At 37.2% G+C, this 191815-nt stretch carries 172 protein-coding genes, 1 other RNA gene and 3 pseudogenes (2 of these 176 cut by a window edge); 122 read left to right on the forward strand and 54 right to left on the reverse strand.

All coding sequences use genetic code 11. The features are described from left to right. Positions 1 to 182 carry the final stretch of a 3-hydroxyacyl-ACP dehydratase FabZ family protein gene (locus P3T75_RS06250; RefSeq protein WP_206902708.1) on the forward strand. 253 nt of this gene lie to the left of the window's left edge, so 182 of the gene's 435 nt are visible here — the last part of the coding sequence; its start codon lies off the left edge, out of view; it ends in the stop codon at positions 180 to 182. A 63-nt stretch (positions 183 to 245) separates the two neighbouring features. On the opposite strand, the gene P3T75_RS06255 is transcribed toward P3T75_RS06250, so the two are convergent. After that, positions 246 to 986 carry a peptidylprolyl isomerase gene (locus P3T75_RS06255; protein ID WP_206902709.1) on the reverse strand — a complete coding sequence of 247 codons (741 nt, stop codon included), beginning with the start codon at positions 984 to 986 and terminating at the stop codon, positions 246 to 248. 175 nt (positions 987 to 1161) lie between these two features. Between P3T75_RS06255 and P3T75_RS06260 the strand changes: the two genes are divergently transcribed. From P3T75_RS06260 to pcp, 17 genes are all read left to right on the forward strand, one after another. Then, entirely contained in the window at positions 1162 to 2253 is a 1092-nt protein-coding gene (locus tag P3T75_RS06260) for a DUF871 domain-containing protein (RefSeq protein ID WP_282462491.1), read from the forward strand. Positions 2254 to 2457: 204 nt separating this feature from the next. Beyond that, complete coding sequence (locus tag P3T75_RS06265) at positions 2458 to 3078, forward strand: NUDIX hydrolase N-terminal domain-containing protein (RefSeq protein WP_282462492.1); 621 nt, start codon at positions 2458 to 2460, stop codon at positions 3076 to 3078. Between the two features lie 20 nt (positions 3079 to 3098). Further along, positions 3099 to 4034 carry an alpha/beta hydrolase gene (locus P3T75_RS06270; protein WP_282462493.1) on the forward strand — a complete coding sequence of 312 codons (936 nt, stop codon included), beginning with the start codon at positions 3099 to 3101 and terminating at the stop codon, positions 4032 to 4034. 91 nt (positions 4035 to 4125) lie between these two features. Next, positions 4126 to 5439, forward strand: a complete 1314-nt coding sequence (gene obgE / locus P3T75_RS06275; RefSeq protein ID WP_282462494.1) for a GTPase ObgE — start codon at positions 4126 to 4128, stop codon at positions 5437 to 5439. Between the two features lie 177 nt (positions 5440 to 5616). After that, positions 5617 to 6189 carry a DUF1269 domain-containing protein gene (locus P3T75_RS06280; protein ID WP_206902713.1) on the forward strand — a complete coding sequence of 191 codons (573 nt, stop codon included), beginning with the start codon at positions 5617 to 5619 and terminating at the stop codon, positions 6187 to 6189. 84 nt (positions 6190 to 6273) lie between these two features. Continuing rightward, a complete protein-coding gene (rnz, locus tag P3T75_RS06285) occupies positions 6274 to 7212 on the forward strand; it encodes a ribonuclease Z (protein ID WP_282462495.1) in 939 nt (312 codons plus the stop codon). 5 nt (positions 7213 to 7217) lie between these two features. Then, entirely contained in the window at positions 7218 to 8009 is a 792-nt protein-coding gene (locus P3T75_RS06290; RefSeq protein WP_282462573.1) for an SDR family NAD(P)-dependent oxidoreductase, read from the forward strand. Between the two features lie 358 nt (positions 8010 to 8367). Then, the gene (recJ, locus tag P3T75_RS06295) at positions 8368 to 10656 is read left to right on the forward strand and encodes a single-stranded-DNA-specific exonuclease RecJ (RefSeq protein WP_407649835.1); all 2289 of its coding nucleotides are present in this window, start codon (positions 8368 to 8370) and stop codon (positions 10654 to 10656) included. Positions 10657 to 10667: 11 nt separating this feature from the next. Next, positions 10668 to 11180, forward strand: a complete 513-nt coding sequence (locus P3T75_RS06300) for an adenine phosphoribosyltransferase (protein WP_206902717.1) — start codon at positions 10668 to 10670, stop codon at positions 11178 to 11180. Between the two features lie 541 nt (positions 11181 to 11721). Beyond that, positions 11722 to 12624: an oxygen-dependent tRNA uridine(34) hydroxylase TrhO gene (trhO, locus tag P3T75_RS06305; RefSeq protein WP_282462497.1), complete on the forward strand. Its 903-nt coding sequence runs from the start codon at positions 11722 to 11724 to the stop codon at positions 12622 to 12624. Between the two features lie 217 nt (positions 12625 to 12841). Further along, positions 12842 to 14005: a radical SAM family heme chaperone HemW gene (gene hemW / locus P3T75_RS06310; RefSeq protein WP_282462498.1), complete on the forward strand. Its 1164-nt coding sequence runs from the start codon at positions 12842 to 12844 to the stop codon at positions 14003 to 14005. A 167-nt stretch (positions 14006 to 14172) separates the two neighbouring features. Next, positions 14173 to 15213 (forward strand): heat-inducible transcriptional repressor HrcA, encoded by a 1041-nt coding sequence (hrcA, locus tag P3T75_RS06315; RefSeq protein ID WP_206902720.1) that lies wholly within the window; start codon positions 14173 to 14175, stop codon positions 15211 to 15213. A gap of 33 nt (positions 15214 to 15246) precedes the next feature. Beyond that, on the forward strand, positions 15247 to 15810 hold the full coding sequence (gene grpE / locus P3T75_RS06320; protein WP_282462499.1) for a nucleotide exchange factor GrpE: 564 nt from the start codon (positions 15247 to 15249) through the stop codon (positions 15808 to 15810). A gap of 43 nt (positions 15811 to 15853) precedes the next feature. Further along, complete coding sequence (dnaK, locus tag P3T75_RS06325; RefSeq protein ID WP_230710760.1) at positions 15854 to 17683, forward strand: molecular chaperone DnaK; 1830 nt, start codon at positions 15854 to 15856, stop codon at positions 17681 to 17683. A 144-nt stretch (positions 17684 to 17827) separates the two neighbouring features. Beyond that, on the forward strand, positions 17828 to 18997 hold the full coding sequence (dnaJ, locus tag P3T75_RS06330; RefSeq protein WP_206902723.1) for a molecular chaperone DnaJ: 1170 nt from the start codon (positions 17828 to 17830) through the stop codon (positions 18995 to 18997). Between the two features lie 255 nt (positions 18998 to 19252). Beyond that, a complete protein-coding gene (locus P3T75_RS06335; protein WP_282462500.1) occupies positions 19253 to 20317 on the forward strand; it encodes an iron-containing alcohol dehydrogenase in 1065 nt (354 codons plus the stop codon). Positions 20318 to 20332: 15 nt separating this feature from the next. After that, positions 20333 to 20977 (forward strand): pyroglutamyl-peptidase I, encoded by a 645-nt coding sequence (gene pcp / locus P3T75_RS06340; RefSeq protein ID WP_282462501.1) that lies wholly within the window; start codon positions 20333 to 20335, stop codon positions 20975 to 20977. Between the two features lie 252 nt (positions 20978 to 21229). Here pcp and P3T75_RS06345 read toward each other — a convergent pair whose 3' ends face one another. Both P3T75_RS06345 and P3T75_RS06350 read right to left on the reverse strand, forming a co-directional pair. After that, the gene (locus P3T75_RS06345; RefSeq protein WP_206902726.1) at positions 21230 to 21967 is read right to left on the reverse strand and encodes an amino acid ABC transporter ATP-binding protein; all 738 of its coding nucleotides are present in this window, start codon (positions 21965 to 21967) and stop codon (positions 21230 to 21232) included. A gap of 1 nt (position 21968) precedes the next feature. Further along, on the reverse strand, positions 21969 to 24119 hold the full coding sequence (locus P3T75_RS06350) for an amino acid ABC transporter substrate-binding protein/permease (RefSeq protein ID WP_206902727.1): 2151 nt from the start codon (positions 24117 to 24119) through the stop codon (positions 21969 to 21971). Positions 24120 to 24481: 362 nt separating this feature from the next. On the opposite strand from P3T75_RS06350, the gene uvrB reads away from it, so the two are divergent. The 7 genes from uvrB to whiA all read left to right on the forward strand — a co-directional run bounded on the left by uvrB (position 24482) and on the right by whiA (position 34704). Next, entirely contained in the window at positions 24482 to 26476 is a 1995-nt protein-coding gene (uvrB, locus tag P3T75_RS06355) for an excinuclease ABC subunit UvrB (RefSeq protein ID WP_206902728.1), read from the forward strand. Positions 26477 to 26529: 53 nt separating this feature from the next. Then, positions 26530 to 29349, forward strand: a complete 2820-nt coding sequence (uvrA, locus tag P3T75_RS06360; protein ID WP_206902729.1) for an excinuclease ABC subunit UvrA — start codon at positions 26530 to 26532, stop codon at positions 29347 to 29349. 184 nt (positions 29350 to 29533) lie between these two features. Beyond that, positions 29534 to 30745 (forward strand): carboxylate--amine ligase, encoded by a 1212-nt coding sequence (locus tag P3T75_RS06365; RefSeq protein WP_282462574.1) that lies wholly within the window; start codon positions 29534 to 29536, stop codon positions 30743 to 30745. Between the two features lie 5 nt (positions 30746 to 30750). Next, positions 30751 to 31461: an amino acid racemase gene (locus P3T75_RS06370; protein WP_206902730.1), complete on the forward strand. Its 711-nt coding sequence runs from the start codon at positions 30751 to 30753 to the stop codon at positions 31459 to 31461. Positions 31462 to 31849: 388 nt separating this feature from the next. Continuing rightward, positions 31850 to 32734 (forward strand): RNase adapter RapZ, encoded by an 885-nt coding sequence (gene rapZ / locus P3T75_RS06375; RefSeq protein ID WP_206902731.1) that lies wholly within the window; start codon positions 31850 to 31852, stop codon positions 32732 to 32734. Next, complete coding sequence (locus tag P3T75_RS06380) at positions 32731 to 33717, forward strand: gluconeogenesis factor YvcK family protein (RefSeq protein WP_206902732.1); 987 nt, start codon at positions 32731 to 32733, stop codon at positions 33715 to 33717. The genes rapZ and P3T75_RS06380 overlap by 4 nt, the downstream gene beginning before the upstream one ends. Positions 33718 to 33768: 51 nt before the next feature. Further along, entirely contained in the window at positions 33769 to 34704 is a 936-nt protein-coding gene (whiA, locus tag P3T75_RS06385) for a DNA-binding protein WhiA (protein ID WP_206902733.1), read from the forward strand. Positions 34705 to 34847: 143 nt separating this feature from the next. Here whiA and P3T75_RS06390 read toward each other — a convergent pair whose 3' ends face one another. Continuing rightward, positions 34848 to 35366 carry a thioredoxin domain-containing protein gene (locus P3T75_RS06390; RefSeq protein WP_230710768.1) on the reverse strand — a complete coding sequence of 173 codons (519 nt, stop codon included), beginning with the start codon at positions 35364 to 35366 and terminating at the stop codon, positions 34848 to 34850. A gap of 204 nt (positions 35367 to 35570) precedes the next feature. Between P3T75_RS06390 and cdaA the strand changes: the two genes are divergently transcribed. The 3 genes from cdaA to glmM are packed head-to-tail and all read left to right on the forward strand — an operon-like array spanning position 35571 to position 38929. Next, positions 35571 to 36455, forward strand: a complete 885-nt coding sequence (gene cdaA / locus P3T75_RS06395) for a diadenylate cyclase CdaA (RefSeq protein WP_206902735.1) — start codon at positions 35571 to 35573, stop codon at positions 36453 to 36455. Next, the gene (locus P3T75_RS06400; RefSeq protein WP_282462502.1) at positions 36452 to 37540 is read left to right on the forward strand and encodes a CdaR family protein; all 1089 of its coding nucleotides are present in this window, start codon (positions 36452 to 36454) and stop codon (positions 37538 to 37540) included. The genes cdaA and P3T75_RS06400 overlap by 4 nt, the downstream gene beginning before the upstream one ends. A gap of 33 nt (positions 37541 to 37573) precedes the next feature. After that, entirely contained in the window at positions 37574 to 38929 is a 1356-nt protein-coding gene (gene glmM / locus P3T75_RS06405; protein ID WP_282462503.1) for a phosphoglucosamine mutase, read from the forward strand. A gap of 69 nt (positions 38930 to 38998) precedes the next feature. Here the strand turns inward: glmM and P3T75_RS06410 are convergent, their stop codons facing one another. Together P3T75_RS06410 and glmS are read right to left on the reverse strand one after the other, a co-directional pair. After that, positions 38999 to 40195: an amidohydrolase family protein gene (locus P3T75_RS06410; protein ID WP_282462504.1), complete on the reverse strand. Its 1197-nt coding sequence runs from the start codon at positions 40193 to 40195 to the stop codon at positions 38999 to 39001. Positions 40196 to 40364: 169 nt separating this feature from the next. Next, on the reverse strand, positions 40365 to 42170 hold the full coding sequence (gene glmS, locus P3T75_RS06415; protein ID WP_282462505.1) for a glutamine--fructose-6-phosphate transaminase (isomerizing): 1806 nt from the start codon (positions 42168 to 42170) through the stop codon (positions 40365 to 40367). Positions 42171 to 42568: 398 nt separating this feature from the next. Between glmS and P3T75_RS06420 the strand changes: the two genes are divergently transcribed. From P3T75_RS06420 to yihA, 7 genes are all read left to right on the forward strand, one after another. Further along, positions 42569 to 42859: a hypothetical protein gene (locus P3T75_RS06420; protein ID WP_206902740.1), complete on the forward strand. Its 291-nt coding sequence runs from the start codon at positions 42569 to 42571 to the stop codon at positions 42857 to 42859. Between the two features lie 24 nt (positions 42860 to 42883). Beyond that, the gene (sppA, locus tag P3T75_RS06425; protein ID WP_282462506.1) at positions 42884 to 43915 is read left to right on the forward strand and encodes a signal peptide peptidase SppA; all 1032 of its coding nucleotides are present in this window, start codon (positions 42884 to 42886) and stop codon (positions 43913 to 43915) included. Between the two features lies 1 nt (position 43916). Continuing rightward, positions 43917 to 44510, forward strand: coding sequence for an RDD family protein (locus P3T75_RS06430; RefSeq protein WP_206902742.1), 594 nt, complete (start codon positions 43917 to 43919; stop codon positions 44508 to 44510). Positions 44511 to 44533: 23 nt separating this feature from the next. Next, complete coding sequence (locus P3T75_RS06435; RefSeq protein ID WP_282462507.1) at positions 44534 to 45481, forward strand: hypothetical protein; 948 nt, start codon at positions 44534 to 44536, stop codon at positions 45479 to 45481. A 117-nt stretch (positions 45482 to 45598) separates the two neighbouring features. Then, positions 45599 to 46882 carry a trigger factor gene (gene tig, locus P3T75_RS06440; RefSeq protein ID WP_206902744.1) on the forward strand — a complete coding sequence of 428 codons (1284 nt, stop codon included), beginning with the start codon at positions 45599 to 45601 and terminating at the stop codon, positions 46880 to 46882. Positions 46883 to 47107: 225 nt separating this feature from the next. Beyond that, positions 47108 to 48346, forward strand: a complete 1239-nt coding sequence (clpX, locus tag P3T75_RS06445; protein WP_282462508.1) for an ATP-dependent Clp protease ATP-binding subunit ClpX — start codon at positions 47108 to 47110, stop codon at positions 48344 to 48346. A 62-nt stretch (positions 48347 to 48408) separates the two neighbouring features. After that, complete coding sequence (yihA, locus tag P3T75_RS06450) at positions 48409 to 48993, forward strand: ribosome biogenesis GTP-binding protein YihA/YsxC (protein ID WP_282462509.1); 585 nt, start codon at positions 48409 to 48411, stop codon at positions 48991 to 48993. A gap of 7 nt (positions 48994 to 49000) precedes the next feature. On the opposite strand, the gene P3T75_RS06455 is transcribed toward yihA, so the two are convergent. Further along, complete coding sequence (locus P3T75_RS06455) at positions 49001 to 49162, reverse strand: SPJ_0845 family protein (protein WP_206902747.1); 162 nt, start codon at positions 49160 to 49162, stop codon at positions 49001 to 49003. A 129-nt stretch (positions 49163 to 49291) separates the two neighbouring features. On the opposite strand from P3T75_RS06455, the gene P3T75_RS06460 reads away from it, so the two are divergent. After that, on the forward strand, positions 49292 to 50623 hold the full coding sequence (locus P3T75_RS06460; protein ID WP_282462510.1) for a hypothetical protein: 1332 nt from the start codon (positions 49292 to 49294) through the stop codon (positions 50621 to 50623). An 11-nt stretch (positions 50624 to 50634) separates the two neighbouring features. Next, entirely contained in the window at positions 50635 to 50832 is a 198-nt protein-coding gene (locus tag P3T75_RS06465; protein ID WP_206902749.1) for a hypothetical protein, read from the forward strand. Positions 50833 to 50918: 86 nt separating this feature from the next. Here P3T75_RS06465 and P3T75_RS06470 read toward each other — a convergent pair whose 3' ends face one another. From P3T75_RS06470 to P3T75_RS06480, 3 genes are read right to left on the reverse strand one after another with little or no spacing between them, the layout of a single operon-like run. Further along, positions 50919 to 52838 carry a PTS fructose transporter subunit IIABC gene (locus P3T75_RS06470; RefSeq protein WP_206902750.1) on the reverse strand — a complete coding sequence of 640 codons (1920 nt, stop codon included), beginning with the start codon at positions 52836 to 52838 and terminating at the stop codon, positions 50919 to 50921. Positions 52839 to 52884: 46 nt separating this feature from the next. Next, a complete protein-coding gene (pfkB, locus tag P3T75_RS06475) occupies positions 52885 to 53802 on the reverse strand; it encodes a 1-phosphofructokinase (RefSeq protein WP_282462511.1) in 918 nt (305 codons plus the stop codon). Further along, entirely contained in the window at positions 53799 to 54554 is a 756-nt protein-coding gene (locus tag P3T75_RS06480) for a DeoR/GlpR family DNA-binding transcription regulator (protein ID WP_282462512.1), read from the reverse strand. The genes pfkB and P3T75_RS06480 overlap by 4 nt, the downstream gene beginning before the upstream one ends. A 185-nt stretch (positions 54555 to 54739) precedes the next feature. Here P3T75_RS06480 and P3T75_RS06485 point away from each other — a divergent pair. Further along, a pseudogene (locus P3T75_RS06485) lies at positions 54740 to 56206 on the forward strand (alpha-amylase). 17 nt (positions 56207 to 56223) lie between these two features. After that, entirely contained in the window at positions 56224 to 58527 is a 2304-nt protein-coding gene (locus P3T75_RS06490) for a hypothetical protein (RefSeq protein WP_282462513.1), read from the forward strand. A gap of 55 nt (positions 58528 to 58582) precedes the next feature. Here the strand turns inward: P3T75_RS06490 and P3T75_RS06495 are convergent, their stop codons facing one another. Then, the gene (locus P3T75_RS06495) at positions 58583 to 60109 is read right to left on the reverse strand and encodes a ClC family H(+)/Cl(-) exchange transporter (protein WP_282462575.1); all 1527 of its coding nucleotides are present in this window, start codon (positions 60107 to 60109) and stop codon (positions 58583 to 58585) included. A 270-nt stretch (positions 60110 to 60379) separates the two neighbouring features. Here P3T75_RS06495 and pcrA point away from each other — a divergent pair, with 270 nt between their 5' ends. The 13 genes from pcrA (at position 60380) to P3T75_RS06560 (ending at position 78285) form a co-directional block, all read left to right on the forward strand. After that, positions 60380 to 62593 carry a DNA helicase PcrA gene (gene pcrA / locus P3T75_RS06500; RefSeq protein WP_206902878.1) on the forward strand — a complete coding sequence of 738 codons (2214 nt, stop codon included), beginning with the start codon at positions 60380 to 60382 and terminating at the stop codon, positions 62591 to 62593. 22 nt (positions 62594 to 62615) lie between these two features. Further along, positions 62616 to 64643, forward strand: coding sequence for an NAD-dependent DNA ligase LigA (gene ligA / locus P3T75_RS06505; RefSeq protein WP_230710797.1), 2028 nt, complete (start codon positions 62616 to 62618; stop codon positions 64641 to 64643). After that, the gene (locus tag P3T75_RS06510; protein WP_206902756.1) at positions 64633 to 65730 is read left to right on the forward strand and encodes a CamS family sex pheromone protein; all 1098 of its coding nucleotides are present in this window, start codon (positions 64633 to 64635) and stop codon (positions 65728 to 65730) included. The genes ligA and P3T75_RS06510 overlap by 11 nt, the downstream gene beginning before the upstream one ends. A gap of 96 nt (positions 65731 to 65826) precedes the next feature. Then, positions 65827 to 66132: an Asp-tRNA(Asn)/Glu-tRNA(Gln) amidotransferase subunit GatC gene (gene gatC / locus P3T75_RS06515; protein WP_206902757.1), complete on the forward strand. Its 306-nt coding sequence runs from the start codon at positions 65827 to 65829 to the stop codon at positions 66130 to 66132. Next, positions 66132 to 67601 carry an Asp-tRNA(Asn)/Glu-tRNA(Gln) amidotransferase subunit GatA gene (gatA, locus tag P3T75_RS06520; protein WP_206902758.1) on the forward strand — a complete coding sequence of 490 codons (1470 nt, stop codon included), beginning with the start codon at positions 66132 to 66134 and terminating at the stop codon, positions 67599 to 67601. The genes gatC and gatA overlap by 1 nt, the downstream gene beginning before the upstream one ends. Then, a complete protein-coding gene (gene gatB, locus P3T75_RS06525) occupies positions 67601 to 69031 on the forward strand; it encodes an Asp-tRNA(Asn)/Glu-tRNA(Gln) amidotransferase subunit GatB (RefSeq protein ID WP_206902759.1) in 1431 nt (476 codons plus the stop codon). Before gatA ends, gatB begins: the two co-directional genes overlap by 1 nt. Positions 69032 to 69038: 7 nt before the next feature. Beyond that, positions 69039 to 70091 carry a diacylglycerol kinase gene (locus P3T75_RS06530; protein ID WP_206902760.1) on the forward strand — a complete coding sequence of 351 codons (1053 nt, stop codon included), beginning with the start codon at positions 69039 to 69041 and terminating at the stop codon, positions 70089 to 70091. A gap of 145 nt (positions 70092 to 70236) precedes the next feature. Continuing rightward, positions 70237 to 71616 carry a 23S rRNA (uracil(1939)-C(5))-methyltransferase RlmD gene (gene rlmD, locus P3T75_RS06535; RefSeq protein WP_282462514.1) on the forward strand — a complete coding sequence of 460 codons (1380 nt, stop codon included), beginning with the start codon at positions 70237 to 70239 and terminating at the stop codon, positions 71614 to 71616. Positions 71617 to 72332: 716 nt separating this feature from the next. After that, positions 72333 to 73142: a bifunctional hydroxymethylpyrimidine kinase/phosphomethylpyrimidine kinase gene (gene thiD / locus P3T75_RS06540; protein WP_282462515.1), complete on the forward strand. Its 810-nt coding sequence runs from the start codon at positions 72333 to 72335 to the stop codon at positions 73140 to 73142. 319 nt (positions 73143 to 73461) lie between these two features. Further along, entirely contained in the window at positions 73462 to 75114 is a 1653-nt protein-coding gene (gene alsS, locus P3T75_RS06545; protein WP_282462516.1) for an acetolactate synthase AlsS, read from the forward strand. A gap of 86 nt (positions 75115 to 75200) precedes the next feature. Continuing rightward, complete coding sequence (budA, locus tag P3T75_RS06550) at positions 75201 to 75914, forward strand: acetolactate decarboxylase (protein WP_282462517.1); 714 nt, start codon at positions 75201 to 75203, stop codon at positions 75912 to 75914. A 416-nt stretch (positions 75915 to 76330) separates the two neighbouring features. Continuing rightward, positions 76331 to 77014: an ABC transporter ATP-binding protein gene (locus tag P3T75_RS06555; RefSeq protein ID WP_206902765.1), complete on the forward strand. Its 684-nt coding sequence runs from the start codon at positions 76331 to 76333 to the stop codon at positions 77012 to 77014. Next, a complete protein-coding gene (locus P3T75_RS06560) occupies positions 77011 to 78285 on the forward strand; it encodes an ABC transporter permease (protein ID WP_282462518.1) in 1275 nt (424 codons plus the stop codon). Before P3T75_RS06555 ends, P3T75_RS06560 begins: the two co-directional genes overlap by 4 nt. A gap of 161 nt (positions 78286 to 78446) precedes the next feature. Here P3T75_RS06560 and P3T75_RS06565 read toward each other — a convergent pair whose 3' ends face one another. The 4 genes from P3T75_RS06565 to P3T75_RS06580 all read right to left on the reverse strand — a co-directional run bounded on the left by P3T75_RS06565 (position 78447) and on the right by P3T75_RS06580 (position 82115). Further along, positions 78447 to 79445: a metallophosphoesterase gene (locus P3T75_RS06565; protein ID WP_282462519.1), complete on the reverse strand. Its 999-nt coding sequence runs from the start codon at positions 79443 to 79445 to the stop codon at positions 78447 to 78449. Then, a complete protein-coding gene (locus P3T75_RS06570) occupies positions 79430 to 79762 on the reverse strand; it encodes a hypothetical protein (RefSeq protein WP_282462520.1) in 333 nt (110 codons plus the stop codon). The genes P3T75_RS06565 and P3T75_RS06570 overlap by 16 nt, the downstream gene beginning before the upstream one ends. 146 nt (positions 79763 to 79908) lie before the next feature. After that, positions 79909 to 81033 carry an aminotransferase gene (locus P3T75_RS06575; RefSeq protein WP_282462521.1) on the reverse strand — a complete coding sequence of 375 codons (1125 nt, stop codon included), beginning with the start codon at positions 81031 to 81033 and terminating at the stop codon, positions 79909 to 79911. A 47-nt stretch (positions 81034 to 81080) separates the two neighbouring features. After that, the gene (locus P3T75_RS06580) at positions 81081 to 82115 is read right to left on the reverse strand and encodes an ornithine cyclodeaminase family protein (RefSeq protein ID WP_282462522.1); all 1035 of its coding nucleotides are present in this window, start codon (positions 82113 to 82115) and stop codon (positions 81081 to 81083) included. Positions 82116 to 82254: 139 nt separating this feature from the next. Here P3T75_RS06580 and P3T75_RS06585 point away from each other — a divergent pair, with 139 nt between their 5' ends. The 3 genes from P3T75_RS06585 to P3T75_RS06595 all read left to right on the forward strand — a co-directional run bounded on the left by P3T75_RS06585 (position 82255) and on the right by P3T75_RS06595 (position 84794). Beyond that, positions 82255 to 83337: a helix-turn-helix domain-containing protein gene (locus P3T75_RS06585; RefSeq protein WP_282462523.1), complete on the forward strand. Its 1083-nt coding sequence runs from the start codon at positions 82255 to 82257 to the stop codon at positions 83335 to 83337. Between the two features lie 47 nt (positions 83338 to 83384). Continuing rightward, on the forward strand, positions 83385 to 84527 hold the full coding sequence (locus P3T75_RS06590) for an aminotransferase class I/II-fold pyridoxal phosphate-dependent enzyme (protein ID WP_282462576.1): 1143 nt from the start codon (positions 83385 to 83387) through the stop codon (positions 84525 to 84527). A gap of 138 nt (positions 84528 to 84665) precedes the next feature. After that, positions 84666 to 84794: a hypothetical protein gene (locus P3T75_RS06595; protein ID WP_277988635.1), complete on the forward strand. Its 129-nt coding sequence runs from the start codon at positions 84666 to 84668 to the stop codon at positions 84792 to 84794. Between the two features lie 599 nt (positions 84795 to 85393). Here the strand turns inward: P3T75_RS06595 and P3T75_RS06600 are convergent. From P3T75_RS06600 to lexA, 5 genes are all read right to left on the reverse strand, one after another. Further along, positions 85394 to 86176, reverse strand: a complete 783-nt coding sequence (locus tag P3T75_RS06600; protein WP_282462524.1) for an alpha/beta hydrolase — start codon at positions 86174 to 86176, stop codon at positions 85394 to 85396. A gap of 11 nt (positions 86177 to 86187) precedes the next feature. Continuing rightward, entirely contained in the window at positions 86188 to 86553 is a 366-nt protein-coding gene (locus tag P3T75_RS06605) for a hypothetical protein (RefSeq protein ID WP_230710817.1), read from the reverse strand. A gap of 19 nt (positions 86554 to 86572) precedes the next feature. After that, a complete protein-coding gene (locus tag P3T75_RS06610) occupies positions 86573 to 87193 on the reverse strand; it encodes a hydrolase (protein ID WP_282462525.1) in 621 nt (206 codons plus the stop codon). Between the two features lie 309 nt (positions 87194 to 87502). Then, positions 87503 to 87715, reverse strand: a complete 213-nt coding sequence (locus tag P3T75_RS06615) for a hypothetical protein (RefSeq protein WP_230710821.1) — start codon at positions 87713 to 87715, stop codon at positions 87503 to 87505. Positions 87716 to 87834: 119 nt separating this feature from the next. After that, positions 87835 to 88455, reverse strand: a complete 621-nt coding sequence (gene lexA / locus P3T75_RS06620; RefSeq protein WP_206902775.1) for a transcriptional repressor LexA — start codon at positions 88453 to 88455, stop codon at positions 87835 to 87837. Between the two features lie 169 nt (positions 88456 to 88624). On the opposite strand from lexA, the gene P3T75_RS06625 reads away from it, so the two are divergent. The 8 genes from P3T75_RS06625 (at position 88625) to nth (ending at position 95701) form a co-directional block, all read left to right on the forward strand. Next, on the forward strand, positions 88625 to 88867 hold the full coding sequence (locus tag P3T75_RS06625) for a DUF896 family protein (RefSeq protein WP_206902776.1): 243 nt from the start codon (positions 88625 to 88627) through the stop codon (positions 88865 to 88867). A gap of 88 nt (positions 88868 to 88955) precedes the next feature. Beyond that, positions 88956 to 90950 carry a transketolase gene (gene tkt / locus P3T75_RS06630; RefSeq protein WP_282462526.1) on the forward strand — a complete coding sequence of 665 codons (1995 nt, stop codon included), beginning with the start codon at positions 88956 to 88958 and terminating at the stop codon, positions 90948 to 90950. A gap of 246 nt (positions 90951 to 91196) precedes the next feature. Next, positions 91197 to 92087, forward strand: a complete 891-nt coding sequence (locus P3T75_RS06635) for a glucosaminidase domain-containing protein (protein WP_282462527.1) — start codon at positions 91197 to 91199, stop codon at positions 92085 to 92087. Positions 92088 to 92274: 187 nt separating this feature from the next. Then, positions 92275 to 93207, forward strand: coding sequence for a cysteine synthase A (gene cysK, locus P3T75_RS06640; RefSeq protein WP_282462528.1), 933 nt, complete (start codon positions 92275 to 92277; stop codon positions 93205 to 93207). Positions 93208 to 93418: 211 nt separating this feature from the next. Continuing rightward, positions 93419 to 93862 carry a Fur family transcriptional regulator gene (locus P3T75_RS06645; protein ID WP_206902780.1) on the forward strand — a complete coding sequence of 148 codons (444 nt, stop codon included), beginning with the start codon at positions 93419 to 93421 and terminating at the stop codon, positions 93860 to 93862. Continuing rightward, positions 93859 to 94236, forward strand: a complete 378-nt coding sequence (locus P3T75_RS06650) for a RidA family protein (protein ID WP_230710830.1) — start codon at positions 93859 to 93861, stop codon at positions 94234 to 94236. Before P3T75_RS06645 ends, P3T75_RS06650 begins: the two co-directional genes overlap by 4 nt. Positions 94237 to 94353: 117 nt before the next feature. Then, positions 94354 to 95046, forward strand: a complete 693-nt coding sequence (locus P3T75_RS06655) for a DnaD domain-containing protein (protein WP_282462529.1) — start codon at positions 94354 to 94356, stop codon at positions 95044 to 95046. Positions 95047 to 95050: 4 nt separating this feature from the next. Next, entirely contained in the window at positions 95051 to 95701 is a 651-nt protein-coding gene (gene nth, locus P3T75_RS06660) for an endonuclease III (RefSeq protein ID WP_206902783.1), read from the forward strand. Positions 95702 to 95758: 57 nt separating this feature from the next. Here nth and P3T75_RS06665 read toward each other — a convergent pair whose 3' ends face one another. Together P3T75_RS06665 and recU are read right to left on the reverse strand one after the other, a co-directional pair. Beyond that, positions 95759 to 98050 carry a PBP1A family penicillin-binding protein gene (locus P3T75_RS06665; protein ID WP_230710837.1) on the reverse strand — a complete coding sequence of 764 codons (2292 nt, stop codon included), beginning with the start codon at positions 98048 to 98050 and terminating at the stop codon, positions 95759 to 95761. After that, on the reverse strand, positions 98040 to 98675 hold the full coding sequence (recU, locus tag P3T75_RS06670; protein ID WP_206902785.1) for a Holliday junction resolvase RecU: 636 nt from the start codon (positions 98673 to 98675) through the stop codon (positions 98040 to 98042). Before recU ends, P3T75_RS06665 begins: the two co-directional genes overlap by 11 nt. 62 nt (positions 98676 to 98737) lie before the next feature. Between recU and P3T75_RS06675 the strand changes: the two genes are divergently transcribed. The 8 genes from P3T75_RS06675 (at position 98738) to P3T75_RS06710 (ending at position 104647) form a co-directional block, all read left to right on the forward strand. Then, complete coding sequence (locus tag P3T75_RS06675) at positions 98738 to 99280, forward strand: DUF1273 domain-containing protein (protein ID WP_282462530.1); 543 nt, start codon at positions 98738 to 98740, stop codon at positions 99278 to 99280. A gap of 76 nt (positions 99281 to 99356) precedes the next feature. Beyond that, a complete protein-coding gene (gene gpsB / locus P3T75_RS06680; RefSeq protein WP_206902787.1) occupies positions 99357 to 99788 on the forward strand; it encodes a cell division regulator GpsB in 432 nt (143 codons plus the stop codon). Positions 99789 to 99807: 19 nt separating this feature from the next. Continuing rightward, positions 99808 to 100172: RNase P RNA component class B (gene rnpB / locus P3T75_RS06685), an RNA gene on the forward strand. Between the two features lie 148 nt (positions 100173 to 100320). Then, entirely contained in the window at positions 100321 to 101484 is a 1164-nt protein-coding gene (locus P3T75_RS06690) for a THUMP domain-containing class I SAM-dependent RNA methyltransferase (RefSeq protein WP_282462531.1), read from the forward strand. Next, positions 101481 to 102980, forward strand: coding sequence for a carboxypeptidase M32 (locus P3T75_RS06695; RefSeq protein ID WP_282462532.1), 1500 nt, complete (start codon positions 101481 to 101483; stop codon positions 102978 to 102980). Before P3T75_RS06690 ends, P3T75_RS06695 begins: the two co-directional genes overlap by 4 nt. Positions 102981 to 103212: 232 nt before the next feature. After that, entirely contained in the window at positions 103213 to 103869 is a 657-nt protein-coding gene (locus P3T75_RS06700) for an HD domain-containing protein (protein ID WP_282462533.1), read from the forward strand. Between the two features lie 187 nt (positions 103870 to 104056). Then, entirely contained in the window at positions 104057 to 104410 is a 354-nt protein-coding gene (locus P3T75_RS06705; protein ID WP_230710845.1) for a hypothetical protein, read from the forward strand. Positions 104411 to 104422: 12 nt separating this feature from the next. Beyond that, positions 104423 to 104647, forward strand: coding sequence for a hypothetical protein (locus P3T75_RS06710; RefSeq protein WP_206902791.1), 225 nt, complete (start codon positions 104423 to 104425; stop codon positions 104645 to 104647). Between the two features lie 102 nt (positions 104648 to 104749). Here P3T75_RS06710 and P3T75_RS06715 read toward each other — a convergent pair whose 3' ends face one another. Continuing rightward, the gene (locus P3T75_RS06715; protein ID WP_282462534.1) at positions 104750 to 105070 is read right to left on the reverse strand and encodes a hypothetical protein; all 321 of its coding nucleotides are present in this window, start codon (positions 105068 to 105070) and stop codon (positions 104750 to 104752) included. A gap of 87 nt (positions 105071 to 105157) precedes the next feature. On the opposite strand from P3T75_RS06715, the gene P3T75_RS06720 reads away from it, so the two are divergent. Together P3T75_RS06720 and P3T75_RS06725 are read left to right on the forward strand one after the other, a co-directional pair. Beyond that, on the forward strand, positions 105158 to 106309 hold the full coding sequence (locus P3T75_RS06720; protein ID WP_230710847.1) for a VanZ family protein: 1152 nt from the start codon (positions 105158 to 105160) through the stop codon (positions 106307 to 106309). Positions 106310 to 106366: 57 nt separating this feature from the next. Then, positions 106367 to 107716, forward strand: a complete 1350-nt coding sequence (locus P3T75_RS06725; RefSeq protein ID WP_206902794.1) for a DEAD/DEAH box helicase — start codon at positions 106367 to 106369, stop codon at positions 107714 to 107716. 138 nt (positions 107717 to 107854) lie between these two features. Here the strand turns inward: P3T75_RS06725 and P3T75_RS06730 are convergent, their stop codons facing one another. Beyond that, on the reverse strand, positions 107855 to 108214 hold the full coding sequence (locus tag P3T75_RS06730; RefSeq protein WP_328517240.1) for a GNAT family N-acetyltransferase: 360 nt from the start codon (positions 108212 to 108214) through the stop codon (positions 107855 to 107857). A 197-nt stretch (positions 108215 to 108411) separates the two neighbouring features. Between P3T75_RS06730 and P3T75_RS06735 the strand changes: the two genes are divergently transcribed. The 4 genes from P3T75_RS06735 (at position 108412) to cls (ending at position 115270) form a co-directional block, all read left to right on the forward strand. Beyond that, positions 108412 to 109467, forward strand: coding sequence for a DUF7278 family profilin-like fold-containing protein (locus tag P3T75_RS06735; RefSeq protein ID WP_230710857.1), 1056 nt, complete (start codon positions 108412 to 108414; stop codon positions 109465 to 109467). A gap of 275 nt (positions 109468 to 109742) precedes the next feature. After that, a complete protein-coding gene (gene alaS, locus P3T75_RS06740) occupies positions 109743 to 112385 on the forward strand; it encodes an alanine--tRNA ligase (RefSeq protein ID WP_282462577.1) in 2643 nt (880 codons plus the stop codon). Positions 112386 to 112625: 240 nt separating this feature from the next. Next, positions 112626 to 113771 carry a cation diffusion facilitator family transporter gene (locus tag P3T75_RS06745; protein ID WP_282462535.1) on the forward strand — a complete coding sequence of 382 codons (1146 nt, stop codon included), beginning with the start codon at positions 112626 to 112628 and terminating at the stop codon, positions 113769 to 113771. A 32-nt stretch (positions 113772 to 113803) separates the two neighbouring features. Beyond that, complete coding sequence (gene cls, locus P3T75_RS06750) at positions 113804 to 115270, forward strand: cardiolipin synthase (RefSeq protein WP_230710863.1); 1467 nt, start codon at positions 113804 to 113806, stop codon at positions 115268 to 115270. Between the two features lie 156 nt (positions 115271 to 115426). Here the strand turns inward: cls and P3T75_RS06755 are convergent, their stop codons facing one another. After that, the gene (locus tag P3T75_RS06755; RefSeq protein ID WP_206902799.1) at positions 115427 to 115831 is read right to left on the reverse strand and encodes a ribonuclease HI family protein; all 405 of its coding nucleotides are present in this window, start codon (positions 115829 to 115831) and stop codon (positions 115427 to 115429) included. A 67-nt stretch (positions 115832 to 115898) separates the two neighbouring features. On the opposite strand from P3T75_RS06755, the gene P3T75_RS06760 reads away from it, so the two are divergent. The 16 genes from P3T75_RS06760 (at position 115899) to P3T75_RS06835 (ending at position 131302) form a co-directional block, all read left to right on the forward strand. Continuing rightward, complete coding sequence (locus tag P3T75_RS06760) at positions 115899 to 116321, forward strand: EbsA family protein (protein ID WP_206902800.1); 423 nt, start codon at positions 115899 to 115901, stop codon at positions 116319 to 116321. A gap of 20 nt (positions 116322 to 116341) precedes the next feature. Further along, the gene (locus P3T75_RS06765; protein ID WP_206902801.1) at positions 116342 to 117031 is read left to right on the forward strand and encodes a CBS domain-containing protein; all 690 of its coding nucleotides are present in this window, start codon (positions 116342 to 116344) and stop codon (positions 117029 to 117031) included. A 15-nt stretch (positions 117032 to 117046) separates the two neighbouring features. Beyond that, positions 117047 to 117508 carry a signal peptidase II gene (gene lspA, locus P3T75_RS06770; protein ID WP_282462536.1) on the forward strand — a complete coding sequence of 154 codons (462 nt, stop codon included), beginning with the start codon at positions 117047 to 117049 and terminating at the stop codon, positions 117506 to 117508. Beyond that, positions 117505 to 118410, forward strand: coding sequence for an RluA family pseudouridine synthase (locus P3T75_RS06775; RefSeq protein ID WP_282462537.1), 906 nt, complete (start codon positions 117505 to 117507; stop codon positions 118408 to 118410). The genes lspA and P3T75_RS06775 overlap by 4 nt, the downstream gene beginning before the upstream one ends. Before the next feature lie 238 nt (positions 118411 to 118648). After that, positions 118649 to 119185: a bifunctional pyr operon transcriptional regulator/uracil phosphoribosyltransferase PyrR gene (gene pyrR / locus P3T75_RS06780; protein WP_206902804.1), complete on the forward strand. Its 537-nt coding sequence runs from the start codon at positions 118649 to 118651 to the stop codon at positions 119183 to 119185. A gap of 32 nt (positions 119186 to 119217) precedes the next feature. Beyond that, the gene (locus P3T75_RS06785) at positions 119218 to 120144 is read left to right on the forward strand and encodes an aspartate carbamoyltransferase catalytic subunit (RefSeq protein ID WP_206902805.1); all 927 of its coding nucleotides are present in this window, start codon (positions 119218 to 119220) and stop codon (positions 120142 to 120144) included. 91 nt (positions 120145 to 120235) lie between these two features. Beyond that, a complete protein-coding gene (locus P3T75_RS06790; protein WP_282462538.1) occupies positions 120236 to 121516 on the forward strand; it encodes a dihydroorotase in 1281 nt (426 codons plus the stop codon). Between the two features lie 2 nt (positions 121517 to 121518). Continuing rightward, on the forward strand, positions 121519 to 122616 hold the full coding sequence (locus P3T75_RS06795; protein WP_206902807.1) for a carbamoyl phosphate synthase small subunit: 1098 nt from the start codon (positions 121519 to 121521) through the stop codon (positions 122614 to 122616). Continuing rightward, positions 122594 to 125776, forward strand: coding sequence for a carbamoyl-phosphate synthase large subunit (gene carB, locus P3T75_RS06800; protein ID WP_282462539.1), 3183 nt, complete (start codon positions 122594 to 122596; stop codon positions 125774 to 125776). The genes P3T75_RS06795 and carB overlap by 23 nt, the downstream gene beginning before the upstream one ends. Before the next feature lie 128 nt (positions 125777 to 125904). Continuing rightward, a complete protein-coding gene (locus P3T75_RS06805; protein WP_282462540.1) occupies positions 125905 to 126681 on the forward strand; it encodes a dihydroorotate dehydrogenase electron transfer subunit in 777 nt (258 codons plus the stop codon). After that, the gene (locus P3T75_RS06810; RefSeq protein ID WP_206902810.1) at positions 126678 to 127604 is read left to right on the forward strand and encodes a dihydroorotate dehydrogenase; all 927 of its coding nucleotides are present in this window, start codon (positions 126678 to 126680) and stop codon (positions 127602 to 127604) included. The genes P3T75_RS06805 and P3T75_RS06810 overlap by 4 nt, the downstream gene beginning before the upstream one ends. A 3-nt stretch (positions 127605 to 127607) precedes the next feature. Continuing rightward, a complete protein-coding gene (gene pyrF / locus P3T75_RS06815) occupies positions 127608 to 128330 on the forward strand; it encodes an orotidine-5'-phosphate decarboxylase (RefSeq protein WP_206902811.1) in 723 nt (240 codons plus the stop codon). Then, positions 128323 to 128958, forward strand: a complete 636-nt coding sequence (pyrE, locus tag P3T75_RS06820; RefSeq protein ID WP_206902882.1) for an orotate phosphoribosyltransferase — start codon at positions 128323 to 128325, stop codon at positions 128956 to 128958. Before pyrF ends, pyrE begins: the two co-directional genes overlap by 8 nt. Before the next feature lie 275 nt (positions 128959 to 129233). Beyond that, a complete protein-coding gene (locus P3T75_RS06825; RefSeq protein WP_282462541.1) occupies positions 129234 to 129776 on the forward strand; it encodes a sigma-70 family RNA polymerase sigma factor in 543 nt (180 codons plus the stop codon). Then, positions 129773 to 130588 (forward strand): PH domain-containing protein, encoded by an 816-nt coding sequence (locus P3T75_RS06830; protein WP_206902813.1) that lies wholly within the window; start codon positions 129773 to 129775, stop codon positions 130586 to 130588. Before P3T75_RS06825 ends, P3T75_RS06830 begins: the two co-directional genes overlap by 4 nt. Positions 130589 to 130606: 18 nt before the next feature. Beyond that, positions 130607 to 131302 carry a carbonic anhydrase family protein gene (locus tag P3T75_RS06835; RefSeq protein WP_282462542.1) on the forward strand — a complete coding sequence of 232 codons (696 nt, stop codon included), beginning with the start codon at positions 130607 to 130609 and terminating at the stop codon, positions 131300 to 131302. 49 nt (positions 131303 to 131351) lie between these two features. Here P3T75_RS06835 and efbA read toward each other — a convergent pair whose 3' ends face one another. Both efbA and P3T75_RS06845 read right to left on the reverse strand, forming a co-directional pair. Beyond that, positions 131352 to 133052, reverse strand: a complete 1701-nt coding sequence (gene efbA, locus P3T75_RS06840; protein ID WP_282462543.1) for a fibronectin-binding protein EfbA — start codon at positions 133050 to 133052, stop codon at positions 131352 to 131354. 108 nt (positions 133053 to 133160) lie between these two features. After that, on the reverse strand, positions 133161 to 133559 hold the full coding sequence (locus tag P3T75_RS06845) for a DUF1622 domain-containing protein (RefSeq protein ID WP_206902815.1): 399 nt from the start codon (positions 133557 to 133559) through the stop codon (positions 133161 to 133163). Positions 133560 to 133925: 366 nt separating this feature from the next. Between P3T75_RS06845 and P3T75_RS06850 the strand changes: the two genes are divergently transcribed. From P3T75_RS06850 to P3T75_RS06940, 18 genes and pseudogenes are all read left to right on the forward strand, one after another. Then, positions 133926 to 134501: a hypothetical protein gene (locus P3T75_RS06850; RefSeq protein WP_282462544.1), complete on the forward strand. Its 576-nt coding sequence runs from the start codon at positions 133926 to 133928 to the stop codon at positions 134499 to 134501. Positions 134502 to 134846: 345 nt separating this feature from the next. Then, on the forward strand, positions 134847 to 135881 hold the full coding sequence (trpX, locus tag P3T75_RS06855; RefSeq protein ID WP_282462578.1) for a tryptophan ABC transporter substrate-binding protein: 1035 nt from the start codon (positions 134847 to 134849) through the stop codon (positions 135879 to 135881). 4 nt (positions 135882 to 135885) lie between these two features. After that, positions 135886 to 136767 carry an ABC transporter permease gene (locus P3T75_RS06860; RefSeq protein ID WP_282462545.1) on the forward strand — a complete coding sequence of 294 codons (882 nt, stop codon included), beginning with the start codon at positions 135886 to 135888 and terminating at the stop codon, positions 136765 to 136767. 3 nt (positions 136768 to 136770) lie between these two features. Further along, complete coding sequence (locus P3T75_RS06865) at positions 136771 to 137535, forward strand: ABC transporter ATP-binding protein (RefSeq protein WP_282462546.1); 765 nt, start codon at positions 136771 to 136773, stop codon at positions 137533 to 137535. A gap of 384 nt (positions 137536 to 137919) precedes the next feature. Next, the gene (gene aroE / locus P3T75_RS06870; RefSeq protein WP_206902820.1) at positions 137920 to 138783 is read left to right on the forward strand and encodes a shikimate dehydrogenase; all 864 of its coding nucleotides are present in this window, start codon (positions 137920 to 137922) and stop codon (positions 138781 to 138783) included. Positions 138784 to 138797: 14 nt separating this feature from the next. Further along, positions 138798 to 139823 (forward strand): 3-deoxy-7-phosphoheptulonate synthase, encoded by a 1026-nt coding sequence (aroF, locus tag P3T75_RS06875; RefSeq protein WP_282462547.1) that lies wholly within the window; start codon positions 138798 to 138800, stop codon positions 139821 to 139823. Between the two features lie 2 nt (positions 139824 to 139825). Continuing rightward, entirely contained in the window at positions 139826 to 140890 is a 1065-nt protein-coding gene (gene aroB / locus P3T75_RS06880) for a 3-dehydroquinate synthase (protein WP_282461177.1), read from the forward strand. Then, positions 140890 to 142056 (forward strand): chorismate synthase, encoded by a 1167-nt coding sequence (gene aroC, locus P3T75_RS06885; RefSeq protein ID WP_282462579.1) that lies wholly within the window; start codon positions 140890 to 140892, stop codon positions 142054 to 142056. Before aroB ends, aroC begins: the two co-directional genes overlap by 1 nt. Positions 142057 to 142068: 12 nt before the next feature. Continuing rightward, positions 142069 to 143160, forward strand: coding sequence for a prephenate dehydrogenase (locus tag P3T75_RS06890; RefSeq protein WP_282461178.1), 1092 nt, complete (start codon positions 142069 to 142071; stop codon positions 143158 to 143160). Between the two features lie 20 nt (positions 143161 to 143180). Further along, the gene (gene aroA, locus P3T75_RS06895; RefSeq protein WP_282461179.1) at positions 143181 to 144470 is read left to right on the forward strand and encodes a 3-phosphoshikimate 1-carboxyvinyltransferase; all 1290 of its coding nucleotides are present in this window, start codon (positions 143181 to 143183) and stop codon (positions 144468 to 144470) included. Then, on the forward strand, positions 144463 to 144972 hold the full coding sequence (locus tag P3T75_RS06900; RefSeq protein ID WP_282461180.1) for a shikimate kinase: 510 nt from the start codon (positions 144463 to 144465) through the stop codon (positions 144970 to 144972). Before aroA ends, P3T75_RS06900 begins: the two co-directional genes overlap by 8 nt. Continuing rightward, positions 144969 to 145793 carry a prephenate dehydratase gene (pheA, locus tag P3T75_RS06905; RefSeq protein WP_282461181.1) on the forward strand — a complete coding sequence of 275 codons (825 nt, stop codon included), beginning with the start codon at positions 144969 to 144971 and terminating at the stop codon, positions 145791 to 145793. Before P3T75_RS06900 ends, pheA begins: the two co-directional genes overlap by 4 nt. A gap of 111 nt (positions 145794 to 145904) precedes the next feature. After that, positions 145905 to 147132 (forward strand): annotated as a pseudogene (locus tag P3T75_RS06915) (LCP family protein). Between the two features lie 185 nt (positions 147133 to 147317). After that, on the forward strand, positions 147318 to 148166 hold the full coding sequence (locus tag P3T75_RS06920; protein WP_282461183.1) for a DegV family protein: 849 nt from the start codon (positions 147318 to 147320) through the stop codon (positions 148164 to 148166). 306 nt (positions 148167 to 148472) lie between these two features. Next, the gene (locus P3T75_RS06925) at positions 148473 to 148952 is read left to right on the forward strand and encodes a DUF6530 family protein (protein WP_206902830.1); all 480 of its coding nucleotides are present in this window, start codon (positions 148473 to 148475) and stop codon (positions 148950 to 148952) included. An 18-nt stretch (positions 148953 to 148970) separates the two neighbouring features. Next, positions 148971 to 151229, forward strand: a complete 2259-nt coding sequence (locus P3T75_RS06930) for an AAA family ATPase (RefSeq protein ID WP_282461184.1) — start codon at positions 148971 to 148973, stop codon at positions 151227 to 151229. Positions 151230 to 151434: 205 nt separating this feature from the next. Then, positions 151435 to 153177, forward strand: a complete 1743-nt coding sequence (locus tag P3T75_RS06935; protein WP_206902831.1) for an ABC transporter ATP-binding protein — start codon at positions 151435 to 151437, stop codon at positions 153175 to 153177. Next, on the forward strand, positions 153170 to 155044 hold the full coding sequence (locus tag P3T75_RS06940) for an ABC transporter ATP-binding protein (RefSeq protein WP_230710929.1): 1875 nt from the start codon (positions 153170 to 153172) through the stop codon (positions 155042 to 155044). The genes P3T75_RS06935 and P3T75_RS06940 overlap by 8 nt, the downstream gene beginning before the upstream one ends. A 113-nt stretch (positions 155045 to 155157) precedes the next feature. Here P3T75_RS06940 and P3T75_RS06945 read toward each other — a convergent pair whose 3' ends face one another. Then, positions 155158 to 155709 carry a TIGR01440 family protein gene (locus P3T75_RS06945; RefSeq protein ID WP_282462580.1) on the reverse strand — a complete coding sequence of 184 codons (552 nt, stop codon included), beginning with the start codon at positions 155707 to 155709 and terminating at the stop codon, positions 155158 to 155160. A gap of 113 nt (positions 155710 to 155822) precedes the next feature. On the opposite strand from P3T75_RS06945, the gene P3T75_RS06950 reads away from it, so the two are divergent. From P3T75_RS06950 to P3T75_RS06985, 8 genes are all read left to right on the forward strand, one after another. Further along, on the forward strand, positions 155823 to 156047 hold the full coding sequence (locus P3T75_RS06950) for a hypothetical protein (RefSeq protein ID WP_206902833.1): 225 nt from the start codon (positions 155823 to 155825) through the stop codon (positions 156045 to 156047). Positions 156048 to 156175: 128 nt separating this feature from the next. Then, positions 156176 to 157699 (forward strand): ABC-F family ATP-binding cassette domain-containing protein, encoded by a 1524-nt coding sequence (locus tag P3T75_RS06955; protein WP_282461185.1) that lies wholly within the window; start codon positions 156176 to 156178, stop codon positions 157697 to 157699. A 228-nt stretch (positions 157700 to 157927) separates the two neighbouring features. Then, positions 157928 to 158491: a GNAT family N-acetyltransferase gene (locus P3T75_RS06960; RefSeq protein WP_282461186.1), complete on the forward strand. Its 564-nt coding sequence runs from the start codon at positions 157928 to 157930 to the stop codon at positions 158489 to 158491. A gap of 4 nt (positions 158492 to 158495) precedes the next feature. Next, on the forward strand, positions 158496 to 158993 hold the full coding sequence (locus tag P3T75_RS06965; protein ID WP_282461187.1) for an AAA family ATPase: 498 nt from the start codon (positions 158496 to 158498) through the stop codon (positions 158991 to 158993). Between the two features lie 207 nt (positions 158994 to 159200). Then, positions 159201 to 159875, forward strand: a complete 675-nt coding sequence (locus tag P3T75_RS06970; protein ID WP_282461188.1) for a zeta toxin family protein — start codon at positions 159201 to 159203, stop codon at positions 159873 to 159875. After that, positions 159868 to 160035, forward strand: a complete 168-nt coding sequence (locus tag P3T75_RS06975; RefSeq protein WP_282461189.1) for a hypothetical protein — start codon at positions 159868 to 159870, stop codon at positions 160033 to 160035. Before P3T75_RS06970 ends, P3T75_RS06975 begins: the two co-directional genes overlap by 8 nt. A 360-nt stretch (positions 160036 to 160395) precedes the next feature. Then, a complete protein-coding gene (locus tag P3T75_RS06980; RefSeq protein ID WP_230710940.1) occupies positions 160396 to 161121 on the forward strand; it encodes a DUF3781 domain-containing protein in 726 nt (241 codons plus the stop codon). Positions 161122 to 161341: 220 nt separating this feature from the next. Next, entirely contained in the window at positions 161342 to 162805 is a 1464-nt protein-coding gene (locus P3T75_RS06985) for an APC family permease (RefSeq protein WP_230710943.1), read from the forward strand. A 46-nt stretch (positions 162806 to 162851) separates the two neighbouring features. Here P3T75_RS06985 and P3T75_RS06990 read toward each other — a convergent pair whose 3' ends face one another. From P3T75_RS06990 to P3T75_RS07040, 11 genes and pseudogenes are all read right to left on the reverse strand, one after another. Then, the gene (locus P3T75_RS06990) at positions 162852 to 163340 is read right to left on the reverse strand and encodes a prolyl-tRNA synthetase associated domain-containing protein (protein WP_282461190.1); all 489 of its coding nucleotides are present in this window, start codon (positions 163338 to 163340) and stop codon (positions 162852 to 162854) included. A 1179-nt stretch (positions 163341 to 164519) separates the two neighbouring features. Further along, positions 164520 to 165016 (reverse strand): annotated as a pseudogene (locus P3T75_RS06995) (ECF transporter S component). Between the two features lie 21 nt (positions 165017 to 165037). Then, entirely contained in the window at positions 165038 to 165844 is an 807-nt protein-coding gene (locus P3T75_RS07000; RefSeq protein ID WP_282461191.1) for a hydroxymethylpyrimidine/phosphomethylpyrimidine kinase, read from the reverse strand. Between the two features lie 337 nt (positions 165845 to 166181). Continuing rightward, positions 166182 to 167300, reverse strand: coding sequence for an AI-2E family transporter (locus P3T75_RS07005; protein ID WP_230710962.1), 1119 nt, complete (start codon positions 167298 to 167300; stop codon positions 166182 to 166184). Between the two features lie 183 nt (positions 167301 to 167483). Further along, positions 167484 to 167927 carry a GNAT family N-acetyltransferase gene (locus P3T75_RS07010; protein ID WP_282461192.1) on the reverse strand — a complete coding sequence of 148 codons (444 nt, stop codon included), beginning with the start codon at positions 167925 to 167927 and terminating at the stop codon, positions 167484 to 167486. 122 nt (positions 167928 to 168049) lie between these two features. After that, positions 168050 to 169822, reverse strand: coding sequence for a metal ABC transporter permease subunit (locus P3T75_RS07015; protein ID WP_282461193.1), 1773 nt, complete (start codon positions 169820 to 169822; stop codon positions 168050 to 168052). After that, entirely contained in the window at positions 169819 to 170538 is a 720-nt protein-coding gene (locus P3T75_RS07020; protein ID WP_206902852.1) for a metal ABC transporter ATP-binding protein, read from the reverse strand. Before P3T75_RS07020 ends, P3T75_RS07015 begins: the two co-directional genes overlap by 4 nt. 316 nt (positions 170539 to 170854) lie before the next feature. Next, entirely contained in the window at positions 170855 to 171718 is an 864-nt protein-coding gene (locus P3T75_RS07025) for a sce7725 family protein (protein WP_282461194.1), read from the reverse strand. Positions 171719 to 171720: 2 nt separating this feature from the next. After that, a complete protein-coding gene (locus P3T75_RS07030; RefSeq protein ID WP_206902854.1) occupies positions 171721 to 172389 on the reverse strand; it encodes a hypothetical protein in 669 nt (222 codons plus the stop codon). A 111-nt stretch (positions 172390 to 172500) separates the two neighbouring features. Then, positions 172501 to 172851, reverse strand: a complete 351-nt coding sequence (locus tag P3T75_RS07035) for a hypothetical protein (protein WP_282461195.1) — start codon at positions 172849 to 172851, stop codon at positions 172501 to 172503. 4 nt (positions 172852 to 172855) lie between these two features. Next, entirely contained in the window at positions 172856 to 173500 is a 645-nt protein-coding gene (locus P3T75_RS07040; protein WP_282461196.1) for an endonuclease III domain-containing protein, read from the reverse strand. A 71-nt stretch (positions 173501 to 173571) separates the two neighbouring features. Here P3T75_RS07040 and P3T75_RS07045 point away from each other — a divergent pair, with 71 nt between their 5' ends. Next, positions 173572 to 174138, forward strand: coding sequence for an SOS response-associated peptidase (locus P3T75_RS07045; protein ID WP_230710974.1), 567 nt, complete (start codon positions 173572 to 173574; stop codon positions 174136 to 174138). Positions 174139 to 174200: 62 nt separating this feature from the next. Here the strand turns inward: P3T75_RS07045 and P3T75_RS07050 are convergent, their stop codons facing one another. The 12 genes from P3T75_RS07050 to ahpC all read right to left on the reverse strand — a co-directional run bounded on the left by P3T75_RS07050 (position 174201) and on the right by ahpC (position 186892). Then, a complete protein-coding gene (locus P3T75_RS07050) occupies positions 174201 to 175553 on the reverse strand; it encodes a TrkH family potassium uptake protein (RefSeq protein WP_282461197.1) in 1353 nt (450 codons plus the stop codon). A gap of 140 nt (positions 175554 to 175693) precedes the next feature. After that, positions 175694 to 176329, reverse strand: a complete 636-nt coding sequence (locus tag P3T75_RS07055; protein ID WP_206902858.1) for a V-type ATP synthase subunit D — start codon at positions 176327 to 176329, stop codon at positions 175694 to 175696. 5 nt (positions 176330 to 176334) lie between these two features. Next, positions 176335 to 177711, reverse strand: coding sequence for a V-type ATP synthase subunit B (locus P3T75_RS07060; RefSeq protein WP_206902859.1), 1377 nt, complete (start codon positions 177709 to 177711; stop codon positions 176335 to 176337). After that, on the reverse strand, positions 177704 to 179485 hold the full coding sequence (locus tag P3T75_RS07065) for a V-type ATP synthase subunit A (RefSeq protein WP_206902860.1): 1782 nt from the start codon (positions 179483 to 179485) through the stop codon (positions 177704 to 177706). Before P3T75_RS07065 ends, P3T75_RS07060 begins: the two co-directional genes overlap by 8 nt. 14 nt (positions 179486 to 179499) lie before the next feature. Next, on the reverse strand, positions 179500 to 179811 hold the full coding sequence (locus P3T75_RS07070; protein ID WP_206902861.1) for a V-type ATP synthase subunit F: 312 nt from the start codon (positions 179809 to 179811) through the stop codon (positions 179500 to 179502). Next, positions 179801 to 180793 (reverse strand): V-type ATPase subunit, encoded by a 993-nt coding sequence (locus P3T75_RS07075; protein ID WP_282461198.1) that lies wholly within the window; start codon positions 180791 to 180793, stop codon positions 179801 to 179803. Before P3T75_RS07075 ends, P3T75_RS07070 begins: the two co-directional genes overlap by 11 nt. Before the next feature lie 49 nt (positions 180794 to 180842). Continuing rightward, positions 180843 to 181439, reverse strand: coding sequence for a hypothetical protein (locus tag P3T75_RS07080; RefSeq protein ID WP_282461199.1), 597 nt, complete (start codon positions 181437 to 181439; stop codon positions 180843 to 180845). Positions 181440 to 181466: 27 nt separating this feature from the next. Next, the gene (locus P3T75_RS07085; RefSeq protein ID WP_206902864.1) at positions 181467 to 181937 is read right to left on the reverse strand and encodes a V-type ATP synthase subunit K; all 471 of its coding nucleotides are present in this window, start codon (positions 181935 to 181937) and stop codon (positions 181467 to 181469) included. Continuing rightward, complete coding sequence (locus P3T75_RS07090) at positions 181934 to 183910, reverse strand: V-type ATP synthase subunit I (RefSeq protein WP_282461200.1); 1977 nt, start codon at positions 183908 to 183910, stop codon at positions 181934 to 181936. Before P3T75_RS07090 ends, P3T75_RS07085 begins: the two co-directional genes overlap by 4 nt. Continuing rightward, positions 183900 to 184220 carry a hypothetical protein gene (locus P3T75_RS07095; protein ID WP_282461201.1) on the reverse strand — a complete coding sequence of 107 codons (321 nt, stop codon included), beginning with the start codon at positions 184218 to 184220 and terminating at the stop codon, positions 183900 to 183902. The genes P3T75_RS07090 and P3T75_RS07095 overlap by 11 nt, the downstream gene beginning before the upstream one ends. Before the next feature lie 451 nt (positions 184221 to 184671). Further along, positions 184672 to 186156: an alkyl hydroperoxide reductase subunit F gene (ahpF, locus tag P3T75_RS07100; protein ID WP_282462581.1), complete on the reverse strand. Its 1485-nt coding sequence runs from the start codon at positions 186154 to 186156 to the stop codon at positions 184672 to 184674. A 172-nt stretch (positions 186157 to 186328) separates the two neighbouring features. Continuing rightward, on the reverse strand, positions 186329 to 186892 hold the full coding sequence (ahpC, locus tag P3T75_RS07105) for an alkyl hydroperoxide reductase subunit C (RefSeq protein WP_282461202.1): 564 nt from the start codon (positions 186890 to 186892) through the stop codon (positions 186329 to 186331). Positions 186893 to 187130: 238 nt separating this feature from the next. Here ahpC and P3T75_RS07110 point away from each other — a divergent pair, with 238 nt between their 5' ends. Further along, positions 187131 to 187406, forward strand: coding sequence for a hypothetical protein (locus P3T75_RS07110; protein ID WP_206902869.1), 276 nt, complete (start codon positions 187131 to 187133; stop codon positions 187404 to 187406). 220 nt (positions 187407 to 187626) lie between these two features. Here the strand turns inward: P3T75_RS07110 and P3T75_RS07115 are convergent, their stop codons facing one another. Then, the gene (locus P3T75_RS07115; protein ID WP_282461203.1) at positions 187627 to 188265 is read right to left on the reverse strand and encodes a thermonuclease family protein; all 639 of its coding nucleotides are present in this window, start codon (positions 188263 to 188265) and stop codon (positions 187627 to 187629) included. A gap of 278 nt (positions 188266 to 188543) precedes the next feature. Between P3T75_RS07115 and P3T75_RS07120 the strand changes: the two genes are divergently transcribed. Next, complete coding sequence (locus P3T75_RS07120; protein ID WP_282461204.1) at positions 188544 to 189884, forward strand: amino acid permease; 1341 nt, start codon at positions 188544 to 188546, stop codon at positions 189882 to 189884. Between the two features lie 79 nt (positions 189885 to 189963). Here the strand turns inward: P3T75_RS07120 and P3T75_RS07125 are convergent, their stop codons facing one another. Further along, positions 189964 to 190956: a hypothetical protein gene (locus P3T75_RS07125; RefSeq protein ID WP_282461205.1), complete on the reverse strand. Its 993-nt coding sequence runs from the start codon at positions 190954 to 190956 to the stop codon at positions 189964 to 189966. Continuing rightward, positions 190949 to 191815 carry the 3' portion of a viral A-type inclusion protein gene (locus P3T75_RS07130; RefSeq protein WP_282461206.1) on the reverse strand. Its footprint extends 3 nt past the window's final position, so the window shows 867 of its 870 coding nt (coding positions 4-870); its start codon lies beyond the right edge, outside the window; it ends in the stop codon at positions 190949 to 190951. Before P3T75_RS07130 ends, P3T75_RS07125 begins: the two co-directional genes overlap by 8 nt.

Below are 191815 nucleotides of genomic sequence, written 5' to 3' on the forward strand. Positions count from 1 at the left end.
CTTATATTGGCGGGATTAATGCAGCTCATTTTTACGATTTAGTTCGACCAGGTAGTACCTTACAATTGCGTTTTGCAATTACAAAAATGAAAGGAAACGTCGGGACTGCCGATGCAAAAGCGACAGTAGCGGGTAAAAAAGTTGCCGAATGTGTCTTCACGTTTATTGTAGGTGCAAAATAAAAAAAGAATAACTTTTCATTAAGAAAAAGGATGTGACAAAAATTTATGTCACATCCTTTTTTTCTATTTTGTTTTAGCTTCTTGTAAGATTTTAATTGTTTTGATTTTTACCGGGGATTCGGGTTTGTCATTACTGTCAGTTTTTACTGCGGCAATTTTATCAACCACGTCCATCCCTTCAATAACTTGACCAAATACAGTGTAACTACCATCTAAAGAAGGGTAACCGCCTTTTTTATAAGCATCGATAATTTTATTTGGAATCCAATCTTTTAAAAGACCATCACTCATATCGTCTTTATTTTGGACGATATAAAACTGACTGCCAATGCTATTAGGTTGTTGGGATTGGGCCATCGCTAGTGCCCCGCGAATATGATACAGCTGATTAGAAGGTTCTGCTCCAAAACCTTTACCCCAAATACTTTCACCGCCAGTGCCGTCGCCTTTAGGATCACCACCTTGAATCATGAAATCATTAATCACACGATGGAAAGTTAAGCCGTCATAATAACCTTTTTTAGCATGCGTCATGAAATTTTCTACCGCTTTTGGTGCGATCTCTGGAAACAGTTTGATTTTGATATTTCCCTTATCTGTTTGCAGCTCAACGAGGTCTTCGTTATCTTTGACTTTAGCGTCTAGTTGAGGTAAGTCCAATTTATTAACATCAACTTTTTCAGAAGTTTCACTAGTCTTATCTGAACTGGAACTAGAAGAGGTTGGACTGTTATTTGTACAACCTGCAATGACGAGCAGCGCAGAAAATAAAACTGCTGTCCCTAAAATACGTTTTTTAATCATGTGTGTAGCTCCTTTTATCTATGATAGTTAAAGAATAACAAATAAAAAAATGTTTGACCAGTCGTGGTTGGCTTTTAAATAGTGAATTGCAAAGGTAAAGGTGTAGACCAATTGGAGCGTTTTTGTTATAATGTAAGAGCATTCAAAAATGTAAACCTCAAGGAGGAAATTAGTAATGGGAAAATTAGGTATTTCAGTTTATCCAGAACGTTCAACATTTGAAAAGGACAAGACATATTTAGATTTGGCTCATAAATATGGGTTTAAACGGGTCTTTACTAGTCTTTTAGAAATTGATGGCGATAAAGAAAAAGTTTTAGCTGGGTTTAAAAAAGTAGTTGATTATGCTAATAGTTTGGAAATGGAAGTCATGGTAGATATTAATCCAGACCTTTTTGAACAATTAGGTATTTCATATGATGATCTTTCTTTTTTTGATGAAATGGGAGCTTATGGCGTTCGTTTAGATCTTGGTTTTACTGGGGCAGAAGAAGCCAAAATGACGCGAAATCCTTATGGTATTAAAATTGAAATTAATATGAGTCAAGGAACAAATTATGTCGATAATATTATGAGCTATTCTCCTAACACCAATAACTTATTAGGTTCTCATAACTTTTATCCTCATCGTTATTCTGGCTTGAGTTATGATCACTTTGTCTTTTGTTCGAAAAAATTCCGTAAATACAATTTAAATACGATGGCATTTGTGAACTCTCATGAGGCGACTTTTGGACCGTGGCCAACCCAAGATGGTCTATGTACTCTAGAAGATCACCGTGATTTAGAGATAGCTACCCAAGTTAAGCACTTCATGTTGACAGGGCTGATTGACGATATCTCAGTAGGAAATGCCTATGCCTCAGAAGCAGAGTTAAAAGCAATGTCTGAAGCTTTCTTTTCTGAATATCCTAGCTTAAAAGTCGACCCTGCTAAGGACATAACAGCAGACGAACGTATTTGTTTGTTTGATAATTTGCACAGTTATCGTGGCGATCGTTCAGAATACATCTTGCGTTCAACGATGACGCGGGTGTATTACAAAGACAAACCATTTCCAGCTCATAATACACATGATATGACGCGGGGCGATGTTTTGATCGATAATGTTGGTTACGGACAGTATAAAGGCGAAACGCAAATTGCATTAAAAGAGATGAAAAATGACGGCCGGGTGAACGTTGTCGGGCGCATCAGTGATGATGAACTTTTCTTGCTGAATTTCTTAAAACCTTGGTCAAGTTTTAAATTAATTGAAAATAAATAATTGAACTACCCAGTTGTGTCATTTCCTTCGTTAAACACAAAGAACTAAAAATTCTTTTTGTTTAACGAGAATACTAACTGGGTATTTTTTTTGCTGATCTTTAATCACGTAAGCTGACTTTTTAATATTTCCCATAATTTTTCTCTTTTGATGTCATATGTCTAAAGGGTTTTTTGGTATAATAATAAAGTTGGAGGTGGGTAGATGAAAAATCAGCTGGCACTTTTATTAAATGAACTACAAGGGATTGGACAATCGGGCAAAACATATGGCCGGGATGTCTTTGACCAAGAACGCTATGATCAACTGTTGATAGTGACGGAAAAATTAATGAATTTGTTAACCGATTGGAATGAAAAACAGATTCAACATTATCTTTATACAGATGATGGGTATGCTACGCCTAAAGTAGATATTCGCGGTGTTGTTTTTGTTGAAGATAAACTTTTATTAGTAAAAGAAAAAAGCGATAATAGCTGGACGCTTCCCGGCGGTTGGGGAGACATCGGCTATTCTCCGTTTGAAATTGCTGCAAAAGAAATTTTGGAAGAAGCCGGGATTTTAGTTAAACCTTTGCAATTAATCGCCGTGAAAGATAAAGCAAAACATCAGTATCCCGCAAGTTTGACCTATGTCTACAAGTTTTTTATCTATTGCGAGGCGTTAGAGACAACGATTAGATCAGGGCTGGAAACGACAGCTGTCGGTTTTTTTACTCAAGCAGAATGTGAGCAACTAAACTTATCTTTAGCGCGGACTTCAAAAGAAGATATTAGCGCGGCTTTTACTTACCACCGACATCCGGAAAACGCAGTTTGCGATTAATTTGTAAGTGAGGAATAGAAGTGAAAAAAGTATGGATTACAATTGGTATTGTTTTGCTATTATTAGCAGGTGGCCTTGTTTTTGCTGGCAATTATTTTTATAACTATGCATTTGTACCATCAGAAAAAGATTTTTTAGCTGATGATAACGACGCCCAAGCTGCTGCAGATAACAAACCTACTGATACGGCTTTAACGTGGTTTAAAGGTAATACGAGAAAAAATTGGTATATAACTAGCGAAGATGGCTTAAAGTTGCGGGGTATTTATTTACCCGCCTCTAAAAAAAGCGATAAAACAGCCATTATAGCCCATGGTTACATGGGGGATGCAGAATCTATGTACCAATTTGCTGACATGTATCACAGGCTGGGCTATAACGTTTTAGTACCTGATGCAAGAGGACATGGTAAAAGCCAAGGAGATTATATTGGTTTTGGTTGGCCAGAACGCAAGGACTATGTCAAATGGATTCACGAGGTTTTGAGCCAAAATGGTTCTAAGGAAAATATTATTTTACATGGTGTCAGTATGGGGGCGGCAACCGTCATGATGACCTCCGGTGAAAAATTACCAACGAATGTCAAAGCTATTATAGAAGATTGTGGGTATTCTAGCATTCAAGCGGAGTTAATTTATCAATATCACCAACTGTTTGATTTGCCAACATTTCCAATTATTCCGGTCACCAATTTAGTGACGCGACTTCGCGCTGGTTTTTTCTTTACTGATGGCGACGTAACCAAACAACTGGCAAAAAATAAAACGCCGATGTTGTTTATCCACGGTTCTGCCGATAAATTCGTACCATTTACCATGTTGGATAAAGTTTACAATGCGACTAATGTGCCAAAAGAAAAATGGGTAGTAGATGGCGCAGCACATGCCCAAAGTTTTAATAAAGATCCAAAACGTTATGAAGAAAAAGTTAAGAGCTTTTTAAGTCGTTATGAATAAAATGGTTTAATTTTAAAATCATAGACAAATGAGCGTTAGGTCGTTACAATAATGAAGACTTAATTTATGGGAATAGAATGGAGGACAAAACATGTCCATGTTTTTAGATCAAGTAACAATTGATGTCAAAGCCGGCAAAGGCGGCGACGGTATGGTTGCTTTTCGGCGTGAAAAGTACGTGCCAGACGGAGGACCTGCCGGTGGTGATGGCGGTCATGGTGGTGATGTCATTTTAGTTGTTAATGAAGGGTTACGCACCTTGATGGATTTTCGCTTTAATCGGCATTTCAAAGCTACTCCTGGTGACAATGGAATGAGTAAAGGAATGCATGGCCGAGGTGCAGAAGATACCTACGTCAAAGTTCCACCAGGTACAACAGTTCGTGATGCTGAAACAGGCGCGCTGTTAGGGGATTTGGTAACAGAAGGACAAACGCTAGTAGTCGCTCGTGGCGGACGTGGTGGACGTGGGAATACACGATTTGCATCACCGCGAAATCCAGCACCTGAGTTGGCGGAAAACGGTGAACCAGGACAAGAGCGCAAAATTGAACTAGAATTAAAAGTTTTAGCTGATGTGGGCTTAGTTGGTTTTCCTTCGGTGGGAAAATCGACATTACTTTCTGTAATTTCTTCAGCGCGACCTAAAATTGGTGCTTATCATTTTACTACGCTGGTACCAAATTTAGGGATGGTAACAACAACAGATGGACGCAGTTTTGCTGTGGCCGACTTACCTGGATTAATTGAAGGAGCTTCTCAAGGTGTAGGGCTAGGCACGCAATTTTTACGTCACATTGAAAGAACGCGCGTGATTTTACATGTGATTGACATGAGTGGTATGGAAGGCCGAGATCCTTATGAGGACTATTTAGCAATTAACAAAGAGTTAGAAAGTCATAACTTACGCTTGTTGGAACGTCCTCAAATTATTGTGGCAAATAAAATGGATATGCCAGAATCAGAGGAAAATTTAAAAGCATTCAAAGAAAAATTACAAGCACAAAAAACAGATGAGTTTGCAGCGGATATCCCGATTTTCCCAATTTCAGCTGTTTCCAAAAAAGGTTTGCAAGCATTACTAAATGCAACTGCAGATTTATTGGAAACAACACCAGAATTTCCATTGTACGATGAAGAAATTGAAGAAGATGTGGTGCATTATGGGTATCAATCCGATGAACCTGAGTTTGAAATTACTCGGGAACCAGATGCAACTTGGGTATTAAGCGGAGATAAAATTGAGAAGCTATTCCAAATGACCAATTTTGCTCATGATGAAACCGTTATGCGTTTTGCCCGCCAACTAAGAGGCTTGGGAGTTGATGAAGCATTACGGGCCCGTGGTGCAAAAGATGGAGATATTGTCCGCATTGGTAATTTTGAATTTGAGTTTGTTGAATAGAAAAGAATAAAAGAGCAATCCACTTTGAAGCATTCTAAGTAAACCCTTTGGTTAAAGGTTTAGAATAAGTCTTCATTTTGGATTGCTTTTCTTTTTTCTTTCCCCGCCTTAACTGGTACACTCAAACTAAGGAAAAAGATTTTTTATAACAGCAAGTTGTAGTAAGGAGGATAAAAAATGAGTAAACGCGTTATTGTGATGAATTTTAAAGTTTCCTCAGAAAGTTACCAAGCTTTTTCAGAGGTAAAGCAATTGGTAATGAATCGAAAATTAAAAGGGGAGCAAATGGCTGTAGTAACGCATCAAGATGATGGTAGCCACCAATTTAAAATTGAGGACTTCATGGATTTTACTGGTAGTGATAATGCTTCTAAGGGCGGCTTTATTGGCATGTTAGTGGGAGTATTAATTAGTCCTTTGGCAATTTTATTAGGCTGGGTTGGCGGTAGTATGATTGGGGCAACGCGCGATGCAAAAGAAATCAACGAAGCGCAAGATATCTTCAAATTTTTACTAAATAAAATTGCTCCCGGTCAAACCGGCTTAATCGTCATCGCAGAAGAAGAAGATAATCGTCCCTTAAATAAGATTGTATTTGAACAATTACATGGTGAAATCACGCGTTTTGACTTTGAAGAAGTTCAAGCTGAAATTCAAAAAGCACAACAAGTGACAAAAGAAACCAAGGAAAAAGCCAAAGACAGTTGGGAAAAAAGCCATACCCAAGCAAACCCAACAGAAAAAGAATGAAACAAGCATAAAATTTGGCTTTGAAGCGTGTTATACTACTAAGGAACCTTTCGTAGTTAAAATTTTAGAAAGCCAGGTTGGATAATGGAATTAGAGTTTTTAGGAACCGGTGCGGGCGTGCCGGCAAAGCATCGAAATGTAACCAGTATTGCGTTAAAGTTATTAGATGAACGCAATGCTGTTTGGTTGTTTGATTGTGGGGAAGGAACGCAGATGCAGATACTGCGGACGAATATCCGCCCTCGTAAAATTGAAAAAATCTTTATTACTCATTTACACGGGGACCATATTTTTGGTTTACCAGGGTTAATTAGTAGCCGTTCTTTTCAAGGCGGAGATGAGCCTCTTGAAATATATGGACCAGCAGGAATTAAACAATTTGTTTTAAATGCGCTTAAAATTTCCCAAACGCGTTTAGCTTACAGTCTAAAGTTTATTGAAGTAAAACCAGGAGTCATCTTTTATGATGATCAATTTACTGTTACCTGTGACCTGTTAGATCATGGAATTGATAGTTATGGCTATCGCGTGGCAGAACATGACCATGATGGGCAATTACAGGTGGATAAATTAGTAGTGTTAGGGATAAAACCAGGGCCTATTTTTGGCCAATTAAAAAAAGGCGAGACGGTGACATTACCAGATGGGCGCACCGTCAGTGGCAAAGATTTTGTCGGAGCTGCTAAAACAGGCCGTACCGTGACAATTTTAGGAGATACACGAATTAGTGATGCCTCCATTGCTTTAGCGAAAACCTCAGATGTCTTAGTCCACGAAAGTACCTTTAATAAAAACGAGGCAAAAATGGCGCGGAATTACTATCACTCCACAACCCATCAAGCTGCCGAAGTTGCTAAAAAGGCCCAAGTTAAACGCCTAATACTAACGCATATTAGTGCGCGTTATTTAGCTCAAGATGCTCTTAATTTAGAAAAGGAAGCCCAGGAAATTTTTCCTAATACAAAAATTGCCAAAGATTTTGATATTGTTGATATTCCCTTTCAAAATGAAATAAAGGAATGATAATGATGAATTTACAAGATAAAGTAGTTTTAGTTACAGGCGGTTCAGGTGGTTTAGGTGAACAGCTTTGTTATGAGGCGGCTAGAAATGGTGCAATTGTGATTGTTTGTGCTCGTCGCATTAATTTAATTGGTAAAGTAAAAGAACGCTGTGAAAGTTTAAGCGGTAAAAGTGCTTATGCTTTTCAATTGGATGTCGCACAACCAGAAAGTGTTGAGGCGATGTTAGATAAGGTACAAAGTGAAGTTGGTCGTGTAGATGTTTTGATTAACAATGCCGGCTTTGGTATTTTTGAGGACTTTACTTCCTTTGATATGGCAAAAGCCTATCAAATGTTTGAAGTGAATGTTTTAGGGATGATGGTAGTAACGCAAAAAGTTGCTCTAATGATGTTAGAAGCTGACATTCCGGGTAGTATTGTTAATATTGCTTCAATGGCAGGAAAAATGGCTACGCCTAAAACAGCTGTTTATTCGGCTACAAAATTTGCTGTATTGGGTTTTTCAAATGCTTTGCGCTTAGAATTAAAACCGGCGAACATTCACGTTATGACGGTTAACCCAGGACCTGTCGCAACGCATTTCTTTGAACAAGCCGATCCTAGCGGAAATTATTTAGAAAGTCTTGGTAATTTTGTCTTAGAACCGGATAAATTAGCACAAGCTGTTATTAAAGGTATTAAAAAGCAAAAGAGAGAAATTAATCGGCCCCGCCTTATGCAAGTGGCAAGTCAATTTTATACGTTATTTCCTCATGTTGGCGACTGGTTAGCCGGTGGAATGTTTAATCAAAAATAGTAAAAGGAGTTAACAACTCGCGGGAGTTGTTAACTCTTTTTTTGACTGTGACTATATGAAAAATACATAATTTTCAAATGAAGAAATCAGCTTGCGGCAAAATAATCCCTATCAAGTTTTACGAGCAGACTTTACCGACCGGTTTAAAAAATTTCAAGAAATTGAAAGGCAATTTATTAAAATCTCTTCTTGAAGTTTGAAGGCAAAAGGAGTTCAAAAGGCAATTTTCCGTGTCGTTTACAGTAGGAAGATGTTATTTTTTATTTAAAGAAAGTTGGTTTAAAGTACCGGAAAACTTTCCATCTATTCGTCTCTTTGCTATAATAATCTGGTTGGGAGTGATTTTTTGAGTAGCTCTATGTATAATTGGCAACTTCCAGAAAATAAGGAAGTGCCAAAAGAATTTGTTCAAATTTGCGAAAAATATAATTTAAATACAACTTTGGCAAAACTGCTTTGGCAACGTGAAATAAAAACAGAAAACCAATTAACTGCCTTCTTACAACCACAAATTGATCAGTTACACGATCCCTTTGCGTTGTTTGAAATGGACAAGGTCGTTGAGCGCATTCAAACCGCAATTATGAATGGGGAACGAATTCTAGTTTATGGGGATTACGATGCTGATGGCATAACAAGTACGACAATTATGACAGAAGCACTAGAGCTTTTAGGAGCAGATGTTTCATTTTATTTGCCAAATCGCTTTAAAGATGGTTACGGACCTAATTTGGAAGTTTATCAAGAAAAAATTGCAGCGGGAATTCAGTTAATTATCACGGTCGATAACGGCGTTTCAGGTCATGAGGCGATTAATTATGCTAATGGCCAAGGTGTGGATGTTATCGTAACGGATCATCACGAATTGCCAAAAGAATTACCAGCTGCATTTGGCATTATTCACCCCCGGCATCCTGCTGGTAGTTATCCTTTTGGTGAATTAGCCGGTGTTGGGGTGGCTTTTAAAGTTGCGTGTGCGTTACTAGAAGAAGTACCCGCAGAGTTTCTTGACTTAGTAGCTATTGGAACTGTTGCTGATATGGTTTCATTGACTGATGAAAACCGGGTTTTAGTAACTTATGGTTTAAAAGCTTTGCAGCAGACGCAAAGATTGGGTTTGCAAGCATTGTTAAAAATTAGTGGGGTAGAAGAAAGTAAACTAGACGAACAAAGTATCGGGTTTGCTTTGGCCCCGCGTTTAAATGCCATTGGTCGCCTGTCTGATCCTAATGAAGCTGTCGACTTGTTAAAAACTTTTGATGAACAAAAAGCAATCTCTCTTGCAAAGGATTTAGATGAAATTAATCAAAAGCGTAAAAGCTTAGTTGAAGAAATCACCAAAGAGGCACTTGCGTTAATCAATAGCCAAGATGCAATTCACATTGTCGCGCAATCTGGTTGGCATGAAGGGGTATTAGGGATTGTAGCCGGCAGAATCTTAAAAGAAACCGGTAAGCCGGCAATTGTTTTGACGATAAAAGAAGATGGTATCGCAAAAGGTTCTGGTCGTAGTATTGCATCATTGAATATGTTTGCAATGTTAGATGAAATGCGGGAACTATTCACAAGCTTTGGTGGTCATCATGCTGCTGTGGGTGTTAGTGTTCCTGTTGCAGCCCTTGATCAATTCAAAGAAAATGTTGCTGCTTATGCTGCTGGACATAAAGAACAGCTGGTCGGTAACACGCTAGCTATTGACGGTATTTTGAATATAGCAGATGCTACAATTCCTTTAATTAAAGAGTTGAAACAACTGGCGCCTTTTGGCATGGACAATCCGCAACCTTATTTTATGTTGCAGCATATCTTTGCTCGTGATTTAAAAACGATTGGTGCTGATAATAATCATTTGAAATTTAATGCAACTGACGGTGAAAATACGCAATTAACTACGATTGGCTTTGGTTTTGGTAATCAATTAACTTCAATTGAAAACAACGAACTTTCAATTGTAGGGCAACTACAATTGAATGAATGGAATGGCCGACAATCACCGCAGTTGCAATTGATAGATTTTGCAGCTGTAGGCTTACAGCTAGTAGATTTACGTGCCAAAAAGAAGCGACAAAATCTTCAATTTGATGCGAACACACTGTTTGTTTGTTTTGGTAATAAAGTTCCTACAGATATAAAAACTCAAATTCTAACACAAGTGCATCATTTTAAAGACTTAACACATTTAAAACTGGTGGTACAAGAGGAAAATTATTCCAGTATTGCATTTTTGGACTGTCCGATGGATGCCCTCGTTTTAAAAGAAATTTTGTCGCTGACGGATTTCCATCAGTTGTATTTAGTCTTAAACGCCGATGATGATGCGTATTTAGATGGTTTGGGGACAAGGGAACAGTATGGTCGACTCTTTAAACTAATTGCACAACAAGATACGCTAGATGTCCGATATAAACTTCCTAGCATTGCGCAATTTTTAAAAATACCAGAAAAATTATTAATTTTTATGATTCAGGTGTTTTTTGATTTAGAATTTGTTACAATAAGCGATGGTCTTTTACACAAGACAGAAGTTGATGGCAAAAAAGATCTTACTACCAGTGTGGTTTATAAACGTAGACAACAAAAAATCAAAACAGAAGAATTTTTATTGCTAAGTGATATGGCAACTTTAAAAACTTGGTTTGAAAACTAGGAGGAAAAAACATGGATTTAAAAGATTATATTGCAAGTATTCCCGATTACCCTTCAGAAGGTATTGTTTTTCGCGATATTTCACCTTTAATGGCTGATGGTCTGGCTTATCGAGAAGCAACAAAACAAATCGTAGACTATGCAAAAGAAAAAAGAATTGATATGGTAGTTGGACCAGAAGCACGTGGGTTTATTGTGGGCTGTCCAGTTGCTTATGAATTAGGTGTTGGGTTTGCTCCAGTTCGTAAAAAAGGTAAATTACCTCGTAAAACAATTGAAGTAACCTATGACTTAGAATATGGGACAGATACACTGACACTTCATGAAGATGCTATTAAACCTGGCCAACGCGTTTTAATTTGTGACGACTTATTGGCAACCGGGGGAACGATTAAAGCAACGACAGAATTGGTTGAAGAATTAGGTGGCGTAGTTGTGGGCTGTGCTTTTCTAATTGAACTAATGGACTTACACGGTCGAGACAAAATTAAAGACTACGATATGATTACATTGATGGAATATTAAGCACCTCTTACCTTGCAATCTTTATTGCAAGGTTTTTTTATCTTTTTTAAGATTTTTTACAATAAAAAGCATTGATTTGGCTGCTTTAGCGCCATCTAGCATCGCACTAACTCTGCAAGAAATAAGTTAAAATTTTAAGAAATTTGTGATGCAATATATTGAAGTTCGGCCTTATTGTAGGTGTGTGAAGAGTTTGAAAAACTTTTCTTAGCTGTGGTTATTGTTTATTTGAAAGGAAATAATTATTGCTCATACTAGAGTGAGTTTAGAATGAAAAATCTGGTTACCACTATTTATAAAATAGTAGCTTTTCAATGTGGGTAAATTATTTTTATATTTTTTTGCGTTTTGTGAATCATTTCCTTTGTGAGGTGAAAAGGAATTGTTGTAAAAATGTTCTTTTGAAAGGAGAAAAAATGTAATTTAAAATTGGCAGAGTTTTTTTTTAAGAAAAAAGACGGATTTTGAGATACTTGCCACAAGCAGAGAAATTTCTTCTAAGTTTGTGATTGGCTATACTACATAAGAAAGGGGAATGAAGATGGATTATGAAGTATTGCTTTACTATAAATACACAACAATTGAGGAGCCGGAAGTATTTGCACAAGAACATCTGGCCTTTTGTAAAAAATTAGGATTAAAAGGACGGATTTTAGTTGCAAAAGAAGGTATTAACGGCACTGTCTCAGGATTAAAAAAAGCAACTGCGGCATATAAAAAAGCATTGAAAGATGATCCTCGCTTTAAAAATATTACGTTTAAAAGTGATGAAGCAACGGAACACGCCTTCAAAAAGATGTTTGTCCGTCCGCGGCGAGAAATTGTGTCGTTGCAATTATCCGATGATTTTAGTCCTAATGAAGTTACAGGCGCATATTTGTCGCCAAAAGAATTTAAAGAAGCTTTGTTGGCCGAAGATACCGTTGTGATTGACGCTCGCAATGATTATGAATATGATTTGGGCCATTTTCGGGGTGCTGTGCGACCAGAAATTCGTAATTTTCGCGAATTACCTCAGTGGATCAAAGAACATAAAGAAGAGTTTATGGAAAAACGGGTAGTCACCTATTGTACCGGTGGGATTCGCTGTGAAAAATTCTCAGGCTGGTTAGTAAAAGAAGGATTTAAAGATGTCGGACAATTAGATGGTGGGATTGCAACTTATGGCAAAGATCCAGAAGTTAAAGGAGAATTATGGGATGGTAAAATGTATGTTTTTGATGAACGGATTAGTGTAGAAATCAATCACGTTGATAAAAAGGTTGTTGGCCGTGATTGGTTTGACGGAACTCCTTGTGAGCGTTACATTAATTGCAGCAATCCGGAATGTAATCGCCGTATTCTGGCTTCGGTTGAAAATGAGACGAAATATTTAGGTGCTTGCAGTCAAGCTTGTCGAAACCACCCTCAAAATCGTTATCGTCAAAATACTTATGCCAAGTAATAACAAAAAACAATATGAAGTAAAAGGTTGAATCTAGATTCAACCTTTTTATAATTTCTCAATTTAGCTTGTCATAGAGTTAAAAAAATAGACGGTAATTTTAAAAGAGTTGGTTAAAAAACCGCCATTTTTCCACGAAGGAATTTACTTGTGGTAAGATAGACGAGAAAATGAAACGATTGAGAAAAAAGTAATGTTAATTGAGAGGAATTAAACCATGCAACAAATGAAAAAACCAAAAGACGCGGCAATATCAGCCTATATCCACATTCCCTTTTGTGAACATATCTGTTATTATTGCGACTTTAATAAGGTCTTTTTAGAAGGGCAGCCTGTCGATGAATACATCGCTTGTCTTTTAAAAGAAATGAAACTTACGCTAGAAAAAAATCCCATAAAAAAAAGTCCAACTTTATACGTTGGAGGTGGAACACCAACTTCACTTTCAGCTGGCCAACTAGATACCCTTTTAAGGGGAATTAATGATCTTTTCCCAATGGAGACTGTTACCGAATTTACCGTGGAAGCAAATCCTGGTGATTTGACTTTAGACAAATTACAAGTGATGAAAGATCACAGTGTGAACCGTCTTTCCATGGGCGTACAAACATTTGACGATGTTTTGCTAAAAAAGATTGGACGTAAACATACAGCTAAAGACGTCTATGACACAATGGACTTCTTAGAAAAAGCAGATTTTCAAAATGTTTCGATTGATTTGATTTATGCGCTTCCGGGTCAAACATTAGCAAGTTTTCGCGATACCTTAAAACGGGCAATTGAATTAGATTTACCCCATTACTCGTTGTATTCCTTGATTTTAGAAAACAAGACGATGTTTATGAACTGGGTGAGACAAGGGCGCTTGGAGATGCCGGATCAAGAAATTGAAGGTCAGATGTTTGAAGAAACGATGTTAGCTATGCATGATACCGGAAAATTTCAGTATGAAATTAGTAATTTTGCTAAGCCAGGATTTGAATCCCAACATAATTTAGTTTATTGGAATAATGAACACTACTTTGGTTTTGGCGCTGGAGCAAGTGGCTATCTAGGAAAAACGCGTTATAAAAATTTTGGTCCAATTCAACACTATTTAAAACCATTGAAAAACGATCAACTTCCTATTTATGAAACAGAAGAGTTAAGTCGCAATAACCAAATGGAAGAAGAAATGTTTTTGGGATTACGTAAAAAAGCTGGTATTTCTAAAGCTCATTTTGCAGAAAAATTTGGGCAAGAGCTGACGGCTGTTTACGGAAATGTTTTGGCAGATTTGGTAAGCAAACAATGGTTGCTTGAAACAAAGGACAATGTCAGACTCACTGAAAAAGGGTTATTGATTGGAAATGAAATTTTTGAGAAGTTTTTATTAGATTGATTTTCTAAATTGATGTAAGCCTTGATATGATTGAAAAAAACGATTAGCACTCTATATCAAAGAGTGCTAATTTTTTGTTGCTTAATTCTTGACATTAAACTTTCTTGTGGTATATTAATATGTGTTAGCACTTAGATAGACGGAGTGCTAAATACGAGGTGATGAATATGTTGACAAAAAGACAACAAGATATTCTGCGTCTCATTATCCAACATTATACGAAGACCGGCTTGCCGGTGGGTTCTAAGTCTTTAATGGCAGCAGGAATTAATGCTAGTTCAGCAACGATCCGCAATGATATGAAAGCTTTAGAAGAAGCAGGTCTCTTACAAAAGACGCATTCTTCTTCTGGTCGTATTCCTTCGATGGTGGGTTACCGTTATTACGTTGACCATCTTTTAAAGCCTACTCGTGTAGCAAAAACGGATATGCAAGTAATCAAGCGGTCTTTTGGAAAAGAATTTCATGAGATTAACGATATTATTCAACAATCTGCTGAAATTTTATCCAATTTAACCAGCTATACTGCCTTGTCCTTGGGTCCGGATATGAAGGATAGACGTCTGACCGGTTTTCGAATTGTCCCGTTAAATAGTCGTCAAGTGATTGCGATTATCGTAACGGATCAAGGCAATGTTGAAAGTCAAGTCTTTGCCTTGCCGCAAAGTGTCAGCGGAGCTGACTTGGAAAAGATGGTACGGATCATCAACGACAAATTAGTGGGTGAGCCGTTACTAACGGTTTACCAACGTCTGCGTACTGAGATTCCGATGATCTTGCATAAATACTTTCAAACAACAGAAGGTATTTTAGATTTATTTGATTTAATGTTGGGTCAAGTTTTTGAAGAAAAGGTCTTTGTCGGCGGTCGCATGAATATGATTGATTTTGAACCTGCTACTGATGTGGATCAGTTCAAATCAATTTACCGCTTTATGAAAGACCCTGAAGAGTTGATGCAGCTTTTAATTCCACCAACAGATAACATTGATATTCGTATTGGTGATGAGTTGGGCAATGACTTATTTCATAATATGAGCTTAATTCAAGCCAGTTATGATATTTCTGGTCATGGTAAAGGTGTGATTGCATTATTAGGTCCTGCAAGTATGCAGTATTCTAAAATGTTTGGTTTACTTGATGTGTTTTCCAGAGAACTAGCCGAGAAATTGGCGGAGTATTATCGTTCGCTCGACGCAACAAGTTAAAAAAGAAATTTGCGTAGAAAGGTGGCAAGTTCAGTGTCAGAAAAAGATCAAGAATTAAAAGATCAAGAATTAAAAGATCAAGAATTAAAAGATCAAGAGGTAGCGGAAGCTACTGAACAAAAAGATTTGGAACAAGAATCTGTCACAGATGAATTAACTGAACTGACAGCAAAAATTGATGAAATGGACGACCAATTATTACGGGCAAAAGCAGAAATTGCGAATATTACCAATCGTAACCGTAATGAAAGAGAACTTTTACAACGTTATCGTTCACAAGACTTAGCAAAAAAACTATTACCGGCTATTGACAATTTGGAGCGAGCAATGGCAACAGATGTCTCGGATGAACAAGGCATTAATTTGAAAAAAGGTGTTGAAATGACCTTAGCTAGTTTGCAACAAGCTTTAAAAGAAGAAGGAATTGAAGAGATTGCTGCTGAAGGCGAAGCTTTTGATCCCAACTTCCATCAAGGTGTGCAAACTGTTGAAGCAAGTGATGATGCACCTGCCAATACAATTGTGCAGGTACTACAAAAAGGCTACAAGTTACACGATCGCGTCTTACGACCAAGTATGGTTATTGTAGCCCAATAAATTTTAAAAAAATTACGAGTAACTATTAAAGGAGCGTTTTATTATGAGTAAAATTATTGGTATTGACTTAGGTACAACAAACTCTGCAGTCGCAGTCCTAGAAGGCGGCGAAGCAAAAATTATTGCAAACCCAGAAGGTAACCGAACAACTCCTTCTGTTGTATCATTTAAAAATGGCGAAATTCAAGTTGGGGAAGTAGCAAAACGTCAAGCTGTAACCAACCCAAATACTGTTTCTTCTATTAAACGCCACATGGGCGAAGCAGGCTACAAAGTTGAAGTAGAAGGAAAATCTTATACACCACAAGAAATTTCAGCAATGGTATTACAATACATTAAAGGCTTTGCAGAAGACTACTTAGGTGAAAAAGTAGAAAAAGCTGTTATTACAGTTCCTGCATACTTTAACGATGCACAACGTCAAGCAACTAAAGACGCTGGTAAAATTGCCGGTCTTGAAGTAGAACGGATTGTCAATGAACCAACCGCCGCTGCTTTAGCATATGGCTTGGATAAAACAGATCGTGATGAAAAAATCTTAGTCTTTGACCTTGGTGGTGGTACTTTTGACGTATCAATCTTGGAATTAGGCGATGGTGTCTTTGACGTATTATCAACTGCTGGGGATAACCATTTAGGTGGGGATGACTTTGACAATAAAATCATCGATCACATGGTAGCAGAATTCAAAAAAGACAACGGCATCGATCTTTCAAATGACAAAATGGCAATGCAACGTTTGAAAGATGCTGCAGAAAAAGCCAAAAAAGACTTATCTGGTGTGACAAGTACACAAATCAGCTTACCATTTATCACTGCAGGAGACGCTGGTCCTTTGCACTTAGAAATGACATTAACACGAGCAAAATTTGATGAATTGACAGCTGACTTAGTTGAACGGACTAAAGTACCAGTTCGCCAAGCGCTAAAAGATGCTGGTTTATCACAATCAGAAGTAGACGAAGTAATTTTAGTAGGTGGTTCAACTCGTATTCCTGCGGTTGTTGAAGCAGTTCGCAAAGAAACTGGTAAAGAACCAAACAAATCTGTTAACCCAGATGAAGTTGTAGCAATGGGTGCTGCTATTCAAGGTGGTGTTATTACAGGTGATGTTAAAGATGTTGTCTTACTAGATGTAACCCCATTATCATTAGGTATTGAAACAATGGGTGGAGTCTTTACAAAATTAATTGACCGCAATACAACCATTCCAACGAGCAAATCACAAGTATTCTCAACTGCCGCAGATAACCAACCTGCTGTTGATATTCATGTGTTGCAAGGTGAACGTCCAATGGCTGCAGACAACAAAACATTAGGTCGTTTCCAATTGACAGATATTCCAGCTGCACCTCGTGGTATTCCTCAAATCGAAGTAACATTTGATATTGATAAAAACGGGATTGTAAATGTATCTGCTAAAGACTTAGGTACACAAAAAGAACAAAAAATTACGATTAAATCTTCATCAGGTTTATCAGACGACGAAATCGAACGCATGGTAAAAGATGCAGAAGCAAATGCGGAAGCTGATAAAGCACGTAAAGAAGAAGTTGACTTGCGCAATGATGTAGATGCTTTATTATTCTCTGTTGATAAAACATTAAAAGAATTAGAAGGTAAAGTTGACGCAGATGAAGTGAAAAAAGCAGAAGATGCGCGGGATGAATTAAAAGCTGCTGTTGAAGCTAATAATTTAGAAGATATGAAAGCAAAACGCGATGCGTTAAACGAAATCGTCCAAAATTTAACAGTTAAATTATACGAACAAGCAGCACAACAACAAGCTGATGCTGACCCAACACAAGCACAAGGTGGCGCTGATGACGTTGTCGATGCTGATTTTGAAGAAGTTGACGGCGACGATAAATAATTTTGTAAAAGTGAAATAGTTCGCTGTGTAGGATTAGAAAAAAGCCAAGGCCTAGCTTTGGCTTTTTCTATGAGATAGTTCAGCTTCCTAACAAAATGTGTTAAAATACCCAAGTGAGACTAAATGTATGTGGAGGGAAAGCCTATGGCAGACAAACGTGATTATTACGAAGTCCTCGGGCTACAAAAGGGAGCTTCCGATGACGAAATCAAAAAAGCATATCGCAAGCTTTCCAAAAAGTATCATCCTGATATTAATAAAGAACCTGATGCAGAAGACAAATTCAAAGAAATTTCGGAAGCTTATGAAATTTTAAGCGATCCGCAAAAACGGGCGGCATATGATCAATATGGTCATGCTGGTACTGATCCGAATTACGGCGGAGGCTATGGTGGCTTTGGCGGCGGTAATTATGGTGGATTCAGCGGTGGCGGTAGTTTTGGCGGTTTTGAAGATATTTTTGAATCCTTCTTTGGTGGTGGCGGCGGTCGTTCTGCTGATCCCAATGCACCAAGACAAGGTGCTGACTTACAGTATGCGGTTAATTTAAAGTTTGAAGAAGCCATTTTTGGGGTGGAAAAAACGGTTAAATACAATCGTGAAGAAGTCTGTCATACTTGTGGCGGAAATGGTGCTAAACCAGGTACACAACCCGTGACGTGTTCAAAATGTCATGGTTCTGGTACGATTAATGTTGAACGCCAAACGCCTCTAGGACGGATGATGAGTCGTCAGACTTGTGATGTATGTCATGGAACAGGTAAAGAAATCAAAGATCCATGTCCAACTTGTCATGGATCAGGTCATGAAAAGAAAGCTCATGAAGTAAAAGTGACTGTCCCTGCCGGAGTGGAAGATGGGCAACAAATGCGTCTACAAAACCAAGGAGAAGCTGGTGAAAACGGTGGACCTTACGGTGATTTATATGTTGTCTTTCGCGTAGAAGAAAGTGACATTTTTGATCGTGATGGGGCTGAAATTTATTATGAATTACCACTTAATTTTGTTCAAGCTGCATTAGGGGATGAAATTAATGTGCCGACAGTTCATGGTGAAGTGAAATTAAAAGTTCCAGCTGGAACACAAACCGGAACGAATTTCCGTTTACGTGGTAAAGGTGCGCCAAAATTGCGGGGAAGCGGAAATGGTGATCAACACGTAAAAGTGAAATTGATTACACCTAAAAATCTAAGCGAAGAGCAAAGACAAGCATTGCGTCAATTTGCTGAAGTTAGTGGAACAAAATTGACTGAACAACAGTCAGAAGGCTTCTTTGATAAAATGAAAGATGCCTTTGGCGGTAAGAAAAAATAAGATAAAAGAGTTCATCAGAGAAATCTGATGAACTCTTTTTCTTTTGAAATTGGAAGAAAGTTAATTTTAGACAACCGTTTATTTTATAAATAGTAACGAAAATTATATCCATATCCTAATTTTCTTAAAAAATATTTGTTAAAAAGTGACTTATGTTTTTTGCCGCTTTATCTAATTTTGTGAAATTAAATAATTTCGTGAAGCTTTTCTTATTTTGAGTTATAGTTAGAATAGTCAGATAAAAGGAGTGGTAGAATGCGCGTTTTTGCTAGCCCCCAAGTTTATATCCAAGGATTTGCGGCTTTTCAAACAGAACTTTTATGCTTGCAACGATTAGGTAAAAAAGCCTTAATTGTGACTGATGCATTTGTGATGCAGATGGTAGGAGAGCAGTTGGTTGAGAATTTAAACAGAGTAGAAATTGAAAGTGCCGCTGTTTTAGTAGATCACAGCAGTCAAGCAACTTTCTTTGCAAAGACTAAAGAGATGATTCAAACTGATAATTATCAATTTATCATTGCTTTAGGGGGTGGGAAGGCAATGGATTTAGGGAAAATGGTTGCAAATAACAATCACTTACCTGTTGCCGTCTTACCTACATCGGCAGCGACGGATGCTGCTACGTCGCGAATTTCTGTTATTTATGATGATGCAGGAAATTTTGTACGCTATAATTTTTATGCTAAAAATCCTGAAATCGTTCTAGTGGATACTAAAATTATCTTTGCGGCACCTCAAGAAATGCTAGTGGCAGGTTTTGCCGATGGTATTGCAACTTATATTGAGGCGCGAAGTGTTTGGGAGGATCAGGGCGTAAATATTGCTGGTGCCAAACCGACCCTAGCAGCGTTAAGTTTAGCTAAAACGTGTCACGACGTTTTAATACGTGATATTAAAAGTGCACTACGAGCACAAAAGGATGGCATCATAAATGCTGCTTTTGAAAATGTCGTAGAGTCCAATATTTTATTAAGTGGTTTGGGGTTTGAAAATGGCGGCTTGAGTTTGGCCCATAGTTTTCATAACGTGATAATGGGAGATTGCCAATTGAGCGTAAGAGGCAGTCATGGTCAAATTGTTGCAGTAGGACTACTTTTACAGTTGTTAATTGAAAAAAGGAGAACAGAGTATGAGGATTACCGTCAATTATTTACGAGTTTGAAACTGCCGACTACCTTACCAGAACTTAATTTGAATTTATCTCAAACCATGATTAGGGATCTTGCTAAGAAAATTTTATTAACGAAGCAAGCTGGAAATCACCTTGGTAAACAAGTAGATGAAGCAAAAATCAGCACGGCTTTAACTGAGTTAGCATAGAAAGAAGAGCTTAAAATGAAGATTTTAGTAACCGGATTTGATCCTTTTGACAAAGAAAAAATCAACCCCGCCTTAGAGGCGGTGAAACGTCTGCCAGAAGAAATTGCGGGAGCAAAAATTATTAAGTTGGAAATTCCAACAGTATTTGGACAAGCTGGTATAGTAGTTGAAAATGCCATTGAATTAAACAAACCTGATGTCGTAGTTAATATTGGTCAGGCGGGAGGACGCTTTGCGATTACACCTGAGAAGGTAGCGATTAATCTGGCTGATGCGCGAATTGCCGATAATGCCGGAAATCAGCCGCTTGACGAGACGATAGTTACGGATGGGCAAACCGCGTATTTTACCCAATTACCGATAAAGGCCATGGTAGCGGCAATTAATGCTAAAGGACTTCCAGCGGCAATTTCTTATACGGCGGGTAGTTTTGTTTGCAACTATATTATGTATTATGTGCAATACTTAATTGATAAAAAATATCCAAATTTAAAAGGTGGGTTTATCCACGTACCTTTCATTTTCGAACAGGTTGTTACAAAACCACAACAGCCCGCAATGAGTATAAATGACATTGTAATTGGTCTAACAGCAGCAATTGCCGCAATAGCTACTTCTGGGCAAGAAGATATCAAAACTGTTGGTGGAACGAAACATTAATGTGATTTGCTGAAAAAATAAAATTACACTTACATTTGTTTAAAATTAAGAAAAGTTGGAGGGATATTTCGGCTTTGAGACATAAAAGTAAAATTTATTAAAATTTTTTTCGTTTGTATAAATTTTTGCCTGTGGGTGAGGATTGATTCGTGGAGCCTGACAGGGATAATCTTTGACCGCATGATTTATTCACATAAAAAAGCAATCCTCTGTTAAGAAAACTTAGCAGAGGATTGCTTTTTTTTAATGTAATTAGACGTTTAAGACCTTATCTAAGAAGTCTTTGGTCCGCGGATTAGTAGGATTATTGAAGACTTCATCTGGAGTGCCGTCTTCTAAAAATTTGCCACCATCGCAAAATAAAACACGATTGGCAACTTCTTTTGCAAATCCCATCTCATGGGTAACGATGACCATTGTCATCCCTTGTTTGGCTAGTTTTTTCATGACATTTAAAACGTCACCAACCATTTCGGGATCTAGTGCTGAAGTTGGTTCGTCAAACAACATAATATCTGGGTTCATCGCCAGTGCACGCGCAATAGCGACACGTTGCTTTTGACCGCCAGACAAACTACCAGGCAGGGCGTCTTTTTTATCAGCTAAGCCAACTGTTTCCAATAAACTAACTGCCTTTTTTTCGGCATCTGATTTTGACATCCGACCAAGGTCGGTGGGTGCTAAAGTAATATTTTGCATCACGGATAGATGAGGAAACAAATTGAAATGTTGGAATACCATCCCGATATGCTGACGAACCTTGTTGATGTTCGTTTCTTTAGCCATTAAGTGGGTACCATCAATTTCGATATCGCCACTGGTAGGTTCTTCTAGTCGGTTTAAGCAACGCAAAAATGTACTTTTACCTGAACCAGATGGGCCGATTACACACACAACTTCGCCTTCGTTAATTGTGATACTCATATCATTTAAGACGGTATTGTCACCATATTTTTTAACTAAGTTGGTTACTTTAATTTTTTCTGCCATCTTATTTCACCTTCTTTTCTAAAACTTTCGCCAGACGAGTTAAGGCAGTAATTACGATTAAATACATAACACCGATAATTAGGTAAACGTAAGTACTTTGCATATTACGGGCTACGATGATTTTACCAGTCTGAAGCAATTCAACAACCCCAATAACAGAAATAATGGTGGTGTCTTTTAGCGAGATAACAAATTGGTTAACAAATGATGGAATCATGATTTTAATAGCTTGGGGCAGTATAATTTTGCGCATGGTATGGGTATAGCCTAACCCTAAACTACGAGAAGCTTCCATTTGTCCCACAGGAACTGCATTAATACCACCACGGACAATTTCAGCGATATAGGCACTAGCATTCAGGGTTAATGTGATAACCCCAGCCGTATAGTCGGGAATGGTAAAGCCAATTGCATCTGATAAACCAAAGAAGATAAAGAAGGCGAGTACCATCATTGGAATCCCACGAATAATATCGACATAAATTGAAGCAAAAATACGTAAACCTTTGATTGGCGCAACGCTAAACAAACCAAAGATAACACCAATTGCAAGTGCTAATACAAAAGAGATTAAAGCCAGTGAGATTGTTTTCCATAATCCTTCTAGTAAAACTTTCCAGTTGTTTTTCAACAAACCGCCAATGGTTGACTCATCAACCGTAGATTTTTTTTGTTCGTTGCCATCAGCAATGTATTTATTTAAGATCTTGTCATATTCACCGGTCTGTTTCATTTCTTTTAAGGCTTCGTTAAACATTTCCAAAAGTTCCGGAGATTGTCCTTTTTTAACAGCAAAGCCATATGAACCGCCGCTTTCACGTTTGATTGGGGTAGCTAGTTCTTGTCCTTGGCTAATAGCATAGCCAATTACGGGATAGTCATCCATAATAGCGTCAATTTGCCCCCCGCGAACGGAATCATAAAGTCCGTCAGCTGTATCATATTGTTTGATCGTGTAGCCATATTTATCTTTATTTTTTTGGAGGAAATCAGCACTTTCAGTTCCTATTTTCGCGCCAACTTTTTTTCCTTTTAAATCAGCATAACTCTTGATTTCGTCATTGCCTTTTTTTATGGCTAATTGAATTCCCGATTCAAAATAAGGCTCAGAAAAATCAAAACTTTGTTTGCGTTCATCGGTGATCGTCATCCCAGCAATCATAGCATCGGCTTGATTACCTTGAACTGCTTGGACAGCACCGGCAAAACCAATATGATTCCATTTTAATTTAAAACCTTGCATCTGGGCTGCTTTATTTAATAAGTCAACGTCAATACCTTCGTACTTATTATCTGTATTTTGAAATTCAAAAGGTGCAAAAGCAGTATCGCTGGCAATGACATATTCTGCTTTTTTGGGTTCGATTTTTTTCATCGGAGTAGCAGCAGTATCTTCACTTTTAGCAACATATTTTGCCACGATTTTATCATAGTCGCCACTAGATTTTAAGTCTTTTAAGCCAGCGTTGAATTTTTTTAGTAATTCTGCATTTTTGCCTTTTTTGACAGCAAAGCCATATGAATTGCCTTTTTCTTTGTCACCGACTAATTGTAAAGGTTGTCCTTTTCTAACCGCGTAACCTAAAACAGGTTCATCATCGAAAATTGCCTGTACTGTATTGTTATTCAATGAACCGTAAAGAGCGTCAGCGGCATCATATAATTTGATACTATAGTCGTATTTTTCTTTATTTTCTTCCAAGAAAGTTGCAGATTCTGTTCCAACTTTGGCACCAACAGTTTTCCCTTTTAAGTCGGTGTAGTTTTTAATTTTGGTATCGCCTTTTGCAACGGCCATTTGAATACCGCTATCGTAATAAGGATCTGAAAAGTCAAAAGATTTTTTACGTTCGTCGGTGATACTCATCCCAGCGATCATACCGTCCAATTGATTTGACTGGACACCTTGAATCGAGCTGTCAAAGCCCAAGGGTTTTAATTCGATTTTAAAGTCCTGGTCTTTTGCAATTGCCTTTAGTAAATCAATATCGATACCGACATATTCATTTTGCTCGTTTTGAAATTCAAAGGGGGCAAAAGTGATATCAGTTCCGATTTTGTATGTTTCTTCTGCAGCGGCAGCGGGTTTATTGACGGCTAAAGTTAAAAAGCCTGCCAAAAAAGATAAACATAAGATCAGCTTTCTTTTCATAGTTAATTCCTCCTATAAATAAATGTTAAAAGGCTTCTGTCTGCCTTTAGAAATGGCAGGCAGATTAAGCCTTCTTAACTGCAGATAAAAAGTGGATATAAAAATTCACATATGAAATATTATATGCAGTAATCTGTTGCTTAACAATGTTTTTTGTGAATTATGAGAAAAAAGTCTTAAAAAGTTACAACTCATGTTATAAAAAGTAACATTAAGAAAAGGTTCAGACGTAGCAGAAAACTAGCGAAAATATGTTCGGTATGTTAAAATATTTCGTGGACAAAATGCGTATCTATTTTCTTTTATATAGGAAAAGAATACAATTTTTGTAGAGATAAAATATTTTAAGGAGGAAGATGTGAATGATTGATCGAGTGACCTCCAATCAATTCCAGTTGGTTTCAAAATACGAACCAGCCGGTGACCAACCAGAAGCTATTAGCCAATTAGTAGCAGGGGTTAACGAGGGAAAAAAAGCGCAAATTTTACTAGGCGCTACCGGTACTGGTAAGACGTATACAATTTCAAATGTTATTAAAGAGGTTAATAAACCGACTTTAATTATTGCCCACAACAAAACATTGGCAGGCCAATTGTATGGTGAGTTCAAAGAATTCTTCCCTGATAATGCGGTTGAATATTTTGTTAGTTACTATGATTATTATCAACCCGAAGCTTATGTTCCATCTTCTGACACCTATATTGAAAAAGATTCCAGTATTAATGATGAAATTGATAAATTACGCCATTCTGCAACCAGCGCTCTTTTGGAACGCAATGATGTTGTGGTGGTTGCCTCAGTTTCTTGTATTTTTGGTTTAGGTTCACCTATGGAATATCAAAAACAAGTTGTTTCGTTGCGGGTAGGAATGGAAATCAGCCGTGATCAACTTTTACGAGACTTAGTAGAAATTCAATTTGAACGTAACGATATTGATTTTCAACGGGGACGTTTTCGTGTCCGAGGAGATGTAGTGGAAATTTTCCCTGCTTCAAGAGATGAGCGCGCATTACGAATCGAATTTTTTGGTGATGAAATCGATCGCATTCGAGAAGTCGATGCCCTGACTGGTGAAATAATGGCCGAGACAGAACATGTTTCAATTTTTCCAGCTACTCACTTTGTAACCAATGAAGATCATCTAGAGTCGGCAATTGCTTCTATTCAAAATGAATTGGATTTGCGCTTGAAAGTTTTAAGAGAAAATAATCAATTACTTGAAGCACAACGACTAGAGCAGAGAACCAATTACGATATCGAAATGTTACGGGAAATGGGCTATACTTCTGGGATTGAAAATTATTCTCGTCATTTAGACGGCCGTAAAGAAGGAGAGCCACCTTATACGTTAATTGACTTCTTTCCCGATGACTTTCTAATTGTCATAGATGAATCCCACGTCACCATGCCCCAAGTTCGCGGTATGTATAATGGAGACAGAGCCAGAAAACAAATGTTAGTAGATTATGGTTTTCGCTTACCTTCGGCCTTAGACAACCGTCCGCTGCGACTAGAGGAATTTGAAGAGCACGTCAATCAAATTATTTATGTTTCAGCTACACCTGGTCCATACGAAGCAGAGCAAACGAACACTGTGGTGCAACAAATTATTCGGCCAACTGGTCTATTAGATCCGTTGATTGAAGTCCGGCCAATTATGGGACAGATTGATGATTTAGTGGGAGAAATTAATGAACGAGCGGCAAAAGATGAACGGGTATTTGTCACAACGTTAACGAAGAAGATGTCAGAAGATTTAACGGACTATTTTAAAGAATTAGGGATTAAAGTTAAGTACCTTCACAGTGATATTAAGACATTGGAGCGAACTGAGATTATTCGCGATCTACGTTTAGGTAAATTTGATGTATTAGTAGGAATTAATCTTCTAAGAGAGGGCTTGGATGTGCCTGAAGTATCTCTTGTTGCAATTTTGGATGCTGATAAAGAAGGTTTCTTAAGAAGTGAACGTTCATTAGTTCAAACAATTGGTCGTGCTGCCCGTAACTCAGAAGGTAAAGTTATTATGTATGCCGACAAGATTACCGATTCGATGCAAAAAGCGATGGATGAAACCTCCCGCCGTCGTAGTATTCAAGAAAAATATAATGAAGATCACGGAATCGTGCCAAAAACTATCATTAAAGAAATTCGTGATTTGATTGCCATCACCAAAGCTAGTGATGACACAGGTGAAGAAGTTACGTTGGCAAACTATGATGAATTAACTAAAGAAGAAAAAGATATCTTGTTAATTAAGTTGGAAAAAGAAATGAAAGAAGCTGCCAAAGCATTAGATTTTGAAACAGCAGCCACTTTGCGCGATACAATTTTAGAATTAAAAGCTACGGAATAAATTGAGATTAACAGCATCTTTTGGTGCTGTTAATCTCATTAAGGAGTAAAAATATGGCAAATGATAAAATCGTGATTCATGGCGCCAGAGCCCATAATTTAAAAAATATTGATGTTACGATTCCTAGAGATGAGCTAGTTGTAGTGACGGGTCTTTCCGGGTCAGGAAAGAGTTCACTTGCTTTTGATACGTTATACGCTGAAGGACAGCGGCGCTATGTGGAAAGTTTATCGGCTTATGCTAGACAATTTCTAGGGCAAATGGATAAACCAGATGTTGATAGTATTGATGGCTTAAGTCCAGCTATTTCTATTGATCAAAAAACAACGAGTAAAAATCCGCGTTCAACAGTTGGGACAGTCACAGAAATTAATGACTACTTGCGCTTGTTGTATGCTCGTGTTGGGCACCCGATTTGTCCCAATGATCATATTGAAATTACGAGTCAGTCAGTTGAACAAATGGTAGATGAGGTTCTAACTTTACCAGAAAGAACGAAAATTCAAATTTTAGCTCCCATTGTGTATCAAAAAAAGGGCCAACATAAAAAAGTTTTTGAATTGATTCAAAAAGAAGGCTACGTCCGGGTACGCGTAGATGGTGAAATCTACGACATCAGTGAAGTACCAGAACTAGAAAAGAATTTGAAACATGAAATTGCCATTGTAATTGACCGCATTGTGGTTAAAGATGGGATTCGTTCTCGCCTATTTGATTCCTTTGAAGCTGCTTTACATTTGGCAAAAGGTTATGCTGTAGTAGATGTAATCGGTCAAGAAGAAAAATTATTCAGTGAACACTACTCTTGTCCGTATTGCGGATTTACTGTAGGAGAATTGGAACCACGTCTATTTTCTTTTAATGCACCTTTTGGAGCTTGTCCTGAGTGTGATGGCCTTGGGGTTAAATTGGAAGTGGATTTGGATTTAGTGATTCCTGATCAAAGTAAAACACTAAGAGAAGGAGCGATTGTTCCTTGGAATCCAATTAGTTCACAATATTATCCAGAAATGTTAGCACAAGCCTGTGATAGTTTTGGAATTGATTTAGATACACCTTTTGAAAAATTACCCGAAGAACAACAACAAATCGTTTTACGCGGTTCAAATGGTGAGACTTTCCATTTTCATTATGAAAATGACTTTGGCGGTATCAGAGATGTAGAGGTGCCTTTTGAAGGCGTTTTGACAAATATTAAACGGCGATATCATGAAACCAATAGTGATTTTACCCGTGACCAGATGCGACTTTATATGACAGAACTTACGTGTGAAGCTTGTCATGGTTATCGTTTAAATCCACAGGCATTATCGGTCCAAGTTAATGGTACCCATATTGGTGAAGTCAGTGAAAAGGCTATTCATGGAGCGTTAAACTTTTTTGAAACTGTGAGACTGACAGAACAAGAACAAATGATTGCTAAACCAATTTTAAAAGAGATTGGCGATCGCTTGAACTTTTTACAAAATGTTGGTTTGGATTACTTAACGTTAAGTCGCGCTGCTGGGACATTGTCTGGTGGTGAAGCGCAACGAATTCGTTTGGCCACTCAAATTGGTTCGAACTTATCTGGGGTATTGTATATTTTAGATGAACCTTCTATTGGTTTGCACCAACGAGACAATGATCGCCTGTTAGATTCGCTGCGGAAGATGCGTGATTTAGGAAATACTTTAATCGTGGTGGAACACGATGAGGATACCATGCGGGCTGCTGATTATTTGATTGATGTCGGTCCTGGTGCTGGCGCACAAGGTGGGGAAATTGTCGCTGCTGGTACGCCAGCAGAAGTTGCCGCAAATCCTAATTCGATTACTGGTCAGTATTTATCAGGTAAAAAGGTCATTTCCGTACCTGAACAACGGCGAAAAGGTAATGGCAACAAATTAAAGATTACCGGTGCCGCAGAAAACAACTTAAAAAATGTAAACGTCGAATTTCCTTTAGGTAAATTCATTGCAGTTACTGGTGTTTCTGGTTCTGGAAAGTCAACCTTAGTGAATGAAATTTTGAAAAAAGCCTTGGCACAAAAAATTAACCGTAACTCCAACAAGCCAGGGAAATTCAAAAAAATGACCGGCTATGAGTCAATTGAAAAAATAATTGATATCGATCAAAGTCCAATTGGACGTACACCACGCAGTAACCCAGCTACTTATACTAGTGTCTTTGACGATGTTCGTGATTTATTTGCCAAAACCAATGAGGCAAAGATTCGAGGTTATAAAAAAGGACGATTTAGCTTTAACGTAAAAGGTGGTCGTTGTGAAGCCTGCCGCGGTGATGGGATTATTAAAATTGAAATGCATTTTTTGCCAGACGTATATGTTCCGTGTGAAGTATGTCATGGGAAACGGTATAATTCTGAAACCTTAGAAGTTCATTACAAAGGTAAAAATATTGCTGAAATTTTAGATATGACAGTAGAAGATGCGGTGGAATTCTTCAAACATATTCCAAAAATTCATCGCAAATTACAAACAATTGTGGATGTCGGTTTGGGCTACGTTACCCTTGGTCAACCTGCAACAACTTTATCAGGTGGAGAAGCGCAGCGGATGAAGTTAGCCAGTGAATTGCATAAAAACTCCAATGGAAAAAGTTTTTACATTTTGGATGAACCAACTACTGGGCTTCATACAGATGATATTGCGCGTTTACTAAAAGTTTTGGAACGGTTAGCTGACGCAGGAAATACAGTTTTGGTGATTGAACATAACTTAGATGTCATTAAGTCAGCCGATCACGTGATTGACCTTGGTCCAGAAGGCGGCGATGGTGGTGGTATGATTATTGCCAAAGGGACCCCTGAACAAATTGCTAAAGTAAAAGAAAGCTACACAGGTCACTACTTGAAAAAAGTTTTAGTTTAAATCAATAATATTTCTTTTAGAAAGGGTGCAGTCAGAAGATAGCTTTTGATTGCTCTTTTTCTTTATGGTATGATACGAATGTTGTATTAAAGGAAGATATTGAAATTATTTAAAGTAAAACATGAAGTGAGTGTGGTAAAAAGTGGAACAACAACCTTTTGTCCCCATATTATTAGGTAGTGATATGAATGTTTATGGCATGGCCCGAGCTTTTTATGAAGAATATGGCATGAAGTCAACGGCGTATGCTTCTTTTCAATTAGCGCCAACAAAGTACAGTAAAATTGTGGATGTAAATGTGATTGCAGGCTTTGATCAAGATCCTGTTTTTAGTGAGAAATTACTGGAATTGGCTAATTCTAAGTACAATGATCCAAGTATAAAGTATTTATTAGTAGCCTGCGGGGACGGCTATGCAGAATTACTGTCCCAACACAAAGAAGATTTGAAAGATTATTATGTTTTTGCTGCCAACGATTATTCCTTATTTGAAAAATTAATTAATAAAGTTAGTTTTTATGATATTTGTGAAAAATACCAGCTGCCTTACCCCAAGACATTGATCATTACAAAAGATATGGTCGCAGCGGGAAAATTAAATCAAGAATTACCTTTTGATTTTCCTGTAGCGTTAAAACCAGCGAATAGTGTGGAATGGTTGTCTGTAGACTTTGAAGGTCGTAAAAAAGCTTTTATCATTGATAATTTGACAGAGTTCAATACGATTTTAGATCGTTTATATAAAGCTGGTTACCAAAGTGAAATGATTGCTCAAGACTTTATTCCCGGGGATGACAGCAATATGCGGGTATTAAACGCATATGTCGATCAAAAGGGTAACACGCGTTTTATGTTTTTGGGTCATCCTTTATTAGAAGATCCAGCACCGGCGGCAGTTGGCAATTACGTTGTGATCGTACCGGATCAAAATGACGAAATTTACCAAACCATTAAAAGTTTTTTAGAAAAGATTAATTACGTTGGCTTTGCCAATTTTGATATGAAATACGATCGCCGTGACGGGCAATATAAATTGTTTGAAATTAACTTGCGTCAAGGGCGTAGCAGCTTCTTTGTAACCTTAAGCGGATTTAATTTAGCAAAATATGTGACCGAAGACTTAGTATTTAATAGCGTCTTTAGAAAGACTGAATATGGACGTAAGGATAATCCCAAGGCAAAAGTTTGGCTTGGCGTACCAAAAAAAGTTTTTCGCAAATATGCTAAAGACAATGCAGATAAACAATACGCGGAAAAACTAATCAAAGCTGGCCGTTATGGCACAACGTTATTTTATGATAAAGATTCATCTATTCGTCGCTATGTATTGATGAAATACGCTTTCCACAACTACGTGACAGGCTTTAAGAAATACTTCAGTGAGAAAGAAGGCTAAACTAAGTGGAAAACTTTTTTAGTATTTTAGGTGGGATGGGCACGCAAGCAACCGAAAGTTTTGTTCGTTTGTTGAACCATCGTACTGTTACCCATAAAGATCAGGATTATTTAAATTATGTTTTGTTTAATCATGCTACTGTTCCTGACCGTACGGCGTACATTTTAGATTCAACAGCAGAAAATCCATTACCTTTTTTATTGGATGATATTGCCAAGCAAAATTTATTAAAACCGAATTTTATTGTTTTAACTTGTAATACAGCCCATTACTTTTTTGAAACATTACAAGCTGCAACAGAGATTCCAATTTTGCATATGCCAAGAGAGGCAGCTATTGAGATGAGTCGCCGACAAAAAGGGGGCAAAGTTGCTTTTTTAGGTACCGAGGGCAGTGTAAAAGCCGGAGTCTACCAACGGGAACTGGAAAAAGTTGGCTTTGAAGTGATGTTGCCTGAAAGTAAGTTACAACAAAAAGTAAATGATTTAATTTATCGTGATATTAAAGAAAATGATTTTTTAAATAAGGAACTCTATTACGAAATTTTGGCCGAAGCAATTGAAGAGTGTGGCTGCGCCAGCGCCGTTTTAGGCTGTACAGAATTATCCTTAATGGAAGAATTCGCTACAGACAATCCTTACAATGTGGTTGATGCGCAGTCGATTTTAGTTGATCGAACAATTGAACGCGCGTTAGCAGATCGTAAAAAGAGCTGAGGGGATCATTTATCCCGGTGATATACGAGTAAAATTTGTGTCCATGCCTTTTTCATGTTCGCAAATTTTAGCTTGTCAGCGGAATTGATTCATGAAACTAGCTAGTTTGAAAGCTAGATAGTGTCAAATCAATTTTTTTCTTACAAAAAATTTATATTTGCTTTATAAAAAAACGGACCATTTATAAATAAATGGTCTGTTTTTTAGTTAGGTTTAAAAGATATTTACAAGTGTTGCTATAACTGCGTCGCTATTTTGATTATTTTATAAAGCTTTTTTATTTCCTAGGGTAATTTTATTGCTAATGATACGCCCGGAATGTTATAATGTTTGTGAGAAATCGTCGTTTCTTTGAAACGGCGATTTAACTATGAGAGGAGCTTTTAATATGCAAGACAATTTAAAATTAGTCATTATTACTGGTATGAGTGGTGCCGGTAAAACAGTGGCAATTCAAAGTTTTGAGGATATGGGCTATTTTTGTATCGACAATATGCCGCCGTCTTTAATTCCTAAATTTTGGGAACTGATTAAAGAATCTGGTAAAGTAACGAGAATTGCCTTGGTTGTTGATTTACGCTCCCGTTCTTTTTTTGAAGAAATTCAAGAAATGTTAGTGGATATCGAAAATACAAATTTTATTGATACGCAAGTTCTTTTCTTAGATGCTTCAGATGAAGAACTGGTTTCCCGGTACAAAGAAACCAGACGAGTGCATCCATTAGCTATGGATGGTTTAATTACAGAAGGTATCAGGAAAGAGCGGGCTATTTTAGAAGATTTGAAAACCAAAGCAACATTTGTGGTAGATACGACTAATTTAACCCCTCGCCAATTAAGAGAAAAAATTAATCAAGAATTTAAAACGTCTAGTGAAGGCGGATTTCGCATTGAAATGATTTCTTTTGGTTTTAAATACGGTCTGCCAATTGATGCGGATATTGTGATGGATGTTCGCTTTTTACCCAACCCACATTATATTCCAGAGCTACGTCCATTAACTGGTAAAGATCAAGCGGTGTATGATTACGTAATGTCTTTTCCAGAAACTGAGCAATTTTATCAACAATTTTATCAATTGTTGGAAACCATTATGCCTGGTTATGTCAAAGAAGGGAAAAGTAGCTTGACGATTGCAATCGGATGTACCGGTGGCCAACATCGTTCGGTTGCATTAACTGAGCGAGTGGGCCAAGCATTAAGTAAAAATTATAAAGTTAATATCACGCACCGCGATAAGGATAAACGTAAAGAGACGGTGAATCGCTCATGAAAATGAAGACGTATCGAATCCGCAAACCAAAAGTGGTAGTAGTCGGTGGCGGAACGGGACTACCAGTCATTTTACGGGGATTACGAAATCAAGGAATTGATATTACAGCTGTTGTCACTGTTGCTGATGACGGAGGAAGCAGTGGCGAAATTCGCGACTCCATTGCCATGTCGCCACCAGGAGATTTACGCAATGTATTAGTCGCGTTATCTGACATGCCCAAACTTTACGCAGATATTTTTCAATATCGTTTTAAAAAAAGTGATAAGTTTTTGGCAAATCACGCCCTTGGAAATTTGATTATTGCAGCGATGTCTGAAATGCGTGGCAGTACGTATGAAGCAATTCAATTGTTAACAAAAATGATGCACGTTGACGGCAATATCTATCCTTCTAGTGAGAAACCATTAGTTTTGCATGCGGTTTTTAAAGATGGTACCCAAGCGATTGGGGAGTCTAAAATTGCCATCGATCGTAAAACAATTGATCATGTTTTTGTCCGTAATCAAGACGGAGATAGTGAGCCTAGAGCGGCTCGAAAAGTAGTATCTTCGATTATGGAAGCAGATATGATTGTTTTAGGACCCGGTAGTTTATTTACAAGTATTTTGCCGAATTTGATGATCTCAGAAATTGGACAAGCGCTTCTAGAAACAAAAGCAGAAACAGTTTATATTTGCAATATCATGACCCAAAAAGGAGAGACCGAGCATTTCACAGACGCCAATCACGTTCAAGTTCTTCATCAGCATCTAAAGAAACCTTTCGTGGATACTGTTTTAGTAAATACAGAAAAGGTTCCTGAAGGATATATGGATCCAGAAGTTTACGATGAATATTTGGTGCAAGTAAAACACGATTTTAAAGCGTTGCGAAAAGAAGGTTGTCGCGTTGTCTCGGCTGATTTTTTACAGTTGCGAGATGGTGGGGTTTTCCATGATGGTGAAAAAGTTGTAGAAGAATTGTTACGTATTTTGTATTAATAGCAATTCATTGATCCAATTGAATTTTTGTAGTAGAAAGGGGTGATTGTGATGTCATTTGCTGCGGATGTAAAAAAAGAATTAACGACTTTAGAAGTGCATAAAGAACATGCAAAAGCTGAATTAGCAGCTTTAATTCGGATGAATGGGTCGGTGAGTTTAAGCAACCATCAATTTGTCTTAAACGTCCAAACAGAAAATGCTGCGATTGCTCGACGGATTTATTCGTTATTAAAAGATCATTTTGGGGTGCGTAGCGAACTATTAGTACGACGCAAGATGAAATTGAAAAAAAATAATGTCTATATCGTTCGTTTGAAGGAAAAAACGCAAGAAGTTTTAAATGAACTTGCGATTATGGATGGTCTGATGTTTCAAACCCATATTTCTGATGAGATTATGGGAAATGCCCAAAAGATGCGTTCTTATTTGCGGGGAGCTTTTATGGCGTCTGGGTCGGTGAATAATCCGGAAACGAGTCGGTATCATTTGGAAATTTATTCGCTTTATGAAGAGCACAATCAAGATATTTGTGAAATGCTCAATTATTATGATTTAAATGCGCGAACTTTAGATCGACGGAATGGCTATATTTCATATTTAAAGGGAGCCGAAAAGATTGCCGATTTTTTGACGCTAATTGGTGCTACAAATTCCATGTTGAAATTTGAGGATGTCAGAATTGTCCGAGATATGCGCAACTCGGTTAACCGTTTGGTGAATTGTGAGACCGCTAATTTAAATAAAACAATTGATGCAGCGTCAAAACAAATCGAAAATATTGAATTTATCGAACAACGGGTGGGGTTGCAGGCTTTGCCTGAAAAATTACAAGAGATTGCCGAGTTACGCTTGGAACATCCTGAGGTAAGTTTAAAAGAGCTGGGCGAGATGATTCCTTCTGGTGCTATTTCAAAGTCGGGAATTAACCACCGCATTCGCAAAATTAATGAATTTGCTGATCGATTACGAGAGCAGGCAAGTTAAATTTTTTACAAAAGGCGTAAAAAAGACCATAAGAAATAGTTGGCAGATGTTTTACCTGTACTGCTAATTTTAATGAAAAAAACCGAGGTTAGCTTGTGCTGCTAATAAAAGCGACACAGACTACCCTCGGTTTTTTTACGTTTTTATTGATGAAGATACTCTAATAATGTAGCCTCACTAATTCCTTCATCAAAAATATGATTGTCGATAATCATTGTCGGGACAAATTGAATGTTGGCTCTTTTTGCCTCATCCATAATCGCTTTTTGAGTCAGCTCATCGGCATAGTTGGCTAATTTCAAGTCACTTTCAGCAAATTTAACAACAGAATCTAAAGATAAATCTCCCCATAAATCTTGGGATAAAAAGATTTTTTTAATATCTGCTAAAGCTTTTGTCGCATCACCTTTTGTGACGTACTGGTGCATGACATTACCCCGCTGTAAGCTTTCTTTGTCTTTATCGTAGAGTTTTATAACCCGTTTTAGATTACCACTTGCCACTTCTTGATTTAATAAATCTTCATGTTCTAAAAACCATTGACGACAATAAGGACAGCGTAAGTTAATAAATTCTACAAGTGTTTTTTTCGCATTTTTATTGCCAATTATAATTCCCACATCGCCATTTGTTTCGTTTGCATTAATAATTGTGATATCCAATTTTTTTCATCCTCTCATTGTTTCTCTTTTTTAGTTTAGCGAAAGTTTAAAGAAATGGGAAATGTTGTGTTTAAGTAGACCGATTTCAAAGAAAAATGAAAAAGAGTTGTGAAAAAATTGTAACTTCCATGGTTTTGCAGGTGAGGGGATAGAAAAGCTGTGCTATACTATTGAAGTAAGTCCAATTGTAAAGGGAGTCTGCCTATGTCATTTAGCATTCAAGAATTATTTAATATCGATTATTGGAAACAAATGTTTAATGTCGATATTTTTTCTTGGAACTTTTTCGTTAATATTTTGGATATTCTGGTTGTCTGGTATATCGTCTATAAGTTAATCCAACTTGTTCGCGGCACCAAAGCAATTCAGCTATTTAAAGGAGTAGCAATTTTTATTGCGATCCGGTTTGGAGCTGAACTCATTGGTTTGCATACTTTGTCTTGGTTGATGGATCAAGTTATTACCTATGGAGTGATAGCGGCTATTGTCATTTTCCAGCCTGAAATAAGACGTGGGTTGGAACATCTTGGACGTAGTACCCTCTTTAAGACGACCAAACAAGAGCAAAAAGAAGATGAACAGCTGATTACATCACTAGACAAAGCGATTCAATATATGTCCAAACGTAAAATTGGTGCGTTAATCACCATTGAAAGAAATACGGGTTTAGAAGAGTATATTGAAACAGGGATTGCATTAGAGGCGGATATAACAGGTGAGCTTTTGATTAATATTTTCATACCCAATACGCCACTACATGATGGTGCAGTCATTATTCGCAATGACAAAATTGCTGTTTCTTGTGCGTATTTGCCATTATCAGAAAGTATGTTAATTCCAAAAGAATTTGGCACACGCCACAGAGCTGCAGTTGGGATTAGTGAAGTTAGTGATGCGGTTACCGTAGTTGTTTCAGAGGAAACTGGTGGGGTAAGTATTACTTTGAATAATCAACTGTTGTCAGAATTATCCCAAGAAGAATATTTGAAAATTTTACACAGAGAATTAATTCCAGAAGAAAAAACAGAGACAAAGAAAAACCAGCTGCAATCCTTTATCGAAAGTATCGCTAAAGGAGGTAAGAAATGAATTCAAGTCGCAAAAGCAATATCTTGTATGGCTTCTTAGCGTTGGTTTTCAGCTTGATTTTATTTTTTAATGCCAACGGACGTAATGTTCAAACGACATTGAACACAAATCCGGAAAATTTTGAAGAAACAGTTAATAAAGTGCAAATTCATCCGGTTTATGACTCGGATAAATATTATATTCTAGGCTTTGATCCGTATGTTTCGGTGAAATTAAGCAGTGCCAATCGTATCCAATTAAATGCTGAAGCAAATCCGGATACCAGAGGATTCCGTGTCGTTTGTGATTTAACCGGATTAGGAGAAGGTACCCATGAAGTGAAATTACGGATTCAAAACGGCAGTAGCGCTGTGGGCTATACGATTAATCCAACTAAAGTTACCGTGACGATTGAAAAGAAAGTAACGCAATCTTTTAAAATCCATCCGGTTGTTTCTTCTTCTAATTTAGGGGAAGGGTTCTCAGTTGATAGTGTAACGGTAAAACCAGAAGAAGCTCAGATTACCACTGGTGAAAAGACGTTAGCCCAAATTGATCGCGTAGTTGCAACAATTGATCCTTCTAAAACAGCTAGTGCTGACTTTGAAGAAAAAGCAACGATTGAAGCATTGGATAAAGAGGGGAATCGTTTGAGTGTTGTTTCAGATCCCCAAGAAGCACAAGTTATTGTAAAAGTAAAAGCGCCAGAAAAAATTGTCAGTCTGTATGCTTCGCAAGTAGGGACATTGCCTAATGGGATTTCCCATTATGATTTTAAATTAGATACCCTTTCAACGGTGCTAAGAGGACCACAATCAAAACTTGATGGAATTGAAAGTCTCGCGCTACCGGTGGATATTACGAATATTACAGAGAAAACAACCAGAGAAGTGGTTGTTCCAACCGAAGATGGCATCGTCGCATCACCAAAGACAGTCAAAGTAGAAATCACGCCGGTACACAATACAACAAGCACGTCAACGACGAATTCCTCTAGTAGACAGTCACAAACTTCTTCTAGCGTAACTGAAACAACTCCAGCGACAACTACGGTGGAAACCAGCGAGACAAGTCAATCAGCTGTTGATGCAACGGCAAATGAATAAAATTAACTAAAACAATTTTGTGAGGTAAGAATAATGGGTAAATATTTTGGTACGGATGGTGTTCGTGGCGTAGCTAACGTTGAATTAACACCAGAATTAGCATTTAAATTAGGGCGTTGTGGTGGCTATGTATTAAGTCAACATGAGAACAGTGAACATCGGCCTAAAGTTTTAGTTGGCCGCGATACCCGTATGTCTGGTCAATTATTGGAAAATGCATTGGTTGCCGGGTTATTATCTGTCGGCATTGAAGTGTTTACACTGGGCGTCATCTCAACGCCAGGTGTGGCTTATTTAACCCGTGTGCAAAAAGCGAGTGCAGGAGTCATGATTTCAGCGTCTCATAATCCTGCTGAAGACAATGGTATTAAATTTTTCGGAAGTGACGGTTTCAAGTTAGTGGATGATCAGGAAGCAGAAATCGAAGCGCTACTGGATGCACCACAAGATACTCTGCCACGTCCTTCGGCTGAAGGTTTGGGGACAGTTGAAGAATTTCCAGAAGGTCTTTTGAAATATTCACAGTTTTTAGAACAAACTATTTCAGGAGATTTATCAGGTTTAACAGTTTGTATTGATGCTGCAAATGGTGCAACTGCAACAAGTGTCAACCGCCTATTTGCTGATTTAGAAACAGACTTTTATACGATGGGAACTTCCCCTAACGGATTAAACATCAATGATGGTGTTGGTTCTACTCATCCGGAAAAATTGGCGGCTTTTGTCGTTGAAAAAGGTGCTGATGCAGGCCTTGCCTTTGATGGTGATGGTGACCGTGTGATTGCGGTGGATGAGTTAGGAAATATTGTCGATGGTGATAAAATTATGTACATTTGTGCAAAATATTTAGCATCAAAAAAACGTTTAAAACAAGATACAATTGTAACGACTGTAATGAGTAATTTAGGTTTCCATAAAGCAGTAGAAGCTATTGGCTTAAAAGATGTGATCACCCAAGTTGGCGACCGTTATGTTGTCGAAGAAATGCGAAAAAATGATTACAATTTTGGTGGCGAACAATCAGGTCACATGGTTTTCCTCGATTTTAATACTACCGGTGATGGAATGCTTTCTGGTATCCAATTGTTAAGTATCATCAAAGAAACCGGCAAAAAATTATCTGAACTAGCGGCAGAGGTAACAATTTATCCGCAAAAATTAGTGAACATTCGCGTCACAAACAAAAATGGTGCGATGGAAGTTACAGCGATTAAAGCTGTAATTGAAGAAGCGGAAAAAGAAATGAATGGTGAAGGACGTATTTTGGTTCGACCTTCAGGGACAGAACCATTATTACGCGTAATGGCAGAAGCGCCATCGGATGAATTAGTAAATTACTATGTTGATAAAATCGCGGCAGTCGTACAAGCCGAAATTGGTGCTAAATAAAAAAATGACAGATTACAAATTGTAATCTGTCATTTTTTTTTGCAGTTCCAATCACAAGTATAGCTAAAATTATTTTACTTTATTGCCTTTAAAGTAACTGGTACTAACAGGGAGTTTTCGAGCTACAAATTTGGCTTTAGAGGTGGCATTTACCAAAGTAAAATTAGCGGGCATCCCGCTTTTTAACCAACCGTTAGGAGCGATTAATTTTTGATCGGTGACCAATTCTAAACTTTCCGTTAACTCTTTTTGTGAGGTTAAGTCAAACATTTCTGCATAGCGATTAAGTTTATCCATCACATCACCATTACCAAAAGGTGACCAGCAATCGTAAATATTATCACAACCAATCTGGGTTTTCACACCGGCTTGTTTTAATTTTGTTAAAGGCGGAATAACAAAGTCTAAGGGGATGCTGGAAATAATTGTTATTTGATTGGCGGCAAGACGTGAAAATAATTCAGCTTGCTCACTTTTATTTAAATCTCGTAACCCATAAGCGTGACTAATCGTAACTCTTTTTTGCCAATTGGTTTCTTCTGTTAGCGCTAAAATTTTAGCGAAAGCTTTTCTGGCGTCATCATCTCGTTCATGAAGATGATAATCAATGGGCACATCAAATTGTGTTGCTAAATCAAACGTTTGGTTTAAAGATTTTTCTAAGTTGTTATCAATACTAATTGGGTCGACTCCGCCAACGAGATTAGCACCATTTTGTAACGCCAGTTTCATTTCATTGTAGGCGTGGGATAAAAGGAGACCGTGTTGGGGGAAAGCCACTAATTCATAATCCAATTGGTCCTGGTAGTTTGCTAAAACAGCTTGTGCGGCCTCTAAATAACTTTGCCCCACAGCAGGATGAACATCAATATGGGAGCGAAAATGCGTAACGCCATAAGAAAGTTCTAAATGAATTAAATTTTCCATGCGCTGGCTAAAAGAGACCGGTGCATTTTTTAAATAGGCAATTTCTTTTGTGAAACGTTCCACGCGGTTTTTTACAGGCTCAATCGGTGTCCAGGGAATACCTAATTTACTTTTATCAAAATGAACGTGCATTTCCCGCAATTGAGGTAAAATTAAAGCATTTTGTCCATCAATTATGGTGTAATCGGTTTTGGTATCTACTTGGTCACTGGTAAAGACCGCTGTAATTATTCCATTTTCAAAGGCCACAGCAATATTTTTCGTCGCAGTTCCGTAGGTGAAATCATTTTCTGTCAGATAACTAGTTTCCACGCGGACATTTTTTAATAAAGTTTTCATAAAGCACCTCCGTCTTCATTTAAAATAGCTTGAAATGGATAAAAAAGCCAACGTTTGCTTTTTGTAGACCTATAAACACAAAGAAATGCCATAATAAGGTTTTACCAAAAAGCTATTAAAAAACCTGCCTACGACAACGGATGGTCATAAGCAGGTTAAAGTAACGGTCTTATTCGACGGTGACAGATTTTGCCAAGTTTCGTGGTTTATCAACATCATAGCCTCTTTGTAATGTTGCAAAGTAGGCAATTAACTGCGTTGGGACAACTGCTAGTAGGCTAGTCAACAGCGGATGAACCGTGGGTAATAAAATTTGATCATCTGGCTTTGCTAATTCTTCTGTTGCGATTACAAGGGTATTAGCCCCGCGACTTCTTACTTCTTGTAAATTTCCCCGCGTGTGTAAGCCAGTTGCAGCGTCAGTAATGATACCAATTACAGGGGTTCTATCTTCAATTAGGGCGATTGTTCCGTGTTTTAATTCGCCAGCTGCGAAACCTTCTGCTTGAATATAAGAAATTTCTTTTAGTTTTAAAGCAGCTTCCATTGAAACATAGTAGTCATTGCCCCGGCCGATGTAAAAGGCGTTGCGGGTGTGTGTTAAGTATTCTGCGGTTAATTCTTCTAGCAATTCTTTTTCATTAATCATTGTTTCCATTGCTGTGGCGATTAAACCCAACTCGTGGAATAAATCAAATTCATTCGCTGCAAGAATAGCTTTTTTTGTTCCCAAAGCTTTAGCTAAAACAGCCATAACCGCGATTTGAGCGGTATAAGCTTTAGTCGAGGCAACGGCAATTTCAGGACCCGCATGAAGCAGCAAAGTATAAGTTGCTTCCCTTGATAAAGTAGAGCCGGCTACATTTGTAATAGTTAAAGAAGGGTGGCCTAATTCATTTGTTTTTACTAAAACTTGACGACTATCAGCTGTTTCACCACTTTGACTCAAGTAGATGAAAAATGGTTTTTCCGATAGTAGCGGCATATTGTAGCCAAATTCACTGGATAGATGAATTTCTACAGGTAACTGCGTTAAGGTTTCAAAAAATTTCTTAGCTGCCCAACCAGCATGATTGCTAGTGCCGCATGCAACAATATAAACGCGATCGCTATTTTCTAAAGTAGCTAACAAGTTGGGATCAATCGCAATTGAGCCATCTTCATTTTGATATTTTTGTACAATTTTGCGCATGACAACTGGTTGTTCATCAATTTCTTTTAACATGTAATAAGGATAAGTTCCTTTTTCAATGTCACTTGCATCCAGTTCTGCAACATAAAAATCACGGTTGATAATTTGACCAGCTGCATCTTCAATGATTGCATCTGTTGCGGTTAGTGTGACCATTTCACCGTCCATTAATTCCACAAAGTGGCTCGTTTGATCTAACATTGCTAAGGCATCACTACATAAAACATTAAAGCCATCCCCTAAGCCGATTAAAAGAGGGCTTTTATTTTTTGCGACATAAATAGTTGTATCATCTTGTGTATCAACTAAGGCAAAAGCGTAAGATCCTTCGATTAAGCGTAATGCTTTTTTGAAGGCATCTTTTGTTTGTAAGCCTTCATTTTTAAAATGGGCAATTAAGTGAACGGCAATTTCAGTGTCTGTTTGACCGTAAAATGTATCTTCACTCAAATACGTTTGGCGTAATTCGTCATAATTTTCAATAACGCCATTGTGTACTAAAACCAGCTCACCTTTTTCACTTGTATGAGGATGCGCATTTTCCTCAGTTGGTTTACCATGAGTGGCCCAACGTGTGTGTCCAATGCCCATTGTGCCAGTAATAGCTGGGGTTAATTTTGCTTCTAAATTTTTAATGGGACCAGTAGATTTAAGCAGATTATTGTTCTTGCCAGCGACATAGATTCCTGCTGAATCATAGCCGCGATATTCCAAGCGTTTTAAACCAGTTAAGATAATTTTTGTTGCGTCGTTTCTTCCAACGACTCCGACGATTCCACACATGTAAAAAAACCTCTTTCTTATTTCAATCTTGTTTTCTTTTTGTCTTCTTATTGGAGTGCTTTTATTAAGTAAAAGATAGGATAAAAATAAATTGGTATAGATTTATTTTTATTGGTCTAATTATTACGACATTCAAAATGATATTATTTATATTGGGTTTTGTCAATTATAAATTTTATTTTCTTTAATTGGTATAGTCTTATTTCAAGCATTCCAATTTTAATTTTTTTTAAATACGTTGCATTTTTATTTTTTTCTAATTTACAATTATTTACTTAATCGCTGTTTTTTTTGCTTTCTTTTCGCTACAATGAGAAAGATAAAACCTTTCTTTTCATCGTAAGGGATACAAAGAAAACAGGTGATGGATTATTCTATCAAAATAAAAGGAGGACCAAATGGACAATATCGTACGTTGCATGTCTTTTAAACAATTAAAAGCCGCTGTTGCAAAATTAGAGGCGACAGCTGGAATCACAGAAGAAACCAAAATTTTTTTAGATACAGGCTGGGATAGTTTGCAAGAGGTTTCACCAGAAAGTATTGAAGTGAAAAAAGCGCGCTATTTTGAAGTGCAAGATCCTGTTAGTAAGGAATATTTTGGCGGTTTTGCGTTAAGTGAAAAAGCCGAAAAAGTAAAGGCTACAGGTGCAGAAGAAACGGTCATTGTAATTGAAAATTTATATTAATAGTCAAAATTAAAGGAGTAGAAAATGAATAAAAGAAGATGGATTGCAGTTGTTATCGCAGTTGGGTTGTTTGTTTTTTCAGCGGTGTCTTCTCGGGTTGCCACCCATAATGAGGCCGAGAGCCAACAAGCACTGGCAGGATTAAATGCATTATTGTATGGGTCAAATCAATTGGAAAAAAATGTCATTGAAGATGGCGATGCTGATAAACAGATTGCCAAATTGACTGTTGACGGTACGATTGCAGATACAGGTAGTGGTGGTATCTTTTCGACGGCAACGTATAGTCACCAAGATTTCCTAGCACAGTTACAAGAAATTCAGAGGGATGGAAATATTAAAGGGATTTTGTTAGAAGTAAATTCTCCTGGTGGTGGAGTTTATGAGAGTGCTGAAATTGCCAAGGAATTTGCCAAAATTAAAGAATTAAAGATTCCTGTCTATGTTAGTATGAAAAATATGGCTGCCAGCGGTGGTTATTATATCTCAGCAGCTGCTAATAAAATTTTTGCTACCGATGAAACGGTAACAGGTTCCATTGGCGTCATTATGTCTGGGGTAAACTATAGTGGTTTAATGGAGAAATTAGGTATCACCGATGAAACCTATAAAAGTGGGGCCTTAAAAGACATGGGCTCTACTACTAGAAAACCCACGCAAAAAGATCAAGAAGTCTTGCAAACGTATGTCAACAATGCCTATGACCGGTTTGTTAAAGTGGTAGCAAAAGGTCGTGGTATGTCAGAAGCTGCCGTACGTAAAATTGCTGATGGTCGTATTTACGATGGAGCACAAGCAAAAGCAAATGGATTAGTTGATGAAATTGGTTTTCCAGAAGATGCGCTAGCCGCACTAAAAAAAGACAAAAAATTAACCAACGCGCAAGTAATTGAATATTCTGTTGGCGATACCGGTTTTTATTCTTCTTGGTTAGGCAATAAGGCAGCTAAATTACAAGGACTAGCACCAAGTGAAGATAGTACATTAGTGCATTTATTTGCATCGCTTGGAAATGCTCAGGCACCAAAACCTCTTTATTATTACGGAGGACAATAAAATGAGCGATAAAATACAAGGTCCAAAAGTATTTAAAACAAAAGATGATAAAAAAAACTTCACCCAAGAAGAAGTAAAAAAGCAGCAGAAAATATGGCGTCCGTTGCTAAATGAAAAAAATGAAAATAAAAAGTATTTCCCCAACTATTTTTATGCTGGTTTTTGGATTCGCATGTTTGCCTATTGCCTTGACTTAATGTGTATTCATGCGATTACAAACGCAACAGTAGGTTTAACATATCGCGTGGCGGCAGTAGAAATAGCAACTAATTTTTTAAGTTTTTCTAGTCTTTTGTCATTGGCGATTTATTTAGCGTATTTCACTTTATTGACAAAATTAAATCACGGACAAACTATTGGGAAAATGGTCTTTGGCATTCGCGTAGTTTCTTTAAGTGAAACAGAACTTTCCTGGGGGACAGTTATTGTCAGAGAAACTGTTTGCCGCTTTATCTTAAAAGGATTTCCGTTTGTTTTAGGGTACATTGTAGCAGCCTTTACAGATCACAAACAACACGTGGGTGATTATTTTTCGGACACTTCGGTAATTACCATTAATGTTTTGAAAGCTTTCAATAAAGAATTACGGGCTTAATTTTAACAAAGCAGGTGTTAAAAATGGGTGAAAAAATTGTCTTCCCAGATGAATTGCAACGAAATATTCGTTTAGCAAAAAAAGCAATGGAACAAAAAGAGTTTCTAACGAGCGTTACTTATTTACAAAAAGCTTATGAGATGGAAATGTCATTTGAGATTAATCAGCTCTATACAGAAGCTTTATTAAAAAGTGAAGATTTTAAAAGTGCACTGCAAATAGCACAAGACTTTGCAGTTGAATATCAGAAAACGTCGACAACAATAACTACCTATGTAAGAATTTTATTATTAAATCAACAGTTTTTAACTGCTCGTAAGCTAGTTATACAAAACAGTCTTTTGACAAAAGAGCAAAAAAAAACATTAACCCAACAGATCAAACAATTAGAGTTGGCAATTGATTTATTAGATCCGGAAAGTTTGCAAGTAAAAAGACAGCTTTTAAATCAGTGGGATGAAAGTTTAATGCCGATTATAACAGCGGACTGGGAAGTTTTTGTGGGGCAGTTAACTTATCCTCAATTTATCGGGCTAATGCAGGATTTTTTACCCAAATGCCGAAATAATTTTTTGCGGCCGCGCTTAGTAGAGGAGCTCGTTTTATTAGGCTGCGATAAAGTCATTCGTTGTGCCCGTTGGGATAATACAATAGCGACTATAAATTTAAAAGAACTTAAATTACCCGAAGAAGTCCCAGCTTATCAAAAATTAAAAACATATTTTGAAACAGAAATTGCCGCGACAGACATCCAACTGGCAAATTACTGCTTAACTGAGCTAAGTGCGCAATTAGCTGTAACGTATCCTTTTGTACCTTTCACTGACGATTTAAAGAGGTGGGAGCAAAGTTATATTTTAGAATATCAGGCAATGATGGGAAATAATAAAGCAGTAGCGGGGCTAGAAAAACTAGCTGACATCACAAAACAAAAAGAAAAAATTCGGCAAATTTATCAAGTGATTTTCTAAAGTTTTTTTTACTTTCAATAACCTTAAAATGTTTACAATTCCTAAGGGTTAGTGTACTATTTAAAAGTATGCATGAAAGTATTTCATAGTAAAATTAGTTTATTCGGAGGGAAACACATGACTGCAAAATGGGAAAAAACTGGCACCAATGATGGTGTATTAACATTTTCAATCGATCAAGCTGAAATTCAAAAAGGTTTGACACAAGCATTCAACAAAGTAAAAGGAAATTTAAATGTACCTGGCTTCCGTAAAGGGAAAGTTTCACGCCAAGTATTTAACCGTATGTACGGCGAAGAAGCTCTTTATGAAGACGCATTGAACGCTGTATTACCAGAAAATTACGAAGCTGCAGTGAAAGAAGCCGGAATCGATCCTGTTTCTCAACCAAAAATTGACATTGACAGCATGGAAAAAGATCAAGATTGGGTAATCAAAGCTGAAGTTACGGTTAAACCTGAAGTTAAATTAGGGGACTACAAAGACTTAACTGTTGAAAAACAAGATCGCACAGTCACAGAAGCAGACGTTGACGCAAAATTAAAACAAGAACAAGAACAACAAGCTGAGTTAGTGATTAAAGAAGACGAAGCAGCTGCAAACGGCGACACTGTTGTGATTGACTTTGAAGGTTTTGTTGACGGAGTTGCATTTGAAGGCGGCAAAGGCGACAATTACTCATTAGAATTAGGTTCAGGTTCATTCATTCCTGGTTTTGAAGAACAATTAGTAGATCATAAAGCTGGCGATAATGTGGATGTTACTGTAACTTTCCCTGAAGACTATCAAGCAGAAGATTTAGCTGGTAAAGAAGCTATCTTCAAAGTAGTTGTTCACGAAGTAAAAACAAAAGAATTACCTGAATTGGATGATGAATTTGCAAAAGACGTCGACGAAAACGTTGAAACTTTAGCAGAATTAAAAGAAAAATACATGACAGAATTAACAGAAGCAAAAGAAAAAGCAGCTGAAGATGCTAAAGATGAATTAGCTATTAGAACTGCTGTTGAAAATGCTGAAATTCTTGATTTACCGCATGTAATGGTTCATGATGAAGTACACCGTTCTATGGACGAATTTTTAAACAACATGCAACGTCAAGGTATTTCACCTGAAATGTATTACCAATTGACTGGTTCAACAGAAGCAGATTTACACAAACAATTTGAAGGCGAAGCTGAAAACCGAGTTAAAACAAACTTGGTAATTGAAGCTATTGCTGCTGCAGAAAACTTAGAAGCAACAGAAGCAGATGTTGAAAAAGAAATCGCTGAATTGTCTGAAGCATACAACATGCCAGTTGATCAAATCAAACGCGTTTTAACAGAAGATATGTTAAAACATGATATCACAATGAAAAAAGCGGTTGAACTTGTTACAGGAACAGCTGTTGAAAAATAATTTTTAAAATTGAAGCCGCCAGCTTGTGCTGGTGGTTTTTTTTGCTTTATTGCCCTTAAAAAAATAGAAGCTGGCTTTATATTTTATTAAAAAACGATTGTACTTGGCTACAATGAAAGCAACTACTTTTTCTTTCGTAAATAGTATGCTATCATAGTTTAAGACTGTTTAAATCAGTTATCCAGCACTCGTTAAGAGTACGGAAATTTTTCAAGGGGTGAGACCATGTACGACAACACTAGCGGAAATGAAACTGTACGTTGTTCATTTTGCGGTAAATCGCAAGAAGAAGTGCGTAAGATCGTCGCCGGTCCCGGGGTCTACATTTGTAACGAGTGTATCGACTTATGCAAAGAGATCATTGACGAGGAGTTCCTGGATGAAGAAGTGCGGGAATTCATCGATGTACCTAAACCAAAAGAAATCTTAGCAATTTTAAATGAATATGTAATCGGGCAAGACCGTGCGAAAAAAGCATTGGCTGTGGCGGTTTACAATCATTACAAACGTGTGAATGCGGAAAGTAGCGAAGATGAGGTAGAATTACAAAAGAGTAATATCTGTTTAATCGGGCCTACCGGCTCAGGAAAAACTTTCTTAGCCCAAACATTAGCCCGTTCTCTTAACGTTCCATTTGCAATTGCGGATGCTACAAGCTTGACAGAAGCTGGTTATGTAGGTGAAGATGTCGAAAATATTTTATTAAAACTTTTACAAGCGGCTGACTTCAATGTTGAAAGAGCCCAAAAAGGGATTATTTATATTGATGAAATCGATAAAATTGCCCGTAAGAGTGAGAATGTTTCGATTACACGAGATGTTTCTGGTGAAGGCGTGCAGCAAGCTTTGCTTAAAATCTTAGAAGGCACAGAAGCAAGTGTACCACCACAAGGCGGCAGAAAGCATCCTCATCAAGAAATGATTCAAATTGATACGACTAACATCTTATTTATCGTTGGTGGTGCTTTTGATGGAATTGAAACGATCGTTAAAAATCGAATGGGTGAAAAAATCATCGGTTTTGGCACGAACAATAAAAAAATCGGTGATGACGAAAGTGTGATGCAACACATCATCCCTGAAGATTTATTGAAGTTTGGTTTGATTCCAGAATTTATCGGGCGCTTGCCAGTCATGGCTGCCTTAGATAAATTGACAAATGATGATTTAGTCCGCATTTTAACGGAGCCTAAAAATGCATTAGTCAAACAATACAAAAAGTTGATGTCTTTAGATGAGACTGAATTAACCTTTGAACCATCCGCGCTAAAAGCAATTGCAGCAAAAGCGATTGAGCGTAATACTGGTGCGCGGGGTCTGCGCTCGATTATTGAAGATATTATGATGGATGTCATGTTTGATGTGCCAAGCGATGGAGATATTAAAGAAGTTATCATCACAGAAGATGCTGTCACAGGTGTTGGTACACCAAAAGTTATTTATGCTGAGAAAAAAGCGGGATAAATGAACAAAAAAGCTGGGGCTCGTACCCAGCTTTTAGCTTGATTTTTAAAGGAGTGAAATAGATGAAAGTTCATAACGCAGAAATTGTGATTAGTGCCGTAGCGCCAAAACAATATCCCGAAACAGATTTACCAGAAATCGCGTTGGCAGGACGTTCTAATGTCGGAAAATCGTCTTTCATTAATACGCTAATCCAGCGAAAAAATCTTGCCCGAACTTCTTCTAAGCCCGGAAAAACCCAAACTCTCAATTTCTATTTGATTGAGGATACATTGCACTTTGTTGACGTTCCAGGCTATGGCTACGCCAAAGTGTCTAAGAGTGAACGGGCCAAATGGGGGCAGATGATTGAAACTTACTTGACTCAAAGGGAACAATTGAAGGCAGTAGTATCTTTAGTCGATTTACGCCATGCCCCTAGTCAAGAAGATATTCAAATGTATCAGTTTTTGAAGTACTACGACTTACCTGTAATCGTAGTTGCAACAAAAGCGGATAAAATTCCCCGTGGCAAATGGAATAAACACGAATCAGTCATTAAAAAAGCTTTGGATTTTGATAAATCGGATACCTTCATTATTTTTTCTTCGGTGACCAAAGAAGGAAAAGAAGAAGCGTGGCAAGCTATTGAAAGAGCAATTAAATAGAGTCGAATCATTTCTGATTCGACTCTGTTTTTTTGCTCTTTTTTTGTTCTTTTTTTATTTCTGGTTTTAAAAAACGGGAAACATCAACTTCCTCTTTTTTGTCCGGTAAAATTACCAAATCATCAAACATTTTATCTAATGAATCATCTCGTTCAAATTTCAAACCCATCGCAATCCACCTCCAGTTAGAGTTTAGCACGTTTTAGTAGGATTTTTAAGAAAAAACGATTCCTTTTTACTTTTTTTTAACGCCAATATTAGTTATAATAAAATTATAGAAAGATTAAAAGGCGGTGAGATGATGAAGTTGACAAATAAGATGTTTATCACAGTGCAATATATCAACTTAAATGACCAAATGATCAAGCGTCATTTGCAAGACTGGCTTGTCTTTGTTCGCCTGCTCTATCAACCACAGCAGATGATTGTGAACCATGAAGAGATGCAGTCTTTTTCTTTAAAGCGTGTTCATCAACTTTTGAGTCAATTAACTGAGCAAGAAGATTTGGAGTTTATTGTAAAAGAAGGTCCCAATGAATCTTATTTTCATTTGGTCGATGGTAATTTATTAGAAAAGCATCTCGTTTCACAAGAAATCTTTTTAAAAAACAAGCAAATAATCTTAAATTATGTCGATGTCAAAATGAAGGAACGCGGCTTATTTGGCTACATCAGAAATTACGATGAGTATTTGTATCACAATACCGATGATATAAAAATGCGCCAAGTATTTCAGCCGCTAGCAGAAATAGAAAAATTACCTAAAATCCGTAATAAAGAAAATAAAACGGTGGTAGATTGTAATCAGTTTGCCGGGTATGACATTTTTTATCGTGGTTTTTGTTTAACTTCCTGTTGGCGCGTCTACTTCACCGCTCGTTATCATAAAATCATTCCATTAGCGGTGGTAGAAGAAGTGCAACAAGTTGAACAAGTAACAAAAACTGCAGAAGATGTGTGGTTTGTTGAACTTTACAAAGATCCCTATCGTTGGCAAGAAGACTTGAATTTGGGCTATCAGCGCTTGTTTAGAGACCAGATGGGGATTGATCAATTAGCCTGGGATAATGGCGTTGGAATATTACGTGAACCCTTAATTGAATACGCATACACAGAAAATGTCATTCAGACAGTTCAATACCAAAATGACCGGCTGCAGCCAACACCTAAAAAAGAAGCAACGCATTTTGTGACCCGTGTTTATGATATTGTTCACGATAATTACCAAGAAAGACGTGTCAAAGGCGTTTTAAATGCGCAGGCTTATTTTCCTTGGATCGATGAGCAGGGAATGAAGATGATGAATTATCTTGTTTTAAATCCGCAGTATTCTCTGGATGAGGGTCTTTGCGCATATGAATTTTATTTGCGGAACTACTTAGAAATAAATATCACCGATGATCGCTACCATGAATATTTAGCAATCTTAAATATTTATCTGCCGGATGATTTTCTAACTAAAGTGCCATATAAAATCTTAAAAGAGCGGATGCAAGATATCCATTTTACACGGTTAAAAAAACGCAAACAGCGTGTATATTTTGATATGAAAAAGAAAAAAAATCATTTGCGTGTCAATTTTGTACCATTTTCGGCAATGAAAAATACGAATGAAATAAAAGTCGTGTAGGGGGTTAAAAAATGGAAGATTTATTGTTTAAAAAGTATATGTTACCAACGGGTGTTCTGACAATCTTACTGTTAATGTTACCGGATTTTTTCATGAAAATTCCGTTAGCCCTAGCGATTATTTTATTAGGAAGCTGCCTATGTATTTACAAGTATTGGCAATTAGAAGTAAAATTGGAAGTTCAAAAAATTAGGAGTGGGAAAGAGTAGTAATTTTTCACTAGCAATGTCTGTTATAAAAAAGACCAACAATTCATCAATATGAATCGTTGGTCTTTTTACGAAGTTTTATTTGTTTAGTTAACGTCTTTTTTTAATAATCCAAAAATGATACCAGAAATTACTGCCCCGATGGCAATAAATACTAGATATAAAATTGGGTTGCTGACTAAGAATACTACGAAAATACCACCATGAGGTGCAAGTAACAGAATATCTTTAGCACCAACTAATGCTCCTGTAATTGCAGAACCGATAATGAAACTTGGAATAGCACGTAGCGGATCAGCTGCAGCAAATGGAATAGAGCCCTCGGTAACAAAAGACAGTCCCATTACAATGTTTGTTAAACCAGCATCTTGTTGATCTTTCGTAAATTTATTTTTGAATAAACGTGTAGCTACAAAAATTGCTAATGGAGGAACCATACCACCGGCCATGACAGAGGCCATTACCACACTACCGCCAGAAGCGACTGTAGTAGCTAATGTTGCTGTACCAAAAACATAGGCTGCTTTATTAATTGGGCCACCCAAATCTGCTGCCATCATACCAGCTAGTAAAGCGCCAAGTAAAGCTGCATTAGAACCACTTAAACCAGTTAAGAAACTATTTAACGCATCGTTAATTACTTTCATGGGTACGTTGATGATGAGCATTAGAAAACCAGTAATTAAAAGTCCGAATACTGGATAGAACAAAATAGTTTTAATCCCATCAAGTGATTTTGGTAGACCTTTAAATAATTTCCGTAAGAACAAGATAACATAACCACCAAGGAAACCACCAATTAAAGCACCTAAGAAGCCAGCACCGCCAGTATTTGCTAAAGCACCTGCGGCAAAACCAACAATTAAACCAGGACGATCAGCAATACTTGAAGCAATAAAACCAGCTAAGACTGGCAACATAAAACCAAACGCTGCACTACCAATTTGGTTGAACCAAGATGCTTGTATATTATAGTTACCTAATTGCGCTAAACTGTCTTTTGGAACGCCCATAAATTGGTCAATCATAAAGGATAAAGCAATGGCAATCCCACCACCGATAACAAACGGTAACATGTGTGAAACACCGTTCATTAAGTCTTTATATATCCGTTGTCCTACCGTGCCATCTGCGCTTTCATCTGAACTACTAGAGGCAGAACCATCGCCTTTAAATACTGGCGCAGAACCGCTCAATGCTTCATTGATCAAGTTTTCTGGTTTGCGAATACCATCACTAACAGGGCGGTTCACTAAATGTTTGCCATCAAAGCGATCCATTTCAACTTTTTTGTCTGCAGCGACAATGACACCATCAGCGCGAGCAATATCTTCAGCCGTTAAACGATTTTTAATTCCTTCTGAGCCGTTTGTCTCAACTTTAATGTCAACACCCATTTCTTTGGCTTGTTTTTTCAAGGCGTCTTCGGCCATGTAAGTATGGGCGATACCAGTTGGACAAGCGGTAACAGCAACAATGTATTTGCGATTAAAACTCTTTAATTCTTCTTCTTCGGCAGCTTTCTTTTCAGCTTTTGCTTCTTCGTCTTTTTTTGCTTGTGCGTCGGTAAATAGTTGTTGCACTTCATCTGGTGTTTTGGCTGATTTTAATTGTGCAACAAAATCAGCATCAATGAGCAAACGAGAAAGGGCAGCTAACGCTTGTAAATGGGTATCGTTTGCACCTTCTGGAGCGGCAATCATGAAAAATAGATAAGTAGGTTGACCATCTAGTGCTTCATAGTCAACACCGGCATTACTTTTAGCAAATAATACTGTCGCTTCTTTAACGGCTTTATTTTTTGCATGGGGCATCGCAATTCCATCACCTAAACCAGTTGAAGTTTGTGCTTCTCGGGCTAAAATACCTTCTTTGTAAACTGCGATGTCTGAAATTCGGCCGACATCATACATTTTTTGAACCATTTCATCGATTGCACCTTTTTTGTCAGTGGCCTTCAGATCCATAATCATGGCATCTTTAATCAATAATTCATTGATATTCATTGTTTTCCTCCTTAATGTTAAAACGACAGCTTATTTTTAACCGAAATTAATCGGCAATTTTTTCAATTACAACTTCAGCTAATAGTTCTTGAATAAATTCTGCTTGTGCCAAATCATCTGAAAACGCAGTGGCACTTCCGCTGGCAACGCCCCATTTAAAGGCATTCACTGCATCCTTATTCTCACTATAGGCGCCGATGAAACCTGCGATCATAGAGTCGCCTGCACCGACTGAATTTTTTAAGGGGCGTTTTAATACATTTGATTGGTAAACGCCTTCTTTTGTGAAGAGCAGTGCGCCATCGCCAGCCATTGAAATGATGGCGTTTTGAGCTCCGGTATTCAGCAGTTTCTTACCAAAAGGAATGATATCTGAAATGCTGTTGAAAGTAGTGTGATAAGCTTCTGCTAATTCGTGGTTATTTGGTTTTACTAATACCGGTTGACTAGTCAAAGCATCCATCAAGTCTTGACCGGTCGTATCAATAACAAAATCAGCTTTATTTTCTTTTACTAATTGAACAAGCTCTTGATAAAAGCCACTTGGTAAACTAGCAGGAGCGCTGCCAGATAAAACGACGATATCTCCTTTAGTAACAGTGCTTAATTTTGCTTTTAAATCGGCAATGTCTTTTGCTGAAATGTCAGGACCTAGACCGTTGATTTCCGTTTCAGCTTCTGCCTTTAACTTAATGTTAATCCGCGTATCTGCGTTAATTTGGGTGAAGTTTTGTTCAATATTTTCCTGACTTAGCCAGTCAGTGATAAAAGTACCCGTAAAACCACCTAAAAATCCTAAGGCGATATTTTCAACATTATTCCGCTTTAATATGCGGGAGACGTTAATACCCTTACCACCAGGTAATTTCAGATCTTTTTTCATCCGATTTACTTCACCGATTTTTAAGTCATCCACATGGACGATATAGTCGATTGAGGGGTTTAGCGTAACGGTGTAAATCATTTTTTTGCCTCCAATATTTTGACTTCACGATACAAGTCTACGTGCTCTTCAGGACAATAATCTGTCAAGATGGTAGCTGCATCTAATGGTGCTACTTTTGCAAAGCTAATTTGATTAAACTTACTATGGTCTGCCAAAATAAATCCTTCTTCTGCTTGTTGTAGGGCTACTTTTTTTAAAATTGCTTCTTCTGGATCAGGAGTAGTATATCCTGCAGTTAAGTCAATTCCGTTTATACCTAAAAACGCTTTGTTGAAATTAAATTCAGCCAATTGTTTTAAGCTGGTATTTCCCAACGTGGCATTGGTTGAAAGTTTAATGGCTCCACCCAAGATGATGGTATCGATATTTAAATCAATCAATTGTGCAGCGTGTTTAACGGAATTGGTCACAACTTTTAAAGATGTTCCAGTCGTAAGTAGGGGAATTAATTCTAATGTACTACTTCCGGCATCCAAATAAATGACATCATCTTTTTGAATTTGTGTGACTGCGAGTTTAGCGATCATTTGTTTAGCAGAAACATTTTCCTTAGTTTTTGTCTGCATGTCTGCTTCAAAACCAATATGCTGACCTGCTCGCTTTGCACCGCCATGGATCCGAATTAGCAATTTTTGATTCTCTAATTCTTGTAAATCACGTCGAATTGTTGATTCAGAAGCATCTAATAAGTTGGTTAACTCATGCAGTTTGACGATATTATTTTGAGCAAGGAGTTGCAAAATTTTTTGTTGTCTTTCTTCTGTAAGCATTTACAATTCCTCCTTCGACCATATAGTAGCACGTTTTTCTTTCAAATTCAACTACAAACAGTCAAAAACGTTCAAAACAAATCACAAAAGAAATTGAAAAGGGTTAAAAAACTGCAGTGGAAGGGCTAACAATTGAAAAAAGTTGAGAACTTTGGCTTAATTATAAGTAGAAGGGTGTTGGTAAAATGAATAAAACTTTATTACAGGCATTTCAATGGGAACTTGAGGCCAACAGTAATCATTGGCAGTCATTGGTTACAGAAATTGATTACTTTAAAAAATTGGGCATCAATGCACTTTGGCTACCTCCAGCAGCAAAAGGGTCTGCAGGTGTAAATGACGTTGGTTACGGTACTTATGACCTCTATGATTTAGGTGAATTTGATTAAAAAGGTTCAGTTGCAACCAAATACGGTACAAAAGAAGAATATTTGACGGCAATTAAAAAGTTACAAGAAAATCAAATAGATGTTTATGCAGACATTGTTTTTAATCATTTTATGGGAGCTGATGAGACAGAAAAAGTCTCAGCTGTTAAATACAGTTGGGATAATCGTAATCAGCAAATTAGTGATGAAGAAGAAATTGAGGCATGGACGCGCTTTACTTTTCCAGGTCGCAAAGGAAAATATGATGATTATATATGGAGCTGGCGGAATTTTTCTGGCGTTGATTATGATGCCCATAATAAAGATCATGCAATTTTTAATCTTGCCGATAAGGGCTGGGTTTCAGATGTCGACTCGGAAAATGGTAACTTTGACTATTTGATGGGCTGTAATTTGGACATGACTTATGAAGAAACAATCGAACAGTTGGATCGTTGGGGCAAATGGTTTTTAGAACAGACGAATGTCGATGGTTTCCGCTTGGATGCAGTGAAGCATATTCAATTTGACTTTTTTGTTGATTGGTTATTGAAGCGAAGGCAAGAAAAAGGGGCACCGCTTTTTGTAGTAGGAGAATATTGGACCGATGAGTTAGACAAATTGGAAAACTATATTGATTCTTCTGGCAACCTAATTTATTTATTTGACGTGCCTTTACACTTTAATTTTTATCAAGCTAGTCGCGGAAACGGTACCTTTGACTTACGGGAGATTTTTACGGGAACTCTAGTAGAGTCAAGGCCTGAATATGCAGTAACTTTTGTGGATAATCACGATACTCAAAAAGGACAAAGTTTAGAATCATGGGTGGAGGGCTGGTTTAAAGTTCATGCCTATGCGCTAATTTTATTACGTAAAATTGGCACGCCCACTGTTTTTTGGGGAGATTTGTATGGTATTAAAACACAAAACATTGGACCAGTGGGGGAAAAGCTTGAGTACCTACTTAAAATCCGCCAACACTTAGCCTATGGTAACGAAGTGGATTACTTTGATGATCCTGATTGCATTGGGTGGGTTTTTACAGGGGACTTTGATAAAGAATTATCTGGTTTTGCAGTCATTTTAACGGATTCTGATGCCAATCAAAAAGAGATGACCATCAGCGCAATTCATGCTGGGAAAACATTTGTTGATGTTTTGAAAAATAATGATACTCATGTTGTATTGGATGAAAATGGTCGTGGTTTGTTTCCGGTAAATGGTGGACAAATTTCTGTGTACGTTAATGAGGATGTGGCAAAAAAAATTTGGGCCCTGTAGAATAGGAGTGCATTTAAATGAAAAAATTAGGGATTTGGTTTGGTTTATTGTGTATTTTGCAAGGTGTGGTGCCGATGCAAGTAGTAGCACAAACGTTGACAGAAACAAAAGGTAGCGTCAATAGTGAAGCTGTATCAGAAACGGATATAAGAAGCGATACTGCACTTACTTCTTCAACAGAGGAAATAAGTTTAAGTGAAGAATTTACAAGTAGCAGTGAACAGACAATCGAAAAAAATGAAACGAGTACCTCGTTGAATGAAGAAACAAAGACTGATTCAAGCACTACGCAAAGTTCAACAAGACAGTCAGAAAAACAATCAGAAAAGCAATTGCAAAATAAAAAGGCTACCTTTATTAAAAGCAACTTAGTTCAAGCAAAATATGTCACTTTGACTAATCAAAATTATTCATTAAAAATTTATCAAAATTTGACAGATTTAAATACTTACACAACACCAAACAAAGAGCAATTAAATAAAACGTATCAGGTTACTAAAACGATTACTTTAGAAGGACAAGACTACTACTTACTTACTAGTGGGAACAAAGATCTGGGGTATGTTTTGGTGGCAGATGTTACCACAAGTGACTTCTCACAAGGAAATGAGATTTCCTATGAAGTAGAAAAATATTTTGTCACACTAGAGGAGAAAAATGTCTTATTTGCTAATTTTTCTTCGGCTCCACAATCTACTAAGAGTATTTTGCGTAAGACATTAAAAGCTAAAGGCTATTATATTGATTACTCTGGTACACGGTATGAGGTGCTTGTTGATAACAAAAATGATGCTGTTGGGATCGTTGATGCTACGGTTTTAAAAGAAACTTCTGCAGGAGGGATTTATCAAGCAAATCGCCAATATGTTACATTTGTGGAAAAAAGTGGTGATATATATAAGGACTTTAATTTTGCATTGCGTAATAAAACCACTGCTTACTATTTAAAAACTTATGATGCACGGGGATTTTATCTCCACTTTAATGGGAAGAAATATTACACGATTTATGATAATAAAGGTAAGTGGATTGGCTATGTGCCAGAAAATTTTGTTAAAACTGGTAATGGCAAAGGTGGTATTTACCAAAGTAGTAATCGCTACATTACGTTTACGAATGCTAACTATGGGATGTACAGTAATTTTGATTTTAAAAAGTTACGGACAACTAAAGCGCTGTATAAAAAAACATATCAAGCCCGAGGTTATTATGAACATTTTAACGGGGCCCGTTATTATACCGTTTACGATAACAAAGGCAAGTGGCTGGGTTATGTGAATGCTGCAAGTGCAAAAACCGGTAATGGCAAAGGTGGTATTTACCAAAGTAGTAATCGTTACATTACGTTTACGAACGCTAACTATTGGATGTACAGTAATTTTAATTTTAAAAAATTACGCACCACCAAGAACTTATACAAAAAAACATATCAAGCCCGAGGTTATTATGAACATTTTAACGGGGCCCGTTATTATACTGTATACGATAACAAAGGCAAATGGTTGGGTTATGTGAATGCCGCAAGTGCAAAAACCGGTAATGGCAAAGGCGGAATGTATCAAAAATTAGGGGATGAAGGCGTTGTTATTTCCCGTAATTATTTAACTTACAATGATTTTAATTTTAAAAAACGTGGAAAAACCTCTGCTATTTTCAATCAAAGTGTTCAAGCTCGCGGCTATTATCAACATTTTAACGGGGCAAAATACTATTCCATTTATAATGGCAAAGGCAAGTGGCTAGGTTATGTCAATAGTGCAGCGGTCCGGATTAAAAAAGGTACAGCTGCATATTTGGGAACAACGCGGGGAAAAGTATTAAAGCATATGACGGCCAATGAGAAAAATGGCTTTTATGTTGGAACGCGCTATCGAGGGTTAGGCTATGGTGGTATCAGCAATCAAGAAGTATTCATGCAACCAAAGGGTCGTCCCAATAAATATGGACAAGGTATGAACTGTACGGGATTTGTAGCTGCAGCAATGCGTAACAGCGGGGCTAATTTAGCGCCAATTACACGTTTAGGGTATGGCGGTGCGGCAAATGCTACATTGTGGCGCGATGCCTTGAAGAAAAATTGTAAATATTACACGTATGGTTCCATCAACGCATTACTAAAAAGTGGTCGTGCTAAAAAAGGTGATATTTTATACCTTGAAGGGCGTTGGGGAGAATATGGAGCGGATTGTCACATTGGTATCTTTTGGGGGAATAATGGTCATCAAAACCGCTTTTGGCATCAGGTATTAGCAGGTAATATGATTTCCAATATTTTTTCTGGCACGCCGTATTCGATGGTCTACTTATTCCCACAAGAATAAAAAAAACGCGAGATCCTGTTGGGTCTTGCGTTTTTTGTTCTAGCCGTTTTTCTTATCACATTTGTTCATTAATAGTGCGGACAATATCACCAGCATGGGTCGTATCTGTTAGAATTTCTAACGTATCCCCCATTTTGATAACTGTATCCCCATGGGGGAGAATTTCACGATCACCACGACGTAAAAGTGCTAAGAGCATATGATTTGGCCAATCAAAATCACGAACCAACGTCCCATCTAGTTTGCTACCAGCCAAAACTGGGATTTCGACAGTTGTTCTTTGCCCGGTTAAATGCGTCTTTTTGCCTTTCACAAGTCGCTCCAAAAGTGCCTCATAAATTGGATCGCCACCTAAAATATCTACTACGACATATGCTACTAGTGCAGTCAAGCCGAGGGGCATTAAATGTACGAGTGATCCAACCATTTCAGTGACCAAAATGATGGCAGTTAGCGGTGCCTTACCGATGGCAGCAAAATATCCTGCCATGGCGATCACGATGAAATCTTTAACAAAGGTGGGCTCTAAACCAAAGAAAATCACAGCGCAGTTAGCAAAAAGACTACCTATTATTGCGCCTAGAGTTAAAATGGGTAAAAATATCCCACCAGGAAGTCCGGAGCCATAAGAAATCATCGAAAAAATAAAACGCAAGCTCAGTAAACCAAATAATGCGATTAAAGTAGGGGAATGTTGCCCTAAAGCAATAATGATTTGATTGCCGCCGCCAAGATAATTAGGAAAAAATAGGCCGACAAAAATGACCAAAAGAAATGGAATAATACCACGCAAATGAGCCGGTAAGGGTAAAAAGCCATACCATTTCTCTAGTGCTAGTAAAATAACTTGATAAAAGCGGCCTAAAATCCCTAAGACAATTCCTAATAAAATAAGTAGCCAATAATGTCTTAACGGCAAAGAAGGAATATCACCTAAATGCAGTACCGGTTGTAAGCCAAAAATAGTTAAAGAAACGAAATTAGACATTAAAGCGGCAGCAAAAGAGGTCAACCAAACCAATGGGGAAAAGTTATGATGAACTTCTTCAACGACAAATAATAAGCCGGCAACAGGTGCATTAAAGGCAGCGGCCAAACCAGCAGCTGCACCACTGGACAGTAAAATTTTCTCTTCGCTTTTGCCAGCTTTCATTTTAGTAGCAACACCTTGAGCACAGCTGGCCCCCAGCTGGATAGAGGGGCCTTCTCTTCCAAGGAATAAGCCTGTACCAACGCTTAAAATACCGCCGATAAATTTCTTCCACAAAACCGACCACCACAAAACCGAAATTTCATCTTTCAACTGTCCTTCAACCTGAGGAATCCCACTTCCTTTAATATTGGGCTCGCTTTTAATTAAAGCACCAACGACAATGGCACATAAAAGCATCAAAATAGTCCAAGGAATTAAAAAAATTGGCTGTACTTTTAAGTACTGATAAATGACAGGTAAAATTTCACCAATCTTTTCAATCCAAAGGCGAAATACACTCACCACAATTCCCGCCAAAGTCCCAACTAAAATTCCTTTTCCAATATATTTTATTTTTGTTTTATCTAGCGTATCCAAAAACTTCTTCACATTAACCCCGCCGTTTCCTTCATCCACTTGTCAAAATAGACTGCGTTATTATCATAGCGGATTTTTTTTAATAGGACAAATAAATTTCGGCTAAAAGAGCAAAGCACAATTGTGTCTGCTTTTTTACATCTTTTTATATTCCTGTGAACTTATAAAAAACCTAAGATTTTTTCCTTTTTCAATTTATCCAAAGAGGCTAAAATGCTATAATTAAAAAGATTGAATTAGAGAGGATGTTGTTATGTGTCACCCAATCCATTATTAGAGGGAATGAATCCTCGTCAAAAAGAAGCTGTCAAAAATACAGAAGGTCCATTGTTGCTCATGGCAGGAGCTGGAAGTGGTAAAACCCGCGTGTTAACTCATAGAATCGCGTATTTAATTGAAGAAAAAGAAGTAAATCCTTGGAATATTTTGGCGATTACTTTTACAAATAAAGCTGCTAAAGAAATGAAAGAACGGGTGAATAAAATTATCCCGGCTGGTGGTGAAGATGTCTGGGTCTCTACTTTTCACTCAATGTGTGTTCGCATATTGCGACGAGAGGTAGATTATATTGGCTATTCGCGGAATTTTACCATTATTGATGGTTCTGAACAATTAACCTTAATGAAGCGTGTTTTAAAAGAATTGAATATCGATCCAAAAAAATATGATCCACGCTCTATTTTAGCGGCGATTTCAAATGCTAAAAATGCACTTTTAACACCAAGTGATTATGAAGCACAACAAGGTGCATTTTTTGAAGAGATTGTTGCCCGTTGTTATGATATGTATCAACAAGAATTAAAAGTAAATGAATGTATGGACTTTGATGACTTAATCATGAATACAATTCGTTTATTTAAAGAGCATCCTGAATCACTGCACTATTATCAAAATAAATTTCATTATATCCATGTTGATGAATATCAAGATACCAACCATGCCCAATATACGTTAGTTAATATGCTGGCTGAGCGTTTTCGCAATTTATGTGTGGTGGGAGATGCCGATCAAAGTATTTATGGTTGGCGGGGAGCAGATATGCAAAACATCTTGGACTTTGAAAAAGATTATCCTGACGCTAAAGTTATTTTATTGGAGCAAAATTATCGTTCCACTCAAAATATCTTAAATGCCGCAAACCAAGTAATTCAAAATAACCAAAATCGCAAAGACAAAAAGCTTTGGACACAAAACGATTCAGGCGAGAAAATCACTTATTATCGTGGTGACAATGAACGAGATGAGGCACGATTTATCGTCAGTGAAATTCAGCAAAAAAAACAAGAACAAAAACGTGATTACGGTGATTTCGCTATTTTATATCGGACCAATGCCCAATCTCGTGTGGTTGAAGAAACGTTATTGAAGTCAAATATGCCTTACAAAATGGTAGGCGGCCATAAGTTCTACGATCGAAAAGAAATTAAAGATATTCTGGCATACTTGCAAGTCATTGCCAATCCCGCTGATTCATTAAGTTTTGAACGAATTGTTAATGTACCAAAACGCGGTATTGGGACTACTTCGTTAGAGAAATTGCGACAATTTGGTAATCTCCACGGCTTTTCACTTTTAGAAGCAGCTGAAAATTCAGCATTGGCCAATATTAGTGGTAAAGCAGGGAAAGAGTTGGCTGATTTTGCCGAACTAATCGCAAACTTTCAAAAAATGCGCACCTATTTAACTGTTACCGAATTGACCAAAGAGGTCTTAGCAAAAAGTGGTTACGAAGATGAATTGAAGCGCCAAAACACGCTAGAAGCCCAAAACCGCTTAGAAAACTTAGAAGAGTTTTTAACAGTAACACAAGAATTTGATAAAAATTACGAGCGGGAAAATAGCGGCGATGAAGAAAATGCAGACGATAAATTATCGGTCTTTTTAAATGATTTGGCTTTGTTGTCAGATGTGGATAGTTTTGAAGAGTCAAATAGTCAAGTGACGTTAATGACCCTTCACGCTGCTAAAGGACTGGAATTTCCTGTTGTCTTTTTAATTGGCTTAGAAGAAGGGGTATTTCCCTTATCACGAGCGCTAATGGAAGAAAGTGAATTAGAAGAAGAGCGACGCTTGGCTTATGTAGGGATCACAAGGGCAGAAGAGGAATTGTATTTAACGAACGCTTTCACTCGGACCTTATACGGGAAAACCCAATACAACCGCCCTTCTCGCTTTTTAGAAGAAATTGAAGATGACCTACTTACAAAAGCTGGTCAAGTAGCACAGCCCGCAAATAGTCGCCCTTTTTCTGCTAGAAAAGCTCAAGCAACCAGAACATACCAACAACCGTCTATTACCGGGGTAACTGCAAAACAAAATACCGGTGGCGAGAAATCAGCTTGGCAAGTTGGAGATAAATTACGCCATAAAAAATGGGGAGTTGGAACCGTGGTAAAAACAAATGGGACGGCAAAAGATATGGAATTGGACGTTGCTTTTCCAGAGCAAGGAATCAAACGCCTGTTAGCAGCTTTTGCCCCAATCGAAAAAGTTTAGTTTTTAGAAAGGAAAAGTGTGCATGTCAGAATCTATAACGGAATTAGCAAAAAAAGCAGCTGCTTTACGACAAGAATTAAACACCTATGCCTATGAATACTATGTTAAAGATAATCCGACAGTTGAAGATTATGTCTATGACAAACTTTATCACGATTTAGTTGCCATCGAAGCAAGCTATCCTGAGCTTGTGACACCTGACTCACCAACACAACGGGTAGGCGGACAAGTATTACAAGGATTTGAAAAAGTTGTTCACGATGTGCCCTTATATAGTTTGAATGATGTCTTTAATAAAGAAGAGATCATCGCCTTTACAAACCGGGTGACAAAAGAGTTAGGAGAAAACGTTACGTATGTTTGTGAATTGAAAATCGACGGACTTTCGGTGACATTACGCTATGAAGAGGGACTTTTTATTCGGGGGGCTACTCGTGGAGATGGAACAGTTGGCGAAAATATTACCGAGAATTTAAAAACGGTGCGTTCGATTCCGTTGCGTTTACAAGAACCTTTGACAATTGAAGTCCGGGGTGAGTGTTTTATGCCCAAAAAATCCTTTGTGGCTTTAAATGAAAAAAGAGACGAAGCCGGACAAGCGATTTTTGCTAATCCCCGGAATGCTGCGGCAGGTAGTTTACGACAATTAGATCCCAAAGTCACGGCCAAACGAAATTTAGATACTTTTTTATATACAGTAGTTGATTTTGGACCACTACATGTTGATGACCAATATACTGCTTTAAAGCAATTAGAAAATGTTGGCTTTCACGTTAACAAAGAGCGGCGCCTATGCAAAAATATTGATGAAATTTGGGCTTATATCGAAGAATTCCACAAACGGCGGACAACACTGCCATATGAAATCGATGGGGTGGTAATTAAGGTCAATGATTTTCACCAACAAGATGAATTAGGCTTCACAGTTAAAGCACCCCGGTGGGCGGCTGCTTATAAATTTCCACCAGAAGAAGCGCAAACGACATTACTGGATATTGAATGGTCAATTGGCCGAACCGGTGTGATTACCCCAACCGCTGTCATGGAGCCTGTCAGAATAGCGGGTACTACCGTTAGTCGGGCTAGTTTGCACAATGTTGATTTTATTAAACAAAAGGATTTGCACACTTTTGATACTGTTACAATTTACAAAGCCGGTGACATCATCCCAGAAGTAGCGCAAGTCGTCTTGCCTTTACGAAAAAAAGATAGTCAGCCTGTTTCAATTCCAACTACTTGTCCAATTTGTGGCAGTGAGTTGGTCCACTTAGACGATGAAGTGGCTTTACGGTGTATTAATCCCAAATGTCCTGCCTTAATCAAAGAAGGCTTACGTCATTTTGTTTCCCGGGACGCGATGAATATTGATGGTTTAGGGCCCAAAGTACTGGCTCAAATGTATGACCACCACTTATTAACCGATGTTGCGGGGCTATATAGTTTAACGCGTGAGCAGTTGTTGACGTTACCTAAAATCAAAGAAAAATCGGCCAACAATATTTTACAAGCGATTGCCGCTAGTAAAGATAATTCTGTTGAGCGTTTGTTGTTTGGTTTAGGAATTCGCCATGTTGGTGCCAAAGCGGCAAAGATCTTAGCCGAAAACTTTGGCGACTTAGCGTCAATTGCCATAGCAGACAAAAAAAGCATCATCTCGCTGGATACTTTGGGTGAAACAATTGCTGATAGTGTTGTGACTTATTTTGAAAACGAAGAGGTACATGAACTCCTACAAGAGTTAAAAACAGCAGGCGTTAACTTCTCCTTTAAAGGAAGAGTTGTTCAGCAATCAGAAATTGATTCACCTTTTAATGGTAAAACAATTGTTTTAACGGGTAAATTAACCCATTACAATCGCAATGAAGCCAAAGAAAAAATTGAAAATCTTGGTGGGAAAGTTACTGGTAGCGTGTCGAAAAAAACTGATATTGTAGTTGCGGGAGAAGATGCCGGTAGTAAGCTTTCAAAAGCAGAAGAGTTAGGCATTACTGTCTGGAATGAAGAGCAGATGGTAGAAGCGCTAGATAGGAGTTTAGTTAATGAAGATTAAATCATTGTTTTTAACAAGCGCATTAGTACTGTTGCTTACAGGTTGCGGCAATTTAGACAAAGGCGTTACAAATGTAGACAATGGCGGAAAAAATAATGGCGAAAATATGACGACTGGTCGAATTGACCGCTCCGAATATCAAGCTGTGATTAATGATGGTCGTTACAAAACGAGTGCAGCTAGAGAATTAAATGCCACAAAACTAAACAGTGGCTACAATCAAGATAATTTTGAAACAGGATTGTTGCGTTTATCCCACCAGACTTTTTCACCTGACAAATATTTTTTCCAAGAAGGTCAAAAGTTAGACTATGATACAATTGAAAAATGGTTGGAACGTAATTCAGACGAAAATAATCAAGGATTAAATCCTGCGGACAAAAGCCAACCTATCATTTTTCAACAATTAATGGAACAAGATTTCTTAAAAGAAGATGGGAAAACTTTAGCGGGAATGTCTTTGGGCTTTGCTTTTAACTCAGTTTACTATGGCGATGATAGTCAAACGCAAATCTCCCGGGATGAATTGATGGCCAATGCTAGAAAAACGATCAACGCTGTCCTTACAAGAGTACGTAAAATGGATGGTTTGAAAAATATCCCCATCGTGGTTGGCATCTTTGAACAAGCTAGTAAAGAAGATATCAACGGAGGAAATTACATCTATACCGCGGTGAGCAAAAACGGGGATACGACGATTGCTGATTTTAAAGGAGTTAACGAAAGTCATTTGGCACTTCCTGTAGCTGCCGATGCCAAAAATATCGCGACCCAAGATGGCATGAGTACGAAGTTTAATTCTTTTCAATCGGCGGTTCAAAATTTCTTTCCAAATTTAGTAGGTGTTACCGGTGAGATTTATTATGTCGATGAGCAGGCAGAAAACTTAACGATTACGATTGAAACAAAGTATTATAGTAAAACTGAAATTACAAGTTTCACGCAATATGTCGGAAAACAAGTAGAGTCAATTTTTGACTCGGTGAATGGTAATGTCGAAGTTCAAATTAATTCTGTGGAGGGACCACAAGCTTTCGTAGCGAAAAAACCCGAACAAAAAGAGATTATTTCTTATATTTTCAATTAGTGACTTGAAAAATAGGCGGAATTATTTCATTATAGAAAAGAAAAAGTATTTTACACACCACGTTTAAATACTTAGTGGCAAGAAAGAAGGGGTAGTATGGCAATTAGTGAAGAACAAGTTAAGCATGTAGCAAAGCTTGCAAAACTTTCATTTTCTGAAACAGAAGCAGCAGAATTTACCAATCAATTGGGTAAAATTATCGAAATGGTAGAACTTTTAGAAGAAGTTGATACAACCGGCGTTCCCTTTACTTCCAATGTAGTGGAAACCGTTAACGTTATGCGCCCTGACCGTGCAGAGGCTGGAATGAATCGGGCTGATTTAATGAAAAATGTACCAGAAAAAGAAGACGGCTTTATTAAAGTGCCGGCAATTATTGACAATGGGGAGGCTGGCGCTTAATGGAAAACTTTTACGATAAAAATTTAAGCGAATTACATGATTTACTTGTTGCAAAAGAAATCACAGCCACTGATTTAACAGCAGCAACAATTGCGCGCATTAAAGAAACAGAACCAAAAGTGGATGCTTTTATTACAGTTAGTGAAGAAAAAGCATTGGCACAAGCAAAAGCTTTAGATTTAAAAGGAATTGCTGAAGATAATATTTTAGCGGGTATTCCGATTGGGATTAAAGACAATATTGTAACCAAGGATATTTTAACTACAGCTGCTTCTAAAATTTTATCTAATTTTGAACCAATTTATGATGCAACAGTCATGGATAAAATTTATCAAGCTGATATGATTCCTGTTGGTAAATTAAACATGGATGAATTTGCCATGGGCGGTAGTAGTGAAACATCTTATTTTAAAAAGACCAAAAACGCTTGGGATGAAACAAAAGTTCCCGGTGGTTCATCGGGCGGTTCTGCCGCAGCAGTAGCCGCAGGAGAAGTGCTAGTTTCTTTAGGTAGTGATACGGGTGGCTCAATTCGACAACCTGCTGCTTTTAATGGAATTGTGGGGATGAAACCGACATATGGTCGCGTATCACGTTTCGGCTTAATCGCTTTTGCATCTTCTTTGGACCAAATTGGACCATTAACGAAAAACGTGAAAGATAACGCACTGACTTTAAATGCAATTAGTGGTTATGATGAAAAAGATGGCACGAGCTCGGGTATTTCAGTTCCTGATTTTACAGCTAACCTTGAAAAAGGCGTAAAAGGCTTAAAAATTGGTTTGCCAAAAGAATATCTTGGTGAAGGTGTGGAGCCTGGGGTTAAAGCGGCGATTGAAAAAGCTGCGGCAACTTTTGAAAAATTAGGCGCTACAGTTGAAGAAGTTAGTCTGCCCCATTCAAAATATGGTGTTGCGGTTTATTATATTATCGCTTCTTCTGAAGCAAGCTCAAACTTACAACGTTTTGATGGCATTCGCTATGGATACCGCGCTGAAAATGTGGAAAATCTAGAAGACGTTTACGTAAAATCTCGTAGCGAAGGTTTCGGTACAGAAGTCAAACGTCGAATTATGTTAGGAACTTTCTCGTTAAGCGCTGGCTATTATGATGCTTACTTCAAAAAGGCTGGACAAGTACGGACCTTAATTAAACAAGATTTTGACAAAGTCTTTAATGACTACGATTTAATTATTGGACCTGCTTCACCAACTGTAGCTTTTGGCTTAGGTGAGAAAATTAATGATCCGATCACGATGTATATGAGTGATATTTTAACAATTCCAGTCAATTTAGCCGGACTTCCTGGGATGTCTATCCCAGCAGGCTTTTCTGAAGGATTACCAGTGGGCTTACAAATTATCGGCAAACAATTTGATGAAGCTACAATGTATCAAGCAGCAGCAGCATTTGAAGGTGCTACTGACTTTCATTTACAAAAACCAGTGATTTTAGGGGGGAATAAATAATGAATTTTGAAACAGTTATTGGGTTAGAAGTTCACGTGGAACTAAAAACCAACTCTAAAATCTTTTCACCAGCGCCAGCTCACTTTGGGGCTGAACCAAATAGTAACACTAACGTAATTGACTGGGGCTATCCAGGGGTATTACCAGTCATGAATAAAGCAGCCGTCGAATTCGGGATGAAAGCAGCTTTAGCTTTGAACTGTGAAATCTCAAAAGAAACGCACTTTGACCGTAAAAACTATTTTTATCCAGATAATCCTAAAGCGTACCAAATTTCCCAATTTGACCAACCAATCGGACATGATGGCTGGATTGAAATTGAAGTAGAAGGCCAAAAGAAAAAAATTCGCATTGAGCGGGTTCATTTAGAAGAAGATGCTGGTAAAAATATGCACGGTATTGGTGGTTACTCTTATGTGGATTTAAATCGTCAAGGAACGCCGCTAATCGAAATCGTCTCAGAAGCAGATATGCGTTCTCCAGAAGAGGCGTATGCGTATTTAGAAGCGTTACGTTCAATTATCTTATTTACAGATGTCTCAGATGTAAAAATGGAAGAAGGCTCTATGCGCTGTGATGCCAATATCTCGATTCGTCCTTACGGGCAAGAGGAATTTGGTACCAAAACGGAATTAAAAAACTTAAACTCCATGAGCTTTGTTAAAAAAGGACTAGCTTTTGAAGAAAAACGTCAGGCTAAAGTTTTACTTTCAGGTGGCGAAATTCAACAAGAAACACGTCGCTTTGATGAAACAACTAACAAAACAATTTTAATGCGGGTCAAAGAAGGTTCAAGTGATTACCGTTACTTCCCAGAACCAGATATTCCTCGTTTTGTCATTGATGATGAATGGATCACAAAAGTAAAAGCAACATTACCTGAATTACCGGCTTCTCGTCGCTTACGTTATATGAATGATTTTGGTTTACCAGAATATGATGCTAAAGTCTTAACTTTAACAAAAGAAATGTCTGATTTCTTTGAAGCAACATTACAAAAAGGTGCAGATGCCAAACTTGCATCCAACTGGTTGATGGGTGAAGTCTCTGCTTATTTAAATAGTGAAAAGCTAGAATTAGAAGAAACAAAACTTACACCAGCAAACTTAGCAGGTATGATTGTCTTAATTCAAGATGGCACAATCAGCTCTAAAATCGCTAAAAAAGTCTTCCGAGAATTAATTCAAAACGGTGGCGATGCCAGTGAAGTTGTAAAAGCAAAAGGATTAGTACAGTTATCTGATCCTGCTCAATTATTGCCAATTATTAATGAAGTGTTAGATAGCAATGCGCAATCAATTGAAGACTTTAAAAATGGTAAAGATCGTGCAGTTGGCTTTCTAGTGGGACAAATTATGAAACAAACGAAAGGGAAAGCGAATCCGGCCGTGGTTAACCAATTGTTACAGACTGAATTGGCCAAACGCTAATAAGAGTATGAAAAAAGCACGCGTGATTTACAATCCAACATCAGGTAAAGAGGCAACAAAACGCAGCTTGGCCGATATCTTGCAGGTATTGGAACAAGCCGGTTTTGAAGCTAGTGCTTTTGCAACAACTCCTGAACCAAACTCAGCTAAAAATGAAGCTACCCGTGCTGCTAAAGCTGGTTTTGATTTAATTGTTGCAGCAGGTGGTGATGGTACTATTAACGAAGTTGTGAATGGTATCGCACCATTAAAAAAACGTCCTAAAATGGCAATTATTCCTGCAGGAACAACCAACGATTATGCTAGAGCCTTGAAAATTCCGCGAGATAATTTGAAATCTGCGGCAGAAGTTATTTTGAAAAAACAAACGATCAAAATGGATATTGGTCAGGCAAAAGAAAATTATTTTATTAATATTGCTGCTGGTGGGCATTTGACAGAATTGACGTATGAAGTGCCTTCAGAGTTAAAGAGTATTTTTGGTTACTTGGCATACTTAGCCAAAGGGGCAGAATTATTGCCACGGGTAAAACCAATTAAAATGCACTTGAAATATGACGAAGGCGAATACGAAGGCAATGCTTCCATGTTTTTCTTAGCTTTGACGAATTCAGTGGGCGGTTTTGAACAAATTGCACCAGATGCCAAATTAGATGATGGTAAGTTTTCTTTGATTATTGTCAAGACAGCTAATATTTTTGAAATTGTCCATCTGGTCGCTTTAATGCTAAATGGTGGGAAACATATCAATGATAAACGGATTATTTATACCAAAACGAGTCGTTTAGAAGTTGATACCGTTGGTGAGAAAAATCGTTTGATGATTAATCTAGATGGTGAATACGGCGGTGATGCCCCAATGACTTTTGTCAACCACCATCATCATATTGAAATGTATGCGAATCTAGATGCAATTCCAGACGATGCAATTGTCGGTTATGAAGAAGAAGAGGCTGACTATGAAGAGGTTAGTCGTGACTTTATTAAAGAAGTTGAAAAACTAACGGATGAAGATATTGATGGCGATGGTCAAATCGCTAGCTCAAATGATAAGAAATAATTATAAACTCCACATTCCTCTTAGCGGATGTGGAGTTTTTGGTTGTATAAGTCAAGTTTATGCCTTAGAATAAACAAGGATTGTTTTAAGCAAAGTCAGTCAGCAGCCGTTAAGGTTGTTTTTTGTTCTAAATTTAGGAGGAACTATGAAAAAAACAGATCAAGTATATCCAGTGGAGAAAAATAGTCGGTACGAAGTTGTGATTTCAGATTTAACTTATGAAGGAATGGGGGTCGCAAAGATTGATCATTACCCATTGTTTGTCGACAATGCACTTCCCGGTGAAAAAGTTATTTTAAAAGTAATTAAAGTCGGTAAAAAATTTGGTATTGGGCGTGTTGTTTCTTACTTAGAAAAAAGCCCAAAACGGGTTGAAGTTGCAAACGAAGATCTATTGCGTACCGGGATTGCACCATTAAGCCACTTAACATATGAAGAACAACTGCTTTTTAAACAAAAGCAAATTGAAAATGTTTTACAAAAAATTGCGAAAATGCCAGATATCCCTGTTTTACCCACAATCGGAATGGCAAAACCTATCGGCTACCGCAATAAAGCTCAAATTCCAGTACGGCGTAAAGATGGACAGCTACAAACTGGTTTTTATCGTAAGAACAGTCACGACTTGGTAGCGATTGAAGACTTTTATATTCAAGATCCCGCTATTGATGCTGCGATTATTAAAGTTCGCGATATTTTGGAACGCTTCAATGTAAAAGCGTATAATGAGCAACAACACGAAGGTTTACTGCGCCATATTGTTATTCGTCAAGGTCATTATTCTCGTCAAATGATGGTGGTATTGGTAACCTTGCGCAATAAATTCTTTAAAGGTGAAGAAATCGCCGCTCAAATTCATAAAGAAATTCCAGAAGTCGTTAGTGTTATGCAAAATGTTAACACTGAAAAAACGAATGTCATTTTAGGGGAACATGAAAAAGTTCTCTATGGTCAAGACTACATTGAAGATACATTGCTAGGAAAAACTTTCCGAATTTCAGCAAAATCTTTCTACCAAGTCAATACAGAACAAACAGAAGTATTGTATGAAACAGCCTTTGAAATGGCTGCCCTAAAACCAGATGATGTTGTCATTGACGCTTATGCGGGTATTGGTACAATTGGTTTGTCTGTAGCAGATCGCGTTAAACACGTGTACGGGATGGAATCTATTCCAGCTGCCGTTTCCGATGCAAAGAAAAACGCTAAATTAAATGAAATTGATAATGCGACTTATCTTGTTGGGGATGCAACAAAGGTGATGGGTCAGTGGTCAAAAGAAGAAATGCAGCCAGCTGTTATTTTCGTTGATCCACCACGAAAAGGATTAACAACAGACTTCATTAATGCTGCCTGTGATATGAATCCAGAAAAAGTTATTTATATTTCATGTAATCCAGGTACAATGGCGCGAGATTTAATCGATTTTGAGGCAAAAGGATACACATGTAAAAAAATCCAACCGGTTGATTTATTCCCACAAACAACCCATGTGGAGTGCGTAGGAATTTTGACTAAAGACTAAACCTGAGTGCAGTACCATAGATACATTGTAATTTAATGATTTTTAGAGTTAGAACTTTCGCGTTTTAACTCTTTTTTTGTTGTTTTATTAAGAAAATAATAGATTTCAAAATAGAAGTCAGAGTGTCTGAGATAAGTAATAAAAAAATTTTAGAGATTTTTTCCCCTCTAGTAAGTATTCAGGTGAACATAGAAAGTAAAGGAGCCAGTTTATCTAGTGTGTTAGTAAAATCAAGCAAAGAATATCGCAAATAAAATTTACAACAAATGCGAATAGTTAGAATACCTGTAAAAAAGCTATCAATGCTATAATATATTCAGCTTGGATTTAGTTACTTCAACTAGTGCTACGGGTGATTTTAAAACACTGGTAGCCATGTTAAAAAAGGGTAAAGGAAATATAATCAAGAAGACTGCACCAAATGGTAAAGAGAGATATCTGCCTTTAAAGTTCTGAATAAACTAGAAAAATATCTTTAGCTACTTTAGACTAGATTTTTGCGATGGCGCATTTTATTGCTTGAAAATTAGGGTTAAGATCCTGAAGGTGATTAGTCTGCTATAACGCGATACTTATAGCTTAGACAAGCGCTAGGAAGTTTTCCCAATAGACGATGGTATCATATTATTGCGCAGGGTTGTCGTCAAATAAACGAGATAAAAGGTTCCGCATTTTTCAAACAAAAATTACACGATTTAAAAAGGAGATTGACAGGTATGGAACAGTATCCACAAGCGCTGACTATTGCAGGTTCTGATAGTGATGGTTCAGCCGGAATGCAAGCAGATTTACATACTTTTTTTGCAAGAAAGGTCTATGGGGCATCCGTTATGACTGCTTGTGTCGCTGGAAATTCCTATGGGATTGAGGCCAGTGTAACATTACCGACAGAATTTATTGATAAAGAATTTGAATTACTAGCAGCAGATTACCAGATTCGCGCTAGCAAAACTGGCATGTTAGGAAATTCAGAACTAATTCGCACGATTGTTAAAAATTACCAGTTGTATGATTTTGGTCCTTTAGTTGTTGATCCGGTTATTATGACAAAACACGGCAATATGTTAATTGAAGAAGAAGCTTTGGCAACCTTAAAGGAAGAATTACTTCCTTTAGCTTTCGTTTTAACGCCAAATTTTTATGAAGCAGAGAAATTAACGGGCATAAAATTAAATACCGCAAAAAATTTTGAAACAGCAGCTCTTATTTTACAGAAGATGGGGGCTAAAAATGTGGTAATAAAAGGTGCCCATCAAGATGAAAAACAAACAGAAGTTGTGGACTACTTGTTATTAGCGACAGGAGAAAGTCATTGGTTAAAAGCCCCATACTTTAAAACAGAGCGAATAAATGGTACCGGAGATTCTTTGTCAGCTTGTATTGCAGCTGAGTTGGCCAAAGGAAACGATGTGTTGACAGCGGTAAAAATTGCTAAAGAATTTGTCAATAAGGCAATTGCAGCTGAACTTTTCATCGGGCATAAATTTGGCCCGATTAACCACTGGGCTGGTAGTGACTTTTTTTAAAAGGTAGTTTAGGATTATTTGATTATGAGGTAATCGGAAATTTTAACGTTTCTAGTATAAAAAAATGTCTCAGTATTGTAGCGAGCGCAAAAAGTTAGACCAAAAATCTAACTTTTTGCGCTCGCTATTTTTATACCTGACTATTCAGATGAACATTGTAGTTTCAAATAGCAAAAATAAATATAAACATTAAATGAATTGAAAAAATAATTAATTTTCAGTAAAACAATATAGAATAGTGTTACATTGTTGAAAAATAAAGGTATAAGTGCTAAATTAATAATTGTTAGTGATACAGTTTTTAAGGAGATGTAATACAGTGAGTAAAAAAGGTGCAGAAATTATTGTCAATAGTTTGGAAAATCATAATGTCCCATTTATTTTTGGCATTCCCGGTGCAAAAATTGATGGTGTTTTTGATACATTAGAAGATCATGGTCCGCAGTTGATTTTGGCGCGGCACGAGCAAAATGCTGCTTTTATGGCACAAGCAATTGGGCGTTTAACGGGAGAACCAGGTGTAGTAATCGCAACTAGCGGTCCTGGCGCAAGTAATCTAGCGACAGGATTAGTAACCGCAACAGCTGAAGGCGATCCTGTCTTAGCATTAGCTGGACAGGTCAAACGTTCTGATCTTTCCAAATTAACACATCAAAGTATGGATAATGCAGCATTATTTGCACCAATCACAAAATATAGTTCAGAAATTCAAGATCCAGAAAATCTTTCAGAAAGCATTGCCAATGCGTATCGGATAGCGAAAACAGCTAAAAAAGGAGCCAGCTTTTTATCAATTCCGCAAGATGTTACCGATGGTGTGGTGAACAGTGATGCAATCAAGCCTCTGTCAGCGCCTAAGTTGGGAGCTGCTTCTGATGAGGATATAGATGATCTAGTGAAACGAATTAATGAAGCCAAATTACCAACATTATTAGTTGGAATGCGTGCTTCTGGGCAAAAAGAAACAGCGGCAATTCGAATGTTAGTTAAAAAAACCGGAATGCCAGTAGTAGAAACTTTCCAAGGTGCGGGTATTATCTCACGAGAATTAGAAAATCACTTCTTTGGACGTGTTGGTTTATTTCGAAATCAACCTGGTGATATGTTATTAAAACGTAGTGATTTAGTAATAGCAATTGGCTATGATCCCATTGAATATGAAGCACGAAACTGGAATGCCGAAAAAGATGCACGCATTATCGTGATTGATGAAGTGCCGATGGAAATTGATCAATATATGCAACCAGAAGCAGAATTGATTGGCAGTATCGCTAAAACGATTGAAAAATTAAGTGGCAAGATTGTGGATTATCGCCTATCCTCAGATGCGAATAACTACCTGGTTACGCTACAAGATAAATTGAAAAATGGCGTGCAAAAAAGTGCGCCTCACACTGGACGTGTTCACCCATTAGAAGTGATTGATACCTTGCAAAAAAATGTTTCCGATGAAATGACAGTGACTGTAGATGTCGGAAGCCATTATATTTGGATGGCACGACATTTTCGCAGTTATGAACCACGCAAGCTTTTATTTAGTAATGGGATGCAGACACTAGGTGTTGCGTTACCGTGGGCAATTTCAGCGGCGTTAGTACGACCAAATACGCAAATTTTTTCAATTTCTGGTGATGGCGGCTTCCTATTTTCAGCCCAAGAACTTGAAACGGCAGTGCGCCTAAAACAAAAAATTATTCATTTGATTTGGAATGATGGCAGCTATAATATGGTGGAATTTCAAGAAGAAATGAAATACGATCGTTCTTCAGGGGTGCATTTTGGTTCAGTTGACTTTGTAAAATATGCCGAAGCATTTGGTGCAAAAGGATTACGGGCAACTTCAAAAGCGGAATTAGAGGCGGCAATTCAAACGGGCTTAGAAACAGAAGGTCCTGTAATCATTGACATTCCAATTGATTATTCTGATAACAAGGAATTAGGTAAAACAATTTTGCCCGATCAATTTTATTAAAAGATAACCAGCAGCTACAGTGGCCACTTAATAAAGTAAAAAAGGTTTATTTTCTTTGTTAAGTTTGAAATAAGAGGAGATTTGATATGTTAGTGAAAACTAAAAATTATATTTATCAACATGGAACTTTAGGCGGTTTGATGCAAGATTTAATGGAGGGAACAGAGAAAATTGGCACGTTGTCTAACTATGGTGATTTTGGGTTAGGGACATTGGAAGGTTCCAATGGAGAAGTCATTTTCTTAGACGGTGTAATCTATCATGCTGACCAGACAGGGGCCATTCATCAACTAAGCGGAGAAGAACTGACGCCTTATGCAGCGGTTACTCATTTTGAATCCGATCTTCAATTTCCAAGCTCTGCTATAACAGATGATGAATTAAAAGCAGAAATTTTAAATAAAATTAGCCATAATCTATTTGCGGCTATCAAAATTGCGGGAACATTTAAGCATATGCATGTACGGATAGCACCTAAACAAGTTAAACCCTATCCAAGATTTGTCGAAATTGCACGCAACCAACCCGAATTTTCAGCCGCTGAAATTTCTGGGACAATCGTGGGTTTTTTTACGCCCAAGCTATTTCATGGGGCGGCTGCAGCAGGTTTTCATTTACATTTTATTAGTGATGACCATAAATTCGGCGGTCATGTCTTGGATTTCAAGTTGACAAAAGGACAAGTAGACGTAATGGAATTAGCTGAATTTCGACAACATTTTCCGACAGAAAGTCCGGAATATTTAGCAAATGAAATAAAATTAGCCGATATAACAAAAGATATTGAAGAAGCTGAATAATGTAAAAAAGATACTTCAGCCTTAGCTGATTTTATAATGGAGTGGATCAATTAAAATATGTATTTTGCGGTTTGTTAAAGCTCCCTATTGCCTAAATAGCGTCTTACTAGGTGCTTTGAATTAACTTTTTTACAAATAGCAATTAAATCTAAGCATAACAAATAGCAGAGAAATTTGATGCCGATAGATTCTTTGAAGCTGGACTAAAAATCTAACGTTTGAAAGAACCTACGTCTTATTTCACTGCTATTTTTTTGAAATGAAGGATTTTGCAGGCAACAACGGACTAAAAGACGATAAAAAAATACACCTTAGGTCTGATTTTTATCATTTACAGTAGCGGTAGACTGAATAAGTGAAGAAAATGACTGTTATCTTATTGGTTATTTTTTTGAAGGCTCATAAGGAGGCGTAAAATGGAAGTAATTGAAACATTAAGTGTAGGGAAAACATATGGTTCAGGAAACACCGCATTCACGGCATTAAAAGAAATCAGTTTGAAAATTGAAAAAGGAGAATCGGTGGCGATTGTCGGGAAAAGTGGCTCCGGTAAATCGACATTGATGCATATTTTGGCCTTGTTAGATAAGCCAACAACAGGTCAAGTCAAAATAGTTGGTCAAGAAACAAATGGTATTAAAAAGAAAGAGTTGAATAAATTACGCAATCAAACCTTTGGCTTTGTTTTTCAACAATTCTTTTTGAATGCCAAAGACAGTGTTTTAGATAATGTTATTTTGCCGTTAAAAATTGCCGGTATTACAGGTAAAGAACGTAAGGAAAAAGCGATGGCGGCTTTAGCTGCAGTGGATTTAGCAGATAAAGCGCAAAACAAGGCCAATAATTTATCAGGTGGCCAAAAACAGCGCGTATGTATTGCCCGTGCTTTAGTCAACGATCCAGAAATTATTTTTGCTGATGAACCTACAGGAAATTTAGACTCTGCCACTGGTGAAAAAGTGGAAGAATTACTTTTTCGTTTAAATCGCCAAAAGGGTATCACCTTAATTGTCGTTACCCATGATCCTGATCTTGCTGCCCGGTGTGATCGGCAAATTCACATTAAAGACGGCTTTATTGTTAAGGAGGAACGTTCATGAATTTATGGGATACAATAACTTCTGCCAGTGCAAATTTATGGCGGAATAAAGGGCGAACCATTTTAACTATTTTAGCGATTTTTATCGGCGCATTTACTATTTCGATGACGTTGGGTATTAAAGCTGGGGTTAACGACTATGTCGATAAACAAGTAAAAAATGTTGGTCGTGATGATTTATTAATGATAAACAAAGCTGTTAGTGATGACCCAAACAAAGCCAGTGATGAACCAAAAGAATACACGGAAGAACAAGGCAATGCCGAGGACTCTTATTTATTGGACGAAAAAGACGTCACAAAAATTGCAAAAATTGCTGGCTTAACAGATGTAAAACCAGCCGAATCTTTTAGTCCAGATTATATTGTCGGAAAAAATAATAAAAAGTTTGTTTTATCTGCATCAAGTACAGATGGCATTGATGTTGACTTAAAAGCTGGTAAACAAGTGAGTCAAAAAGGCGATGCCTATGAAATTGCATTAGCTGCAAATTATGTCAAGAGTTTAGGTTTTGCTAATGCACAAGATGCGCTAGGGAAAAAAATTAGAATAGCGGCCTCGTCACAAGCGACAAAAGCGCAATCAGAAGTGGTGGCAACTGTTGTCGGCGTGCGCAATCCAAGTATTGTAAATAATGGTGATTCTGTCGTTAGTAAAGCTTTGGCTGAAAAATTAATTGCCATCAATAAGGCTGGCTTGCCTAAGGGGATGCAAAATCAATATTACGCTATTTTGGCAACTGTCAAAAATCCAACAGAAAATAATATTACAAAATTAAAAGAAAAATTGAGTAAACACGGGTATGGGGCGAGTACCTTTGCTGATCAGGTGGGGATGATTCATTCAACCGTCGATGCAATCACAGGTGTATTAACATTGTTTGGTGCTATTGCATTATTGGCAGCCAGTTTTGGGATCATTAACACGTTGTATATGTCAGTACAAGAACGCACGCGAGAAATTGGTTTAATGAAAGCAATGGGAATGGGGCGAGGAAAAGTTTTCTTAGCCTTTAGTATTGAAGCGATTTTAATTGGTTTTTGGGGATCAGCATTAGGTGTTGCTGTTGCAATGGGAGCTGCAAAAGTCGTAAATAAAGTAGCAACCGATTCTTTCTTACAAGGATTAGATGGCTTTAACCTATTGCAGTTTAATTTCTCATCGGTTGCCATGATTATGGTAATCATTATGTTAATTGCCTTTTTAGCAGGAACATTCCCTGCAAATCGCGCTGCTCGGTTGGACCCAATTGACGCATTGCGTTATGAATAAACTTCTAATCATATAAGAGTAGTAAGAATAAAGATAGTAACTAACCTAATTGAAACAATTCAATTTTAACGGTAGTGTTTAATAATGAAGGACTTTAGGTTGGTTTTACAAACAAAAACTTCAGGAAACCGTCTTGGTGACACTTCCTGAAGTTTTTTTGCTTATGGCTTAATGACTAATTTTTGATCAGCTAAATTGGTATCGTTAATGGCCGAATCAATGTATTTTTGTAAAAAGGGAGAATATTTGCCAAGTTCTTTATAAGCAAAAGACTGCTTTATTTGCTCTCTTCTCTTTGATGAATAGTCATCTTGTCCAGTAAAATAATTGTAATTTACTTCACCAACTAATTTAGCTGCAGGCGCTAAAATATTTTCATCCCGAACATTTTGATCTAAAAGCTGTTGATAAGCTAATCTTTGCCCATCTTTGAAGAAAAGTTCTTTTAAATATGCATTATGTTGACGGATATTTTTAGCCGTCATTTTGTTTTCTTTAGCCCAAGCGTCTACGTCAACTGTTTGTCTGTGATAGGAAATTTTTCCTGGGGTAAGCTTTAATTCACCATAAGCATGATCAGCAATCGCAAAGGAGCTGGTAACAACTTCAGTAATGTCAGTTTTTCCAGTAGGATCTTTCATAATATCTTGAGCATGAATATGACCGGAAAAAACTACAGGTACCTGATATTTTGCTAAAAGACTTTTAAGAGTTTGAGCGTTTGACAAGACATAACCTTTGTAAACAAGAGGGTTATGAATAAAAAGATTATGATGCATAAAGAGAATCGGAACTTTGTTTTTACTTTCAGCAATTTGCAATCTTTTTTCAAGCCAATTTAAAGTTTCATCTTTTACTTGGCCACCTGTATGGGGTTGCGCACGACTGGTTTGAATGGGGTATTCATTTGTATCTAAGAAAATAAAGTCATATTTTTTGTCGATTTTAATTGCATAACTTAATGACGCGCTATCTGTACTAGTCGCATGTTTATACCCATCGGGGAAAAATTCTTTAAAGTCAGTAGGTGAGATTTGAGCAATACGCTCTTTGGTATCGCCCTTGTATTTGCGAGCCCAACCATCAAAAATATCGTGGTTCCCAGGAATCGCAAGTATCTTTGTACCAGTCTTTTTTACAGGAGCTAAAATTTCAGCCATTTCTTTGGCCTTTGTTTTTCACCATTTAAGGTTAAGTCACCTGTCAAAATAATTGCCGCAGGCTTTACTTTTTTTGCTTTAGCCACAAAAGCTGTTAAAGATTCTTCTTGATAATCCAAATCTTTTCCGGCGGCAGTTCCTTTAATAAATTGAAATTCTTTGCCATCATCGTGAAGAGACGGGGCAATAAAATGAATATCCGTAGCAATCCAAAACGTATTATTTTTTAGTTTAAATTGATTTGCCTCAGTTGAGGTGTGACACCCAGTAAGGACAAATCCAAATAGAATTAGTAATATTGTTAGCATTTTTTTCATCTTCCACACTCCCGCAGGTTATCATAGCACAAAGGTTGTCATTATGTTAAAAATTAGACAATAAAATAAAGAGTAGGGATAATAAGACTTCACTAAAGCCCTCTTATCCCTGCTCTTTATTTATAAAGGTGTATTAAGTTAAAGTATTAATCAAATTGACGAAGATATTCTGAAAATTTTGCAAGTCCAGTCTTTAAATCATCAGTTTTACAAGCATAGCCAATTCGCACGCACTTTTCAAACTCAAAGCACTCACCGGGTGTGAATAAAATACCGTGATTGTCAATTAAATCCAAGCACAAATCATAACTTGTCATGTCAAAATCATAGTACAGTAAAGTGATCGTCCCTGCTTGTGGTTTCACGTAGTGGATATGGGGTTCGTTTTGTACCCATGTGTCTAAAATCTGCAAATTTTTACGTACTAAAGTTAAGTTACGGGCCATAATTTCTGTTTGATGGGTGAGTGCAATGGCTGCCAGTTCTTCATCTAGCAGGCCACAACTAATCGTATTATGATCGCGATGTATTAAACAGGTATCCATAGCAGCAGAATCTCTGGTTGCAATCCAACCCAGTCGCAAGCCGGCCAATGACCAAACTTTTGACATACTACTTGTGCTAATTCCTTTTTCGTATAAATCAACAATAGAAGGACTAACTTCATCAGTTTGTGTCAAGCCGCGGTATGTCTCATCACACAAAATGTAGGCGTCAACTTCTTTGGCAAGAGCAACGATGCCATTTAAAATATCTGCTGACATTAAAGCACCTGAAGGATTGTTGGGATTGTTAATGACGATAACTTTAGTTTTATCCGAAACTAATTTTTTCACTTCCGCTAAGTCCGGTAAAAAGTTATTTTCTTTTTTTAGTGCATACATTTTAACCGTGGCACCAAATGATTCCGGTATTGAGTATAATTGCTGATAGGTAGGGAGGATAGCCACAACTTCATCTTGGGGATTTACTAAAGAATATAAGACAAGATGATTTGCACCGATTGCACCATGGGTAGTAACAACTTGATTTGGCGTAATATTTTGATAGAGCTTCGTGATTCTCTGTTTAAAAGTTGGATTGCCAAAAATATGGCCATAGGTGAGACGTTTTTTTAAAAGATCATTTAAAGTTTTTTCTTTATCCAGTCCAGCTAATTCGAATAAATCATTGATACTAATTGAGTCGACACAGGTTTCACCAGTGTTGTAAATAGCTTTGTCTTCGTGTTCGTTCATCCACATTTCTACTTTAAAGGGTTTGATATTCATTTTTTTCCTCCTTAATTTAGGGCAGTTCCCGCGTGTTTGTAAAAAAACTATAAAAAGACAGTTTGGCCAATATTTTCTTTAGTAGCTATTTTTAGTGCTAAATTTGAAACAGCTAGATCTTGGAGTGCAATTCCTGTCGAATCAAAAATCGTAATGGCATCATCTGCAGTACGACCTGCAACTTTTCCTGTAATAAGGGCGCCAATTTCACCGCTAATGTCAGCTTTTTTTATAACTCCTTCTTTGATCGGACGTTCAGTTTCACCAACAGTTATTGCTTGTTGTAAATCATCAACGATGATGATAGCATCTTTAAAAATCTGCGGATCAATTTCTTCTTTACCGCTGATGTCAGCGCCAATACAACTAAAGTGTGTTCCTTTTTTTACCCATTTTGCCTTTATAATTGGCGTAGTGGCAGGGGTTACCGTTGCCACTAAATCTGATTTTTCTAATGTTTGCGCAAGATCTGTCACAGCGCTAACATTCGTATTTTTTAACGAAACTTTTTTGGTTGGATTTTTGGCTAACAAACTTTCTAAAGGTGTCGCCAAATTTGTTACAAACGCATTTGCTTTGTTTGCATCTAAGGGATCAAAAATAGAAATATCCGATATACTGTCAAAAACTGTCAAATATGCAGCAATCTGAAAAAAGGCTTGTTGGCCCGAACCAATAATTAGCAATGTTTTGGCCATTTTTTTAGCTAAATATTTTGCACCAATGGCTCCTGCGGCACCGGTGCGCATGCCCGTGATATATTCAGCATCCAACAAGCTGCAAGGTGCTCCTGTTTTACTATCAAATAAGAGGGTAGTACCAAATAAAGCCGGTAAGTTTTTGGCGGGATTATCTTTAAACCAAGAGACGACTTTTAAACCATAACGCTCAAGTTCGGGCATAACACCAGCTTTGATATCCATATCCGCAACACCAGCTTCAAATTCATGGAATATCATCGGAAGAACGAAGGCTTTGTTTAACTCTTTTTGTTTATAAGCCTCTTCAACTGCGGCGATAGTTTCTTCCATTGTTAAAATTTTTCGTAAATCATTTTCATTTAAAACTGTAACTTTATTCATGGAAACAACTCCTTTACTTCTTTCATTGTAAGCGATAAATGTAAGAGGTTTTTTTGTAATATTTCCAAAATTAAGATATATTTTTTGTAGAGCTAATAAAAATGCTTGCGTGTTTTTCATTTATGATGGAGGTGTAAAGATGGGTTTGACTGTCACGGGTCTATTGGACACTATTGATCCAAAGGGATTTGTTTTGTGTGCTGGTTTTAATGGGCTGAAGAATCCGATAATGGATGTGGGGATTTTAGATCACGAATTTGATTTAATGAAAAATAAGGAACAGCCGTATTTTGAACCTTGTTCCATTGTTGTATCCAGCCTATTGTTCATGAAAGACAATACAGAGCAACTGTTACCAACCATTCAACAATTATTACAAGATAAAGTGAGTTCTTTAGCCATTCAAAATGTTTACTTTAAGGATATTCCCCTAGCGGTCCTTAATTATTGCAACGAAAAAAATTTCCCCTTGTTTTTATTGACGGAAGAAGCGGATTACTTAGAAAATTTGATTTTTAAAATTAAAAACAGTATTCATCAAGCGGATTATTTAAATTATTTAGAACATAGTTTTCAACAGTTATTAAATGGTGATGAACACAATTTTGCGTCTTTATATCAACAGCTATCCCTTGTTTTAAAGCCTCAGAGTCGAGCATATTTGGTTGAAAAACAAGATCAAGCCGTCTTTTCTTTACGGGAGTATGACCAATTTAAACGTGATATTCCCCAAGCTGCATTTTTAACGCGGTGGAAAAATAAACTTTTTGTTCTAACAACCTTGGAGCTAACTTTTCCGCCTGGTTTTAAGTCCAATCTTATCGGCGGCTGTAGCAGCAACCAAGAACAAAACAAAGATTTAGCACAATTATTTGAAGAATCCTTGTTGGCTTTAGAAGCTAATAATCAATTTGGCAAAATTTTTCACTACGATGATTTAGGTATTTTAGCTTTGATTGGCAAAATGAAACTAAATACTGGGATTACAAAGCTTGTTGACAAATTAATGGCTGAACTACAAGCAGATTTTGGGATAGAGGTATTTCAAACTGTACTCATTTTTTTTGCCGCAAATGGTGATATTCAAAAAACAGCCGACACGCTATTTATTCATCCCAATACAGTCCGTTATCGCATCAAAACTGTCTGCAACAAGCTTGGATTTCAATCAGAGTTTGAATTGATTGCAAACTACGGTCTACTGTTTAAAATAAGAAAATAATTACTACGAGATAAAATGGGCGAGGAGGGATTAGTTTGACCAATAGAATGCAAATCAATCAAAAATATCAGCAACAAAATAGTTTGCTAATGGAAATTGCTGTTTTGGCAAAAGATACGCCAGATTTAATTGATCTTTCGATTGGTGATTTAGATGTAACCACGAATGAGTCAATCATCGCGGCAGCTTTTGCTGCTGCCAAAAATGGTGAAACAAAATATACAGCGCCAGATGGGACGAAGACATTTCTCGGTGCTGTTTGTCGCTATTACAAAAAACGTTATCACATGACAATTAGTGAAAATGAAGTACGGGCAACAGTGGGTGCGATGCATGGTATGTATTTAGCCTTAATGGCCTTAGTTGATAAAGGTGATGAGGTGATTATTCATGAACCTTACTTTACCCCTTATAAAGAGCAAGTCCTTGCTTGTCAAGGTATACCGGTATTTGTAGCAACCAATCCAGCAGAAAACTATCAATTAGATGTTGAAAAATTAGCAGAAAAGATCACCGATAAAACGAAAATTATTATTATTAACTCCCCTAATAATCCAACGGGAGCAGTTTTTACAAAAGAAACAATGCAAAAAATTGCTGATCTAGCAATTGCAAATAACTTGTATATTTTTTCAGATGAGGTTTATGAAGCTTATTGTTTTAATGAAAATTTCACCCCAATGATGAGTTACGCACCGCAAAATACTATAACCTTTAACAGTTTTTCTAAAACTTTTGCAATGACGGGGTGGCGAATTGGTTTTATGATTGCCCCAGAGCAGATTATTGATGCCTGCCGAAATGTCAGTGAATTCGTAACTTTTACAGCACCTTCCATTTCACAAGCAGCCGGTGTTTTTGCTTTAGATAATTGGGAAGAGCTCTTTAGCGAAGTTGCCAGTCTTGTTTACGATCGGTTGCGCTATATTGAAAAACGGGTCGCCAAAATTAATTTTCTTAGCATGGGGGAAGTTGCAGGAAGTTTGTATGCTTATTTAGATATCTCTAAAACTAATTTGGACTCTTTAACTTTTGTTAAAAAAGTATTAGCAGAATGTCATGTTTTATTGGTACCAGGGGTCGCTTTTGGTGAAACATCTGGCAAAGACCAGGTTCGAATTGCCGCAAATCAACCGGTATCTATTTTAAAATCAGCCTTTGACCGGATGGAAAAGTTAACCTTCTCATAAAAATGCAGTATTTGCTTTCAAGAGTTGCATCTTGTATAATCAAAAGTCGCAGGCTAAACAGCTTGATTTGAAGTTGGTAGCCTAACAAAGTCTGCGCCTGAAATTAATGATTGTTAAAGGCAAATTGAGGAGAAAATCATGAATACAAAAGAAAAAATGATGGAATTAATTAAGAAAAAACAAGGCGGCGGCCGTGTAAAAGAAATGCAAGCACCAAAAAATGATCGCAAAAATATGCGTAAAGGTCCAAAAATTTATAACAAATAAGAAAAAGTCGTACTCTCTGGTTAAGATGGTACGATTTTTTTTGCGATTAAAAATTTACGAGGGATTTTTCAAAATACAAGAAACAGTTTTGTCGCTTACTTTGTTACGTATTTTCTAAATGCCCTCCTGCTATTAGCAGGAGGGCAAATTAGAGACCTGTATTTTTTACGGTGGCAGCTAATTTTTATACCGTTATATTTAGGTGCTTTTATCCTCATGTTGGAATAGAAATTGCATTTTTACTCGTTATTTTGTATTTATCATCTATGGCTGGTTAAACTGCCATTACTAAGCTTGCGCATTACTACCAAATAAACCTATATGCATCCAGACATACTTCTTTTTAACCAAAACGAAGACCTTCATAGAACGACAAAAAATTCAAGTATTTAAAGAAGTATGACTATGTGGTTAATGAAAAATAGAAACTGCGAATTTTAAAGTAAAAGTAGGTAGCGGTTTTTTAACTTAAACCTTGGAATATAGTAATAAAGCAGATATTGCTATATAAAAACCTTTTACCGCAAATAATTAAAGTAAAACGGCCTTAAAATATTGGTATTACCCAATATTTTAAGGCCGTAAAAATTTAGAGTTATTTATTTTCCTAGCTGCTCGTTAAAGAAAGCTAATGTAAGATTCAGTGTTTTCTCCCAGTACCCCTCACCATGAATGGTGCCAGCAATCAGTTTAACACAACTTTCCACACCAACTGCGGCGAGTCCTTGTTGTAATTTTAAAACACCGCTGATCGGCACGAGTTCATGCAACGAATTAGCTAAAAATACAGGACCGCTGTTAGCTGTAATTCGTGTTAAGGGCGTAGCCGCTTTTAACAAATTTAAATCATTTCTAACGTAGTTTAAAATGAACCATTTATAGAATTGATCATTACTGCCATCTTGGTCGATTTCGCGACTTTCGTGTTCATCGAAGTGTTGTTCTTTATTCATAACTGCTTTCACTTCGGGGTGTTTTGTCACCCAATCATATAAATCAATAATCCCTGACCAAGAAGCAGCGGGAATTCCTTTTTGTAAGGCCAGTTCAACTGCCAAATTTCCACCGGCTGAAGCACCTAAAGCAAAAACTAGCTTATTTTTTAAGTCAGCATTGTTTTTAATCCAAGCATAGACATTGAAAATATCCGTTAAAGCGCTAGGATAAAGGTGAGCAGGTGCAAGGCGATAGTTTGGAGCAACTACAAAAAAGCCATTTTCCACAAACTTTTCAGCCAGAAAATTTTCTTTTTCCTTATCGCCACGAAACCAACCGCCCCCGTGGATCAAGAGTAAAACCGCTTTGGAATCACCAGTTGGAGCATAGGTATCCAACTTTAAATCATTCCCCATATCATAGACAATATCATTTACTACTTTCATTTTTATCGCTCCTAAATTAAATCATTGGCATCGTCAGGTTGAAGTTGCATGATTTCATCAATGGTGGTAAGTAAAGCTTTTTGTGCTTTGTCGTATTCTGCGATAGAAGTGAATTTTTCGTTGAAACCTTCTAAGCCACCACTGGCAAAAGCCATTTCATATTGATAGACTGCATCATATTGTGCTGTAAAAGTCTTTAAGAGCGCCATTTGATTTTCTGCTAATTGCAACGCTAATTGAATCACGCGAAAATCAGTATACGCTAATTCAAATTGAACGGCCCAAGCACGCATGAAAGGATGCTGATTTTTTATATGCAAAAAGTGATGTTCTACTGTCCAGGACAAATTTTTTAGCGAACCTTGAATATCTAACATGAAGATTACTCCTTTTTTACTATTCTAATTTTAAGAAAATTCCTTTGTCTTGCATGGCTTTCACAAATTTTGCTGCAGTATTGCTTCTATTCCAATCACGTTGTAATTCGCAAGCAAGTTGCGCAAAGGAGGTCATTTTAGCACCAGCTTGTTCAACACGATGAAGTGCCATTTCATGGGCGATTTTGCTTGTTCCACCAACTGCGTCTGCGACAGCATAGACTTCATAGCCTTCTTTTAAAGCATCCAAGGTTGGAAAAGTTAAGCAAGCCTCTGTCCACAATGCGGCAATAATAATTTTCTTTTTACCCGTTGCTTTAATGGCGTCATTAAATTCGCGATCTTCCCATGCGTTAATGGAGGTTCTGTCATAGCTTGGCAAATCAGCTACTAGTTCTTTTAATTGGGGAATAGTATCTTTGTTACGTCCGGTTGCTACGTTGACCGTTGAAACAATAGTAGGAACATTATAAGCCCGCATCAAAGCTGTTAAATTTACAATACTTTCAACTAATTCATGGCGATCCATTGAATTGATGGAGTTTACTTGTGTAGGCTGATAATCAATTAGTACAAAAACGCTGTTTTCCGGCGAAAGCAGTTCATCTTTTTCGGGATTTCTAGGTTCATAACTTGTCATAATAAAATTCCTCCTTAATGCTATTTAATAGAATGAAAATTTTTACCTCAAAACCAATATACTGCCGTTTTTTAAATAAGGGAAATAATCCGACTTTAAAATAGTAAGCGTTTAAATTTTCATTTGAATTATAAAAGTTTAAAAAAGATAGTAGCAGTCATTAGGGTAAATATGGATTGGAATAGCCTCAATTGTAAATACTCTACGTATAAAACAAATAAAAAAGATTTGACACAAAAGTCTCAAGACTAATCTGTCAAACCTTAAAAATTATTGGTCAAAGTAACCCATTGTAATAATTACTAAAAATTATTTGTATTGATGATAGGTATCCCGTGGTTTTTGATTGTAAGGATAAAATTTACGAATACTTTGACGATATTTTTTTTCGTCCCATAAGGCAAACCAGACTAAAAAAGGGGGAACAAAAATCAAAGCGGCTAGAGCAACACCATAATGACTAATGACAAAGCTGACGATTAAACCTAAAACGATTAAAGAAATATTGCGAATTGTATTCATCCTTTTCACCTCAATTAAAATATACGAACAAATGTTTGTATAATGATTATACGAAAGTACGTTCGGTTTGTAAAGTAAAAAAATAAATCCTCGAAAAATTCGAAGATTTATTATTCGTTCTAGAGTAAATCCCGATAAAGTCCAACTACCAAACCTAAAATTTTAACATTTGGCAAAATGATAGGCTCCATATAATCATTTTCTGGTTGGAGTCTAATATAGTCACGTTCTTTGAAAAACCTTTTACAAGTAGCTTCGTCTTCGTCAGTCATGGCAATCACAATATCACCATTACTTGCGGCAGCTTGTTTCCGAACAATAACTTGATCACCATCCAAAATGCCAGCATTAATCATACTTTCACCGCGGATCGTTAACATGAACAAAGAACCACTGTCGTTTAATAAATGAGGTGGAATGGGAAAGAAATCCGATGCTTCTTCTACTGCTAAAATTGGTTCACCGGCTGTTACAACCCCAAGCATCGGAATTGTCTCCGGCTGAGCGCCGATTTTTTCAAGACCCAATTCGGTTAATTCAATTGCCCGTGGTTTGGTAGGATCACGTAAAATTAAGCCTTTCTTTTCTAAACGGGAAAGATGACCGTGAACAGTTGATGTGGAAGACAAAGCGACTGCTTCACCAATTTCTCGCACAGTAGGAGGATAACCTTTTTGCGAGACGCGATCGTGAATAAATTTTAAAATTTCAATTTGGCGATTTTCTGTGCGTTTAGCCATACTGCACCTTCTTTCTTTAATAATTTTAGTTTAGCATAAAGTATAAAACAAATCAAACAGATGTTCGCTTTGAGTTTGTAGTTGTCACCAGGCTTTTTTTTAGCTAAGATAAGGAAAGATATGCGTCACTCAAAGAATTTAACGTTCATAATAAAAAGGGGATTTTAAAATGCTATCAGAAGAAAAATTAGCACGAATTAATGCGCTAGCAAAAAAGAAAAAAGAAGCTGGTCTAACTGATGCAGAAACACGGGAACAAAAAAATTTACGCGAAGAGTATCTAAAAGCTTTCCGCTCCGGTATGCGGCATCATATTGAAGGCATGAAGGTTGTTGATCCTAAAGGAAACGACGTAACGCCAGATAAATTAAAACAAATTCAAAAAGAAAAAGGTTTACACAATCGAGATTGATATTTAATTGCTTTTCCGGTAATAATCCTATACAATAGGGATGTAAATAATAAAGGTAAAAAAAACCTAAAAACAGGAGGAAGCACAATTGTTTGATAAAATCGATGAATTGAGCGTTAACACCTTACGTACATTAAGTATTGAAGCGATTCAATCCGCAAATTCTGGTCACCCAGGCTTACCAATGGGGGCAGCGCCAATGGCTTACGCTCTTTGGACAAAACATTTGAAAATTAACCCAGCAACTTCTCGTAACTGGGCAGACCGTGATCGTTTTGTTTTATCTGCCGGACATGGGTCGGCTTTACTTTACAGTTTATTACATTGTGCAGGATATAACGTCACAATTGATGATTTGAAAAATTTCCGTCAATGGGATAGCAAAACACCTGGGCATCCAGAAGTAAATCATACTGATGGTGTAGAAGCAACAACTGGTCCTTTAGGTCAAGGGATTGCCATGGCAGTCGGAATGGCAATGAGCGAAGCGCATTTAGCAGCGACTTATAATCGTGATAATTTCAATGTTGTTGATCATTACACGTATGCACTTTGTGGTGATGGCGACTTAATGGAAGGTGTCTCACAAGAAGCTGCCTCTATGGCTGGTCACATGAAATTAGGCAAACTCGTTGTTTTGTATGATTCAAATGATATTTCTTTAGATGGACCAACTTCAAAAGCCTTCACAGAAAATGTTGGCAAGCGCTTTGAAGCCTATGGTTGGCAACATATTTTAGTTAAAGATGGTAATGATTTAGAAGAAATTTCAGCAGCCATAGAAAAAGCAAAAGAAAACGTGGATCAACCATCATTAATTGAAGTGAAAACAATTATTGGCTTTGGTGCACCAAATGAAGGTACGAATAAAGTTCATGGTGCCCCATTAGGAGTAGAAGGAATTGCTGCAGCTAAGAAAGCTTATGGTTGGGAATATCCAGATTTCACCGTGCCAGCACAAGCAGCGGCACGCTTTAAAGAAACGATCAACGATCGGGGACAAAAAGCTGAAGAGGCCTGGGATAAAGTTTTCACCGAATATACCCAAGCCTATCCAGAACTAGCGGCACAATTTAAAGCAGCATTTGCCGGTGAACTTCCAGCTGATTGGGATGACAAATTACCTGTCTATGAAGAAGGCACCGCTCAAGCAAGTCGTGTATCAAGTAAAGAAATGATTCAAGCCTTATCTAAAGCAGTTCCAAGTCTGTGGGGTGGTTCGGCAGACTTATCATCTTCGAATAATACGATGGTAGCTGCAGAAAAAGATTTTGAACCGGGTCAATACGAAGGACGGAATATCTGGTTTGGTGTTAGAGAATTTGCGATGGCAGCTGCTATGAACGGTATCCAATTACATGGTGGTACCCGTGTCTATGGTGGAACATTCTTTGTCTTTACGGATTATTTACGTCCGGCATTGCGTTTATCAGCGATTCAAAATGCACCTGTTGTATATGTTTTAACCCATGACTCAGTGGCTGTTGGTGAAGATGGACCAACTCATGAACCAATTGAACAATTAGCAAGTGTGCGTTGCATACCAAATGTTCAAGTTATTCGTCCGGCTGACGGAAATGAAACAAGAGCAGCTTGGAAAATTGCTATGACAACAACAAATAAACCAACTGTTTTAGTTTTAAGTCGCCAAAACTTACCTGTTTTACCTGGTACAAAAGAAAATGCAGATGAAAATGTGGCTAAAGGTGGCTATGTTGTTTCACCGCAACAAGGTGAAACACCTGAAGGTATCTTGATTGCAACTGGTTCAGAAGTTGATTTAGCTGTAAAAGCCCAAGCTGAATTGCAGAAGGCTGGGAAAGATGTTTCGGTTGTATCACTACCAAGTTTTGATTTATTTGAAGCTCAAAGTGCTGAATATAAAGAAAGTGTCTTACCTCAAGCAGTACAAAATCGTGTGGGGATTGAAGCTGCTTCTCCGTTTGGTTGGGAAAGATACATTGGTTTTGCCGGAAAAGTAGTTGCAATTAATCATTTTGGTGCTTCTGCTCCTGGTGAAAAAGTGCTTAGTGAATTTGGCTTCACTGTTGAAAATGTCGTTAATGTTTATAATTCCTTGTAATTAATCATTAAAAGACTCTTGTAAATTGCTTTTTTGTAGCAGTTTATAAAGAGTCTTTTTGTTTTTGGTAAAATTAGGCAGATTGTCAGAAAAGACGTTAAGAAAACTTTTTAATGTTGCGTATATTAAATATTTGTTACAAAGGGGGAAACATTTGATTAGCCAAAAAATTCAAGCTATAATACATATACTTAGTTATCTTTATAATTATCTTAATTTTATATAAGTTTTTTCAGGAGGAAGAAAATGTCAGAGTATCGTACCCGTAGTGAAAGACATCAAAAAAAGCAAGTCACCTTTCAGTATAAATTCACTGGTAAAAAAGCCATGTCACTAGTTGGCGTGGGGTTAGCGTGTACTCCTGGAGTGATGGCACTTATGCCTGCTCAGAGTGCCCAGGCAGCTCAATTGGAGAATCAAGGAATTGACAATACGGCCAATTTGATTAATCAAATTGGGGCAGCAGCTTCTCAAATTGCCCAGGAGAACGATTTATATGCCTCTGTTATGATTGCGCAGGCAGTACTAGAAAGTGGAAATGGTTCATCTGTTCTTGCACAGGCGCCGTATTATAATTTGTTTGGTGTAAAAGGTGCTTATAATGGCCAATCCGTAACTTTTCCAACGCAAGAATATTTGAACGGCCAATGGGTAACGATGAATGAACCTTTCCGTCAGTATAATTCATATTGGGAATCTTTAGCTGATCACGCTTACGTGTTACGCAGCACAAGTTTCGCTACTGGGACAGCTCATTATGCTGGTGCTTGGAAGAGTAACACTGCAAGCTATCTAGATGCGACAGCTTATCTAACTGGACGATATGCCACTGATCCTACGTATAATCAAAAATTGAATTATCTAATTGCTGCTTATAATTTGACCCAATATGATACGCCAGCTTCTGGTTATGTTCAAACAAGTTATACAACACAAACAAACACAAATACTGAATCTACTGCTGAAAACACAGCAGCAGCCTCTCAAAGTCAAACGACAGGAAATGTGTACACCGTTGTTTCTGGTGATACACTTTGGGATATTGCCGCAACGTACGGTACAACAGTAGAGCAATTGATGGCAAATAACGGTCTATCAAGTGATACTATCATGGTTGGCCAACAACTCAACGTCTAAACATAAAATAGATGATAAATTTTGACTATTTCTTCAATCTTTACAAAAATCATTTTCGTAATGAATTTTTGAATTCTGATTTTAGGAATAGTTTTTTTTAAGACAAATTATTCGCACAATGGTGATAATTTCGCTATTATACTAATAAGTACAGCTGTTTTTTCAGCTAATACAAGGAGGAAGTAGCATGAGTGAAATTTATCAATCTGTTTTGGATTTAATTGGTCAGACTCCCATTGTGCAACTGAATCATTTGGTTTCGAGTGATGATGCTGAATTGTATGTAAAATTAGAATTTTTCAATCCAGGTAGTAGCGTGAAAGATCGTATTGCCCAAAGTATGATCGAAAAGGCTGAAGCACAAGGAAATTTAAAACCTGGCGGGACAATTATTGAACCCACTTCTGGAAATACTGGGATTGGTTTAGCGATGGTTGGTGCCGCAAAAGGCTATAATGTCATTTTAGTTATGCCGGATACCATGAGCGTTGAAAGACGCAAATTAATGCAAGCTTATGGTGCAAAATTAATTTTGACACCGGGTTCAGAAGGAATTACGGGTTCTATCAAGCGAGCTGAAAAAGAAGCAAAAGAAAACGGCTACTTTTTACCATTGCAATTTGAAAATCCTGCCAATCCAGAAATTCATGAAAAAACAACCGGTAAAGAAATTGTTGATGCGTTTGGCGTTGGTGGTTTAGATGCATTCGTTGCTGGTATTGGTACTGGTGGTACGATTACTGGAGCAGGACATGAATTGCGCCGCGTTTATCCAGAAATTAAAATTTACGGCGTTGAGCCAGCAGAATCAGCTGTGTTAGAAGGTGGCAAACCAGGACCGCACAAAATTCAAGGGATTGGTACTGGCTTTGTTCCGGATACTTTAGATACAAAAGTGTATGATGAAGCAGTGGCTGTTTCAAGTGATGATGCAATTGCAACAGCGCGTAAAATGGGAACAGAAGAAGGGATTTTAGTAGGAATTTCCTCAGGTGCTGCGATTAAAGCTGCTGTTGATGTTGCTAAAAAACTTGGCAAGGGCAAAAAGGTTCTAGCAATCGTACCAGATAATGGGGAACGTTATTTATCGACAGTTCTTTATCAATTTGACGAAGAATGATCTTTTGAAAACTTGGCTTAAAAAAAACTCTCGTGCAAATTCGAGGGTTTTTTATTAGCCAAAATTGGCGGTTTAAGTCTGCCAAATTAGGTTTATATTGAATTATTGCATCATTTAGTTTTCTTTGGTTTGAGATTTTAAACAGACACTTTTCTTTTTAGTCTTCTCATAGTATGATTACACTATAATAATACAAAGAGGAGGGGATTAAATGGAAGAGCGTCTTAGCGTCACCGAAGCAATCGAAAAGTTAAAAAAGGATAATATCCGCGTGACACCGCAACGACAAGCCATTTTAGATTATTTAATTGGTCATAGATCCCATCCAACTGCCGATGAAATTTATCATGCGCTATCCCCAGCGTTTCCTAGCATGAGCGTTGCAACAGTCTACAATAATTTACGCTTATTTACTGAAATTGGGTTTGTTCAAGAAATGAAATATGGTGATGCCTCCAGTCGTTTTGATTTTGCGGCAAAACCACATTATCATGCAATTTGTACGAACTGTGGGAAAGTAGTTGATTTCTTTTATCCATCATTGGAAGATGTCGAAATTGCTGCAAGTCAATTAACTGGTTTTGAAATTAATGATCATCGTTTGGAAGTATACGGCTTATGTCCAGACTGCCAAAAAAAGGAGAACGAAAAATGAAAAATGTAACAACTAATTTGGCACCACAAGCAATAGGACCTTATGTGCAAGGCAAAATTGTAAATGGCTTTTTATTTGCTTCAGGTCAAATCCCACTAGATCCAAATACAGGAGAGATGGTCGGAACAACGATTGAAGAGCAAACAGTTCAAGTGTTTAAAAATATTCAGGGCTTACTAAAAAGTTGTGATTTAACAATGGATGATGTTGTTAAAACGACTTGCTTTTTAAAAGACATCAATGATTTTGCGGCGTTTAATACAATTTACGCAACTTATTTCAATGATTCTTTTCCTGCTCGTTCAGCACTACAAGTGGCAGCTTTACCAAAAGATGCCATGGTCGAAATTGAAATTATTGCAGTTGTGAAATAGTACTTTTAAACGACTTTTATTAATTTAAGTCAGTCCAACAGAATCTGTTTGGATTGGCTTTTTTTTCGCCGTGAGATAAAAAATACGTTATACTGATATAGAGAAATGAGGGATACCATGTTAGCTTTAGAAGATTATTTTGCTGCTGGACAAACAGTTATTTCCAATTTGATATTAGATCACTACCATCAATTAGGGATGAATAGTGATGAATTGATTTTTTGGTTACAATTATATCGTCATCATGAACAAGGAGACAACTTTCCTGATTTAAATCAAATTGCAACTGAGATGGGATTGGCGCAACAAAAAGTCTTTGAACTTTTAAATCAATTAGTTCTAAAACAAGTCATTAAAATTGAAACAGTAGTAGTGGATAATAAGCAACAAGATCACTATTTATTTACCCCAATCTTTGAGAAAATTGCGCAATTATTAGCACAAAATAAAGAAAATACTATCCAAGAGGGGCAGCAACAAGAAATCGCGCAAATGTTTCAGCATTTTCAACAAGAATTTGGCCGACCTTTGTCGTCATTTGAATACGAAAGAATTGCACAATGGCTTGAAGAAGATAAATACAGTCCAGAAATTATTATTTTAGCCTTAAAAGAAGCGGTGTTAAACAATGCTCGCAGTTTACAATATATTGAAAGTATCTTGTCAAGTTGGCGGAGCAAAAATATTCAGTCTGGCCAAGATGTGGCAAAAGAGAAACAACACTATCAAAAGCAAAAAACAAAGCCGACTGACAATGATAACAGAGAACTTTCACCTTATTCTTTAGAAAATTGGTTGAAAGGAGAATAATGAGATGTTAAATGTTGAGAAAACTCGTTATGCTTTAAAAGTCATGGGAGAGATGTTTCCAAATGCCCATGGTGAACTGATTTACAATACACCTTTTCAACTTTTAATTGCGGTTATCTTAAGTGCTCAAGCGACAGATGTCTCAGTTAATAAAGCAACACCGGCTTTATTTGCTGATTTTGGTACGGCTGATAAATTAGCAGAGGCTTCGTTAGAGGATATTATTGCAAAAATTAAGACGATTGGTTTATATCGTACCAAGGCAAAAAATATAAAGGCCTGCGCTCGTATTATTGCGACAGAGTATGGGGGGACTGTACCCAATGATCGCAAAATTTTAGAATCTTTACCAGGGGTCGGGCGAAAAACAGCAAATGTGGTCTTGGCAGAGGCCTATGGCGTACCTGCTATTGCAGTTGATACGCATGTGGAACGGGTCTCAAAACGCCTGCGAATTTGTAAGTTAAATGCCACCGTTGTTGAAGTTGAAAAAACATTAATGAGAAAGTTGCCCAAAGACGAATGGATTAAAGATCATCATCGCATGATTTTCTTTGGCCGCTATCACTGCTTAGCGCGTAATCCTAAATGTGAAATTTGTCCCTTGTTGCCAATTTGTCAAGATGGTAAAGAACGAATGAAAAAGAAACTTTAAAAAACCGCTCAGAAATGACGAATCATTTCTGAGCGGTTTTTGTTTTTAAATATTTCCTTAGCCACCTGATGAACTCGTAGCAGGTGGTGTTGTGCTACTTTCTGGCGTCTCTGAAGAGGCAGGTGGTGTTGAACTACTTTCAGGAGGTGTTGATGGATCTGGTGTTGGTGTGACACTACTGCTTTCAGGTGGTGCGCTAGAAGCAGTAGATTCTTCTGTACTTGAACTTGATTCTGAATTTGTTTCAGCTGTTGTACTTGAACTTGGCACGGTTTGGCTTTGTGAATAGGAAGGTTGTGTTTCAAGCGATTGTTCATATTTATCTCGCCAATATAATTCACTACCCACACGGATTAAGTCATCTGGGATTTTCCAATCGTTATTTTCGCCGTTTTGTGCAACATATTGCATTAATTCCCGATAAACATCTGAGGCAATCATATTTGATTCCGATGTAATGGGGGTCAAATGTTTTTCGTAACCCGTCCAAACAGAAATGGCATACTGGCGATTATAGCCGACAAACGTAACATCTGGTGAAATACCGTCTGTAATACCAATTTTTTCTAAATCTTCATCCGAATAATTGGATGTTCCTGTTTTACCAGCTTGAATTAGCCCGTCGATCATTGCATTAGTACCGGTGCCTTGTGTAATCACATCTTTTAAAATATCCGTAATCATATAAGCAGTACCAACAGACATCGCTTTTTTTCCTTCTGGTTTAAATTCATCAGAAGAGCCATCTTGATAAACAATTTTATTAACATATTGTGGTTTATAATAGGTTCCACCGTTGGCAAAGGCTGCATAAGCAGCTGCCATTTTAAGCGAAGAGACACCATATTTTGAGCCGTCTTGGGCTGTATTACTTGAAATCGCATTGGATTGAACTAAATCTTTGTATGAAATTCCAAGACCATTCAAGAATTTTGTAACATTGTCTTTGCCAACTTCGTTAAATAATTTAACAGCAGGGACGTTTCGGGACTCGTAAAGGGCTGTGCGCAAAGAGATATTTCCCATGTATTGTTTATCCCAGTTGTTAACGCTGATATTTGTACCTTCATATTTGTATGGAGCATCATCAATGCGTTTTGCTGTCGATAAATTTAGGTTTTCAAAAGCAGGACCATAATCGGTGATTGGTTTAACGGTTGACCCAAAGTCACGAGCCGTGCTGACGGCTTGATTGTTACCAAAAACAACATTATCTGGCACGTTACGCGCACCAATTTGGGCTAAAACTTTTCCGGTATTGACGTCTACCATCGTTGTTGCCACTTGCAATTTTTCATCGGGATAATTCACGTATTTATTTGTATTCACGATTTCGTACAAGCGCTTTTGTGCATTTAAATCTAAATTAGTATGAATCTCTAGACCGTCTGTATAGACGTCTTTTCCCGTAGTATTTTTAACTTCCTCAATGACTTCTTTAACATAGTTATCAACGAGCTGTAGATTTTCACTTGATTTTTCTAAATCTTTCAATCCGTCTTTAATCGGTTTTTTTATTGCTGCTTGATATTCATTTTCGGTGATTTTGTTGTTTTCTTTCATTGTATACAGCACAGTATCCCGGCGTTCTTTTGCCGCTTCTGGATGTTGGTAAGGATCATAGGCATTCGGAGCTTGCGGCATGCCAGCTAGTAGTGCTGTTTGAGCTAAGTCGAGATCTTTTAAGTCTTTCCCATAATAAGTGTCTGCGGCAGTTTCCATACCATATAAACCATTTGCCATATAAACTTTATTAATATAGTAAGTTAGAATTTCTTGCTTAGATTTTTTTTGTTCCAATTGTAGTGCCAACCAAGCTTCTTGTGCTTTTCTTTTCAACGTTTGATCTGATTTTTTTGTGGAAAAATAAGAAAGCTTGATCAATTGTTGTGTTAACGTACTACCACCTTGTAATCCACCCTTAGTTACGTTGGATAAGGCAGAGCCGACAATCCGAATAGGGTCAACCCCGATATGTTTATAAAAACGACGGTCTTCGACAGAAACTACAGCATCTTCTAGCAATTGGGGAACATCTTGTGCTGAAATCTTTTTGCGGTTTTCAGAACCTAAATCCGCAACGATATCATTATTACTTGCGTATATTACTGAAGAAACAGAGGCATCTAATTTACTATCCTCAATTTTAGGCGCATCTTTAGCATAAAACCAAAAAAGTCCCATTCCTGAAAGTAGGCCGATACAGCCAACGATAAAAAAGCCAATCAAACATTTTAAAATAATTGATCCAACAGAGTTTTTTGATTTCTTTTTCATCTTTTTTGGTTTCTTTTGTGGCGTGTTGCTGCCATTGTGGCGGGACGCCCGTGATGGTGTGTCATTTCCCATTTTTATTTGACTCCTTTAAAACAAATTTTTCTACTGCCTCAAGATACGGAATTCGCGGGGCAATTTTAGGTGTAATTTCGATTCCAATTTTTTCAATCACATCAAGAGGAATCGACTTTTTGCCATTTTTTTGTTGTGTCCACAGTGAAATCAAATTTTTACTGTCTAAAAAAAAGCAACGGTGTAAAGAAGAAAACCAAAGTAAAACAAAACAAATGCCTCCTTGTGCTAAACAAGCTTCCATATGTCGTATTTGATGGTCATGGAAGTTTTTAAAAGGAAATGATGCCTTGTTTTTTGTTTCTTTAGCTTCAAAATCAAGGTAAAAACCGCGATAAACTCCATTATAGTCAGTAGTAGAAGCCTCTTTAAAGTAAGCTTCTTTAATAACTGCTGCACTGCGTTTTGGATAATCTACGTTAACGATTTGAATCGGGGTGGGCTTTTTATGCACCACTGCTTGATTATGCGTTAAATAATAAAGATTACTTTCATTAATTGCTTCTTCAAAGCGCATGCCGCGATTGCTAAAACTAGCTGTTTCTTGAGTTTTAACCTTTGTTTGTTTATGCTTAGCAGGTAGCGCAGCTTGATAAATTTGACCGTTGGGGTACTTTAAAACCATATTCGTCACACTCCTACCGGTGTATTATACCAAAAAGCCAAAAGGAAAGAAAAGGTATCGTTATGGAAACTATAAAAACATTATTATTAACAGGTTATAGGAGTTATGAATTAGGGGTTTTTCAAGATAAGGACCCTAAAATTGCAATTATTAAGAAAGCCATAAAAAATAATTTGTTACCTTATGTGGACGATGGATTAGAGTGGGTGATTGTTAGTGGCAACCTTGGGGTGGAAATGTGGGCAGCTGAGACGGTTAGCGAATTAAAAGCAACATATCCCGATTTACATTTAGGTGTTTTATTTCCTTTTGAAGAATTTGGTGAACAGTGGAATGAAGGCAATAAAGAAAAGTTACTTCGTTTAAAAAAAGAAGCGGACTACGTAGAGTCTGTCAGTCATAAACCTTATCAAAGTCCGCAACAATTACAAAATCATACAAATTTTTTATTACAGCACTCAGATGGCGTTCTTGCTGTTTTTGATCCTGAATTTCCAGGAAAGCCGAAATATTTACTAGATAGTGCCACAAAACTAGCGGAAAATAACGAATATCTCATTCATCTCATTACGATGGATGATTTACAAAATACCTTCTATGAATGATTTTTGTTGCTTTCTAGCTTATTTTTGATAGAATGTTTTAAGAGAGTTTCTAAAAATAAATGAGGTGTATGAATTAATGGCGAATTTAAACTATAGTCCAAAAGACATTTTGCAACAAGAATTCAAAACAAAAATGCGTGGTTATGATCCCGTTGAAGTCGATGAATTTTTAGACAACGTCATCAAAGACTATGAAGCATATAACAAAGAAATTTTAGCGTTACAAGAAGAAAACGATCGCTTACAGGCTAAACTAAGCCAACAAGCTGCCAATCCAACACCGGCACCAAGCCGTGTGCAAACAGAAGCGCCAAAAAGTCAAACAGTTACAAATTTTGACATTTTGAAACGTCTTTCCAACTTGGAAAAAGAAGTTTTTGGTAAAAAATTAGATCAAGATACAACAGCAGACCGCTCAGAAGTCACAACACGTGTATCTCAATCTTTAAATGGTAATTATACCAACGATGAAAATAGTGATGATAACGAACGGACACGTCGTTTCTAACATTTTAATGAAGTCTGTGATTTTCGGGTAATCGCGGTCTAGCAATAGGCTGAGGAAAGTCCATGCTCGCACAAGCTGTGATGCTTGTAGTGTTCGTGCCTGGCGAAACCATAAGCCAGGGTGCTATTTTAGTAACGGCAGGAAAAATTCCTAAGGCGCAAGCTACGGATAAGTATCCTTGAAAGTGCCACAGTGACGAAGCGTCAAGGGAAACTTTGACGGTGGAACGCGGTAAACCCCTCGAGCGAGCAACCCAAACAATGGTAGGGGCACTTCTTTGACGGAATCAAACGAATACAAGAAGGTATCTTTATGATGCAGATAGATGATTACCCCGCAATTTTTGACCCTGAAAAAATTGCGGACAGAACATGGCTTATAGAAAATCACAGGATTCAGGGCTTATTTTGAAACTAAATTAAAAGCTGGACAGTAAGTTCAGCTTTTTTTCTTTGCAATCATTTGCATTCGAGTGATAGTCGTGTTTCAATACATTTAAGAACAATTTATGCCTGCGGGTAAAGGAGAATATATGAAAGAACAAACGTTTAATTTAGTGGCAACTTGTGCCAGTGGCTTAGAAGCTTTAGTAGGAAAAGAATTACGAGATTTAGGAATTGAATGCCAAGTGGAAAATGGTCGTGCGCGTTTTAAAGGAAATTTAACCACAATCGCGACCGCAAACTTGTGGCTAAGAACTGCAGACAGAATTAAAATTGTTGTGGGTGAATTTGATGCCTATACTTTTGATGAACTATTTGAAAAAGTCAAGGCATTGTCATGGGAAGATTTACTACCACTGGATGCAGAGTTTCCGGTTAGTGGAAAGTCAATTAAATCAAAACTTTATAGTGTTCCTGATTGCCAAGCAATCACAAAAAAAGCAATTGTCGACCGTTTGCGCTCCTATTATCATCGCCCTACAACTGTGCCATTAGCAGAAACTGGTGCATTATTTCCTGTAGAAGTCGCACTTTTAAAAGACCATGTTATGGTGACATTAGATACGACTGGTCCAAGTTTATTTAAACGAGGTTATCGTTTAGAAAAAGGTGGCGCGCCCTTAAAAGAAAATTTAGCAGCAGCATTGGTACTATTAACCAATTGGCGTAAAGATCGTCCTTTTGTTGATCCCGTTTGTGGTTCTGGTACAATTTGTATCGAAGCAGCCTTAATTGGTCATAATATTGCGCCGGGCTTTAATCGCGAATTTTTATGTGAAACATGGGATTGGGCTGACGCAGCGATTTTTGAAAAAGTTCGCACAGATGCTGATAATGCGGCAGATTATGATATTGAACTGGATATCAGCGGGTATGATATTAACGGTAAAATGATCGAAATAGCAAAAGCAAATGCCGAAGAAATCGGCTTAGGAGATACGATTACATTTAAGCAACAAGCGGTAAAAGATTTTACTACAGATAAAGAGTATGGTGTGATTGTAGCAAACCCACCTTATGGCGAACGTTTGGGTGAAACAGAAACTGTCCAAAGACTATACAAAGAAATGGGAACTGTTTTACGCCCATTAAAAACTTGGAGTAAATATATTTTGACAAGTGATCTACAATTTGAATCATTTTATGGTGCCAAAGCAACAAAAAAACGCAAACTATATAACGGAGCTTTACGAACAGACTTATTTCAATACTGGGGAACACGCCCACCAAGAACAAAGGAGAAAGCAGAATGAAAGAAAAAGAATTTCTAGATGAATTAGCCGAAATCACACTATTAAATCAAACTCTAGCTTTACTAGAGTGGGATAGCCAAACTGGTATGCCTGAGACTGCTGCGACCGAGCGAGGAGCAGCTAGTGGTTATCTAAGCGGATTAGCTTTTGAAAAGCAAACTGGTCCTAAAATTAAAGCGGCACTTGATTATTTTAATGACCATCAAGCTGAACTTTCGGAAGTTGGCAAAACTGTCTTTCAAGTAGCAAAAAAAGATTATGACGAAATTCATGCAATTCCCAAAGAGTTAATGGTCGAACGCAGTCGCTTATATAGTCAAGCCCATACTGCTTGGGTTAAAGCTAGGAAATCACAAAATTTTGCTGATTTCAAACCGGCACTAGAAGAAAATATCCGCATAACAAAAGAGTTGATTCCTTATTATAAAAAAGATGAAGCAACAGATTATGATGTTTTATTAAATCTATTTGAACCAGGCATGACTACTGCGGTCTTGGATGAGGTTTTTACTGAACTAAGAGATGGATTGGTAAAAATTAGACAACTGATTGCACAAGAAGGCATAGAACCTGATACAAGCTTTAAAGACAGAATTATGACTAAAGAACAACAAAAAGTTTTTGTCGAAAACTTAGTGTCACAACTAGGCTTTGATTTTAATCGCGGACGCCTTGATGATACGGTCCATCCTTTTGCCACACGACTTGCTCGTAATGATGTCCGCATTACAACCCGTTGGAACGAGCAGGACTTTTCAATGGGAATTTTTGGTGTAATACACGAAGCTGGACATGGTATTTATGAACAGAATATGGCTGAAAAATACAATATGACACCAGTTTATGATGCACCATCGATGGGAATTCATGAATCTCAGTCATTGTTTTATGAAATTATTTTAGGTAGTAAGCGTAGTTTTTGGCAAAAGCAATATCCGATATTTCAAGCTGCGGCTGAAGGTACTTTCGACGATATTGATTTTGAAACATTCTATCGTTCATTAAAAGCTACCGCAGCAAGTCTGATTCGCATTGAAGCTGATAGTTTAACCTATCCGTTACACATTATTATTCGTTATGAATTAGAAAAAGCGCTATTTAATGGTGACTTAACGGCAGCTGAGTTGCCAAAAGCTTGGAATGATAAATATGAAGAATATCTCGGAATTCGACCAGACAATGATTTAGTTGGTGTTTTACAAGATGTCCATTGGTCTGGCGGGATGTTTGGTTATTTTCCATCTTATGCTTTGGGGTATATGTATGCAGCACAGTTACTACACGCAATGGAAAAAGAACTAGCGGTGGATGACTTATTAACCCGTGGCGATTATGCTCCGATTAAAGCATGGTTGACAGAACATATTCACCAATTTGGAAGAAGTAAAACACCTAGTGAATTAATCAAAGCAGCAACAAAAGAAACCTTAAATCCTCAGTATCTGCTGGATTATTTGTCAGAACTTTATCAAACTGTTTATCAAATCAAAGCATAACTATTGCTTTTTACTAAATGTATGGAAAGTATAAATAATGCCAAGCGAACTCGCTTGGCATTATTTGGGGAAGTGGCTAGAATTGTCTGCATCAATTACCAGTTAGTGATTGAGGGGGAGATCTTCTAAAACTGTCTTGCAACAAGTGACCACTCTATTATTATTGTAAACGCTTTTTGAAGATTGTGAAAATTCGAATTTGCATATTAACTTGTATATTAAGGAGAAAAAAATGGATAAGATACCAGAAATCATCGCATATGCTAAAGAAAAGTTGCAAGAAGATTTGACTGGCCATGGTTTTGATCATGCCAGCCGCGTGGCGACATTGGCTACTCAGATTGCAAAAAAAGAAGCTGCGCAATTAGACGAAGAGGTTTTAATTGCTGCGGCTTATTTACATGATACAATCGACGATAAAGTTGTTCCGGATGTAGCAATTGCTCTCACAAAATTACAAAATTTTTTGAAGGAAATTAATTTTAGCGCACAACAGCAGGCAGAAATTATTTTTATTATCACAAATATGTCTTTTTCAAAAGAATTGGAAGCAAAAGCAAATTTATCTATTGCTGGACAAATTGTTCAAGATGCTGACCGGCTCGAGGCACTTGGGGCAATGGGGATTTTAAGAACGGCTTATTTTGGTGGTAGCCACCAGCATCCGCTACACGATCCAATGATAAAACCCATCAATTTCACCGATAAAAAAGAATACCGAAAAGGCACTACCGTTATCAATCATTTCTATGAAAAACTGTTGTTACTACCAGATAAAATGAATACCAAAACAGCCTATACAGAAGCTGTGCGGCGGCAAAAATTCATGGAAGCTTTTTTGTCAGAATTTTATCAAGAATGGGAGCCGGAAAACGCGGAGTTCTTTTAATCTAATTTTTTGAACAGAAGGCTTAATAGACAATAAACATGATTACATGAAAAGCTGATGTAAAGATACCACTAAAGAAAAATAAAGTCTTAAGTGCAATATTTGTACGATTGTGCCTTTTGTCACAACACTTATTATTTTATTTTAGTTAGAATATCTCCTATAATCAAGTTAAGGGGGGATGGAGATGTTCTACCAACAAGCTATGGAACCAGCTGAGCTTTTAAATACATTAACTGCCAACAATGAATGCTTTTTTGTTATCGAAGCACATTTGACTAATAAGCTATATCATGTAGCAGTCTATAAGTATGATAAAGAATACTTTTTACTCTTAGACCCTCGTTTATTTCAACAAATTTTGAAAACTAAAGCTGCGTCACACGGAGATGAAGATGAGGTATTGCCATACATCGAAGAGGCTTTAGAAGATAATCTCTATCAGTTAGTAGCTGAAGATTATGTAAAATTAGATCTTTATACACTGACTGCTTTGGCAAAAAAAAATACTGTCAGTATTCGCTTTTACGAATTTTATTAGGAGTGATTGAAAATGAAAAAAACGGAGTATTTAACTTTTAAAGATAAAGGTTTTATTACCCTTTTACAAAATTTGGGTGACGATTATTCTGCAGTGGAATTAATTGATGAACAAAATGATGTCGATGTGGTGGTTTTATCCCAAGCAGATTATGATTATCTGGTCAGTCAATTAGACGAAGAAGAGCGTAGCCAATATGTTGAAGACAACGATGAATCAGAGTTTTTAGAAGATTAATTAAAAAAGAAAAACCCAAACGTACCAAGCCAGGTTATTGTGTTTCAGATAATCTGCACTACGCGTTTGGGCGTTTTTGTTTTGTGTTTTTATCAGAATGCTTTATGATTTAAGTTGTGGTTTAATGCGCTTGTAAGCACGAAAAATATTAATGCCAACTAAAATAATCCCGATAATTAAAGGGATATATAATAACCAAAATGGATAGCTTAAAGCTAAGTTTTTACTTGCTTTTACTAAATCATCTTGTTCTTTTATGGCGTATTGCAACACTTGGTAGCTAAAAGCCACCATAAAGCCCGCTATAATAAACAATACAAACCCCAGATAGGGAATTTTACTTTTTTTACGCAGTAGCAAGATTAGGCCATATAAAACAATTAGTGCAATAGGAACACCCAATGCAAAATACTCGTTTAACATAATTGCACCTCCTGTAATTATCATACGCCAAAGTATTTTTTTTGGGAAATATTTTAAGACTTAGCTTAAGCAAAGAAAGGATCTTTTATGTCTGCTTATATTGAACCACTTAAAACAGCTCTTTTGATTTTCCCGTTTTTAGCCTTATTTATCTCATCTTTTTTCTTTATTTATGAGTATCGTAAATTTGGTCGCTTTATTTTTAGTCGTGCCCTTATTATGTATTCTTTTGTCTTTTATTTGTTATGTGCCTATTTTTTAGTCATTTTGCCATTACCACCAATTTCGGAGGTGGCGCATTACACGGGGCCTCACTATGAATTGCATTTAGGTGCTTCATTGCATAACTTTTTAACTCAAACCGTTTTGAGACTAAATGATCCAAGTACGTATTTGCCCGCCATGAAACAAGGCGTTTTTTTAGAACCTGTATTTAACGTATTTTTACTGTTGCCATTTGGCGTTTATCTACGCTATTTCTTCGGTTTTTCTTTGAAGAAAACGATATTGGCTAGCTTTTTATTGTCATTATTCTTTGAAGTTACACAATTAACCGGGCTGTATTTTATTTATCCCAGAAATTATCGTTTGGCTGATGTGAACGACCTTTTACACAACACCATTGGTGGTACGCTTGGTTATTTGGTTGAACCTTTATTTACTTTATTATTGCCATCACGAGAAGAGTTAGCCGAAACAGCCTATGAAAAAGGGCGAGATGTGACTCTTTTCCGACGCTTTGCTGCCTTTTTCTTAGATTGGTTTTTCATTTATTTCTTTACCTTTGTGCTTACTGTTGCTTTACGCTTTTTTACACAAGATTACGCAATTGATTTTAGTGATACCCCAGCATGGTATTTTGTCACCATTTTACTTTATTTTATCCTTTTAAACTATGGGCTAAATGGTCAAACACTGGGAAAAAAAATTGTTAGAATTCGCGTGGTTGAAAACGAGCATCGCCATATCACCTTAAAAGCGTTAGTAAAGCGTTATGGATTGTTGTATTTAATTTATGGCGGTATTGGACAACTCGGTACCTTATTTGCGCCTTTGGTGAAAAGCAACAACCACTTTTTAGTCGGAATTGCTTCTATGGTTACAATCGGCGCAGCTGTCATTCAAGGATTGTTTGTTATTAACGTTATCTGGTCAGTGATTCGTAAGAAAAGACAATTGTTTTATGAAAAAAGAAGTGGGACTTACGTAATAAGTACAATTTTGCCAAAAGAAATCTGACGCAGTGTGCCATTTGTGCTATAATCCCTAAGAACATTATGAAAAGAAGGTGGAAATATGCAATTTACGGATTTTCAATTTAAGCCCTTTATATACGAAGCTCTTAAAGAAAAGAAGTTTGAAAAACCAACGGAAGTGCAAGAACGCTTGATTCCTGTCATTAAACAAAAAAGAAGCGTTGTTGGGCAATCGCAAACAGGTACGGGAAAGACCCATACTTTTTTACTGCCATTGCTTGATGCAGTTGATCCAACTAATGAAAGTGCTCAAGTTGTCATTACAGCACCAAGTCGAGAATTGGCCAATCAGATTTATGCGGCTGCCAAACAAATCGCAGCTTTTTCTGATCCTGTAATTCGCGTGAGCAATTTTGTGGGCGGAACAGATAAACAACGGCAAATTGACAAATTAAAACATCAACAACCTCATGTAGTCATCGGAACACCAGGCCGCTTGTTGGATATGATTAATGAACAAGCCTTATTTATCCATAAAGCTTTTGCTTTTGTAGTCGATGAAGCAGATATGACATTAGACATGGGTTTTTTGCAGGAAGTTGATCAAATCGCGAGCCGATTACCAGAAAAAGTTCAAATATTAGTTTTTTCAGCAACCATTCCCGAAAAATTACGTCCATTTTTAAAAAAATACTTGGAAAATCCAGTAATTGAAGAGATTCAACCCAAAGCAGTCATAGCTGATTCGATTGATAATTGGTTAATCGCTACCAAGGGAAAAGATAAAAATCGGTTAATTTATCAGTTATTGACAATTGGGCATCCTTATATGGCCTTAGTATTTGCCAATACCAAACAACGCGTAGATGAAATTAGTGACTATCTCAAAGAACAAGGATTAAAAGTTGCCAAAGTCCATGGTGATATCACACCCCGCGAACGCAAACGCATCATGCGTAGCATCCAAAATATGGATTTTCAATACGTTGTTGCAACAGACTTAGCTGCTCGAGGAATTGATATCGAGGGCGTTTCCCATGTTATTAATGCAGAGATTCCTAATGATTTAGAGTTCTTTATTCACCGTGTTGGACGAACTGGCCGTAATAATTTGGCTGGTACGGCGATTACTTTATACGGTCCGCAAGATGAGGAAAAAGTAGCTGCAATTGAAAAAATCGGTGTGACCTTTAAACCAAAAGAAATCAAAAATGGCGAAATTGTTACAGGTTATGATCGCAACCGTCGGAAAAAACGGGAACAGACCAAAAAAGATGAGTTAGATCCGACGCTGATTGGTTTGGTTAAAAAGAAAAAGAAAAAAATCAAACCAGGTTATAAGAAAAAAATTCAATGGGCAGTCGACAAAGATAAAAAACAAAAACGTAAAGTCGAAAAACGCCAGCAACTGCGTACAGCACGAAAACACAAGAAAAAATCAAGTCAATAGTTAAAAAAGTCATGATGCTTTAGCATCATGACTTTTTGTTGTTTTCCATTAGCAAAAAGGGAGTGAAAAAAATTTTAAACTACTGCCAGAAATGTTGTTTTCATTGCCAGCTAATATAAGGCCAGCTTATCAAATCAGTCAAACCGTCAAAAAGTATTTTCTTTTATTCTTTGGGATAAGCTTAAGCTTTTTTGCCATTTTCTGACACAAAATACCATCTTCTAAGAAAACATCACTGATAATTTGATAATTCAACTTTTGATAGAAATAAATAGCTGTAACTTCGGCAGTCAGTTGCGAAAAGATATAGCCATCTTTTTTAGCTTGCTTTTCATAGGCTGTTAATAATTTGCGACCTAAGCCACGGTTGCGATAAGCTTTTAAAACACAAAAACGATCCGGTTGAATCGTCTTTTGATCCCAGGCCTGATAGCGAACACTAGCCACGGGGATTTCGTCTTTAAAAAGAACAAAGTACTTTCTTTTCTTGTCATCCAAAGAGTCAAATTCCCATTCTGGCTTGATTTTTTGTTCTAAAACAAAAACGTGATAGCGAACATAAAAGGCTGCTGCTTGTAAACTGCTTTAGCAGCCAAAAGAAATTTTATCCATAATGTACTCCAATCATGATATACTAAATTTTAGCAGGTTAAAAAAGAATAACATGAAAAGTCATTGTTTAAAGGGGAATTTCGATGAATTTATTTGAAATGTTACGTTGGAATAATTGGAAGAATTTGACAGATGAAGCGAAGATTCAAGCGTTCCAGCAAGTCTTAATGTATTTTGTCAGTCCATTAAAAGAAATCACCAATCTTGAATTATTGACTTATCAATTAGATGGCGTAAAATGCCGCACGTTTGAATTGGAAATCGATGGCGAAGCTTTTGTTTTTGTGCCCGGACAAAAAGAAGCAATTTTAGGCTGGGATTTGGGTGTAAAAGGACTAGCAACTAACGCTTGGTCAATTACGAACACACATCCCTTAACAAAAAACGATAAACAAATTGTTGCAGAATATCACTTGGGAGATTTGGATAGTTGGGATTTATATGTCAATTTGCATACCTCTCCCTTACGAAAAAAAGATATTCCCCCCATGTTGATACAAAAGCATGCACTACCGGCAGGAACGCACTATTTAGGCATGTTAGATACTATTACGGGGGAATTTACTGGGAATGTGGCAAAATTTAGTCCTTTTGAAGCGGAGGTTAAAGCACAGCTTACGCCGCCGCAAACTTTTGAAGAAAGCTTAAATTACTCATTGCCATACCATATTTTATCACCAAATGCTTTTTACTTAGAAATTGCAGATGGTACTGATAGTTATTATGTCTTTGAGCATTTTGAATGCACCCAAACAAGTTTAATTCATACGATTCAAAATGAAGGCTTTGATTTATTAAGTGAAGATCAGTGGGAATTTATGGTAGGCGCAGGAACACGTAAACTATTTCGCTGGGGAAATGCTGCTGATGTTGACGAAAGTTACTGGGGCAGACAAGTGAAAAGCTTAAAACAAGGTCCCAATATGTTTGGTGTAGTTATTAACGGTGGAGCCAATCGCTATGAACTAACTTGTGATGCTGTCTTGAAAATGGAACATAGTCAAAAAAGCGGGATTCCTTTATTAGAATTGCTGCCAGAAGCAACTTATTACCGTGCCAATAGACGTCTAAAAGCAGATGAAAAATTAACACCACAAGATTTTTTATATCGTAAAGTAATCTCAATTGAATTAGATTAAATCGTTGACAAGTATAGGTTTGTCTTCTATACTTTGTAAGGAAAAAGGATATAACCGAACAGTTTCTTTGTTACAGAAAGCTTTTGTTTGCTGAGAAAAAAGCACAAACCTGTTTGCAGTTGCTCCCTTTTTTTTAATTCAGTAGCAATACTGACGCAACTCCGCGTTATAGAGCTTAAGAGGTAATGAATGACATCATTGCAAACAAGGTGGTACCGCGGTTTTCGTCCTTGTCTTGCAGTGGTGTCTTATTTTTTTTGAAAGTAGGAGAAATGATGAAAGAATTATCCAGCGGCCAAGTCCGCCAAATGTTCTTGGACTTTTTCAAGTCAAAAGGACACAGTGTTGAACCAAGTGCATCTTTAGTACCAGTGAATGATCCCACCCTTTTGTGGATCAATTCTGGAGTTGCCACTTTAAAAAAATATTTTGATGGCTCTGTGGTTCCAGAAAATCCCCGGATTACAAATGCACAAAAATCAATTCGAACCAACGACATTGAAAATGTAGGGAAAACAGCTCGCCACCATACAATGTTTGAAATGTTAGGAAATTTTTCAATTGGTGACTATTTTAAAACAGAAGCTATTCATTGGGCTTGGGAATTTTTAACTGATGAAAAATGGATGGCTTTTGATCCAGAAAAATTATATGTTACGGTTTATCCAAAAGACACAGAAGCCAAGCGTATTTGGCATGAAGAAGTCGGATTACCTCTTGATCATATTGTGGAAATTGAAGACAATTTTTGGGATATTGGTGCGGGCCCCAGCGGTCCAGATACTGAAATTTTTTACGATCGTGGCGAAGAATTCAACGATTTAGCAGCAGATGATCCTGAAAACTATCCTGGCGGGGAAAATGAACGTTACTTGGAAATTTGGAATTTAGTATTTTCTGAGTTTAATCACAAACCAGACGATACTTACGAACCATTACCGCATAAAAACATTGATACGGGGATGGGGCTAGAACGAATGGTTTCCATCGTTCAAAATGCACCAACCAACTTTGAAACAGATTTATTTATGCCAATTATTAAAGAAGTAGAAGTTTTAAGTGGCAAATTCCAATATGGCGATGCACCACAAACTGATATTTCCTTTAAAGTAATTGCTGACCATATTCGGGCTTTGGCGTTTGCCATTGGCGACGGGGCGTTACCTTCTAATGAAGGTCGTGGTTATGTATTGCGGCGTTTATTACGTCGGGCTGTTATGCACGGCAAAAAACTAGGAATCGATGAAGCCTTTTTGTATAAATTAGTTGTCGTTGTCGGTAAGATTATGGACAGTTATTATCCAGAAATTCTACAACAACAAGAATTTATTGAAAAAGTAATCCGAACAGAAGAAGAGCGTTTCCATGAAACAATCAACGAAGGCTTGGAAATTTTGACCCAAGTCATTGAAAAAGTTAAAGCTGAGAAAAAAGATACCTTAAGCGGACAAGATATCTTCAAATTGTATGATACGTATGGTTTCCCAGTTGAATTAACGGAAGAAGTCGCAGAAGATGAAGGCTTAAAAGTTGATCACGCTGGGTTTGAAGCAGAAATGCAAGCCCAAAGAGAACGGGCCCGTGCAGCTCGCAGTACGGACGTGTCAATGGGAGTTCAATCTGCTTTACTAACTGAAATTAAAGTAGAAAGTGAATTTGTGGGTTATGATAACTATGAAGCTGAAAGTGAATTGCTCGTTTTAATTCAAGACGAAGCGATTGTTAGTGCTGCAAATAGTGGTGAAGCACAATTGATTTTTGCCAAAACACCGTTTTACGCAGAAATGGGAGGACAAGTTGCCGATACTGGTATCATTTGTGATGTAACAGGAAATATCGTCGCTGAAGTTCACGATGTGAAAAAAGCGCCAAATGGTCAATTTTTACACACGGTAACGCTGCAAGCACCCGTATCAGAAGGAACGACTTACTTCTTACAAATTAATGTTTCTCGTCGTAATCGTATTATTAAAAACCATACAGCGACGCATTTATTACACAAAGCATTAAAAGAAGTATTGGGCAATCATGCAAATCAAGCTGGCTCACTAGTGGCCCCAGGACACTTACGTTTTGACTTTACGCACTTTGGTCAAGTGACAACAGAAGAATTAAGCCAAATGGAAGCAATCGTCAACCAAAAAATTTGGGATGCACTACCCGTTGTTACAATTGAAACAGATATTGATACAGCCAAAGGTATGGGAGCAATGGCGTTATTTGGTGAAAAATACGGTCACGATGTCCGCGTTGTAAATGTTGCCGACTGGTCCATTGAGCTTTGTGGGGGCACGCATGTGGCCAATACAGAAGATATTGGTATTTTCAAAATTGTTTCTGAGTCAGGAATTGGTGCCGGTGTCCGCCGAATTGAAGCTGTAACCAGCAAAGAAGCCTATGAATTACTTGATAGTGAAGAAACACAACTAAAAGAAATCGCCACAATTGTGAAATCACCACAATTAAAAGAAGTTGTTGCCAAAACTGTACAACTACAACAACAACTAAAAGATTTACAAAAAGAAAATGAACAATTGGCAAGTAAATTAGCCAATCAACAAGCTGGCGATATTTTCAAAAACGTTGAAACTATAAATGGTATTAGTTTTATCGCCGCTGAAGTGAAGGTTAAAGATATGAACCAATTGCGTCAATTAGCTGACCAATGGAAGCAAAAAGCTACTTCTGATGTGTTAGTGTTGGCCAATGCTAGCGGTGAAAAAGTAAACTTGTTAGCGGCAATGAGTAATGAAGCAATCGCACGAGGCTTAAAAGCTGGAGATTTAATTAAAGTGATTGCACCACTCGTTGGCGGTGGTGGCGGTGGACGTCCTGACATGGCTCAAGCCGGAGGTAAAAATCCTGCTGGCATTAGCGCTGCCCTAGCAAAAGTAGCCGATTTCTTACAACAAGCATAATAAAAATACACGAATAGCTAGATTGTAATCGTGATAAAAGATGATGACCCGAACAATAAATGTATCACTCTTTAATTTTAGAGAGTTGCGCCTTTTAAAGGCCAAGTACATATTGCGTTCGGGTTATTATTTATGTCGTTTTTAAGCCGATAATTATTTATCAAGAATGGCCTTAAATTTGTTTGAAATTGATAAAAAGGGTAAAATGAAGAGAAGTTTAGTTGAAGGAGTTTTACGGCAATGCTTAATTATTTTATAAAAAAAATCGAATCAAAAGACGCAGAAAAGACGCGCACTTCTTTTGGTTTTTTAGCAGGTAGTTTAGGACTTGTTTCAAATGGTCTCTTGTTTATTATGAAATTTTTTATTGGTCTTTTCGCCCATAGTGTTTCAATCATGGCCGATGCCATCAACAGCCTAAGCGATACTGCATCTTCTGTGTTAACTTTGGTTGGTTTTCAAATTGCAGCTAAACCAGCCGACAAAGAACATCCCTATGGTCATGAGCGCTTTGAATATATTAGTGGCTTCATGATTTCGATTATTATTACCTTTGTTGGCTTTCAATTCTTGGTTTCCTCTGTTGAAAAGATAATGGATCCAAGCAAAATTAAACTTTCGCCATTGGTTTTTATTATTTTGCTCTTATCAATTGGCATTAAAATCTGGCAAAGTTTTATGTATCAAAAAATTTCAACCAAAATTGATTCTGAAACACTAAAAGCATCCTCACAAGACAGCTTAAATGACGTTATTACAACGGCAGCTGTTCTCATTTCAGCTTTTGTTGAACTATTTACTGGTCTACATGTTGATGGTTGGATGGGGCTTTTTATCGCACTTTATATTTTATACAGCGGTTTAAAAATGGTGAAAGAATTTATCGATGAATTATTGGGAAGTCGTCCTAGTAGCGAAGAAATTTTAAAAATGGAAACGCACTTAAATGAATATCCTGATATTTTAGGGTATCACGATTTGTTGGTTCACAGTTATGGTCCTAAAAAACAGTTTGCCACAGTCCACATTGAAGTAGATGACACGTGGAGCTTAAATTATGCTCATGATATTATTAACCGCATTGAAAAAGATTTTCGCGAAAACTTGAAGGTGGAGCTTGTTTGCCATTTAGATCCGGTTGCGGTGAAAAGTCCTGAGTACCAGCAAAAATGGGAGATCGTAAAAGAAGCGATTAGCGCATTACAGTTAGATTTGCGTGTCCATGATTTTCGGATTGAAAAAAATCAGTTGTCTTTTGATGTCGTAGTGCCACCAAAATGTGCTAAAAAAGATTCTGAAATTCGCGAAAATTTGACAGAATATTTAACCAACCGTTTGGGTGCTATCACTTTAGAAATAACCTTTGATCACAACTATTTATTATAACGATCTAAATTTGACGTAAAGGAGTTTAGCCAATGACGATTCAACAAGATTTAAGTATCTTACAATCAGTTTTTTTACTTATAATTTTCATTAACACGATTGGTGCTTTGGTTACAGTATTTCGGAAACCACGCTCGATTACGAGCATTCTTGCGTGGTCTTTGACCTTAATTTTTATTCCCATTATTGGATTTATCGTGTATTTATTTTGCGGCCGGGGAATTGATGGTGAAACAGTTTATAAATATGATGTTGAGACCAATCGAAAAGTCAAAGAAATTAATACGTTAATTCACCAGAATAATAAGCGTTATGATATTGAAGAAGTAGAAAAAGAACTAAAATTATTAGAACGCTATTTAAAATCTGTTGATGAATCACCTTTAACAAGGGGCAACAGCGTAAAGCTCTATACAGATGGTAATGAGAAATTTGCGGCTTTATTTGAAGATATTAAATCAGCTGAAGATAATATTCATGTAGAATACTATGCTTTTTTCCCGGATAGAATTGGCCATCAATTTTTACAACTATTAATTGAAAAAGCGAAAGCTGGCGTAGAAGTTCGTCTAATCTATGATCCATGGGGGGCAAAAGGATCCAATGAAAAATTCTTTCAGCCACTAGTTGCAGCAGGGGGAAAAGTTGCCGCCTTTATTACTTCGCGAGATTTAATTCGCAAAACTCGGTTAAATTATCACTTGCATCGTAAAATCGTAGTAATTGATGGTAAAATCGGTTGGACCGGTGGTTTTAACGTGGGGGATCAGTATTTAAGTCGCAGTGAAAAATTTGGTTACTGGCGGGATACCCATGGACGCATTGTTGGTACGGCTAGTTTCAGTTTACAAGAAATCTTTATTCGGGATTGGAATGCTTCGGTTAAAAATGAGAGCGACCAGTTGGATTACGAAGAACGTTACTTTGTGATTAAAAAAGATACGGGGGGGCAAGCTGAGATTCAAGTAGTGGCAGATGGCCCAGAAAATAAAATCGATATTTTAAAAAGTGCCTTTGTTAAAATGATTTTGTCTGCGGATGAGAAAGTATGGATTCAAACACCGTATTTAATTCCAGATGACGTCATGTTTAATGCTTTGGTTACAGCTGCACGTTCAGGCGTTGATGTCCGAATTATGATTCCCAATATGCCCGATCATCCTTTTATCTACCGTGCAACGCAATATTATGCTAATTTACTGCATAAAATGGGAATTAAAATCTATCATTACGACAATGGTTTTTTACATGCAAAAACCATTGTCATGGATGACAATTTATGTTCTTTTGGTTCAACCAACCAAGATATTCGTAGTTATGAATTAAATTTTGAAGTGAACGCTTTTGTCTACGATGAAACGCTAACCAAACAAATGCAGCAGATCTTTTTAGCCGATCAAGAAAAATGCTATGTTTTAACAGATGAAATAATTGCCAATCAGTCCTATTGGCTACGTTTTAAGCAAAACTTTTCTCGTTTACTGTCACCAATTTTATAAGCAAAACTTCCGAACTTATTTATCTTACTAGCAATAAGTTAGATCGTGCTCAAGTAGTCAAATCAATATTTTTTCTTGTATAGTAAAAAAGCCACCAACGGCAAAGATTCAAAGAAAAACTTACTTTGATCTTTGCCGTGTTGGTGTCTTTATTCTTTAATGCTGTCGTAATGCTTTTTGTAGCCCTTGTCTGGCCAGTTGATCAGCGCCTTTATTCTTACTTTCTGGAATCCATTGTAAAATTAATAGGGGGAAATTTGGTAGCAAAGCTTGAATTTTTTGAAAAATTTCTTGGAAATTTTCGTTATTAGTATAGTTTTTATCTACTGTTTGGACTAAAATCTTACTATCAGAGTAAACAAAAATGGTTTCATTTATATAATTGTGTTGGATGAGATAAGTTAATAATTCGTAAAAAGCATGGAATTCAGCTTGGTGGTTACTCATCGTTTTCAATGGTAGGTGGATTTGTTCATGCAGATTGTCAGAAACTAACAACAACCCAGCACCGCTTGGACCTGGATTACCTTTTGTAGCGGCATCAATATAGGCTTTAATCATAGTAATCATCCTTATAATTAAAATAATTCACGTTTTAACTTTAGCAGAAGAGGAGCAATTTACAAGTATGAAAAATAGAAAATATCGTTGGCAGCCAGAACTTGCTGTCAGTATCATTTATTGGTCATTAACATTGATTGTTCTCTTTTATAGTTTGACATTGTCTTTGGAAAATACTAGACCCTACTGGAAAAGCAATTTAGTCATGGCCTTCTTTTTTGTCTGTGTTATAATTGGCTGTCTGCGCCGCTTTGTTTTAACCCATGATCATATTACGGTTTATTATGCTCGCTTTTGGAAAAAGCAAGAACTTTATTACCGCAATATTACCCAAGTCGCCATTATCAAAAATGGTATTGAGTTTTTGTATTTGGGTGAAGAATATCATTTTCTAATGCGTAAGAAAACCAAGTCAGCATTAATTACAGAACTTAAAACCCATATTTCAGCTGAAAAATTTGTGACCAAAGAAAGTGATTTGTTTCAATAAAATAAAAAGGAGCAGTCGTTATGGCGGAAAATGCTGATTTATTTTTAGCTAGTTTTAATCGAATTAACAAATGGTTAAAAGAGCAATTAAATAATCCCAAAAACATGGGCTTTAGTGAAATGGTACGCCGTTTAAGCAAAAAACCAGAATTTTTGACAAATGATTATGCCGAGGATCTACTGCAAATGGCGCAATTGCGCAATGCCATTGTTCACGATCAAATTAGTACAGATTTTGTGATCGCAGAACCAAATGAGTGGGTAGTAAAACGGATTATGGAAATCGAAAAAGCACTGTTGCAGCCAGAACTGGTCTTGCCGCGTTTTCGGAAAAATGTAACAGGTTTTGAAATTACTTTACCAATTTATGAAATTCTAAAAACCATTGCCCAAAAGCGCTATTCTCAATTTCCCTTATACGAAAAAGGCAAATTTAAAGGCCTTATCACTTTGAGAGCGCTAGGTTATTGGTTTGCCAAAGAAAGCTTAAAAGGTGAGATAGTTTTAGGCAATCGCTTGGCAGATGAATTGTTAATTGAAGATGGTAAAGTGACCAATTACCAGTTTGTTGACAGTAAAACAACTGTGGCAGAAGCAGAAAATATGTTTCATCAAAACGGATTGTTAGAAGCAATCTTAATTACACGCGATGGAAATCCTAATGGTAACTTATTAGGAATTATTCGTCCGCGTGATTTATTTAATGTTTAGAAATGAGTTGAATTTATGATAATTTTTATTCTTATTGCGGTACTTTTGATCGTAGTAGATCAATTGGTCAAGGGGTGGATCGTTGCTAATATTGCATTGGGCACATCGATGCCGATTATTAAAAATGTTTTCTCACTAACTTATTTTCAAAATACAGGTGCTGCTTGGAGCATGTTAGAAGGGCAAATGAGTTTTTTTGCCCTTGTCACAACTGTAGCAGTTGGTGCTTGTAGTTACTTATTGTACAAAAATCGTAACGGTGCCAAGCTTTATTCATTGGGTTTAAGTTTGGTGCTTGCGGGCGCATTAGGCAATTTCATTGATCGCATGCGCTTAGGTTACGTAGTGGATATGTTTCAAACTGATTTTGTCTCATTTCCTATTTTTAATGTAGCGGATTCTTGTTTAGTAGTGGGAGTTATTTTGATTTTTATTTACATTTTATTTGAAGAACGCTTTAAAGGAGCAAAAGCATGAAAGAACTTTTAATTGTGATAAAAGAAAACGGGCCGCGCATTGATAAAGCGTTAACGACATATTTACCAGAATATACCCGCTCGCAAATTCAACAGTGGTTAAAAGAAGGTGTAGTCTTTTTAAAGGGACAACCGTTAAAAGCTAATTACAAAGTCAAAGCCCATGATGAGATTGTCATCCAAATTCCAGAACCAGAAACACTGGACTTAGTGCCAGAAAATCTCGATTTAGAAATCGTTTATGAAGATGAAGATGTCGCAGTGATAAATAAACCCCAAGGAATGGTGGTCCATCCTTCTGCAGGTCACAGTCACGGCACGCTAGTAAACGGATTGTTATATCAATTGAGCAATTTATCAACGATTAACGATGTTGTACGTCCGGGAATTGTTCATCGTATTGACAAAGATACTTCTGGGCTATTGATGGTGGCAAAAAATGATGTTGCCCATGAATCATTAGCAGCACAATTAAAAGCTAAAACCAGTTTGCGTAAATATGTTGCTTTGGTACACGGTAATATTACTCACGAAAAAGGGACCATTGAAGCTCCTATTGGTCGTTCTAAAGTTAATCGAAAAATGCAAGCAATAAGAGAAGACGGGAAACCGGCGCTGACGCATTTTACTGTCTTAGAACGCTTTGGTGACTTTACTTTAGTCGAACTACAGTTAGAAACTGGTCGTACTCATCAAATTCGGGTGCACATGCAATACATAGGTTTTCCTCTAGCCGGAGATCCAACCTATGGTCCGAAAAAAACCTTAAAAGGAAACGGTCAATTTTTACATGCGAAGTTACTTGGCTTCACACACCCTCGTACCAACGAAAAAATGGTTTTTGAAGCACCTTTGCCAGAAATTTTTGAAAAAACATTAACAAACTTACGAAAAAAAGATTGATTTTTGATTTAAAGAAGTGTAACCTTGTTTTAGGAAAAATAAATAGTAATCCTTTAAGAGTAGTCCCGTGAGGCTAAGAAGGAGTGTGCAAGTAATTTAGTAAGGTGCGCCTTAGTAAAACTTGTTTAGTGAATTGTAGTAAAAAGGGTCAGTGTACCCAGATACTAAATCAATTATCACTCCTGCCTAACTTCGGGCAGGAGTTTTTTTGTCTTTTAAATTGACGAGGAGGAAAAAAATGGCAATAAAAGAAGTAGTAGACGCAGTAACAATGAAGCGAGCATTGACTCGGATTACCTATGAAATCATTGAACGAAATCATGGTATTGAGGACTTGGTTTTAGTCGGAATCAAAACAAGAGGCATCTACATTGCCCAGCGTATCGCTGAACGTTTACAACAACTAGAAGGTATTAAAGTGCCAGTCGGTCAATTAGACATTACACTTTATCGGGATGATGCAAAAAAAGAAGATGATCCAACTGTTCATGCTTCTGATATCCCAGTCAATTTGGAAGGTAAAGAAGTTATCGTGGTGGATGATGTCTTGTTTACCGGCCGAACAATTCGTGCCGCGTTGGATGCAATTATGGACTATGGTCGTCCGCGTAAAATTTCTTTAGCCGTTTTAGTGGACAGAGGTCATAGAGAGTTGCCAATTCGTGCCGATTATGTTGGAAAAAATATTCCGACGTCATTAGCCGAAGAAATTATTGTGGAAATGGAAGAAGTAGACGGTAAGGACCGTATTGTCATCAATAAAGAAGCCGAGTAAAAAACTTAAGGGAACTATTAGGAGGAAAAAAGATGATCATCCAACAAGAGAGAATTAGTTTAAAACACTTATTAACCGTTGAAGCTTTAACAGACCAAGAGGTTATGGGCTTAATTAGACGTGGTCAAGAATTTAAAAACGGCGCAAAATGGACACCAGAAAAAGAGCAGTATTTTGCGACAAATCTATTTTTCGAAAATAGTACCCGAACACATAAAAGTTTTGATGTGGCAGAAAAAAAATTAGGCATTGATGTCATTGAATTTGATGCTTCAACAAGTTCGGTTCAAAAAGGTGAAACATTATACGACACCGTTTTGACCATGTCTGCTTTAGGCGTCGATGTTGCCGTTATTCGTCACGGAGATGAAAATTACTACGATGATTTAATTCAAAGTAAAACAATCCAATGTGGAATTATTAACGGCGGCGATGGTAGTGGCCAACATCCAACGCAATGTTTATTGGATCTAATGACAATTTATGAAGAGTTTGGCCGTTTTGAAGGTTTAAAAGTAGCGATTGTCGGAGATATTACCCACTCCCGCGTGGCAAAATCAAATATGCAAATGTTAAAACGTTTAGGTGCGCAAGTCTTCTTCTCTGGACCGGCACAATGGTATGATGAAGAATTTGAAGTTTATGGGCATTACTTACCATTAGATGAACTTGTTGACAAAGTAGACGTAATGATGATGTTACGGGTTCAACATGAGCGTCACGATGGCAATGAAAGCTTTTCAAAAGAAGGCTATCACGCGCAATATGGACTAACTGTTGGGCGTGCCAAAAAAATGAAAGAAGGGGCAATTATCATGCACCCAGCGCCAGTTAATCGTGATGTTGAATTGGCAGATTCTTTAGTAGAAGGCTACCAAGCTCGCATTATCCAACAAATGACCAACGGCGTTTTTGTCCGGATGGCAATTTTAGAAGCAGTTTTAGCCGGCAGAGCTTAAAAGAAAATAAAAAAGGAGATGTGCTGACAAATTAGCCATCTCCTTTCCAGTAAATAAAGCAATTTTTTCAACAAATTTTAGGAGGATGATTATGAAAACACTCATTAAAAACGGTAAAATCAATACTTATGATAACAACCTAACGACAGCAGAAATTTGGATTGAAGATGGCGTAATTAAAGCTATCGGCACAAATTTTGACCCGACCTTTTTTGATGAAGTGTTTGATGCAGCTGGTCAGTTGATCACACCAGGCCTTGTAGATGTTCACGTTCATTTAAGAGAACCAGGTTTTGAGTACAAGGAAACAATTAAAACTGGCAGCCAGGCAGCCGCTCGTGGCGGTTTTACTACGGTATGTGCCATGCCTAATTTAAATCCAGTTCCAGATACTGTTGAAAAATTTCAAAAAGTTCAAGCAATTATAAAAAAAGATGCCGTCGTGAAGGTGTTGCAATATGCACCAATTACTGAAGAATTGCGCAGTGAGGTCTTAACAGATCAAAAAGCGTTAAAAAAAGCTGGTGCTTTTGCCTTTACCAATGATGGTGTAGGGGTTCAAACAGCAGGAACGATGTATTTAGCAATGAAAGAAGCTGCTGCCAATAATATGGCTTTGGTTGCCCATACAGAAGACGAGTCACTGCTGTTTGCAGGTGTTATGCATGCTGGAAAAAAAGCAGCAGAACTTAATTTGCCAGGAATTTTAAGTGCAACAGAAAGTTCTCAAATTGCCAGAGATCTAATTTTAGCCGAAGAAACCGGCTGCCATTACCACGTTTGTCATGTTTCAACTAAAGAAAGCGTGAGAATTATCCGAGATGCAAAAAAAGCTGGTGTTCATGTAACAGCAGAAGTATCACCTCACCATCTCATTTTGTCTGAAGAAGAAATTCCCAATGATTTTGGCTACTGGAAAATGAATCCACCATTGCGAGGAGCAGATGATCGCAAGGCGTTAATTGAAGGCCTATTAGACGGTACAATCGACTGTATTGCAACGGATCATGCTCCCCATGGGTTTGAAGAAAAAAATCAAAGTTTCTTAAAAGCGCCTTTTGGCATTGTTGGCTCTGAATATGCTTTTCAGCTAATTTACACTCATTTTGTTAAGACCGGCATTTTCACTTTAGCACAAGTTATTGATTGGATGGCGACAAAACCAGCAGCAATTTTTGGCTTAAACGCAGGACGTTTACAAATTGGTCAGCCAGCTGATCTAGCAGTTTTTGCCATCGAAACAGAATATGAAATCGACTCAGAAAAATTCTTATCAAAATCAGTTAATACACCATTTGATCACAAAAAAGTTTATGGCGATACGCTTTTAACCTTTGTTGATGGTCAAAAAGTTTGGCAAAAAGGGGAGTAAATATGAAACGTTGGTTAATCTTAGAAGACGGCACCTACTTTGAAGGGGAAGGTTTTGGCGCTAGCAATAACGTATTTGGCGAAATTGTTTTTACAACCAGTATGACCGGTTATCAAGAAACCATCACCGACCAAAGTTTTAATGGACAGATTATTACGTTCACTTATCCAATGGTAGGAAATTATGGGATTAACCGAGATGACTACGAGTCAATTGCCCCTACTTGTAAAGCGGTCGTTGTTAAAGAACATGCCAGACTTGCTAGTAATTGGCGCAACCAAATGACACTAGACGAATTTTTAAAGCGCAAAGAAATTCCTGGCATCGCTGGGATTGATACGCGAGCTCTAACCAGAAAAATTAGAGAGCACGGCACTATGAAAGCTAGTATTGTAGCAGAAGAAGATTTCACCCATGCCTATGATCAATTAAAAGCAGCAGTGCTACCAACCAATCAAGTGGCTCAAGTTTCCACAGCTAAACCATACCCAAGTCCAGGAATTGGCCACAATGTCGTTGTGATTGACTTCGGATTAAAACACAGTATTTTACGTGAGCTATCAAAAAGACAGTGTAATCTAACTGTTTTACCTTACGATACGAAGGCTGCCACAATCTTAGAGTTATGTCCCGATGGTGTTATGTTGACCAATGGACCAGGAGATCCTAAAGATGTACCAGAAGCGATTAAAATGATTCAAGAAATTCAAGGAAAAGTGCCGATTTTTGGAATTTGTTTAGGCCATCAATTATTTGCACTAGCAAATGGTGCGGATACATTTAAAATGAAATTCGGCCATCGTGGCTTAAATCATCCGGTGCGTGAAATCGCAACAGGACGGATTGATTTTACTTCGCAAAACCACGGCTATGCTGTAGATGCCAACTCCATTGACAACAAACGTTTAATGGTCACCCACATTGAGGTTAATGATGGAACGATTGAAGGGGTGCGCCACAAAGATTATCCTGCCTTTACAGTTCAGTTTCACCCAGATGCAGCCCCAGGTCCTCATGACGCTTTGCACTTGTTTGATGAGTTTATTGAAATGATGGATGCAGGAAAGGAGCAAAAAGATGCCAAAGCGTACGGATATTAAAAAAATTATGGTGATTGGCTCTGGCCCGATTATTATTGGCCAGGCAGCTGAATTTGATTATGCCGGCACACAAGCGTGTTTGGCATTAAAAGAAGAAGGCTATGAAGTTGTTTTGGTCAATTCAAATCCGGCCACAATTATGACTGACAAAGAAATTGCCGACAAAGTATATATCGAACCGATTACTTTTGAATTTGTTTCCCGCATTTTACGAAAAGAAAATCCAGATGCGCTTTTGCCAACTTTAGGTGGGCAAACGGGTTTAAATATGGCCATGGAGTTAGCTGCTTCAGGTATTTTAGCCGAGTTAAACATTGAACTTTTAGGTACAAAGCTTGCCGCGATTGATCAAGCCGAAGACCGTGATTTATTCAAACAGCTAATGGAAGAACTAAATCAACCCATTCCTGAATCTGCCATTATTAATACGGTTGATGAAGCAGTTACTTTTGCTGATGAAATTGGTTATCCTGTTATCGTTCGTCCTGCCTTTACGCTAGGTGGTACAGGTGGTGGTATGTGTGATAATGAAGAGGAATTGCGTTTGATCGCAGAAAATGGCTTGAAATTATCGCCAGCTACGCAATGTTTAATTGAAAAAAGTATTGCCGGCTTCAAAGAAATCGAGTATGAAGTTATGCGAGATTCAGCTGATAATGCGATTGTCGTATGTAATATGGAAAACTTTGATCCTGTCGGTATTCACACCGGCGACTCCATTGTTTTTGCCCCTAGTCAAACGTTATCAGATAGCGAATATCAGCTGCTGCGAGACGCCTCACTTTCAATTATCCGTGCTTTAAAGATTGAAGGCGGCTGTAATGTCCAACTAGCACTAGATCCCCATAGTTTTAATTACTATGTTATTGAAGTAAACCCACGGGTATCGCGTTCTTCAGCTTTAGCAAGTAAAGCTACCGGTTACCCGATTGCTAAATTGGCGGCTAAAATTGCGGTTGGTTTAACTTTAGATGAGATGAAAAATCCAGTAACGGAGACAACTTACGCTGAATTTGAGCCGGCATTAGATTATGTCGTTTGTAAAATTCCCCGCTGGCCCTTTGATAAATTTGAAAAAGGTGAGCGCATTTTAGGAACACAAATGAAGGCTACAGGCGAAGTTATGGCCATTGGGCGTAACATTGAAGAATCCTTATTAAAAGCTGTTCGTTCGTTAGAAATCGGGGTCACACACGTTGAATTAGCAGAATTAGCAACATTAAGTGATAATCAGCTGACAGAAAAGATGATAAAAGCTCAGGATGATCGGTTATTTTACGTAACCGAAGCTATCCGGCGTCAATATCCGATTGAAGAAATCGCGGAAATGACGAAAATTGATCTCTTTTTCTTAGATAAATTATTGCACATCGTTGAGTTAGAGACTGCGTTAAAAGCTGCCCCAAATGATTCGACTATTTTGAAAAAAGCCAAGCAAAACGGTTTTACTGATAAAAAGATTGCTGAACTTTGGCACTTGAAAGAAAGTGAAGTACGTAATTTCCGCAAAGAACAAAATCTCAAACCTGTTTATAAAATGGTAGATACTTGTGCGGCTGAATTTCAATCGGAAACACCCTATTTTTATAGTAGCTATGAATTTGAAAATGAAAGTAGCGTCACTAAGAAACCATCTGTTTTAGTTTTAGGTTCAGGTCCTATTCGAATTGGCCAAGGTGTCGAGTTTGATTATGCAACTGTTCACTCGGTTAAGGCAATTCAAGCGGCGGGTTATGAAGCAATTATTATGAATAGTAATCCAGAAACGGTCTCGACTGACTTTTCAGTTTCTGATAAATTATATTTTGAACCGTTAACTTTAGAAGATGTCTTAAATGTGATCGAGTTGGAAAATCCAATTGGGGTAATCGTACAATTTGGCGGACAAACAGCGATTAATTTGGCTGAGCCTCTGCAAGATAATGGTGTCAAAATTTTAGGTACCAGCATTGAAGACTTAGATCGAGCTGAAAATCGTGATTTATTCGAACAGGCCTTAAAGGAGTTGGCGATTCCACAACCTCCAGGTGAAACTGCAACAAATCAAACTGAGGCTGTCGCGATCGCTGAAAAAATCGGCTATCCCGTTCTGGTTAGACCAAGCTATGTTTTAGGTGGTCGCGCGATGGAAATCGTGGAAAATCAAGCTGATCTTGAAGATTATATGAAAAATGCGGTTAAAGCTTCGCCAGAACACCCCGTTTTAGTTGATCGTTATTTGACCGGTAGTGAATGTGAAGTGGATGCGATTTGTGACGGTGAGACAGTTTTAATTCCAGGAATTATGGAACATATTGAACGAGCGGGGGTGCACTCGGGTGATTCAATGGCTGTCTATCCACCGCAATTTTTAAACAGAGAAATTCAAGCTACAATCGCAGCCTATACAGAGAAATTAGCTTTGGGATTAAATTGTGTCGGGATGATGAATATTCAGTTTGTCATTAGTGATAATAAAGTTTATGTCATTGAAGTAAACCCACGGGCTAGTCGAACGGTTCCGTTTCTAAGTAAGGTTACAGGAATCCCAATGGCTCAAATTGCAACTAAAGCTATCTTAGGAGAAAAAATACGCGATCAAGGTTATGAAAATGGGTTATATCAAGAAGATGATTACGTTCATGTTAAAGCACCTGTCTTTTCATTTACAAAGTTACAAAAGGTCGATACTTATTTAGGGCCAGAAATGAAATCAACTGGCGAAGTAATGGGAAGTGACCGTAACTTGGAAAAGGCACTATACAAAGCCTTTGAAGCTTCGGGGTTGAAAGTACCAGAATTTGGTTCTGTTTTATTTACCATCGCAGATGATACAAAAGAAGAAGCCTTAGCTTTGGCTAAGCGCTTTGCAGAAATTGGGTTTAGTTTAATTGCAACAAAAGGAACAGCCCATTATTTTGTAACAGCGGGTTTGCGGGTGAAAGAAATTGCCAAAATTTCTGAAGAAAAAGATGCAAATGTCGTTGAACTAATTCGGAATAATCAAGCTCAACTGGTTATTAACACGATGGATAAAGATCGTCAGAGCGCTTCTGTGGATGGGTTTATTATTCGCCGCGAAGCCGTTGAACATGGGGTACCATTACTAACATCTTTAGATACAGCCGATGCTATTTTAAAAGTAATGGAAGATCGCGCCTTTTCAACTAAAGCAATCTAAACGACAAAACTGTGACAGCAGTTACCTGAAAAAACGCTATTTATTTTCTAATAAGGGGCTGTGACAAGTCTTTTGTCACAGCTTCATTTGCGAGCATAATGTCTATTTTAAATACCAGGGGGAGCAGCATGAGACAAGGGATTTTGACCGTAGTAGCACAACAAGAAATTGCACCTAATATTTTTGAATTGGTTTTACAGGGTGAATTAGTAAAAACGATGGAAAAACCGGGGCAATTTTTGCATGTTTTGGTACCACAAAAAGATTTATTATTACGCCGACCAATTAGTATCAATCAATTTGACAAAAAAAATCTGACCTGTCATTTGATTTGTCGCGTTGAAGGTCAAGGTACAAAAGTTTTCACGCAGTTAGTACCAGGAGATGCGCTTGATTGTTTAGGACCTTTAGGCAATGGCTTTGATATTAGTCTGTTACAAGAAGGTGATACAGCGTATATAATTGGGGGCGGAATTGGCGTACCACCATTGTATGAGTTATCACGCCAATTGGTGCAAAAAGGAGTAAACCCAATTCACTTTTTGGGCTTTGCCAAAAAAGAAGTTGTCTATTATGCTGAAAAATTCCAATCCTTGGGAAAAACCCACATTGCAACAGATGATGGTAGCTTGGGTACTAAGGGTAATGTTTCCCATCTTTTAGCAGAGTATACACATGCACAAACTCCTGCTGCGGTGTTTGCTTGCGGCAATAATGGTATGTTAAAAATGGTCGATGAAAAATATCAAAATCATCCCAACGCGCAAATCTCAATGGAAGCACGAATGGCTTGTGGCGTTGGTGCTTGCTATGGCTGTGTTTGCCACGTTAAAGATGAGCCAAATAAAAGTGTTAAAGTTTGTGATGAAGGACCAATTTTTAAAACGGGGGTAATCATATTATGACCAATTTATTACACATCCAATTACCAGGCCTTGAGCTTCAAAATCCAATCATGCCAGCTAGTGGTTGTTTTGGCTTTGGTGATGAGTATGGCAAATTTTATGATTTAAATAAATTAGGTGCCATTATGATTAAAGCAACAACTCCTGAAGCGCGTTTTGGTAATGAGACACCCCGGATTGCCGAAACTCCCAGTGGCATGTTAAATGCTATTGGCTTACAAAATCCTGGCCTAGAAGTTGTGCAATCAGAAATTTTACCCAACTTAAACACACGTTATCCAAATTTAAATATTATTGCCAATGTTGCCGGCTCTTGTGAAGAGGATTATGTAGCGGTTTGCAAGGAAATTGGCAACGCGGAAAATGTAAAAGCAATCGAGCTGAATATTTCATGTCCAAATGTCAAACACGGTGGAATTGCTTTTGGAACAGATCCCAAAGTAGCCGCTAGTCTAACAGAAGCGGTAAAAAAGGTGGCCAAAGTGCCTGTTTATGTTAAATTATCTCCCAACGTAACCGACATTGTTCCCATTGCAAGGGCAATTGAAGCAGCCGGTGCTGATGGCTTTACTATGATTAATACCTTACTGGGAATGCGAATTGATTTAAAAACACGTAAACCACTTTTAGCAAACCAAACCGGTGGATTGTCTGGTGCTGCTATTAAGCCTGTCGCAATTCGTTTAATTCATCAAGTCTTTCATGCAACCAATATTCCGATTATCGGAATGGGTGGTGTACAAACAGTAGATGATGTACTGGAAATGATGATGGCTGGTGCTAGTGCTGTCGCAGTTGGAACAGCTAATTTTACTGACCCTTATGTTTGTCCTAAATTAATTGATGCACTCCCTAAAAGAATGGCTGAACTAGGTATTAACAGTTTAGGTGAATTAATCCAACAAGTAAGAGAGGAAAAATAAAAAATGAATGAACGTCCAATTATTGCCCTAGATTTTTCAAGTCGGGGAGAAGTTGAATTATTTTTCAAAAAATTCCCAAAAAAAGAACCATTATTTGTTAAAATCGGTATGGAGTTGTTTTACCACGAAGGACCTGAAACAGTTCGTTGGTTAAAAAGAAACGGACATGACGTCTTCTTAGATTTGAAACTCCACGATATTCCCAATACAGTTGAAAAAGCTATGCGCGGATTAGCCGGCCTTGGTGTTGATATTACTTGCGTTCACGCAGCTGGTGGTGTCAAAATGATGGCTGCTGCGATGCGTGGTTTAGAAGAAGGCACCCCCATGGGGAAAAAGCGTCCGAAGCTTTTAGCAATCACACAGCTGACTTCAACGACAGAACAAGAAATGCACGCAGATCAATTAATTGAAGTGCCTTTAGCTCAGAGTGTCATTCATTATGCGCAATGCGCAAAAAAAGCTGGTCTTGATGGTGTTGTTTCTTCTGCGCTAGAAGTTTCTGAAATAAAAGGCGCCACAAGTGACGACTTTATCTGCTTAACGCCAGGTATTCGTCCTACTGGTAGTGAGGTAGGGGATCAAAAACGTGTGGTGACACCTGGCAATGCACGAAAAATCGGATCGAATTATATTGTTGTTGGTCGTCCAATCACCCTGGCTGAAGATCCTTATAAAGCATATACCCAAATTAAAAATGAATGGAATGGTATTGAAAATGACTAGTTTAGAAACCACAATTGCAAAAGATTTGTTAGAAGTAGAAGCTGTATTTTTGAGTCCAAATGAGCCCTTTACATGGGCTAGCGGCATTAAAAGTCCAATTTATTGCGATAATCGTATTACGATTAGTTATCCTAAAGTGCGTAAACAAATCGCCCAAGGTTTAGCCGATAAAATTAAAGCGCAGTTTCCTGATGTGCAAGTAATTGCTGGTGCAGCTACAGGTGGCGTACCACATGCCGCTTGGGTAGCAGATATTTTAGACTTACCAATGGTTTATATCCGTGCCAAGGCTAAAGACCATGGTAAAGGAAAACAAATTGAAGGTCGCATTGAAAAAGGTCAAAAAATGGTAATCATTGAAGATTTAATCTCAACAGGAGGCAGTGTCTTGGGCACTTGTGAGGCAGCTGAAAAAGAGGGTGCCGATGTCTTAGGTGTTGCTGCAATCTTTACTTATGAATTGCCAAAAGGAAAGGAAAACTTTGCGGCAGCGAATGTCCCATTGGTTACGTTAACTAATTATTCAACTTTAATTGAAGTGGCATTGGCTAGTAATTACATCAGCGAAGCAGACCTTAAATTATTAAAAGCTTGGAAAGAAGATCCAGAAAATTGGTTAGCCAAGTAAAATGAAAAAGTTGTGATTCTGGCAAAAGCGAGGATCACAACTTTTTCATTTATTGCATATAAATGATATGCAATCGTGAAGGTTAATAATAAAATCACTCTTTCAAAGTTGTAAACTACAAGGTTGAATTAGACAAAATCTGAAGCTAAAACCGATGAAAGTAGTGGATAAAAATCACTTTATTTTTCTTTGACAGAAAGATTACATAATATTGGCACATCGTGATAGAAATGCGTCATGTTTTTCGTATATTAAGTAAATAAAGGAGGGATAAGATGGGGGACAATGAAATCATAACCTTAATTAGAAATCATGATTTTACAGGTTTGGAAAAAATGATTGAAATCTATGGTGAAACCATTATTAAAACAATCCGGGGTGTTTTGTCAGACAACTCTGAGCGTAATCTTTGGTCAGATTGTGAAAATGAGGTTTTTTATACATTATGGAAAAAAATCCCCAACTATGTTGCGGATAAAAGTAGCCTAGCAACCTTTATCATGGTTATAACCCGCAATAAGGCAATTGACTTTAAACGTAAACAACAGTTACAAAACAGGCGACAAACAGACCTCAAGACTGAAAATGTTGCTAGTAATTATCAACAAACTGATAGTCCCTTAGCAAAAGAACAATTTTTAGAATTATTGGATGTTTTAAATGAACAAGATCAGTTGATTTTTTTGCATTATTACTTTTATCAAACAGCACCCATAGAGATAGCCCAGCTTTTAGAAATAAAGACAAGTGCAGTATATAATCATCTATCGCGGGGGAAAATACTGTTGCAAAATGCGTTAAAGGGGGAATTAGCATGAGCTTTAAAGAGATTATTTTTGCAGAAAATGCCAAGTTGCAACCGGGATATTTAAGCACTAGTGCTAAAAAAGATTTATTCAAGCGCAGTAAATATTATATTTTATTTCAAGAGGTCAAAGAAAAATTGCAACCAAATTTAGCTGTCAGCGAAGAAATTATGGGCTATTTGCCTATGACCGTAGAAGGAAATTCTGGTTTTATGAATGCTGGTCCCATGGCAATGGGCTATGCCCGAACTTCACAAGCCAAACAATATGTGAAAACGTTTAATGATACACGGGGCAACCGCCTCCTAATTTTTACCAATACGCGCATGATTTTCCTTACCCTCTTAGATTTTTTTGAAACAGGGGGGTTCTCTAGTTTTCCTTATGACAAAATAAAAGGAATCACAACCAAAAAATGGAGTATGCGCTATTGGGATGAAAAGCGCAAACGACAAACAATAAATTGGTTTTTTCTTGATTTTGCTGCAGACACAAAAATTTTTAATGAAGTTTTGACTGAAAAAGAAATGATATTATTTAAAGAAAATTGGCAAAGAATTGAAAAAATGCGCGCCATTGCCGAGACAGATAAAGTTTTACGTAATCAAAAAATGGATATGCTCTTTAGCAATTTAAGACTTTGGTTCAACTTATTACAAGGTGCAAATGTCTTACTAATCGTCTTGGCTATTTTCCTTATTTTAGCGGTCTTATTCTTATTAGGGCCGAAAAAGACGTTATTTGGTGGTACAATTTCCCCGATTGCTTGGTTTTTGTATTTGCCACAATTAAAAGGATTTGATATGCTATTTAAAATCTTTTGAAATTTGTGAGGTGGAAAAGTGAAACGAAATTTAGATGTTCCTTGGAGTTATACAGGAGAAAATGGTCCAAAATATTGGCATACCTTGTGTGAGTGGTATAAAGAAGGGGCGCAGTTTCCTTACCAATCACCAATTGCCATTGAAACGATCAAAACTCTAGCAGGAAGTGCAAAACAGCGTCTGACTTTTTCTTATCAAATTGAGAAGTTTACCGAAAAAGAATTTAAAAATACCATTCATTTTGTTCCGTTTGATTGTCAGAGCTATGTTGTCTTTGCAGGGGAAAAGTATGGTTTAACGGATATTCATTATCATTTACCTAGTGAGCATATTTTAGATAACCAACAAGCGCCACTAGAGATACATTTGGTACACATGAGAAAAGATGGGACAAATTTAGTTGTAGGCGTATTGTGTGACATCATACCGGGAATTTTGCCAGAAGGTCCACTAAAAAAAGCGCAACGTTGGGATTTAAAAGAGCATATTGAAATTTTCAATCCCGAGTTGTTTTTACCAAAAGAACAACGCTATTTTCATTATGTTGGTTCTCTGACTACCCCACCGACAAAAGGCCCGATTAACTGGTTTGTCTTTAAAGAGCGACATCAAATATCCCGCGTTTTTTTATCCCAATTTCAAGAAGAAATCTTAAAAGGTAATAATCGACCCTTACAAGATAAAAAAGACCGAAAAATCTATTTTTGTGAATAGAAAATGAACGAAGCCACTACTTGAAAATAAAGGGGCTTCGTTCATTTTTTTATTGTTTTTTTAGTCGAGTAGTAATATCTGCTTCTGGAGTAACGTAATAAGTTTTTTGATTTTCGTAAATGACATACCCGGGTTTTGCGCCATTTGGTTTTTTAATGTATTTGACTTGAACTAGATCGACTGGAACCTGAGCGGAATGACGATATTTAGAAAAGTAGGCAGCTAATTCTGCGGCTTCTAAAATGGTTGCATCAGTCGGCTGGCTGCTTTTGATGATTACATGAGAGCCAGGTATATCTTTGGTATGGAGCCAGTAGTCAGTCTTACGGGCGGTTTTTAAAGTTAGTTGATCATTTTGCAAATTGTTTTTCCCAACTAAAATAGTGGTACCATCACTTGCTGTATATTCGTCAGGTTTAGATTTTGATGCTACTTTTTTACGTTTTGAGTTTTTTTTCAAATAACCTTGTGCAATTAATTCTTCACTAATTAGATCCAAATCCATTGGTCCGGCAATTTCGATTTGAGCGAAAACAGATTCCAAATAGGCAATTTCTGCTTTTGCTTCATCGATTTGTTGATAAATTAATTTCACTGCATTTTTCAATTTTTGATAACGGTGAAAATATTTTTGCGCATTTTGACTAGGGGATAGGGCTGGATTTAACTTAATTTCTAGTGGTCGATCTTCATCGTAGTAATTTGCTAAAACGACTTTTTTTCCACCTTTTGGTACTTCATGCAAAAATGTCGTTAAAAGTTCACCTTTTTGCCGATATTCCTCAGCGTTTTCAGATTCTTTTAGCGTTTGTTGTCGTTTTTTCAACTTGGTCTGATTGCGGGCCAACTCATTTTCTACTTTTTTAAGCAGTTGTCCCCCTTGTTGTTTGACCCGATCGCGTTCAGCTTTATCGCCATAAAAAGCATCTAACAAGATATTGAAATTTGGATATGTCGTAGCACTAACCGTTGTTTTAGCTAAAGATTGAAAAGCAATTGGTGTAAAAAATTCTTTTTTTTGTGTAACAGTTAAAGTAGGGCGTCCAGGATTGAGACTTTCAAAAAATGCACGCCAAGTCAGTACTTTTTTATTTTCATTTTTGTTTAGACGAAAGGCTAGTTCTTGTGCTGTATCAAAACCTAGCCCTTGGAATGTCTGTTGGAGCGCCTTAGCTGTAATTTTGGGTAATTGCGAGAGTGCATCAAAAAGCGTAACGTCTGTAACCGTAAAAGGATTTAGCAGTGCTTGTTTAGGTGGTGCGACATAAATGGCACCAGGTAAAATGGAACGATAAGTATTCTGACTGCTACCAATATGTTTTATCGCATCTAAAATTTTGCCGTTTGCTTCGTTTAACAATAAAATGGTACTGTGGCGACCCATTAATTCCACTACTAAAACAATATTTTGCAAATCCCCCAATTCATCTCGTTTATTGAAGGTAAAATGGATCACGCGATCATTTTCAATCTGCGAAATGCCTGTTAAAATTGCGCCGTCTAAGTATTTTCGTAACATCATAACAAAATTAGGTGGTGTTTCAGGATTTTGATAGGCGATATCGGTTAATTGTACCCGGGCGTAACTCGGGTGCGCAGATAGTAGTAATTTATGGTTTTTTCCTTGGGAGCGAATAACCAAAATAATTTCATTTTGATAAGGTTGGTGAATTTTAGAAATGCGTCCACCAACTAATAAGTCAGTTAATTCATTGGTAATTAAATGGGTAAAAACACCATCAAAAGACATTGTGTAACCTTCTTTCATGACAGAATAACTACATTATAGCAGATAAAAGCCAGATTCTTTGTGATCGAATCTGGCTTTTCATCGTTGTTGAAAATTAAAGGGTGTCATTTATTTATTTTTGTTAAGCTTTTCCATCGTTTCTTCGTTATCCAAAGCATCTTGGATTTCACGGTGCAAGAAATAAGAGATTACCGTTCGAATAACAACGACTGCTGCAAGGCGCAAAATATCAGCTGAAGTAGGATTAATAATTGACTCAATAATATCGGCAGCAATTAATATCTCCAGGCTCAACAAGACATAACTACCCAGAAAGTTACGGATAAAATTATTGTGACGCGCCGCCTCAACATGATTGGCGTGGGAACACTCTGATTTAATGAAATCATAGCCTGCGATAATCACACCCCACACCAATACTAAAATAGATAAAAAATTAAGAAAGACGATAATGATATCAAATAAAGGCATTGCCAGGTGCATAATAGTATGACCAAGATCTTCCACTGGTGGTCCTCCTAAAGTTATTTTAACTCTTGTTCTTATGATAGCGAATATTTAAAGAATTGCCAACTATCTTGACGATTCCAAACAATGATTGCTACTATAAAGATAGCGATAAAACACGTTACAGTCTAAATGCACATTTTACTAAGGTCATAAATGGGAGCTTACATTTCTTACTGTGTTTCTTGTCATGGTAGAAATCCGGCTAGCGTATACTTAATTAGAACTTATAAGCAGTGAATGGATTTCACAAGAAAACGAACAACCCTACTTAAAAAGCTGCTTTTGTGGTGCTATCTGTTATAAAATGCATATATTTCATAAAGATTACTCGATTTTTCTTATTAATTTATTAGGAGCCAGACAATGAAGATCATTCAAAATTTTTTTGTCAGCGTAAAAGCTGGTTTTAAACAAATATGGCAAGATTTTGCCAGTTGGGCCGAAGAAAATCAACGTAAAGCACTTTTAACAGTCTTAGGTCTATTGATTGGTGTCACACTTTTTTCTGCAACTATGGTGGTGGCTGTCGCCCACATTCGACAATCTGAATATGTAGAATTAATTCATCCTACTATTAAAAGTAATAAAATCAAGTCCTTTGACTACGGAAGTGAAGACCAGGAAATAAAGTCGGCTAACGCAATTTCTGTTATGTTTGCACCACCATATGGGCAAGAATTAAACCACGTGTTGAATACGTTAAATGGTGAAAAGAAAGAAGAGTTAAACCGGACTTTTTATTATTATCCTTTAGTGTATGACACACAAAATCTAGCTCAAAAATACAAAGTTAACCCTAGTAAAGTAACCTTTATCTTCTTTGAAAAAGGGGTGGAAAAAAACCGCTTTGAAGTAAGTGAGCTGACAAATTACGACGAAGAATTTATTCCAGAATTAAATCGACTGCCGATGTGGAATATTAAAGACTTGGATGATTGATTTTACTAAATTTTCTGAAAAATTAAAATTAGTATTGACGCTTGAAAAATTCTACGGTATTCTTAACTACAACAAAAACAAAACGAGGTGAGCCATCATGAAACTATTTACTACAACCAAAGGAAATTTATTTGCATGGCAATTTTGGCGTAGATAGTTGTATTGATGGATTTTTCCATAGATACAACTTTTTAGAGAACTCTAAAACTTGTATCTATGCTGGTAATATTGAGATGATTCCGCATAGAGACAATCTCTATGCGGATTTTGTTTACAAAAGCAATTTCCGCGGGTAGAGGAAATTGCTTTTTTTCATCTCAAAACATATCTTAGGAGGAAATAATGATGAAAAACAAAGGGTTAATGTACACAGTGATTGCATTGGGAATTATCTTAGTTGGATTTTTAGGTTTTCAATTACTTCATAATTCAAAGGATAACAAAGAACAAACGGTAAATGATAAAGAAAAAGTCCTTACTGTCGGTGTTTTACAATTTGTGAGCCATCCAGCTTTAGATCAAATTTATGAGGGCGTGAAAGAAGGTTTGAAAGAAGCCGGCTATGAGGAAGGTAAAAATTTGAAAATTAATTTTCAAAATGGCCAAGCTGATCAAAGTAAATTAGATACCATGAGCAAACAGCTAGTTAGTGATCAAGCAGATGTTTTAATTGGGATTGCAACACCTGCCGCACAAGCTTTAGCAAACGCTACAACAACCATTCCTATCGTATTAGGCGCGGTTACTGATCCTAAAGGGGCAGGTTTAGTGGAAAGTAACGAAAAACCAGGGGGAAATATTACCGGCGTTTCTGATCAGCCGCCAGTTGCTTCAATTATTGAATTAGCCCATAAGCTTTTACCAGCAGGCAAAAAAGTAGGTCTTTTGTACTCTTCTTCTGAAATGAATTCAAAATTTCAAACAGGTCAAGCAGAAACGGCTGCTAAAAAACTTGGCTTAACTGTCGAACGTAAAGCTGTAACTTCAACAAATGAAGTCGCACAAGCTGTACAAGTATTGTCACAGTCTGTTGATTTTATCTTTATTCCTAATGACAATACCGTCGCCAACGCCATGGAGACAGTGACGCAAGAAGCTGATAAAAACAATATTCCCGTTTTTCCGTCAGTAGATACGATGGTAGAACAAGGTGGATTAGCGACAATTGGAATTAATCAAAAAGAGTTAGGTGTTAAAACAGGGGAAATGGCAGCGGCAATTCTAGCGGGCAAATCAAAACCACAAGATACAGCCGTGTACACCTTCACTAAAGGTGATACTATTATTAATGAAGAGCAATTGGCAAAATTTAATCTGACTTTACCTGCAGATTTAAAAGATACTGCAAAACTAGTACAAACAGCTAAAGGAGATAACTAATAAAATGATTGTTTCAACAATTGGGCAAGGACTGTTATGGTCCTTGCTGGGAATTGGGATTTATTTAACTTATCGTATTTTAAATTTTCCTGATATGACAACAGAGGGAACGTTCCCTTTAGGTGGCGCTGTGTGCGTGACTGCAATTACCAGTGGAATTCATCCTATCTTGGCAACGTTATTAGGTGTTTTAGCTGGGATGGCAGCTGGCTTTGTTACCGGAATTTTATTTACCAAAGGGAAAATACCGGTGATTTTAGCTGGGATTTTAGTTATGGCAGGGTTGAATTCAGTTATTTTATTTGTCATGCAAAGTCCCAACAAAGGGTTAAGTAATTTTCCTAGGATTCAAACTTTTTTTACTAATTTAAACCTACCTAATTATTTTGACATCGTCATTTTAGGCTTACTTGCGGTTATTATTACAATAATTTCAGTCCTTTTTTTCATTAATACTGACTTAGGCCAAGCCTATATTGCTACTGGCGATAATGAAGTAATGGCCCGCTCATTAGGGATTAAAACCGATCGCATGAAGATTTTAGGGTTAACAATTTCTAATGGCGTAATTGCATTATCCGGAGCACTTATTTCGCAAAATGACGGGTATGCTGATGTTTCAAAGGGGACTGGGGTAATCGTTATCGGTCTGGCTTCAATTATAATTGGAGAAGTATTATTTGGTGAATTAGCCTTTGCTGAACGGCTGATTGCAGTGGTAGTGGGCAGTATTATTTATCAAGCAATTATCACCTTAATTATTTATCTAGGCTTTGATACAACGTATTTGAAAATTTTCTCTTCTACAATCTTAGCGATTTGTTTAATGATTCCAACCCTGAAAGAAAAATTGAATTTAAAAACTGGATTGGAAAAGGAGGCATAGCCTGTGAGCGTATTAACGATAAAAAATGCTGTTAAAAAAATTAAAAATGGTGTCGCTGACGAGCGGACGATTTTAAACCATGTCAGTTTAACTTTAAATCCTGGTGATTTTGTCACAATCGTTGGTGGCAATGGGGCAGGAAAAAGTACGTTATTTAATACGGTTACTGGAACACTGCCTTTAACGAGTGGCCAAGTTTTTTTAGATGGTGAAAATGTTACTAATTTTGGTGAAGAAAAACGAGCAAAATATTTGGGACGGGTCTTTCAAGATCCTAAAATGGGCACAGCCCCGCGGATGACAGTAGCAGAAAATTTACTTTTAGCCGAGCGCAGAGGACAAAAACGGCGCCTGCGTCCCAGAAATTTAAACGAACGCAAAGAAGATTTCAAACTACTTTGCGCCAAGGTAGGTAATGGCTTAGAAGAACAGCTTGATACGCCTACGGGCCATTTATCTGGTGGACAAAGACAGGCTTTAAGCTTATTGATGGCCACCATTGAAAGACCAGAACTTTTATTATTAGATGAACATACCGCAGCACTTGATCCGAAAACATCAAAAAATATTATGGCACTGACTAATGATTTGGTGACAGAAAATCATTTAACGTGTATGATGATTACCCATCAAATGGAAGATGCTTTAAAATATGGGAATCGCTTGTTACTTTTGAAAAAAGGAGAAATAGCAAAAGATTTAAATCAAGCAGAAAAAGCGCAACTTACATTGACTGATTTACTGCTCTTTTTCGAAGAAGATTTGTAAAAATTGATGAAAGAAACAATAGTTCTTACAAAAACTAGTTGACAGACCTAAAAAATCAATCTATACTTAACACCATCTTAATCAGTTCGGAGGACTTTTTTATGTTACAAAAAAGCAAACCACAACTGAATAATTATTACTTTAGCTATTTTAGATAGTTTGTATTCATGAAAACATGGATACAAACCAAAGCAGTTTGTATCTATGATGGCTAGGGGATTTTGGAATGACTTTAAAGCCACGTAGATCAAGAATCTATAGTGGCTATTTTTATACCATCGAAAAATGTATTTTTCGTGTCAGGTGTTCACTGTAGATTGTTGTATCTTAGGTGGGCACTTTTTTTGTACCCATAGGCTTTAAAAATTTAAGGAGTGAAAAAAAATGGAAATAACTGGTTATACCCGTTTGGCAGGTCTTATTGCTAAACCAGCAAAGCATAGCATTTCACCATTAATGCACAACACCGCTTTTAAAGCCAATAATATTGATGCAGTTTATTTGTCTTTTGAGGTTGAAAAGCCACAATTAGCCGCTGTAATCAAAAGTATTACGGCACTGAATATGATTGGTGCAAATGTTTCAATGCCCTATAAAATGGCCGTCATTCCTTATTTGGATGAATTAAGTGAGGCAGCCAAATTAATTGGTGCAGTTAATACAATTGTTCCTTCAGGTAATGGGCTAGTAGGACACAATACCGATGGAAATGGTTTTATGCGTAGCCTAGCAGATATCAATGTGGACATTATCAAAAAAGAAATGACCATTATTGGTGCAGGTGGGGCAGCGACAGCCATTTGTGTACAAGCTGCCTTAGATGGGGTCAAAAAAATTAATGTTTTTAATCGCCAGGATGATTTTTTTGCGACAAGTCAGGCAAAGTTAGAGACAATAGCGCAAAAAACACAATGTACGATTACTTTACGTGATTTGGCAGATACAAAAGCAGTAAATACTGCGATTTACCACAGTCATTTATTAGTAAATGCTACTGCTGTCGGCATGAAACCAAATGAAGATCAGACTGCACTTTCTGATTTTAGTGCCTTTCACGAAAATTTAGCCGTCTATGACGTCATTTATAATCCAAGGGAAACAAAATTATTACAAATTGCAAAAGAAAAAGGCTTAAAAACAGCTAATGGCTTAGGTATGTTACTGTATCAAGGTGCCTATGCATTTGAATTATGGACCGGTAAAAAAATGCCGTTAGAAATTGTTAAACCACTAGTAGAAAACAGTTAAAAGGAGCAGATAAAATGATTGTAATTATGAAGCAAGGTGCCACGAAAGAACAAGTAGAATTAGTTGTTAAACGAATTAAAAAAGAAGGACTTGATGTAAATATCGATCAAGGAACTGAACATATTGTAATTGGATTAAAAGGCGATGTTAGAGGGATGCAAGATGTGCCTTTTAATACTTACGAAGGTGTCGAAAAGACACTAAAAATTTCCAACACCTACAAATTAACCTCTCGGGAATTCCACCCAGGAGATACTGTTGTTGATGTAGATGGTGTTAAAATTGGTGATGGAAGTTTTGTAACAATGGCTGGACCTTGTTCCATTGAAGGCTTAGAGCAAATTCGAGAATGTGCCAAAATTGCGAAAGCTGGCGGTGCACAAATTTTACGAGGCGGCGCTTTTAAACCCCGAACTTCACCTTATGCTTTTCAAGGTTTAGAAGAAGAAGGGCTAAAATATATTCGCCAAGCGGCCGATGAATTTGACATGAAAGTTATCACTGAAGTCATGGATGAAGGCCATATTGAGATGGTGGCTGAATACAGCGACATTTTACAAATTGGCGCGCGTAATATGCAAAACTACAAATTATTGCAAGCTGTCGGTAAAACTGGCAAACCAATCGGCTTAAAACGCGGTATCGCAGGAACAATTGATGAATGGTTAAATGCGGCAGAATACATTGCGGTTCAAGATAAATCTCCTGTAATTTTTATTGAGCGCGGAATTCGCACTTACGAAACTGCCACCCGGAACACTTTTGACTTGTCTGCTGTTCCTTTGATTAAAAAACTAAGCCACTTTCCAATTATCGTCGATCCAAGCCATGGTACTGGTGTCTGGGATCTGGTTACACCAATGGCTAGAGCAGGTGTGGCAGCAGGAGCTGATGGCATGATCGTTGAAATTCATCCTGATCCAAAGAACGCTTGGTCTGATGGACAACAATCATTAAATGAAGAAAACTACATGAAGATGATGCAAGAAGTTACTATTTTAAATGCTGCGATGGAAAAAATTAAAGAAATCGAGGGCTAGTTATGTGGGTTGATTTAAAGGAACATTCCTATGAAATCATAATAAAGCGTGGTGCATTGGAACAGTTGGGAACTTGGGTTGCTTCTTTATGGACACCACAAAAAATAGCAATTATTACCGATAGTAATGTCGCGCCTGTATATAGTCAAACGGTTATGAAGCAATTAACTCGTGTAGGTTTTTCACCCTATTTAGCCGTAGTTCCGGCCGGAGAAGCAAGTAAATCTTTAACGCAAGCTGCACAATTGTACGACTTTTTAGCCGAAGCAGGATTTACCCGTAGTGATGGGATTATTGCTTTAGGCGGTGGTGTAATTGGTGATTTAGCCGGTTTTGTTGCTTCGACATATATGCGGGGCATTCATTTTTTGCAGATTCCCACGACCTTATTAGCGCAAGTTGATTCAAGTATCGGTGGTAAAACAGGCGTCAATACGCAAAAAGCAAAAAATTTAGTTGGAACTTTTAGTCAGCCAACAGGGGTTTTAATCGATCCAGCTGTTTTAAAGACTCTCGAAATACGCCGTGTGCGTGAGGGAATTGCAGAAATTATTAAATCGGCAGCGATTGCTGATTTAATTTTATGGGAGAAATTAAAAGCGTTAAAAGATGAAGCAGATTTATTAAATCAGGCAGAAGTTGTTATCACGTCAGCACTTGAAGTAAAGCGTCAAGTGGTGCAAGAAGATGAATTTGATAACGGAATGCGACTCATTTTAAATTTTGGGCATACAATCGGCCACGCAATAGAAAATACTGCCGGTTATGGCGTTATTAGCCATGGCGAAGGCGTTGCTTTAGGTATGGTGAAAATTAACAGTGTTGCTGAGGCAAAAGGGTTATCTCCAGTGGGAAGTACCGCACAACTAAAAGAGATGATTACAAAATTTCATTTACCTACCCGTCTACCAACTTGGGATGAACAAGCGCTGTATAGTGCAATTACACATGACAAAAAGGCTCGTGGAACTAATTTAAAATTGATTTTACTAAAAGAAATTGGGGAAGCAAAAATTGTTGAAGTTCCCTTAACTGAAATGAAAGATTACTTAAAGGAGGCGTTATGATGCGCTATTTAACAGCAGGAGAATCTCATGGACCGGAATTGACTGCCATTATTGAAGGTATACCAGCAGGACTGCCACTTTTAGCAGCAGATATTGATGTGGAATTAGCACGGCGTCAAGGTGGCTATGGTCGTGGTGGTCGCATGAAAATCGAAAAAGATCAGGTTCGCATTACTTCTGGTGTGCGCCATGGTAAAACATTAGGCTCACCAATTACTTTAGTCGTAAAAAATCGTGACTGGAAAAATTGGCAAACTGTTATGGCTGCAGAAGAAGTAGCTAAAAAAGATCAAAAGCTCCGCCAAGTCACACACCCACGGCCGGGTCATGCGGATTTAGTTGGTGGCATGAAGTACCATCACGATGATTTGCGTAATGTTTTAGAACGTTCTTCAGCTAGAGAAACAACAATGCGGGTGGCTGTTGGAGCCGTGGCAAAAAAACTATTAAAAGAATTAGCAATTGAGGTGGCCGGCCATGTTACAGTTCTAGGTGGCATTAAAGCGAGCATTCCTGCAGAAATTAGCATTGCAGAAGTAAAGAAGCGCTCTGAGGAATCTGATGTTCGCGTAGTGGATGTAGCTGTTGAAGAAAAAATGAAACAGTTAATTGATCAGACGAAAAAAAATGGTGATACAATTGGTGGTGTTGTTGAGGTTTTAGTGGGAAATGTTCCCGCTGGTCTTGGTAGCTATGTCCAATGGGATACCAAATTAGATGCCAAACTGGCCCAAGCGATTGTCGGAATCAATGCTTTTAAAGGCGTAGAATTTGGTGTTGGTTTTGAGTCGGCGAATTTACCAGGTTCTAAAGTAATGGATGAAATTATTTGGTCACAAGAAACTGGTTACCGCCGGACAACCAATCACTTAGGTGGCTTTGAAGGTGGAATGACCAACGGTGAAACGATCATCGTAAAAGGTGTGATGAAGCCCATTCCGACTTTGTATAAACCTTTAATGAGCGTCGATATCCAGACAAAAGAACCCTACAAAGCGAGTGTGGAGCGTTCAGACAGTACAGCTGTTCCTGCTGCAAGTGTCGTTTGTGAAAATGTGGTTGCGACTGTCTTAGCAAATGAAATTTTAGACAAATTTTCCAGCGATTCTTTTGAAGAATTGAAAACAGCTGTGGCCCAGTATCGCCAATACCTTAAAAACTTTTAGGAGGTCTTTTAGATGGAGCAAAAAGTTTTTATTGTAGGCTTGGGACTAATTGGCTCATCTCTTGCTTTAGCCATAAAAAAAGAACATTTAAACGTAAAAATTATTGGGTTTGATTGGCACGAAAAAACAGGTGCAATTGCCCTTAAAAAAGGTATTGTTTCCGCTTTAGCAACTGACTTTGCAGCAGGTGCCAAAGAAGCTGATATTATTATCTTAGCAGTACCAGTTTTTAAAACCATTGACTATTTAGAAGAATTAGCCCAATTGCAGCTAAAAAAAGATGTAATCGTAACCGATGTCGCCAGTACAAAAGGTCAAATAATGGTAGCTGCTACAAATTTACCATTTACTTTTATTGGCGGACACCCCATGGCCGGTTCACATAAGTCTGGCGTAACAGCAGCGGACGTCAATTTATTTGAAAATGCCTACTATATTTTTACAAATCAAAACGCACCGCAAAGTAAACTGCGCTTATTAGAAGAACTATTACGGGGAACTCGGGCAAAATTTGTAGAACTAGCGCCAAAAGAACATGACCAAATTACAGCTATGCTAAGTCATTTGCCACACATCATTGCAGCAGGGTTAGTCACGCAAGGGGACATCTTTAATCAAGAACATCCTCGCGCCAAACAATTAGCCGCCGGGGGCTTTCGGGATATCACGCGAATTGCATCTTCTGATCCGATAATGTGGACAGAAATACTGTTAAGTAATAAGAATGCGATTTTACAGCAGTTGGAAAGTTGGACCGAAGAAATGAAAAAAGTTCAAAATTGGCTAGTAACTGAGGATGAGGGTGCAATTTTTACTTTTTTTAATCAGGCTAAAGATAACAGAGACCGCCTGCCAGTTCATAAAAATGGTGCGATTCCTGCCTTTTACGATTTGTTTGTCGATGTTCCGGATGCGCCCGGCGTAATTGCAGAGGTAACGGGTCTATTGGGGCATAATCAAATCAATTTAATTAATCTGAAAATTCAGGAAACTAGAGAAGATATTCACGGTATTTTGCAAATCAGTTTTCGCAATGAACAGGATTTAATGCGTGCGAAAGCCTGTATTTTGCAAAATACCAATTATCCCGCGCGAATTAAATAAGCAACTAAAAGGAGAGCATTATGGATTTATTACAAGCACAAAAAGGTTTGCAAGGAAGCATTACGGTACCGTCTGATAAGTCAATTTCTCATCGTAGTATTATGTTTGGTGCTCTGGCGACGGGCCAAACGACCATTAAAAATTTTTTGCGGGCCCAAGATTGTTTAAGTACGCTAAAGGCTTTTAAAAAATTGGGCGTTCCAATCTTCGATGATGGAAAGACAATTACGGTGACAGGCGTTGGATTCAATGGTCTAAAGGCTTGTGATAAAGCAATTGATGTTGGTAACTCTGGCACTACTATTCGTCTAATGATGGGAATTTTAGCTGGTCAAGATTTCTCTACCACTTTGTTTGGCGATGCTTCTTTAAATAGACGGCCAATGGAACGGGTAATGGCTCCTTTGCGCCAGATGGGAGCAACACTATTGGGGGATAATGGCAGTGAGTTTCCGCCAATTACAATTAATGGAACAAACAACTTACAGCCCATTCACTACCAAATGCCAGTTGCAAGCGCCCAAGTAAAATCGGCTATTCTTTTTGCAGCACTGCAAGCTAAGGGAACTTCCACCATTGTTGAAAAGGAAATTTCCCGTAATCATACCGAAGAGATGATCCGTCAATTCGGCGGTAAAATCACCGCAAATAAAAAAGAAATAACCGTAAGTGGACCGCAAACTTTGACTGGACAAAATGTGGTTATTCCAGGAGATATTTCTTCGGCTGCCTTTTTCTTGGTTGCTGGAGCGATTACATCCGGGAGTCAATTGATACTAAAAAATGTTGGAATGAATCCAACGCGGACCGGAATTGTGGATGTTTTGACACAAATGGGCGCCCGCTTAGAAATAGAAAATTATGACGAGAAAAATCAAGCAGCGGATTTAAAAATGACAACATCGACATTGACTGCCACGATTATCGCCGGTGAAATCATTCCTCGTTTAATTGATGAACTGCCCGTGATTGCTCTGCTGGCAACACAAGCTCACGGTCAAACAATTATTAAAGATGCCCAAGAACTTAAGGTGAAAGAAACGAATCGAATTGATGCTACAGCAGAAGAATTACAGAAGATGGGGGCAGATATTACTCCGACAGCAGATGGCTTAATAATCAATGGCCCCACACCATTAAAAGGCGCTCATGTATCCAGTCGCGGCGATCACCGCATTGGGATGATGTTACAAATTGCTGCTTTAATTGCCACCGGCAAAACACAATTGGATCAACCTGAGGCGATTAATATTTCTTACCCTGGATTTTTTGACGATGTTAAAAATATAGTAGGTGAAAAAAATGAATAGTATCTTACTAATTGGCTTTATGGGCGCAGGTAAATCAACTGTAGGCAGCTTATTGGCCCAAAAGTTAAATTGGCCAATGATTGATTTAGATGATTTAATTACTGAAAAAATAAAAATGCCGATTAATGACTATTTTGACCAATTTGGTGAAGCTGCTTTTCGTCAAGTTGAATCAAATGTTTTGAAAGACAATCTAAGAACTAAAGCAATTATTGCCACTGGAGGTGGTATTGTGGTCAGTGCGTTAAACCGCAGTCTTTTAAAAGCACAGCCAAAAGTTATTTATTTAAAAACTGAACCACAAACGCTAGTGACACGGATTAAAAATGACACGAAAAATATTCGTCCCCTTGCAACAGAAAAAAGTCAGGGAGAGATTATTTCTTTATTAAATGGGCGCCTTACTCATTATGAAGACAGCGCCGCGATTGTCGTTGAGACCACAGAGCGATCGCCTGAAGAGATAGTTGAAGAAATTATGGAAAGGCTGGCAATGGCATGAAAATAGGTTATTTGGGTCCCGAAAGCTCATTTTCTCATCAAGCGGCACGAAAGCAATTTGCAAAAGAAAGCTTAATTGCCTATGCTTCTATTCCAGCCTGTTTACAAGCAGCTCTTAAAGAAGAAATAGACTTTGCAATTGTTCCAATCGAGAATTCTTTAGAAGGAACGGTTCATGCTACGATTGATACGTTATCTCAAAATCCTAGATTACAGGTCTTATCCGAAGTAATTTTACCAATCAAACAACAGCTGTTAGCCTTAACAAAAGGGGATTTCAAAAAGATTTATTCTCATCCGCAAGCTCTAGCACAATCACAAAAATTTCTAGCGACTAATTATCCAGCGGCAGAATTAATTCCAACAGCTTCCACGACTGCTGCTTGCGATTACGTTGTCACGCATAGTGGTGAAGCAGTCGCTGCAATTGCCTCTTATGAAGCAGCAACGTTTTATGATTTGAAGGTTATTAGTTCTGATATTCAAGACAACGATTTCAATCAAACCCGTTTTTGGCTTGTGGGTACCAATCAAACCTTTAATTTTGGTACAGCAGAAAAAATGTCCTTAATTTTAACCTTACCAGCAAATCATGCGGGTGCACTGCATCAGATGTTAGCGGCATTTGGCTGGCGCCAAATTGATTTAAGTAAAATTGAATCGCGACCACTTAAAACGAGTCTAGGAGAATATTTTTTTGTAGTCGACCTGTTACTCAATTGCCCGCAGCAATTAATCGAAAATGCGTTGGAGGAGATTGAACTTCTAGGCGGTGAAGTTACTTGTTTGGGGACATACCCTGTCAAATTTGCTCACAACTAACATAATTGAAAGAAATGCTATGAAATGCTTAAGTTTTTTCATAGCATCTTTTTTTGTGACCCAGTTAGGGTAAACTTGTAGAGAAATGATTTACTTTTGGAGGTAGCCTACATGAGTCGCATGGATCGCTATAAAGAAATACACGAAGAAACCAATAAAAAAGAAAGTTTATTTGCTCGTAAACAAATAAAAGATGGTGATAGTGTCAAAAAAACAGACTATCAGCAAAATGATGCCCACCAAGAAGAGCCGCCAATGGCTGAAGCTGATCGTAAAAATAGAAGTAAAAAGTCATTGCCAAGCTTTGGTATTAAAAAAATAAGAAAAAACAAATCAAAATTATACGGGGATAAATACAGGCAATAATGGTAACAATAGCTACAATGAAACTGGAAATAAAAAAGAACCTCGTCAAGTTAAGCCCAAAAAAATAAAGAAATCAAAGAAAAAACATCCCGTAATCCGCTTTATCATTGGGCTTTTGCTTTTTTTACTCGTTTATAGTGGGGTCGCTTTTGCAATGGGAAAAATGTCCGCCTCTTCTGATAAAGAAATTCCCAAACAAGAAACAGAAGCATTTAATGGTTTTACCTCAGCTGATGAGGCCAATAATATTTTGCTGTTAGGTAGTGATAGCCGTAAAGGGGAGACTGCGCGGGCGGACACTATTATGGTGTTACAACTAGATGGACCAAGTAAAAAACCCAAATTGATTTCATTTATGCGGGATACATTAGTTGATATTCCAGGTGTTGGACAAAATAAAATTAATGCTTCTTATGCGTATGGGGGAGCTGATTTGGTTCGTCAAACATTAGCGCAAAATTTTGGATTGGAATGTAAATATTATGCTGTTGTTGATTTTAAATCATTTGAAAAAGTCATTGATACTCTATTTCCAGGTGGCGTAGCCATTAATGCTGAAAAAAATATGAGTACAAACTTAGAAGTGCCAATTCAAAAAGGACAACAAAACATGGATGGTTTACACCTTTTGCAATATGCACGTTTCCGGATGGACGAAGAAGGTGACTTTGGTCGGGTAAGACGTCAGCAACAAGTAATGAATGCTATTTTTAGTCAGATGAAAAATCCTTTGGCCATTGCTAAATTACCTTATGCCGCTGGTAAAGTTTTAGGTTACACTGGAACAGATTTAAAGACTAGTTTTCTTGTAAAAAATAGCTTTAGTATCCTAAAAGGAGCTAGTGGTGTTGATCGTTTGACTGTGCCAGCCAAAGATACGTGGGAATACGGGAATACTGCTGAAGCTGGTAGTGTCTTAGTGGTGGATAAGGAAGCTAATAGGACAGCAATAAATAACTTTTTAGCAAAATAACTTGCCATTTTTTAAGTAAAATTTTAAGTCAAAGAGAATTGGGCAGCACAAACCAATCCTTTTTGACTTTTTCTTTTCTCAGTTTGGTTTCTTTTAAAGGGAATCTGGCAGAAACTATTTTCCTAAATCGTAGTTTATGCTATATTTGTAGAAGTAGTGAAATTTTCTTGAAACGAGGATTATAAATGAAATTAGCAGTAGTAACAGATAGTTCTGCATTTCTACCTGAAACCATCAAAAATCATCCAGATTTATATATTATTCCGGTACCTGTTATTATTGACGGCCAAATTTACAACGAAGGCATTGATATTCATGCTGACGAGTATTATGACATGTTAAATAGCAGTAAAGAATTTCCCACAACGTCACAACCTGCGTTAGGGGAAGTAATCGAGCTTTATGAAAATTTAGTAACAAAAGGTTATGATACGATTTTAAGTATTCATTTATCTGGTGGTATTTCTGGATTTGTAGCAACTCTAAATACAATTAAAGATGAAATTAAAGGTGCCAAAGTTATTCCTTATGATTCTAAGATTACGAGTATGCCTATGGGGCATATGGTTGAAAGTGCTTTACAATTAAAAGATGCTGGTAATTCTTTGACTGAAATTATCAGCCACTTGGATATCATTCGTGACAATACTTATGCTTATTTAATCGTTGATGATTTAAATAATCTCGTTCGTGGCGGGCGTTTAACCAATGGTGCTGCTTTAATTGGCGGTTTACTAAAAATAAAACCAATTTTAACGTTTAATGACGGGAAGATTGAGTTGTTCGAAAAAATTCGTTCTAGTAAAAAAGCCTTTAATCGGGCAGAAGAAGTGATTGGTCAGCGAGATCAAGAGATTAATCGTCCTGTTAAGTTATATGTCATTCACGCGAATAATTTGACTGTTGCCCAAGAAGAGAAACAAAAATTAGCTGAAAAATATCCCCATGCAGATATTGAAATCGGATATTTTGGTCCGGTTATTGGAACACATTTAGGTGAAAAAGCGATTGGAATTGCAATTTCAGCTTTATAAAAAATTTACAAGATAAAGAAGTTAGAACAAAAGGAGAAATGACTTTTGTTTTAACTTCTTTTTTTATAAGAGCGAAACACGTTAAAGTTCAGTTACTATTTTCATCAGCTGTCAGTCATTATAAATTTTAAATTGAACGCAATGCAATTGCTTTGGTTTTGTTAGAAGTAGGGAGACTTATTATAATAAGTCAAAATAATTGGCAATTTATCCATCCTTTTTTATAATTTAGTAGAGTAGTATGTTAGTAAATTACTAAATGAAAACTTGCAATTTTTTTGCACACAATAACGAGGAGTGGTTACAATGGAAATTCCAACAAATTTGAAGCATAAACCTGTTTTAGTGGTAGAAAATTATGATAATGCCGATGGTAAGCAAGCGTTTGAATCGGACGCAAAAGGGCTTTCTTTGGGCTTAGCCCAATGGAATGATCGGGGGAAAGTAGATATTTCCGGGAAGGTTTGGCGCCATACAGGCGAAAAATGGTCTCGTCAATCTGAAGAGTTACCCATTAATCGTATTTTGGATTTAGCAATTTTAGTCGCACAAGCTAGTATCTATTTTCAAGATGCTTATCGCTACCCGAAATTTTACGATCCAGAAAATCCGGTTGTCGACATTGTCGGTGTACAAGGAAATCGTATGACTGTTGAAGTGGATACCAATAACCCCATGATTGACGAGGATATTAAATTGTTTCATGATACATGGCAAAAAGATGGAGAAATTTTAGGCGAGCGGTTTCGGATTTTAAAACGTTTATTAGAAGAAGCCGGATATTAAAATAAAGCAGGTGAAACTATGACAATGCCTTATGCAGTTACCAATAAGCGCGTTTTTAGTCGTTTAGAAAAACAAATGATTTGGCAAAAACCAACAAGTCATCAAACCAGTGAAATTGAATTACGCATTGCCAGCGAGATCAAAAATAACTGGGACGATACTGAAATGAAGATTATGAATGTCTTGTTAGAAGGAGACGCGGGTTCAGGAAAAACTCAACTCGCCAAGGCTTTATCCTATGATTTACAACTCCCTTATACCAAAGTAACTTGTTTTGCGGATATGGATAAATCAGACGTTTTTGGGGCCTTACTTCCTGTCGTAGCAACAGATGACAAAACAGATGGAGAATTGCTTGAAGCGATTTATCAAACAGATAGTCTAGATGCCGTTCTAAAATTAATTGCGCAGCATTATAGTATTGATTTAGCTGCTGCAAAAATGCGTCTGGCTGCCCTTGTTAGTCGTGTGGATGCAAATGAACAAGAAGTTGTCCATTACAAATTTTATCCGTCTGAAATTGTTCGGGCTGTGGAAAAGGGCTACCTATTGGAAATACAAGAACCCACAGTGATCCGGGATGCTTCTGTTTTAGTAGCCTTAAATTCAGCTTTAGAGCCAAATGGTATGCTAAATTTACCTACAGGGATTATAAAACGCCATTTGGATTGTGTTATTGTCATTACAACCAATCGCAATTATCAAGGCAATCGGCCCTTAAATGAATCCTTGCGGGATCGGATGCAACATGCAGAACGCATGGATTTACCTGAATTTGCAGTTATGGTAGAGCGGGCTGTAGCAAAAACTGGAGTCACTAATTTACCCCTACTAACAAAAATGGCTGAAATTATTCGCTTATTAGATGAAACGGCGAAAACCAATGCGATTAAAGGTGTAGCAGGGATGCGCTCATATTTTTATTGGGTGAATACTTTTAAACAAGGACAAGACGTTTTTAAAAGTCTTTATCCTAAAGTTATCTACAAACTAACAACTGAACCAAATGAAATTACATTATTGGAACAAGCGTTAGACGACAGTAGACTTCTAGTATCACTGCGCCAAGTACTTGTACCAGATGCCAGTGATGCCCTAAAAGAGATAAGAGGGCGTAAAATTTCTGCACAAGAAGCTGATATGCGCAACATCACAAAAGAAGCCCCTAGTGAAGCCGTTTTACAAAGCTATGAAGTAAAAGATGCAACAGATGCAACGGATGCCAAAAATAATGAAGCAGAATTAGAAGAATCTTCAAACAAGACAACAGAAAAACCTTCACCAGAACAGCCGCAAACAAAAGGCGAGCGAGAAGCCCATGATGGTGCAAGTGAAACAGGTAAAGAAAATACCGAAGGAATCTCAAAAGAGCAAAATGTTGATATTGAAACTTACGAGAAGGCTGAAAAAGAGTTACGTAAAGAGTTAAACAAAAAAGCGCGTTCTGCTATGAAAGGGACAATCCACGAAAAAGAGGGACTAATTATCCAACGTCCCAAATTTACCAAAGAAGATGTCGCTAAAGCTCAAGATTTAACGCAAGAAGTGATGCCTATCGTTACCCGTTTAACCAAGAAGATAACTGATATTTTAGAAAACGACCAAAGTGAAGTTTACGGAAAAGGGAAATATAGTGGCACGCGTTTTGATGCGAGTCGGGTGGCTTATGGTGATTATCGTACTTTTGATAAAAAAAATCCGCCCCATGAAGAACCATCATTAGCATTGGCACTGCGTATTGATGAATCAGGTTCAATGTTAAAAGATGAACGGATCAAAAACGCTCGCTTGGCAGCTTTAGCTGTAGCTAGTTTTGCTGAAAAAGTGAATATCCCATTAATGATTTATGGGGATACAGCAGATTTATCCTCCCGTGAAAAAACTTCTATTTATTCTTATAAGGAGTTTTCTGATGACTATTTGTATCTTGGCGCAAAACTTGTGACGATGAAGCCCCGGCAAAACAATCGTGATGGTGTTTCTTTGCGACTATTAAGTCAAAAACTCGCAGAAGAAAATGCAACTACGAAGTTATTAATCAATATTTCTGACGGTCAACCAAAAGCTTTGCCTGATTATACAGGGACAAAAGCCAAAGAAGATATACAAGCAGTGATGACTGAATTTGAACGCCAAGGGATTATTTATTTGGCTGCAGCCATCGGAGATGATAAAGAAGCGATAAAAACAATTTACGGTAGTGAGCGCTTCTTAGATATTAGTGACCTAGAAACTTTTCCAGAAGATTTAATTCAATTGATTTCACGTTACTTATAACCATAAAATTATTATGTCAACCATTTTTCCTCTTAGTCAAAATAAAAACTTTTAAGTCTCACTTTTATGAGAAAAATGAGAAAGTTTTTGTTTGAAAGAGCTACTTTTATCCGTTAAAGTTAATAATAGACTCACTGGTCGCCCCTGCGATCGGTGTCTATTTTTTGTCATTATATAATTTGATTTACAAGAAAGGACGGAGGATATGATAAAAAAATTATTGGCCAATGTTGGTCAGTATAAAAAAGATAGTCTGTTAACACCGTTGTTTGTTGCCGGCGAAGTCGCGCTTGATGTCATCATGCCGTTAATTATGGCGATGATGATCGACCAAGGGGTAGAAAAGAGCAATAGTAGTGTTATTTTTAAATTAGGTGCTGTTTTGTTTTTATGCGCTTTAATTGCGTTAATTTTCGGCGCTTTGGGTGGTCGAACAGCTGCGATTGCTTCTGCTGGCTTCGCCCGTAATTTACGGCATAATTTGTTTAACCGGATTCAAGATTTTTCATTTTCAAATATTGATCGCTTTTCCACCTCAAGTTTGATTACGCGTCTAACAACGGATGTCACGAATGTGCAAAATGCGTATCAAATGATTATTCGCATCCTAGTGCGTAGTCCTTTAATTTTGATTTTTTCACTAATTATGGTCAGCCTCATTAACCCACAATTGATGCTTATTTATTTGGTAGTCTTACCGTTTCTAGCAATCGGTTTGGCAATTGTGATTCATTTTGCTCATCCTTTGTTTATGAAGGTTTTTCGTATTTATGACAAATTGAATAATGTTGTGCAAGAAAATTTGCAAGGCATTCGCGTGGTAAAATCTTATGTGCGAGAAGAACAACAAGAAAAAGTCTTCGATGAAGTTTCTACTGACGTCTATAAAAACTTTACCAGAGCACAACGAATCGTAGCTTTTAACAATCCGCTATTACAAATTTCAGTATATACGTGTATGCTTTTACTTTCTTGGTTTGGCGCAGAATTAATCGTTGATAAGGGAAGTTTAACGACCGGTGAGCTCGTTAGTATGTTTAACTACACCATGCAGATTTTAATGAGCTTGATGATGATGTCGATGGCTTTTGTCCAAATTTTAATTGCGCGGTCTTCTGCTGAACGTATTACTGAAGTCTTATCAGAAGAAAGTGATTTAAAAAACGAAACAACACCCTTGTTTACAGTAGCTGATGGCTCAATTACATTTGAAGATGTCTGCTTTAGTTATGCTGATGATATGGATAAATTAGCTTTAGAACATATCAACCTTTCCATAAAAACAGGGGAAGTAATTGGGCTTATTGGTGGGACAGGTAGTTCTAAATCTACATTAGTTCAATTAATCCCCCGCCTTTATGACGTTACTTATGGGGCAGTTAAAGTTGCTGGTGTCGATGTAAGAAAATATGATCTAGCTACTTTACGGGATCAAGTAAGTATGGTTTTACAAAACAATGTGTTATTTACAGGTACCATTAAAGATAATTTGCGCTGGGGCAATGAAACGGCTACAGATGAAGAATTAGTTGCAGCTTGTAAAATCGCTCAAGCAGATAGTTTCATTAACGAATTTCCCGATAAATATGACACGATGATCTCCCAAGGGGGCAATAACGTTTCTGGTGGTCAAAAGCAACGCTTAACCATTGCCCGGGCCCTACTTAAAAAACCTAAAATTCTCATTTTAGATGATTCCACAAGTGCCGTAGATACGAAGACCGATCGCGCAATCAGAGAAGGTCTAGCAAGTGCCATCCCTGGCATGACAACCATTATCATTTCCCAACGAATCAGCTCCATCCAAGATGCTGACCGCATTGTGGTTTTAGATGATGGAAAAGTCAACGGGGTTGGTACCCATGAACAGCTACTAGCAAATAATCAAATTTATCAAGAAGTTTATCAATCCCAACAGAAAGGATTTGGTGAAAGTGGAAATGAGTAAACCAACCGTGAAACGGTCAACCGGATCTAATCTGAAACGGTTGTTAACTTTAATGTTTAGCCAGTATAAAATTCAACTGGTTTTCGTTTTGATTATGATTTTACTTAGTGCCTATGCAAACGTTAAGGGCTCTTTGTTCTTACAAGTTGTTATTGACCGATATATTACGCCACTGATTGGGCAGTCTGATCCTAATTTTTCTGGACTGCTTCAAGCCATCATGCAAATGGCACTCATTTACCTGATCGGGGTAGTCGCTTCTTTAACGTATAACTTTATGATGGTCAAAATCAGTGAAGGAACGCAAAAGAAAATCCGCGATCAAATGTTTACCCATTTGGAAAGTTTGCCTATTCGTTATTTTGATGCAAATTCTGACGGCGACATTATGAGTCATTTTACAAATGATACAGATACCTTGCGCCAAATGATCTCTCAAAGTATCCCAAACTTAATGATGGCCTTTGTTACTTTTGTTTCAGTCTTTATCGCGATGTTTACAATAAGTTTGCCATTAACAGGGTTTGTTTTAATTTCTGTCTTTTTGATGTTAAATGTCATTCGCTTTATCTCGAAAAAAAGCGGCCGCTTTTTTGGCGCACAACAAAAAGACTTGGGCCAAGTTAATGGTTATATTGAAGAAATGATGCATGGTCAAAAAGTTGTTAAAATTTTCAATCACGAAAAGAAAGTAATGGAAGAATTTGACACGTTAAATGATCAACTTCAAGAAAGTGCAACTAAGGCGAATATTAATGCCAACACATTAATGCCAATTATGATGAATTTGTTAAATGTACAATACGTTTTAGTTGCGATTATTGGCGGCTTATTTGCTATTAATGGGATTTCAGGATTAACTGTCGGCATGATTGCCTCTTTCTTACAATTGAGTCGTTCTTTAAATGGTCCGATTAGCCAAATCTCACAACAAATCAATTTTGTAATTATGGCCTTAGCTGGTGCTGGTCGAATTTTTAATTTATTAGATGAAAAATCTGAACAAGATGACGGTTACGTTACGCTAGTAAATGCCAAGAAAATTGATGGTCAATTAGTAGAAACTGAAGAAAGAACGGGTCTATGGGCGTGGAAACACCCCCACAGCGATGGAAGTATCACCTACACACAATTAACAGGGGACGTTGTTTTTGAAGATGTTGATTTTGGCTACGTAGATAATAATATCGTTCTCCATGATATCAACCTATATGCTAAACCAGGGGAAAAGGTAGCCTTTGTAGGTGCTACCGGTGCTGGTAAAACCACGATTACGAATCTAATCAATCGTTTTTATGATATTCAAGATGGTAAAATTCGTTACGACGGAATTAACATTAAAAAAATTAAAAAAGATTCTTTACGTCGTTCATTAGGGATTGTATTGCAGGATACTCATTTATTCACCGGCACAATTCGTGAAAATATTCGTTTCGGTAAACTAGATGCCAGTGATACAGACGTCTTAGCTGCAGCCAAATTAGCCAATGCGGATAGCTTCATTAATCATTTGCCTGACAAATATGATACTGTAATTACTGGTGATGGCGAAGGATTATCGCAAGGACAGCGTCAATTACTTGCGATTGCTCGAGCTGCAATTGCTGATCCACCCGTTATGATTTTAGATGAGGCAACTTCTAGTATTGATACGAGAACAGAGAGTATTGTGCAGTCGGGAATGGATAAATTGATGCATGGAAGAACGGTCTTTGTTATTGCACACCGTCTTTCTACCATTCAAAATGCTGATGTAATCATGGTGTTAGACCACGGACGTATTATTGAACGTGGGAGTCACGAAGATTTATTAGCACAAAAAGGCATGTATTACCAACTTTATACCGGAAAAGTTGAATTGGATTAAGCTGAAAGGTTCTTCAACCCTTCAGCTATAAGAACAAAAAAACGGGACAGACCATTATTAGCTGGCTGTCCTGTTTTTTTATGAAAATTTAGCAAAATTAAAAATTAACGTTTTTATTCGTAGACGGCCCGAGGACCACCAATATATTTTGGTCGGGTTCTTAGCGCAGTGACATGTGCTGCTCCAAGTGTATTAGAGCTAGGACGTACGGGAACTTGAACATGTTTGACATGCATCCCAATAGATGTGTCCCCAATATCAATACCTGCTTGCGCCACGATATGTTCTACTTCAACTGGATCAGTAAATTGATCAAAAGCTGCTACTGAACATGCACCCCCGGCATGTAATGACGGCTTAACAGAAGCAATTTCAAAATGATTCGCTTTTGCTACCTTGCGTTCAACCACAAGTGCCCGATTTAAATGTTCACAGCCTTGGACTGCCAAATGGATATTTAAAGGATCTAATATTTCTTTTAGTGTACGAATAACCCATTGGCCAACTTCAGCACTAGAATTTTTACCAATTACACCACCGATAATTTCGCTAGTAGAACAGCCTAAGACAAAAATATCATCCGCTTGTAAATTAGCAGTGGCTAAGACACTTTCAACCATCGCAGTTAATTGTTTTTTTAACTCATTTTCAGTAATTTGGCTCATTTTTTTCACCTCTGATTTTATTATCACCAAAAATAAAAACATTGCAAGTAACTCTTATTAGTATCAGAAAAATCAAACAACATGGTAAAATAAAGAGTAAGGAGGGGATTACGATGGAAGAAACGGTTTTTTTCAATCTTGGGAATGCCATTGCATCCAACTTTGATACCAAAGAACTGGCCCGTACCGCCCAAATTGAGCAATCAAAAGATTTGAAACGGCGGGGACTCGTTATTGCTACAGATCTTGATTCCGGGGAACATTTTCTTTTTTATGCCGATGATGTAAAAGAGGCAGATCCTACTACAAAAGAATTTAAACTTCACGATAAACTGTAGTTTTTATCTCAGTCTTTGACAAGCTTCTAGCTTCATGTTAGGCTTTACGTAATACCATCTGGATATAAACAAAAGCGGCGGATGAATTTTATCTGGCGCTTTTTATTATGAGAAATGAGGATTCAACCATGTTACGCTTAGAAAATATTACCCAACAATTTGGCGATAAAGTTTTATATGAAGACGTATCTGTCCAAGTTAATCGCGGCGAACACGTCGGATTAATCGGCCGCAACGGAGCAGGAAAAAGCACCTTAATCAAAATTATCACCGGTGAGATTTTGCCTGATGACGGGCACGTCAATTTTCCTAAAAATTTACGTTTAGGTTATTTAGATCAATATGTTGGTGTAGATGAACACTTAAGTATTCGAAAATTTATGCAGACCGCTTTTAAGGAAGAATTTGAAAAAGAAGCGAAAATAGCAAAACTTTATGAAGACTATAGCGAAAGTTTTGATGACCGCTTATTAGAGCAGGCTGGTCGCTTGCAAAACGAGTTGGATCAAGGTTCTTTTTATCAAATGGATACCTTAATTGATGATTTAGCTACGGGACTGGGAATTAACGTATTGGGAATGGATAGTCTTTTAAAAAATTTGAGTGGTGGACAACGTTCAAAAATTATTTTGGCCAAAATGCTGTTAGAAAAGCCAGACTTGTTAATTTTGGATGAACCGACAAACCATTTAGATGATAATCATATTCAATGGTTGACACAATTTTTACAAGACTTTGATGGCACTTTTGTCGTAGTATCCCATGACCAAGTCTTTTTAGATGCGATTACCACTCATGTTATTGATATTGAATTTGGCAAATTAACCAAATACACTGGAAATCTTAATCGATCATTGAAGCTAAAGGAACTCCAACAAGAAACCTATATGCGCCAATATGAAGCCCAACAAGATCACATCAAAAAAACAGAAGCCTATATTCGCAAATACAAAGCCGGTTCTCGTTCTACAATGGCCAAAAGCCGGGAAAAACAGTTAGCAAAAATTGATCGTCTCACGCCGCCAACAGATGCACCAAAACCTCATGTAACCTTTACCTATGCCCCAATTGTAACAACTTTGGCACTAGAGACAGCAGAACTTGTTATCGGCTATGAAAAACCATTGTTAGCACCAATTGATTTGACGATTCGAGCCGGGGAGAAGATTGCTTTGCGCGGATTCAACGGGATCGGTAAATCAACCCTAATTAAAACACTATTAGGGCTTATTCCAGCCCTCAGTGGCGAATTTCACTTTCCGCAGCATACAAAGATTAATTATTTTGAGCAAGAATTAGCTTGGGAAAATCCACTAGCAACACCTTTACAGTATTTAAGTGACAAATATCCAACAATTAACAACAAAGAATTGCGACGTTACTTATCTCGTGCAGGATTAACCAGCCAACATGTTCAAGAATCATTAAAATACTTAAGCGGTGGCGAACAAACAAAAGTTAAACTATCCGAAATGATGCTGCCAAAAAGCAACTTCTTATTTCTTGATGAACCCACCAATCACATTGATCAGGCTTCAAAAGAAAATCTCCAAGAAGCTTTAATTGCTTTTCCTGGTACGATTGTCGTCGTTTCCCATGAAGCAGAGTTTTATGAAGATTTTGTCGATCGCATAATCGAATTAGAAGGCTAAATTAAAAGCCTAAACAGGGTTAGTTCCGCTGTTTAGGCTCTTAATTTTCAAAAAAATGGTCTTTTAGAAAAGCCACAAATTTTTTAGTGGTGTAAACACCTTGTTGCTATTTCATTTTTCCCGCGATTTTAAAACTTTGCGCTAGCATCGTGATTTTCTTCACTGCCTATCGCGATTGTGCTACAGTTAAATAAAAGGGAATAATTTAGGCGAAAAAGGAGAAAAATTTTGCAGCTAAAATCAGAAACATCGCCCATTACAATTAAGAACATAACAAAAACAGAGTTAAAGGAGCTATGGGAGTTAAGCTACGGGCCTAAAGCAGATTTAACCTGGAAAAATTTTGATGGTCCTTATTTTAAAGACCCCATTCTTACCTGGGAAGAATATCAAAAGGGATTTGGCAAACGGCTTATAACAGATGAAAATGCCGGCGTCATTTTTTATGGAGCTGAAATGCTGGGTGTGGTAACGGCCTATTTTGAAGACGGCTCTTTAAAAAGATGGCTGGAATTTGGGATTGCGATTTATCAACCTAAAAACTGGAATAAAGGCGTTGGACAAGTAGCTGTCACTTTATGGATTAACTATTTATTTGCTCTTTATCCTAAAATTGAACGGGTAGGGTATACCACCTGGTCAGGAAATGGTGCCATGATAGCATTAGGTGAAAAGCTGGGGCTGAAAAAAGAAGCGCAAATTCGAAAAGTGCGCTATTGGCAAGGTCAATATTGGGATTCTATTAAATATGGAATTTTAAGAACAGAACTTCAGTCATTGGAAAAGGTTTAAGGTTATGAGTAAACTAATTATTTTACGGGGGAATTCTGGCAGTGGCAAAACTACAGTCGCCAAAGCATTACAACACAGCTTTCCGCAAGGAACTGTCATGAATATTGGACAAGATGAAGTAAGGCGAGATATGTTAAACATCAAAGATGATACTTCTAATTTGGCTGTTTTAGCAATTGAAACCCTCGCAATTTTTGGATGCCAACATTATCCTATCGTAATTATCGAAGGAATTTTAAGTCGAAAGAAATATGGTCACATGCTTGATAAACTGCAGGAACTTTTTGATCAGACACATTGTTACTATTTTGACCTTTCGTTTGAAACAACTGTTTCACGCCACCAACAACGAATACAAAGATTTTCTTTTTCCGAGATCAACATGGCTAACTGGTGGTTAGACAAAGATTATTTGAAATTTGAAAATGAAAAAATGATTGGTCCAGAAATGTCGCAAATTGAAATTGTTAAGCTGTTACGCGCCGATGTTTGGGAAAATTGATAAAAATTTTTTTAGGGAGCTTTAAAACCGTCAGTTCCTCTGGTTTATAATTTCGTAAGCACCGTCATTTAAATTACTCAGTTAAAATTTATCGTAAAATGTAGAGTATAGTTTGAAAATTAGCACTTAGCAGAGTGCTATAATTTCAGGTTGTCTTTTAGGAAGTGTGGTAAACTGGCTTTGAAGGCGATAGGAGGTGCTATAAAAATGACGGAAGATTTTTCTTTGCATTATGCCAAAAAGAACAAGAAAATCTTAATTTCTTCTATTACTGAGGGGAAAGATATAGAAGAGGAAAAGACTGCCATTTTTATGGCGGGAAGTCCTGGAGCTGGAAAAACTGAGGTAGCACAAACTTTGATGGCGTTAAATAATAATCTATGTATAATTGATGCAGATAAGTTTCGGGCTTTATTTCCTGGTTATATTGGAAATAATTCTGATGAGTTTCAAAGAGGCGCGGCTCTTTTGGTAGATGCGGCTCTCGATCTAGTTCTAAAAAAGGGGTATAGTTTTATTCTTGATGGTACTTTTGCGACTGCTAAGGTAAATCAAAACATTGAACGAGCGCTCAAAAAGAATTATAATGTTCTTGTCTATTATGTTTATCAAGATCCGTTTATCGCTTGGGATTTTACCAAAAAACGAGAAGTGGTTGAAGGCCGATTTGTCCCGAAAGAACGTTTTATCAATGCTTTTTTTCAATCACGGAAGAACTTGATACACGTGAAAGAAGAATTTCAAGAACGAGTTACAATCAATGTCTTGGTGAAGGATTTTCAAAATACGATTTCTGATTTTCTAATGGATATTGATAATATTGCGTTGACATTACCGATTAATTACACAAAACACGGATTGGAGGAGGAGTTACATGACTGAAAAAGAAAAAGTTGAAAAAATTATGGAAAAGTACGATCGTAACTTTTCTAAATTACAAAAGAATGCTTCTGCAAAAGAATTGAAAACAGTCTTTAAATTTGTAGCAGATGAATCCAACCGTAAGCAGCGTGAATTGATTGGCTTGGACAAAGAAAAATGAATACCTAATTAGGATAGTTAAAAAGCCAAGAAAAAATGTTCTTGGCTTTTTTTTACCTCAAGGATCTTGATTCAATACATGCTTTGTCAATAGATATGTTATGCATAAACAGCTACTTTATTCCCAATAGCTGTTTAATTAAAAGTATGCTCTAAACAACTTTAAAGAATAAAATGGAGATGCCGACTTTAGAAGATAAGATTTAAAATATAAACACTATAAATTAAAAACCAATCTTTAATTTTTTATCTAAAAAATAAAGATTAGTTTTTTTACCTCATGTCTATGACCAATTAAACGCATCTATAGTCTAATATGGTATTCTAAAAGAAAACCTTATCATTTAAAAGGAGACTTTCAATGCTAAAAAAAATTGCTAGTAATATTGGATACACACAACTTGTATACGATCGTTTCAACAAAAAACTAAAAACAAATTATACCTCGAGCCAAATTGAGGAACTTGTACAAATTATTTTGCTAGCAGCAGACACCGAAATTACCCATTTAGGGAAAAATTACTATGTCTGGCAACCAGCAAGAAAAATTCAATTAACGATTAATGCCAACAATTATCGCTTAATTACTGCCGATTCCGCTAAAAAAATTCCAGCACAAAAAAAGGCAGCCGAAAAATCACAATGGTATCAAAGAGGCGCTAAAGCAGTGCATCTCGTCTATTTGAATCGTGAGGCAAAGGAACTACCAAAACTCTTATCTGGCGAAAAAACGATGATTATTCGTGGTGCTGCTGGCAGAAAATCGCCTTTAGGGGGTAGAGCAAGAGCGGGGGAGGATATTTATTTTGTCGAAACTAACAGCAATCTAGTGGTAAATTATCGTGCTGTGATTAAAGCTGTGATTGAGTCTGAGCAGATGACTCCAGAAGAATCCGCTTCTTTTGTAGAAAAGTACGCCAATCAACTTCAACTCTCAACAAAACAAGAACAACGCTGGACTGGGAAAAAATATCTAGCGGTTTATGAAATTGCAAATTTAGAAAAAATCGATTCTTTTTACTATAAACGCAAAAAAAATATGGATGACTGGATTATTACGGAAGATATCGCTACGATTTCAGAATGAAAATTTACTAATAGCAAAATAACTTTCTTTGAGTGATCAAAAAGTTGTTTTGCTATTTTGTTATTTTTGCAAACGATTTTAGCAAAATTTTGTCTTTTAAATGAAAGTAGTATTAATTGTTGGTGAAACTGTGCTAAATTCATTATTTTAGTAGTTGAGAATTCCTTTAAAAATAACTATGATATAGAAGTTGCAATTTATTATTTAAAGGAGTTTTTTCATGAGTCAAAATCAAAAACAACTGCGGTGGTTCACCGTTGGCTTAATTGCCTTTAATATGGTTTGGGGTTTAGGAAATGTTGTAAATAACTATGCCCAACAAGGAATCTCTGTTGTTACTTCATGGATTCTTATCTTAGCACTTTATTTTATTCCATATGCTTTAATTGTCGGTCAGTTGGGCTCGACTTTTAAAAACAGCAAAGGCGGCGTTAGCTCATGGGTTGAAAATACCTCAACAAAACGCTTAGCTTATTATGCGGCCTGGACATATTGGGTCGTGCATATTCCGTATCTTGCGCAAAAACCGCAAGCAATCTTAATTGCGTTAGGTTGGGCTGTCCAAGGTAATGGAGATATGGTATCAAGCATGTCAATGACAACCATTGCACTTTTAAGTTTAGTTATTTTCTTGCTGTTTTTATATTTATCGACAAAGGGATTAACAACATTAAAAGTTATTGGCGGTTTGGCTGGTACGGCAATGTTTGTGATGTCAATTCTGTTTATCTTGCTAGCAGTAGGTGCGCCGGCTGTAAGTAAAGGTATGGAATTTGCGACCCCTGACATGGGAAATATTAAAACATACATTCCAAAATTTGACTTTTCTTATTTTACAACCATCTCCATGTTAGTTTTTGCCGTAGGGGGAGCTGAAAAAATCTCGCCTTATGTTAACCAAACTAGAAACCCTGCCAAAGAATTCCCGCGTGGTATGTTCTTATTAGCTGGTATGGTAGGGGTTTCTGCAATTTTAGGTTCTGTGGCTATGGGTATGTTGTTTGCTAGCAATAATATCCCAGCGGATTTAATGCGTAACGGGGCTTACAGCGCATTCCAACAACTAGGTAATTATTACGGTGTTGGCAACTTATTAATGATCATTTACGCATTAACCAATACAATTGGCCAAATTTCAGCGTTAGCTTTTTCAATTGATGCGCCATTACAAATCTTATTGGCGGACGCAGATCCAATGTTTGTGCCAAATTGGTTAAGAAAACGTTCAGCCAAAGGTACTTTAGTTAATGGTTACTTATTAACTGGTATTTTAGTTAGCGTCATTATCTTATTGCCAATTTTAGGAATCGGCAATACAGATGAGCTAGTGAAATGGATGACTAACCTTAACTCTGTCGTAATGCCAATGCGTTATTTATGGGTATTCTTTGCTTATATGATGTTAAATAAAGCTTGGAAGAAGTATCAATCCGAATATAAATTCTTAAAAAATCCAAAACTTGGCTTTATCGCGGGTACATGGTGTTTTGCCTTCACAGCTTTTGCTTGTGTCTTAGGAATGGTTCCAAAATTGGATTACGCAACAAATCCAAAAGCTTGGTGGTTCCAGTTAATGACAAATGTCTTAACACCGATCGTTTTAATTTTATTGGGCATGATTTTACCAGCAATTGCCCGTAGAGATAAAAATAAAACAGCACTGCCTGAATTAAAAGAAGTTTAAAAACAAACCCTGCTGGCTATTTAAATAGTCAGCAGGGTTTTTTAGTCTACAAATCGATTATAGTGTATTCAAAGCCAATTGCGTTGACAAACTTTAAGACATCTTTAGTTGATAGGAAAATTGTCTTCGTATTGACGTTTGGATGAAAACTCATTTTCTTTTTGTCCAAGATTTCTGCATCAAAAAATACTTGAACATTTTTTTTGGTATTATTTAATAAACCAAACACCGAAACCACACCTGGAGGGAGTTGTAATTGCTCCATTAGGCTATCAGTAGAGGCCATTTTGATCCGATTAGCGCCTACAATCTCTTTAAACTTATCCATATCTAAACGCTTTTCATCGTCCATAATCAGTAAATAATAGGCAGTTTTCTTTTTATTCGTTAGAAACATTGATTTTGTACGGACACCTTCAATTCCAGTAATAAAGCTGTCGGCCTCCGCAGTTGTCAAAGCAGGAGGGTGTTCCACTATTTCAAAAGGGATCGCCAAAGCTTTAAGCGTTTCTTCAACTTGCAAAGACAAATTCATTTTATCCCATCCTTTCACCTTACTAGTACTATTAAACTTGATTTTAGCACAAACAATCAATTAAATGGTGCGACAATTGCAAAGATAAAAAGTAAGAGGGGGGGTATAATTAAAAAAAGAATTAACAAAGCCACTTAAAATTTAGGTTTTAATACGTTGGAATTTTCAGCTTGGGCATGTTGGGCATAATGATAATTTGCGTTATATTATGAAATTTCATCTTGAAGCGTCTAACAAAGTTTTCTTATAAAAATAGCTAAGCAGCAGACACAGTTGCCTCTAAGCGAGTTTAACAGCGGACCCAGCAAGATTTATCGAGTACAAATTGAGACATTACGTAGCAATCAAAATACCAAACAAAACTAGTTGACCCACGATGATTACAATCACGCATTTAGTAGAAATGTATCCCCATGATGTGAAATCAATCACATGTGACTATGAAAACGAATTTTTAAATCAATTTGAAATTGGACTTATTGAGGAAATATTCAATCGTAAAATATATTATGTATGTTTTAATTCGTGTGTGCTGCAGGAACGCGGATCTGACCTGACAAAAATCACAACGGATTACTTAGAAAATATTTTCCAAAACCGTCTGATTTTAAAAATATTTCGCAAAGTAAAATTGATCAACCTGTGCAAAGGATGAAAATTTAAAGTTACGAAAAATTTTTAAATAGAAATTTCCTCAGTACAAATTTAATTTCGAGTACTCGGAAGCTTTCTAGAAACAATCAAAATAATTTTACCGTGAACAATATTATACAATCATAAAAAATAAACATGGATTGATAGACCTAATCACGGGTAATCATTATTTGATTATGATAGCTAAGGCAGATTTTGCGCTTAATTCTAACATGCACTTTTGAATATTAACTTCGTATAATATATATTATGTAAACTAAAATGTAAAACTAATCTAATTTACTGATTATATTGCTACTTTTGCACTTCCCTGCCTAATTTTTAAGGCTGCATTTAAAAACTGTTAAATGCAGCTGCGCGAAATAACTTACTATAAAGAAATTTTTTGATCTGATACTGTCTCACGAATTTTAAAGTGCACTATTAATTTCAAACTGAATTTTTTATCTCAAATAAAATCATAAGCTGAAATACTCAAAATGATTATGTTTGATCCATTTACCTGATATGAACAATCATTTTGATTTAATGATCAAACTTCAAACGTTTCCCTGTTGCCTTTTTTAACATGGTCGTTATTGGGATTGCGATTAATGCGCCAAATGTGCTTTGGAATAGATTGCTTGGAATCGAGGCAATCGCAGCCCCAAGTCCATAAAGTAATCCTGTAGTTAAAGCGTAACCCACAACCATAATGATGACGCCCAAAACTAATCCTAATGACTTTAAAAATTTCTTTTGTTGGAAAAAATAACCAAATACAAATCCTTGTACGCCATGAATAAGTAGTGAAAACAAAATCCATTGTGGATAGCCCGCTAATAAATCGATAAATCCACCACTGATAGCACCGACAAAAAGTCCCGCTGTTGGACCTAATAATATAACCCTGTAATCGCAATGCCGGCATCACACAGAGTTATAATGCCATTTGTACCCGGAATTGGAATTATAACAAGTAAAGAAACTGCACTTGTTAAAGCTGCTAAGACAGCATATAGTGTTATTTTTTTTATTTGCATTGTTTCCCCTCTCCTTTAACTTTAAGCTGGAAGATTATTTGATTTAATAATCGATTCTTCAAAATAAACACTGCCAAATTCTGCTGTCACCATCACGCCGGCTTGTATGCTTTTGTAAACATAACCTTTTGCATCACTTACGGCCTTTTCTAGCTTATCTTTAGTTAGACCAGCTGTAATTGCAGCAGATAGACTACAACCGGCACCATTAATTGTAATGGCCTTAATTTTTTGTGCCTGATATTCTACTATTTTCGTTTCTGGTAGTGCTAATAAATCAATAGCACGCTCTCCTGCAAGTCGCCCGCCACCTTTTATTAAGACAGCTGTTTTATACTCTTTTTGTAGCAGGATAGCTACCTCTTTCATTTCCTGCAAGCTGTTAATTTTTCTTTTGCTCAACGTTTCGGCTTCAGTTAAATTAGGTGTGATTAAACTGGCCAAAGGAGCCAATTCACCACGAATTCCTGCTAAAATCTCTTTTTCAATCGCTGAATTTCCCTCTTTAAAAACTAAAACAGGATCTAAGATAATGGGGATATCGGGATGCTTTTGCAAAAATTCCTTAATTAAAGGAATAAATTCGAGATTTGCAATTAACCCAATTTTAATTCCACTAAAATTTACCTGCTCGATACTTTTTAATTGGGCTAAGAATATTTCTTTTGTAACGGGATGAATTGCTAAATTATTGTTAACAAGCGTAACAATAGAAGTTAAAACTGATATACCAAAAGTGTGATAATCACCGAATGTTTTTAAGTCCGTTTGTATTCCACCGCCGGCAAAAGGATCTGACCCACCAATCGTTAACACTATTTTTGTCATCCTCTTATCCCCCTTTGTGATTAAAAGTCTAGCAAACTTCCAGTGGGTTGCCCACAACCAATTGGCATGTTTTCAAACCAACCATTTGCAAAAAAATACCACAGCAATTAAATTGAGTAGCGTAACTTACAATACTTATTTATTGAATTTCTCCTTCTGAAGGATTATTAGCAGAAAATTTTTCTTTTATAAGAAGAAATTATTTGCTTGTTATTACTTCTGCAGTAAAAAAGTTTTTCTTTTTTTGATAGTTGCATCACAAGTACTTTTGCATTTGCAATTCACGTAAAAAACCTCATCTTAGTTCTTTTAAGAACACTAAAATGAGGTTTTTGTATTATTCTTCGGTTTCTTCTAAATTAGTCGTTAATGCTTCTGTTTTTTTCAAGAGATAAATTTTACGAATATTAATAATCAATGTCTTAATTACCGCATAGACAGGAATGCAAATCAACATCCCCATGATACCAGAAACTCTACCAGCACCCAATAGAACTAAGATAATAGTAATAGGATGCACATTTAATGATTTCCCAAATAAAAGCGGTTTAATCAGATTCCCATCGAGTTGCTGGATAACTAGAATAGATAATGCCATGTACAAGGCTTGCCACGGTGAAATAAACAGCCCCACAATCACAGCAGGTACAGCACCGATAAACGGACCGACATAAGGAATTATATTGGTGATACCGCAAATTAGAGCTAATAATAATGAATAGGGCTGCCCGAAAATTGTCATGGCGATAAAGCTCATAATTCCAATAATAAATGCATCTAATACTGTACTGCTAATATAAGCAGACAACGTATCATTTAACTCTCGAACCGTTTGTCGTAGTTCAGTGCGAATTGTCCGCGGGAAAAAATTTGATAGCGCATCTAAGAAACGATGACCATCTTTAAACATAAATAGCAAAATAAAAGGTACCGTAAACAAGAGAACAAAAAATTTCGTTAAAATAGAAAAAATAGAAGATAAACTGGAAGTTACATTCACAATAATAAAATTAATAATGCGATTAATCGTAATATTGGCCGAATCCAGTTGTTGTTCTAAATTAAAATTTTTGAATTCATCTTGTTTAGCTAGTCCATCTAACCACTTAACTAATTCATCAGCATAAGTAGGTAATTGTTGTGTTAATTGGACTGTCTGCTCAATCAACTGGGGAATGACATTCATTGCTGTTAAAACAATAATGATGACTACGACTAAAAATGAAAGTAAAAAACCTAAGACTCGGGACAATCCACGCTTTTGTAAGAAGTTGACGATTGGGTCAAACATATAATATAAAAATCCTGCAATAAATACGGGTAATAAAACGGCCCCTACCATTTCAAAAACAGGTTTAAAAACTTCTGGCATTTGCCATAAAAAATAAACACCTATAATAACTAAGACCAATTCTGCGGTCCAATAAAACAATTTCGAATTTTTAAACGATTGCATAGCAAAACTCCTAATCCACTTAATAACTCTATTTTAGCATAACAATTTCTGAAATCGTTTTTTCAAGTGAAGATAATGTTAAAAATTTCGATTTTTTTGAACTTTAGATTCTAAGATCTTTCAAAGCCTTTTTTCCATCTGCTTGGAAACATTTAGCTAATTTACTGATTTTAAAGTAGCTAACTAGTGCGTGAGATCCTTTTGGTAAAGGTTCAACCAGCGATCAAAAATGTCTTTTTCTTCGCCGATTTTATGGTATCCGAATTTTTCATATAGACCTAAATGTTGCGTTGCGATAAATGTATGTTCAAATCCTAAAGAACGCGCTTTTTCCTCTGCTTTTGCAACAAGTTTTTGGCTAATTCGGTGTCCGCGATATTTTTCAGCCACAAAGACGACGCCAATAAAGGGCGTTAACGCTGTTTGTTTTAATATGTCTTTTTTTAACAGCGCGCAAAAACCGACCAATTCTTCTTTTTCCCAACAAACCAAGACATTTTCCCAATCAGTTAAAGCGTGATTTTTCATTTGCTCTGCTAAATGGGCCCCAGCTGGCCAAGGGACTTTTTCAATCGACAAAATGGCCTTATCCCACATCGCTGTCTTTGCTACCCAAGTATATTTCATTGTTATCATCTCCTGGGTTAAGAATAGCATAAAGTAAAATATTTTTATGCTTTTTGCGCCTATTTTACACCAAACAAAAAGCAGTCAGAATAAACTGGCTGCTTTTTGTGTAGGAAATAATATTAATCTTTTTTACCGGCTAAACCAGCAAAAATAGTTTCTAAATTTTCCTTCATCATGTTGTAGTAGCTATCCCCAGGATTACCAGGAGTTGCAATTGAATCAGTAAAAATTTCCCCGTAAATTGGTATCTTGCTATCTTTTGAAACGCTTTGCATCGGTTTTTTATTAACAGAACTTTCTACAAAAAGCGCCTTTACCTGAGAAGCTTTCAATTGATCAACTAACGAGGTAATTTGATCTGGTGTCCCTTCTTCTTCTGTATTGATTTCCCAAATATAAGCAGAAGGAATGCCGTATGCTTTAGAAAAATATTTAAAACAGCCTTCACTGGTTACAATTAATTTTTGATCGGTAGCAATACTAGCAAATTGTTTCTTTGCCACTTTATCTAAAGCGGATAATTTTTCTTCATACTTTGTTAAGTTTTCCGCATAGATCGCTTTGTTAGCAGGATCTTTTTGACTTAATGTTTTCGCGATATTTCTAGCATATAAAATTCCATTTTCGATATTTAACCAAGCATGAGGATCTTCTTTACCATGACCATCCCCTTCAAGATAAATCACCGCAACACCGTCACTTACTGCAAAGTAATCTTCATTTGGCTTTTTCTGTCCATTGGCCATTAGCTTGGTAAACCAGCCGTTACCACCTGTTTCAAGGTTCAAACCGTTATAAAAAATGACATCTGCATCCTGAGTTTTACGAACATCCTTGGCTAAAGGTTCATATTCATGGGGATCTTTTCCTACAGGGACGATGCTGTGGAGTGCCACTTTGTCGCCGGCTACTTCTTTTACCATATCGGCAATAATCGAATTTGTCGCTACTACCGAAATTTTTTCTTCACTGCCATTTACTTTTGGTGTACTAAAATGCTGATAGCTAAAAATACCAATACCAAAAACTGCAAGAACAGCAATGGCCGTGTAAACTTTTTGTTTCGTTTTTGTTTGTTCAGCTTTTTTAGGGGATATGAAAAAGCCGATTAAAAACATTGTCGCTGCTGTTAAAACGATTGAAGAACCAGCAGCAATATTAAAACTATACCCTATGAAAAGTCCGATAACAGAAGCTAAGCCCCCTAGTGTTCCGGAAAGTAAAATCATATATTTTAATCGCTTAGTAAATAAATAGGCTGTTGCTGCTGGTGTAATCAGCAGCGCCACCACTAAAATCGTCCCTACACTTTGCATTGCAGTAACAGAGACCAATGTTAACATTAACATCAATAAGTAGTGGTACACATTTACTTTCATTCCAAAGGCTTTTGCCATCATGGGATCAAAAGAGGTCAACAATAAGGGACGGTAAAAAATAATAAGTAATAGTAACACCAAAGCGGAAATTCCAATGGTAATCCATTTGTCACTATCTTGAACTGCAAGAACGTTCCCGAATAAAATATGGAATAAATCTGTGGAACTGTTAGCAACACCAATTAGAATCACACCTAAAGCTAAAAACGAGCTGAAAGTAATCCCAATGGCAGTATCACTTTTGACCGTACTATTATTGGCGATATATGTGATAACCAAGCTTGCTAAAATACCGAAAACAGCCGCACCAATAAAGAAGTTTATCCCTAAAATATACGATAACGCAACTCCTGGTAAGACCGCATGAGAAATTGCATCCCCCATTAGTGACATTCCACGTAAAATAATGAAACATCCAATTGCACCGGCTACAATCCCAATCACAATTGACGTAATTAAAGCGTTTTGTAAAAAATGGTATTCTGTTAAACCGTTAATAAAATGCGTAATCACGTAAAATCACCTCCAATAAGTATTGCATCCCCATAGGCTTCTTTTAAATAGTGGGGGGTAAAAACTTCTTGGACTGTTCCGTAGGCAATCTTTTGTTGTCTTAATAGTAAAATTTCGTCAAAATACACTGAAACTTTACTTAAGTCATGGTGAACGATAAAAATAGTCTTTCCATTTTCTTTTAACTTACGCAACAAGCCCATAATTATTTGTTCACTCGTGGCATCAATGCCAACAAAAGGTTCATCCAAGAAAATCAAACTTGCGTCTTGTACTAATGTGCGTGCAAGCAAGACACGTTGAAATTGACCGCCAGACAGTTCACCAATTTGACGTTTGGCAAAATCTTGCATATCCACCGCTTTTAGGGCATCCATAACTTTTCCCCAATACTTTTTCATACTAGCCCATGGTTTTAAATGCGGGTAGACACCTAACGAGACTACTTCTGCTACTGTAATTGGAAAGGTATAATCAATTGCACTTTTTTGTTCAACGTAGGCGACTTCTTGCTGATTTTTTTGTAAGGGTTCCCCTTTATAAGTGACTGAGCCAGTTGCAGGAATTAATCCTAAAGCCGCTTTTAAAAAAGTGGATTTACCCGCTCCGTTGGGTCCTAAAAGACCCACGATAGTTGGTTGTGTAACTTCAAAACTAACATGATCGACAGCAATTTGTTGACTATATGCTGCCGTTATATTTTCAAAACGAATCATTTCATTCACCTCATCATTTTATATTTTTAGGCATACCTAAATAATAATACTTTAGATTAGTATACCCAAACTTTTATTTTTCGGCAAGCCTAACTTTTGTGCAAGGTAAAAAAAATACACAGTTTCTAAACTGTGCACTTTTTATTTATAAGGATAATATAAAATTTTCACATGAATAAGTCTTTTTAAAGTTGGCATATCCATATGTAACTTCACAAACTATTTTTTCGGAAAATATAAATTTTGAAATCTGAAAAATGAAAATGAAATATCTTAATCTTATTGCGCAATAACAAAAGAAGTTTGCAAAAAATGTTCATTCCTTTATTTTTGTCTCAAAAAAACGACTCATCAATTCTAAATGGTGCATCACGCAAGCTTTGCGTAGGACACCCATTCCGGGGAATTTTCCTTTTGCGTAACTTTGTTTCAAAATTTCCAACCCTAAGGTATCGTTACTTAAAAACGCCGGAAATTGGCTAACCTCTGCCATCACCGCCATAAAACGCGTCGCAAAATCAGGTAATTCTTCGGCGGGGGAAACAAAATGATGAATTCTTAATTGTTCTTGTTCAGCAAAATAAACCAAATGTAACACGATTTCTTTTGTCGGGTAGTTTTGCTCATAGTAAAGTCGACTATCAATTGAAAAGTCGCTAAAGCCTACAAACCCTCTTTTTTGATACGTTAGATGACTGAGAGTAAAAACTTCATCAGGTATTTCCCGATAGGAACTAGCTCTTAAGCGTAAAAAATTATCTTCTAAAACTATTTTGGGTCCTTTTACATGTTGCAACAGACGAAATTCTAAAGGTACAATTGTAGGTATCTCAAAAGTAGGAAAGTCAGCATCTTGTAGTACCGCTGCGCTTTGCGCAATCAAAAGTGGATACTCTGTCACACTTTTGACAGGTTCCGTGATAATGTGCGTCTTAAGACCATTTAACTGCTGTAATTTTTCTTGCCCTGCTAATGTTAAAAAATCACCTGCTTGCGGGTTGTCAATGAGAAAATAAGGTTGATTGACGTTGTTAAATTGTAGAAGCAATTTTCCTAAAGCAGGATTATCTTTGACTGGCTCAATAACAGGCTGAATAACCGGGCTTAATTTACCGGCTTCACTGAGTTGGCGTAAAGCTAACAAGTCAAATTGTTTACCGCGAAAATAAGGATAATACATTACTACTCCTCCAATAGACGTTGCTCAAGAGTGAAATAAGCGGCCCGCGTTGCTTCTAATTCTTCCTTTAGTGCTTCTACTGCTTGGTTTTGTGTTTCTGCAATAAAACGATCATAATAATTAACCGCACCGCTAAAAATATCGTAATCTTTTTCCCGTCTTTTTAACTCTTTATACAGTTGGTCGGTGCTAAATACTCGTAACCCACGTTCGGTTTGTTTGGCTTTATTCACTTCCCTTGCTTGAGAAGTAATCAAGTGATACAAGAGTTCATTTTCATTTACTTGTAAAAGTTGGCGCTGCGCTTTTTTTACCGTTTCAAAATATCCCGGCACGCCATACTCCAAATCACTTAGATATGGGTGAAAGAGAAGTACGCCCACATGCGGTGGAATCTCTTCTTTGACTTTTTCGTACAAAGACGGAGGTAAAACAAAATAATTTAAGTGACCCACAAAAGACAACTTTGCGGTACTTTTAAAATCAGCCTTACTCACTTTTAACTCATAACAACGCCATTCAAAAGTTTGATCCGGTAAAATTTTGCAAGATAAAGTATCCACGATCCCTTTATTGTCTGGCATAACAACTTCCTCAATTACCACATCACCTTTTTGGCGGCAATGAAAATATAAAGCTTCCTCCATGGCTAAAGTTAGTGCTGTCTTCATAACATCCCTCATTTAATCAGTTGTCCAACTGCCAAAATTTATTTATTTTAAAATAAACATAAAAGAGTTGGTGATAACAACAGTATAGAACGTTTGTTCGTAAATGTGAAGTCAATTAGACCACAAATAGTTAATATCTGCCAAAATACTTTTTGCATCCTCTAGTCCACTAAAAGGTAAAGCAATTGTTTCTACCTTCGTGGTTAGTAAAACCGCAACACTTTCTTTTGCTAAACTGGCTTGAACTTCACTTGGGGCATAAAAATCATAGGTAAACTCATCCAATGATACATTGGGGGTTACCAGATATAAACCTTTTTGACTGATCAGGCTAAAGCGGGCATCCGTTGTTTCATTTAACAAAAATGTCATTAGCTCTTCTTCACTCATAATTTCATCTGCATAAGCTTGTAATAAAAGAAATTGTTGGGTCTTTTTAAAAACTGTAAAAAATGGATTCATAATTTTACTCCTGACGTAAATTGATTTTGTAATCTCTTAAAAAAGTCCTATTAAAAGTATTCTTTTTCAAGAACTCTTTTCCAAACTCATCGATTAACCCATGAAATTCTTGTGCCTCTGCTAAGGTGAAATCACGCAAGTTAACCAGTTTTTTTAAAGCTTGATAGTTATGTAGTTGTGGTGTTCCCAACTGTGTAAAAAGACGTCTGGCATAACTATCTGCGACAAAAACAGGCAGATCAAAAACATACAGTAATAACACATCGGCTGTCTCTGGACCAATCCCGTGTAAAGTGAGCAATTGATCTCTTAAATTTTCACCATAATAGCTACGCACTTTAAAAAAATCGCCATCAAAAGCTAGCAACCAGGTAAAAATTTCGTGAATAGCCTGACTTTTATTTTTGAAAAAGCCACTGGGACGAATCAATGCTTGTAACTGTGCCACAGATAAATTCGCAATTTGGAAACTAGAAAAATCCGTTACCATTTTCAAATTTTCTAGTGAAATTGCTGCATTTTGCCAGTTGGTGTTTTGAACAAGAATAGCTCCTAATATAATTTCTTCTTTTGAATCAGCTGGCCACCAGCCTTGAGGCCCCATCTTTTGGAACATTTTCTGATATAATGCATATACCTGTTGTTTCAAACTATCACCTCTTCTTCATTATAGCGCAATTACTTATGAATGTATGAAACTGAGGTTAGGAGGTTTTTGTGATGTGTGGTCGTTATCTTTTTGATTTAAAGACAACGGAATTATTAAAATATTATCAACAACTACAACAATTAGGGAAAATCGGTGAGGTTGCTCCTAGCGAAAATGTTGTAACCCTTGCTCCTGGTAAAGACGGAAAAATCCGCTTGGGACTTACACGTTGGGGATTTACGACAACCAAAAATAAAAGTCGTATTATTAACGCCCGTAGTGAAACGGTAACAGAAAAACCACTTTTTGCTGAAAGCTTTTATCAGCGTCGCTGTGTTTTTCCAATGACAGGATTCTTTGAATGGGATCATGACAAAAATAAAATTCTATTTACCCCTACCGATGAAAAAGAAATTTATGTTGGTGGCTTTTATCGCCAACACAATGACGAGTTGGAATCTGTTATTATGACGACGAGTCCCAATGAAACTGTTGCTAAAATTCATGATCGGATGCCGTTAATTATTGAAAAAAAAGCTATTCGCACTTGGTTAACTGACGATAATTTTGCCAATAGCTACCGTAAACAACAATTAGAGCCCAAATTGACCCTAAAAAAAAGTATGCCAGAAAAATAATGGCATACTTTTTCAGGTTTCAGGTTGTAAGTTTACATATTCTAATTATACGAAACTTATTGTTACCCAATTAAAACTGATTCTTCCGGATATTTGAAATGTTGTTCTTGCTGTCTTGCTTTTGCAATTAATGAGAATAATACTGTCATAATTCCCACCCTGCCAATAAACATCAAGGCTATAATAATTACTTTGCCTACCATGCTAAGTTCAGGGGTTAATCCCATCGTTAAACCGACTGTCCCAAAAGCTGAGACAACTTCAAAAACAATATACTCTAGTCCCAAACCATCAACATCGGGAATTTTTTCTGTGACTGATAAAATCATCGTCGCAAAAATGCAAAGTGATAATGTAATAAAAAATAGCGTTAAAGCTCTAAAAATAGCACCAGCTGGAATCGTTCGGCCGCTAAATTCCGCCTGATTGCGTCCTTTTAGGATGCTCTTCATCTGAATAAGTAACACACCAAAAGTTGTGGTCTTTAAACCACCAGCAGTGGAACCTGATGTGCCACCGATGTACATTAAAACAATGGTTAGAATTAAACCGGCATGGCTCATCTCAAAGTAATTGACCGAGTAATAACCTGCTGTTCGTGGTGTTACTGCCATAAACATGGTATTAAATAGACGTTGCAACCAATTTCCTACTACTAAGCTTTCACCGTTATGTTCGGTCAGATAAAATCCCAAAGTGCCCAATAAAAGAAGACTACCTGTCATGATCAGGGCAATTTTAGAGTGGATGGACAGGCGCTTGCGCTGGCGATATTGCATAATATCGTACCAGACTAAAAAGCCTAGTCCGCCTGCGATGATTAAAATCATCACCACAAAAAGAAGCCAAATATCTTGTTGGTCACCTGCTAAACTATCACCCAATAAGTCAAAACCAGCATTACAAAAACTCGAAACAGAATGAAAAATACTAAACCAACTTCCTTTTGCCCAACCATAACGCGGTATAAAGGAAAAACTCAGAGCCAAAGCGCCAAGACCTTGAATAATGACAGAAGTTAATAAAATGTAGCGCATCAAATTGACGCCGCCATTCATTTGCTCCAAATTAAGTGAGTCTTTTAATAGCATTCGGGTGCGTAAATTGATTTTCTTTTTAGCAATCATAAAAAAGAATACCGGTAACGACATAAAACCTAAACCGCCTGTTTCAATCATGATTAAAATAATAAATTGACCAAAAGGTGTCCAGTGTTCTGCAGTATTAACTGTTGTTAAGCCGGTAACACAAGTTGCCGATGTTGCAGTAAATAAGGCATCAATAAAGGGCGTAACTACGCCTTGACGACTAGAAATAGGCAACATCAATAATAAAGCTCCGCCAAAAATTACCGCGGCAAAACCTAATGATATTAGCTGCGGTGTTGCTAAGGGAGCTTTTTTACATCGTTTCAAGAAACTTACCTCCAATTACACGTTCTAGGATAATTTAAGTTAAAGCAATGAAATGCTTACCCTAGATTGTACCAGATAATAAAAAAATCCGGGGAAAAATTCGCAATGATTTCTCCCGGATTTTTTAAAGCAAAATTTTGTTACATATTACGGTTCATATTTTTTATTTTAATCATCCGCGTTACTTCAGAACGCTCATTTTCTTCCAACTTCATTTTGATGTAATAAATTGTCTCTTCCAACTCTGGAATCGTCATATACTCTAATGCGTTCACTCGGCGTCTTGTTTTTTCAATTTCACCAGCCATCAATTGACACGTTTTTTCCACCTCGGTTAAAGCTAACAACTTCGGTAAAACGGTCGTAAATCGAGCAATGGCATTATCTAAAGGAACATTAGAATTCAGGTAGCCATACTCTAATGGTGCCTCAAAAAGATCCTCATCGTAATGGAAATTCAAAACAGGAACTTCCACACTCATAATATTCTTTTGATCCATTTCCAGTTCTACTCTGGTAGCGGGCAAAATGAACAATTCTTCAATAAAGGCTTCATTTAAAGTTGCATTAGCAAGGCGAAAAGCGCGCATGGCACTTTCCATCAAACCTTCTACTTCCTGGCGTAAATGATTGTTTTCTTTGACCATCAAAATAAAGCGGCGCATTAATTCATCTTGTTTATCTTTTAGTAATTTATGTCCCCGTTTGGCCGTTGTCAGCTGCTTTTGCAAGCGCGCCAACTCCATTCGAGTCGGATTAACATTTAAACGCGCCATCTAAACTACCCCTTTTCTGGCAAGTACTTTTCAATCATATCATCTTTAATTCGTTTTAATTCAGTTTTTGGCAAAATACTTAATAATTGCCAACCTAAATCAAGGGTTTCGGTAATCGAGCGATTCGTTTCATAACCTTGGTTAACGTATTCAGTTTCAAAACGTTCAGCAAACTGGGCATAAATTTTATCAACTTCAGATAAAGCAGAATCCCCTAAAACAACCGCCAATTCTTTCGCTTGTTTTCCTTGAGCGTAGGCTGAGAATAGTTGGTTCATGGTCGCAGCATGGTCTTCTCTAGTTTTACCTGGGCCGGTTCCTTTATCTTTAAGTCGCGATAAAGAAGGTAAGACGTCAATTGGTGGTTTGATCCCACTCTTATACAAATCTCGAGATAAAATGATTTGTCCTTCTGTAATATAGCCAGTTAAATCGGGAATTGGATGTGTTTTATCATCTTCTGGCATAGTTAAAATTGGAATCTGCGTGACAGAACCTTTTAACCCTTTAATCCGACCTGCTCGCTCGTATAACGTTGCTAAGTTGGTATATAAATATCCTGGATAACCTCGTCGGCCCGGAACTTCTCGCCGTGCTGCTGAAATTTCCCGTAATGCCTCACAATAATTTGTCATGTCTGTCATGATAACTAAAACGTGCATTCCTTTTTCATAAGCCAAATACTCAGCAGCAGTTAATGCCATACGTGGTGTCGCAATCCGCTCAATCGCAGGGTCGTTAGCCAAGTTCATAAAGACTACCGAACGGTCGATTGCTCCGGTTTTACGAAAGTCTTCCATGAAATATTCCGCTTCTTCAAAAGTAATCCCGATACCAGCAAAAACAACAGCAAAATCATCATCGGTATTTAACACTGCTGCTTGTCTGGCGATTTGTGCAGCTAGTTCTTTATGAGGTAAACCTGAACCAGAAAATACGGGTAGCTTTTGACCTCTGACCAGTGTATTCAGGTGATCGATGGATGAAATACCGGTCTGAATAAATTCATCTGGATAATCTCGTGCCATTGGATTAATTACTTCACCGTTAATATCCAACATTTTTTCAGGCAAAATTTCAGGCCCATTGTCTTTTGGTCGTCCTAACCCGTCAAATGTTCGACCAATCATATCTAGTGATACGCCCAACTGTAAAGGATGACCTAAAAAACGTACTGCTGAATCTTTAAGATTGATACCGCCAGTACCTTCAAAAATTTGAACCAAGGCCTTATCTTCTGAGATTTCTAAAACTTGACCTTTGCGCATCTCTCCTGTTTGTAAACGTACTTCGATTAATTCTTCGTACTTCACACCGGCAACTTTATCAACAGCCATTAAGGGGCCAACAACTTCGCCAATCGTTTTATATTCCTTAATCACGATTCATGCCCCCTTCTTGGATAATCGTTTTAATTGTTTCTTTAATTTCTTGCGCCAAATCTGTAATTTTATTGATTTCGTTTTCTGGCACGTATTTCATACGGGCAATTTTATCGCGCAGTAAGATAGTGCCTGACATGATTTCTGACAAGTAAGATCCTAATTCTAAGGCTTTTTCTGCTTCATCCCCAAAAGCGATAATATTAGAAAGCATCTGATATTGTTTTTCTCTTGAAGTGAAAGTATCAACATCATCAAAAGCATTTTGCTGTAGGTAATCCTCACGAATGGATTTGGTTACTTCTAGTAACAGCTGATCTTTTTCAGATAGAGAGTCAATTCCGACTAAGCGCACGATTTCTTGTAATTCTGATTCTTTTTGTAGCTGACGCATGGCTTTTATTACAAGTTCTGACCAAGGAACTTGTAATTCTTGGTCTAAGTAATTGCCAACTTCTGTGTCATATAAAGAATAGCTTTTAAGCCAGTCTATTGACGGAAAGTGTCGTTTTTGTGCCAAAGTAGAATCTAAGCCCCAGAATACTTTTACGACGCGTAGTGTGTTTTGAGTCACCGGTTCTGAAACATCCCCACCAGAAGGAGAGACGGCACTAATAGCTGTAATACTGCCTTGGCGACCTTCTTGTCCTAAGGCAATTACTTTGCCAGCTCGTTCATAGTACTCAGCTAAACGTGAACCTAAATAAGCAGGATACCCTTCATCTCCAGGCATTTCTTCTAGCCGACCAGACATTTCTCTTAGCGCTTCGGCCCAACGAGAGGTAGAATCTGCCATAATGGCCACAGAGTAGCCCATATCACGGAAGTATTCGGCAATTGTAATACCGGTATAAATTGAAGCTTCCCGGGCTGCCACTGGCATATTTGATGTATTTGCAATTAAAATTGTGCGTTCCATCAAAGATTCCCCAGTATTGGGATCAATTAACTCCGGAAATTCATTCATAACGTCCGTCATTTCATTGCCCCGCTCACCACAACCGACGTAAACAACTAAATCTACATCTGCCCATTTGGCAATTTGGTGTTGAACGACGGTTTTACCCGCCCCAAAAGGACCAGGAACTGCCGCAGCGCCACCTTTGGTTACAGGGAAAAAAGTATCAATTACACGTTGTCCAGTAATCATTGGGGCTTGGGGATTCATTTTTTCTTTCACAGGCCGTGCACGACGCACCGGCCATTTTTGCAACATGGTGAATTCTTTATCACCTGTTTTAGTATCTAAGACATAAATAACTTCATCTAAAGTAAACATACCCGATTTAATCTCTTTTATCGTACCAGAAACGCCATTTGGTACCATAATTTTATGGGTAATAATTTTTGTTTCCGCCACTGTCCCGACAATATCTCCCGCAGAGACATTAGTCCCAACGGCTACATTGGCTTGAAAGTCCCATTTTTTCTCGTGATCCAATGCTGGTAGTTGAACACCCCGCGTCAAAAAATTACTTTTTGTTTGGGCCATAAAAACATCCAACGGTCGTTGAATACCGTCAAACATTTGGGAAATAATCCCGGGTCCTAATTCAACGGATAAAGCTTCACCCGTAGAACGAACGGGTTCTCCAGGTCCAATACCAGCAGTTTCTTCATAAACCTGAATTGAAGCAACATCACCTCGCATTTCGATAATTTCGCCAACAACTCCAAGACTACCTACAAAACAAATATCTTGGATGCTGGCTTCACTCATATTTTCGGCCATTACTAAGGGACCGGATACTTTGATTATCTTGCCAACTTGCACTATCTTTAGCTCCTTTACAAAATGTTTTGTCCGACTGCTTTTTCAACATTGTCTTGAATCATTTGGCGGCCAATACCTAACGTACCGTCATGATTTGGAATCAAAACTACGGACAGTTTAGGATTTGATTTATGCCGATTGATTTCTTCTGCAATTTCTTTACCGCAAGCTTCGGTTAAATAGATAACACCATAACCTTCTGATGCCATTTGTAAAAAAGCTTGCAAAACAGCCTCTTTCTTCGTGTCTGAGAAGACGGTGAACCCAAACAGTTTAAACGGCAATACGGATTCCTTATCTCCAATTACACCAATTTTATATGTCATAGGTTATTCGCATCCTCTCTTTAATTTGTTCGTTTGTAAAGCCACTTTTCTTACCCGTAACAATCAGTCGTAGATTTTTTGTTTCGATTTCTTTGGCGTTTAGATACGCTAATAGCGGTAACGGTCCAAAAGCTTCCGTTTGGGCGGATGCGAACATTTCTGTCAGCCGATTATCCTTAATTGTATCTAATTTGGCAAAATCAATTTTTTCACCACTAATCGCAGGTGCCAAAAGATCCCCATACTCGCTTGTCAAAAGATACTCTTTTAAAGCTGAAATATCTAATTTGGCAAAGTCCAAATACGTTTCTTTTGAAATACTACCAGAACTTGACAACACGGCCGTTAAAAAGGCTTGACTCCGTTTTTGTAAAAGACAGCGTAAAGCGGTTATGATGTTAGTTAAATCAATGAAAGTAATGATTTCTTTTAACAATTCAGGATAACCTAGTTCCTCGCCTAAACGTCTTTGTTCTTTTAAAAAGCGACGATCGTAAATAACATCGATTCCTTGCAAAATTGCAGATTCTGCCAAGTACTCCCGCACTTCATTGATACTTTTTAAAATTGAGGGTGGCAATACAGCGGATTTTCCCGTTTCAATGGCGTGTTTTAGCTCATCTAGTTCATAAAAGCCATCTGGTAAATATAAATAGTCGTAATTTTCGCCAATATAATGCGCTTTTGTTAAAACTTTTAAATTATGCAAAGTAAAGCGCATCGTAAAGATAAAAATAACCTCTGGTACGGGTGCTCTTTCAACTAGTTCACGGTAGCTTGCTAGTAATTCTTGATTTAAAACAGCATCAAAATTATTGGGAAAATCCGTTGTTAAATATTTACCATAGACCGTAGCATTTAATAGTTCTTTTATTTTTGGTAAATCTGAAGATATCAATTGCTCATAAAAGCTAGGAGCTAAAATTTCTGTTTCTTTCAAGCGAACATAAGGATTTAGTTGATGATATAAATCTTGTTTCATAAACGCGCTCCTTGTCATAAAGCCAACCTCTTTTAAAAGGTTCGACTTTTTATCCTTTAAACAACATTTGTGAAATACTGTTGCTATTTGATGTTTTGATTTCATTTAGTAAGTCTCGGTACAAAAAGTTATACTGCACGCCGTTGTCATCGACGACAAAACCGTATGAATCTGCCGTAATTTCTTCTCCATAAACCAACTCATAGTCTAATTTTTCATTCATTTGCTCTAACCATTTTTTCGGGTAGCTTGATTTTGGCATTTTGTTTGCTGGTTTGAAAATAACTTTTTTCCCTTTTTCAAAAGGAAGCTGTTGTAAACAAGCGGCAGCAAAATCTTGGAGGACGTCATTTTGCCAAGCTTGCATTTTGGCATAGGCTTCCTCAAAGACTTGACTTAGATAATTCTGTTTTGCCAACAGCGTTTCTTGCTTTACTTCCATCTGTTGCCGGGCATGAAGTTGTTTATATTTTACGTTTTGATTTTTTTCTAATTGTGCGGTTAATTTTTCGTCTTCAGCTTCAATCAAAGCTTTGCGCCTCAGAAAATCATCATCAATTTGCGCCTGTTGTTCTGCTTTATAGGCTGCACGTTTTGTTGCTGCAGCTTCATCTATTTGTTCAATAATTTTTGTAATGGCGTCCATTTTTCTACCTCCTTTTACTATTAGAAACTAGATGCTACCTAAAAGTAGAAATGAGATAACGAAACCTAAAATGGCATACATTTCAACCATTACCGCAAACATAACCCCTTTAAAGAAGTGTTCTGGTTTTTTTGCTAAAATTTGAATACCCGCAGCAGCAACTTTACCTTGGGCTATCCCTGAAAATAGGCCGGTAAACGCAACTGGTAAAGAAGCCATTAAATAGGCCATGCCCGTTACAATTGACATATCAGCAGATAAACTACCATAAATCATAAACGCAATAACAAATCCATACAAACCTTGAGTACCTGGTAATAATTGCAAGATTAACGCTTGTCCAAATTTTTCTGGTTGGCTCGTCGTTAACGCCGCAGCGGCTTCACCGGTCAGACCTACCCCTTTAGATGATCCAATCCCTGAAAAAATTGTTGCAATCCCCATTCCGATAATCGCAAAAATCATACCACCTTGGTTGTTAATTAAAAAGTCGATCATTTGTTCTTTCCTCCATTTTCTTCTTTAAAGTTGACATATTTTTCTGTCGGCTTAAACGTTTTAAAAGCACGTCCACCGCCGTTGTAAAATTTTCCAAAAAACTCGACATACTGTAACCGTGCCGCATGAACATAAGCACTAAGCAAAGATAAGAAAATATTTAACCCCTGCAAAGCAATGATTAAAACGGCACCAGCACTAAAGCGCGCCACAGGGGGCATATACCCCACTAACATGTTAAAAGCAGCGGCAATACTCCCCCCAGAAATCCCTAAGGCCATTAAGCGACTATAACTAACGAAATCGCCAATATAACTGGTAACGCCATAAAGTTCATACAATCCCATGAAAAAGCCGCCCACTTTTGATTTTCCGGTTACAGCCGGAATTAAAAGAACACAAATTGCACCGATTACTGCGACGACAATTCCTAAAATAAAGATTGCTTCAGATGCGAGTACCAATTTCCCAGCTGCGGCGATAATAATCCCAGCTAAAATTGCTTGCCAAGAAAACCCTTGATTCACAGCTTGTACATAATCTTTTTTCTTAATGTTTTCTTTAGCAGCTAAGAACAGGCCGGTAAACAATTGAATTCCGCCAAAAACCATTGAGATACCAAAAATCGCCATGAAATCTTTTGAAGGAGACAAGAGATAAAATGGTAATTCTGCCCCAAAGCAGCTGCCATAGATGAGCCCCCAAATAATCGTCGAAACTGATAAATATTGGAACAATTTCATAAAGCGCGCGACGCCTTTACTTAAGGTAACTCTTTTTAATGCCACAGTTGTGACTAAAAGCATTAAAAGACCATAGCCTAAATCTGCCACCATCATGCCAAAAAAGACAAAATAAAATGGTGCCAACCACGGTGTAGGATCAATTTCTTGATATTGTGGCAGACTATACATCTCAGTTAACATTTCAAAAGGCTGAACCACGGCTGCATTTTTCAACTTGGTGGGGGTTTTTAACGTTTCTATTTCTGCTGCTGTTGGTTTTGCGTAGGTATAGTAAATTTCATGATTCAAAAAGTGTTTGGCTAACTGCATTTCAAACTGTTGGCAATCACTATCTGCGATCCAACCGGATAATACGACGAGATTATCAGATTTTACTAAGCCTGCTTTAACGATTTCTCGTTCTTTTTTAGCTAAAATGACTTCTTCAGCCAATTGTAAAGAAGCAATTTCTTTTTTTCGTTGCCCAATTTCTGCCACCAAAGCTTTTTCTTGTTTAGCAAGAGTTGCCAATTGTGCTTTAGCAGCTTGTAGGACTTGTTTTGGTAATTTGTTATATGGGTTTACTTCCTCTTTGACCCCATACTTTTGTAATAATTCTTGCACATTTTTTGCTTCATATTTTAAATAGATCAAAGCAAAACCAGTCATTTGTTTTTCAGTAAAGATATTTTCGACATAAAGATTGTCATTATCTTTTACTTCACTTAAAAAATCTAACCACGATTTATCTTCTAAAGTTCCTAACAACATTTGGGTACTGGCAGTTTCATCAGCCGTATATGCATCAAGACTTTGCCATAATGTTCCCCATTGTTCTTTTTCTAAATTAACTTTTTTAGCTTCTTGCATTTCAGACCAGCGATTTTGTAAATCAGCTAACTGGTCTAATTGTTTGCGTAATTTAGTTTCATCAAACTCATTTTCCAAAGCAAAAAAATCCAGCGTCTTGCGTTTTAACTCCACTGTTTTTTCTTTTGCATTCCCATGATTTCTGACAAAGCGCAAAGCTGTTTCAATTTGCTGTAATAATTTTTCGTATTTTTGCATACCTTCGTGGGAAATCTGTAACCCAGCGGGAAAGTAATAGTCAATCCAGGTTTTATTCTCTTCATCTGCTACTAAATCTGTAATTTCAACAGTTTGTAGCGCCTGAAGAAGTTGGAGTAGCTCCTCTTGATGGGATTTTTCTAAAATTAAGGAAATCTTTTTTACTGCTTCAACTGCCATAAGTCTCCTGCACCCTTTCTATAATGAAAGTGGCGACTTTTTCATGACGCTCTTTGTAAAGCGCAGTAAATGTCGCTTTTTCTTGTTTAGCAGCGGCTAAAAGTTCTTCTTTCTCACTTTTTAGTGCTGTTTCTGCAATTTTTTCTGCTGCTTCAAGTTGTTGCTGTCGGTTTGCTTTAAGACCATCTTTGAGTAATTGCAATTGTGCTTCTTTTTTTTCAGCATATTCTTGCAACTCTTTTTGTAAGTCATTTTGTAAATCTTCGTTTTTCATTTCTGCTGCTTTAATCTTATCTAAAGCTTCCTTCAATTGATTTCCTCCTTTGCTGCGAATAAGAAAAGCTTTCAGTCAGCTGTCAAAAGTTCAACTTTTAAGTCTTTCATTAAAATTTTTGCTTAGTATTTCTATCAATACTTCACTACAATACAAAAAGCGTAATTTTAAAAAAATAGACACGACTGCCCTAATCGTAATGATAACTCGTCATTTGCTAATAAAAAAAACGTACTTCAACTATATTGAAGTACGTTTAAAAAAAGCACTTCAAAAATGCTCTTCTCACCCCTTGAAGAACGCGATCCTTGAAGTCTTTGACTCAACCATTACAAAATATGGAAAAATATTACTCATTCATGATAACAAACCCCAATAAAAAAAGCTATGACTTTACAAAAAAATCATAACTTTTCTTGGTGTAAAAGACTGACATAACCGGTTTTTCCAGCTTATTATTTCCGTAAAAAAAATATTTTTTTACTTTTTAACCTTGACGAATTAAATAATCAAAAGCCCCTAACGCAGCGGTTGCACCTGATCCCATAGCAATGATGATTTGCTTATACCAGCTGTCTGTGCAATCACCAGCGGCAAAAATTCCAGCAACATTTGTCCTGCCGTCAGCGGCGGTAATGATTTCACCGCGTTCATTTAAATTAACTGACGTACTTTCTAACCACTTTGTATTTGGTTGTAAGCCAATCAAAATGAAGGCACCGGCTACGGCAAGGCTTTCTTTTTCACCAGTTTCACGTTTGCGATATGTTAAGCCTGCGACTTTATCATCTCCGTCAATGCTCATTGTCTCAGCGTTCAAGATAACCGTAACGTTGTGAAGTTCGCCTAGTCGTTCTTGTAAAATTTTATCTGCCTTTAATTCCGATAAAAATTCTAAAACATAGACATGATGACAAATACCAGCTAGATCAATAGCCGCTTCAATACCGGAATTTCCGCCACCAACAACGGCGACATCTTTTCCAGCAAATAGTGGACCATCACAATGGGGACAATACGCTACTCCTTTATTTTTGAATTTAGCTTCGCCAGGAATATTCAGGTTACGCCAATGTGCGCCTGTAGCTAAAACCACCGCTTTACTTTGAAGGGTTGCGCCATTTTCTAAATTAAGGGTTACGAGGTCATCTTTTTGAATACTTGTGGCAATTTGCCCATCAATCAAATCAACATCGTATTCTTCAACATGTTGCTTTACTTCGGCCATAAATTTAGGACCTTTTGTTTTTGGCGTTCCAATAATATTTTCAATCGTTAAAGTTTCTAATACTTGTCCGCCAAATTCATTGGCCAATAAGCCTGTCCGAATCCCTTTTCGCGCCGCATAAATTGCGGCACTGGCCCCAGCAGGACCACCTCCGACAACTAAAACATCAAAAGGATCCCTTGCTTTGAAGTCAACCTTTTGGGTCGTTGGGATTTTCTTTAACAATTGTGCAAGTGTTGCTCTACCACTTGAAAATTCCTCGCCATTTAAAAAGACAGTAGGAACAGCTAAAATATTTTTTGTCTCTACTTCTTCTTTAAATGTCCCCCCTTCAATCATAGTGTGACTGATATTAGGATTTAAAACAGCCATGATATTTAACGCTTGAACAACATCAGGACAGTTTTGACACGTTAAACTAATAAAGGTTTCAAAATGTAGCGTTTCGGTAATTCCTTCAATTTGCTGATAATCTGCTTCGTCAATTTTAGGGGCCCGTCCGCTAACTTGTAAAACCGCTAAAATAAATGAAGCAAATTCGTGGCCTAAAGGTAAACCGGCAAAAGTAATTCCACTTGTTTGATCTGGTTGGTCAACGGTAAATTGAGGCTTTCGCAAACCTGCGACTTCTTCAAAACTTAAAAGATCTGATAATGCTGTAACTTCTACTAAGAATTCTTTCATTTTATTAGAATTTTCATCGCTACCAAGGCTAGCATTAAATACAACAGGCCCTTCTAGCATGGTCAAATACTGTTTTAACTGTTGGATGGTGTTGTTATCTAACAATTTTTTCGCTCCTTTAAGTAAAAACCGCCAAACTTACATCAGTAAACAGCAATGAGGCTGCACTTAAAGAAGTTGACGGTAATATTTTTAGCAACTAAAGTCTAATCACAGCTGCAATTAGACTAGTTTAAATTTTACCCACTAAATCAAAACTTGGCGTCAGTGTTTCGCCACTTTCCTTCCATTTAGCCGGACAAACTTCACCTGGATGTGTACGCACATATTGTGCTGCACGAATCTTGTCTACTAACGTACTTGCGTCACGTCCAATCCCGTCAGCGTTAATTTCTACAGCTTGAACAATGCCATCTGGGTCGATAATAAACGTACCACGTTGCGCTAATCCTTCCGCTTCATCTAAAACGTCGAACATTTCAGCAATTTTATGACTAGGGTCGCCAATCATATAGTATTTGATTTTACCAATGGCTTCTGATGTTTCATGCCATGCTTTATGGGTAAAGTGGGTATCTGTGGAGCAAGAGTAAACTTCCACATCTAAGGACTGCAATGTTTCATATTGGTCTTGCAGATCTTCTAATTCTGTTGGACAGACAAACGTAAAGTCAGCAGGATAAAAACATAAAATACTCCACTTTCCTTTAAAGTTTTCTGTTGAAACACTCACAAATTCACTATTATGATATGCTTGCGCGCTGAATTCAGCCACTTCTTTTCCAATCATTGACATCATCTTACCTCCGCTAATTTATTGAGAATATATTTATCTAATTGAAAACTATTCCCTAGTAAAAACCATTTATCAAGAAAATAGTAATTATCAATTTATAATTACTATAATCTAAAAACGAATCAATGTGAACCTTTTCCAGCAAAAAAATCATTATTTTTTTAATTCTGATAATAAGTGTTTATTTATACTCCCTTTTGTGAATAGTGGTACTATATAAAAGAAGGGATTGATAATCATGGCATTAACAATTAAACAAGCAGAAGATTATTTGACAAATCACGTATCTGGTATCACCGTAATGGATGTTACAGTGGAGTATCCTGATCAAAAAGAAGTTCTTTATATCGAAGGTGAAAAAGATTACTTCTTCTTTATCAGCGCAGATGATACTTATCGCTTTACCGATGGTCAAAAAAATGAAAAAGCTTTTTCTCATGAAGATTCAGAAAATCCTATGACCGAAGAAGAATTCTTAGATAAAATGGTAAGAGTCATTTTATCAGAAGAATAAAATAAAGACCCAGGTTCAATACGAATCTGGGTCTTTATTTATAAAAGAATAACCATAGGCTAAATTATTAGGTCAAAGAAGCAATTTTCTCAACCCCAGTGGGTTTACCCTAAAAAGGGTGTGTGAAATTTGTCTTCACACACCTGGAGGTAAAAGAAATGGACTTTCTTATAGCTCTATTTTAACAAAAAAGACAAGGCCAGTCTAATCATATACTAATTTATCTCTCATTATACTGATAATAGCCGTTACTTTTCTTCACTACGTAATTTTTTTCTTGCCAAACCCCTAACTGCATGCTTTGGGCAGACTTTTGTGCTGCCAAAAGCTCATTAACATAGCTATCACCACCGGCATTGACATAACGTACAATACCTAGACCTGCCTTTAACAACGCTGTTTGCAACATTTCATCTTTAACATAGACATAGGCTAAATAGCGTCCATAACTATCTTTTATTTCACCCTTGTCAAAAACGATACTAATATCCCCATTTGCTAACTTATCTTTGGTAAAAGCACTCGCTTCTTTACCAAAGGGTTGCACTGCTAGATTAGGTTTAACACTTTCTGGTGTATCGACCATCAATAGCCGTAATTTATATTCTTTGTCATGAACATAAAATGCAAAAGTATCGCCATCGACATTGCGGATACGCAAGACTGTGATTTTCTCTAGTCGGGGCGGATTGTCTAAATCAACAGCTTCAATTGCCACATGTTTGGTTGTTGTCGTCGTATTGTGGGGAACATCTGCTTGGGATTGTTTTTTTTCTGTATTAGGAAGAATACCTGTGACTTGCAAGAAAAAAAGTAGCAAGACAATCAAAATACTCCCTAAACTGATTTTCTTTTTCATCTTTTCACCTTTAAAAATTAATATTAACAAAAAATTTTACATGGCTCACTTCGTTAAAAAATTCAATTTCCAACAGTTGTGCCTTATTTTTTCTTTGTTCTTTTTGCTGAATGCTTTTTTATTATGCCTTACTTTTATCTTTTGAACAAATGAAATGAAATTTCTAAAAATTTATGCAATTTAGTGTTGAAATTTTCAGAATATTCCAGTATGATACTGTTTGTTCTTTAAAAATACGGCTATTGTTATTTTACATAGCTTTTAAGATAGGTGAAAAAATGGAAAATAAACTACAAAAAAAGATGCATTCTCGCCATGTGACCATGTTGGCATTGGGAGGTGCAATTGGAGCCGGCTTGTTCAAAGGAAGTGGCGAAGCGATTAATTTAGCCGGACCTTCTGTTATTCTGGCTTTCTTTTTGGGCGGATTGTTATTATTTAGTATTATGAATGCGGTGGGTACTTTAGCGGTGAACAACAGTCACGCGCAAAGTTTATCTGGTGTCGTTGCACCTTATATCGGTTCTTTTTCGGCCTACTTTACCGATTGGCTTTATTGGACGATGTGGATGATTAATATCGTTGCAGAAGCAGTAGCCGCTGCGAGCTTCATGCAGTTATGGTTTCCCAATGTTCCTGCTTGGATTTTTATATTAATTATTTCTTTACTCACGACTATGATTAATTTTTTATCTGTTAAGATATTTGCGGAAACCGAATTTTGGTTAACGATGGGAAAGATCAGTGTCGTTGTTTTACTGATTATCTTTGCTAGTTACCTTGTTTTAGGTCGGATTTTCCATGATGGTTTAGTACCTACGATGAGTTCATTAACGAGTCATGGTGGCTTTTTCCCCCATAAAGTGCAAGGTTTATTAAATTCTTTGCTATTAGTAATTTATTCTTACGGTGGAACTGAACTGGTCATCATTGCAATGGGAGAAACCGCAGATCCCGCTAAATCTATTCCCAAAGCGATTCGCAGTGTGCTATTTCGCATTATCGCTTTTTATATCGTTCCCATGTTTTTACTGCTTATTATTTATCCGTGGCAAACATTAGCCAACTCAGATGCGAGTCCCTTTGTTTTGATTTTTGAAAAAATGCAAATTCCGTTTGCTGCCGATCTTGTTAATTTAGTAATCGTTTTTGCTTTGTTTTCTTCAATCAACTCTGGTATTTATGCATCATCACGAATTTTGCATTTACAACTTTCTAAAACAAAAAAATTCAGTAAATATATGCGTTTAAATAAACATGGTGTGCCCAATCGAGCTGTCATGTTTTCAACTGGAATGCTTTATATTGGCGTTTTATTATCTTATTTATTTGGTGAATCACTCTTTACTTATTTAGTGGGTTCTCTTTCTTATACTGTGCTTTTAATTTGGCTAATGTTGTGTTTAGCATACTTTAGCTATTTGCAAAAAAATAGCACCTCTTTATTTAAAAAGACAGTAAATATTGTAACCTTAGTAAGTTTAACCGCGATTTTTATCGCAATTTTAACGACTAGTAATTTAGTAGTTACCGAAGTGACGATTGTTTTATATGGTTTAATCGTCCTCTCTTACTTTTTACAAAAACGTACTGCTGCTAATGCAGCTGCACTCGATTAGTTTTTTAAATAAAAAACCCAAGAACAAAGCGAAATTTTCTTTTATTCAAAGAAAAAATGCTTTTGTTCTTGGGTTTTTACTATCCTCGTACCAATAGTGGGACTAAAAAAGCATAGCTGGTAAAGAAATCTAATAAAGAACGTCGCCGTTTATTCGAATCAATAAATAGCGCTGTCTTCTCATTATCATCTGAATAAATCGCAACCTTCTGATCTTGATCTAATAAAACCTCATAGTGATTGGCTGCCGTCTTTTCAAAATCAAAATCCTCATTCTCCATGGTAATGATAAAGATTTCATCTAAAACACTTGTAGCCATTTGATAGTCGGTTTCCAATTTAACATGTAGTTCTTGGGTATTATCTAAAAGCGTTGCCGCAACATCAAAATCCAGAGTCCGAAAGTGTTGCAGCAATAAATTGATATCATAGTTTACTAAAGACAACTGACTTTTTGAAAATACTTGATCCGCATACCACAAATGAACCAGGCGCAATACTTCTTCGTCTTTAACTGTAACTTTCATCGCTTGTATATCAATCATTATTAACGGCATAAATTCTGAAGTAAAACGTGAATCAACAGGATTAATTTTAAAACTGAAAATTAAGTTTTGCTTATCATCTAAATAGTATTGAACCAAGAAATGTTTTGTTTCCCATACATCATAACTATTTTCTGCCGGTTTTAACCCCACTGAATGTAATGGTTTTAATAATTCGTAAGAAAAATATTCTAATAAGATTTTTTTGGCAATTACAGAAATTTCGACTTGCGGGACAATCAGACGGCCAAACTCAGCCAGTAATTCTTCAAAATCGGCTTCCATTAAAGCTTTACGCAATTTTAAGTCGGCCAATTCTTTTTCTGAAGCTGCAATTAACAACACAATTTCATCATGGTCATTTTCTTTATTTTGTTGATAAAGTTCTGCCTCTGTTGTTTTTGGTAACTCTGTAGTCAATCTTTCCTCAACAGCCCTGTTGTCTGTTACTGCTTTTGGTTGATTTGATGTTTCGCTTACGGGAGTTGTTAGTGACTCTTGGGGCAAATCATTTTTACCGTCAGTCATTTTCTTTGCCTCCTTCGTTTAAATATTCTGTTATGAAAGTTGATAATTGTTCTTGTAACTCTTCCAAACCACCAAAGTAACGTTTAATCTGACGGAACTCTTTGGTAACCAGAGCACGGTTTAGTCTGACTTGTTGGTATTTATTTTCTAAGATAGCTTTTTGTTGGGCAGTTTTCTCTCGTTCTTCAACATAAGGTAGCCATTTGGCACGCTGAGCCGCCAATTCTTCCTTTTGTTTAAGAATCATATCCAATTCTTCGTCAGTTTTCCCACGATTAAAAAATCCTTTGGTATTTTCAATCGCTTTTTCCTTTTGGTTAAGCTCTTTAATCTTTTCATCAAGCTTTTCAATTTGAGCTTTTGCTGTAATTGTGTTAGCTGTTAGCTGATCCATTTCCTGCTCAATTTGTTTCATCAAGCCATCATGATCAGCAATGAAAGCTTCCCATTCACTATCAATTTTTGGAATAACGAAAATTTCTGGAATACTTGTATCAATTCCAACCGCTGCTCTTTGACGATAATAGTCACCAATTCGGTAGTAGTTTAACGTTTCTGAAACTTTTTCATGGTGACGCATAAAAGGAAAAGTTGTCATAAAACTGTCATGAATCTTTTTAGTTAATAACTTATCAATTTCATGATTTGCATTGGAAGTTTTTTTCAACTCATCATGCAATCGTCCATTGTATATCCGATAGATATCTGGAATTCGCTCCTCTTTGATGGCCAATTCAAAATCTTTTAGGTCATGTAACATTTGACCAATATTTTTTGATGCTACTTCTTTTATTTCACTAAAACTTTTAGACTCCTCAAATTCTGTCGTTTCTGAATTTGGTTCATCGTAATCGTTGGT

It is taken from the genome of Enterococcus montenegrensis, from assembly GCF_029983095.1.
GTDB classification, from domain to species: Bacteria; Bacillota; Bacilli; order Lactobacillales; family Enterococcaceae; genus Enterococcus_C; species Enterococcus_C montenegrensis.

What these genes read in the sequence shown, in the direction of transcription:
- P3T75_RS06920 (WP_282461183.1), top strand. Translation starts at nt 147,318, where the DNA reads ATGAAATTAGCAGTAGTAACAGATAGTTCTGCATTTCTACCTGAAACC.
- aroF (WP_282462547.1), top strand. Translation starts at nt 138,798, where the DNA reads ATGATTGTAATTATGAAGCAAGGTGCCACGAAAGAACAAGTAGAATTA.
- P3T75_RS06345 (WP_206902726.1), bottom strand. Translation starts at nt 21,967, where the DNA reads ATGGCAGAAAAAATTAAAGTAACCAACTTAGTTAAAAAATATGGTGAC.
- P3T75_RS06965 (WP_282461187.1), top strand. Translation starts at nt 158,496, where the DNA reads ATGAGTAAACTAATTATTTTACGGGGGAATTCTGGCAGTGGCAAAACT.
- pyrR (WP_206902804.1), top strand. Translation starts at nt 118,649, where the DNA reads ATGGCAATAAAAGAAGTAGTAGACGCAGTAACAATGAAGCGAGCATTG.
- obgE (WP_282462494.1), top strand. Translation starts at nt 4,126, where the DNA reads ATGTCCATGTTTTTAGATCAAGTAACAATTGATGTCAAAGCCGGCAAA.
- P3T75_RS06745 (WP_282462535.1), top strand. Translation starts at nt 112,626, where the DNA reads ATGCTTAATTATTTTATAAAAAAAATCGAATCAAAAGACGCAGAAAAG.
- P3T75_RS06790 (WP_282462538.1), top strand. Translation starts at nt 120,236, where the DNA reads ATGAAAACACTCATTAAAAACGGTAAAATCAATACTTATGATAACAAC.
- P3T75_RS06830 (WP_206902813.1), top strand. Translation starts at nt 129,773, where the DNA reads ATGAGCTTTAAAGAGATTATTTTTGCAGAAAATGCCAAGTTGCAACCG.
- pheA (WP_282461181.1), top strand. Translation starts at nt 144,969, where the DNA reads ATGAAAATAGGTTATTTGGGTCCCGAAAGCTCATTTTCTCATCAAGCG.
- P3T75_RS06735 (WP_230710857.1), top strand. Translation starts at nt 108,412, where the DNA reads ATGAATTTATTTGAAATGTTACGTTGGAATAATTGGAAGAATTTGACA.
- glmS (WP_282462505.1), bottom strand. Translation starts at nt 42,170, where the DNA reads ATGTGTGGAATCGTCGGAGTCGTTGGAAGAAACGACGCAACAAAAATT.
- P3T75_RS06555 (WP_206902765.1), top strand. Translation starts at nt 76,331, where the DNA reads ATGGAAGTAATTGAAACATTAAGTGTAGGGAAAACATATGGTTCAGGA.
- P3T75_RS06300 (WP_206902717.1), top strand. Translation starts at nt 10,668, where the DNA reads ATGGATTTAAAAGATTATATTGCAAGTATTCCCGATTACCCTTCAGAA.
- P3T75_RS06655 (WP_282462529.1), top strand. Translation starts at nt 94,354, where the DNA reads ATGTTAGCTTTAGAAGATTATTTTGCTGCTGGACAAACAGTTATTTCC.
- P3T75_RS06335 (WP_282462500.1), top strand. Translation starts at nt 19,253, where the DNA reads ATGCGCGTTTTTGCTAGCCCCCAAGTTTATATCCAAGGATTTGCGGCT.
- glmM (WP_282462503.1), top strand. Translation starts at nt 37,574, where the DNA reads ATGGGTAAATATTTTGGTACGGATGGTGTTCGTGGCGTAGCTAACGTT.
- P3T75_RS06930 (WP_282461184.1), top strand. Translation starts at nt 148,971, where the DNA reads ATGACAATGCCTTATGCAGTTACCAATAAGCGCGTTTTTAGTCGTTTA.
- P3T75_RS07115 (WP_282461203.1), bottom strand. Translation starts at nt 188,265, where the DNA reads ATGAAAAAGAAAATCAGTTTAGGGAGTATTTTGATTGTCTTGCTACTT.
- P3T75_RS06690 (WP_282462531.1), top strand. Translation starts at nt 100,321, where the DNA reads ATGAAAGAACAAACGTTTAATTTAGTGGCAACTTGTGCCAGTGGCTTA.
- P3T75_RS06570 (WP_282462520.1), bottom strand. Translation starts at nt 79,762, where the DNA reads ATGAAAAAAATGCTAACAATATTACTAATTCTATTTGGATTTGTCCTT.
- P3T75_RS07120 (WP_282461204.1), top strand. Translation starts at nt 188,544, where the DNA reads ATGGAAAATAAACTACAAAAAAAGATGCATTCTCGCCATGTGACCATG.
- uvrB (WP_206902728.1), top strand. Translation starts at nt 24,482, where the DNA reads ATGATTGATCGAGTGACCTCCAATCAATTCCAGTTGGTTTCAAAATAC.
- P3T75_RS06590 (WP_282462576.1), top strand. Translation starts at nt 83,385, where the DNA reads ATGCAAATCAATCAAAAATATCAGCAACAAAATAGTTTGCTAATGGAA.
- P3T75_RS07085 (WP_206902864.1), bottom strand. Translation starts at nt 181,937, where the DNA reads ATGATCGACTTTTTAATTAACAACCAAGGTGGTATGATTTTTGCGATT.
- P3T75_RS07045 (WP_230710974.1), top strand. Translation starts at nt 173,572, where the DNA reads ATGTGTGGTCGTTATCTTTTTGATTTAAAGACAACGGAATTATTAAAA.
- P3T75_RS06955 (WP_282461185.1), top strand. Translation starts at nt 156,176, where the DNA reads ATGTTACGCTTAGAAAATATTACCCAACAATTTGGCGATAAAGTTTTA.
- P3T75_RS06710 (WP_206902791.1), top strand. Translation starts at nt 104,423, where the DNA reads ATGAAAAAAACGGAGTATTTAACTTTTAAAGATAAAGGTTTTATTACC.
- ligA (WP_230710797.1), top strand. Translation starts at nt 62,616, where the DNA reads ATGTCAGAATCTATAACGGAATTAGCAAAAAAAGCAGCTGCTTTACGA.
- P3T75_RS06760 (WP_206902800.1), top strand. Translation starts at nt 115,899, where the DNA reads ATGAAAAATAGAAAATATCGTTGGCAGCCAGAACTTGCTGTCAGTATC.
- P3T75_RS06980 (WP_230710940.1), top strand. Translation starts at nt 160,396, where the DNA reads ATGCTAAAAAAAATTGCTAGTAATATTGGATACACACAACTTGTATAC.
- P3T75_RS07110 (WP_206902869.1), top strand. Translation starts at nt 187,131, where the DNA reads ATGGCATTAACAATTAAACAAGCAGAAGATTATTTGACAAATCACGTA.
- hemW (WP_282462498.1), top strand. Translation starts at nt 12,842, where the DNA reads ATGCAACAAATGAAAAAACCAAAAGACGCGGCAATATCAGCCTATATC.
- P3T75_RS06715 (WP_282462534.1), bottom strand. Translation starts at nt 105,070, where the DNA reads ATGTTAAACGAGTATTTTGCATTGGGTGTTCCTATTGCACTAATTGTT.
- P3T75_RS06900 (WP_282461180.1), top strand. Translation starts at nt 144,463, where the DNA reads ATGAATAGTATCTTACTAATTGGCTTTATGGGCGCAGGTAAATCAACT.
- P3T75_RS07025 (WP_282461194.1), bottom strand. Translation starts at nt 171,718, where the DNA reads ATGTATTATCCTTATTTTCGCGGTAAACAATTTGACTTGTTAGCTTTA.
- P3T75_RS06695 (WP_282462532.1), top strand. Translation starts at nt 101,481, where the DNA reads ATGAAAGAAAAAGAATTTCTAGATGAATTAGCCGAAATCACACTATTA.
- P3T75_RS06435 (WP_282462507.1), top strand. Translation starts at nt 44,534, where the DNA reads ATGGGTGAAAAAATTGTCTTCCCAGATGAATTGCAACGAAATATTCGT.
- sppA (WP_282462506.1), top strand. Translation starts at nt 42,884, where the DNA reads ATGAATAAAAGAAGATGGATTGCAGTTGTTATCGCAGTTGGGTTGTTT.
- P3T75_RS06280 (WP_206902713.1), top strand. Translation starts at nt 5,617, where the DNA reads ATGAGTAAACGCGTTATTGTGATGAATTTTAAAGTTTCCTCAGAAAGT.
- P3T75_RS06410 (WP_282462504.1), bottom strand. Translation starts at nt 40,195, where the DNA reads ATGAAAACTTTATTAAAAAATGTCCGCGTGGAAACTAGTTATCTGACA.
- thiD (WP_282462515.1), top strand. Translation starts at nt 72,333, where the DNA reads ATGGAACAGTATCCACAAGCGCTGACTATTGCAGGTTCTGATAGTGAT.
- P3T75_RS06645 (WP_206902780.1), top strand. Translation starts at nt 93,419, where the DNA reads ATGGAAGAGCGTCTTAGCGTCACCGAAGCAATCGAAAAGTTAAAAAAG.
- P3T75_RS06805 (WP_282462540.1), top strand. Translation starts at nt 125,905, where the DNA reads ATGAGACAAGGGATTTTGACCGTAGTAGCACAACAAGAAATTGCACCT.
- P3T75_RS06650 (WP_230710830.1), top strand. Translation starts at nt 93,859, where the DNA reads ATGAAAAATGTAACAACTAATTTGGCACCACAAGCAATAGGACCTTAT.
- pyrF (WP_206902811.1), top strand. Translation starts at nt 127,608, where the DNA reads ATGAATGAACGTCCAATTATTGCCCTAGATTTTTCAAGTCGGGGAGAA.
- P3T75_RS06605 (WP_230710817.1), bottom strand. Translation starts at nt 86,553, where the DNA reads ATGTTAGATATTCAAGGTTCGCTAAAAAATTTGTCCTGGACAGTAGAA.
- P3T75_RS06850 (WP_282462544.1), top strand. Translation starts at nt 133,926, where the DNA reads ATGAAGATCATTCAAAATTTTTTTGTCAGCGTAAAAGCTGGTTTTAAA.
- P3T75_RS06585 (WP_282462523.1), top strand. Translation starts at nt 82,255, where the DNA reads ATGGGTTTGACTGTCACGGGTCTATTGGACACTATTGATCCAAAGGGA.
- trhO (WP_282462497.1), top strand. Translation starts at nt 11,722, where the DNA reads ATGGATTATGAAGTATTGCTTTACTATAAATACACAACAATTGAGGAG.
- P3T75_RS06755 (WP_206902799.1), bottom strand. Translation starts at nt 115,831, where the DNA reads ATGATTAAAGCCTATATTGATGCCGCTACAAAAGGTAATCCAGGTCCA.
- budA (WP_282462517.1), top strand. Translation starts at nt 75,201, where the DNA reads ATGTTAGTGAAAACTAAAAATTATATTTATCAACATGGAACTTTAGGC.
- P3T75_RS06470 (WP_206902750.1), bottom strand. Translation starts at nt 52,838, where the DNA reads ATGAATATCAATGAATTATTGATTAAAGATGCCATGATTATGGATCTG.
- dnaJ (WP_206902723.1), top strand. Translation starts at nt 17,828, where the DNA reads ATGGCAGACAAACGTGATTATTACGAAGTCCTCGGGCTACAAAAGGGA.
- cysK (WP_282462528.1), top strand. Translation starts at nt 92,275, where the DNA reads ATGAGTGAAATTTATCAATCTGTTTTGGATTTAATTGGTCAGACTCCC.
- P3T75_RS06530 (WP_206902760.1), top strand. Translation starts at nt 69,039, where the DNA reads ATGAAAAAAGCACGCGTGATTTACAATCCAACATCAGGTAAAGAGGCA.
- aroB (WP_282461177.1), top strand. Translation starts at nt 139,826, where the DNA reads ATGTGGGTTGATTTAAAGGAACATTCCTATGAAATCATAATAAAGCGT.
- P3T75_RS06700 (WP_282462533.1), top strand. Translation starts at nt 103,213, where the DNA reads ATGGATAAGATACCAGAAATCATCGCATATGCTAAAGAAAAGTTGCAA.
- clpX (WP_282462508.1), top strand. Translation starts at nt 47,108, where the DNA reads ATGTACGACAACACTAGCGGAAATGAAACTGTACGTTGTTCATTTTGC.
- P3T75_RS06255 (WP_206902709.1), bottom strand. Translation starts at nt 986, where the DNA reads ATGATTAAAAAACGTATTTTAGGGACAGCAGTTTTATTTTCTGCGCTG.
- uvrA (WP_206902729.1), top strand. Translation starts at nt 26,530, where the DNA reads ATGGCAAATGATAAAATCGTGATTCATGGCGCCAGAGCCCATAATTTA.
- P3T75_RS06565 (WP_282462519.1), bottom strand. Translation starts at nt 79,445, where the DNA reads ATGGCTGAAATTTTAGCTCCTGTAAAAAAGACTGGTACAAAGATACTT.
- P3T75_RS06785 (WP_206902805.1), top strand. Translation starts at nt 119,218, where the DNA reads ATGATCATCCAACAAGAGAGAATTAGTTTAAAACACTTATTAACCGTT.
- P3T75_RS07070 (WP_206902861.1), bottom strand. Translation starts at nt 179,811, where the DNA reads ATGACATATAAAATTGGTGTAATTGGAGATAAGGAATCCGTATTGCCG.
- P3T75_RS06925 (WP_206902830.1), top strand. Translation starts at nt 148,473, where the DNA reads ATGGAAATTCCAACAAATTTGAAGCATAAACCTGTTTTAGTGGTAGAA.
- pcrA (WP_206902878.1), top strand. Translation starts at nt 60,380, where the DNA reads ATGAATCCTCGTCAAAAAGAAGCTGTCAAAAATACAGAAGGTCCATTG.
- recU (WP_206902785.1), bottom strand. Translation starts at nt 98,675, where the DNA reads ATGGTTTTAAAGTACCCCAACGGTCAAATTTATCAAGCTGCGCTACCT.
- ahpF (WP_282462581.1), bottom strand. Translation starts at nt 186,156, where the DNA reads ATGCTAGAAGGGCCTGTTGTATTTAATGCTAGCCTTGGTAGCGATGAA.
- P3T75_RS06705 (WP_230710845.1), top strand. Translation starts at nt 104,057, where the DNA reads ATGTTCTACCAACAAGCTATGGAACCAGCTGAGCTTTTAAATACATTA.
- gatB (WP_206902759.1), top strand. Translation starts at nt 67,601, where the DNA reads ATGAATTTTGAAACAGTTATTGGGTTAGAAGTTCACGTGGAACTAAAA.
- P3T75_RS07030 (WP_206902854.1), bottom strand. Translation starts at nt 172,389, where the DNA reads ATGAAGACAGCACTAACTTTAGCCATGGAGGAAGCTTTATATTTTCAT.
- yihA (WP_282462509.1), top strand. Translation starts at nt 48,409, where the DNA reads ATGAAAGTTCATAACGCAGAAATTGTGATTAGTGCCGTAGCGCCAAAA.
- P3T75_RS06420 (WP_206902740.1), top strand. Translation starts at nt 42,569, where the DNA reads ATGGACAATATCGTACGTTGCATGTCTTTTAAACAATTAAAAGCCGCT.
- tig (WP_206902744.1), top strand. Translation starts at nt 45,599, where the DNA reads ATGACTGCAAAATGGGAAAAAACTGGCACCAATGATGGTGTATTAACA.
- P3T75_RS07035 (WP_282461195.1), bottom strand. Translation starts at nt 172,851, where the DNA reads ATGAATCCATTTTTTACAGTTTTTAAAAAGACCCAACAATTTCTTTTA.
- P3T75_RS06810 (WP_206902810.1), top strand. Translation starts at nt 126,678, where the DNA reads ATGACCAATTTATTACACATCCAATTACCAGGCCTTGAGCTTCAAAAT.
- P3T75_RS06265 (WP_282462492.1), top strand. Translation starts at nt 2,458, where the DNA reads ATGAAAAATCAGCTGGCACTTTTATTAAATGAACTACAAGGGATTGGA.
- P3T75_RS07125 (WP_282461205.1), bottom strand. Translation starts at nt 190,956, where the DNA reads ATGACTGACGGTAAAAATGATTTGCCCCAAGAGTCACTAACAACTCCC.
- P3T75_RS06795 (WP_206902807.1), top strand. Translation starts at nt 121,519, where the DNA reads ATGAAACGTTGGTTAATCTTAGAAGACGGCACCTACTTTGAAGGGGAA.
- P3T75_RS06290 (WP_282462573.1), top strand. Translation starts at nt 7,218, where the DNA reads ATGAATTTACAAGATAAAGTAGTTTTAGTTACAGGCGGTTCAGGTGGT.
- rnz (WP_282462495.1), top strand. Translation starts at nt 6,274, where the DNA reads ATGGAATTAGAGTTTTTAGGAACCGGTGCGGGCGTGCCGGCAAAGCAT.
- P3T75_RS06490 (WP_282462513.1), top strand. Translation starts at nt 56,224, where the DNA reads ATGAAAAAATTAGGGATTTGGTTTGGTTTATTGTGTATTTTGCAAGGT.
- aroE (WP_206902820.1), top strand. Translation starts at nt 137,920, where the DNA reads ATGGAAATAACTGGTTATACCCGTTTGGCAGGTCTTATTGCTAAACCA.
- P3T75_RS06380 (WP_206902732.1), top strand. Translation starts at nt 32,731, where the DNA reads ATGAAAATGAAGACGTATCGAATCCGCAAACCAAAAGTGGTAGTAGTC.
- alaS (WP_282462577.1), top strand. Translation starts at nt 109,743, where the DNA reads ATGAAAGAATTATCCAGCGGCCAAGTCCGCCAAATGTTCTTGGACTTT.
- P3T75_RS07075 (WP_282461198.1), bottom strand. Translation starts at nt 180,793, where the DNA reads ATGAAACAAGATTTATATCATCAACTAAATCCTTATGTTCGCTTGAAA.
- P3T75_RS06935 (WP_206902831.1), top strand. Translation starts at nt 151,435, where the DNA reads ATGATAAAAAAATTATTGGCCAATGTTGGTCAGTATAAAAAAGATAGT.
- P3T75_RS06350 (WP_206902727.1), bottom strand. Translation starts at nt 24,119, where the DNA reads ATGAAAAGAAAGCTGATCTTATGTTTATCTTTTTTGGCAGGCTTTTTA.
- pyrE (WP_206902882.1), top strand. Translation starts at nt 128,323, where the DNA reads ATGACTAGTTTAGAAACCACAATTGCAAAAGATTTGTTAGAAGTAGAA.
- P3T75_RS06985 (WP_230710943.1), top strand. Translation starts at nt 161,342, where the DNA reads ATGAGTCAAAATCAAAAACAACTGCGGTGGTTCACCGTTGGCTTAATT.
- P3T75_RS07055 (WP_206902858.1), bottom strand. Translation starts at nt 176,329, where the DNA reads ATGGCGCGTTTAAATGTTAATCCGACTCGAATGGAGTTGGCGCGCTTG.
- P3T75_RS06675 (WP_282462530.1), top strand. Translation starts at nt 98,738, where the DNA reads ATGGAAACTATAAAAACATTATTATTAACAGGTTATAGGAGTTATGAA.
- P3T75_RS06455 (WP_206902747.1), bottom strand. Translation starts at nt 49,162, where the DNA reads ATGGGTTTGAAATTTGAACGAGATGATTCATTAGATAAAATGTTTGAT.
- gatC (WP_206902757.1), top strand. Translation starts at nt 65,827, where the DNA reads ATGGCAATTAGTGAAGAACAAGTTAAGCATGTAGCAAAGCTTGCAAAA.
- P3T75_RS06595 (WP_277988635.1), top strand. Translation starts at nt 84,666, where the DNA reads ATGAATACAAAAGAAAAAATGATGGAATTAATTAAGAAAAAACAAGGC.
- P3T75_RS06940 (WP_230710929.1), top strand. Translation starts at nt 153,170, where the DNA reads ATGAGTAAACCAACCGTGAAACGGTCAACCGGATCTAATCTGAAACGG.
- P3T75_RS07080 (WP_282461199.1), bottom strand. Translation starts at nt 181,439, where the DNA reads ATGGACGCCATTACAAAAATTATTGAACAAATAGATGAAGCTGCAGCA.
- P3T75_RS06945 (WP_282462580.1), bottom strand. Translation starts at nt 155,709, where the DNA reads ATGAGCCAAATTACTGAAAATGAGTTAAAAAAACAATTAACTGCGATG.
- P3T75_RS06610 (WP_282462525.1), bottom strand. Translation starts at nt 87,193, where the DNA reads ATGACAAGTTATGAACCTAGAAATCCCGAAAAAGATGAACTGCTTTCG.
- P3T75_RS07020 (WP_206902852.1), bottom strand. Translation starts at nt 170,538, where the DNA reads ATGATTCGTTTTGAAAATATAACGGCAGCATATAGTCAACAAATTGCT.
- P3T75_RS06560 (WP_282462518.1), top strand. Translation starts at nt 77,011, where the DNA reads ATGAATTTATGGGATACAATAACTTCTGCCAGTGCAAATTTATGGCGG.
- cls (WP_230710863.1), top strand. Translation starts at nt 113,804, where the DNA reads ATGACGATTCAACAAGATTTAAGTATCTTACAATCAGTTTTTTTACTT.
- P3T75_RS06665 (WP_230710837.1), bottom strand. Translation starts at nt 98,050, where the DNA reads ATGGGAAATGACACACCATCACGGGCGTCCCGCCACAATGGCAGCAAC.
- recJ (WP_407649835.1), top strand. Translation starts at nt 8,368, where the DNA reads ATGTATAATTGGCAACTTCCAGAAAATAAGGAAGTGCCAAAAGAATTT.
- P3T75_RS06510 (WP_206902756.1), top strand. Translation starts at nt 64,633, where the DNA reads ATGAAGATTAAATCATTGTTTTTAACAAGCGCATTAGTACTGTTGCTT.
- lspA (WP_282462536.1), top strand. Translation starts at nt 117,047, where the DNA reads ATGATAATTTTTATTCTTATTGCGGTACTTTTGATCGTAGTAGATCAA.
- rlmD (WP_282462514.1), top strand. Translation starts at nt 70,237, where the DNA reads ATGAAAAAAACAGATCAAGTATATCCAGTGGAGAAAAATAGTCGGTAC.
- P3T75_RS06460 (WP_282462510.1), top strand. Translation starts at nt 49,292, where the DNA reads ATGATGAAGTTGACAAATAAGATGTTTATCACAGTGCAATATATCAAC.
- P3T75_RS06480 (WP_282462512.1), bottom strand. Translation starts at nt 54,554, where the DNA reads ATGCTTACAGAAGAAAGACAACAAAAAATTTTGCAACTCCTTGCTCAA.
- cdaA (WP_206902735.1), top strand. Translation starts at nt 35,571, where the DNA reads ATGTCATTTAGCATTCAAGAATTATTTAATATCGATTATTGGAAACAA.
- P3T75_RS06580 (WP_282462522.1), bottom strand. Translation starts at nt 82,115, where the DNA reads ATGAATAAAGTTACAGTTTTAAATGAAAATGATTTACGAAAAATTTTA.
- P3T75_RS06365 (WP_282462574.1), top strand. Translation starts at nt 29,534, where the DNA reads ATGAATGTTTATGGCATGGCCCGAGCTTTTTATGAAGAATATGGCATG.
- P3T75_RS06950 (WP_206902833.1), top strand. Translation starts at nt 155,823, where the DNA reads ATGGAAGAAACGGTTTTTTTCAATCTTGGGAATGCCATTGCATCCAAC.
- P3T75_RS06825 (WP_282462541.1), top strand. Translation starts at nt 129,234, where the DNA reads ATGGGGGACAATGAAATCATAACCTTAATTAGAAATCATGATTTTACA.
- P3T75_RS06970 (WP_282461188.1), top strand. Translation starts at nt 159,201, where the DNA reads ATGACGGAAGATTTTTCTTTGCATTATGCCAAAAAGAACAAGAAAATC.
- P3T75_RS06765 (WP_206902801.1), top strand. Translation starts at nt 116,342, where the DNA reads ATGGCGGAAAATGCTGATTTATTTTTAGCTAGTTTTAATCGAATTAAC.
- P3T75_RS06890 (WP_282461178.1), top strand. Translation starts at nt 142,069, where the DNA reads ATGGAGCAAAAAGTTTTTATTGTAGGCTTGGGACTAATTGGCTCATCT.
- efbA (WP_282462543.1), bottom strand. Translation starts at nt 133,052, where the DNA reads ATGTCTTTTGATGGTGTTTTTACCCATTTAATTACCAATGAATTAACT.
- P3T75_RS06600 (WP_282462524.1), bottom strand. Translation starts at nt 86,176, where the DNA reads ATGAAAGTAGTAAATGATATTGTCTATGATATGGGGAATGATTTAAAG.
- gpsB (WP_206902787.1), top strand. Translation starts at nt 99,357, where the DNA reads ATGGCGAATTTAAACTATAGTCCAAAAGACATTTTGCAACAAGAATTC.
- pfkB (WP_282462511.1), bottom strand. Translation starts at nt 53,802, where the DNA reads ATGATTTACACCGTTACGCTAAACCCCTCAATCGACTATATCGTCCAT.
- ahpC (WP_282461202.1), bottom strand. Translation starts at nt 186,892, where the DNA reads ATGTCAATGATTGGAAAAGAAGTGGCTGAATTCAGCGCGCAAGCATAT.
- trpX (WP_282462578.1), top strand. Translation starts at nt 134,847, where the DNA reads ATGAAAAACAAAGGGTTAATGTACACAGTGATTGCATTGGGAATTATC.
- P3T75_RS06400 (WP_282462502.1), top strand. Translation starts at nt 36,452, where the DNA reads ATGAATTCAAGTCGCAAAAGCAATATCTTGTATGGCTTCTTAGCGTTG.
- P3T75_RS06465 (WP_206902749.1), top strand. Translation starts at nt 50,635, where the DNA reads ATGGAAGATTTATTGTTTAAAAAGTATATGTTACCAACGGGTGTTCTG.
- P3T75_RS06615 (WP_230710821.1), bottom strand. Translation starts at nt 87,715, where the DNA reads ATGAATACAATTCGCAATATTTCTTTAATCGTTTTAGGTTTAATCGTC.
- P3T75_RS06575 (WP_282462521.1), bottom strand. Translation starts at nt 81,033, where the DNA reads ATGAATATCAAACCCTTTAAAGTAGAAATGTGGATGAACGAACACGAA.
- P3T75_RS06975 (WP_282461189.1), top strand. Translation starts at nt 159,868, where the DNA reads ATGACTGAAAAAGAAAAAGTTGAAAAAATTATGGAAAAGTACGATCGT.
- gatA (WP_206902758.1), top strand. Translation starts at nt 66,132, where the DNA reads ATGGAAAACTTTTACGATAAAAATTTAAGCGAATTACATGATTTACTT.
- P3T75_RS06635 (WP_282462527.1), top strand. Translation starts at nt 91,197, where the DNA reads ATGTCAGAGTATCGTACCCGTAGTGAAAGACATCAAAAAAAGCAAGTC.
- P3T75_RS06725 (WP_206902794.1), top strand. Translation starts at nt 106,367, where the DNA reads ATGCAATTTACGGATTTTCAATTTAAGCCCTTTATATACGAAGCTCTT.
- P3T75_RS06990 (WP_282461190.1), bottom strand. Translation starts at nt 163,340, where the DNA reads ATGAATTTGTCTTTGCAAGTTGAAGAAACGCTTAAAGCTTTGGCGATC.
- P3T75_RS06775 (WP_282462537.1), top strand. Translation starts at nt 117,505, where the DNA reads ATGAAAGAACTTTTAATTGTGATAAAAGAAAACGGGCCGCGCATTGAT.
- P3T75_RS06720 (WP_230710847.1), top strand. Translation starts at nt 105,158, where the DNA reads ATGTCTGCTTATATTGAACCACTTAAAACAGCTCTTTTGATTTTCCCG.
- P3T75_RS07090 (WP_282461200.1), bottom strand. Translation starts at nt 183,910, where the DNA reads ATGGCAGTTGAAGCAGTAAAAAAGATTTCCTTAATTTTAGAAAAATCC.
- rapZ (WP_206902731.1), top strand. Translation starts at nt 31,850, where the DNA reads ATGCAAGACAATTTAAAATTAGTCATTATTACTGGTATGAGTGGTGCC.
- P3T75_RS07005 (WP_230710962.1), bottom strand. Translation starts at nt 167,300, where the DNA reads ATGCAATCGTTTAAAAATTCGAAATTGTTTTATTGGACCGCAGAATTG.
- P3T75_RS06625 (WP_206902776.1), top strand. Translation starts at nt 88,625, where the DNA reads ATGCTATCAGAAGAAAAATTAGCACGAATTAATGCGCTAGCAAAAAAG.
- aroA (WP_282461179.1), top strand. Translation starts at nt 143,181, where the DNA reads ATGGATTTATTACAAGCACAAAAAGGTTTGCAAGGAAGCATTACGGTA.
- P3T75_RS06860 (WP_282462545.1), top strand. Translation starts at nt 135,886, where the DNA reads ATGATTGTTTCAACAATTGGGCAAGGACTGTTATGGTCCTTGCTGGGA.
- nth (WP_206902783.1), top strand. Translation starts at nt 95,051, where the DNA reads ATGTTAAATGTTGAGAAAACTCGTTATGCTTTAAAAGTCATGGGAGAG.
- lexA (WP_206902775.1), bottom strand. Translation starts at nt 88,455, where the DNA reads ATGGCTAAACGCACAGAAAATCGCCAAATTGAAATTTTAAAATTTATT.
- hrcA (WP_206902720.1), top strand. Translation starts at nt 14,173, where the DNA reads ATGTTGACAAAAAGACAACAAGATATTCTGCGTCTCATTATCCAACAT.
- P3T75_RS06430 (WP_206902742.1), top strand. Translation starts at nt 43,917, where the DNA reads ATGAGCGATAAAATACAAGGTCCAAAAGTATTTAAAACAAAAGATGAT.
- aroC (WP_282462579.1), top strand. Translation starts at nt 140,890, where the DNA reads ATGCGCTATTTAACAGCAGGAGAATCTCATGGACCGGAATTGACTGCC.
- pcp (WP_282462501.1), top strand. Translation starts at nt 20,333, where the DNA reads ATGAAGATTTTAGTAACCGGATTTGATCCTTTTGACAAAGAAAAAATC.
- P3T75_RS07000 (WP_282461191.1), bottom strand. Translation starts at nt 165,844, where the DNA reads ATGACAAAAATAGTGTTAACGATTGGTGGGTCAGATCCTTTTGCCGGC.
- dnaK (WP_230710760.1), top strand. Translation starts at nt 15,854, where the DNA reads ATGAGTAAAATTATTGGTATTGACTTAGGTACAACAAACTCTGCAGTC.
- P3T75_RS07010 (WP_282461192.1), bottom strand. Translation starts at nt 167,927, where the DNA reads ATGAAATATACTTGGGTAGCAAAGACAGCGATGTGGGATAAGGCCATT.
- whiA (WP_206902733.1), top strand. Translation starts at nt 33,769, where the DNA reads ATGTCATTTGCTGCGGATGTAAAAAAAGAATTAACGACTTTAGAAGTG.
- P3T75_RS06260 (WP_282462491.1), top strand. Translation starts at nt 1,162, where the DNA reads ATGGGAAAATTAGGTATTTCAGTTTATCCAGAACGTTCAACATTTGAA.
- carB (WP_282462539.1), top strand. Translation starts at nt 122,594, where the DNA reads ATGCCAAAGCGTACGGATATTAAAAAAATTATGGTGATTGGCTCTGGC.